At 38.3% G+C, this 230,686-nt stretch carries 205 protein-coding genes (1 of these 205 cut by a window edge); 80 read left to right on the plus strand and 125 right to left on the minus strand.

What is annotated here, in order from left to right:
• The first annotated feature begins 339 nt into the window (after positions 1–339).
• The 3 genes from AC04QZ_RS19720 to AC04QZ_RS19730 all read left to right on the plus strand — a co-directional run bounded on the left by AC04QZ_RS19720 (position 340) and on the right by AC04QZ_RS19730 (position 4,767).
• On the plus strand, positions 340–1,677 hold the full coding sequence (locus AC04QZ_RS19720; protein ID WP_478359156.1) for an APC family permease: 1,338 nt from the start codon (positions 340–342) through the stop codon (positions 1,675–1,677).
• A gap of 242 nt (positions 1,678–1,919) precedes the next feature.
• Positions 1,920–3,254: an MFS transporter gene (locus AC04QZ_RS19725; protein WP_478359157.1), complete on the plus strand. Its 1,335-nt coding sequence runs from the start codon at positions 1,920–1,922 to the stop codon at positions 3,252–3,254.
• 214 nt (positions 3,255–3,468) lie between these two features.
• Positions 3,469–4,767, plus strand: coding sequence for a DEAD/DEAH box helicase (locus AC04QZ_RS19730; RefSeq protein WP_086547621.1), 1,299 nt, complete (start codon positions 3,469–3,471; stop codon positions 4,765–4,767).
• A gap of 184 nt (positions 4,768–4,951) precedes the next feature.
• Here the strand turns inward: AC04QZ_RS19730 and leuS are convergent, their stop codons facing one another.
• Positions 4,952–7,738, minus strand: coding sequence for a leucine--tRNA ligase (gene leuS / locus AC04QZ_RS19735; protein WP_478359158.1), 2,787 nt, complete (start codon positions 7,736–7,738; stop codon positions 4,952–4,954).
• A gap of 371 nt (positions 7,739–8,109) precedes the next feature.
• Positions 8,110–8,538 carry a lipocalin family protein gene (locus AC04QZ_RS19740; protein ID WP_478359159.1) on the minus strand — a complete coding sequence of 143 codons (429 nt, stop codon included), beginning with the start codon at positions 8,536–8,538 and terminating at the stop codon, positions 8,110–8,112.
• Positions 8,539–8,738: 200 nt separating this feature from the next.
• On the opposite strand from AC04QZ_RS19740, the gene AC04QZ_RS19745 reads away from it, so the two are divergent.
• The 11 genes from AC04QZ_RS19745 (at position 8,739) to AC04QZ_RS19795 (ending at position 18,693) form a co-directional block, all read left to right on the plus strand.
• On the plus strand, positions 8,739–9,617 hold the full coding sequence (locus AC04QZ_RS19745; RefSeq protein WP_029275800.1) for a cell division protein FtsX: 879 nt from the start codon (positions 8,739–8,741) through the stop codon (positions 9,615–9,617).
• A complete protein-coding gene (locus AC04QZ_RS19750; RefSeq protein ID WP_029275801.1) occupies positions 9,617–9,844 on the plus strand; it encodes a DUF3098 domain-containing protein in 228 nt (75 codons plus the stop codon). Before AC04QZ_RS19745 ends, AC04QZ_RS19750 begins: the two co-directional genes overlap by 1 nt.
• A gap of 39 nt (positions 9,845–9,883) precedes the next feature.
• Positions 9,884–10,087 carry a type II toxin-antitoxin system VapB family antitoxin gene (vapB, locus tag AC04QZ_RS19755; protein ID WP_086547624.1) on the plus strand — a complete coding sequence of 68 codons (204 nt, stop codon included), beginning with the start codon at positions 9,884–9,886 and terminating at the stop codon, positions 10,085–10,087.
• 184 nt (positions 10,088–10,271) lie between these two features.
• Positions 10,272–10,472, plus strand: coding sequence for a PIN domain-containing protein (locus AC04QZ_RS19760; protein WP_478359160.1), 201 nt, complete (start codon positions 10,272–10,274; stop codon positions 10,470–10,472).
• Between the two features lie 17 nt (positions 10,473–10,489).
• Positions 10,490–11,284, plus strand: a complete 795-nt coding sequence (locus AC04QZ_RS19765; protein ID WP_478359161.1) for an undecaprenyl-diphosphate phosphatase — start codon at positions 10,490–10,492, stop codon at positions 11,282–11,284.
• Between the two features lie 233 nt (positions 11,285–11,517).
• Positions 11,518–12,249: a tRNA pseudouridine(55) synthase TruB gene (gene truB, locus AC04QZ_RS19770; RefSeq protein ID WP_478359162.1), complete on the plus strand. Its 732-nt coding sequence runs from the start codon at positions 11,518–11,520 to the stop codon at positions 12,247–12,249.
• Positions 12,246–13,106 carry a YitT family protein gene (locus AC04QZ_RS19775; RefSeq protein ID WP_086547627.1) on the plus strand — a complete coding sequence of 287 codons (861 nt, stop codon included), beginning with the start codon at positions 12,246–12,248 and terminating at the stop codon, positions 13,104–13,106. Before truB ends, AC04QZ_RS19775 begins: the two co-directional genes overlap by 4 nt.
• 11 nt (positions 13,107–13,117) lie before the next feature.
• Positions 13,118–14,104, plus strand: coding sequence for a bifunctional riboflavin kinase/FAD synthetase (locus tag AC04QZ_RS19780; RefSeq protein WP_478359163.1), 987 nt, complete (start codon positions 13,118–13,120; stop codon positions 14,102–14,104).
• A 667-nt stretch (positions 14,105–14,771) separates the two neighbouring features.
• Entirely contained in the window at positions 14,772–16,985 is a 2,214-nt protein-coding gene (locus tag AC04QZ_RS19785; protein WP_478359164.1) for a monovalent cation:proton antiporter family protein, read from the plus strand.
• 117 nt (positions 16,986–17,102) lie between these two features.
• Positions 17,103–18,137 carry a DUF2157 domain-containing protein gene (locus AC04QZ_RS19790; RefSeq protein WP_478359165.1) on the plus strand — a complete coding sequence of 345 codons (1,035 nt, stop codon included), beginning with the start codon at positions 17,103–17,105 and terminating at the stop codon, positions 18,135–18,137.
• A 133-nt stretch (positions 18,138–18,270) separates the two neighbouring features.
• Positions 18,271–18,693 (plus strand): secondary thiamine-phosphate synthase enzyme YjbQ, encoded by a 423-nt coding sequence (locus AC04QZ_RS19795; protein ID WP_086547631.1) that lies wholly within the window; start codon positions 18,271–18,273, stop codon positions 18,691–18,693.
• Here the strand turns inward: AC04QZ_RS19795 and AC04QZ_RS19800 are convergent, their stop codons facing one another.
• The 5 genes from AC04QZ_RS19800 to AC04QZ_RS19820 form a co-directional block, all read right to left on the minus strand.
• The gene (locus AC04QZ_RS19800; RefSeq protein WP_478359166.1) at positions 18,694–19,662 is read right to left on the minus strand and encodes a YihY/virulence factor BrkB family protein; all 969 of its coding nucleotides are present in this window, start codon (positions 19,660–19,662) and stop codon (positions 18,694–18,696) included.
• A gap of 159 nt (positions 19,663–19,821) precedes the next feature.
• Positions 19,822–21,141, minus strand: a complete 1,320-nt coding sequence (locus AC04QZ_RS19805) for an alpha/beta hydrolase (RefSeq protein WP_478359167.1) — start codon at positions 21,139–21,141, stop codon at positions 19,822–19,824.
• 159 nt (positions 21,142–21,300) lie between these two features.
• Positions 21,301–21,678 carry a DoxX family protein gene (locus AC04QZ_RS19810; RefSeq protein WP_478359168.1) on the minus strand — a complete coding sequence of 126 codons (378 nt, stop codon included), beginning with the start codon at positions 21,676–21,678 and terminating at the stop codon, positions 21,301–21,303.
• A 2-nt stretch (positions 21,679–21,680) separates the two neighbouring features.
• Positions 21,681–22,094 carry a VOC family protein gene (locus AC04QZ_RS19815; RefSeq protein ID WP_478359169.1) on the minus strand — a complete coding sequence of 138 codons (414 nt, stop codon included), beginning with the start codon at positions 22,092–22,094 and terminating at the stop codon, positions 21,681–21,683.
• Between the two features lie 6 nt (positions 22,095–22,100).
• Positions 22,101–22,511, minus strand: coding sequence for a transcriptional regulator (locus tag AC04QZ_RS19820; protein WP_478359170.1), 411 nt, complete (start codon positions 22,509–22,511; stop codon positions 22,101–22,103).
• A 143-nt stretch (positions 22,512–22,654) separates the two neighbouring features.
• Here AC04QZ_RS19820 and AC04QZ_RS19825 point away from each other — a divergent pair, with 143 nt between their 5' ends.
• Entirely contained in the window at positions 22,655–23,641 is a 987-nt protein-coding gene (locus AC04QZ_RS19825; protein WP_086547637.1) for a GlxA family transcriptional regulator, read from the plus strand.
• A gap of 428 nt (positions 23,642–24,069) precedes the next feature.
• On the opposite strand, the gene AC04QZ_RS19830 is transcribed toward AC04QZ_RS19825, so the two are convergent.
• The 19 genes from AC04QZ_RS19830 to surE form a co-directional block, all read right to left on the minus strand.
• Positions 24,070–24,459 (minus strand): LiaF transmembrane domain-containing protein, encoded by a 390-nt coding sequence (locus tag AC04QZ_RS19830; protein WP_478359171.1) that lies wholly within the window; start codon positions 24,457–24,459, stop codon positions 24,070–24,072.
• A 691-nt stretch (positions 24,460–25,150) separates the two neighbouring features.
• Entirely contained in the window at positions 25,151–25,840 is a 690-nt protein-coding gene (gene rpiA, locus AC04QZ_RS19835) for a ribose-5-phosphate isomerase RpiA (RefSeq protein WP_478359172.1), read from the minus strand.
• Positions 25,841–26,600: 760 nt separating this feature from the next.
• Positions 26,601–28,559, minus strand: a complete 1,959-nt coding sequence (locus tag AC04QZ_RS19840; protein WP_478359173.1) for a hypothetical protein — start codon at positions 28,557–28,559, stop codon at positions 26,601–26,603.
• Between the two features lie 11 nt (positions 28,560–28,570).
• Entirely contained in the window at positions 28,571–29,974 is a 1,404-nt protein-coding gene (locus AC04QZ_RS19845) for a 3-keto-disaccharide hydrolase (RefSeq protein ID WP_478359174.1), read from the minus strand.
• A gap of 89 nt (positions 29,975–30,063) precedes the next feature.
• A complete protein-coding gene (locus tag AC04QZ_RS19850; protein WP_478359175.1) occupies positions 30,064–32,352 on the minus strand; it encodes a GH92 family glycosyl hydrolase in 2,289 nt (762 codons plus the stop codon).
• Between the two features lie 36 nt (positions 32,353–32,388).
• A complete protein-coding gene (locus AC04QZ_RS19855) occupies positions 32,389–33,057 on the minus strand; it encodes a basic secretory protein-like protein (RefSeq protein ID WP_086549405.1) in 669 nt (222 codons plus the stop codon).
• Positions 33,058–33,304: 247 nt separating this feature from the next.
• Positions 33,305–34,285 carry a basic secretory protein-like protein gene (locus tag AC04QZ_RS19860; RefSeq protein ID WP_478359176.1) on the minus strand — a complete coding sequence of 327 codons (981 nt, stop codon included), beginning with the start codon at positions 34,283–34,285 and terminating at the stop codon, positions 33,305–33,307.
• Between the two features lie 80 nt (positions 34,286–34,365).
• Positions 34,366–35,337 (minus strand): hypothetical protein, encoded by a 972-nt coding sequence (locus AC04QZ_RS19865; protein ID WP_478359177.1) that lies wholly within the window; start codon positions 35,335–35,337, stop codon positions 34,366–34,368.
• 59 nt (positions 35,338–35,396) lie between these two features.
• Complete coding sequence (locus tag AC04QZ_RS19870) at positions 35,397–37,211, minus strand: RagB/SusD family nutrient uptake outer membrane protein (RefSeq protein WP_478359178.1); 1,815 nt, start codon at positions 37,209–37,211, stop codon at positions 35,397–35,399.
• Between the two features lie 5 nt (positions 37,212–37,216).
• Positions 37,217–40,414 carry a SusC/RagA family TonB-linked outer membrane protein gene (locus AC04QZ_RS19875; protein WP_478359179.1) on the minus strand — a complete coding sequence of 1,066 codons (3,198 nt, stop codon included), beginning with the start codon at positions 40,412–40,414 and terminating at the stop codon, positions 37,217–37,219.
• Between the two features lie 495 nt (positions 40,415–40,909).
• The gene (locus tag AC04QZ_RS19880) at positions 40,910–41,785 is read right to left on the minus strand and encodes an ROK family protein (RefSeq protein ID WP_478359180.1); all 876 of its coding nucleotides are present in this window, start codon (positions 41,783–41,785) and stop codon (positions 40,910–40,912) included.
• A 69-nt stretch (positions 41,786–41,854) separates the two neighbouring features.
• Complete coding sequence (locus AC04QZ_RS19885) at positions 41,855–44,122, minus strand: GH92 family glycosyl hydrolase (RefSeq protein ID WP_478359181.1); 2,268 nt, start codon at positions 44,120–44,122, stop codon at positions 41,855–41,857.
• Positions 44,123–44,231: 109 nt separating this feature from the next.
• Positions 44,232–46,676: a glutaminase family protein gene (locus AC04QZ_RS19890; protein ID WP_478359182.1), complete on the minus strand. Its 2,445-nt coding sequence runs from the start codon at positions 46,674–46,676 to the stop codon at positions 44,232–44,234.
• A 254-nt stretch (positions 46,677–46,930) separates the two neighbouring features.
• On the minus strand, positions 46,931–48,571 hold the full coding sequence (locus tag AC04QZ_RS19895; protein WP_478359183.1) for a RagB/SusD family nutrient uptake outer membrane protein: 1,641 nt from the start codon (positions 48,569–48,571) through the stop codon (positions 46,931–46,933).
• A gap of 10 nt (positions 48,572–48,581) precedes the next feature.
• On the minus strand, positions 48,582–51,632 hold the full coding sequence (locus AC04QZ_RS19900; RefSeq protein WP_478359184.1) for a SusC/RagA family TonB-linked outer membrane protein: 3,051 nt from the start codon (positions 51,630–51,632) through the stop codon (positions 48,582–48,584).
• A 338-nt stretch (positions 51,633–51,970) separates the two neighbouring features.
• A complete protein-coding gene (locus tag AC04QZ_RS19905; protein ID WP_086547652.1) occupies positions 51,971–52,975 on the minus strand; it encodes a LacI family DNA-binding transcriptional regulator in 1,005 nt (334 codons plus the stop codon).
• Between the two features lie 244 nt (positions 52,976–53,219).
• Complete coding sequence (gene lpxB, locus AC04QZ_RS19910) at positions 53,220–54,335, minus strand: lipid-A-disaccharide synthase (protein WP_478359185.1); 1,116 nt, start codon at positions 54,333–54,335, stop codon at positions 53,220–53,222.
• A gap of 94 nt (positions 54,336–54,429) precedes the next feature.
• Complete coding sequence (locus AC04QZ_RS19915) at positions 54,430–54,702, minus strand: stationary phase survival protein SurE (protein ID WP_478359186.1); 273 nt, start codon at positions 54,700–54,702, stop codon at positions 54,430–54,432.
• An 11-nt stretch (positions 54,703–54,713) separates the two neighbouring features.
• Positions 54,714–55,553 (minus strand): 5'/3'-nucleotidase SurE, encoded by an 840-nt coding sequence (gene surE, locus AC04QZ_RS19920; RefSeq protein WP_478359187.1) that lies wholly within the window; start codon positions 55,551–55,553, stop codon positions 54,714–54,716.
• A 222-nt stretch (positions 55,554–55,775) separates the two neighbouring features.
• Between surE and AC04QZ_RS19925 the strand changes: the two genes are divergently transcribed.
• Positions 55,776–58,709, plus strand: a complete 2,934-nt coding sequence (locus AC04QZ_RS19925; RefSeq protein ID WP_478359188.1) for a M16 family metallopeptidase — start codon at positions 55,776–55,778, stop codon at positions 58,707–58,709.
• A 260-nt stretch (positions 58,710–58,969) separates the two neighbouring features.
• Here AC04QZ_RS19925 and AC04QZ_RS19930 read toward each other — a convergent pair whose 3' ends face one another.
• On the minus strand, positions 58,970–60,022 hold the full coding sequence (locus tag AC04QZ_RS19930) for a glycoside hydrolase family 130 protein (protein WP_478359189.1): 1,053 nt from the start codon (positions 60,020–60,022) through the stop codon (positions 58,970–58,972).
• Between the two features lie 64 nt (positions 60,023–60,086).
• A complete protein-coding gene (locus AC04QZ_RS19935; protein WP_029276197.1) occupies positions 60,087–60,272 on the minus strand; it encodes a CsbD family protein in 186 nt (61 codons plus the stop codon).
• Between the two features lie 201 nt (positions 60,273–60,473).
• Between AC04QZ_RS19935 and AC04QZ_RS19940 the strand changes: the two genes are divergently transcribed.
• Positions 60,474–63,482 (plus strand): SusC/RagA family TonB-linked outer membrane protein, encoded by a 3,009-nt coding sequence (locus AC04QZ_RS19940; RefSeq protein WP_478359190.1) that lies wholly within the window; start codon positions 60,474–60,476, stop codon positions 63,480–63,482.
• A 12-nt stretch (positions 63,483–63,494) separates the two neighbouring features.
• Positions 63,495–64,862 carry a RagB/SusD family nutrient uptake outer membrane protein gene (locus tag AC04QZ_RS19945; protein ID WP_478359191.1) on the plus strand — a complete coding sequence of 456 codons (1,368 nt, stop codon included), beginning with the start codon at positions 63,495–63,497 and terminating at the stop codon, positions 64,860–64,862.
• A gap of 62 nt (positions 64,863–64,924) precedes the next feature.
• Here the strand turns inward: AC04QZ_RS19945 and acs are convergent, their stop codons facing one another.
• The gene (acs, locus tag AC04QZ_RS19950; protein WP_086547659.1) at positions 64,925–66,820 is read right to left on the minus strand and encodes an acetate--CoA ligase; all 1,896 of its coding nucleotides are present in this window, start codon (positions 66,818–66,820) and stop codon (positions 64,925–64,927) included.
• Between the two features lie 302 nt (positions 66,821–67,122).
• Here acs and rpmB point away from each other — a divergent pair, with 302 nt between their 5' ends.
• The 6 genes from rpmB (at position 67,123) to rimO (ending at position 70,769) form a co-directional block, all read left to right on the plus strand.
• On the plus strand, positions 67,123–67,356 hold the full coding sequence (gene rpmB, locus AC04QZ_RS19955; RefSeq protein ID WP_025145121.1) for a 50S ribosomal protein L28: 234 nt from the start codon (positions 67,123–67,125) through the stop codon (positions 67,354–67,356).
• A 44-nt stretch (positions 67,357–67,400) separates the two neighbouring features.
• The gene (rpmG, locus tag AC04QZ_RS19960; protein ID WP_010599807.1) at positions 67,401–67,583 is read left to right on the plus strand and encodes a 50S ribosomal protein L33; all 183 of its coding nucleotides are present in this window, start codon (positions 67,401–67,403) and stop codon (positions 67,581–67,583) included.
• An 87-nt stretch (positions 67,584–67,670) separates the two neighbouring features.
• The gene (locus tag AC04QZ_RS19965; RefSeq protein WP_010599808.1) at positions 67,671–67,826 is read left to right on the plus strand and encodes a DUF4295 domain-containing protein; all 156 of its coding nucleotides are present in this window, start codon (positions 67,671–67,673) and stop codon (positions 67,824–67,826) included.
• Positions 67,827–67,911: 85 nt separating this feature from the next.
• Positions 67,912–68,874, plus strand: coding sequence for a signal recognition particle-docking protein FtsY (ftsY, locus tag AC04QZ_RS19970; protein ID WP_086547660.1), 963 nt, complete (start codon positions 67,912–67,914; stop codon positions 68,872–68,874).
• A gap of 86 nt (positions 68,875–68,960) precedes the next feature.
• Positions 68,961–69,335, plus strand: coding sequence for a GxxExxY protein (locus tag AC04QZ_RS19975; protein ID WP_478359192.1), 375 nt, complete (start codon positions 68,961–68,963; stop codon positions 69,333–69,335).
• A 102-nt stretch (positions 69,336–69,437) separates the two neighbouring features.
• On the plus strand, positions 69,438–70,769 hold the full coding sequence (gene rimO / locus AC04QZ_RS19980) for a 30S ribosomal protein S12 methylthiotransferase RimO (protein WP_478359193.1): 1,332 nt from the start codon (positions 69,438–69,440) through the stop codon (positions 70,767–70,769).
• Positions 70,770–70,832: 63 nt separating this feature from the next.
• Here the strand turns inward: rimO and AC04QZ_RS19985 are convergent, their stop codons facing one another.
• The 4 genes from AC04QZ_RS19985 to AC04QZ_RS20000 form a co-directional block, all read right to left on the minus strand.
• The gene (locus AC04QZ_RS19985; protein ID WP_086547662.1) at positions 70,833–71,177 is read right to left on the minus strand and encodes a hypothetical protein; all 345 of its coding nucleotides are present in this window, start codon (positions 71,175–71,177) and stop codon (positions 70,833–70,835) included.
• 598 nt (positions 71,178–71,775) lie between these two features.
• A complete protein-coding gene (locus AC04QZ_RS19990) occupies positions 71,776–72,777 on the minus strand; it encodes an NAD(P)H-dependent glycerol-3-phosphate dehydrogenase (protein WP_478359194.1) in 1,002 nt (333 codons plus the stop codon).
• 230 nt (positions 72,778–73,007) lie between these two features.
• On the minus strand, positions 73,008–74,348 hold the full coding sequence (locus AC04QZ_RS19995; RefSeq protein ID WP_478359195.1) for an efflux RND transporter periplasmic adaptor subunit: 1,341 nt from the start codon (positions 74,346–74,348) through the stop codon (positions 73,008–73,010).
• Between the two features lie 91 nt (positions 74,349–74,439).
• Positions 74,440–75,852: a TolC family protein gene (locus AC04QZ_RS20000; protein WP_478359196.1), complete on the minus strand. Its 1,413-nt coding sequence runs from the start codon at positions 75,850–75,852 to the stop codon at positions 74,440–74,442.
• Between the two features lie 20 nt (positions 75,853–75,872).
• Between AC04QZ_RS20000 and AC04QZ_RS20005 the strand changes: the two genes are divergently transcribed.
• From AC04QZ_RS20005 to AC04QZ_RS20025, 5 genes are all read left to right on the plus strand, one after another.
• Positions 75,873–76,550 (plus strand): polysaccharide deacetylase family protein, encoded by a 678-nt coding sequence (locus tag AC04QZ_RS20005; protein WP_478359197.1) that lies wholly within the window; start codon positions 75,873–75,875, stop codon positions 76,548–76,550.
• 166 nt (positions 76,551–76,716) lie between these two features.
• Complete coding sequence (locus tag AC04QZ_RS20010) at positions 76,717–77,343, plus strand: hypothetical protein (RefSeq protein WP_478359198.1); 627 nt, start codon at positions 76,717–76,719, stop codon at positions 77,341–77,343.
• Between the two features lie 349 nt (positions 77,344–77,692).
• On the plus strand, positions 77,693–80,458 hold the full coding sequence (locus tag AC04QZ_RS20015) for a bifunctional aconitate hydratase 2/2-methylisocitrate dehydratase (protein WP_478359199.1): 2,766 nt from the start codon (positions 77,693–77,695) through the stop codon (positions 80,456–80,458).
• A gap of 194 nt (positions 80,459–80,652) precedes the next feature.
• The gene (locus AC04QZ_RS20020) at positions 80,653–82,932 is read left to right on the plus strand and encodes an aconitate hydratase (RefSeq protein ID WP_478359200.1); all 2,280 of its coding nucleotides are present in this window, start codon (positions 80,653–80,655) and stop codon (positions 82,930–82,932) included.
• 142 nt (positions 82,933–83,074) lie between these two features.
• Positions 83,075–83,602: a DUF3575 domain-containing protein gene (locus AC04QZ_RS20025; protein WP_086547668.1), complete on the plus strand. Its 528-nt coding sequence runs from the start codon at positions 83,075–83,077 to the stop codon at positions 83,600–83,602.
• Positions 83,603–84,485: 883 nt separating this feature from the next.
• Here AC04QZ_RS20025 and AC04QZ_RS20030 read toward each other — a convergent pair.
• Both AC04QZ_RS20030 and AC04QZ_RS20035 read right to left on the minus strand, forming a co-directional pair.
• A complete protein-coding gene (locus AC04QZ_RS20030; RefSeq protein ID WP_478359201.1) occupies positions 84,486–84,923 on the minus strand; it encodes a putative signal transducing protein in 438 nt (145 codons plus the stop codon).
• Between the two features lie 54 nt (positions 84,924–84,977).
• Positions 84,978–86,315, minus strand: coding sequence for a GH1 family beta-glucosidase (locus tag AC04QZ_RS20035; RefSeq protein WP_478359202.1), 1,338 nt, complete (start codon positions 86,313–86,315; stop codon positions 84,978–84,980).
• Positions 86,316–86,415: 100 nt separating this feature from the next.
• Between AC04QZ_RS20035 and AC04QZ_RS20040 the strand changes: the two genes are divergently transcribed.
• A complete protein-coding gene (locus tag AC04QZ_RS20040) occupies positions 86,416–88,956 on the plus strand; it encodes a PKD domain-containing protein (RefSeq protein ID WP_478359203.1) in 2,541 nt (846 codons plus the stop codon).
• 25 nt (positions 88,957–88,981) lie between these two features.
• Here the strand turns inward: AC04QZ_RS20040 and AC04QZ_RS20045 are convergent, their stop codons facing one another.
• The 4 genes from AC04QZ_RS20045 to AC04QZ_RS20060 all read right to left on the minus strand — a co-directional run bounded on the left by AC04QZ_RS20045 (position 88,982) and on the right by AC04QZ_RS20060 (position 95,707).
• Positions 88,982–90,376, minus strand: a complete 1,395-nt coding sequence (locus tag AC04QZ_RS20045; protein ID WP_478359204.1) for a c-type cytochrome domain-containing protein — start codon at positions 90,374–90,376, stop codon at positions 88,982–88,984.
• A gap of 1 nt (position 90,377) precedes the next feature.
• Positions 90,378–91,310: a sugar phosphate isomerase/epimerase family protein gene (locus AC04QZ_RS20050; protein WP_478359205.1), complete on the minus strand. Its 933-nt coding sequence runs from the start codon at positions 91,308–91,310 to the stop codon at positions 90,378–90,380.
• 135 nt (positions 91,311–91,445) lie between these two features.
• The gene (locus AC04QZ_RS20055) at positions 91,446–92,957 is read right to left on the minus strand and encodes a DUF1501 domain-containing protein (protein WP_478359206.1); all 1,512 of its coding nucleotides are present in this window, start codon (positions 92,955–92,957) and stop codon (positions 91,446–91,448) included.
• Between the two features lie 11 nt (positions 92,958–92,968).
• Positions 92,969–95,707, minus strand: a complete 2,739-nt coding sequence (locus tag AC04QZ_RS20060) for a DUF1553 domain-containing protein (RefSeq protein WP_478359207.1) — start codon at positions 95,705–95,707, stop codon at positions 92,969–92,971.
• 215 nt (positions 95,708–95,922) lie between these two features.
• Between AC04QZ_RS20060 and AC04QZ_RS20065 the strand changes: the two genes are divergently transcribed.
• Positions 95,923–96,807: an AraC family transcriptional regulator gene (locus tag AC04QZ_RS20065; protein WP_478359209.1), complete on the plus strand. Its 885-nt coding sequence runs from the start codon at positions 95,923–95,925 to the stop codon at positions 96,805–96,807.
• 93 nt (positions 96,808–96,900) lie between these two features.
• Here the strand turns inward: AC04QZ_RS20065 and AC04QZ_RS20070 are convergent, their stop codons facing one another.
• Positions 96,901–98,715, minus strand: a complete 1,815-nt coding sequence (locus AC04QZ_RS20070) for a MutS-related protein (protein WP_478359210.1) — start codon at positions 98,713–98,715, stop codon at positions 96,901–96,903.
• 113 nt (positions 98,716–98,828) lie between these two features.
• On the opposite strand from AC04QZ_RS20070, the gene rlmH reads away from it, so the two are divergent.
• Together rlmH and AC04QZ_RS20080 are read left to right on the plus strand one after the other, a co-directional pair.
• Entirely contained in the window at positions 98,829–99,302 is a 474-nt protein-coding gene (rlmH, locus tag AC04QZ_RS20075; protein WP_086547679.1) for a 23S rRNA (pseudouridine(1915)-N(3))-methyltransferase RlmH, read from the plus strand.
• 85 nt (positions 99,303–99,387) lie between these two features.
• Positions 99,388–99,516 carry a hypothetical protein gene (locus AC04QZ_RS20080; RefSeq protein WP_255352031.1) on the plus strand — a complete coding sequence of 43 codons (129 nt, stop codon included), beginning with the start codon at positions 99,388–99,390 and terminating at the stop codon, positions 99,514–99,516.
• Positions 99,517–99,576: 60 nt separating this feature from the next.
• On the opposite strand, the gene AC04QZ_RS20085 is transcribed toward AC04QZ_RS20080, so the two are convergent.
• On the minus strand, positions 99,577–100,119 hold the full coding sequence (locus AC04QZ_RS20085; protein ID WP_478359211.1) for a DUF5606 family protein: 543 nt from the start codon (positions 100,117–100,119) through the stop codon (positions 99,577–99,579).
• A gap of 147 nt (positions 100,120–100,266) precedes the next feature.
• Positions 100,267–100,728, minus strand: a complete 462-nt coding sequence (locus AC04QZ_RS20090; RefSeq protein ID WP_086547682.1) for a peptidylprolyl isomerase — start codon at positions 100,726–100,728, stop codon at positions 100,267–100,269.
• Positions 100,729–101,140: 412 nt separating this feature from the next.
• Between AC04QZ_RS20090 and AC04QZ_RS20095 the strand changes: the two genes are divergently transcribed.
• Both AC04QZ_RS20095 and AC04QZ_RS20100 read left to right on the plus strand, forming a co-directional pair.
• Positions 101,141–102,322, plus strand: a complete 1,182-nt coding sequence (locus AC04QZ_RS20095) for an asparagine synthetase B (protein WP_086547683.1) — start codon at positions 101,141–101,143, stop codon at positions 102,320–102,322.
• A gap of 284 nt (positions 102,323–102,606) precedes the next feature.
• Positions 102,607–103,338, plus strand: a complete 732-nt coding sequence (locus AC04QZ_RS20100; protein WP_086547684.1) for a porin family protein — start codon at positions 102,607–102,609, stop codon at positions 103,336–103,338.
• A gap of 64 nt (positions 103,339–103,402) precedes the next feature.
• Here the strand turns inward: AC04QZ_RS20100 and AC04QZ_RS20105 are convergent, their stop codons facing one another.
• Genes AC04QZ_RS20105 through lpxK form a run of 3 tightly spaced genes read right to left on the minus strand, consistent with a single transcriptional unit; the run spans position 103,403 to position 107,259 of the window.
• Positions 103,403–105,409 carry a putative porin gene (locus tag AC04QZ_RS20105; RefSeq protein WP_478359212.1) on the minus strand — a complete coding sequence of 669 codons (2,007 nt, stop codon included), beginning with the start codon at positions 105,407–105,409 and terminating at the stop codon, positions 103,403–103,405.
• A 1-nt stretch (position 105,410) separates the two neighbouring features.
• Positions 105,411–106,226, minus strand: a complete 816-nt coding sequence (locus AC04QZ_RS20110; RefSeq protein WP_478359213.1) for a purine-nucleoside phosphorylase — start codon at positions 106,224–106,226, stop codon at positions 105,411–105,413.
• Positions 106,198–107,259, minus strand: a complete 1,062-nt coding sequence (gene lpxK, locus AC04QZ_RS20115) for a tetraacyldisaccharide 4'-kinase (RefSeq protein ID WP_478359214.1) — start codon at positions 107,257–107,259, stop codon at positions 106,198–106,200. The genes AC04QZ_RS20110 and lpxK overlap by 29 nt, the downstream gene beginning before the upstream one ends.
• Before the next feature lie 229 nt (positions 107,260–107,488).
• On the opposite strand from lpxK, the gene AC04QZ_RS20120 reads away from it, so the two are divergent.
• The 8 genes from AC04QZ_RS20120 (at position 107,489) to AC04QZ_RS20155 (ending at position 114,462) form a co-directional block, all read left to right on the plus strand.
• The gene (locus tag AC04QZ_RS20120; protein WP_086547688.1) at positions 107,489–108,628 is read left to right on the plus strand and encodes a sterol desaturase family protein; all 1,140 of its coding nucleotides are present in this window, start codon (positions 107,489–107,491) and stop codon (positions 108,626–108,628) included.
• 476 nt (positions 108,629–109,104) lie between these two features.
• On the plus strand, positions 109,105–110,235 hold the full coding sequence (locus AC04QZ_RS20125; RefSeq protein ID WP_478359215.1) for an NAD(P)/FAD-dependent oxidoreductase: 1,131 nt from the start codon (positions 109,105–109,107) through the stop codon (positions 110,233–110,235).
• Positions 110,236–110,949: a methyltransferase domain-containing protein gene (locus AC04QZ_RS20130; RefSeq protein WP_478359216.1), complete on the plus strand. Its 714-nt coding sequence runs from the start codon at positions 110,236–110,238 to the stop codon at positions 110,947–110,949.
• Entirely contained in the window at positions 110,946–111,998 is a 1,053-nt protein-coding gene (locus AC04QZ_RS20135) for a type III polyketide synthase (RefSeq protein ID WP_478359217.1), read from the plus strand. The genes AC04QZ_RS20130 and AC04QZ_RS20135 overlap by 4 nt, the downstream gene beginning before the upstream one ends.
• A gap of 46 nt (positions 111,999–112,044) precedes the next feature.
• The gene (locus AC04QZ_RS20140; RefSeq protein WP_478359218.1) at positions 112,045–112,485 is read left to right on the plus strand and encodes a 3-hydroxyacyl-ACP dehydratase FabZ family protein; all 441 of its coding nucleotides are present in this window, start codon (positions 112,045–112,047) and stop codon (positions 112,483–112,485) included.
• The gene (locus AC04QZ_RS20145) at positions 112,478–113,755 is read left to right on the plus strand and encodes a beta-ketoacyl-[acyl-carrier-protein] synthase family protein (protein ID WP_478359219.1); all 1,278 of its coding nucleotides are present in this window, start codon (positions 112,478–112,480) and stop codon (positions 113,753–113,755) included. The genes AC04QZ_RS20140 and AC04QZ_RS20145 overlap by 8 nt, the downstream gene beginning before the upstream one ends.
• Positions 113,748–114,008: an acyl carrier protein gene (locus tag AC04QZ_RS20150; protein WP_086549411.1), complete on the plus strand. Its 261-nt coding sequence runs from the start codon at positions 113,748–113,750 to the stop codon at positions 114,006–114,008. The genes AC04QZ_RS20145 and AC04QZ_RS20150 overlap by 8 nt, the downstream gene beginning before the upstream one ends.
• Positions 113,998–114,462 carry a 4'-phosphopantetheinyl transferase family protein gene (locus tag AC04QZ_RS20155; RefSeq protein WP_478359220.1) on the plus strand — a complete coding sequence of 155 codons (465 nt, stop codon included), beginning with the start codon at positions 113,998–114,000 and terminating at the stop codon, positions 114,460–114,462. Before AC04QZ_RS20150 ends, AC04QZ_RS20155 begins: the two co-directional genes overlap by 11 nt.
• 588 nt (positions 114,463–115,050) lie before the next feature.
• Here AC04QZ_RS20155 and AC04QZ_RS20160 read toward each other — a convergent pair.
• The 5 genes from AC04QZ_RS20160 to AC04QZ_RS20180 form a co-directional block, all read right to left on the minus strand.
• Positions 115,051–117,180, minus strand: a complete 2,130-nt coding sequence (locus tag AC04QZ_RS20160; protein ID WP_478359221.1) for a peptidase domain-containing ABC transporter — start codon at positions 117,178–117,180, stop codon at positions 115,051–115,053.
• Positions 117,170–117,694, minus strand: a complete 525-nt coding sequence (locus AC04QZ_RS20165; RefSeq protein ID WP_478359222.1) for a peroxiredoxin family protein — start codon at positions 117,692–117,694, stop codon at positions 117,170–117,172. The genes AC04QZ_RS20160 and AC04QZ_RS20165 overlap by 11 nt, the downstream gene beginning before the upstream one ends.
• 31 nt (positions 117,695–117,725) lie before the next feature.
• A complete protein-coding gene (locus tag AC04QZ_RS20170; protein ID WP_478359223.1) occupies positions 117,726–118,376 on the minus strand; it encodes a hypothetical protein in 651 nt (216 codons plus the stop codon).
• A gap of 387 nt (positions 118,377–118,763) precedes the next feature.
• Positions 118,764–118,913 carry a hypothetical protein gene (locus AC04QZ_RS20175; RefSeq protein ID WP_478359224.1) on the minus strand — a complete coding sequence of 50 codons (150 nt, stop codon included), beginning with the start codon at positions 118,911–118,913 and terminating at the stop codon, positions 118,764–118,766.
• Between the two features lie 34 nt (positions 118,914–118,947).
• The gene (locus AC04QZ_RS20180) at positions 118,948–119,109 is read right to left on the minus strand and encodes a hypothetical protein (protein ID WP_478359225.1); all 162 of its coding nucleotides are present in this window, start codon (positions 119,107–119,109) and stop codon (positions 118,948–118,950) included.
• 627 nt (positions 119,110–119,736) lie between these two features.
• Here AC04QZ_RS20180 and AC04QZ_RS20185 point away from each other — a divergent pair.
• From AC04QZ_RS20185 to AC04QZ_RS20215, 7 genes are all read left to right on the plus strand, one after another.
• Positions 119,737–119,916, plus strand: coding sequence for a class I lanthipeptide (locus AC04QZ_RS20185; RefSeq protein WP_478359226.1), 180 nt, complete (start codon positions 119,737–119,739; stop codon positions 119,914–119,916).
• 84 nt (positions 119,917–120,000) lie between these two features.
• Positions 120,001–121,440 (plus strand): S41 family peptidase, encoded by a 1,440-nt coding sequence (locus AC04QZ_RS20190; protein WP_478359227.1) that lies wholly within the window; start codon positions 120,001–120,003, stop codon positions 121,438–121,440.
• Positions 121,427–122,557, plus strand: a complete 1,131-nt coding sequence (locus tag AC04QZ_RS20195) for a sensor histidine kinase (protein ID WP_478359228.1) — start codon at positions 121,427–121,429, stop codon at positions 122,555–122,557. Before AC04QZ_RS20190 ends, AC04QZ_RS20195 begins: the two co-directional genes overlap by 14 nt.
• Positions 122,554–123,279, plus strand: coding sequence for a LytR/AlgR family response regulator transcription factor (locus AC04QZ_RS20200; RefSeq protein ID WP_478359229.1), 726 nt, complete (start codon positions 122,554–122,556; stop codon positions 123,277–123,279). Before AC04QZ_RS20195 ends, AC04QZ_RS20200 begins: the two co-directional genes overlap by 4 nt.
• A gap of 195 nt (positions 123,280–123,474) precedes the next feature.
• The gene (gene pruA / locus AC04QZ_RS20205) at positions 123,475–125,109 is read left to right on the plus strand and encodes an L-glutamate gamma-semialdehyde dehydrogenase (RefSeq protein ID WP_478359230.1); all 1,635 of its coding nucleotides are present in this window, start codon (positions 123,475–123,477) and stop codon (positions 125,107–125,109) included.
• A 128-nt stretch (positions 125,110–125,237) separates the two neighbouring features.
• Positions 125,238–126,746: a sulfatase family protein gene (locus tag AC04QZ_RS20210; RefSeq protein WP_478359231.1), complete on the plus strand. Its 1,509-nt coding sequence runs from the start codon at positions 125,238–125,240 to the stop codon at positions 126,744–126,746.
• 95 nt (positions 126,747–126,841) lie between these two features.
• Complete coding sequence (locus AC04QZ_RS20215) at positions 126,842–127,102, plus strand: hypothetical protein (protein WP_086547706.1); 261 nt, start codon at positions 126,842–126,844, stop codon at positions 127,100–127,102.
• Positions 127,103–127,167: 65 nt separating this feature from the next.
• Here AC04QZ_RS20215 and can read toward each other — a convergent pair whose 3' ends face one another.
• From can to AC04QZ_RS20230, 3 genes are all read right to left on the minus strand, one after another.
• Positions 127,168–127,824, minus strand: a complete 657-nt coding sequence (gene can, locus AC04QZ_RS20220) for a carbonate dehydratase (protein WP_086547707.1) — start codon at positions 127,822–127,824, stop codon at positions 127,168–127,170.
• 2 nt (positions 127,825–127,826) lie between these two features.
• Complete coding sequence (locus AC04QZ_RS20225) at positions 127,827–129,434, minus strand: SulP family inorganic anion transporter (RefSeq protein ID WP_086547708.1); 1,608 nt, start codon at positions 129,432–129,434, stop codon at positions 127,827–127,829.
• A 159-nt stretch (positions 129,435–129,593) separates the two neighbouring features.
• The gene (locus tag AC04QZ_RS20230) at positions 129,594–129,896 is read right to left on the minus strand and encodes a hypothetical protein (protein WP_478359232.1); all 303 of its coding nucleotides are present in this window, start codon (positions 129,894–129,896) and stop codon (positions 129,594–129,596) included.
• Positions 129,897–130,432: 536 nt separating this feature from the next.
• On the opposite strand from AC04QZ_RS20230, the gene AC04QZ_RS20235 reads away from it, so the two are divergent.
• From AC04QZ_RS20235 to AC04QZ_RS20265, 7 genes are all read left to right on the plus strand, one after another.
• Positions 130,433–131,974 (plus strand): acyl-CoA carboxylase subunit beta, encoded by a 1,542-nt coding sequence (locus AC04QZ_RS20235; RefSeq protein WP_478359233.1) that lies wholly within the window; start codon positions 130,433–130,435, stop codon positions 131,972–131,974.
• A 103-nt stretch (positions 131,975–132,077) separates the two neighbouring features.
• Positions 132,078–133,235 carry an MFS transporter gene (locus AC04QZ_RS20240; RefSeq protein WP_478359234.1) on the plus strand — a complete coding sequence of 386 codons (1,158 nt, stop codon included), beginning with the start codon at positions 132,078–132,080 and terminating at the stop codon, positions 133,233–133,235.
• Between the two features lie 16 nt (positions 133,236–133,251).
• On the plus strand, positions 133,252–133,845 hold the full coding sequence (locus AC04QZ_RS20245) for a hypothetical protein (RefSeq protein WP_478359235.1): 594 nt from the start codon (positions 133,252–133,254) through the stop codon (positions 133,843–133,845).
• Between the two features lie 2 nt (positions 133,846–133,847).
• Positions 133,848–134,255, plus strand: a complete 408-nt coding sequence (locus AC04QZ_RS20250) for a GNAT family N-acetyltransferase (protein WP_478359236.1) — start codon at positions 133,848–133,850, stop codon at positions 134,253–134,255.
• A 99-nt stretch (positions 134,256–134,354) separates the two neighbouring features.
• A complete protein-coding gene (locus AC04QZ_RS20255; protein WP_086547713.1) occupies positions 134,355–135,470 on the plus strand; it encodes a M42 family metallopeptidase in 1,116 nt (371 codons plus the stop codon).
• Positions 135,470–135,754 (plus strand): hypothetical protein, encoded by a 285-nt coding sequence (locus AC04QZ_RS20260; protein ID WP_478359237.1) that lies wholly within the window; start codon positions 135,470–135,472, stop codon positions 135,752–135,754. The genes AC04QZ_RS20255 and AC04QZ_RS20260 overlap by 1 nt, the downstream gene beginning before the upstream one ends.
• Before the next feature lie 236 nt (positions 135,755–135,990).
• The gene (locus AC04QZ_RS20265; protein WP_478359238.1) at positions 135,991–136,395 is read left to right on the plus strand and encodes a PAS domain-containing protein; all 405 of its coding nucleotides are present in this window, start codon (positions 135,991–135,993) and stop codon (positions 136,393–136,395) included.
• 2 nt (positions 136,396–136,397) lie between these two features.
• Here AC04QZ_RS20265 and xth read toward each other — a convergent pair whose 3' ends face one another.
• From xth to AC04QZ_RS20295, 6 genes are all read right to left on the minus strand, one after another.
• Positions 136,398–137,174, minus strand: a complete 777-nt coding sequence (gene xth / locus AC04QZ_RS20270) for an exodeoxyribonuclease III (protein WP_478359239.1) — start codon at positions 137,172–137,174, stop codon at positions 136,398–136,400.
• Between the two features lie 380 nt (positions 137,175–137,554).
• The gene (locus AC04QZ_RS20275) at positions 137,555–138,073 is read right to left on the minus strand and encodes an RNA polymerase sigma factor (RefSeq protein ID WP_478359241.1); all 519 of its coding nucleotides are present in this window, start codon (positions 138,071–138,073) and stop codon (positions 137,555–137,557) included.
• Positions 138,074–138,198: 125 nt separating this feature from the next.
• A complete protein-coding gene (locus tag AC04QZ_RS20280; protein WP_086547718.1) occupies positions 138,199–138,849 on the minus strand; it encodes a response regulator transcription factor in 651 nt (216 codons plus the stop codon).
• Positions 138,850–138,889: 40 nt separating this feature from the next.
• Positions 138,890–139,966, minus strand: a complete 1,077-nt coding sequence (locus AC04QZ_RS20285) for a PAS domain-containing sensor histidine kinase (protein WP_478359242.1) — start codon at positions 139,964–139,966, stop codon at positions 138,890–138,892.
• 367 nt (positions 139,967–140,333) lie between these two features.
• On the minus strand, positions 140,334–141,449 hold the full coding sequence (locus AC04QZ_RS20290; RefSeq protein ID WP_478359243.1) for a Gfo/Idh/MocA family protein: 1,116 nt from the start codon (positions 141,447–141,449) through the stop codon (positions 140,334–140,336).
• 180 nt (positions 141,450–141,629) lie between these two features.
• On the minus strand, positions 141,630–142,052 hold the full coding sequence (locus AC04QZ_RS20295) for a helix-turn-helix domain-containing protein (RefSeq protein WP_086547721.1): 423 nt from the start codon (positions 142,050–142,052) through the stop codon (positions 141,630–141,632).
• A 274-nt stretch (positions 142,053–142,326) separates the two neighbouring features.
• Here AC04QZ_RS20295 and AC04QZ_RS20300 point away from each other — a divergent pair, with 274 nt between their 5' ends.
• From AC04QZ_RS20300 to AC04QZ_RS20340, 9 genes are all read left to right on the plus strand, one after another.
• Positions 142,327–142,743 carry a DUF1801 domain-containing protein gene (locus AC04QZ_RS20300; protein ID WP_478359244.1) on the plus strand — a complete coding sequence of 139 codons (417 nt, stop codon included), beginning with the start codon at positions 142,327–142,329 and terminating at the stop codon, positions 142,741–142,743.
• Between the two features lie 251 nt (positions 142,744–142,994).
• Positions 142,995–145,412, plus strand: coding sequence for an alpha/beta hydrolase family protein (locus AC04QZ_RS20305; RefSeq protein WP_478359245.1), 2,418 nt, complete (start codon positions 142,995–142,997; stop codon positions 145,410–145,412).
• 253 nt (positions 145,413–145,665) lie between these two features.
• The gene (locus AC04QZ_RS20310; RefSeq protein WP_478359246.1) at positions 145,666–146,559 is read left to right on the plus strand and encodes a DnaJ C-terminal domain-containing protein; all 894 of its coding nucleotides are present in this window, start codon (positions 145,666–145,668) and stop codon (positions 146,557–146,559) included.
• Between the two features lie 5 nt (positions 146,560–146,564).
• Positions 146,565–146,870 carry a chaperone modulator CbpM gene (locus AC04QZ_RS20315; protein ID WP_478359247.1) on the plus strand — a complete coding sequence of 102 codons (306 nt, stop codon included), beginning with the start codon at positions 146,565–146,567 and terminating at the stop codon, positions 146,868–146,870.
• A 94-nt stretch (positions 146,871–146,964) separates the two neighbouring features.
• Complete coding sequence (locus AC04QZ_RS20320; protein ID WP_478359248.1) at positions 146,965–148,539, plus strand: helicase HerA-like domain-containing protein; 1,575 nt, start codon at positions 146,965–146,967, stop codon at positions 148,537–148,539.
• An 11-nt stretch (positions 148,540–148,550) separates the two neighbouring features.
• Complete coding sequence (locus AC04QZ_RS20325) at positions 148,551–149,216, plus strand: hypothetical protein (protein WP_478359249.1); 666 nt, start codon at positions 148,551–148,553, stop codon at positions 149,214–149,216.
• 98 nt (positions 149,217–149,314) lie between these two features.
• Positions 149,315–149,977, plus strand: coding sequence for a hypothetical protein (locus AC04QZ_RS20330; RefSeq protein ID WP_478359250.1), 663 nt, complete (start codon positions 149,315–149,317; stop codon positions 149,975–149,977).
• Positions 149,978–150,101: 124 nt separating this feature from the next.
• Positions 150,102–151,001, plus strand: coding sequence for a nucleotidyltransferase family protein (locus AC04QZ_RS20335; RefSeq protein WP_478359251.1), 900 nt, complete (start codon positions 150,102–150,104; stop codon positions 150,999–151,001).
• Positions 150,992–152,068, plus strand: coding sequence for a phosphotransferase enzyme family protein (locus AC04QZ_RS20340; protein WP_478359252.1), 1,077 nt, complete (start codon positions 150,992–150,994; stop codon positions 152,066–152,068). The genes AC04QZ_RS20335 and AC04QZ_RS20340 overlap by 10 nt, the downstream gene beginning before the upstream one ends.
• A gap of 900 nt (positions 152,069–152,968) precedes the next feature.
• Here the strand turns inward: AC04QZ_RS20340 and dnaK are convergent.
• On the minus strand, positions 152,969–154,876 hold the full coding sequence (dnaK, locus tag AC04QZ_RS20345) for a molecular chaperone DnaK (RefSeq protein ID WP_086549413.1): 1,908 nt from the start codon (positions 154,874–154,876) through the stop codon (positions 152,969–152,971).
• 458 nt (positions 154,877–155,334) lie between these two features.
• Here dnaK and AC04QZ_RS20350 point away from each other — a divergent pair, with 458 nt between their 5' ends.
• Both AC04QZ_RS20350 and AC04QZ_RS20355 read left to right on the plus strand, forming a co-directional pair.
• A complete protein-coding gene (locus AC04QZ_RS20350) occupies positions 155,335–155,694 on the plus strand; it encodes a DUF1304 domain-containing protein (RefSeq protein WP_478359253.1) in 360 nt (119 codons plus the stop codon).
• A gap of 44 nt (positions 155,695–155,738) precedes the next feature.
• Positions 155,739–156,344, plus strand: coding sequence for a leucine-rich repeat domain-containing protein (locus tag AC04QZ_RS20355; RefSeq protein WP_478359254.1), 606 nt, complete (start codon positions 155,739–155,741; stop codon positions 156,342–156,344).
• Between the two features lie 338 nt (positions 156,345–156,682).
• Here AC04QZ_RS20355 and AC04QZ_RS20360 read toward each other — a convergent pair whose 3' ends face one another.
• On the minus strand, positions 156,683–157,891 hold the full coding sequence (locus AC04QZ_RS20360; protein WP_478359255.1) for a class I SAM-dependent methyltransferase: 1,209 nt from the start codon (positions 157,889–157,891) through the stop codon (positions 156,683–156,685).
• A gap of 289 nt (positions 157,892–158,180) precedes the next feature.
• On the opposite strand from AC04QZ_RS20360, the gene AC04QZ_RS20365 reads away from it, so the two are divergent.
• Complete coding sequence (locus AC04QZ_RS20365; RefSeq protein WP_478359256.1) at positions 158,181–159,917, plus strand: GMC family oxidoreductase; 1,737 nt, start codon at positions 158,181–158,183, stop codon at positions 159,915–159,917.
• A gap of 11 nt (positions 159,918–159,928) precedes the next feature.
• Positions 159,929–160,561 (plus strand): gluconate 2-dehydrogenase subunit 3 family protein, encoded by a 633-nt coding sequence (locus tag AC04QZ_RS20370; protein ID WP_478359257.1) that lies wholly within the window; start codon positions 159,929–159,931, stop codon positions 160,559–160,561.
• A gap of 174 nt (positions 160,562–160,735) precedes the next feature.
• Here AC04QZ_RS20370 and AC04QZ_RS20375 read toward each other — a convergent pair whose 3' ends face one another.
• From AC04QZ_RS20375 to AC04QZ_RS20540, 34 genes are all read right to left on the minus strand, one after another.
• The gene (locus AC04QZ_RS20375) at positions 160,736–163,705 is read right to left on the minus strand and encodes a glycoside hydrolase domain-containing protein (RefSeq protein WP_478359258.1); all 2,970 of its coding nucleotides are present in this window, start codon (positions 163,703–163,705) and stop codon (positions 160,736–160,738) included.
• Positions 163,706–163,953: 248 nt separating this feature from the next.
• Positions 163,954–164,478 carry a 50S ribosomal protein L17 gene (gene rplQ / locus AC04QZ_RS20380; protein ID WP_086547738.1) on the minus strand — a complete coding sequence of 175 codons (525 nt, stop codon included), beginning with the start codon at positions 164,476–164,478 and terminating at the stop codon, positions 163,954–163,956.
• Between the two features lie 105 nt (positions 164,479–164,583).
• On the minus strand, positions 164,584–165,576 hold the full coding sequence (locus AC04QZ_RS20385) for a DNA-directed RNA polymerase subunit alpha (RefSeq protein ID WP_025145205.1): 993 nt from the start codon (positions 165,574–165,576) through the stop codon (positions 164,584–164,586).
• A gap of 85 nt (positions 165,577–165,661) precedes the next feature.
• Positions 165,662–166,270 carry a 30S ribosomal protein S4 gene (gene rpsD, locus AC04QZ_RS20390; RefSeq protein ID WP_029282720.1) on the minus strand — a complete coding sequence of 203 codons (609 nt, stop codon included), beginning with the start codon at positions 166,268–166,270 and terminating at the stop codon, positions 165,662–165,664.
• Positions 166,271–166,331: 61 nt separating this feature from the next.
• Entirely contained in the window at positions 166,332–166,721 is a 390-nt protein-coding gene (rpsK, locus tag AC04QZ_RS20395; protein WP_010599885.1) for a 30S ribosomal protein S11, read from the minus strand.
• A gap of 152 nt (positions 166,722–166,873) precedes the next feature.
• A complete protein-coding gene (gene rpsM, locus AC04QZ_RS20400; RefSeq protein ID WP_010599886.1) occupies positions 166,874–167,251 on the minus strand; it encodes a 30S ribosomal protein S13 in 378 nt (125 codons plus the stop codon).
• A 69-nt stretch (positions 167,252–167,320) separates the two neighbouring features.
• Positions 167,321–167,437, minus strand: a complete 117-nt coding sequence (gene rpmJ / locus AC04QZ_RS20405; protein WP_010599887.1) for a 50S ribosomal protein L36 — start codon at positions 167,435–167,437, stop codon at positions 167,321–167,323.
• Position 167,438: 1 nt separating this feature from the next.
• Positions 167,439–167,657, minus strand: coding sequence for a translation initiation factor IF-1 (gene infA, locus AC04QZ_RS20410; RefSeq protein ID WP_010599888.1), 219 nt, complete (start codon positions 167,655–167,657; stop codon positions 167,439–167,441).
• A gap of 71 nt (positions 167,658–167,728) precedes the next feature.
• Positions 167,729–168,514 (minus strand): type I methionyl aminopeptidase, encoded by a 786-nt coding sequence (map, locus tag AC04QZ_RS20415; protein WP_478359259.1) that lies wholly within the window; start codon positions 168,512–168,514, stop codon positions 167,729–167,731.
• A gap of 8 nt (positions 168,515–168,522) precedes the next feature.
• A complete protein-coding gene (gene secY, locus AC04QZ_RS20420) occupies positions 168,523–169,863 on the minus strand; it encodes a preprotein translocase subunit SecY (protein ID WP_029278656.1) in 1,341 nt (446 codons plus the stop codon).
• A gap of 7 nt (positions 169,864–169,870) precedes the next feature.
• Positions 169,871–170,317 (minus strand): 50S ribosomal protein L15, encoded by a 447-nt coding sequence (gene rplO, locus AC04QZ_RS20425; RefSeq protein ID WP_025145210.1) that lies wholly within the window; start codon positions 170,315–170,317, stop codon positions 169,871–169,873.
• A gap of 104 nt (positions 170,318–170,421) precedes the next feature.
• Positions 170,422–170,601, minus strand: coding sequence for a 50S ribosomal protein L30 (gene rpmD, locus AC04QZ_RS20430; protein WP_010599892.1), 180 nt, complete (start codon positions 170,599–170,601; stop codon positions 170,422–170,424).
• Positions 170,602–170,605: 4 nt separating this feature from the next.
• Entirely contained in the window at positions 170,606–171,124 is a 519-nt protein-coding gene (gene rpsE / locus AC04QZ_RS20435; RefSeq protein WP_010599893.1) for a 30S ribosomal protein S5, read from the minus strand.
• Positions 171,125–171,141: 17 nt separating this feature from the next.
• Positions 171,142–171,495 (minus strand): 50S ribosomal protein L18, encoded by a 354-nt coding sequence (gene rplR, locus AC04QZ_RS20440; RefSeq protein WP_029278655.1) that lies wholly within the window; start codon positions 171,493–171,495, stop codon positions 171,142–171,144.
• 5 nt (positions 171,496–171,500) lie between these two features.
• A complete protein-coding gene (rplF, locus tag AC04QZ_RS20445) occupies positions 171,501–172,058 on the minus strand; it encodes a 50S ribosomal protein L6 (protein ID WP_057932149.1) in 558 nt (185 codons plus the stop codon).
• An 18-nt stretch (positions 172,059–172,076) separates the two neighbouring features.
• Positions 172,077–172,475: a 30S ribosomal protein S8 gene (gene rpsH, locus AC04QZ_RS20450; RefSeq protein ID WP_010599896.1), complete on the minus strand. Its 399-nt coding sequence runs from the start codon at positions 172,473–172,475 to the stop codon at positions 172,077–172,079.
• 159 nt (positions 172,476–172,634) lie between these two features.
• Positions 172,635–172,904, minus strand: a complete 270-nt coding sequence (gene rpsN, locus AC04QZ_RS20455; protein WP_025145214.1) for a 30S ribosomal protein S14 — start codon at positions 172,902–172,904, stop codon at positions 172,635–172,637.
• Positions 172,904–173,470 (minus strand): 50S ribosomal protein L5, encoded by a 567-nt coding sequence (gene rplE, locus AC04QZ_RS20460; protein WP_086547740.1) that lies wholly within the window; start codon positions 173,468–173,470, stop codon positions 172,904–172,906. The genes rpsN and rplE overlap by 1 nt, the downstream gene beginning before the upstream one ends.
• Positions 173,467–173,808, minus strand: a complete 342-nt coding sequence (rplX, locus tag AC04QZ_RS20465) for a 50S ribosomal protein L24 (protein WP_029278653.1) — start codon at positions 173,806–173,808, stop codon at positions 173,467–173,469. Before rplX ends, rplE begins: the two co-directional genes overlap by 4 nt.
• 1 nt (position 173,809) lies before the next feature.
• Entirely contained in the window at positions 173,810–174,178 is a 369-nt protein-coding gene (rplN, locus tag AC04QZ_RS20470) for a 50S ribosomal protein L14 (protein WP_010599900.1), read from the minus strand.
• A gap of 1 nt (position 174,179) precedes the next feature.
• Entirely contained in the window at positions 174,180–174,434 is a 255-nt protein-coding gene (gene rpsQ, locus AC04QZ_RS20475) for a 30S ribosomal protein S17 (protein ID WP_010599901.1), read from the minus strand.
• Positions 174,435–174,447: 13 nt separating this feature from the next.
• Entirely contained in the window at positions 174,448–174,660 is a 213-nt protein-coding gene (gene rpmC / locus AC04QZ_RS20480; RefSeq protein ID WP_025145217.1) for a 50S ribosomal protein L29, read from the minus strand.
• A 73-nt stretch (positions 174,661–174,733) separates the two neighbouring features.
• Positions 174,734–175,156 carry a 50S ribosomal protein L16 gene (gene rplP / locus AC04QZ_RS20485; RefSeq protein WP_010599903.1) on the minus strand — a complete coding sequence of 141 codons (423 nt, stop codon included), beginning with the start codon at positions 175,154–175,156 and terminating at the stop codon, positions 174,734–174,736.
• Between the two features lie 40 nt (positions 175,157–175,196).
• Positions 175,197–176,042: a 30S ribosomal protein S3 gene (gene rpsC / locus AC04QZ_RS20490; RefSeq protein ID WP_086547741.1), complete on the minus strand. Its 846-nt coding sequence runs from the start codon at positions 176,040–176,042 to the stop codon at positions 175,197–175,199.
• A gap of 9 nt (positions 176,043–176,051) precedes the next feature.
• Positions 176,052–176,414: a 50S ribosomal protein L22 gene (gene rplV, locus AC04QZ_RS20495; protein WP_029278650.1), complete on the minus strand. Its 363-nt coding sequence runs from the start codon at positions 176,412–176,414 to the stop codon at positions 176,052–176,054.
• A 7-nt stretch (positions 176,415–176,421) separates the two neighbouring features.
• A complete protein-coding gene (gene rpsS / locus AC04QZ_RS20500; protein WP_010599906.1) occupies positions 176,422–176,688 on the minus strand; it encodes a 30S ribosomal protein S19 in 267 nt (88 codons plus the stop codon).
• Positions 176,688–177,512, minus strand: a complete 825-nt coding sequence (rplB, locus tag AC04QZ_RS20505; protein ID WP_086547742.1) for a 50S ribosomal protein L2 — start codon at positions 177,510–177,512, stop codon at positions 176,688–176,690. Before rplB ends, rpsS begins: the two co-directional genes overlap by 1 nt.
• Positions 177,513–177,532: 20 nt before the next feature.
• A complete protein-coding gene (gene rplW, locus AC04QZ_RS20510) occupies positions 177,533–177,823 on the minus strand; it encodes a 50S ribosomal protein L23 (protein ID WP_086547743.1) in 291 nt (96 codons plus the stop codon).
• A 1-nt stretch (position 177,824) separates the two neighbouring features.
• Positions 177,825–178,454: a 50S ribosomal protein L4 gene (rplD, locus tag AC04QZ_RS20515; protein WP_055910081.1), complete on the minus strand. Its 630-nt coding sequence runs from the start codon at positions 178,452–178,454 to the stop codon at positions 177,825–177,827.
• A 4-nt stretch (positions 178,455–178,458) separates the two neighbouring features.
• Entirely contained in the window at positions 178,459–179,076 is a 618-nt protein-coding gene (rplC, locus tag AC04QZ_RS20520) for a 50S ribosomal protein L3 (protein ID WP_056849254.1), read from the minus strand.
• 172 nt (positions 179,077–179,248) lie between these two features.
• Positions 179,249–179,644 (minus strand): DUF1634 domain-containing protein, encoded by a 396-nt coding sequence (locus tag AC04QZ_RS20525; RefSeq protein ID WP_086547744.1) that lies wholly within the window; start codon positions 179,642–179,644, stop codon positions 179,249–179,251.
• Positions 179,644–180,477 (minus strand): sulfite exporter TauE/SafE family protein, encoded by an 834-nt coding sequence (locus tag AC04QZ_RS20530; RefSeq protein ID WP_478359260.1) that lies wholly within the window; start codon positions 180,475–180,477, stop codon positions 179,644–179,646. Before AC04QZ_RS20530 ends, AC04QZ_RS20525 begins: the two co-directional genes overlap by 1 nt.
• Before the next feature lie 196 nt (positions 180,478–180,673).
• A complete protein-coding gene (locus AC04QZ_RS20535) occupies positions 180,674–181,258 on the minus strand; it encodes a hypothetical protein (RefSeq protein ID WP_478359261.1) in 585 nt (194 codons plus the stop codon).
• A 9-nt stretch (positions 181,259–181,267) separates the two neighbouring features.
• Positions 181,268–182,524 carry a prephenate dehydrogenase gene (locus AC04QZ_RS20540; protein ID WP_086547748.1) on the minus strand — a complete coding sequence of 419 codons (1,257 nt, stop codon included), beginning with the start codon at positions 182,522–182,524 and terminating at the stop codon, positions 181,268–181,270.
• Between the two features lie 171 nt (positions 182,525–182,695).
• Between AC04QZ_RS20540 and AC04QZ_RS20545 the strand changes: the two genes are divergently transcribed.
• Entirely contained in the window at positions 182,696–183,307 is a 612-nt protein-coding gene (locus AC04QZ_RS20545; protein WP_478359262.1) for a hypothetical protein, read from the plus strand.
• A gap of 1,090 nt (positions 183,308–184,397) precedes the next feature.
• On the opposite strand, the gene AC04QZ_RS20550 is transcribed toward AC04QZ_RS20545, so the two are convergent.
• The 4 genes from AC04QZ_RS20550 to AC04QZ_RS20565 form a co-directional block, all read right to left on the minus strand.
• A complete protein-coding gene (locus AC04QZ_RS20550; RefSeq protein ID WP_478359263.1) occupies positions 184,398–185,276 on the minus strand; it encodes a PorP/SprF family type IX secretion system membrane protein in 879 nt (292 codons plus the stop codon).
• 13 nt (positions 185,277–185,289) lie between these two features.
• Complete coding sequence (locus AC04QZ_RS20555) at positions 185,290–185,793, minus strand: gliding motility-associated C-terminal domain-containing protein (RefSeq protein WP_478359264.1); 504 nt, start codon at positions 185,791–185,793, stop codon at positions 185,290–185,292.
• 5 nt (positions 185,794–185,798) lie between these two features.
• Entirely contained in the window at positions 185,799–188,138 is a 2,340-nt protein-coding gene (locus tag AC04QZ_RS20560) for a beta strand repeat-containing protein (protein ID WP_478359265.1), read from the minus strand.
• 273 nt (positions 188,139–188,411) lie between these two features.
• Positions 188,412–189,755 carry a deoxyguanosinetriphosphate triphosphohydrolase gene (locus tag AC04QZ_RS20565; RefSeq protein WP_478359266.1) on the minus strand — a complete coding sequence of 448 codons (1,344 nt, stop codon included), beginning with the start codon at positions 189,753–189,755 and terminating at the stop codon, positions 188,412–188,414.
• A 142-nt stretch (positions 189,756–189,897) separates the two neighbouring features.
• On the opposite strand from AC04QZ_RS20565, the gene AC04QZ_RS20570 reads away from it, so the two are divergent.
• On the plus strand, positions 189,898–190,260 hold the full coding sequence (locus tag AC04QZ_RS20570) for a hypothetical protein (protein WP_478359267.1): 363 nt from the start codon (positions 189,898–189,900) through the stop codon (positions 190,258–190,260).
• 10 nt (positions 190,261–190,270) lie between these two features.
• On the plus strand, positions 190,271–190,465 hold the full coding sequence (locus tag AC04QZ_RS20575) for a YtxH domain-containing protein (protein WP_478359268.1): 195 nt from the start codon (positions 190,271–190,273) through the stop codon (positions 190,463–190,465).
• Positions 190,466–190,736: 271 nt separating this feature from the next.
• On the opposite strand, the gene AC04QZ_RS20580 is transcribed toward AC04QZ_RS20575, so the two are convergent.
• The 6 genes from AC04QZ_RS20580 to rpsL form a co-directional block, all read right to left on the minus strand.
• Positions 190,737–191,012 (minus strand): hypothetical protein, encoded by a 276-nt coding sequence (locus tag AC04QZ_RS20580; RefSeq protein ID WP_478359269.1) that lies wholly within the window; start codon positions 191,010–191,012, stop codon positions 190,737–190,739.
• Between the two features lie 158 nt (positions 191,013–191,170).
• Positions 191,171–191,464 (minus strand): hypothetical protein, encoded by a 294-nt coding sequence (locus AC04QZ_RS20585; protein ID WP_478359270.1) that lies wholly within the window; start codon positions 191,462–191,464, stop codon positions 191,171–191,173.
• 51 nt (positions 191,465–191,515) lie between these two features.
• Positions 191,516–191,821, minus strand: a complete 306-nt coding sequence (rpsJ, locus tag AC04QZ_RS20590; RefSeq protein WP_008244591.1) for a 30S ribosomal protein S10 — start codon at positions 191,819–191,821, stop codon at positions 191,516–191,518.
• 132 nt (positions 191,822–191,953) lie between these two features.
• On the minus strand, positions 191,954–194,068 hold the full coding sequence (fusA, locus tag AC04QZ_RS20595; RefSeq protein ID WP_086547756.1) for an elongation factor G: 2,115 nt from the start codon (positions 194,066–194,068) through the stop codon (positions 191,954–191,956).
• 127 nt (positions 194,069–194,195) lie between these two features.
• Positions 194,196–194,663, minus strand: coding sequence for a 30S ribosomal protein S7 (gene rpsG / locus AC04QZ_RS20600; RefSeq protein WP_029278632.1), 468 nt, complete (start codon positions 194,661–194,663; stop codon positions 194,196–194,198).
• Between the two features lie 17 nt (positions 194,664–194,680).
• The gene (rpsL, locus tag AC04QZ_RS20605; protein ID WP_029278631.1) at positions 194,681–195,094 is read right to left on the minus strand and encodes a 30S ribosomal protein S12; all 414 of its coding nucleotides are present in this window, start codon (positions 195,092–195,094) and stop codon (positions 194,681–194,683) included.
• A gap of 520 nt (positions 195,095–195,614) precedes the next feature.
• Between rpsL and AC04QZ_RS20610 the strand changes: the two genes are divergently transcribed.
• Together AC04QZ_RS20610 and AC04QZ_RS20615 are read left to right on the plus strand one after the other, a co-directional pair.
• The gene (locus tag AC04QZ_RS20610; RefSeq protein ID WP_478359272.1) at positions 195,615–196,520 is read left to right on the plus strand and encodes a prohibitin family protein; all 906 of its coding nucleotides are present in this window, start codon (positions 195,615–195,617) and stop codon (positions 196,518–196,520) included.
• Positions 196,521–196,705: 185 nt separating this feature from the next.
• Entirely contained in the window at positions 196,706–197,278 is a 573-nt protein-coding gene (locus tag AC04QZ_RS20615) for a rhodanese-like domain-containing protein (RefSeq protein ID WP_478359273.1), read from the plus strand.
• On the opposite strand, the gene AC04QZ_RS20620 is transcribed toward AC04QZ_RS20615, so the two are convergent.
• The 18 genes from AC04QZ_RS20620 to AC04QZ_RS20705 all read right to left on the minus strand — a co-directional run bounded on the left by AC04QZ_RS20620 (position 197,262) and on the right by AC04QZ_RS20705 (position 216,999).
• Positions 197,262–197,720, minus strand: coding sequence for a hypothetical protein (locus AC04QZ_RS20620; RefSeq protein WP_086547760.1), 459 nt, complete (start codon positions 197,718–197,720; stop codon positions 197,262–197,264). The two genes, AC04QZ_RS20615 and AC04QZ_RS20620, sit on opposite strands and share 17 nt — an antisense overlap.
• Positions 197,721–197,724: 4 nt before the next feature.
• Positions 197,725–199,125: an aryl-sulfate sulfotransferase gene (locus AC04QZ_RS20625; protein WP_478359274.1), complete on the minus strand. Its 1,401-nt coding sequence runs from the start codon at positions 199,123–199,125 to the stop codon at positions 197,725–197,727.
• Positions 199,126–199,219: 94 nt separating this feature from the next.
• Positions 199,220–200,743 carry a RagB/SusD family nutrient uptake outer membrane protein gene (locus AC04QZ_RS20630; RefSeq protein WP_478359275.1) on the minus strand — a complete coding sequence of 508 codons (1,524 nt, stop codon included), beginning with the start codon at positions 200,741–200,743 and terminating at the stop codon, positions 199,220–199,222.
• A 35-nt stretch (positions 200,744–200,778) separates the two neighbouring features.
• Positions 200,779–203,844 (minus strand): SusC/RagA family TonB-linked outer membrane protein, encoded by a 3,066-nt coding sequence (locus AC04QZ_RS20635; protein WP_478359276.1) that lies wholly within the window; start codon positions 203,842–203,844, stop codon positions 200,779–200,781.
• A gap of 202 nt (positions 203,845–204,046) precedes the next feature.
• Positions 204,047–204,622, minus strand: coding sequence for an adenylyl-sulfate kinase (gene cysC, locus AC04QZ_RS20640; protein WP_478359277.1), 576 nt, complete (start codon positions 204,620–204,622; stop codon positions 204,047–204,049).
• An 18-nt stretch (positions 204,623–204,640) separates the two neighbouring features.
• Positions 204,641–205,402 carry a 3'(2'),5'-bisphosphate nucleotidase CysQ gene (cysQ, locus tag AC04QZ_RS20645; protein ID WP_478359278.1) on the minus strand — a complete coding sequence of 254 codons (762 nt, stop codon included), beginning with the start codon at positions 205,400–205,402 and terminating at the stop codon, positions 204,641–204,643.
• A gap of 6 nt (positions 205,403–205,408) precedes the next feature.
• A complete protein-coding gene (locus AC04QZ_RS20650; protein ID WP_478359279.1) occupies positions 205,409–206,437 on the minus strand; it encodes a sulfotransferase family protein in 1,029 nt (342 codons plus the stop codon).
• Positions 206,421–207,665: a chromate efflux transporter gene (gene chrA / locus AC04QZ_RS20655; protein ID WP_478359280.1), complete on the minus strand. Its 1,245-nt coding sequence runs from the start codon at positions 207,663–207,665 to the stop codon at positions 206,421–206,423. Before chrA ends, AC04QZ_RS20650 begins: the two co-directional genes overlap by 17 nt.
• A gap of 413 nt (positions 207,666–208,078) precedes the next feature.
• Positions 208,079–210,895, minus strand: coding sequence for a TonB-dependent receptor (locus tag AC04QZ_RS20660; protein WP_478359281.1), 2,817 nt, complete (start codon positions 210,893–210,895; stop codon positions 208,079–208,081).
• A 202-nt stretch (positions 210,896–211,097) separates the two neighbouring features.
• A complete protein-coding gene (locus AC04QZ_RS20665; RefSeq protein WP_478359282.1) occupies positions 211,098–211,268 on the minus strand; it encodes a hypothetical protein in 171 nt (56 codons plus the stop codon).
• An 83-nt stretch (positions 211,269–211,351) separates the two neighbouring features.
• Positions 211,352–211,735, minus strand: coding sequence for an MmpS family transport accessory protein (locus tag AC04QZ_RS20670; RefSeq protein ID WP_478359283.1), 384 nt, complete (start codon positions 211,733–211,735; stop codon positions 211,352–211,354).
• Positions 211,736–211,879: 144 nt separating this feature from the next.
• Entirely contained in the window at positions 211,880–212,065 is a 186-nt protein-coding gene (locus tag AC04QZ_RS20675) for a VF530 family protein (protein ID WP_478359566.1), read from the minus strand.
• A gap of 29 nt (positions 212,066–212,094) precedes the next feature.
• A complete protein-coding gene (locus tag AC04QZ_RS20680; protein ID WP_055910152.1) occupies positions 212,095–212,316 on the minus strand; it encodes a VF530 family protein in 222 nt (73 codons plus the stop codon).
• Positions 212,317–212,336: 20 nt separating this feature from the next.
• Entirely contained in the window at positions 212,337–212,948 is a 612-nt protein-coding gene (locus tag AC04QZ_RS20685; RefSeq protein ID WP_478359284.1) for a class I SAM-dependent methyltransferase, read from the minus strand.
• 15 nt (positions 212,949–212,963) lie between these two features.
• Positions 212,964–213,371, minus strand: a complete 408-nt coding sequence (locus AC04QZ_RS20690) for a RidA family protein (RefSeq protein ID WP_478359285.1) — start codon at positions 213,369–213,371, stop codon at positions 212,964–212,966.
• Positions 213,372–213,494: 123 nt separating this feature from the next.
• A complete protein-coding gene (locus AC04QZ_RS20695) occupies positions 213,495–215,480 on the minus strand; it encodes a M1 family metallopeptidase (protein WP_478359286.1) in 1,986 nt (661 codons plus the stop codon).
• 362 nt (positions 215,481–215,842) lie between these two features.
• The gene (locus tag AC04QZ_RS20700; protein ID WP_478359287.1) at positions 215,843–216,583 is read right to left on the minus strand and encodes a carboxypeptidase-like regulatory domain-containing protein; all 741 of its coding nucleotides are present in this window, start codon (positions 216,581–216,583) and stop codon (positions 215,843–215,845) included.
• Positions 216,584–216,651: 68 nt separating this feature from the next.
• The gene (locus AC04QZ_RS20705) at positions 216,652–216,999 is read right to left on the minus strand and encodes a Spx/MgsR family RNA polymerase-binding regulatory protein (RefSeq protein ID WP_086547773.1); all 348 of its coding nucleotides are present in this window, start codon (positions 216,997–216,999) and stop codon (positions 216,652–216,654) included.
• Positions 217,000–217,456: 457 nt separating this feature from the next.
• Here AC04QZ_RS20705 and AC04QZ_RS20710 point away from each other — a divergent pair, with 457 nt between their 5' ends.
• The gene (locus AC04QZ_RS20710; RefSeq protein WP_478359288.1) at positions 217,457–218,995 is read left to right on the plus strand and encodes a sensor histidine kinase; all 1,539 of its coding nucleotides are present in this window, start codon (positions 217,457–217,459) and stop codon (positions 218,993–218,995) included.
• Between the two features lie 171 nt (positions 218,996–219,166).
• The gene (locus tag AC04QZ_RS20715; RefSeq protein WP_478359289.1) at positions 219,167–219,925 is read left to right on the plus strand and encodes a LytR/AlgR family response regulator transcription factor; all 759 of its coding nucleotides are present in this window, start codon (positions 219,167–219,169) and stop codon (positions 219,923–219,925) included.
• Positions 219,926–220,172: 247 nt separating this feature from the next.
• On the opposite strand, the gene AC04QZ_RS20720 is transcribed toward AC04QZ_RS20715, so the two are convergent.
• A complete protein-coding gene (locus tag AC04QZ_RS20720; protein ID WP_478359290.1) occupies positions 220,173–226,553 on the minus strand; it encodes an alpha-2-macroglobulin family protein in 6,381 nt (2,126 codons plus the stop codon).
• 163 nt (positions 226,554–226,716) lie between these two features.
• Here AC04QZ_RS20720 and ribH point away from each other — a divergent pair, with 163 nt between their 5' ends.
• Positions 226,717–227,208 (plus strand): 6,7-dimethyl-8-ribityllumazine synthase, encoded by a 492-nt coding sequence (ribH, locus tag AC04QZ_RS20725; protein ID WP_478359291.1) that lies wholly within the window; start codon positions 226,717–226,719, stop codon positions 227,206–227,208.
• A gap of 325 nt (positions 227,209–227,533) precedes the next feature.
• Positions 227,534–227,866 carry a bacillithiol system redox-active protein YtxJ gene (ytxJ, locus tag AC04QZ_RS20730; RefSeq protein ID WP_478359292.1) on the plus strand — a complete coding sequence of 111 codons (333 nt, stop codon included), beginning with the start codon at positions 227,534–227,536 and terminating at the stop codon, positions 227,864–227,866.
• 649 nt (positions 227,867–228,515) lie between these two features.
• Here ytxJ and AC04QZ_RS20735 read toward each other — a convergent pair.
• The gene (locus AC04QZ_RS20735; protein WP_086547777.1) at positions 228,516–230,033 is read right to left on the minus strand and encodes a malate:quinone oxidoreductase; all 1,518 of its coding nucleotides are present in this window, start codon (positions 230,031–230,033) and stop codon (positions 228,516–228,518) included.
• 386 nt (positions 230,034–230,419) lie between these two features.
• Between AC04QZ_RS20735 and AC04QZ_RS20740 the strand changes: the two genes are divergently transcribed.
• Positions 230,420–230,686, plus strand: the 5' portion of a protein-coding gene (locus tag AC04QZ_RS20740) for a hypothetical protein (protein ID WP_478359293.1). The gene runs 1,035 nt beyond the window's last position; only the first 267 of its 1,302 coding nucleotides appear in the window; the start codon lies at positions 230,420–230,422; the stop codon falls past the right edge of the window.

Raw genomic sequence — 230,686 nt, forward strand, 5'->3', positions numbered from 1 at the left:
AATGGATGATGGTGATTCATGAATTCATTGGTTCATTTGATTACCTGATTAATTCCTGTTGAGAACTGCTGATTGTCAATTGCCAACTGCTTAAAAATATGGAGGAGGTATAATGTAAGATGGATGATGGTGATTCATGGATTCGTTGGTTCATTTGATTACCTGATTAATTCCTGCTGAGAACTGCTAATTGTTATTCATTTTCATCTTCCATGCTCCATCATCCCTTTTCCATCTCACATCATCCATCTTACCTCTCCCATCTTCCATCCCTCAAACATTCTCTCATTCAATCATTCAATTTTCCCTATCTTCATCCCATATTCAAAATCCTGTTTAATGCAACAAAAGAAGCAACTTTCACTATTCGATTTATCCATGATTGTGGTGAGTCTGGTTATTGGAATGGGTGTATTCCGTACGCCTGTAAACGTAGCGGCGAAAGCACAAATTCCGGAGTTATTTTACCTGGCCTGGTTTATTGGGGGCTTTGTGGCTTTTTGTGGTGCTTTAACCTATGCCGAAATTGGTTCGCGTTTTCCTGTAACTGGTGGATATTATAAAATATTTTCGGCGGCTTATCACCCTTCCATCGCTTTCGCTATTAATTGTATCGTTATTATTTCGAGTGCTGCATCCGTAGCGGCAATTTCAATTATTGGGGCAGAATACCTGAGTAAAATTATCTTACCTGTTGATAAACAAACTGAAACCTATCGTGTTGCTATAGCCATCACCACAATTTTGGCTTTCTATTTTATTAACCTGCTCGGCCTAAAAGCGAGTTCCAAGACACAAAACGTATTAACGGTAATTAAAATCGGAATGATTTTAACCTTAATCTGTGCTATATTTTTCGGCGGACAAACACAAACCGTTACGCCTGTTTTTAAAACAGTAAGTGGGGCAATGCCAACCTGGTCTGATTACGGGAAAGCATTAGGCTTGTGTTTAATTGCTGTTTCTTTCTCTTACGCGGGTTATGCACAAACCATCAACTTTGGGGGCGAGGTTAAGGAAGCAAAAAAAGTAATTCCCCGCTCGATTATTATTGGTTTAACTATAATAGTGATCCTTTATCTGGCCATCAATTATGTGTATATAAAGGTTATCGGTTTCGAAGAATTAAAAACAGCAGAAAGTATAGCGGCGATACTGGCCTCGAAAATATTTGGCCCTGCTGGCTTTAATGCCCTTTCTGTCATTATCTTTTTCTCGGTAATGGGTTATGTAAACGTAAACCTGTTAAGTAACCCGAGGGCGATGTTTGCTATGGGCGAAGAAGGTGCGCTTCCCAAAATATTCAGCAGGATGAATAAAAAAACCGAGGTAATAACCATCAGCCTTAGCGTTTTTACTTTAATCGCGGTGGTGATTATATTTTATGCCAAAACTTTCGACAAGATTTTAAATTATACCATTTTCTTGGAAAGCATCAGTATGGCCAGTTCTGCCGCAACGATTTTCATCCTTAGAAAAAGAACGGCACATCTTGATAAAAAAACCATCTACACTGTTCCTTTATATCCTATATTGCCTATTATTTTTATTGCTGCTTATACTTTCGTGGCCTTTAGCATTTATGCCGATGATCCGAATGCAGCGCTAAACGGATTATATATTTTTGCAGGCTTTCTGGCGATTTATTTTGTAAGCAGGTGGTTTAATAAAAAATAGTACCGGCGGATCGTCATTCCCAACTTGATTGGGAATCCTAATGCGATAAGCTTTAAGATTCCCGCCTGCGCGGGAATGACGCCAGCGCTTTGGAACTTGCCAAAGGCAGAACTAAGTAAAATAAACCTGATTGGAATGAACATCCCGATTTTTCATCGGGATAAAATGGAAAGCAGGACTGATCTAACCGATTGACACTGAAACCTGCTTTATAAAAAGCATAAAAAAATTTTAAATAATTAATGAACAAAACACTCTCCTTAAAACAAGAAATTGCTTACGCTGCCGGTATGATTGGTTGGAGCACGATGACAAACATTATCATCGTCATGCTTCCTTATTTCTATCTTCCGCCAAGTAATGCAGGTTTACCGCCCTTGGTTCCACAACTTGTTTTATTGGGTGCATTTAATATCCTTTCCATTATTGCCGCCTCTGGCAGATTGGTTGATGCCATTTACGATCCCTTCATTGCTTCTAAAAGCGATGCCAGCACCAACAAAAATGGCCGCAGAATGCCTTTTATGAAATGGGCTATTATTCCCGCCATGCTTTTCTGCGGACTTGTTTTTTATCCCATCCAAAAAACAGAGAGCCTGCACAATGCCTGGTGGCTTACCATTACGCTTTGCTTATTTTTTGTATCGGTTACCACTTATATCATTCCATATAACGCTTTATTGGCCGAAGTAACCAATACGCCAAGGCAAAAGGTTAAACTGTCCAGCTATCAGCAGGTTGGTTTTGTAATTGGCATTATTTTATCGGCCTGTACCAACAACTTTGCCGACCTGGTTGAAGATAATTTCCATGTGGCCAACCGCAGCGAAGCTATTCAGATTGCCATATGGGGTTTATGTATTTTATCGGGCCTGGTGATGTTATTGCCGGTTTTTTTCATCAACGAAAAAGAGTTTTCAGTGGCTAAACCTACCCATGTACCTTTATGGCCAGCCATTAGGAGTACTTTTAAAAACAGTAATTTTAAATATTACCTCATATCTGATTTTGCTTTTTATACTGCCTTAAGCATCATCTCGAGTGGTTTATTGTTTTTCTGCACGGTTTTACTAGGGCTGCCAGAATCAGAGGGTGGAAAATTTATGGGTGCCATGGTTTTGGCTTCCCTGCTGTTTTATCCCCTGGTTAATTTTGGCTCGGCTAAAATTGGCAAAAAACCTTTTGTGCTGCTTGCCTTCGCCGTACTTTGTTTGATCTTTGTGACCATCTTCTTTTTGGGTAAACTACCTTTTGGGCCACATACGCAGATTTACATTCTAGTATTGTCCGCTTCGTTTCCTTTGGCGGCCCTTGGCATTTTACCCACGGCTATTTTGGCCGATATTGCCCAAAGAGATACTTTAGAAACAGGTGAAAACCACGAGGGCATGTTTTTCGCCGTGAAATACCTTTTTGTAAAACTCGGACAAACCTTGGGTATCGCTATTTTCGCCATGCTTACCATTTATGGCAAAGACCCAGGTAACGATTTTGGATTACGCCTGAATGGAATTGTAGGCTTCGGACTTTGTTTAATTGCGCTGTTGTTTTTCAGTAGGTTTAAGGAGGAGAAGTAGTTTGGAGCTTGGCATTGAACCTAGAACATTCATCCAACATCTTCCATCTTACCTCACCCATCTTACATTTCGCCTATCTCACATATTTTACCTATCTTTGCCGCCGAAGCAGGAATAAGGGCTTGCCATTCTGAATGGCATATTCTCTCCGCAAGTTAGTCCTTCAACAAATGATTGTTCTAGCTTCTTCGATAAATATTACACAGAAACATACATGTTATTCAAAGAATTAAACCTCATTGAGCCGATTCTAAAGGCCCTTGAGACCGAAGGTTATACACAACCTACACCGATACAGGAGCAATCCATCCCAACAATATTAAAAGGCAAAGATTTATTAGGCTGTGCACAAACCGGAACCGGAAAAACAGCAGCCTTTGCCATCCCGATGTTGCAGTTACTGCACGAAAAACACATTAATACCAAAGCTACAAAAAACATAAAGGCATTAATTTTAACGCCAACACGTGAGCTTGCCATTCAGATTGAAGAAAGCTTTAAAGCTTATGGCCGTCATTTAAATTTACGCCATTTGGTAATTTTCGGTGGGGTAAATCAACATTCCCAGGTAGAAGCTTTAAGAAAAGGTGTTGATATTTTAGTCGCCACTCCAGGCCGTTTATTAGACTTAATGAACCAGGGTTTTATTAGCTTAAATACCATCGAACTTTTCGTATTGGATGAAGCCGACCGTATGCTGGATATGGGCTTTATTCACGATGTGAAAAGAGTAGTAGCTAAATTACCGGCTAAACGTCAGACTTTATTTTTCTCGGCAACCATGCCTGATGAAATCCAGAAGCTGGCAAATACCATTTTATCTAGTCCGACAAAGGTTGAGGTTACCCCTATTTCGTCGACGGCAGAAACGATTGTTCAGTCGGTTTATTTTGTGGATAAGCCCGATAAGAAAAAATTATTGATCCATCTGTTAGAAGATAAAAATATTCAAACGGCACTGGTTTTTACCCGTACCAAACATGGTGCAGACCGTATTGTTAAGGATTTAGCGCATGCCGGAATTAAAGCGGCCGCTATCCACGGTAACAAATCTCAAAATGCCAGACAAAGGGCATTAACTGATTTTAAAGACAGAAAAATCCGTGTTTTGGTTGCTACCGATATTGCAGCACGTGGTATTGATATTGATCAGCTATCGCACGTTTTCAATTTCGAATTACCGAACATTCCTGAATCATATGTACATAGAATTGGCCGTACCGGCCGTGCTGGTGCAAACGGTATTGCAATTTCTTTCTGTGATGCAGAAGAAAACGAATACTTACTTGATATTCAGAAACTGATTAAAATTACCTTGCCTATTGTTGACGATCATCCTTACCCGTTAAGCTGGGAAAGTATGCTGGCCAAAAATCAGGTTAAACGCAAACCACAAGCACAGTCAAAAGGCGGAGGTGGCAAAAAAGGTGGTGATGGCAATATGAGCGGCAAACCACGTAACGCCAGTAACAACAGAAGATTTGGTGGAAACAGGAAAAGAGGCGAAAGATAATCGCGGTCGTCATTCTGAACTTGTTTCAGAATCTTACTTACAAAATAGATGCTGAAATAAATTCAGCATGACGTATCTTATAAGTGATAACAAAAAACCCGATTTGCAAAACGCAAATCGGGTTTTTCTGTTTTAAGGGAAGAGAAAGGAAAACCCTAAACCTTAGGCCTTATACCTTTCACCTTTAAACTACGACATTAATAATCTTTCCTTTAACAAAAATGATCTTTTTGGGTGCTTTTCCGTCTAAAAATTTCTGGAAATGCTCATCAGCCAATAAAATGCTTTCCACTTCTAGTTGAGCCAGGGTTAAACTCAAGTTCAGGTTCATTTTCATTTTACCGTTGATTGAAACCGGATAGGCAAACTCATCTTCTACTAGGTACTCCGGCTTAAATGTTGGGAAAGCAGTATAGGATAAAGTTCCTGCTTCATTACCTAATAATACCCAAAGTTCTTCGCAGATGTGTGGTGCATAAGGCGAAAGGATAATCACCATATCTTCCAAAATCTGACGGTTTTTGCATTTCAGATCAGTTAACTCATTTACTGCAATCATGAAACTCGATACAGAAGTATTGAACGAGAAACGCTCGATATCATCCTGTACTTTTTTGATGATTTTATGCAACGATTTCAATTCAGCTTTTGTAGGCACAGCATCGTTTACATGGAAAGTCCAGTCTTCGTTGTGGAACAAACGCCAGAATTTACGCAGGAACTTAAATACACCTTCAATACCGTTCGTATTCCACGGTTTACTCTGCTCTAAAGGACCCAAAAACATTTCGTACATCCGTAGCGTATCAGCACCGTAACGCTCAATCAAATCATCCGGATTAACTACATTGAATTTTGATTTCGACATTTTCTCTACTTCAACACCACAAATGTATTTCCCGCCTTCAAGAATAAATTCTGCGTTAGCATACTCTTCTCTCCAGGTTTTAAACTTAGCGATGTCTAAAGTATCATTTTCAACAATGTTCACATCAACGTGTAATGCTGAAGTTTTGTATTCTTTTCTTAATCCAGCTGAAACATAGGTATTAGTTGGTTTTCCGTTCTCATCGTTGATACGGTAAACGAAATTACTCCTCCCCTGGATCATGCCCTGGTTAATCAGTTTTTTGAAAGGTTCTTCTTCTTTGGTATAACCCAAATCTTTCAAAAATTTATTCCAGAAACGGCTGTACAATAAGTGACCTGTAGCATGCTCAGAACCACCGATGTATAAATCAACATCTTTCCAGTATTCAACAGCTTCTTTTGAAGCAAAATCGTTCTTGTTATTGGCATCCATATAACGATACCAGTACCAGCTGCTTCCTGCCCAACCCGGCATGGTGCTTAATTCGTAGTGACCACCATCTTTAGGCACCCAATCTTCAGCCCTGGCCAAAGGCGGTTCGCCTGTTTCGGTTGGCAAATATTTATCAATTTCAGGAAGTAACAAAGGCAATTCTTCTTCATTAACCAGATAAGGTAATCCATCTTTAAAATAAACCGGAATCGGCTCACCCCAATAACGCTGGCGACCAAAAATCGCATCACGCTGACGAAAGTTTACTTTTGCTTTTCCTACTTTTTCTTCTTCCAACCAGTTATTCAAAAACGAAACGGCTTCTTTATATTCCATTCCGTTAATAAAACCCGAATTAATATATTTTCCTTCTTTTGTTGGGTCTGCCTGAATATCTATATCCTTTTGTCCGTCTAAAATCTGGATAATTGGCAAATTAAAGTGTGTAGCAAATAACCAATCGCGTTGATCGCCGCTCGGAACACCCATTACGGCACCGGTTCCATAACCTGCCAACACATAATCAGCAATCCACAACTGCACACGTTCGCCGCTAACGGGATTAATCACATAGGTTCCCGTAAAAGCACCAGATACTGTTTTGGTATCGGCCATACGGTCTAATTCCGATTTCTTTTTAGTTAAAGCAATGTAATTTGCAATATCCTGTTTTTGTTCAGGAGTAGTCAATTCAGCAACCCACTCATGCTCCGGCGCCAAAACCAGATAAGAAACACCAAAAATAGTATCAACACGAGTGGTAAAAACTTCAATCTGTTTATCGTTTCCTTCTACCTGAAATTTAACTGATGCCCCAACACTTTTACCGATCCAGTTGCGCTGCATTTCTTTGATCGGTTCTGGCCAGTCGATGGTATCTAAACCTTGTAAAAGCCGGTCAGAATAAGCCGTGATTCTCATGCTCCACTGCATCATTTTCTTTTGCTCCACAGGAAAACCGCCGCGCTCAGAGAAACCGTCTTTCACTTCATCATTAGCTAAAACCGTTCCTAATGCCGGGCACCAGTTTACGGTACTCTCACGAAGATAAGTTAAACGGTATTTTAACAATTCAATCTGTTTCTCTTCATCGGTAAAGGTTGCCCAATCGCTCGGCATAAATTCTTTAGTATCTTCATCACAAACAGCTTTAACATCAGCCGTACCAGAAGCGTTGAATTTTTCGATCAAAGTGGTAATATCTTCTGCCCTGTCGTTTTCGATGTTGTACCATGAGTTAAACAACTGCATAAAAATCCACTGCGTCCATTTGTAATAGGAGGGCTCGCTGGTGCGCACTTCTCTACTCCAGTCGAAAGAAAAACCAATTTGGTCTAACTGCCTGCGATAGGTTGCAATATTAGCATCGGTGGTTATAGCAGGGTGCTGTCCGGTTTGTATGGCATATTGCTCTGCAGGTAATCCGAACGAATCGTATCCCATGGGGTGCAATACGTTGAAACCCTTAAGGCGTTTATATCTCGAAAAAATATCTGAGGCAATGTAACCCAGTGGGTGACCAACGTGCAGGCCTGCTCCTGATGGATAAGGAAACATATCTAACACATAATATTTTGGTTTTTCAGAATTGCTTTCGGCTTTAAACGTTTGATGATCTGCCCAAAATTTCTGCCACTTTTGTTCTATTTCTTTGAATTGGTAATCCATTGCCAGTTTTAAATTTTTAAAGGTGCGAAAATACGGAAATTAAGGGGCTTAAAAAAGCAGATTCGGGATAATATTTTGCCAACAGAAATGCAGAATCAGAAGAAGTTAAGGGTAAAACCTCAGCTTCTTTTGTGTAGTTAGATATCATCTGATGCTTTATGCCAAATAAACGTTTTGCTAAATATTTATCATAATAAACAATTTTAGCTCTATTACCCGACGAGATCGTCACCCTGAATTCATTTCAGGGTCTATCTTGTGGGAAAGATGCTGAAATGAATTCAGCATGACGAACCTAAGATTCAAGATAAAAAAATGCGCCATTGATGTTAAAAACCAATGGCGCAGCAAATAATCGGGGGATTAAGATCTTATCTTGATAAAGAATATACTTTAGTAACGTTTGTCTTATCGATTTTAGCAGTAAACTCTAATTTATTTGCCGTAATACTGTTTACTTTACAATAATTCAAGCCGTCATTAATATCCATACTGAACTGATCAGAGTAAATGATCACATAAGTTCCAATTGTTCTGTTGCCAGATAAACTCAACTCTACCTGATCATCATTATTTGATTTGTAGTCAACATAATCACTTGTTGTACCATAGGTAACAGTTCCATTAATCTTTTTCGGATCTTTCAATGTTTCTTCAGCAGTATAGCCAGAAGTTACAATTTTATTTAACGTCCATTTCCCTAACATCTGGGCTTTTAAAGAAGTATCATCTTTCTTGCAGGAAACAATTGTAGAGGCGATAAATAAGAATAGGCTTAGAATAGTAATTTGTCTTTTCATAGTTAAATTTAGTTTTAAGATATCCATAATTAACGCCGTTTCAACAAATTTCGTACCGCATTTCGAAAAAAATCAAATTTTGTTTAAGAACTTAATCCTCAAACTAAAAGCTAATCGTGTACGTTAGTATTCATTTAGCAATCATTAATTGGTGTTTATCAGGTATAATTTATATTTTCGCAGAAACAAAAATGAAATACATGGAAGAATTCGAAGTAAGTGATGCATCTAAGAAAACCAAAACCGTTTATATCTCTACTATAATCAGTATTGCCTTGGTTTTACTAATGCTGGGGCTACTTGGTTTGGTACTTGTACATGCCAAAAACCTCTCTAACTACGTTAAAGAAAACATCGTTTTAAACATTATTGTTGATGAAGGTGCCAAAGAAGCCGATGTTTTAGCCTTCCAGAAAGAGTTAAATGCAAATCCTGCAGTAAAACAAACTCAATATGTAAACAAAGAGCTTGCTGCAAGAAATTTAACGCAGGATTTAGGGGAAGATTTTGTTAACTTTTTAGGATACAATCCACTAACTTCTACCTTCGATGTGTATTTAAAAGCAGAATATGCGAACAATAAAAGCATCGATGCCTTAAAAGCGAGTATTTCTAAAAACCCTGTAGTGAAAGAGGTGGTTTACCAAAGTTCTTTAATTGACATGGTAAATAAAAATATCAGCACCATTGGTTTAATTATTTTAGCCTTTGCTGCGCTACTACTGATCATTTCTATTGCCTTGATTAACAACACCATACGATTAGCAATTTACTCGCAACGCTTTTTAATTAAAAGTATGCAGCTGGTTGGTGCAACGAAAAACTTTATTCGACGTCCTTTCTTATTGTATGCTGCTTTGCATGGCTTAATTGCTGCATTTATTGCTATCATTATTTTATTGGCAACTTTAATATATGCACGTAAAGAAGTGCCGGAAATTATTATTTTAAATAACTACCAGGAATTCGGCTTCGTATTTATAGGCCTTTTAATAGTGGGTATTTTTATAACAGGTATTAGTACATGGTTTGCAGTAAGCAGGTATTTACGTTTAAAATCTTATCATCTTTATAGATAATGGCAGAAAAAAAAACAGGTCCGGTTGTAAAGGACGTTAAAAGCGAATTGGTTTTTACCAAAAAAAACTACCAGTTATTATTGATCAGCATTGCAATTGTTGCGGTTGGCTTTATCCTGATGATGGGTACCACTGGTGATATTTATGACTTCAGAAGAACTTTACTGGCACCAATAGTAGTGTTAGCAGGTTTTGCTTTTGGCATCTATGCGATTTTAAAGAAATAATTTTTGGTATTAGCTAAGGTGTTTTTTTAACTTTATAATATGACCACAACAAATTTGCATATCGAAATAAATTCGCTTCCCCTAAACCTTAGGCAGGAAGTCGCAGATTTTGTTGAATTCTTAAAAGCAAAGCACAAAAATAAGCCGAAGTTAAAAGCGCGCGAATTCGGATACGCAAAAGGTAAAATCAAATTGGCTGACGATTTTGATGAGCCTTTAGAAATGTTTTCTGATTATATCTAATGGCCTACTTATTAGATACGCATACCTTTTTGTGGTTCGTGGCTGGAGATGATCAACTTCCGGTTTCAGTAAAGGAAAAGCTATCTAATATAAACGAGTCTTGTTTCTTAAGCATTGCCTCACTTTGGGAAATTGCAATCAAAAAACAAATTGGAAAACTCAATTAAAAATTGGCTTTGATGAATTGTTTCGGTTTGCAGAAAGAAATCAGATCGAGATCATCTCTATTAATGAAACGCATCTTACTACATTATTAAGCCTTGAATTTCTTAATAATGATCCTTTTGACCGCATTATTGTATCACAGGCAATTTCAGAAGATTTAATCCTGATCTCGAGAAACAAAAAATTAAAAAACTACAAAGTAAAATTACAATGGGACTAGCCCATTAATCAAAACATATGAACTCTTTTGAAGCCATTGTCCTTGCTATTGTTGAAGGATTAACTGAATTTTTGCCTGTATCGAGCACCGGACACATGATTATTGCCTCATCGTTAATGGGCATTGCATCAGAACCATTTGTAAAACTTTTTACCATTGCCATCCAATTGGGTGCAATACTTTCAGTACTAGTACTCTATTTCAAGAGATTCTTCAAATCAATAAACTTCTACATTAAATTATTAGTGGCATTTATTCCTGCGGCAATATTTGGCTTGCTATTAAGTAAAAAAATAGATGAATTATTGGAAAGTCCGATGGCTGTTGGCATTTCGCTCTTAGTTGGTGGCATTATCTTATTATTTGTTGATAAATGGTTTAACAAACCCACTATCAATGAAGAGGAGGAAGTAACCTATTTAACGGCATTGAAAATCGGTTTCTTTCAGTGTATTGCCATGATACCAGGCGTATCGCGCTCAGGCGCAACTATTGTTGGTGGTATGAGTCAGAAATTAAGCAGAAAAGTTGCCGCAGAATTTTCATTCTTCCTCGCAGTACCTACTATGTTTGCTGCAACAGCAAAAAAACTATACGATTTTTACAAAGAAGGGCACAGCATTACCCATGAGCAGACTAACCTTTTAATTATCGGTAATGTGGTTGCTTTTATAGTGGCACTTTTGGCGATAAAAAGCTTTATCGGGTACTTAAACAAAAATGGGTTTAAAGTTTTTGGATGGTATAGAATTGCTGCCGGCTTAATTATTATTATCTTGTTACTGAGTGGCCACAACTTACAAATTATATAATCTGCAGGCATATTAACCACAAAGCCGAACAGATTAAGTTGTATCATAAAACAATTCTCCTAGGGTTATGTCATGTTGAGCCTGTCGAAACACTTTGAGAGGTATTTAAATAAGTCCTTTGACAAGCTCAGGATGACAAATCCGTAATGATGACAGAATCTTATGCTTTTATCTGTGGTTAAAAAAACTTAAGTAAACGACATTGAATCTGTATCTTTGCGCAAAAAAGATTTGTGAGTAACGAAAATTCAAAATTTAAAGACTTCAATTTTGCTGAAGGCGAATTGCTCTTAATTAACAAACCATACAAATGGACTTCATTTGATGTGGTGGGCAAAATCCGTAATTCTTTAAAGCCATTAAAGCTAAAGGTTGGTCACGCCGGCACTTTAGACCCCCTTGCAACAGGACTTTTAATTATCTGTACCGGCAAATTAACCAAGCAGATAGACACTTTTCAAGCGGAAGAGAAAGAATATACTGGAACCATGATTCTGGGCGCTACTACCCCATCATTCGATATGGAAACAGAAGTAGATCAAACGTTCGACATCAGTAATATTAGTGAAGACGAAATTTATGCCGCCTGTAAACCTTTTATTGGCGATATAGAACAATATCCACCTGCACACTCTGCAGTAAAAGTAAATGGCGAGCGTTTATACGTAAAAGCAAGATTGGGTGAGGAAGTTGAACTGCGTAAACGTTTTGTGAGTGTTCCGGAATTTGAAATTACACGGATCGAACTACCTGAAATTGATTTTAGAATCGTTTGCAGCAAAGGCACTTATATCCGCTCTTTGATATCTGATTTTGGCAAAACTTTAAACAGTGGCGCCTACCTTTCTAAACTTACCCGTACCCGAAGCGGAAACTTTTTGCTTAAAGATGCGTTTGAGGTATTAGAACTTGTTAATTATATTCGTAGCAAGAAAGAAGAAGCTAAAACTGAAGCAGAGGCATGAACCGCATCAAAAACAGGAACATCAGATTTATAAAAGAAATTCTTTTAATTATTGCAGGTGTAACCTCGGCATGTTTTGGCCTAAAAAGCTTTTTAATGCCCAGTCATTTTATTGATGGTGGTGTTACCGGTATTTCCCTTTTGTTAAGCACCTTAACAGGCTGGAATTTATCATACCTTATTGCCATTATTAACATTCCATTCGTTATTTTAGGTTACAGGCAAATTGGTAAAGGTTTCGCGCTTAAAACGGCCATCGCTATTGGGGCCCTCTCCCTGGCTTTAATTTTCCTGCCTTTTCAGCCCATTACGCACGACAAATTGCTTATTGCATTTTTTGGTGGTTTATTTTTGGGTGGAGGAATTGGATTGGCCATGCGTGGCGGCTGTGTAATCGATGGAACAGAGGTTTTAGCCCTTTATATTAGTAAAAACAGCATTTTAACTGTTGGAAATATTATCCTCATTTTAAATATCATTATTTTCTTTTTCGCTGCCTATTTCTTAAACATCGAAACAGCTTTATATGCTATTTTAACCTATCTATCAGCATCAAGCACTATCGATTTCATTGTAAACGGCATAGAACAATACACCGGTGTTACCATTATTTCAGAACACCAGGAAGCCATAAAGGGATTCATCATTAACGAAATGAAACGCGGCGTGACCATTTATAAAGGTGAAGGTGGTTACGGAGAACAAAAAGATATCGATATTATTTTCACCGTTGTTACCAAACTAGAAATGAGCAAATTGCAAACCGCTATCCGACAGATCGATTCGGATGCCTTTGTCATACAACAACAAATTGCCGATTTAAAAGGCGGGGTAGTAAAACGCCATGCCTTACATTAATTTCCATCCCATTGAAGATATATCATAACCTTTCGGATTTTAAAAAATTAGATAATGCCATTGTAACCATTGGCACTTTTGATGGTGTACATTTCGGCCACCAAAAAATTATTAAACAACTGGTAGAAAAAGCAAAATCCGATAAAGGAGAAAGCGTAATATTAACCTTTTTCCCACACCCGAGAATGATTATCGATCCTGAAAACCAGGATTTAAAAATGATTAATACCATTAACGAAAAAGCCAAAATTTTAAAAGGTTTAGGTGTAGATCATTTGATTATTACCCCGTTTACCAGAGATTTCTCTAATCAGCTGCCTGAAGATTATATAAAAAATACGCTGGTGAACAATATCGGCACCAAACACATTATTATTGGTTATGACCATCGTTTTGGGAAAGACCGTTCGGGCAACCTAAACGATTTGAAAGCCGCTGGTTTACATTATGGATTTAGTGTGGAGGAAATTATGGAACAGGATATTCACGACGTTGCGGTAAGCTCGACCAAAATCCGTCAGGCACTTTTAGCAGGAGACGTTAGTTTGGCGAACGATTACCTCGGCTATCCTTTTTCTATTTTCGGAAGGGTAATTAAAGGTGATAAAATTGGCAGAACCATTGGTTTCCCAACAGCCAACATTTTTGTAGAAGAAACGTACAAACTGATTCCGGGCGATGGCATTTACGCGGTAACTGTAGAAATGGAGTCCGAAGTCCGAAGTCCGGAGTCCGAAGATATAGCCCCTAAACCCTCAAACTTAAACCTTAAACCTTATAAAGGTATGGCCTATATCGGGCAGCGTCCAACCATAAACGGAATGACCAGAAATATTGAAGTTAATATTTTCGATTTTAACCAGGAAATTTATGGGCAGGATATCAAGATGAATTTCTTAAAATTCCTGCGTCATGATGTGAAATTTACCGGATTAGAAGCTTTAACCGTTCAACTACAAAAAGACAAGGATGCGACGCTAGATTATTTTAACGGGTAATATGTTAACTCCCATTACAGAAAGTAAATAAACGAGGTCGTCACCCTGAATTTATTTCAGGGTCTAATAGATGCTGAAATAAATTCAGCATGACGAGACTATTGAATAATAGTACAATTTAGAAATTAAGGTTAAAACAGCAAGATCAGATCAATTTAAATCCAATTTTCCTTTCAAAAAAGCCTCATTTTCGTTATATTAGCGGCAATGAGGCTTTTTTACATCATCTTCTTTCTGTGTATCTCCATAAATTTTGCGGCCTTCGCATCGCAGGATAAAAGAAATGATGTCCCGTTTAAAAACACCAAAATAAGTTTCATTACAGGCAAAAAAATCATCAAACTCCATTCCGATTTCAATCAGGATAACGAAAGCCTGCAAAAAGACTTCATCAACAGTTCTATTGTAAAAATATCTTCGGTTGTTTGTATTCTCCTGTCTTTTTTGCTGCTCCTTTTTTTCAAGAACAAAACAATCAATGCCAAAGTTGTCATCAAAAGATTAAAGTATAATTATTGGTGTTTGTTTAAGATGCTCTATCCAAAACATGTTTTTTGGTAAGTAATTTCATTTTTCAATCCCTTCAATGTGGGTTTTTCAATAAAATGTCAGGTACTAAATGATATCTGGGAATAAATTATTTAAACATCATTACCATTTTTTATAGATGCATTTACCCGATTTAATCGCCGATTTAGGATTAATCCTTGCCGCTGCAGGAATAACCACACTCATATTTAAAAAAATTAAACAGCCCCTGGTTTTGGGTTACATATTGGCTGGGCTGCTGGTTGGCTCACATCTAGATTTTTTTCCATCAGTTACCGATACCAAGAGCATTAACATTTGGGGCGAAATTGGTGTGATTTTCCTTCTATTTAGCCTTGGCTTAGAATTCAGTTTCAAAAAACTGGTTAAAGTTGGTGGTTCGGCTTCCATCACCGCCATCGTAAAAGTTTTGTTTATTATTCTAGCCGGTTATCTTGTTGGTAAAGGTATGGGCTGGAAAGATATGGACAGTCTGTTTTTAGGTGGAATCTTATCCATATCATCAACCATGATTACCATTAAAGCCTTCGAAGAACTGGGCTTAAAGCATAAAAAGTTTGCCGGTCTGGTTTTTGGGGTTTTAATTGTTGAAGACCTGGTTGCCATCTTGTTACTGGTATTGTTTTCTACTTTAGCGGTAAGTCAGCAATCGGCGGGCACAGAAATGCTGTATTCCATCTTAAAACTAGCGTTCTTCCTGGTACTTTGGTTCCTGGGTGGAATATTTTTGATTCCTTCATTTCTTAAAGCAACCAAGAAATTAATGAATGATGAAACCATGCTGGTGGTATCGTTAGGTTTATGTTTGGTAATGGTGTTATTGGCCGATAAGGTGGGCTTCTCTCCTGCTTTAGGTGCATTTATTATGGGATCTATTTTAGCCGAAACCACGCAGGCCGAAAGAATAGAGCATTTAACCAAATCGGTTAAGGATTTATTTGCTGCTGTTTTCTTTGTTTCAGTTGGTATGCTGATTGATCCGGCCATGCTGGTTAAATACGCAGTGCCTATTATCGTGGCTACGCTAGTGATTATTTTAGGGAAAATTATATTTACCATTCTAGGCGCATTATTATCCGGCCAGCCGCTAAAAACCTCGGTACAATCGGGCATGAGTTTGGCGCAAATTGGTGAGTTTTCATTCATCATTGCCTCATTAGGCTTAACCCTTAAAGTAACCAGCGATTTCCTTTACCCTATCGCAGTAGCAGCGGCAGCGATTACTACATTTACCACGCCATATCTGATTAAACTATCTGAACCTTTTTACCAGTATCTGAACCGTGTTTTACCTAAAAAATGGCTTGATGGTATAGAAAGATACAGCTCCAGTACCGAAGGAATTACCACTTTGAGCGATTGGAAGGTTTTGTTAAGGTCTTATATTTTTAATACCATTATCCATTCGGTAATTATCATCGCGATCATCTTTTTGGCCTACAGGTACGTCCAGCCATTTATTGTGAGCAGTATTGCCAATAGTTTAACTTCTATTATCATCAGTGTAGTGGTTTCTTTTATTTTAATGTCGCCGTTTTTATGGGCATTATCTCTACGAAGAATCCAGCGGACTGCCTATTCCCACCTTTGGCTGAATAAAAAATATACGCGCGGCCCGTTAATTGCAATTGAATTTTTCAGAATTGCCTTAGGAATTTTCTTTGTAGGTTTTTTAATGTATGAGTTTTTTGATACCTGGGTTGCCGCTGTGATCGCATTGGGCCTAATCATCATCGGTATGTTCATCTTCTCACGGAAACTGCAGTCATTTTATGATAAACTGGAAAGGCGTTTCATGTTGAATTTAAATGCACGTGAAAGCCAGAAACCGAATATTTTACCCTGGGATACCCACTTGACAGAACTCACTGTTTCGCCTGAATCGGAAGTGGTTGGAAAAACGCTTACCGAATTAATGATCAGGGAAAAATATGGGGTAAACATTGCTTTAATAGAGCGTGGAAGAAATAACATTCCAACACCGGGCCGGGATGAACGGCTTTATCCAAACGATAAACTGTTATTGATTGGTGCTGATGATCAATTGGCTGCGGTTAAAGCATTGTTAGAAGTTGATGCACCGGAAACAGCCGAAGAAAATAATTTCCCAAATAAAGAAATGACCCTGCAAAAGGTTGTTGTTCATGCCGAATCGGCTGTTTATGGGCTTAGTATCAGAAACGCAGGTATCCGCGAAAAGGCTCAGGCTTTAATTGTTGGTATAGAAAGGGGTACCGACCGGATATTGAATCCTTCATCAGACTTTATATTCGATAACGGCGATGTCATTTGGATTGTTGGGAACAATAAGAAGATTAAAGAGGTGATATAGATAGTCCGGAGTCTTTAGTCCGTAGTCTTTAGTCGGTAGTCTTTAGTCAATTTAGACTTCTGACTAGGGACTTTTGACTAAGGACTAAAAAACCTATCTTCGTGTATAACCCAACCTATGAAAGTTGACAGAGAAAAGAGTGAATTTCTTGATGATATGATTGAGCAATGGCAAAGTGACGGCTTAATTAATGACGAAACAGGTGATAAACTCCGCAAAAGTTATGAGGCTAAAAATTTTGACTGGCTCCGTTTAGCCCAATATGCATTTTGGGTAGCTTTGGCCTGTGGCTTTATTGCACTCGGATCATTACTGATTGATAATTCGATTTTAGACTATCTCAAACGCGTTTACAATACACCAAACATTGTAATTGCCCTGGTTTCTGGTGGATTGGCAGCATGGCTTTATATTCTGGGTTTCAGACGAAAGAAGAAACTGGCACATTTAAAGTTTAGCAATGAAGCCATTGTGTTTTCTGCAATTTTACTCACCGCTAATGCCGTTGCTTATTTTGGAAAGGCAATGGATAACGGTTCAGGCAATTTCTCCATTCTAATTCTCATATCAGTTTTTATTTACGGTGCGCTAGGTTATATCTTCAATTCGCGTTTAATCTGGATTTTTGCCTTGATATCCTTAGGGGCCTGGTTTGGCACGGAAACGGGGTATTTAAGCCGGTGGAATTATTATTTCCTTGGCATGAATTATCCTTTGCGTTTTGTGGCTTTCGGCGCCGCATTAACCGCAGCATCTTTTCTTATGAAAGCTTTTCCGAAAACACAAAACTTTTTTCAGGTTACTTATATCGCTGGGATGGTTTATTTGTTTGTGTCGCTTTGGGCTTTATCAGTATTCGGCAACTTTGCCAGTTTAGAAGAATGGTACAAAGTGAGGCAGCTAAGCTTGTTTTATTGGGCTTTAATTTCAGGGGCGATTTGTGTGGCGAGTACTTTATGTGGTTTAAAATACCGTGATGATATCGCCCGCGAATTCGGGATTACTTTTCTCTTTATCAACCTGTACACCCGTTATTTTGAGTATTTCTGGGACAGCTGGCATAAAGCCTTGTTTTTTTCTGTATTAGCTGCGTCTTTTTGGTTAATTGGCAGAAAAGCAGAAAAGATATGGAATGTAGAGTTTTTGAAGTAAAATCCAGAAATGAATTAAATTACACTAGTCATCATCTCGACCGTAGTGTAGAGATCTATAATTGATATTTCAATCTTAAAGTATATCAATTTCCAAGGCAATGTTTCAGAAATTGATAAGGAATTAAAATCAAATGAAAATATATCAGCAGGCTTTAGCACTTAGAGAACGGAGAAGAGGTTTTCATATCATTACCGATGAAGTTGAAGATGCCCTGCCTCAAATAAATGAGATTAATATTGGTATCTGCCAGGTTTTCATACAACATACTTCAGCTTCGCTTACCATCAATGAAAATGCCGATCCAACAGTAAGGGCAGATTTTGAAATGTTCTTTAATAAAACCGTAAAGGAAAACGATCCCGATTACGAGCACGACTATGAAGGATCGGACGATATGCCTGCCCATTTAAAATCGGCACTTTTAGGCAGTTCTGTAACTATTCCGATTAGAAATGGCAGACTGGCGCTTGGAACCTGGCAGGGCATTTATCTTTGCGAACACCGCAACCGTGGCGGGCAAAGAAGATTAGTTATTACAGCCTGGGGAGAATAATTAAGCCTTCTTAACCTCTTTTTTAATTTCGGGATGGTTATCCTGAATTGACTTACCCTCTGTTTCTATCTCAATTTCTTTTGTGGTAACCGCATAATGAGAAGGATAAATTTCAGATCCAAAAGCAACGGCATAGGCCTTGGTAAATTCGGCACCAAAATATAAAATGATGGAAGAGTAATACGTCCATAAAAGCACCACGACTAATGAGCCTGTTGCGCCGTATGTTCCACCAACATTGCTTTGTCCTATGTATATTGAAATGGCAAATTTGCCGATCATAAATAATACAGCGGTAACTATCGCACCGGCAATTACATCACGCCATTTTATAATTGCATCGGGTAATACCTTAAATATCACACCGAATATTAATGAAATAACGGCTAAGGTTACAACTTGATTAAGGATATAAAACACGATAACAGATATTTCGGCAAACCTGGCCTGCAAACGGTTACTAAAGGCATCGAGTACAGAGGTAACGGCCAATGATACCAGCAGTACAAAACCTAAACTGATAATTACAGAAAATGACAGGAAGCGGTTTTGCAACAGTTTCACCCATCCTCTTTTCGGTTTAGGTTTTAGCCCCCAAATGGTATTAATAGAATCCTGGATATCGCCAAAAACAGTAGTAGCCCCAATTAACAGCGTTATGATCCCCACAATTAAAGCTATGGTACTTTTTCCATCCAAATAGGCATTTTTGATGAGTTGCTGTAGTGAGATGGCTGATTCTCTGCCTAAAAATCCTTCAAGCTGGGCATAGACCTGACCTTCGGCTATTTCCCGTCCTAAAAATATGCCACATAAAGAAATAATAACCACAAGCAGTGGGGCCATAGAAAAAACGGTATAATAGGCCAATGAGCCACTAAGCTTGGTTACCTTATGATTGTTAAATCCTGTAAATGATGCTTTTAAAATGCCCCAGATTCCCTTTAAAGTGACTTTATTCTTTGCCATAAATAAATGATTTAAGATGAGATGCTTTAAACTTAAACCGCTTATTTTTTGAATTGTTTGTTAATTAATGAACGATTACCCGGTGTAAAGAAATTAAAGACACAAAAAAAGCCCCGATTTCTGGTCGGAGCTTTATGCTTTAAATGATGTGATTTTATCTTATTTGGTTTTAATCCATGTTGCAATATCGTTAACCAAAGTTTCGGATACGCTTACAGCAGCCTGATATTGGGCCATTGTTCCTTTTTCGGTTTGAGAACTTAACAGGTGGTTTAAATCCGGGTAAAATTTCATAACCACATTTTTCTTTTTACTCAAAGCAGTATTCCATAAATCGAAGTCAACCTTACTTACCTGAAAATCATTACCGCCCTGCAATACATATATTTTAGGTTTGGAAAGGCTTTTTGCTACAGCAACCTGGTTATAGCTATTTAAATCTGTCCAATATTTTGCAGGCAGTCCTAAAATTAAAGAATCAGGTTTTATCGTTGTTCCCAACTGTGAAATTCTACTTTTATCAATTTCTACATAAGCATCTGCAAGTTGTTTTTTAAAGGCAGCCGTTGTATCGTTAGCCTGATCGAACATATACTTATTTTGATCTACAATAATATCTGTTAGTTTTCTTGCAGGTGCTGCCGCCAAAATAATCCCTGCTAAATCTGGCGTCAGTGTTGCCATTTTTGGTGCTAACATCCCGCCTAAACTGTGGCCGAATACATAAACGGCTTTAGGATTAGCACCAACAACTGTTTTGGCAAGCGCAATAGCTGCAGTTGCATCATCCAATACCTCTTCTTTTACTGTAAAAGCCTTGTTAAATTCGTTCGGGTAAATTAAAGTTCGTTTTACATAACGAATAGATGCAATTCCTTTAGAAGCAAAACCGCCAGCTAAATCTTTAAAGGGTTTATTGGCACTAACTGTTTCATCCATATCGGCAGGACCAGAGCCATGCACAAAAACCACTACAGGAAAATTTTTAGCATTTTTTGGGGTGGTGATAATGGCTGCCAGCTGTTTTCCTGCCGGGCCAATGTATACCGAAGTTTCTTTGTATAAACTGGTATCCACATAAGTAGGTTTTAAATAAGCGGCCGCCTTTCGGGAAGGTGCGAGGAAAATTCCGACTATTTTCTGTTGTTTATTAAACCCTAAAATAAAGTTCTGATCGCCGTTGGCAAATTTACCTTCTACCGTTACGGCGAAAAATTCGCCCTGGGCTTTACTCTGAATAGCGTCTAATGATTCTGCCTTCCCATATTTTGTTCCAATATCTCCCCAAAGTTTTTTTAAACTCTCTTCTGTTAATTTAGTTTTTAAAGTATCGTCAAAGAAAGCATGCGCATCTTTAAATTTGTCCTCCTGTAATAACTTAAAAAAATCGTTTGCACCGTTGAACAGCTGGATCACATTTTGAGAAAATGCTGAGGTCGTAAATAATAAAGCGATTATGAATAAAAGGCTCTTTTTCATTCGTGTGTTTTTGTTTTAATGGTAATGAGCGATCATGATTTATCCTTGTGAGGATCTGAAAACCATGAAGGTTTCATGTATTGTGTTTGGTTGTTTACAATACCCAAAGTTAACAATATTTGGTTCTGAAAAGCCTTTAACTAAACTAGCCGTTTAGTTTTAACTAATTTTAACATTTGATGTCAGTTTCTTCCATAAAATGTAGGGGATAAACATAATGACCAGCGCAACCAGTGGAGGGATTAAAAGGGATATACCATCGCCAACAAATGCCCGGGAGGCAAAAGCACCAATAAAATTAATGGCAAAACCTGCATAAGCCCATTCTTTAATGGCTGTGAATTTATTTTGTAAGATGGATGCTGCTCCCAGCAGTTTTGCAATACCCACAATGATGAGCAGATACATCGGATAACCGAGGTGTTTAAGCACTTCTTTACCTGCTTCCTGTTGGGTAATTCCTCCAATGCCATCCATAATCATCATTAATGCAAAAATAATGGTGGCAATCCAATACCATGTTTTTAGCTTCTTCATATTTATCTGTTTTTATCGTAATTAATTAACCAGTTATTACCAAAGCGATCTGTTAAATCGCCAAAAAGCGCGCCCCAAAATGTTTCCTGCAGCGGATGCGAGGCCTTCCCTCCTGCTGAAAGTTTATGGTAAAAAGCATGCGCCTCTTCTTCCGAATTGCAATTCAGCATCATCGAAATCGAATTTCCTTTAATTAATCCACGTTCTTCTACCATATCTGTTGCCATAATTACCAAATCATCTTTGGCCAAAACAGCATGCATAATACTCCGCCTCATATTATTGGGCATTTTATCAACAATAGCCGATTCTCCAATGGTTTCGAGGGTCAGTTCTCCCCCCAAACAATTCTGATAAAAAGTCATTGCTTCCCGGCAGTTGCCATTAAAAGTGAGATATGAATTTATACTTGCCAATTGATTTTATTTTTTGATGCCCACCATTAAGCGCACATCGGTTTCATTAATATACATTTCGAGGCAATAACCTTGTGGATCGATGTTGGGTTGATCGAGCAGTTTTTCGAAGGTTTTTCCTATCTGGCTAACATCTTTCATAAAATCGACAATCAGCTCACTGATAAAGGGTCCTTTTTTTATCGTAAAGGTTTCGATGCCAAATTTCTCGGCTTCGCCAGCAGTTATTTCTTCAACGGCTGCTTTATAAATAATCTCTCGTTTTTCGTTAGGCCTGCTTATCCCAAAGTACCTGCGTTGCTTATCGGGCGGAAACAAGCCATGCAGTTTTTGATGCGCTGCTAAAACCCCACTGGGGAAAGATTCGGCCGTAATGCACATCACCTTAATATCTTCATTTAAAATATATTCTTCCATAACATTACCGGCATTGCCACTTTAAAAATTTAACGGTGAGCGATTAACAACACAAACATACGGGCAGAAATTAAGAAGCTAAATATGTAGAAACGACAATTGCGGGGGTTGTTTACGACAAATAGCCTCGTTATATTTGAATTATGAAACATGTATCTATCTTAATTCCAGAGACTGCCGTGATTGAAGCCATTGCAGATCCCCGCTATCTATTTACCGCTGTTAACGAATTTTTACAGGCATCAGGAAAGCTTCCGCTTTTTAAAGTTGAGCTTATAGGCATGACGAAAGAGGTTAGGTTAAATAACAGCCTTTTCTCTGTACACGCCGATAAACTGCTGCATGAGGTTGATCATACCGACCTTATTTTTGTCCCAGCCATTAGCGGCAATATAGGTTATGCGATGGAAGCAAATCAGGATTTATTACCATGGATTATAAAACATCATGCCAGGGGTGCAGAAGTAGCTTCGCTCTGTATGGGTGCATTTTTACTGGCTGCAACGGGATTATTAGATGGACGGAAATGTTCTACGCATTGGTTGTTTGCCAATCAGTTTAGAGAAATGTTCCCTGAAGTAGAGCTGGTTGATGGCAGCATTATTACCGATGCCCAGGGTTTATACTCCAGTGGTGGTGCAAACTCTTACTGGAACTTACTTTTATACCTGGTGGAGAAACACACCGATAGAGATACCGCCATTTTAGCGGCAAAATATTTCGCCATTGATATCGATCGCGAGAGTCAGCTGGCTTTTATGATGTTTCAGGGACAAAAAGGACATGAAGATGCGAAGATTAAAAAAGCGCAGGAATTTATTGACGGCAATTATCAAGACCGGATTACAGTAGATCAACTGGCCGATATGCTGGCATTGGGAAGAAGAAGTTTCGAGCGGAGATTTAAAAGTGCAACCAAAAATACCGTGATCGAGTATATTCAAAGGGTTAAAATTGAAGCGGCCAAACGAAGTTTCGAATCGAGCAGAAAAAATATAACTGAAGTGATGTTTGATGTAGGTTATACCGATACAAAATCGTTTAGGGATGTTTTCAAAAAAATTACCGGTTTAACACCTATTGAGTACCGGAACAAATACCACAAAGCCATACCTGTTTTACAGGTTTAACGGCACTTGCAGAAAAAAAATAAAAAAAATTAAGCTGCACACAATATATTCTATTTACAGCGTTTATGTATGTGAGAGCGTTAATTTAGATGACGGGGATACTGCCTTAGGGTGGAATCCCCGTTTCTTTTTTAGCAGTGGTCAAAGTGTATGAAGCAGAGCCCATATCGATCAAGCTCCAGGCTTCGTGCCCTCTGCCAATATTAATCCTTTGGGGTTGTCACCCTTTCCTGATTGTAACATCGGAATCAGGGTCAATCATATCTGAAAGATGCTGAAATAAATTCAGCATGACGATCACAAGGAAGTAAAGGAACTAAATAATTGAACTCAAATGATTAAACACTTCCGCTTCAATTATTTCAAATAAAAAAAGGGGCATTGTTAAAAAATGTCCCTTTTTAAGATATATGATGGAGTTAAGAATTTTAGCTTTCTTTATCAGTAAAATCAACTGGTTTCTTTTCAAAATACTGATCGAAGTTTTGGACTTTTTTAGGTTTTAGAATTACGTACAGTCCTAATCCGATTAATACTAAAGCAGTGCTGATTCGTGAAAGGTCGAAATCAAAGATGGTTATCGCTTTAAGGGTAAATAAACCACCTATTATCGTTAAGGCTAACCAGCTACTACCCTGGAAGTTTTTACGGTAACCCATCCACAAACCAATACCTAACATGATGGTATGCCATTTCAATATCCAATGTGGAACATCTATTCCAGAGTTTCTTAACAAGAACACTGAACCGATTGCGATGATTAAAACACCTAAACCAAATTGTTTATCTGCGTGATTTTTTTTGATTAAATTTTCCATGACCGTTTGTTTTTATGATTCAAATGTATCACGAATACCAACGCTGGAGAATGGCTTTTCCCTTAGTTGGGATGTTTTATCGGTAAGTGAAATAAAACTGTCGGTAAAAAATTTATAGGAATATAAGAGCATATGAAATTGTCGGTGAAATTGTTGATTAGTCAACAGTCCGGAGTCGGGAGTCCGAAGTCCGAAGTCGATTGATCAATTAACCATAACAATGAACATTAAAGATTGCTTCACACAACGCAAATCCCAGCCCTTCAGTTGGTAATGACGTATAGGGATATAGCTAAGACAAATAAACTAATGAACTAGGGAACCAATTATCATTCAAAAAGATTAATCAACAGTTGGGAGTCCGAAGTCGATTAATCAATTAATCATAACAATGAACCGTAAAGATTGCTTCATACGACGCAATCCCAGCCCTTCAGTTCGCAATGACGTATAGGGATATGAGCTAATAACAAATAAACCAATGACTCATGAACCTGTGAACCAATTATCATTCAAGATTAATCAACAGGCCGAAGTCGGGAGTCCGAAGTCGATTAATCAATTACCCATAACAATGAACCTTAAAGATTGCTTCACACAACGCAAATCCCAGCCCTTCAGTTCGCAATGAATATAGGGATATGAGCTAATAACAAATAAACCAATGACTTATGAACCAGTGAACCAATTATCATTCAAAAATGATAATATCTGTCCCTTCGCTCATGATTACTTTTGAAGTGATGTTAATGAACAAGCCGTGGGCTAATATCCCATTAATCTGATTGAGATCAGCAGCTAGTTTTGCAGGATCATCAATAAGACCGAAATCAGCATCAATAATCAGGTTTCCATTGTCGGTGATAAATGTTTTGCCTTCTACTGACCTTAATATCCCCTTTCCTCCGAGCGCATTAATCTGATCGGACACATATTGATAAGCCAAAGAAATAACTTCGACAGGAACCGTAAAAGCACCCAATTTTTTAACTTTCTTAGAAGCGTCGGTAATGATGATGGCATTTTTACTAAGAGAAGCTATAATTTTTTCCCTGAATAATGCCCCACCTCCGCCTTTAATCAGATCGAGCGACTCCGTGAATTCATCGGCTCCATCAATGCTGATGTCAATTTTGCTTAAACGCCCAAGATCAAGAATTTCGATACCTAAAGATTTTGCGAGTTCTTCTGTCCGGATGGAACTGGCAGCTGCCTTTATCTTCAGTCCGTCTTTTACACGTTTGCCCAATTCCTTAATGGCAAAGGTTGTGGTAGATCCGGTCCCCAGGCCTACTATATCACCGTCTTTAACAAATTTTACTGCAGCCAGGGCAGCCGCTAGTTTCTCTGCATCTTGTTGGGTTTTATTTGTAGTAGCCATAAAGTAAAAATAGGTTTTAATGATAAACATCCCAAAAACGAAAAAAAATTTACAGCTGATGCAATAAATCGTTTTTACAGCGTTTATGTATATGAGAGCGTTAATTTAGATGATGGGGATTCTGCAATAGTGGAATCCCCATTTCTTTTTCCCATACATTATGTCATCCTGAGCGTAGGTGAAGGATCTTTTCATTTAATAGACCCTGAAATAAATTCAGGGTGACGGGCTAACTAGAAGATTTCTCCATTTTGCTACGCTTCAGTCGAAATGACGAAGACCCGCAACAGCTGAACTACCCTACACAAATCAAAGCGAAAAAAATTCAATCACAATACAATAAATCGTTTTTATAGCGTTTATGTATATGAGAGCGTTAATTTAGATGATGGGGATTCTGCAATAGTGGAATCCCCATTTCTTTTTCCCATACATTATGTCATCCTGAGCGTAGGTGAAGGATCTTTTCATTTAATAGACCCTGAAATAAATTCAGGGTGACGGGCTAAATTGAAGATTTCTCCATTTCGCTACGCTTCAGTCGAAATGACGAAGACCCGCAACAGCTGAACTACCCTACACAAATCAAAGCGAAAAAATTTACGGCCAATACAATAAATCGTTTTTACAGCGTTTATGTATATGAGAGCGTTAATTTAGATGATGGGGATTCTGCAATAGTGGAATCCCCATTCTTTTTTTTGTAAAACAAAAAACGGCTGGTATTTCTACCAACCGTTCCATAACAATTAAACTATCTTTATTTATTCAAGGAATTTATCCAGCCTGCAATTTTTAAAGCTTCTGCTTTCGTAACCTGCGGCATTGGAGGCATTTCTGTTGAGTAACCCGGCCAGTTTTGTGGCTGTGGGTTGTGGATCAACTGAAATATTTTCTCCGCTGAATATTTACGCTTCGCAATTTCTACGAATGGCGGGCCAATTTGTCTTTTAGTTTGATTATGGCAAGCCAGACAGGTATTTTTAGTCAACAAACCTTCAACTTCTTTAAAGGTAGGTGCCTTAGCTGTAGCAGCAGGCTTAGCCGGAGTAGTTGTCCCTTTTGCTTCAGGCGTTTTGCCAGTTGCTTTAGGGGCAGCAGTTTTCTTAGCAGGAACATTTACCGGTACCGCTGAGTTTTTGGTACTCACTTCGCTGGCAGAAAGTTTATTTCCGTCAGGAATTTGGTTCAGGGTGTAATAAGCTACCGGATGCACTAAAGAATAAAAACCATCCTGCGATCTTAAACCATCTAATGTTAAGGTATGGATGTAATATTGACGAAGGTTTTGTACAATAATTCTGGCTTTTAAACCATCTGCCGAAACTTTAACCCCGGAGATTTTTAATTTCTCCGTATTTACAGGAGGTGAACCATACACCGGGTGATATTTGTAAATGAAGCTCTCGGCATCATACGAAGCTAAATCTTCAGCCGATTTACGATCAACAGGCATGGTAAACTCCACTTCAAAACCATCAGGCATTGCCCTAACCGCTTTCATTTCGAAAGGGGTTTTATTGTTATACACCAATCTTTCTAAACCTTCGTTGGCATCACCTGCCGATCCCCAACCACGGTTGGTTTCTCCAACAAATAATGAACCATCAGTACCCCATTCTAACCTCAATACGCCAGAACGGAAACCTTTACGGAAAAGGAAGGCTGCACCTTGTTCTTCACCTTTAACCGTCTCCATAAAAATCCTCGAAATGATACTCATTCCCTGATCGCCAACTAAAATCTGACCAGCAAACGGCCCGAATGTGTTTGCAGGAATTTTAACAGGTTCAGCAGAAGAGATACCCAAAATACCATAAGGCAACCAAACCGATGGCAAACGTAATTCAGGGAATACTTTCTTCATGTCGAATAAAGTTTTAAACGTTTCGTTTACCCTATTCTCTGGTTTGATGTATCTTCCTTGTTCGTTTTTGGTTCTACGCTCATCTATTTGTGAGTAAAAGAAATCTGACTGCAGTTTAACCGGAGAGTTTGGCATGTTGGTCCATCTTAAACTGGCAGGATGACCCATAAAATCGCCTTTGTTTACTTTCCATAAACCACCTGAACCTACCCAGTCGCCCTGGTTTTCGGTATAATAGAACTGGCCATCAATACTGCCAATCCCTGCCGGCGAACGAAAACCCGCAGCATATGGACTCATTTTACCATCTTCGGTAATGTTCATCGCCCAACCACGCATCGGTACACGGCTTTCGGCACGCCACCATTCCTCATCACCAAAGGCCACATTTGCGGTAACCATAAAAGTACCATCGGGCATTAACTTCGGACCAAAACTATATTCGTGGTAATGTCCGCTTAACGGCCATGCATAAATGGTTTCGTATACATCGGCTTTGCCATCCTGATCTTTATCAACCAGTTTGGTCAACTCCCCACGTTGCGCTACGTAGATCGCACCATTTTTATAAGCAATGCCTAAAATTTCGTGCAGGCCATAGGCAAATCTGCGCCAGTACGGCTTGGCACTGGTTGGATTTTCAACAATATATACTTCTCCCCTACGGGTAGAAATGCCCAAATCGCCATTTGGCAAGGTAATTAAACCACCAACTTCTAAAATAGGGCCTTCGGGTACGCGTACTTTATTTATTTTGAAAAAATCTTCTTCTTTCGGTGTTTCTTGTGCAAAAACTGTAGTAAAGCTAAAACTTAATGCCAGTATTGCTAATTTTTTAAATGTATTTCTCATTGTCATTCCAATTAAAACAAAATGGTATAATTTAACTTAGTTCCAATAGCTACGATAACTTCTTTCTTGCCATCAACTTCTCTGATTACTGGTTTAGCAGATCCTTCAGCAAGCTGGATATAGTAAGATTTATCATCAATCAGGTATAAACCTTTGGCCACTTCTTCAATATTCGATGCGGTTGCCAATAGGAAATATAAATCTTTTGATGGCTTATCAACAGCAATTTCTCTGGTTAAACCCTGTCCATTTTCCATCACCTTAACGGCATCGGTAACATTTGTTCCATTAATGATGTACTTAAACTCCGGACGGTCTTGTTTATCCATTACATAACCTTTGGTTTTGAAACCTGTACCGGCAGTATCGGCAATCCACTTAGCCTGATCGTCGGCTAATTTTGCAATGGCCAAAACAGGTTTTTTAGTGAAACGGGTAACACTGCCCAAAGCACGCGAAGTTCCGTTTCCGCGGCCATCCCACATCGGGGTTGCATCGATAAAATCGCCGTGCCATCCCTGTAATAGGGTACCATTATCCAAATCGTAACTATAAGCAACTTTTTCTGGTCCACCTACCGAAATAGCATGTACCGAACGTACCCTTGGTGCCACATCAACAAAACTTCTGATCATGTTGTTGCTTGCTGCTTCAATATAAATTGGATCAGCGCCACCGTTTTGATTTGGTTTTGGAATTTCTGATAGTTCGTTAATTTGGATATTTCTGAACGCTACCGAACCATGATCGCCTTGTAAACGTAAAGGCCCTTTTGCTTTTTCAGCGCCAGCAGCTCCTCTGGTTGCACCAAATAATTCAACATTTTCATGGATCAGCACACCGTTTAGTTCTGCACTGATGATTTTAGCATTTTGTGTTTTCTTTCCTGATGCATCAAATTTTGGTGCCTGGAAGATAATTTTAATGTGCTGCCATAAACCCGGCGCTTTACTTGCATTCTGACGGGGAGCAACACCACCAAATCCTTTTTCGGCTTCTGGCTTGCTATCGTCCCAACGTTGGTAAATACCACCATTGTTTGATGAACTTGGATTTTTAAGGCCCCAGGCATCGTCAATCTGGATTTCATAATTACCTTGAAGATAAATACCTGAATTTGTTCCTTTTGCTGTTAAATAATCTAATTCTACTGCTACATCGCCATATTCGTTTACGGTGTATAAATCGGAGCCCGCTTTTTTTGCGGTAGATTGATTAATCAATATCCCTTCGCCTTTGGTTGTTTTTAAAACATTTTCGGCATTCAGGTCGGCCACCACATTTTGGGCCAATGACCATGAATTTGAAGGGTTTTTAAAGGCTGAAAGATCTTTGAGATCAATACGCTGGCCAAATGCCAACAGGGTTCCGCAAAGCCAGAAGATGGCTGTAAAACCCGTCTTTGAGATGTTCATATACTTGGTTTGTTAGTTTTAGCCTAAAGCTAGATATTTCATTTAAAATCCATCGGATAAATTACTTTACCCGATGGATAATTATTTTTCTATTTTTCTGTTGATAATGAATAAGGGAAATCAGCTGGATTTGAACCTCTGGTTTTGTTCGGTGTTGCTGTCATGTTGAAATTTAACACCGCACCTTTTTGCAAACCACTGTGGCTGATCCAATTTTTAGAATAGGCTTTACCATTCATCTGTAATGATTGGACATAACGATTGTTATCGCTATTGGCGGCCGCATTAATCACAACAGTCTTACCATTTTCTAAAGTAATTGTTACCTTTTTGAACAGAGGCGCACCTAAAACATACTGATCAACCGCTGGTGTTACCGGGTAGAAACCCATTGCCGAGAAAACATACCAGGCAGAAGTTTGTCCGTTATCTTCATCACCGCAATATCCATCAGGAGTAGCTTTGTACATTCTGTTCATGGTTTCTCTCACCCAATATTGCGTTTTATAAGGCGCGCCACCGTAGTTGTACAGGTAAATCATGTGTTGGATCGGTTGATTACCATGTGCGTACTGGCCCATGTTTGCAATCTGCATTTCGCGGATTTCGTGAATTACACCACCGTAAGCGCTCTCATCAAATACCGGAGGCATAGCGAAAACTGAATCCAGTTTGGTTACAAATTTACTATGGCCACCCATTAATCTGGCTAAACCGTCAACATCCTGAAAAACCGACCAGGTATAGTGCCAGCTGTTACCTTCGGTAAATGCACCACCCCATTTAAACGGACTGAAAGGGCTTTGGAAAGTTCCATCCTGATTTTTGCCACGCATTAAACCCGAAGCCGGATCGAAAAGATTCTTATAGTTCATGGCTCTTTTCTTATAGATATCGATCTCTGATGCTGGTTTACCTAAAGCTCTTCCCAACTGATAAATGGTAAAATCATCATAAGAATACTCTAGAGTTTTAGCTGCATTTTCGTTCTTTTTCACATCGAAAGGTACATAACCCAATTCATTGTAATATTTAACACCATCGCGGCCAACAGCTTCCATCGGACCTTCGTTGTTTGCACCATGTTTTACAGCCTGCCATAAGGTTTCAATGTCGTAACCCCGCATACCTTTAATATAAGCATCAGAAACTACCGAAGCAGAGTTGTTACCCACCATAATGTTTGCATAACCCGGGCTGCTCCACTCTGGCAACCAGCCACCTTCTTTATAATCGTTAATTAAGCCTTGTTGCATTTCCTTGTTAATTGAAGGATAAACCAGGTTTAAGAAAGGATATAATGCCCTGAATGTATCCCAGAAACCAGTACCAGCGAACATGTAACCTGGTAAAACCTGTCCGTTGTAAGGACTCCAGTGTACGATCTGGTTTTGTGCATCAATTTCATATAATTTATTCGGGAAGAACAACGTGCGGTACATTGCAGAATAGAATGTACGGGTTTGATCAATCGTGCCCCCTTCAACTGCAATTTTACTTAATGTTTTGTTCCAGGTTGCTCTACCTTTTGCTTTTGTAGCATCGAAACCATCGTTAGCCAGTTCTCTTTTTAGGTTTAAATCAGCCTGCTCAAAACTGATAAACGAAGAGGCCACTTTTGCAATTACCTGCTCGCCTTTTTGTGTAGCGAAACCAATAACAGCGCCAGCATGATCTACCGTTAATTCTAAATCTTTATCGTTAAGTTTTTTATCATCCCAGGTTTTGGCCAACTTGAAATCTTTGTTGAAATAAATGACAAAGTAATTTTTGAAATTTTTAGGCAGCGGACCACGGGCATATTTAGTGGTATAACCTATAATTTTTCTTTCGGCCGGAATAATTTTAATGTACGAGCCTTTATTCTGCGCATCTACGACCACATAAGCACTATCCGTTTTAGGGAAAGTAAACCTAAACTGGGCAGCACGTTCTGTTGGCGTAATTTCGGTTGTTACATCAGCGTCTGCTAAGTACACACTGTAATAATATGGCTTAGAAACCTCTGCTTTATGGCTGAACCAGCTGGCACGCTCATCATCTGTGAATTTTAATTTACCCGTAACTGGCATAAGCGCAAAAGCGCCGTAATCGTTCATCCAGGGCGAAGGCTGATGTGTTTGTTTAAAGCCACGGATTTTGTCGGCATCGTAAACATAAGCCCATCCATCGCCATTTTTACCAGTTTGTGGCGTCCACATATTCATTCCCCAGGGCAAACCAATTGCCGGGTAGGTGTTTCCGTTAGATAGTGATGGTTTGGATGCTGTTCCCATTAACGGGTTTATCCAATCTACCGGATCTGTAATTTTGCCTATTGTTTGCGCGAAGCTGGTTGACGCCGCAACACTCAATAAAGCGATAAATAATCTTTTCATTTGTTGTGTTTGTGTTTTTATATGCTTGTATTTATTTTAAACTCCCGAATTTTTAACATAATCTGCCCAAAGTGCATCTAAATCTTTACCCGTTAATTTTGTCCAGATATCTTTGGTATAGGTATGGTCTCTTAAAGAAGCATCAACGGTTTTAATAATACCTGGTTTTACACTTTTCTCCATCCAGGCAAAAAAACCTGCAGTGATGCGATAACTGTTTTTATAGCTATGATCAGGCTTTAAAGCTGGTAACGACCATTTGGCACCAGCATTATCTACTCCGAATTTATAGCGGGCATAATCGGCAATTCCTTCTGTTAACCAGCCCGGGCCAACGCTCCGGCCATAGTCTTGCACAATGTGCATTACTTCGTGGGTGACGACATCAATATCTTCAGGATGTTTCACCATCCAGATCGAACTGAAGGTTACTTTACCATCAGCAGTTGCCGCCACCCCTTTGTAAGCCGTATCTACAAAAAATTTCACTTCTTTTATGGTGGCTGGATTATACTCTTTTGCTAGTTTTGGGTAAACTTCGAAAAATGTTTTGATTAACCGCTTTTTCAACTGAGGATCTAATTCCTTAAAATTGCTCTCGAACGATAAGGTATAACCACTCTTCTTTGTTATGTCTTGTGCTTTTAAAGCTGAAAAAGCCGTAACCAGCATTACGAAAATCGAAAAAGTAAATATTTTTTTCATCTGTTTATATTGGTATTGGTGAATGGATTTTACTTTGGTTAGCATGTTTAGTTCTGCAAAATAAATATAATATGTAAAACGATTTAGTAAATGTTCAAAAATTTTACTTTAGTGATTATTATTTTTACAAAACAGCGTGTCATCATTTCGGGCGAAGTGCATCAGGGTTGAAAAATTTTGCTGGATGGATCGCTCCATTTCACTGCGTTTTAGTCGAGATGACAATCGTTCTATGTAAATAAATTTCTTATTTCTTGCTGCTATAAGTAAGGCTTACCTTTTGCGGTTCTTTACTGTAATCTTCCCAAAGCTGGTCGACAGTTTTTCCGGTCAGGGCTGCCCAGGATTGTTCATTGTATTGATGCGCTCTTAACTGCTGATCTAAAGTAGCAATTAAGCCTGGTTTAACATTTTGCTCTAACCAGGCAAAAAACCTGGCGGTAATGCGGTAACTGTTTTTATAGCTCTGCTTTGCATTATACTCTGGCAAACTCCATTTAGAACCTACATTATCAACACCATATTTATAGCGTACATAATCGGCAATGCCTTCGGTTAGCCAAACCGGGCCTGCGCTATAGCCATAACCCTGCACAATATGCATGGTTTCGTGTGTTACCACATCAATATCGGTTGGATGTGCTTTCATGTAACCGGCACTGAACAAAATTCTGTTTCCACTTGCTTCTGCCACTGCTTTATAGGCGGTATCCACTACAAATAACACATCGTGTGTAGATTTATCGTTAAATGTTTTAACTAAGGTTGGATAAATTTCGAAATAAGTAGCGATCAACTTCTTTCTTAATGCCGGATCTAAGTCCGGATCTTTGCTGATAAATGTTAATTCATAACCTTTGTGTTTTTCTTTACTGTAAGAAACCCAGTTTTTTGAGAGTGCAGAAAACAGTTCCTTTTGGATTTTCTTTTGTGATTTATTTTTAACCCACTGGCTGTTTACTTTAATTTCTCCAGCTTTGGCTTTTATTGTTGGCGTTTCTGCTGTTACCAGATCTAACACGACGCTTCTTTTGGTACGGTATCCATCTGCCTGGGCAAATTTTGGATAGACCTGAAAAAAAGCCGCCTTAAGTTTGGCATCTACTATCGCATTGGTAGCGCTGTCTTTATCGTTAATGGTAATTTTGTATTCTCTTTCTCTATTCTGAGCAAAAGTATTTGCACCTATAAAAGATATAAACGCGAGAAATAATAACTTCTTAATCATGATTTTTTGTGTGGGTTTTGAAAAGCAGAAATGATCTTGCTGTTGGCAAAATCATTTCTGTGGGTTTATTATATTGTAATTTAATAGGTAATAGCTGGAAAATCGATTTTAGCTTTGGCCAGCATTGGCGCCCAGTCTGCTCCTTTTTCGTCTTTCGATCCAAAAGCTGTTAATGCAAGTGGTGCCAAATCTGCTTTCGCTGCCCCGCTCCAAAAGTGAATAAATTCACCGAAATTCATTTTTCTGATATATTGTTGATAGCTTTTACCTTGTACAGTGATTTGTTGTTTAGGAAATTGTTGAGATAACAAGGTAAAGAAACCATTTAAAACCTTTGCTTTACCATAGTTTTCATAAATTGGAAGAAACCAATTCTTGAACCACTGTGTGCCTGCCTTAGGATAACTGTCGGTAACAGTCATCATTTTATTGTACCAACGTTGTGCATCAGCGGTTCTATTTAAGCCTAAATACACATCGTATTGATAAATCTCCATCCACTTACTATCATGCCAGATATCGAAAGCCGGCGATTCTTTTACCCCTTTTGATGCGCCTTCTACAATGTGGCCAATTTCATGCGTAGATAAATCAATGTCATTATCAATGCCAGTGGTCCAGGCATCAAGGCTACTGGCGCCGCAATCGGTTACGTTTCTATAATCGTGACCTGCATCCAGATAAGTACCCGGGTGCCCCCCGCTATATTTACCTGCATGATAAATTACAAATAAGCGGCTATCATCTCCGAATTTACCATAAGTTTTTTTGGTATAGTTCCAGGCTTCGGCCATATATGTTTTTGGCCAGGCAACAGTTGGTTTAACATCGCCGTCGTAATAAACCACTACGCTGGTATCGTAATAAACACGGTTTAACAATTGAACATGTTCAAACCAATGCTCCTTCCATGTTTTAGGTGGTGCATCTGGCGGATCTACGCTTTCTACGAACGGAGGTGCTGGCTTTACGGTTTCTACTGGTGCTTTTTTACTGTTGCAGGCTAATACAGCAAACAGCAAAATTGCCGATAACGATAAAATGTTTTTCATAGCGGTAGTATTAATGGGTTAAAAAAGCACCAGGTGAAACACCCGGTGCTATATGGATTTTACCAGCCTGTATTCTGAACGACTAATGGTACTTTTTGAACCTCACCGTTTGGTATAGGCCATAAATAATGTTTCTTATCAAATACACGAGATTCAGTTGTTACCACATTGTAAAAGCCATCGGCAGCATTCTTTTGAATATTTAAACCTAAAATTACTTTATCTGTAGTTTCGGCAATTTTCCACCTTCTTGTATCAAAATAACGATGAGATTCAAAAGCAAGCTCAACCCTTCTCTCTCTTCTGATCGCATCACGCATATCAGCGGGGATAGGCAATGCATTAGCTCCAGCTCCGTATTGAGGAACACCTGCACGCTCACGGATTTTATTTAAATAGATTAAAATATCTGGATTACCTGGATCAGATTCATTTAATGCTTCTATATAATCTAAATAGATCTCTGCAAGGCGGATAAAAATATTTGTTCTACCACCAGTACTCCAACCACTTAAAGAAAGATTTTTTCTTTGTGTATAGCCTGTTCCTGAGTAATCGGTATTACTGATGCTTCCTTTACCTGCATTTCCGTTAAATTCAAAACTGGTTATCAAGCTAGAATTTGGGTTAATCCATTTTCTATTGGTATAGGTTATCCCCACATAAAAACGTGGCTCTCTCCCCACATACATGTTGCTAACCTGTCTTGCAGCATTGTCGTCAGGCGCCTGAAAGCTGGTAAATCCACCTGTTTCACTATAACCCGAAAGCGGATCATCAGTTGATCTTCCATTAGCCATGAAATATGCTCTTACCAGTTGCTGAGAAACTGACAGGAACGATCCTCCTTTATCACCACCAGTTCCATTGTTATGGTTAGGTGCCATGTTATATTGTAAATTGGTGATATCGGCGTTACCTTTAGCAAAGATCACCTCCGAATTCCAATCGGTTAACATTACATCTCTACAAGAAAGGAATGCAGTAAGAAAATGAGTAGTACCTGTTTTAACATACAGCGTGAAACTAGGAAAGGTTGTAATGAAAGATTTAGCCGCATCAGCTGCTCTTTTCCATTTTGCAGCACTAGCCGTTTGACTAATTAATTGTTTGCCATCTTTATTCTTAAGATTTGCATAGTCTGTATTTCCGTTAAATAAGGGGCTGGCTGCTGTTAATAAAACCTGTACTTTATAGGCTTGTGCAACTGCTTTGTTAACATGACCATAATCATCATTCGATACCGGAATAGCAGGCAAATTTGCAGTCACAGCATCAAGCTCACTTACAATATAATCTACACACTCATCAAATGAATTACGAGGCTTGCTTATCGTTTCAATCGGTGCATCTGCAGCTATCGGCTCATTACCCAACAAAATTACCGGACCGTATTGACGCAACAAATAATAATAATAAATGGCTCTGATTGCTCTAGCTTCGTTGTAATACCTGGAAATAAAATCAACCCCATTTAAATTACAGTCTGTACATTTACTAACGTTCGCCATAAAATTACTCGATGCCTGTATACCTCTGTAATATAACTGCCACATCGTATTTACCTGTCCTGTTGTTGCATCCCAGTTACCACTATTAAGGTTATTTGAAAAACTGCTTGGCAAGGTGTAATCTGCTTCATCCGAAGCACCTGTCCAAGGGCCTGCTGTATAACCATTTGCAGGAAAACGTTGCTGCATTTCATCTGGTAAGGTAGAGTAAACGTTTGCAAGTAACTGATCTACGGTAGCTTTGGTGGCAAACGATTCGTCAAATGTTAACCTGTCGTTAGGTACCTGATCCAGGAATTTTTTGCAACCTGCATTACTTAAAACCAGCAAGGTTGCTATTGTGAATATATATATCTTCTTCATGATGATTAAAAATTAGCTGTAAAACCTAAGGTATAAGTGGTCGTTAGCGGATATTTGGTTCCATTACTAGAGGCTAATTCCGGATCCCACAGTTTAAACTTGCTGATCGTAAACACATTATAACCAGTTGCATAAATTCTTAAACGATTGATACCAATTTTTTTGATTCCATTTTTTAGTGTGTAACCCAAATCAAGATTTTTCAATCTTAAATAACTGATATCACGTTTCCACCAGGTACTCGTTTGAAAATTGTTGTTATTTACGCCATAGGATAATCTTGGATAAAAGGCATCCTGACGCGGATTATCAACCGTCCAGCGGTCTGTAGCAATAGCATGTAAATTGCCTAAGCCACCTGAAGCCGTAAATGGCTGAATGGCATCACCACTTAAAATGATATCAGCATTATCCTGACCCTGGAAAAAAGCGCCTAAATCGAAACCTTTATACCTCAAAGAGAATCCAAATCCATACATTGTTGATGGAACGTCGCCTCTGCCAATAATAGTTCGGTCAAATGCGTCGATAATACCATCACCATTTAAATCTTTGTATTTAATATCGCCAGGGAGCAAAGTTCCAAATTGTTTAGGACTTGCATTAATTTCGGCTTGACTTGTAAATAAACCTTCAGCAATATATCCTGTACGTGCCAAAATATTACTTCCCCTTAGTTCCTGCCAAGGATATTTGGTTGGGGCCTGATCATTTTCTACAATCTGATCTTTGTTAAAGGTATAATTCCCTCTAAAGGTAATGTCAAAATCATCACTGAATTTTGCATTGTATTCAATTGTTCCATCAATACCTTTGTTTCTGGTTTCACCTAGATTTCCTGAAGGGTTTGATACTAAACCAATATAGTTTGGCACCAAGCCTCTACCTAAGAAAATACCTGTTCTGTGTTCTTTAAATAAATCGACAATAACAGATAAGTTGTTATTTAAGGTTTTTACCTCAAAGCCCAAATCCTGTTTACGACTTTCAGCCCAGGTAATATCAACACCGTATGCAGTTACATTTAAACCTCCTGGTGAAATGTTTCTTGTTTGTCCGAAAGTATAGCCATTAGCAGAACCTACCTTAGTTAGGTAATAAAAACGATCGCCTTCATTGGTAACATATCCATTTGAGCTACCTCCACTTCCAACAATACCATCAGAATAACGGAATTTAACCATCTGGAAAGTATTTTTTAGGCCTTCAAAAAATTTCTCGTTCGATAAGATCCATCCCACACCAAAAGCCGGGAAAAAACCATAGCGTTTATTTGGTGCAAAATTTTCTGATCCATTATAACCCACGTTTGCTTCTGCAAAATAACGGTCGTTATAGGCGTAAGTTACACGAGATGCAATACCCTGACTTCTGTAAGGAATAGCCAATGTAAAATTATCGGCAAAAGCATTTAAATTATCGTTTTGATTATAAAGGACTAAACCAGACACCGCATGTTTGCCAAATGTACGGCTATAATTAAATGCTAGTTCTGCGTACATTTTCTTGTCACCACCATTGGATCTGGTGTAACCCAAAAAGTTTTGACCATTAAATGTTAATCCGTATTTGTACGATCCATCAGCGTTGTATGGATCGTTTGGATTGATATAATAGGTACTTTCACGCTTATTACGATTAATATTATTCGTATTATTTACATCAAAAGAGAACATACCTGTTACCGATAATCCAGGTGTAATCGCTTTTAGATCCTGCGTTAAACGCAAATTCGAGAACAACTGATTCGTGAAAGTAGTTCTGTAACCTCTTCTGGTAATATCGGCGTAGGGATTGCGCTGATCAGATTGAGCGCTAATGCCTGGGATGGAACCATTTGGATAAGAAACAGGAAAAGAAGTAGGGTTTAACTGGAAAGCCTGATTGAAAACGCCTTGAGCATTATCAACACCAGGATAATTCCCAGAGCTTAAAATCCCCTTAATACCCAAATCCATTTTAGTAGTACCGGTAATGTCCCAGTTTAAATTTGCGCTTACATTATATCTTGCAAAACTTTGGGTTGCATCATAGGTTTGGTTTTTATCTGTTTTAAATAAGCCATTTTCATCATAGTAGCCTAATGATACGTAGTAACGCGCATTGTTAACACCTCCTGATAAATTGGCTGTTGCAGTACGATTTTGACCCCAGTTTTTAAAAATGGCATCCAACCAATCAACATTAGGATAAAGTACAGGGTTTTCTCCCGATGCCGTTCTATTGATCGTTGTTTGGCTATATTGAGGTGTAAATGTTCCGGCGCTGCCACCTCTTACAAACTCGGTAAGCTTAGCTTCGTTTGCTAAGTTCATATAATCAACACCATCAATCAATTTAGGGCTCTTTGTAAATTGACTAATTCCCTGGAAATAATCAACATTAATTCGTGGTGGCCCAACTTTACCTTGTTTGGTCGTCACTAAAATTACACCGTTTGCACCTCTAATACCATAAACGGCAGTAGCGGCCGCGTCTTTTAAAATCGTAAAAGATTCGATATCATATGAGCTTAACCCATCAATTGGTCTATTTGGAACGCCATCCACTACAATTAACGGACTTCTATCTCCACCAATATTGGAAATACCACGGATCCAGATATCAGCATTCGTAGATCCAGGCTCACCGTTTCTATTTACGGCTACAACTCCCGGAAGTCGGCCTGCTAACATAGAACTGATGTTGGCTACGGGCTGTCGTAAGTCAGATGCCTTAACTGATGACTGTGCGCCAACTAAACTTTCTTTCTTTTGCGTACCGAAAGCAACAATTGCTACCTCCTGTAAATCATTTCCTGTTGGTTTTAAGTTAACAATAATGCTTGTCTGTGTACCAACAGGTATTTCTAATAGTTCGTAACCAACATAAGAGAAAATTAATACGGAGTTCTGATCAGGAACGGTAATGCTAAAAGCACCATTTACATCAGCGGAAGCCGATATTGATGTGCCTTTAACTTTTACACCAGCACCTGGAAGTGCGGCACCTGTTTCATCTTTAACTATACCTCTGATTACAATGTCTTTCTGCACGCCAGAAGCGACACTACTATTTTCTGAATATTCGTTTGAATGGAGGGTAATTGCTGAAGCAGATGCATCATAGCAGTTGCCCACCATTAATAATGCTGTGGTCATTTTAAGCGCACAGCCTTTCAATAAAAGCTTTCGCTTAATTAAATTGGTAAATTTTTTGTTCATCGTTTGAGTTTTTGTTTGGTTTGTTATCCGCTGGGAACGGAATGGTATTTTTGAATAGGTGTAAATTTTTAGTTCATATTGATCTCTTTGGGTTTATGATTAGTGAATAGTTATTTTTTTTTATCAAACTAAAACGTTTTAGTAATTTGTTTCAAAAAAAAGCCTCAATCATTAGATTAAAACTTTTCCTGATATATTAAAAAATGGGATGTGGCTAAAGTTAGTTTATTAATTAGCTAAAACGTTTTATTAAACAATTATAAGAATATTATTGCAAACGAAAAATTTATTTCGATTTTTTTGAAGAAATAAACCAAAATAAAGCTAATTACACTAAAAACAAATGAGATACACACAAAAAAGGAGACATAAAATAGTGTCGCCTTGTGTTAAGGAGCAAAAAACTGCAGAATTAATTGATTAAATTACAGTTCTGCAGTTTTTTCTTAAATAATCCATTCCAAACAATGAGATTAGGGCTGTTAAAGCCTAATTTTAGGTCAAACTTAAATCACAACAGCTAGCCGCACCAATTAATGCAGCATGTTCTTTCAGTTCTGAGATTTTAATTTCTGTTTCAACCCCATTACCTTTAAGTGTTGCAATTAATTCAGGTGCAAAAGCACTAAACGATTGCGCAATATTACCGCCAACGATCACCGTATCAATTTTATGCTGCTTAATAACTGGGATTAAAAACTGCGCCAGGTTATAACCGAATTCCATAAAAACCATGGTTGCATGATGATCGGTATCTACAATTTCTACCAGCTCTTTAACGCCTGCAACTACTTTTCCGCTAAGTTGGTCAAAACGTTTTACGAACCAGCGCGTAGATAAGTAATCTTCTGCAATTCCGTCTAAAAATTCTGAGTTCCAGAGGTCAGCATCAAAGGCTTTATAATTGAGGCAAAGCGATGAACCCAGCCCGGTACCAAGCGTGAGCCCCAATACACTGGCATTTCCTTTGGCAGCGCCGGCAAAAACCTCACCTTGTAAAAAACCTGCAGCATCGTTTATAAAGTGAATATTTTCTGCCGGGATATCCAATCTTTCAGACAATTCTTCTTTTACATTGATCTGGTAAAGTGATTTAAACTTTTCTTGATCTTTAATTAATGAAATACCTTCGCTATAATTAAAAGGACCTGGCATAGCAATCCCAACGTTCCGGGCACCATTTTTAATATTTTTAAAAGCCTTATTGATGATATCGCACCATGCCGATAAAATCACTTCCTTACTCTCCTGCGAATTCACAGGGCTACGTTTGATAGAATCTTTCACCAAAGTTCTTGTTTCTAAATCCACCAATGCGGCCGTAATATGCGAGCCGCCAATATCTACACCTAATGCAACAGGCTTTTCCATTCTATATATATTTCTGTTATCTATTCTTTATTAATCTGAATTAATTCGCCAAAAGTAGCAATTCAATCTTTATTTACTGATTGAAAATGGCTTATCTTCTTCTAATAACCCTCTATTTAACGAAGGTTTAACATTCATCTCTAATTTTAACACCCCACCTTTTAATAAATCGCTATGGTTTATAAAATTTTTGGTATAATTTTTACCATTTAAGCTTGCCGATTTGATATAAACATTGGCAACATTATTGGCAGGCGCCTCAATGACGAATTTTTTGCCATTTTCTAAATTAATGGTCGTTTTTTTAAACATGGGGCTTCCTAAAACGTACTCCCCTGTTCCTGGTGTTACGCTATAAAACCCTAATGCACTTAACACATACCACGAAGAGGTTTGTCCCTGGTCTTCATCTCCCGGATAACCATTTTCTGTCGCATCGTACAGTTTATGCATCACCTCACGGGCATAAAACTGTGCTTTCCAGGGTTGGTTGGCATAATTATATAAATAAACCATATGTTGTATGGGTTGATTTCCATGTGCATATTGCCCCATGTTGGCCATCACCATTTCGGTCATTTCGTGAATCATGCCACCATACGAACCTACATTTACTTTATTGGGTTCGCTGAAAACAGAATCGAGCTTGGCGATGAAATTGTTGTTCCCTCCCATCAAATTAATTAAACCCCTGGTATCTTGAAAAACCGACCATTGCCAGTGCCATGCATTTCCTTCGGTAAAGGGGCCACCCCACTCGGTTGGGTCGAAATTTGGCGACCATTTTCCTGCGGCATTCCTCCCTCTCATAAAACGTGTAGAAGCATCGTAAACATTTTTATAATTGAACATCGGTTTCTCAAAAACCTCCATATAATGTTTATCGCCGATCATTTTAGCCAAATAGTAAGCGCAAAAATCATCATAAGCATATTCTAATGTTTTAGCAGTAGCTTCCCTGTATTTTGGATAGGGAACATAACCCAATTGATTGTACTCGGTTACGCCATCCCTACCATTTGCCGGCCCCCAGGGTCCTTTGTTCATCGCTTCATGATAATAAGCGTCCAGTGCCTTTTTCGGATCGAATGTTCTGATTCCTTTTGCCCAGGCATCAGTTAGCAACGAAATGGCATGGTTACCAATCATGCTTCCTGCTTCGCTCGGGAAAGACCAGGACGGCAACCAGCCACATTGCTCATAAGCATCGAGCATGGCTTGCATATAACGACCGTGCATTTCTGGCTGCACCAGTGTGTTTAGTGGAAATTGCGCCCGGAAAGTATCCCAGAAACCTGTATCGGTAAACATATATCCATCATGAACTTTACCATCATATGGACTAAAATAATAAGGTTTTCCGGCTTCATTTATTTCATAAAACTTTCTGGAGAACAGGCTTGCCCTAAAAAAGCAAGAATAAAAAGTTTCCATATCGGCTTTCGATCCGCCTTCTACTTCTATCTTACCAAGCGATTTATTCCATACCGCAGCGGCATTGGCTTTAGTATCTTCTAAAGTCTGATCATTGCCGAGTTCTCTTTTTAAATTCAGTTCGGCCTGTTGTAAACTGATATAAGATGAAGCGGTTTTCACCTGCACTTTTGCACCAGATTCGAACTGTACAAATGCACCTTTACCCAATCCTTCAGCTGAAATGGAATCTTTTGTAATGGTATTACCTTTGTTTTCCCAGGTGCCGTAAGATTTAATGGGTTGATCGAACCGGATTACAAAATAACTTTTCCAACCTCTTTTAAAACCTTCACCGTTATTTACCCAGCCAGTGATTTTATTTTCTTTAGGATAGATCTGTACACCACTTAACCTGTTGTATCCGTCTAAAATTAAAAAGCTCCTTTTGCCTTTTGGATAACTGAACCTGAGGTGCGCGCCACGTTCTGATGGTGAAATCTCGGTGGTGATATCATTTTCGAATGTTACTTTATAATAGTTTGGTTTAGCAATCTCATCCTGATGGCTAAATTTAGCCTCGCGTTTATCTTCATTTACAATCAGTTCGTCAACCATCGGCATTAAAGAAAATACCGCATAATCTCTCGTCCACGAACTGCATTGGTGCGCTTGCTGAAAGCCCCTGATTTTGTCTTTAAAGTATTGATATTTCCAGCCATCACCATTTCTACCCGTTTGGGGTGTCCAGGTGTGCATGCCAAATGGCAGCGCAGTTGTTGGGTAAGTATTCCCTCGGGTGAGTTCGTGCTTAGAATTTGTACCCTGAAGGGTGTTAACGTAGTGAACCCAATCTTTCTGCTGCGCCCGTAAGTTTTGGGTAACCAGGCAGCATAAAACGGATGCGATTAATTTAAGTTTCATTTGTTTGTGTTTATTCTTTCCAGCTGATATAACCAAAACCAGACTGTATATTTTAAAAAAACGGCATTTGTTGGCGCAGTTACAGGCCTGCAAATGCTGATTTATATGATTATTTAATATTCCATTTATCGGCTAACATTTTGATGAAATAACCGCCAACAACACTTCTCGCCTGAAAGCCAGTCATTTTCCCATTGGTGGTTTCATGCCAGTCGCTCAGTGGCACTTTACTTTCTGTTTCAGTCGCAAAACGATAAATCGGAGTTATAAATTTTTGAAAATCTGCATCATTATCGGCCAAAGTAGCAGTCCACATAATCCAGTCAGACTTGGTATAAGTTCTGCGGCTATCCAATGGTAATCCGAAATCTTTTTGTTTGGTTAAATAAAAGTTAATCTCCTTTTTATAAAGCGCTTTCGGGAACAGATCGAGTTTTAAAAGTTTATCCCAAACCAAATTATATTTCTGGCTCCAGGTATTCTTGTTGTTAAAAGTTAAGGCATAATGATCGCCATCATCAGCAAGTTTCATCCAGTTTTGGGCCATTTGTAAAGCAGCGGTTCGGTATTTTGTAGCCACATCGGCCTTGCCTAACGATTGCGCCATTTGCGCATATGCACCTAAAGCTACGATGGCTTTGACCGATAAATTCGAATTTCTGGCTAAATGTCCGGCAAAATCGTCGGTACACAATTGATTGGCCGGATCGAAACCTTCTCTTAGCAGGTAGTTTGCCCATACCGACATTACTTCCCAATGTTTCGCGGCATATTTTGCATTTCCTTCTGCCCTGGCAATGGCCGCGGTTAAGATGATCATATTGCCAGCCTCTTCTACAGGCATGTCTTCGCCATAGGTTTGGCCGTTTGCTAAAGGATAAGTACCTAAATCGTGTGCAGCGAAAGGTTTCTTCCATTTTCCACTTTCTGAATAGTAGAAAATACCATTTAACATGCCTTTTAACAATTCGGGATTGTAAACTAAAAATTGTGGTGCTGAAGGATAAGTTACATCCACTGTATTGATTGAGCCATTGCTAAAATTTTCTTTCGATAAGAACAGGATATCACCATTTGGGGCATATACGATTTTGTGCGCCGCGATAGCTTGTCTATAAGCCAGTTTACACATATCAGCATATTCTTTTCCTCCTGCTTTTTCTGCGTCGGCATATAGTTTAGCATCAAAAGTGGCACAGCTGGTTTTTAACGAAGGATATTGGGCATTGGCCTCTGCCAGTTGATCTTCAAACTGCTGGCTACCCGAAAGCCTCCAAACGGGTTGCAGCTTTTCGCCAAAATATTCAACCGATTTTAGGTCATCGTAACCCACCATCATATATTTATCTACCGGGCTTGAAGAAACCGAACCAAAAGGAATGATACTGCTTAGGTTTAGGTTTTTCGAATTTAAAACCTGTGTTGATGTTGGATATTTGGAACCGATAAAACCTTTTAAGCTTTCGTTCTGCGTAGCTATAAATTGAGTCGCATTAAACCTGGCAGGAACGGCCACGTATAAATAACCCCAATCGATACGCAGATCATCTCCCCTTTTCTTTAACACCGGCTGCTCTACCGTTCCTGTTTTTAAGATAGAGAGGTTGTTTTTCGTACTCTTCCAGGCCGATACACTTTGGTTTGGTGTATTTACGGCCAGGTTTGATGATGCTCCAAAGAAAAGATCTACACTGTGCGTTCTGGTATCAGTAGATTTTACGGTATAATTGATATAACTGATTGGCCTTGCGGTTAATTTAATATCGTTGAGTAATAGCGGAGAGGTAAAACTTACCTGAAGTTCTACACTGCCACAGCTAAAAGTATATTTGGTTGTAGTAGCTTCGATGGACACATTGGTTTGGGTTGCGGGCGGAATTTTAACATGATCTATATCTTCTTCTACAATCCCGGCATCTAAATGCCTCCCGCCAGCGGTATTTTTGCAATGGATGGCCAATACATTTTTCCCTGTTTTTAAGATACCATCTTCAATGGGTAAGTATATATAATCAGAAACCCATCCATTTTTTTTGTAAATGACTTTACCATTTAAATAAACAATTACATTGTCATCGTGATTGAGTTTAAGGTATTTTTTTGTGGCCGATACATGGGTGATATCGAAGGTTCTTCTGAAATACAGGTCATCGCTATTCCATTTAGTTTTGGCAGAATGATCATCTCCAAAAGGGGCATCGGCTTTTTTCCAAGCGTTATCGTTGTAACTATTATTTTCCCAACCTGCTTCAGGTTTATCGAAACTGTAACTGGCCTGATATTTTAAAACATCAGCAGCTGGAAGTATTTCTGTAAAGGTTTTGCTTTCTTCGCCTAAAAACCGGTAAAACTTCCCATCTACTTTAATAACACCCAGTAACGATTGCTCTTTGCCTGTCCAATGTTTAGTTACCGATTGGTTAAGCCCATCGCCAAAAGACCAAATACTGAAATAAGCATCATGTGTAATTAATGGATAAGCGGGTGCTTTATCTTGAGCTTTTACAATTAAATTAAAAAAAAGACAAAGTGCTGCTAAGGAAAGTTTTCTCATAAATTAATATTTGGTTTCATTGTAGTTGATAAAACGTTTTACCAATTTATCTGCCAAATACCTTATGCCAGGGCTGAATAAGCTGCGAAAGATAATGCTGGTTTAAATTGGATTTTTGTTTGTAAAAGGCTGAACAAAGTAAAACGTTTTACTAGTATCAATATTAGTAAAAAAATATACATTTTTCATCTCTCCAAATCGTAACATATAGGTTACAAAAAAGGTGCTCAAAATTGAGCACCTTTTTACTTTTATTAATAACCTGGATTTTGTTTTAGGTTGGTATTAAGTGTTAATTGTCTTAAAGGAATTGGATAAAGCGCCTTGGTTCCAGTTGATGGAGTATGATCCCACCAGCTAGCTGTTGCAAATTTACCAAAACGGATTAAATCGTCTCTTCTCATACCTTCGAAGATAAACTCTCTTCCTCTTTCAGCCAAAAGTTCATCTAAAGTTAAACTTGTTGTCGTGTAGGCACGGGTAGCAAAATCTGCATCACTAAAGGCACGTTTTTTACAATCGTTGATTAATTGAACAGCCTCTGCTGTAGCTACGCCTCCATTTTTACGCATAATTGCTTCTGCTTTAGCAAAATAAATCATGGTTAAACGATAAATATTCCAGTCGCCATTGTTGTAGTTCACATCAACAGGCGGAACTCCACCCGGGCCAGGGAACTGGTTACCTAACTTATATTTGTTAAAACGCACACCAGAATTTTCTTCGCCTTCGCTCATGTTGGTTACCGTAGAACCCGTTTTGTTTTTCCTGATATTATCAACAAATACCAATTGCGATCCATTATATTCTTCAGATGCCAGTACCGGTTGGGTTGGGGCAACAAACTGGAACATAGGACCTTCTAAAAGCCATCCTCTTTTTCTCAAGTCAGCGTCTTCATAAGTGGTAAAAACACCTGGAATTAATACAATTCCGTCGTTACCGTTTCTGCCACCACCATAAATCTGCTGTTGTTTGAAGTGATAGAATTCTCCCGGCCAGGATGGTTGGAAATTGGCTATTGAATAATTATAGGCAATAGAGAAAATAACCTCTTTAGACAAATCGTTTGTGGTTTTAAACTGATCGGTAATGTTAGGATCAAGCGCCATAACACCGTTCTGTGCTCCTGCTTCGCCCGAGATTAGTTTATTTGCTGCTGCAATACAATCATCCCAACGTGGAGTCCCCGTCCATACCTCTGCATTTAAATAAAGTTCTACCAACATGGCATAACCCGCAGCCTGGCTTATCCTACCCACCATTGCACGCGAAAGCTTCGGTGCTTTATCGATATTGGTTTTAATCTCCGACTCGATAAAGTTGAATACTTCTTTTCTCGGCATGGTTTCAGGTCTTTCAGGAGTTCCAACCTTAGTTACTACAGGGATATTTCCAAATAAATCCATTAATTTAAGATAATGGAAAGCCCTTAGCAGTTTTAATTCAGCAATATAAGCGTCTTTTTCAACCTGGGTAATGCCCATCTGCCCGATATCTCTTTTTTCGATATTCTCAATCGGGTCATTACATAATCCCATACCCCAGTTCATTAATACCCATGCCTGGTTAATTCCACCCTCATCAACGGTCCAGGTGTGGTAATGTAATCTTTTCCATTTACCTCCATCTTCACCATGGCGACCTTTAGTCGGCCAGGCCAGCTGATCACCAGATAATTCGGCAAGGCGCCACCAACCATCCTGACCAGATGGGGTAACCCACGCATTAGCATGCGTATATGGTCTTAATACAGCCGATAATACCTCTGTTTTATTGTTATAAAAATTATCAGTTAATAACTGATCGTATGCGTTTTCATCAAGCTTGGTACAAGCACTTGTAATACTTAATACACCGGCAAGTACGCCATATATGATTGATTTATTTTTCATTTTTAAGTTCTTAGAATCCAACATTTAATCCGACAACAAATGATCTGGTACTTGGGTATGGACCTCTGGTATCAATACCTAAACTCTTACCATCAATTTCGTTTCCGATACCATTATCCTGTACAAAATCAGGGTCGTTTCCGGTGTAACCCGTAATGGTTCCAAGATTTTGACCGGTTGCATAAAGGCGCAGCTTGCGGATGTACTTATTCTTAAATTTAAAATTGTAGCCTAAAGTAACCTCATCAAGTTTTACAAAGCTTCCGCTTTCTAAATAGTAATCAGAATACATATAGGTATCATTGATGTCTTTATATTTATCAAAAGTGCTTCTCAATAAATTACCAGACCAGGTTTTGTTGGCGTAAGTTAATGCCGTTGTGTTTAATACATCGAAACCAAATTTACCCCTTAAAAATATACGAAGGTCGAAATTCTTATAGGTAAAACTGTTTGTCCACGAAGCGTAGTATTTAGGAATGGCGTTACCGATAACGGCTAAATCTGTTGCATTTAAATCGTTACGTGAGGTATTGATCTGGCCGTTTAAAACCTTTTCGCCGTTTCTGTTATAGAATAACCATTTACCCTCTGGTGTGAAACCAGCAAACCTTTTACCAAAGAATTCGCCGATTTTACCACCTTCAAATATAGTAAAGGCATCACCTAAATCTCCTGCACCGCCAATTCCACCCCGGGTGATAAATTTAACTTTAAATACATCATTCGAGTAGCTATCCAGCTTGTTGCTTAAGGTACTGGCCGTAGCATCCATGTTCCAGCTAAAGTTATCGTTTTTAATTACCATGTAACTTAAGCCCAACTCTATACCTTTAGACGAGATCTGACCAACATTGGTTTGCAGATTATCGCGAACGTATGGCGGCTGAGGTGTTGTATAGCTATCCAAAAGATCTTTTGTTGTTCTTTTAAATACATCAATCGAACCTGTTAAACGGCTGTTAAGCAAGGTAAAATCTAAACCGATGTTTGCCTCTTGTTTACGTTCCCATCTTAAATTTGGATTTGGGTTTCTATCTGGTCCGTAAGTTTCGTAATAGTTACCATCAGGATACAGGTATTTACCACCACCGCCAAGCGTAACGCGTGATACGTTATTTACAGTAGGTGCATTACCGGTAACCCCGTAACCAGCCCTCAATTTCAGGTAGTTAACAAAAGGAACATTTTTCATGAAACCCTCTTCAGTAATATTCCATCCGGCAGAAACCGCAGGGAAGTTACCCCATTTGTTATTCGCACCGAACCTTGATGAACCTTCTCTTCTTAAGATAAACTGAACCAGGTATTTGTTATCGAAAGCATAGTTTACCCTTCCGAAGAATGCAATTAAAGTATTATCGTTTTTACCGCTGGCCATTGTAGCTTTACCAACGCCCAATGCTGCTCCCTGTGATATATTATCCTCATGGAAAAGATCGTTAATGAACCCACGGTTAGACAGGTTTGAGTTCTCTTCCATATAATAACGGTAGCTATAACCTGCCAATGCCGTAATATTATGTTTTTGAGCAAATGTATTATTATAATTTAAGGTAGGTTCAAGGGCGTATGCCTGTGAAAGAAAATCTCCTTTGTAAGCATAACCACCGCCAGGGAAATCGGTATTTTCGACAGAGTTTTCACTTGCTTTTAGACGGTACTGACCATCCAGGTATGAATTTCGCACTACCGAACCAAAAATTGAAGCCTTTAACCCTTTAATAATATCTAAATCAGCCTTTACATCACCTGATGTTGTTTGCTGCTTTCTGTAATAGGTTTCCTGAAATAAACGCGCATACTCGTTGGTACTTGTTAAATCAAAACGGTATGAACCATCGGAGTTAAAATTAGAAAGTGTAGGATTTTTTGCCGATTCACTTTCCCAGCCGCCGCCACCCAATAAATTGGCTCTGTTAAAATTGGTAACTAAGTTCATTTGAATGTTCAAGCGGTCATCCAATCCTTTTTGGTTTACATTTAACCTTAAGGTATATTCCTCTCTACCATTTTCTTTAGAAATACCTTCTAAATCGCGATAGTTTAAACTCGCTCTGTAGTTTGTTTTATCAGTTCCACCACTGAAAGAAAGGTTGTGATTCTGCGAAAGATTATCGTGATTGATTAAATCGTTATAAAAGTCGGTTGAATTACCAAAGTTCTGTTGTTTAATCTGTCCTGATGCAATTTTATCACGATACTCATCAGCAGTTAAATAATCCGGACGGTTTTGCAGATATTCCTTTCTCAAATAGCTAGAATATTCGAACACGCCTGGTCCTGCTTTACCTTTTTTGGTCGTAATTAAAATTACACCCGCATTGGCACTGGTACCATATATTGCCGCTCCCGAACCATCTTTCAACACATCGATCGAAGCAATATCGTCCTGTTGCAATAAATCAGGGTTACCACCAGGTATTCCATCAATTACAAATAAAGGACTACGGCTACCGGTTACGGTTACAGATCCCCTCAGCTGCACAGAAACACCACTATTAGGGTTACTACCGCCTGGTCTGGTTAAGTTTAAACCAGCAATTTTACCCTGGATCAGATCCAGCGGATTTCTGGAGCCACTTTGCCTGAAGTCTTCAACACCGGCATGGCCTACAGCTGAAGTGGTTTCTTTGATACCCTGTGTACCATAACCAACAGCAACAACCGTTACTTCCTTTAAATTCGTATTTTTTGAAACTGCAAATTTAACATTAACAACTGCAGATTGGCCAACAGTTATATCTTGTGTATCGTAACCAATGTAGGTAAAACGGAGCACCTGCCCTTCGCTGGCCTCGATAGCAAATTTTCCGTTAGCATCGGTAACGGTGGTTTTACCGGTGCTTTGATTTTTAATACCTGCACCCGGAACTGGCAGGCCACTATCGTCGACCACTGTTCCGGTAACATTTTTTTGCGCCTGAACCCGCCCATTGAGCATGTTCATATTCAAGAACCTCCGTGTGCCTTCCCACTCCGAATTCATTGAAAACGCCGGGCTATTTAGCAACACAATTGCAGCAGACAGCCCCGTAATTTTAAGTAAATTAATTTTCATTAACGGTTTTGTTAAATTATAAATGATTAGTTATTTGATTTCCTGGTAATATTTTATCTGTGATGGAAATGACCAGACTGGATTACTTGCCTGACATTTTCGAGTGCTTTATTGATTTAAAATTTTGATTGGCAATAGCAGAAACGAACTTCAAGCATCAAGTCTATCTCTGCAGTCTTATGGAGCTGTTAAATTTCAGAAGGGGATGCTGTAATTCTCATAAAAACGACTTGGTTATGCTAAAACGTTTTAGCAAATCAATTATAGGTATTTTAAATTATAATAAAACGTTTTAGTAAGTAAAAAAAATATTACAATTGAACGAAGGTCAATTTTTTTTAGTCTCTAATGACTAAGCGAGCGGGGATAATGACCTCTTCTGCAGGCAGTTTACCTTTTGAAGAAAGCCGGCTTAAAATGAGTTTGATGATGGTTTCGGCTATTTCCTCCAGGGGTTGCTGGATAGCCGAAATACGTGGGGTATGCAGTTCGAATGCTTCATGATCATCATATGCAATCACTCCGAAATCATCCCCTACTTTTTTATTGATTTGTTTAAGCGCCTTTAAGCCGCTAATGGCCAGATAATTGGTCGCAAAAAGCACGGCATCTATTTGTTTTTGCTGAAGTAACTCTTGAATCTGCGCAATGGTTTCGCTTTCTTCCTGATTAAAATGGATCTTTAAAACCAGCTTGTCGTCATATTTGATTCCATTATCTTCCAAGGCTTTTTTATAACCATCGTATCGCTCTATAATTTGTTGCACATTGATATCAGTGGTAACCAGGGCGATGTTCTTTTTACCCTGATCGATAAAACTCTGGATGGATTGATATGAGGCATTAAAATGATCTGCTCCAACATAACTGGTATTAATATCCTGCAAATTCCTGTCGAAGAGTATTACCGGATTTCCATCGTCCAGCAGCATTTGTATATCTTCTTCTATTCCCTTGATTGGAGAGATGATATAGGCATCAACTTTTCGCGATTTGAACATGTTGATCAGCTCTTTCGCCTTGTCGATGCTATTCTCTGTACTGGAATAAATAATTTTATAGCCTTTTTTATAGGCTTTATCTTCGATTAACCTGGCAATCCTGGAAAAGAATGAATTGGAAATATCTTCGATAATTAAACCGATGATATTGGAGTTACCGGTTCTTAAACTTCTGGCAATCTGATTAGGCTTATAACCGCTTTCTTCGATAATTTTCTCCACCTTCTCTATTACTGCTTCGCTTATCGATTTCTCTTTTGCTTTACCGTTAATAATGAACGAAACTGTGGTAATGGATACATTTGCTTTTACGGCTATATCTTTGATAGAAAGCGATTTCATTTGGTTGGATTCTTTTAAGTTAATCGATTCAAAGCTAAATAAAAATTGCAGCTTTTAAATTTTTGTCCGTTATAAAGACGCAATTTAACATTTTTTATGTTAATCGTTTTAGAAACGCCTGTTAAAGGATGTCACAATGTAAACAGGAAAGCTTAAAACAACAAAAGACGCCGGTAAGGCGCCTTTTTGTATCAAAATTAATATCCTGCATGTAACAGTAAGTTCTTCATTAAACCACTTTACCCTAACGAATTATTGAGTGTAAATACGTCGTAATTAACCTGGCCGTTTTTGCCGAAGCACCTGGTTTCCCCATCAGTAAAAGCAGCTCGTCGTAATGTTTTAACATCTCGTTCCGGCCAGCCCCTTCCAGGATCATTTTAAGTTCTCCGTTTACTTTTTGGGTGTTACAATCTTCCTGGATAAGTTCGGTTACAATTTTCTTGTTTACAATCAGGTTAACGAGCGAAATGAATTTAATTTTTACTAACATTCTGGCAATGGCAATTGAAATGGTCCCGCCCTTATAAACCACCACCTGCGGAACTTTAAACAAAGCGGTTTCTAAGGTAGCTGTTCCGGAAGCTACAATTGCAGCATGGGCATGGTGCAATAAATTATAGGTATTGTTAAAAAGCAGGTGAACTTTTTTGTCTCCTGTAAACTGATGATAGTAACTTTCGGTAAAGGTTGGTGCAGCAGCAATGGCAAATACAAAATCGGGATAACTTTCCGTAATGCTTAACATCACCGGCAATAAACGCTCTATTTCCTGTTTGCGACTGCCGGGTAATAAGGCAATAATTTTTCCATCTCCCAACTGATGGTTTTCACGAAAATCCGGATCAGGTGTAAACTGCGCGATTTCGTCTAATAACGGATTGCCAACATAATCCACCTTCATGCCCCACTCTTGGTAGAAATCTACTTCAAAAGGCAATATACAGAACATATGATCGACCACCTTTTTAATCTTCAGTACCCGTTTCTGGTTCCAGGCCCAAACTTTAGGCGAAATATAATAACATACTTTTATACCGTTTGCTTTTGCAAACTCCGCAATTTTTAAATTAAAACCCGGAAAATCAATCAGGATCAGCACATCAGGCTTCCATTTTAAAATATCATCCTTACAGGCCTTAAGATTTCTGAAAATGGTTCGTAAATTTAAGATCACCTCGGTAAAACCCATAAAAGCCATATCGGCATAGTGTTTAACCAGCATTCCACCTTCGGCTTCCATTTTATCGCCCCCGAAATACCTGAACACAGCTTCGCCATCCTCCGCTTTTAAGGCTTTCATTAAGTTGGCGCCATGTAAATCGCCTGAGGCTTCTCCGGCTACGAGGTAGTATTTCATGTTGTGGATGATGTATGAGGTAAAATGGAAGATGGACAATGGCAGATGCAGGTAAAATCCCCGTCATCCTTATTACATGTTCCATTTTCCATCTTTAAAAAACTTTATAGGCAAAAAATACAAAAGCGCACAAAAACGTTGCAGCCAATATACCTCTGCCGATATTTTCTTTATTGTATTTAAAAAAGTATTGCATGGTATAAGCATTTATAGCAATACCACCAATGTATAACAGATCTGCTTTAGCAAGCGAAGCCACATGGTGAATGATATACCAGGCCATAGAACAAAATATTGTCGGCACAAGTAAACCAATGCCCAAACCCATCCATACCGAATTATTTAATCTTTTTAACTGATCAATCATAAGGGTATTGCTTAACCTAAATTAATGCCATCAGGCGCTGAAACTTTAGCACCAGCAGGCTTCGAATCCTTGTTCCCTATAAAATCCCAGCTGTTTAAGGTTTGTATAGCGTGATGCGCGGTTAGATCAAACTGAACCGGAACGATAGAAACATAATGGTGTTCCAAAGCCCAAACATCGGTATCTTCTCCTTTATCGAAATTTTCGAAAACACCCGTTAACCAATAGTAAGGACGTTTGTAAGGATCCGTTCTTTCATCAAATTCTTCCATCCACTTGGCATTAGCCTGACGGCAAACCTTAACACCTTTCAGCTGATCGCCCTTCGGGAAATTCACATTTAAAAGGGTTCCCTCTGGTAAACCATTGGCTAAAACCTGCTCACAGATGTTTTTAATATATTTTTTGGTATGACTAAAATCGGCATCGGCTGCAAAATCGTCTAAAGAGAAACCAATAGATGGAATTTTTTCTATGGCGCCTTCTACTGCGGCCGACATGGTACCTGAATAGAGTACATTAATCGAGTTATTTAGTCCGTGGTTAATACCCGACACGCACAAATCAGGTTTTTTACCTTTAAAAATTTTATTTACAGCAATTTTAACGCAATCAACCGGGGTTCCGCTGCATTTATACATTTCTACACCTGCATAAAGATCAACCTTATCAAAACGGATTGGTTTACCTATGGTAATGGCATGTCCCATTCCGCTTTGCGGGCTATCTGGTGCAACCACCACCACATTGCCCAGTTCCTGCATTACCTCCATTAAATTTTTGATGCCCGTAGCTGTAATGCCATCATCATTTACAACTAAAATATTTGGTTTTGTGCCCTGCTTTGTCATGCCGGTAAAAATACAGATTATAAATTCAAGGCACAATAAAGCATGGTTTATATGCAAAAATCATTTATTCCTAGATTTTTAGTTTTGAAATCAAAATTATTTCATTCCCTGCGAGAAAGCATATATATTTGAATAAATAACTTATTAAAAATGAAGGCTGTATTTGAGATCACACTTAAACCAACAGGTACGCATTCATAATCATAAACCAAAACCAATTCAATGAAATTCAAACTATTTACTTTGGCTTGTTTTCTAATTACGGGTTCTTTAGCGAAGGCGCAAACAACCTACCAATGGAAAACAGGAACATCTGGTGGCTTTGCCTACAAGTATGTAACCAACGATCCGACCAAAACACGTTTTTATACTTTAAAAAACGGTTTGACAGTAATTTTATCTCAAAATAACAAAGAGCCTAATATTACCTACAAAATGGCGGTAAGAGCGGGCAGTAATACCGATCCGCGTACCAATACCGGTTTGGCACATTACTTAGAGCACCTTTTGTTTAAAGGAACGGATAAATTCGGAACACTGAATTATGCCAAAGAAAAACCACTTTTAGATAAGATTGAAGCCCTTTACGAAACCTACAACAAAACTACCGATCCGGCTAAACGTAAAGAGATTTATAAGGAAATTGATAAAACTTCGGGCGAAGCTTCTAATTATTCTATCGCAAATGAGTACGATAAAATGATGAAATCGATCGGAAGTAATTCTACCAACGCCCACACTTCGGTAGAAGAAACGGTTTATGAAGAAGACCTGCCATCAAATGCCATTGATAAATTTTTGGCTGTACAGGCAGAACGTTTCCGTGCCCCTGTTTTCCGCATCTTCCATACGGAGTTAGAAGCAGTTTACGAAGAGAAAAACATTGGTATGGACAATGATGGCCGTAAAATGTATGAGAAAATGTTGTATGCTTTGTTTCCAACGCATAACTACGGACAGCAAACCACCATTGGTACGATCGAGCATTTAAAAAATCCGTCGTTAATCGAAATCAGAAAATATTACAACAAATATTATGTGCCTAATAATATGGCCTTAATTATGAGTGGCGATATTAATTATGATGATTTAATTAAAAAAATCGACAAAGATTTTGCCTACATGGTTCCAAAACCATTTTCTCTATACAATCCGGCACCAGAAAAACCATTAACACAGGTTCAAACGGTTGACATTTACGGTCCAAGTGCTGAAAACTTATATGTTGCTTACAGGGGTTTCGCCCAAAATACGCACCAAAGTTTATTACTGGATTTAATCGGCAGCATTTTAGCCAACGGCAAAGCAGGTTTAATGGATATCAACATCAATAAACAACAAAAAATGTTGAGGGCCAGTGCTGGTTATAACTCGATGAAAGATTACGGAATTTTCATTTTATCAGGCTCACCTAAAGCCGGACAAAGTTTAGAAGATGCCCAAAAATTATTATTGGAGCAGGTAGAATTGCTTAAAAAGGGTGAATTCGACGAAAGCCTGATTAAAGCCACGGTTTCTAACATTAAACTGGCCGAACTTCAAAGCTTCGACAATAATGATGTTCGTGCAGATTTCGCCATGAACGCCTTTATCCAAAATCGCGGTACCGAATGGGATAAAACCCTGGCCTCAACCGATGCAATGGCCAAAGTAACCAAAAAGGAAATTGTAGACTTTGCCAACAAGTTTTTCATCAATAATTATGTTTCTATCTTAAAACATAAAGGCGAAGACAAGAGCATTATTAAAGTAGAAAAACCAGCCATTACTGCGGTAAAAACCAATGTTAATGAGGTTTCTCCATTCACCAAAAATATTATTGCTGCTCCGGTAAAACCTATAGCACCTAAATTTTTAGATTATACCAAAGACCTTAATTTTGGTAAAGCAGGTATTGCTGATGTAATTGCCGTTCAAAACACCGAAAACGGAATTTTCCGTATGAGTTACCGTTTTGATATGGGTTCTTACAACTATAAGTTATTGCCTTATGCTGCTCAATATTTAGCGTTCTTAAGTACCGATAAATATTCGGCTGAGGATATTAGTAAAGCATTTTACAACATTGCCTGTAGCTATAGCATAAATGTTGGCACCGATGTAACTACCGTTTCAATTAGCGGTTTACAAGAAAATTTTGATAAAGCAGTAGCCCTGGTAGAAGATGTACTGGCTCACTGCAAACCAAACGAAAAAGCCTTGGAAGATTTAAAAGGTCGTTTGTTAAAATCGAGAGATAACGCAAAACTGAATAAATCGTCAATTCTTGGCGGCTTAATGAGTTATGCACAATATGGCGCAGATAATCCTTTCAATTATGGATTAACTAACGATGAGATCAAAAATATGAAATCTGCAGATTTGATCTACATCTTACATAACCTGACCAATTACAAACACACCATTACTTACTATGGTCCTAAAACTTTAGCAGCCTTCTCTGCTGATATTGTAAAAGCACATCCATTGGCAAAAGAATTTAATGATGCTGCACCAATTAAGAAGTTTGTGTACACCAAAACCGATTCGAACAAAGTTTACTTTGCCGATTACGATATGGTACAGGCCGAAATCCGTTGGGTACGAAATGCCGGCCTTTACGATCCAGCCAATGCTGCAAAAATTGCCTTATTTAACAACTATTTTGGAGGCGGCATGGGTTCTGTGGTATTCCAAACCATTCGCGAATCTAAAGCACTGGCTTATTCTACTTTCGCGGTATATTCTTCTCCTAACACTAAAGAGAAAGAGAATACCATTATCGCTTATGTAGGTACGCAAGCCGACAAAATGAACGAAGCAGTTGCAGGTATGAATGAGTTATTAACCACTTTACCTGAGTCGGATAAGTCATTTGCACTATCTAAAACAAATTCATTAAACGGTATGGAAACCAGCCGTATTACCAAAGATGGAATTATCTATACCTATTTGGCAGATAAAAAATTAGGTTTTGATCACGACTCGAGAGTTGATGAATATGCGAACTTAAAACCATTAACTTTTAATGATGTAAAATCATTCCACCAGACCAATCTTTCGGGTAAACCTTACAGTTACTGTATCGTGGCTTCCGAAAAGAAAATCAACATGGCTGATTTAGCAAAATTCGGTCCGGTAACTAAATTAAGTCTGGAGCAGATTTTTGGATATTAAAAAGGTAGAGGGTATGAAGGCGGAGGGTTTAAGGTAAAACCTGATGCTTCAATATCAAAATGACCAGCGATTCCCGGAAACGGGGATCGCTTTTTTGTTTAGTTCGATAGTTCATTAGTCATTGGTTTACTAGTTCATTGGTTGCATGACTCAAAAAAATCCCTGTTAACCCATGCCTCCGTGGCTAAAAAGTTCATTAGTCATTGGTTCACTAGTTCATTGGTTGTGTGATCCAGAAAAACAAGTTGTGTATTCGTGCCTTAGCGGTAAAAAACCAGTGCATCCAAAATACCTTTCACCGAAAATTTAGCTCCGCAAACAAATTCATCGGCTGCACCATAATAAATGGTTAACTCATCTCCATTAACAATGTGCCCGTTTGTAAATACCACTTCACCAAAGAATCCATGTAATTCATAATTGGCTGTTGGCACCATAATCGGTTCTTCGGTTCTGGCCAGTACTTCAGATGGATCGTCGAGCGCCATTAAAAATGCACCTAAACAATACTGATGTTTTTCGTTAGCACCGTGATATATTTCCAGCCACCCTGCTGCGGTTTTTATAGGTGCGGCACCTGCGCCCACGCGGGCACTATCCCATAGGTTAGCTCTGGTTTTGATAATACATTTGTGTTTGCCCCAATGCACGCCATCGGGAGATTCGGCGAGCCAGATATAATTACCACCCAAAGCTACACTACTGGGGCGGTGTAAAGCATAAAATTTACCGTTAATGCGTTCTTCAAATATGGCGCAGTCTTTATTATGTGGTGGGATAATCATGCCGTGATTTTGGAAAGTTTTCCAATCTTTAGTGCTACGCATCCCCACACCTACTCCATGCTCCGAAACAGCGGTAAAAGTTAAATAATAAGTATCGCCAATTAAGGATACACGGCAATCCTCAATTCCAAACGTTTCATCCTCCCCCTCTCCCTGCAGTAAAGGGTAATCCGCTGGCTGATAAAAATGAATACCATCATCGCTACAAACCAATCTTAAATGAGAAAGCGTGGTTAAGTAATCAGCACCTTTGTAATTAATTACCCTTGGGTCGCTGGCATTGAGTTCCGGATCATTTTCTTCAATAGCTATAATTTCTATACCACCTGCTTTCAATACCGGAAAAGAGATTATACCCTCCTTTTGTTTTGGTCTTTCGGCAACACGGATCAGCAGCCATATTTTCCCTTCGAATGTAAAAACGCCAGGATTGAGCAGGCATACAATCTCCAGACCTTCCCTGCTGGGTACGAGATCTTTTGGAGATAATATTGGATTTTGAGGAAACCGCTGGGCTATATCGGCCATAAAAATGTTTTTAAAGCAAACAGGCGACCAAAATTTGACCGCCTGTTCCACTATTGAATTGATATTATAAGGAGTTTATCCATTTCACAAGCTCATCTCTTCCTTTTCCTGTTTTTTGTTGCAGTTTCCCCAACAATTCATCGTCCTGACCTTCTTCGTGTTTTAAATCATCGTCAGTTAAATCAGCATAAGCTTGTTTAACCTTTCCTTTTATTTCATTCCACTTTCCTTTTAATTCTAACTTATCCATGCTCGTATTTTTTTTGATTTAAACAATGTAATTTCTATATCTATTAACAGTTTTCGCCACTATTTGTTTTGATTTAAGCACATTAAACCAAACAATGGGCTCATTTTGTCCTGACACACATGGTTTTTTACATATTTTTAATTACATTAAGAGTATCATTTCTATGAATGAATAAACATTATTAACTAAACTAACAATTTGATGAAAAAACTACTCTTATGTATGATTTTATCTCTCAGTGTAATTTCATTTGCTTTCGCACAAGGCAAGGTAATTAGCGGGAAAGTAACGTCGGCCTCAGGACCCATTCCTGGCGTTAGCGTATTTGTAAAAGGCTCGCCATCAACCGGTACACAGAGCGATGCCACCGGAGCTTTTAAATTAACGGTTTCGGAAGATGCCAAAACAATCGTTTTTAGCTTTATCGGTTTTAAGACCAAAGAGGTACCCATTAGCGGACAAAACATCAATGTAAATCTGGAAGAGGAAAACAATACCTTATCTGATGTGGTTGTGGTGGGTTATGGTACCCAAAACAGAAGAGATGTAACGGGATCAATAGCGAAAGTTACTGCAGCCGACCTAAAAGATAAACCTTTAACAACCATCGAAAGTGCTTTACAAGGTAAAGCACCTGGCGTATTTATCAACTCTAGTAGTGGTAAACTCGGTCAGGCACTTCAAATTCGGGTGAGAGGTATTTCTTCCATTTCGGCAAGTAATCAACCCTTATTCGTTATTGATGGCGTTCCTATTGTAAGTGAAGCATTGGGAACTTATACTGAGGCCGATAACCCGCTTGCGGCCATTAGTCCTGATGATATAGAATCGATGGAGGTTTTAAAAGATGCAGCATCTGCAGCAATTTATGGTGCCAGAGGATCAAACGGGGTTGTGCTGATTACCACTAAAAAAGGCAAGCAAGGAAGAACCAATATCGATTTTGGATATTATGCTGGCTTCAGCGATCCAACCAAAAAGGGGGAATTTTTAAATGCTGATCAATACCGTCAATTATTAGATGCGTCTTTTAAATATAATAACTATGATGATGGGGACTATGCCAATGCAGCAGAAATGTGGAAGGATTATACGGGTACAGATGATTGGACCGGTAACAGCAATACCAATTGGGTAAATGAAGCTTTTAGAAAAGGACATACCCAACAATACAACTTGAATATTAATGGTGGTGATGCAAAAACCAGATTTATGCTATCTGGAAACTATAACAATAATGATGGAATTATAGTTAGCAACCGTTATGTACGTACTGGTGGCCGGTTAAGTTTAGACCATACAGTTTCGAAAATTTTAGATGTTGGAGGATCAGTTAACATCTCTAAAGTAGATAACTACCGTATTCCTACTGATAATGCCTTCTCTAATCCATTACAATTAAATGCTTTGCCACCTATTCAGCCCGTGCGCGATGCATCAGGTCAACTGAATGGATCTACCGTTTATTATAACAGTTTAATCGATTATGAAAATGGTAAAAATCTGTCAACCACCTACAGAACTTTTGCCAATGCTTATGCAAGTTTAAAAATCACACCAGATTTGGTTTTTAGAAGTGAGTACGGCTTTGATTTCAATAATTTAGAAGAAGAACAGTTTTTAGGCTCAAAAACACAAGACGGTGGTAGCACAGGAGGTTCTTCTACAGATTATATGGCCAAATCAATCAATTTCAACACGAATAATACCCTTAATTATACCAAAACCTTTAACGAAAAACATAACCTGAACGTGTTGGCTGGTTTCGCCTATCAAGATACTAAATTCAGGTTCTCATCTGTAACGGGAACCACATTACCATCTGACAATTTTACCAAAATTGCCAGCGCAGCGATCATTTCTGCTGGTACCTCTTCAGAAACAAGGCACACTTTTGTTTCCTATCTGGCCAGGGTAAATTACAAATACGAAGAGAAATACTTATTAAGCGCTTCGATAAGAACAGATGGATCATCGAGGTTTGGTGTCAATAACAGGTATGGGACCTTCCCGGCTGTTTCTGCAGGCTGGATTATTAACCAGGAACAGTTTCTAAAATCAAGTAGCTGGTTAAGTTTACTAAAACTTAGAGGAAGTTATGGCTTAACGGGTAATGCAGAAATTGGCGATTTTGCCTCTAGAAATTTATATCGGGGTGTTAATTATGCTGGCGTTGGCGGTACACGTCCGAGCCAGTTAGGAGACCCAAATTTAAGCTGGGAAAACACAACCAATTATAACATAGGTTTAGATTTTGGCTTATTCTCAGACCGGATTTCAGGCACAGTTGAATATTATAAAAAGAAAACAACAGATTTATTGCTAAATGCACCAATTGCCGCCACAAATGGTTTTTCATCCATTACGAGGAACATTGGCGATATGCAAAACAAGGGATTTGAATTCTCCTTAAATACCAGAAATTTTGTCGGGGAGTTTAAATGGTCTACCTCTTTTAATATCTCACTTAACAGAAATAAGGTTTTACGTTTGGTTGATGACCAACCTATTTATCCTGGAGGAAGATTTTTGGGTAGAATTGCTGTTGGAGAGCCATTGGGCTACTTTTATGGGAAAGCGTATGCAGGTGTAGATGTAGCTAATGGCGATGCACTTTATTATGTTGATGCATCAAGAACAGCAACGACTAATGATTATGCCGCTGCACAAAACCAAAAGCTAGGCGACCCTAACCCTAAGTTCTTTGGTGGTTTAGGAAACCATTTTTCATACAAAAACTTTGATCTGGATGTTCAGGCTCAATTTGTTTCTGGTAATGAGATTTATAACATGGCAGGTGTTTTTCAATCAGCAAATGGCGATTATTTTGATAACCAAACTATTGATCAGCTAAATTACTGGACACCTACAAATACGATCACCAATATTCCGCAACCAAGATTTGGTGATTCAAATGGAACTGGTCCCTCATCAAGGTGGATTCAGGATGGATCTTATTTGAGGATAAAAAGTGTAACCTTTGGCTATAACATCCCCAAATCCTTTATAAATAAATATAAATTACAAAATGTAAGGATATATGCATCTGCACTTAACCTATTTACCATAACCGGCTATAAAGGTTATGATCCGGAGGTGAATACCCCAAGTGGCGGCTCTCTCCAGTCTGATAACATTCAACTCGGTCACGATTTTTATACCCCACCACAAGCAAGAACCATTACTTTCGGTTTAAACATTGGCTTATAAAAACATTAGAATATGAAAAATTATAAAAATATATTAGCTGCAATTCTTCTTGTTTTAAGCGTATCTAGCTGTAAAAAACAATTAGAAATAGATCCTAAACAGAATATAGATGCCGGAGTGGCATTAAATACAACAGCAGATGTTCAAAATGCATTAACAGGAGCCTATACCTTTTTGGCTACTGGCGACTTATACGGAACAAATCTTGTCTTTTTGCCAGACCTTTATGCAAATAATAATTACCTAACCTGGCGGGGCAGTTTTTCTACTTACGGCGACATTTCAGACAAAACAATTGTATCGAATAATGCCGATGTAACCCGCACGTGGACAACAGCTTATAGCGCAATTAACACCGCCAACATTGTGCTTTCGTCACTAAATGTAGTAAGTGATGCAGATACCAAAAGTGTAATAGAAGGCAAAGCGCTATTTATTAGAGGCATTATGCATTTCGAACTGGTAAGATTGTATGCTTTACCTTACGATGCATCTGGAGCCAATACAAACTTAGGCGTTCCAATTATCACAAAAGCGGTTAAGACCATAAATGATGTAACTAATTCAGTCGCAAGGAATAGCGTTGTAGAAGTGTACACGGCAGTAGAAAACGATTTGAAATCTGCCATCACTAAATTAGCGACGGTTAATGATCAATATGCTGCTAAAGCATTTCTGGCAAGGGTGTATTTACAGGAGGGTAAATACAATTTAGCAAGGGATATGGCTAACGATATCATCACTAATAGTCCGTATACATTAATTACAAATTCACTTGAAGCACCGTTTAGAACAAAGAATTCCAGCGAGGGAATTTTCGAAATTCGGCAGAATGAACAAAGTAATGCAGGAACATCAAACGATGGATTAGCCACTTTTTATGCCAGTTATCAAAACAGTACAGGTGGAGATGTCGGAAGAGCTGATGCACTTGTTAATACCACTTTTTATAATTCGTTCGAAACAGGTGACAAAAGACAAACAGAAATGATTTATGAGGGTACTGGTGCCAGAACTGGTTTTTTCACCAAAAAATGGTACAGCTTTTATGATAATATTCCTGTTTGTAGAATTACTGAACAATATTTAATACGCGCTGAGTGCAATTTTAGATTGGGAACAAGCATTGGTGCTACGCCGGCCAGCGACATCAATACTTTAAGAACAAGGGCTGGATTAGGAAATGTTGTTCCAACACTGGCCATTATCTTAAATGAACGCGAAAAGGAATTAGATTATGAAGGTTTTAGACTTCATGACTATAAACGTACCAAACGTTCTATCGGAACCTTTGCTTATGACGATCCTAAATTGGTTTTCCCAATTCCAGATCGTGAAATAAATGTGAATAAAGCCTTGGTTCAAAACCCAGGTTACTAGGAATAGCAGATAACAAAAATGGCCCCGAAAAACCGGGGCCATTTGTTTATTTAAAATTATTGTTAAAGCTTTTTCGCAGCAGCTATAATTTCTTCAACCACTCCCGGATCAAGCAGTGTAGAGGTATCGCCTAAATTACTGGTATCCCCTTCAGCAATCTTGCGTAGAATTCTACGCATAATTTTGCCTGAACGTGTTTTTGGTAAACCAGAAACAAACAATATTTTATCAGGTTTTGCTATCGCACCAATTACACGGGTAACCGTTTGTAAAATATCTTTTTTAGATAATTCGGCTTCTCCGTGCATTTCCGGATAAATTACAAAAGCATAGATACCCTGACCTTTTACATCGTGCGGATAACCCACCACTGCACTTTCTACCACACCAGCGTGCATATTAATCGCATTTTCTACCTCGGCGGTACCAATTCTATGTCCAGAAACATTTAATACATCATCAACACGACCGGTAATCCGATAATAACCATCCTCATCGCGCAAACAACCATCACCGGTAAAATATAAATTATCGTAGGTAGAGAAATAAGTTTGTTTGCAACGCTCATGATCGCCATAAGTGGTACGCAACATACCTGGCCAAGGGAATTTGATACAAAGATTTCCCATTACGCCGTTTCCTTCAATTTCATTACCATTTTCATCAACCAAAATTGGCTGGATACCCGGCAATGGCAGGGTAGCAAAACTAGGTTTGGTTGGGGTTACCGTAGCAATAGGTGAAATCATGATCCCCCCAGTTTCGGTTTGCCACCAGGTATCGACAATAGGCGCTTTACCGTGGCCGATTTTTTCGTCGAACCAATGCCAGGCCTCTTCGTTAATTGGTTCTCCTACAGAACCTAAAACACGGATTGAACTTAAATCTTTACCGTTAAGCGGATCATCACCATAACTCATTAAAGAGCGAATAGCGGTAGGCGCTGTATATAAGGTATTTACTTTATGTTTTTCTACAATATCCCAAAAGCGAGAAGGCGTTGGGTAGGTTGGGATTCCTTCGAACAATACAGATGTTGCCCCTTGCGAAAGCGGCCCATAAACAATATACGAGTGGCCTGTAATCCAGCCAATATCGGCTGTACAAAAATAAACTTCTCCAGGCTGGTAATTAAACACATTCGAAAAGGTATAACCTGCATAAACCATATAACCGCCGCAGGTATGCACCACACCTTTAGGTTTACCGGTAGAGCCAGAAGTATAGAGAATGAACAGCATATCCTCTGCATCCATTTCTTCGGCTTCACAAATATCGTTTACGTGTTTAACCTCGTCTTCCCACCACACATCTCTGCCTTTCAGCATCGAAACAGGGGTACGGATATGGGTTAATACGATACATTTTTCTACCGTTGGGCAACCAATTAATGCATCATCAATTACATCTTTTAAAGGAATCTGTTTATTACCGCGGTAAGATCCGTCGGCAGTAATCACCACTTTACATTTCGAATCGTTAATCCGGTCAGCAATAGATTTTGCCGAAAATCCGCCAAAAATAACCGAGTGTACCGCACCAATTCTGGCGCAGGCCAATACAGCGATAGCCAGTTCGGGCACCATTGGCATATAAATACAAATACGATCGCCTTTTTTAGCACCGTTACGTTTTAAAACATTGGCAAAACGACAAACGCGTTCGTGCAACATTTTATAAGTATAAGTCACACTTTCTTCTTCAGGATTATTAGGTTCCCAAACAATAGCAGGTTTATCTCCATTGGTAGCTAAGTGGCGGTCTAAACAATTTTCGGTGATGTTAAGTTTTGCCCCTTCGAACCACTTGATATTTGGTTCGTTAAAATTCCACGATAATACCTTAAACCAGGGTTTACGCCATTGAAAGTTTTGCGCTACTTCACCCCAAAACTGCTCTGGGTTTTCTACGCTTTTCTTATAATCTTCTTCGTACTGCTTAAAAGATGTAATTTGCATTGCTCGTTCTTATATTTTGGATTAGTGGGGGCTAATTTAAATAAATAATCATAAGGAGAAATAGCTTAATCGTATCAAAATGAATATCAAACGTTTGATCAGAAATATTTATTTTTAATATAGCTTAATATAAGAAGAAATTCATATTCGGCATTAATAAACATTACATAACCTTTACCGCGGGTAAATAATAATTATAAAAAATAATTAGCTAGGCTATTGCCGTTTACAATTATTATTCAGATATTTGCACACTCTTAAAAAAATTAAGCGGACGATATTAACAACTATATTTACAAGTCATGTCAAGAGTTTGTGATTTAACAGGAAAAAAAGCAATGGTAGGTAACAACGTTTCTCACTCAAACGTTAAAACCAAACGCAAATTTTACCCAAACCTACAACTTCAGAAATTTTATATTCCTGAAGAAAACCGTTGGATTACGTTGAAAGTTTCTACTTCAGCGATTAAAACCATCAATAAAGTGGGCATTAGCGAAGCAATTAACCGTTTCGTAAAAAAAGGATTTTTGTAAAAAACATTAACTGTTGAGATTAACAGTTTTCAATTTATATTAAAATGGCAAAAAAAGGTAACAGAGTTCAGGTTATTTTAGAATGTACTGAACATAAAGAAAGTGGCATGCCAGGTATGTCTAGATATATTTCTACCAAAAACCGTAAAAACACTACTGAAAGATTAGAATTAAAAAAATTCAATCCAGTATTGAGAAAAGTAACCGTACATAAAGAGATTAAATAAGATTGATGGTGTAAAGGTAGAAGGTTTAGGGTATACATTCCCCCCATTCTATCCATCTATCATTCAATCATTAAATTTTATAAGAACATGGCAAAGAAAGTAGTTGCAACCCTTAAAACAGGTACAGGTAAAGAATATTCGAAAGTAATTACAATGGTAAAATCACCAAAAACCGGTGCTTACTCATTCAAAGAACTTATCGTACATAACGACCACGTAAAAGATGCTATTGCATCTAAATAAGGTTAATATTTTTTAATATTAAAAGATATTAAAGGCCGTTCCGTTTTAACCGGAAGGGCTTTTTTTGTTATATAAAAATTTAGATATGGGTTTATTCGATTTTTTCAAAAAGAAAGAAACTGCACCTGAAGCTCAGGAAGCACTGGATAAAGGTTTAGAGAAAACCAAAGACGGTTTCTTTAATAAAATTACCAAAGCTGTAGCAGGAAAATCTTCTGTTGATGATGAAGTGCTCGATAATCTTGAAGAAGTTTTGGTTACTTCTGATGTTGGCGTAAGTACGACATTAAAAATTATCAAACGTATCGAAGAACGTGTTGCCAAAGATAAATACCTAAACACTTCTGAGCTTAACTTTATTCTCCGCGACGAGATCCAGTTGCTTTTATCTGAAAACAATAGTAACGATTTCCGTCAGTTCGAATATGGCGACCATAAACCATATGTAATTATGGTGGTTGGCGTAAATGGTGTTGGTAAAACAACTACTATTGGCAAACTGGCACATAAACTTAAAGAATCGGGACTTAAAGTAGTATTAGGCGCTGCCGATACTTTTAGAGCTGCAGCTGTTGATCAGATTAAGCTTTGGGGCGAACGCGTTGGCGTGAGGGTCGTGGCACAAGCAATGGGTTCTGATCCTGCTTCAGTTGCTTTTGATACCTTACAGTCTGCTGTTGCTAATGGTGAAGATGTAGTGATTATCGATACGGCCGGCCGTCTACACAACAAAATCGGCTTAATGAACGAGCTGGGTAAAATTAAACAGGTGATGCAAAAGGTTGTACCAGGCGCACCGCACGAAATTTTATTGGTATTGGATGCCTCAACGGGACAAAACGCCTTTGAACAGTGCAAACAGTTTACCGAAGCGACAGATGTGAATGCACTGGCCATTACCAAATTAGATGGTACAGCTAAAGGTGGTGTCGTAATCGGCATATCAGATCAGTTTAGAATTCCTGTTAAATATATTGGTGTAGGAGAAAAAATTGGCGACTTACAGCTTTTTGATAAAAAAGAGTTTGTGAATAGTTTGTTTAAGTAGCACTTCGTGACTGATTCCATTGAAGATTCACTTCGTGGTTGATTACACAGATAATTGGATTACATGGATTTTTATTAATTTCAGTTATGGAAGAACATGAAAATCATGAACTTACAGGAATTATAATTGGTTGTTGCTACAATGTCCATACGCAGTTGGGGCCAGGCTTTTTAGAGAAAATTTATGTGAACGCTTTAAAAATAAAACTCCAACAAGCAGGTTTAAACTACATTGCAGAAAAAGAATTTAATGTTGTATTTGAGAACGTTATTGTTGGAAAGTTCAGATGTGATCTCTTTGTTGAAGATAAGGTAATTGTAGAATTAAAATCAGTAACAGGGCATCAGCCTAAGTTGTTTCAAAGTCAACTTATATCTTACTTAAAAGCCAGCAAAATTAAAACAGGATTATTGATTAACTTTGGCAACACAAGTTGCGAAGTAAAACGGTTATCTGTTTAACAAAATATATTGGTGTAATCACCCTTAATCAATTTAATCGATTATAAGATTAATTCCTAAATAAAATGATATCATCAGTAATCGGTGAAATCACACAATAATATGAATACCAAAATAGTAAGAAGTAAAAGCGCAATTAAGCAACCTAAAATTAATGTTATTACATTAGGTTGTTCAAAGAACATATACGATTCGGAAGTATTGATGGGGCAATTGCGTGGCAACAATTTAAATGTTGTGCACGAATCAGACAAGATGGGTAAAGATGATATCGTTGTAATTAATACCTGCGGTTTTATCGATAATGCCAAACAAGAATCAATTGACACTATTCTTCAGTTCAGCGAGCTGAAAGAAGCCGGTAAAATTGGCAAAGTAGTGGTTACAGGTTGTTTATCTGAACGCTACAAACCAGAACTGGAATCAGAAATCACAAACGTTGATGCCTTTTTCGGCACCAACGATCTGCAAAATATATTACATGAGTTAGGCGCCAATTACAAACATGAGCTCATCGGCGAGCGTTTGCTAACCACCCCTTCTCATTTTGCCTATTTCAAAATTGCCGAAGGCTGTAACCGTCCTTGCTCTTTCTGTGCCATTCCCTTAATGCGTGGTAAACACTTGAGTAAACCAATGGAAGAATTGGTTAACGAAGCTAAAATATTGGCCAAAAACGGCACAAAAGAATTAATTTTAATTGCTCAGGATCTTACTTATTACGGCTTAGACCTTTATGGTGTACGTAAGTTAGATGAGTTGATGCGTCGTTTATCGGATGTTCCCGGAATCGAATGGATCCGTTTGCAATACGCCTACCCTTCTGGTTTCCCGATGGAAATATTGGATGCCATGAACGAACGCGACAATATCTGCAAATACCTGGACATGCCCTTACAGCACATTACAGATAATATGCTAAAATCGATGCGCCGTGGTACGACTAAACAAAAAACCATCGATTTAGTCAATCAGATTAGGGATAAGGTACCAAACATTGCCATGCGTACTACTTTAATTTGTGGCTTCCCTGGCGAAACCGAACGCGATTTTGAAGAAATGAAAGAATGGGTTGCCGAAACCAAATTCGACCGCCTAGGCTGCTTTACCTACTCTCACGAAGAAAAAACACACGCACATACTTTAGTGGATGATATCCCTGACGAAGTAAAACAACAACGTGTAGATGATATTATGGAAATTCAGCAAGGTATTTCCTTCGATATTAACCAGGAAAAAGTAGGCAAAACCTTTAAAGTACTGGTAGATAAAAAAGAAGGTGATTTCTTTGTTGGAAGAACCGAATTTGATTCGCCCGAGGTTGATAACGAAGTTTTAATTGATGCCGCAACCGGTTACGCAGCTAACGGAAGTTTTGTAAATGTAAAAATCGACCGGGCTGAAGATTTCGATTTGTACGGAACCATAATTTAGAAAAATATATAAAATTCTGCATAAAAAAATCCGATGAGTTATTCATCGGATTTTTTTATGTTGTTATTTTTTAGGTTCAGGTCTGTTTTTAATCTGACTAGCTTTTAACCAAATTTTAGCACCTTTCGAGTTCACATAATATTTTTCATTTTTTGCATTGATATAAACATCAGATCCATCTGGTGCCATTTTGCCTTTCCAGGTTTTATCAGCAACTTTCGAACTGCCTTTTACCGCTACTTCTGCAGTTTTATTACCTACAGATTTAGCACCTTTGCTAATTGCTTTTCCGGTATGATCTAATGCTTTACCTACTTCAGTTTTTTTCTTTTCTTGAGCATTTACGTTTAAAGCTACACCTCCAAACAAGGCCAGCGTTAATAAACCCATTACTAATTTCTTTTTCATGACAGCTATATTTTTATTTAAATGATAACAGGTAATCTGCTGGTTTTGTTTTATAGCTACATCATATTAAAGAAATCTTATTCTTAAAAAGCGAGAGCAGGATTGAGATAAGAAAATATTTTTTTGAAGCGCAAGGCCAAAGTTAACTATTAAAGTCTGTTCCCGTGCTTCGCTGTATCCTTTCGCTGCGCTTCAGGGATGCCGCTGCGCCCGGGGCTAGTTACCAGGGTACTGCAAAAAAACAAGGACAGAAATTTCCTTTCGAAGAATATTTGTGCTTTTAATACACATGCCTTTGTTCAATAAACCTTATTGTAGCGCTTATCCTTTTTGTTGCACAACCAAAAAAACCTCCACTAACCAGCACAAAAAGATAAAAGCGGAAAGAAGGACTGTCCCGAACCGAAAAGCAATTGAACCTGCTTTTCAATAAAAAATAAAGATTGCTTTATAAGACACGGCAAATGTGAATATACCTACTGCTTTTAGTGTGAATTTCCCGCTGATCACACAAATTAATGCAAATTAAAATTATAAATCAGCGCTTTTCCGCAAAATTTGCGGGAGATTATATGCCCTTTTAATGCTGAACATCACATTAGTTTAATTTCTCGGCCAGTAATTTCATTTCGATATGCGGCGAATGGTTTTCGTAGATAATGCTATGTACCGCCTTACAAATTGGCATATCTACATGGTATGCCTGGTTTTTGATGTGCATGCATTTCACTGCATAATAACCCTCAGCAATCATATTCATTTCCAGCTGAGCAGATTTTACGGTATAGCCCTTCCCTATCATATTACCAAAGGTACGGTTACGGCTAAATTGCGAATAAGCGGTTACCAGTAAATCGCCCAGATAGGCAGATTCCTTAATATCGCGGTCGATGGGATGAACCGCATCTACAAAACGTTTAATTTCACGGATCGCATTACTGATCAATACCGCCTGAAAGTTATCGCCATAACCTATGCCGTGACAAATCCCACTGGCAACAGCATATATATTTTTTAAAACTGCCGCATATTCTGTCCCGAAGATATCATCCGATACATTTGTTTTAATATAACGGGTATTTAAAAATGAAGCAAATGTAGCGGCTTTTTCTACATCGGTACAGGCGATGGTTAAGTATGATAGTTTTTCCAACGCCACCTCTTCGGCATGGCACGGACCACTCACCACCAGAATATCATGATAAGGAATACCATAATTTTTATGCAGAAATTCCCCAATAATCAGGTTATCTTCAGGAACAATTCCTTTAATGGCAGAAACAATCTTCTTCCCCTTTAAATCTTCTGCGGTAATGGTAGATAAAGTTTCTTTGAGAAATGCTGCCGGAACATTTAAAATTACAAATTCAGCTGAATTGATAATGGCATTGATATCAGAGGATATATTGTTCTCTTGCGTAAGTTTAATTTCAACAGAACTAATATAATTTGGATTGTGCTTAAATTTTTTAATATGCGCTATAGCAGCTTCATTACGCATCCACCAAAAAATTTCCTTTTCGGCTAAATTATCTGCAAGCATTTTTACAATGGCAGTCGCCCAGCTCCCGCCCCCTATCATTGCTATTTTAGGTACCATATTTTAAAGAGGTATAAGGCTTAAGGTAAAAGGCATAAGGTTATTATGGCCTACGTACTAAAGCTTAAGGTAAAAGGTGTAATATTTAGACTCGAGAAACATATCTCATACCTAAAATCTTACGTCTCAAGCCCGCAAGTTACTATTTCTTATAGATATTTACACTAAAAAGTGTGAGGCGGATAGGCAATACCCTACACCTCACACCTTTAACCTTATACCTCAAAAGGCTACTTCTTAGCGTCTTTGTTAAACAACTGGTCTTTAGATGTTTTTTCTACAACCATTCCGTCCTTTAATTTGTTTTGGATCGCTGAGTAAGGACCTGTTACAATTTCTTCGCCAGTTTTAACACCAGATTTTACGATGATGAACTGATCGTTTTGGATACCTGTGGTTACCTCTGTTTTTTTAACTTTTTTGGTTTTAGCATCGTAAGCATAAATATACTGCTTCACCTTTTTATCGGTTAATTTAGATTTTTGCTTATCAGTGTTTGCCTGGTTACCCTGGTTTTGGCTGGCATCGGCAGATTTTGCATTATCAGTAAATACCGCCTGGATTGGAATGGCCAAACCAGTTAACGATTCGCTTTCGATATCAACAGTCGCCGACATTCCCGGACGGAAGATCGATTGTTGTTTGCCAGCTAATTCTTCGGTAATTCTAATTTTTACAGAGAAATTGGTTACCTGATCTACTGAGGTAGATACGGCGGTACCCACTGCTGTTGATGAACTTGCAATTTCAGTTACCTCGCCTCTAAATTTTTTATCAGAAAAAGCATCAACCTCTATCGAAGCTTTATCGCCAACTTTAACACGGGTAATATCATTTTCGTTAACATCAACGTTAACTTCCATTGATGATAGGTTAGAAATACGCATAATTTCTGTACCTGCCATTTGCGAAGTTCCTAAAATACGATCGCCCAATTCGATTGATAACTTTGAAACTACCCCATCAACCGGTGCATAAATAGTCGTTTTAGCCAGGTTTGCCCCTGCTTCTTTAACGTTTGCGCCGGTTTGTTCTAAAGTAAATTTAGCACCTATTACGCTTTCTTTCGCACTGGCTAAATTTGCTTTTGCTGTTAAATATGCGGCTTTAGCTGCATCGAATTCGGATGCCGAGATCACTTTTTTATTAAACAGTTCAACATTACGTTTATAAGTAGCATCTGCGTTTACAAAGTTAGCCTGGTTTTGTACCAGTTGTTGTTGAGCGGAAGCCACACTTGCTTTTTGAGCATTGAAACTAGCTACCGTTCTTTCATATCCTGATTGTAAAACATCCGGACGCACTTTACAAAGCAATTGACCGGCTTTAACAATATCGCCCTCTTTTACTTTTAACTCTACTACCTCTCCCGATACCTCAGAGCTTAATTTAACTTCTGTTTCCGGCTGTATTTTACCACTTGCGGTTACGGTTTCAACCACAGTTTTATCTGACGCTTTTTCTGTAGTTACTTTTTCGGTCTTATCACCACCAATAACTCCGGCTAGTTTTAGTATCACTAGAAGGGCTACGATAGCAACTACGGTAATAATAATATGCTTCAGTTTCATAATTTATTGTATTTCGTTTGTTTGTATTAAAGTTATCATGTTGTCAGGTTGAAACGTTTAATTTGCACCCTGTTCTTTCTGTGTTTTAACCTTAGAAAGTAATTTGTTTACCTAAATAATAATCAATTACCTTAGCCCTAAAAATAAGGTCATATTTAGCTTGTATAAAATCTATTTCAGCCTTGTTTCTGTTGGTTTGGGCTGTGCTATAATCTAATGAGTTTACCAGGCCTACATTATAGCGCTGTTCAACTACGTAAAAAGCATCTTTTTGTGCATTAAAAGCATTTTGTGTAGAAGCATAGCGGCTTTCAGCTGCTTTTAAATCTGTTGTAGCCTGAAAAATAACTTTATTCAGGTTATTTTTAGCCAATTGTTCCTGAACTAAATTATTCTGGTAAGTAATTTTGGCTTTTCGTACACTCGAGCGGGCAGAAAATCCATTAAAAATAGGAATTTGAAGACTCAAACCGATACTTTGACCTAATCTTTGATCTATCTGATCTGCAAATGAAGCCTGAGGGGTTAATCCATTATAGTTAAACTGATAAGAATAAGAAGTATTTAATCCCGCACCCAGGCTTAGTGAAGGCGAATATGCGCCTTTGGCCACAGCGATAGCCTGCTTGGCAGCCAGCGATCTTAAACTGGCCAGCTTAATGTCAGGAAAAATATTCAATGCATTGTTATAAATTTCTTCGGCGCTTACCGTTGTTGATGTAGTTTTAATGTTGTCAATTAATGGTGCCTGTACTACAAATTTTTGGCTGGGTTGCATTTCCATTAACTGTCCTAATGTTAAATAGGAAATGGAAAGTGCGTTTTGTGCATTCGTTAAGTTAAGTTCTGCAGTAGCTGCCTGAGATTTAGCCTGAGAAACATCAGCCAATGTTTTATTACCCGCATCAAGCAAGGCATTCTCCCGGGTTAAGGTTTTTCTGGCAATCTCCAATTGTTCTTTAGAAGCACGTTCCAGATCGGCATTATATAATACCTGTAGGTAGGCATTAACAACATTTAAAATTAAATCGTTTTTAACCTTTTCAATATTACTTTTATCGGCATCTAAAAGAATTTTATTCTGCCTGATCTGGTTTATTTTGGTAAAACCCTGAAATAAATCAACGTTTGTACTCAAATTACCACTGGTATATAGCGATGTTTGATTGGTAACCTGAAAAGTTGTTTGATCCAAACCACGCCCAAATGTTAAATTAGGACTTACACTTGCATTTAAATTAGGATAAAGCGCATATTTTGATTGTGTTAGGTTTTCCTCAGATATAGCAGCGCTGAATTGGGCTTGTTTAATGGTTAAGTTATTTTTTAAGGTATTTTCAACAGCTTGTTGAATGGTAATTACTTGTTGGGCATTGACAATATTGACAAAACCGAGCGCAGCAACAAAAGTAAAACCGGTAACTAACTTCTTCTTGGTAAACATCTTCATAATTTGTTTCAAATCTATATAAACAACTTTAATAATTTCAATCTGTACAGGCATTTAGTAACTTTGTAGCTAAAATGTACCTGATCAAATCACCGCTTCTGCTAAAATGGTATTATCCATCACTATTATGGAATAAATCCCGCACCGAAAAAGTTATTTATTTGACCTTTGACGATGGACCTATACCCAATGTTACAGATTTTGTATTAAAAACTTTAAAAGTCTTTAATGCTAAAGCTACATTTTTTTGCATCGGCGATAATATTGTAAAACACCCCGAAGTTTTTGAACGTGTAAAAAACGACGGACATGCCATTGGCAACCATACTTTCAATCATTTAAAAGGCTGGAAAACCGATAATGAAACCTACCTTCAAAATACGCTAAAATGCCAGGAACTCACGCAAACTAATCTTTTCCGCCCACCTTACGGCAGAATTAGGAAAAGCCAGATTAAAAGTCTGAAGTCCGTAGTCCGTAGCCCGAAGACCGTATTTCAAAATCAAAAATCTGACTTAGGACTAAAGACCATCGACTCAGGACTGAACATCGTAATGTGGGATGTACTCAGCGGCGATTTCGACACTAAGCTTTCGCCCGAAAAATGTTATCAAAATGTGATTAAACATACCGAAAATGGTTCTATAATTGTATTTCACGATAGTTTAAAAGCATTCGATCGTTTATCTTACGCACTTCCCAAAGTATTGGCTTATTTTACTGAAAGAGGTTTTACGTTTTCAACATTGTAGTCCTTAGCCAATCCTATGCCAAGGCTCTTATCAACAAATAAAAACCTGACAATCAAAATATTAAGATAAATAAAAATAAACAACTGTTCAAAACCGCACAAATTTGTCCGATAACGAACGGTTATGGAAAAGCCTGTTATTATCCATCATCAGTTAAAAGCGTAACATGTTCCATAAACTGTCAGCAAGATATTATCTTTTTATTCTTACTTTACTATTGTTATCATGCAATGGAAACGTTGAACAAGGTTTTGAAAAAATCCCGCCCGGACTGAATATAACCGAAGATCTTATTAGGGCGATACGACCGGATAAAGATTATCAATATTGGGCGTGTATTCGGCAGGGATATTTCCATAATCCAAATACCAATACGGAAATCATCACCGGAAAGGGCGACATTTCTTACCTGATGAACAATAAATTTGACGACCCTAAATTAGGCTTCTTATACAAAATGTGGCAAGGCTATTTTTATATTGCTTATGCAGATCATAATCACTTAAAATTGGTTACCGAAGAAGCACAATTGATCAAATTTATAGGCAAGATTGATAGCATAGAAGAAGCTTTGCTCATTGCAGATATCCATAATTTATCGGTCGATTATACAAGAGCTATTGGCAGTTCGTATAAAAAAGTTAAAAATGGTTATGAATTCTATCTGGTAAAATTTCATAAGTGTACCGTGAGAACAGAACCTTTTAAGGTTAGCATTGATACTTTAGGTAATTACAAAGCTAAAAGCCTGGTTTTTTTCTATGATGTTGATGACAATACCTGTTATGATTAAAAGTACAATATGCTTAAATTGAAAATAAGCTTTTCCGCTGGCAAGACCTTGAAATAATTAGCGCCTACACACATTTATCAGTATAAATCCAGCCGATATTTTTTTCATCATCTATACGTTTTTATGACCTTCAATTCACATCTTTTTTCGTAGTTTAGAACAATTCCAAATTACGCAATCGCCTGCCTAAATTGCATTTAAGGGTTGTTTTTTGCTATTTTTGTTTTAACCAAAAAATTGAGCCTTATGGGTTCAATAAACGCAAATTAATATACAAAACAGTATTCTTTTTTGTAAAAAGCGGGTGTTTGTAGCACAATCTTATAGCAAAAAGAATAAAATATCTAAGATGAGTATTTATAACGATTATATCCAGGAGATTGAAGACAGAAAAGCTCAAGGTCTTCACCCTAAACCTATTGATGGAGCAGAATTATTGAGTGAAATTATTACTCAAATCAAAAATGTAAACAACATAAACAGAGAAGAAGCTGTTAACTTTTTCATATACAACACCCTGCCAGGCACCACTGCCGCAGCTGCTGTTAAAGCACAGTTCTTAAAAGAAATTATTCTGGCTGAAGTTATTGTTGCAGAAATCACACCTGATTTTGCTTTCGAATTGTTATCCCACATGAAGGGCGGTCCTTCTATCAAAGTTTTGTTAGACATCGCTTTGGCAGATAATGGCGATAAGGCTAAAAAAGCGGCAGATGTTCTCAAAACACAAGTTTACTTGTACGATGCAGATACAGATCGTTTGAAAGATGCTTATAACAACGGTAATGAAATTGCGAAAGAAATATTAGAGAGTTATGCTAAGGCCGAATTCTTCACCAAACTTCCTGAAGTAGCAGAAGAAATCAAAGTGGTAACTTTTATCGCTGGTATTGGCGATATTTCTACAGATTTATTGTCGCCAGGTAACCAGGCACACTCCCGTTCTGACCGTGAATTACATGGTAAATGTATGATTACGCCAGAGGCTCAGGAAGAAATTAAAGCATTGCAGGCTCAACACCCTGATAAAAGCGTAATGTTGGTAGCTGAAAAAGGCACCATGGGTGTAGGTTCTTCTCGTATGTCGGGCGTTAACAACGTGGCACTTTGGACGGGCAAACGATCTAGTCCATATGTTCCGTTTGTAAATATCGCTCCGATTGTAGGAGGTACCAATGGCATTTCGCCAATTTTCTTAACAACAGTTGATGTAACTGGTGGTATAGGTATCGATCTTCAAAACTGGGTAAAGAAAACGGATGAGAACGGGAATGTTATCCGTAACGAAAAAGACGAACCCATTTTAGAGCAAAGATTTTCTGTAGAAACGGGAACAGTGCTCACCATCAATACAAAAACTAAAAAATTATACAATGGCGAACAAGAGCTGATCGATATTTCAAAAGCCTTAACGCCGCAAAAAATGGAATTTATGAAAGCGGGTGGTTCTTACGCCATCGTTTTTGGTAAAAAAATCCAAACTTTTGCAGCAAAAACTTTAGGTATCGAAGCTTCTTCAGTATTCGCTCCAGCTAAAGAGGTATCTTTTGAAGGCCAGGGTTTAACGGCGGTAGAAAAAATCTTCAACAGAAATGCAGTAGGTTTAACACAAGGCAAAGTTTTACACGCCGGCTCTGACGTTCGTGTTGAAGTGAACATTGTTGGCTCTCAAGATACAACAGGTTTAATGACCGCTCAGGAATTAGAGGCAATGGCTGCTACAGTTATTTCTCCAATTGTTGATGGAGCCTATCAATCTGGTTGCCATACCGCATCTGTGTGGGATAAAAAAGCACAGGCAAATATCCCTAAACTGATGAAGTTTATGAATGACTTCGGCGTGATTACTGCCCGCGACCCTAAAGGCGAATATCATTCCATGACCGATGTTATTCACAAAGTATTGAACGACATTACGATTGATGAGTGGGCGATTATCATCGGTGGCGACTCGCATACGCGTATGTCTAAAGGGGTAGCTTTCGGTGCAGATTCGGGTACGGTGGCCTTAGCACTGGCAACTGGTGAGGCTTCTATGCCAATTCCTGAGTCAGTAAAAGTAACCTTCAAAGGACTGATGAAAGAACACATGGATTTCCGTGATGTGGTACATGCGACACAATTGCAAATGTTACAGCAGTTTGATGGTGAAAACGTATTCCAGGGTCGTATTATCGAAGTGCATATTGGAACTTTATTAGCTGATCAGGCTTTTACCTTTACCGACTGGACAGCAGAGATGAAAGCAAAAGCATCTATCTGTATTTCTCAGGACGATACTTTAATCCAATCGTTAGAAATTGCTAAAAATCGTATTCAAATCATGATAGATAAAGGTATGGATAACCATAACCAGGTTCTACAAGGTTTAATCAATAAAGCAAACAAACGTATTGAGGAAATTAAAACCGGTATTAAACCAGCTTTAATGCCAGATGACAATGCCAAATATTATGCTGAAGTTGTAATCGATTTGGATCTAATTGAAGAACCAATGATTGCCGACCCGGATGTGAATAACGCAGATGTTTCTAAACGTTATACGCATGACACCATCAGAGACTTAACTTTTTATGGTGGCGATAAAAAAGTAGATCTTGGCTTCGTAGGTTCTTGCATGGTGCATAAAGATGACTTGAAAATCGTTTCTCAGATGTTGAAAAACGTAGAAACTCAAACCGGCAAAGTAGAGTTTAAAGCGCCACTGGTAGTTGCAGCCCCTACTTACAATATCATCGATGAATTGAAAGCAGAAGGCGACTGGGAATATTTACAGAAATACTCTGGATTTGAATTTAGCGATGCCTTACCAAAAAGCGCAGCACGTACAGAATATGAGAATATCATGTACTTAGAACGTCCGGGTTGTAACCTTTGCATGGGTAACCAGGAGAAAGCGGCTAAAGGCGACACGGTAATGGCTACATCTACACGTTTATTCCAGGGCCGTGTGGTAGAAGATAAAGACGGTAAAAAAGGTGAGTCTTTATTAGCATCTACGCCGGTAGTGGTTCTTTCTGCTATTTTAGGACGTATCCCAAGTATTGAAGAATATAAAGTAGCGGTAGAAGGTATTAACTTAACTAAGTTTACCCCTATTTCTACAAAACAATAAGAAACAAATAAACATATTTTATTGTTAATAAAGCATGAAGGCTATCCGATAATAAGATAGCCTTTTTATTTACACTAACAATTGGATAGAATGGTTTTAAATAACATAATTTGACAAATCTTAAAAATAAGTCTATTAAAAATTGTTTAATTTAGTTAGTGTTGTTATTGACAATAATTTTAAAAAAATAAAGTATGGCTTTTGATATAGACATGATTAAAAAGGTTTATGCAAACTTTGGCAGCCGCGTTGAGGCTGCGCGTAAAGTAGTTGGCAGACCTTTAACATTATCTGAAAAAATATTGTATGCGCACCTTTGGGATGGAGATCCTAAAACGGCATTTAAACGTGGCTCTGACTACGTAGATTTTGCACCAGATCGTGTTGCGATGCAGGATGCAACTGCGCAAATGGCATTATTGCAATTTATGCAGGCTGGCCGCCCACAGGTGGCTGTGCCTTCTACGGTTCACTGCGATCACTTGATTACAGCTAAAGAAGGTGCTGCTATAGATTTACCTCATGCCAAAACCGAAAGTGCCGAAGTTTTTGATTTCTTATCTTCTGTTTCGAATAAATACGGTATCGGTTTCTGGAAACCAGGAGCAGGTATTATTCACCAGGTTGTTTTAGAAAATTATGCTTTCCCGGGTGGAATGATGATCGGAACTGACTCGCACACTGTAAATGCAGGTGGTTTGGGTATGGTTGCCATTGGTGTGGGTGGTGCTGATGCCTGTGATGTAATGGCCGGTTTACCCTGGGAGCTTAAATTCCCTAAATTAATCGGTGTAAAATTAACAGGAAAATTAAACGGCTGGACCGCTGCCAAAGATGTAATTCTTAAAGTTGCGGGTATCCTTACCGTAAAAGGTGGTACCGGTGCAATTGTAGAATATTTTGGCGATGGCGCAACTTCAATGAGCTGTACCGGTAAAGGCACCATTTGTAACATGGGTGCCGAAATTGGTGCCACTACTTCTACTTTCGGATATGATGAAAGCATGGAACGTTATTTACGTGCTACCGGCAGAAATGAAGTTGCTGATGAAGCCAACAAAATTGCCGCATATTTAACAGGTGATGCGGAAGTTTATGCTGACCCTGAAAACTATTTTGATCAGGTGATTGAGATCGATTTAGATACTTTAGAGCCTTATTTAAACGGTCCTTTTACGCCAGATTTAGCTACTCCGGTTTCACAAATGAAAGTGGAGGCAGAGAAAAATGGCTGGCCTCTAAAGGTAGAATGGGGTTTAATTGGTTCTTGTACCAATTCTTCTTACGAGGATTTATCAAGAGCGGCTTCTATCGCTAACCAGGCCATTGCAAAAGGATTGGTAACTAAAGCTGACTTTGGCATTAACCCGGGTTCTGAGCAAGTACGTTATACTGCAGATCGCGATGGTTTCTTAAAAACTTTCGAAGATTTAAATGCAACCATTTTCACAAATGCCTGCGGACCATGTATTGGAATGTGGGACCGTACAGGTGCAGAAAAAGCAGAAAAAAATACCATTGTACACTCGTTTAACAGAAACTTTGCTAAACGTGCGGACGGTAACCCTAATACTTTCGCTTTCGTGGCTTCACCAGAAATGGTTGCCGCAATTGCCATTTCAGGTAATTTAGGCTTTAATCCATTAACTGATACATTAACCAACGACAAAGGCGAACAGGTTAAATTAGATCCACCTACTGGTTTTGAGTTGCCAACAAAAGGTTTCGCGGTAGAAGATGCAGGTTATCAGGCACCGGCAGCAGATGGTTCGTCCGTTCAGGTTTTGGTTTCTCCAACTTCACACCGTTTACAATTATTAGATCCATTTACCCCTTGGGAAGGTACTGACCTAAAAGGTTTGAAACTTTTAATCAAAGCTAAAGGTAAATGTACAACAGATCATATCTCGATGGCTGGTCCATGGTTAAAATTCCGTGGTCACTTAGATAACATTTCTAACAACATGCTTATTGGTGCAGTAAATTACTTCAACGATAAAACCGATAACGTTAAAAATGAATTAACTGGCGAGTATGGTCCGGTTCCAGCAACCCAACGCGATTACAAAGCGGCAGGTTTGGGATCTATCGTTGTTGGTGACGAAAACTATGGCGAAGGTTCATCTCGTGAGCATGCTGCTATGGAGCCCCGTCATTTAGGTGTTCGTGCTGTATTGGTAAAATCTTTTGCCCGTATCCACGAAACCAACCTGAAGAAACAAGGCATGTTAGGGTTAACTTTTGCTGATAAAGATGATTACGATAAAATTTTAGAAGATGATACCATCGATATCTTAGGCTTAACAGAATTTACACCAGACCAGCCATTAACCTTAGTGTTACACCATGCAGATGGTACGCAAGAGTCGTTCCCGGTTAACCACAGTTATAATGCACAACAAATTGATTGGTTTAAAGCGGGTGGTGCACTCAATATTATTCGGGCTGAGGCTGCTGCGAAAGCTGCGCTTTAATCGTCTTGTAAGTACATAGTCTTTAGTCCTAAGTCTAAAGCCAAAATATCAATCCCGTTGTGTTAAATCAGAACGGGATTTTTTTATTTGGAAACTACCATATTAGTTCTATTTTTGCCAGTAAAATAAACTAATCAAATTAATGAAAAAGCTCTTTCTTTGTGCCATTACGGCCATGACTTTCTTTTGTGCAAAAGCACAGGATGCCCAAAACACAATCAAAATCAACCCTTTAAGTGCGTTACTAAAAACAGGTTCTGTATTTTATGAACGTAAATTGAACGATGGCGTTTCTTTACAACTGGGTGTAGCCTATACCGGTTTAAAACTGGATGATGTTAAATTTACCGGTGTTGCCATTACACCAGAAGTTCGCTTCTACTTGAAACAAAAAGCAATTAGCGGCTTGTATGCAGCTCCTTTCCTGAGATACCAGGATTATACGGTTACCGATGGTACTGATAAAGGAAATTATAATTCATTTGGTGGCGGTGCATTAATCGGACGCCAATGGGTATATGGCAGTGGTTTTGTATTGGATATTTTCTTTGGTCCAAGTTATAATAATGGAAATTATAAAGCTACACAAGGCAACAATGAACCTGATATTAAAGGCGGTATTGAAGGTTTCGGACTTCGTACTGGTATTGCTTTAGGTTTCGGCTTTTAATTAGATATTCTTTTAAAAAAAATCCCGTACTGTTAAGTCAGGACGGGATTTTTTATTTTAGAAGGGACAAAGTCTGGATAGAGATGTTAATTCCCTTGCAGTACATGAACTCTATAGCCCCGGACGTAGCGGCATCCCTGAAGTGTAGCGCAAGGATACAGCGGAGCACGGGAACAGACTTTAATAGCTGCTACTGGCCTTGCGCTTGAAACGAAAATCTTTGTTTTTTGTTGAAAATCGGCTTCATTCCCTGTCGGTTCCAGTAGTCCTTCTTTCCGCTTTTATCTTTTTGTGTTGGTGAGTGAATTGTTTTTGGTTGTGCAACAAAAAGGATAAGCGCTTCAATAAGGTTTATTAAACAAAGGCCTGTGCATTAAAAGCACAAGTACACTATTGAAGAAAATTTTGCCTAATTTTTGCAGTCATCGGGTAACTAGCCCCGGGCACAGCGGCATCCCTGAAGCACAGCGAAAGGATACAGCGGAGCACGGGAGCAAGCCTTAATAGCTGCTACTGGCCTTGCGCTTCAAAAGAAAATCTTTATTTTTGTTGAAAATCGGCTTCATTGCCTGTCGGTTTGGGTAGTCCTTCTTTCCGCTTTTATCTTTTTGTGCTGCTAAGTGAATTGTTTTTGGTTGTGCAACAAAAAGAATAAGCGCTACAATAAGGTTTATTGAACAAAGCCTGTGCATTAAAAGCACAAGTACAATATTGAAGAAAATTTTGCCTAATTTTTGCAGTCATCGGGTAACTAGCCCCGGGCACAGCGGCATCCCTGAAGCGCAGCGAAAGGATATAGCGGAGCACGGGAACAGACTTTAATAGCTGCTACCGGCCTTGCGCTTCAAATGATGTTGTAAATAATTGCATTATGCTTTTGGAACTATTCAAACTCATAACCACAATCATAACAGTGGTGGCACTTATTGGCCTTAATCGGCGTCGTTAAAGTTAAAAAAGCAAGTACAGTTGCCCAAATGCTATATTTTTTATCTGTAGCCATTCCATACCCCACATTGGTCGAACCACATTTCTCACAAAGCGTTTTATTATCTCCTGATTCATCCTCTTCAATAATGTCCTCCGATGAATCAAAGCCTAAACTATGGTCTTCGGCCAATAAAGCATTAATGGCCGCCACATCTCTTTCAAAAACAATAAGTTTTACACCACCAATAGCCTGATTGTAAAGTGGATTTAACGTGGCCACATTTTCATCGGCCAGGAAGCAGGCAAATCCACTGTCTTCCAATTTAGCCTTAATAATATTGGCCTCCATCGGATTATAATAGGTGCTGTAAACTACTGTTCTATCGTTCATAAATCAAACTTAAGAATTTGTTTAATAATGAAGAAGAAAACAGCGAAATATCAACTAACTTTTTAGGAAGTTCTGCCACCAATATCCGGAATCTTTAATGCTGCGTTCCTGAGTTTTAAAATCATTATAAATTAACCCAAACCTTGCCGTAAAGCCCTCTGCCCATTCAAAATTATCCATTAATGTCCAGGCCATGTAACCTGTTACATGTATGCCTTCCTTTTTAAGTTTTAACAGTGCTTTTAAATAAAGTTTAAAATATTCAATGCGTTCAGGATCTTCTACCTTGCCATTGATTAATTTATCGTGATAAGCGGCGCCATTCTCGGTGATCAGGATATTTTTGATATTTGGATAGGCAGCAAACTGTTTAACGATATTATAAAAACTATCTGCATTTACCTCCCACCCCATTGCAGTGTGGGGCTTTTTTCTACTTTTGGCTTTTACCTCCCAGGCCTGAACAACCGGAATAAAGGCATTATATCTAACCACCAGCGGAAAATAATTTTGAAGACCAATAAAGTCAAAATCGAATTTCATGCGTTCATGAAGTCGCCAGGTACCGTATTCGATCTGAAATTTCTCTAACACATCCCAATTGGCAGTTGGAAAACCCATGCCCTGGGTAGGCTCTACAAAAAGCCGGTTCATTAAGCAATCAACCCTCCTGGCAGCAAGCACATCACTATCACTTTGGGTACTGGGAATTATTTCTGAGCAAGAAAAAGTAGTTCCGATATTGGCTTTGCTAATTTCAGCACGTAAAATTTTACCGCCATCGGCCTGGGCAAGTGCCGTATGTAATACTGCTGAAAAGAAATTGCTTAAGCCTGTTTTTCCCGGCGCATGAACCCCAAGCATGTATCCCAAAGAGGTATAACCGAAAGGCTCATTCAATACAATCCAGTTTTTTACCTTATCGCCATATTCTAAAGCGCAAATACTCACAAAAGCATTAAAAGCCGCGTTAATGCTAAAGCTGGTCCAGCCGCCCTCATCTTCTAAAGCCTGAGGCAAATCCCAGTGATAAAGGGTTACGTAGGGTGTGATCCCCTGGGTTAAACACTCATCAATAAGATTGTGATAAAAACGGATACCTTCCTGGTTAATCTCTCCCCTGCCTGCAGGCAAAATCCGCGACCAGGCAATGGAAAATCTAAAAACTTTAAAGCCCAGCAGTTTAACTAAAGCGAGGTCTTCGGCATATCGGTGATAAAAATCGCAGGCGGGATCTAATTTATGGTTCTTCTTTATTTTTCCATTTTTCGCCGTAAATGTATCCCAAATGGATGGGCCTTTACCATACTGGGTAGCAGTACCTTCTATCTGGGCTGCAGCGGTAGCCACACCCCATAAAAAATTTTGACCAAAATCACTTGCGTTAATCATTCGTTATCAATTAATTGCCATAAGTTGCGAGTTTAATATTAACAAATCATTAACAATCGAAATGATTCGAAATGAAAACATTTTTTAATATTTTTACCTAATGCGCTACTTCTCATTAATTTCTTTTCTATTGGTAATACTAAACCTCGCTGCCTTTGGAAAATTTACACCACCCATTAATGATGAACTGATAAATGCCATAAATATTACCAATACCAGTGCATATTGCAGCGGTGATGCCGAATTTAACAATTTAGAAGCTAGCCCAAGCAATTATAATAAAGCTTTAAACTGGCAGACTGTTGGAAAGGATGTTTGGTTTAAGTTTACCGCATCTAAATTTGATGTAAATATTTCTGTGAGCGGAAAAATTAACGCCAATAGCGCAAACACTTTAATTGATCCATTGGTTTCCTTATATTCATTTGATGCCGCAACTGGTTTTATAAGCGAGCTACCTGGCACGCAAGCCACATCAAACAATGTTATTTCTTTATACAAAGGGGCTTTAACAGTAGGCCAGGTTTACTATGTTAGGATAAGCGCAGCAAATGATGCTACCGGTACTTTTAAACTTTGTATCGATAATTATTTCCCGCCCGTAAAACCAGGACAAGATTGCGGGACATTTTCCGTATTATGCACAAAAGAAACCTTTACCCAGTTAAATGTAACAGGCTCAGGAGCAAACAACCACGAATCGGCGGGAACCTGCCTGGGTACCGAATCGAACTCTGCCTGGTATATGTTTAAAGCCTCTGCACCCGGCGACTTTACTTTTGTGATTACACCTACAGTAACTACAAACGACATTGACTGGATTTTTTACGATTTAGGTGTAAACGGCGACTGTAGTAAAATAGATGCAGCAAATGCTATCCGATGTGCCTCGGGAAGTGGTGTTACCTGTAATCCCTCCTATTACAAAACCGGCTTAAGTATGACGGAAACTGATTTGACAGAAGCGCCAAATTGTCCCGCTGGTCAAAATGGTTTTGTGAAATATGTAGAGCTGCAACAAGACCATGTTTATGCCTTACTAATCGATAATTTTTCTGGCGGGAATAATGGCTTTACATTAGAATTTGGAGGTACTGCCGATTTTGCTGGCCCTACAGCGGAGATTGATGTTCAGAAACTAAATCCCTGTACCGATAGCCAGGCGTATATTTTCGAAAGCAAAGCATCAAATTTCGCCTCATTAAAATGGTCGTTTGGCGAAGGCGCAAGTTTGGCATCAGCTACCACCGCCGGGCCATTTACCGTAACATACAGCACCCCTGGAGAGAAAGTTGTGGTTTTAGAAGCCAAAGGCACTAACGGATGTAATGTAGTGACCACGCAAACTTTTATTGTTGCAAATACGCCCGAAAAACCTCCAATAACAGCTTCGAATGTTAATTTATGCCAGGGAGATGTATTAAAATTATCAACTCCTTTTATAAATTTAGCCACTTACCACTGGTCGGGGCCAAATTTTAGTTCAACACAACAAAATCCTGAAATCCCGGTAAGCGGACCAGAAATAGTTGGAACATACAAACTTTATATTCAGGTTGGAGATTGTGTGAGTGAAGTAAATTCGATCGATATTTTATCAGTCGATTTGAAGCCTGAAGCCATGTTTTCGATTGAAGTTAATAACAGATGCGAAACAAACCAATCTTATTCGTTGATTAATACTTCTAAAAATTATACAAAGCTTACCTGGGATTTTGGCACCGGCGTAAAAAGTCAGGTTGACACCGGTAACGATAGCAAAGTATTAACCTTTACTGATCCGGGGCCTAAAACCATCACCTTAACGGTTGAAACCGATAATGGCTGCATTTCTATTTTTAAAAAAGATATTCTGGTGGAATTGAAGCCCGAAAAACCAGAAATCAGTATCAATCAGGCTTTGTTTTGTTTAAAAGATGTGATAAAATTATCTGTGCCGGCACAAGAAGGTATTTCTTATGCCTGGAGCGGACCAAACCATTATACCGCAATCACAAATGCCATTGAAATTCCGGTAACAGATCTTAATCTGGCAGGTACGTATCAGGTTGTATTAACATCGGGCACCTGTAATTCCGAAGCTGCAACCATTGTTATTCCGGCCATTGCCAGGATTCCGGTTGCTCAGTTTTATACTGAACCCACATTTAACACTAAGTTTTCTGCTCCGGTACCCATAACATTTACCAATACCTCGCTTTATGGTGATTTTTATGAATGGAATTTTGGCGATGGTTTTATCACTGCAGAACAAAACCCTACCCATATTTATCAAACCGATGGATTATTCAGGATCACTTTAACTGCATTCTCTAAAAACGGCTGTGCAAATGCTATTACCCAGGGCGACCTGATCATCAAAAAAAATGCATCTACATTTGTTCCAAATGCATTTTCGCCAAATGGCGATGGAATTAATGATGAACTGGTTATTGGCGTAACCAACCTCAAGAAATATAGCATTCAGATTTACAACCGCCTGGGCAGTCAGGTTTTCTTTACCAATAATATATTCGAAAACTGGAACGGTACTTTTAAAGGCAACCAGCTCCCTGTTGGCGTATATTATTATATTATATTGGGTACCAACATATCGAATAATTCGGTTAAGTACTCTGGCTCAATAACCCTCCTCAGGTAATTTAACAATGTATTCAGGTTAGCAGTTAAGGTGCTTTAAATACGGTAGTATCCTGGGCAATTTTAGGCACCGTGTAATTTCCGGTATCTAAACTTACTTTAGGCAATAGTTTTTTTATACTGGCTAAATCGGCTTTACTGATACCGGTTTGATATACATACAGAAATTTTAAATTTTTAAGTTTCTGTAACTGATTAATCCCCTTTACCGTAATTTTTGTCCCCACCAAACTCAACGATTGTAACTGATCTAAGTCTTTAAGCGATGCTAAACCCGCATCTGTTACCTCCGTGTTGTTTAAGTTTAACCTGGTTAAGTTTTTGCAATCCTTTATTGCCGTTAAGGTTTGATCATTTACCTTATTGTTTTCCAGCTTAAGCCAAAGGAGTTGTTTTTCGATCGATTTTATCAAGTCTAAAACATCCTTCCCCATCGATTGCGCATTAATAAAATTGGCTGAAAGATAGTTGGTATTCTGGGCAACGGGAAATACCGTAATCCCTGCATCAGTAAATTTTTTCAATACTTTATTGTCTACAGCTGAAACCTCCTGAGCTGGAATATCACTGACTTTGATTTGCTCAGCACCACTTTCGCCTTTTTGCAGGCTGGCTAAAATTGTTTTTATATTTTCTGGCTGAGGGAGATCTTTAAATTTCTTTTTAAAATCAGCACCATTATCAATCCACCATTTTAACAAGGCAATCTCGTTGGTGGTAAGTTGGGGTTTTTCTTTAGGCGCCATATGGTCTTCATCATTCAATGGCAATAAAATCCGTTTCATCAGCTCACTATCGTCGGCTTTACCCTTTACAATGGTATGCCCATCTTCTCCACCCTTTAAAATATATTCCTCCTGGTCTAACCTCAGCTTACCTTTCTGCTTTTCGCTGCCATGGCAGCTATAACATCTATTTTTAAAGAGTGGCTGAATGGCATTTTGGTAAACAAAGGCTTCCTGAACATTGGGAATTGGCGGAATAGCTGCCCCCCCTTTAGTACTGCCCGATTTTAACGGTGCAGTTAAATAATCAGAACCATGGGTTAAAGAACCACCCAAATGCCCCGTAATCGAAATGAGGACGACAAGAACTGCAGCAATTGTGCCCAATATGGCATTCGATTTAACTTTCCGATAGATGATCCACAAGATAAAAGACAAAACAGCAACACTAATGCCCATCCATTGGTGATTGCTCACCAGTTTACCATCATAATCGCCACCATTGGCCAATAAATAACCTGTAATGCAAGATACTACAGCACTTAATGCACCCAGAAGCAGCATAATAGGAATGGCCGGTTTTAGGTTAATAAATTTTGTAGTAAATGATAAGAGCATACAAATACAGCCAAGTAACAAAATCCCGATAGGAAGGTGGACAAAAACCGGGTGAAAGCGCCCAAAAAATTCTAGCATCTTATTGATATCTCTTTCTTAATAAATTCATCATGTAAACATTTATTGCCCATTGATCGGCAACAGGTTGGCGTGTATAAGGCAAGGTAGGCATATAATCAGCCGGGCCAAATTCAGTAAGAATGGTCATGCGTTCGCCGTTTTTCTTTTTCCGTGCGATAATTTTGTCCCACCAGGCGAGGTGTGCTTCTACCACTTTTGCCCATTCTGGTGCCCTTGGATCGTTTACCTGTGGCCCTTCCGGGTGCCCAACACGCGAGTGGATATGTTCTGCCTTTTCTAAAATGAAATCGATGGTTTGTTTCTGATCAGACAATAAACTTTCGTGCACATTACACCAATGCGAAATATCTAAAGTAAATCTCAGTTCCGGATTTTTCTCCGCAAAGTTTTTGGCAACATGTGCTGCAAACATCATACGGCTACGATGCGTTTCGTGATAAATTGGTATACCCGACGATTTGCTTTTCGCTGTTGCGTAATCGATAATCTTTTTGTTTTCTTCGTAAGTGAAATAATCTTTTCCCGAATGGCAATTGATGTAAACTGGTTTTTGATAAGTATTGGCACAAATGGCATCTACATTTTGTTTAAAAGTGGCTAAATGCTCCGTTATATTCGCCTGATATCCGGCGCATAAAAATCCTACTTCTAATTTATATTTCTTTAACGCATCAAAAAGTTCTTTTATCGCTTTTTCTTCACCGGGCCACCATACTTCAATACCTTCATAGCCTTCTTTTTTTGCTGCTGCGCAAAATTCATCTCTTGTACCGCCAAAACCCCAATCGGTTTGCATAAATAATAATTCGTAGCCGGCTTTTGCTTTTATATTTTTAAGTTCATTAGCACTCATGTTTTGGATAGGGGCTAAAATTGAAGCTGCCGTTACAACAGCTGTATTTTGTAAGAATTTTCTTCTGGTTTGGCTCATTCGTTTACTTGTTATTAGTTCATTGGTTCACTTGTCATTAGTTCATTTGTAGATTGGTCATTAGTTTATTGGTAACTCATTGGGTTAATCGACTGTGGACTCCGGACTTCTGACTCCTGACTTCCGACTCCCGGCTTAAGCCACAATCTCTGATATTACCTTACCTGCCACATCGGTTAACCTAAACGGCCGGCCCTGGAAAGGATAGGTAAATTGTTCATGATCGAATCCCAACTGGTTTAAAATGGTCGCCTGAATATCGAAGGCATCGACTTTTCCACTTACCGCACTGTAACCAATTTCATCTGTTTCTCCATGTGTAAAGCCTTTTTTCACACCTCCGCCGGCCATCCATATGGTAAATGCTTCTGTATGGTGATCTCTACCTTTAAATGGGTTTTGTATACCATTTCGGTTTTCCATCATTGGGGTACGGCCAAATTCTCCTCCCCAAACGACCAGGGTTTCTTCTAATAAACCACGTTGTTTTAAATCGAGCAATAAAGCGGTAATTGGCCTGTCAATGGTTCTGCATTTATTCTTCAGTCCGATATTAAGTGAGTTGTTTGGGCTATCTCCATGTGCATCCCAGCCCCAGTCGAATAACTGGATATAACGTACGCCTTTTTCTACCAGTTTACGGGCAAGCAGTACATTATTGGCAAAACAGGCTTTACCGGGTTGCGTGCCGTACATTTCGTGGATGTAAGCAGGTTCATCGTTGATATTCATCACCTCTGGTGCCGAAATCTGCATGCGGTAAGCCATTTCATATTGTGCGATCCGCGATAAAATTTCGGGATCGTTATACTCCTGATATTGTTGTTCGTTGGCTTTATTAATGGCTTCGATAGAGGCTTTTCTCAAATCGCGGTTCATCCCATCCGGATCTTTAATAAACAGTACCGGATCTCCTTCACTCCGGCATTGTACACCCTGATAAACGGATGGTAAAAAACCACTTCCCCAAACACTTTTTCCTGCATCGGGGAAACTACCTCCACTGGTCAATACTACATATCCAGGTAAATTCTGGTTTTCTGATCCTAAACCATAAGTTACCCAGCTTCCCATACTCGGCCTGCCTAATCGCGGTGAACCGGTATGCACCAGCAACTGCGCCGGAGCATGATTAAACTGATCCGTTTTTACCGCTTTCAAAAAGCTTACTTCATCTACCATGGTAGAAAAGTGTGGTAAATTATCGCTAACCAAAGCACCCGATTGGCCATATTTGGCAAAAGTAGCCTGTGGACCTAACATTTTAGGTACTCCGGTTATAAAAGCAAATTTTTTCCCGGCGAGTAATGACGGAGGACAATCCTGGCCATCCATTTTCATCAACTCGGGTTTAAAATCAAATAATTCTAATTGAGATGGAGCGCCTGCCATGTGCAAATAAATTACACTTCGTGCCTTGCCTACAAGTGGTGGTGATTTTGGTAATAATGGATGCGCAGGATCGTAAGCGATCTTGGTTTGCGGACTTGAAAAAAGATTACCACAGCTACCCAGTAACGAACCCATTGCCAAAGCACCCAAACCCATTGCACTTTCTTTTAAAAAATGACGTCGCGAGTGCAGGCGTGCATTTGCTTCATGCGCTTCTTTAATTAACCTATGTGCGTTTAATTCGTCTCTTGTCATAACCGGTCAAATCAATTTTTAGTAACCACTTCATCCAGATTAAGCATGGCATTGGCCACGAGTACCATTGCCGCATCTTCTGGCTTATATTTCTTTTGCTTATCGCCCATAAATGCCGATACACTTGCCGAATTTTTTCTAAACTCGCCAAAGGCTTTGGCATACAGGTCTTCAAATACTTTTAATCTGTTTTGAGGGATCGTTTTGTATAAGATCAATTCATAACCCTTTGCAATTTTCGATTTGCTGGTGCTTCCACCCACTTTTTCCATGCGCACGGCCAGTTTCCTGGCTAAATCAATATACACACTGTCATTTAAGGTTACCAGGGCTTGTAAAGGTGTATTGGTGCGAATACGGCGCGGACTACAAACCACCCGCGATGCACCATCGAAAGCAATAGCAGATGGATATGGTGCTGTTCTCTTCCAATAGGTATAAATTCCCCTGCGGTATTGTTCTTCTCCGCCACTTAACACCCATTTGGCACCACTATAAGGCGAGAACCAGATGCCTTCAGGCTGCCAGGGCATTACCGGTGGTCCGTACATTTTATTACTTAATACTCCACAAACCGCAAGACTTTGATCTCTTATTTGCTCGGCACTTAACCTGATGCGGGAGCCCCTGGCGTAAAACTTATTAAACAGATCTTTTTCTTTCAGTTCTTCTGTTACCTTACTGTCTTGCCTGTAAGTGGCCATCATTACCAGTTCCTTCAACATTTTTTTAACACTCCAGTTATATTTGTACATAAACTGATAAGCCATAAAATCTAAAAGTTCCTGGTGGGTTGGCGCCATTCCCTGGGTACCCATATCTTCTAAAGTTTCTACCAAACCTGCTCCATACAACTGCTCCCACAATCTGTTTACCATGGTCCTGGATACGAGCGGATTTCTTTTATCGGTAAGCCACATGGCTAAACCCATCCTGTTATCTGGTGCATTTTTAGGCATGGCAAATGACAGAGAATTAGGTACACCAACTTTAACTTCTTTGCCTTTCGAAGTCCACGCACCACGTTCAAACACATAATTTTTACGTTGCATGCTCAGTGGATTTTCAACCATGATTGGTGTAGTGGGCACATTTGCATTCATTAAACCAGTAAACCTTTTTTTGTTGACCAAATAATCAGGTTTACCTTTTCCAGGAAACTGTCTGGTAAAATAAAACCAATCGAAGTACAACATAAATTCGTCAGGATTTTTTACCGAAGGATTGGTATATTTTAAATACACATCTTGTACCCCACTTTGTTTTGCAAAATCAACTTCTACATTTTCATAGCCCTTGGTTTGGCCCACTTTCCACGATTTTACAACAGGACCATTTGGTGAACCTAAATGCAGGCTCATAGTACCATCTGGCTTGCTACAATTGTAGCGTAAAATTAACTGATCAACATTATTAAGGTCGACTGATTTTAATCTTGCCGAAGAGCTATTTTTGAAAAACAACGCAATGTTATTATTACCGATTACCGAATTAACCAACTGATCGGCTGTAGTAGAATTTATTGCTGGCTGACCGGTTTTTAAGAATAAATCAACTTCGGCAGCTCTTTCTTTACCCGCAACCGTTTTAACCCAGCTGGTTAAATGATTGAGCTCGTTTTTAAGGCTATCATTAAAATCTTTAAGCAAAGGGTACTCTGCTGAAACGTCTTCATCTCTTGTATTGTTAAAATACGACATGAATTTATAATATTCATCATGTTTAAAGGGATCGTATGGGTGGCTATGGCATTGTACGCAAGAAAAAGTGGTACTCATTAAACCTTCCCAGGTGGCATTTACACGGTCTAATACCGCTGCTGTTCTAAACTCTTCATTATTGGTTCCCCCCTCATCATTGGTTGGGGTATTTCGGCTAAATGCAGTAGCAATATATTGGGCATCAGTTGGGTTTGGGAATAAATCACCAGCGATCTGATCAGTAATAAAACGATCGTAGGGCATATCGCGGTTAAAGGCTTTAATCACCCAGTCGCGATAGCTCCAGATATTTCGGTTAGGATCGCTCTCATAACCTTTGGTATCGGCATAACGCGCTATATCCAGCCACATCGATGCCCATCGCTCGCCAAATTTAGGCGAAGCCAGTAAACTATCAACCAGCACCTTGTAGGCTGCCTGCTCATCTTTGCTATTCAAATAAAATTTGGCCAGTTTGTCTGAAGGATAAGTACCGATCAAATCTAAACTTACTCTCCTCAATAAGGTGGCCTTATCAGCAGTTTTAGATGGCTCCAGTTTATTTTCTTCTAGTTTCGCAAAAATAAATTTATCCAGATCGTTGCGTATCCAACTGTTATCTACATCTGGTAATTCAGTAGGTTTTACACTAACATAAGCCCAATGGTTACCCCATTTTGCACCTTGCTTTATCCAGCCACTCAGGATATCGATCTCCTCATTATTTAGCGCCGGGTGCTTATATGGCATCCTTTCTTCAGGATCGTTAGATTTTAACCGTTTAATAAATTCGCTATCCTCCGGATGGCCTGGAATAATTGCCGGTTTGCCGCTTTTGGTTTTAGCCAAAGCCTCTTCCCGAAACAATACACTAAAACCGCCCTGCTGCTTAACGCCGCCATGGCAAGAAATACATTTTTTATTTAAAATGGGCTTAACCTGCGAATTAAAATCGATCTCTTTCTCAGAAGAAAAGAGTGAAAAAGCAATTAAACCTATAGCGACTAAGGTAAAGCCGGATGCAAATAATATTTTCCTTTTTAATAACATTTGGTCAGTATTCAATTCAGTGGTAATTCCGGCAGTTCTTAGTGTTAAAGACCCAGCAGAACCCTGAAAATGAAATTATTTATTTTGTGCTTAATATTTTTAGGCGTGATCTAATCAAATGTCCTTATAAAAGCTATAAACAAAAATGTATTAAGTTGCGAAAAAGATGGACTATATTACTTTTAAAATATGTAATTTAGTGAAAAACACAAGTGATGAACGAAAAGGCTAATGCAAAAAAAGATGGGTTCGAATATGAAAGGACTATTATCATTCCACGAAACGTAATTAGCAAGCAATGCATTGGAAATGAAATCATAAGCAATTTATACCTCACCAATATTGGCCTTTACCCTAAAGCCCTAAACCATTATCGAAAAAGGGCAAACGGATCAGAACAGCATATTTTAATTTACTGTTCCGACGGAAAAGGTAGTGTAACATTAGAAAATACTACTTATCATATTGAGGCCGGCAACTACATTATTATCCCCAAAAAAACAGCTCATGTTTATCAGGCTGATTTAATTTTACCATGGACAATTTACTGGTTCCATTTTTCGGGTACCGGTGCTGATGCCTTAGTAGCACAATTACAAAATTATAAGGGATATGCCGGATTTAGTGAAGAACGAAACACCATTTTTAATACGATATATAGCCGCCTTGAGCGGGGTTTTAGCCGAGAGAATATTGTTTATGCCAATTTGTGCTTCCACCAGTACATTGCCGAGGTGGTTTATACCGATAAACATCTTGTTAATGATAAAATTATGGAACCCGATAAGGTTGAAGAGCTTATAGATTTTATGCGAAATAACATCGAAAAAATACTTACATTAAAAGAAATGGCGCTGGCTGTTTACCTATCGCCATCATATTTATCGGCTATATTTAAAAAGAAAACAGGTACTTCTCCTATCGATTACTTTAACCAGCTTAAAATTCAGAAAACCACACAGTATTTACTTTTTACCAACCTCCGAATTAACGAAATTGCACTAAAAATAGGCATCAGCGATCCTTACTATTTTAGCCGCCTGTTTTCAAGCATCATGGGTATTTCACCAAAACAGTATAGGGATAATAGGTTTAACTAGTAAAAGCAAATCCTGTACCTTTTAGATAGAAATAACTAACCCCCTGTTTCTCTTCCGTCCTGATGTTATAATTTGTTTGTGACTAAAACTATATTAATCCAATGTCAAACCAATTTCCTTTAATAAAATTGCCGCATTAAAGGTTTTACAAGGCCCTTGCTTCAATAGATAATCAAACTTCATTTCGCCTTCAGTAATCTGGATATCGAAGTGAAAATTACGGACGGTTTCTGGGTAATCCACAATCAGATCGGCTAACTGTAAATCGTGGGTAGCAAAAAGTGCAGGTGTTTTTTCGGCAATCAACTTCTGTACAAAAACCTTCGAGCCTAAATATTTATCACGACTGTTTGTACCGCGCAGCATTTCGTCAATCAATACAAAAGTATCTTTGTCTTTCACCACATGATCCAAGATCATTTTCAGGCGGTTTAGCTCTGCTTTAAAAGTAGAGGTACTTTCGTTCAGCGAATCTTTAATCCGCATATAGGTATTGATCGAAAAAACAGATAATTGCATTTCTTTGGCACAAACCGGCGCACCGGCATAAGCCAATACCATATTAATGCCTAAAGTCCGTAGAAAAGTACTTTTACCCGCCATGTTAGAGCCTGTTACAATATCTACTGTTGGTTTTGCTTCCAAATGAAAATCGTTATTCACCCTTATTTGCGCTGGAATAAGCGGATGGCCAATATGCGTGGTGGCTAATGCAAACTGATCGCTAAGTACAGGAAAAACCCAATCAGATTGATTATAGGCCGTTGTAGCCAGCGAAATCAGCTCTTCAAAATCGCCTAAGTGGTCAAGGGCCGAAACCACATCCCTTGATGAAGATTTATACCAAATATCTAAACTGATGCAGCATTTTAAATCCCAAAGCAAAAGCGCATTTAATACACCACCAACCAGGAGATTCAGCCTGGCATCAAAATTCTGGATAATTTTAGACAATGCTTTAATTTCTTTGCTAACCGGGATTTTTGAGTCTAGTAAATTTAAGGTATAAACGCTTTTCCAGCTTTGATTCTCTGTCCATAAAATAGCCCTGGCATAACCATTTAACAAACCCGAACTTCCACCGAAACAATAAAATACTTTATTAATCTTTGCGCCTAACCATACGTTCCATCCCGTGTGTATGACAAACAGAAGTGCCAGCACTTTCCAAAAAACACCGCTGACAAAAACAGCGGCCAATATCAATGTGATAGAAATATAAGGCACGAGTTTAACATAAAACCTCATCAACCTGCTCTTTACAAATTCCAATTGTGCACCCAACTGGTGTTTAAGCTGTATTTTAATCTGCTCTATTTTATTGGGATCGTAGCCATGCAGATTAGCCCTGAAACTATAGGTTTCTGCTATCTTTTCCCTTATTTCATTTACAGCTTCCTGGCGGAGTAATATCCGGTCTCTGGTCGATTTTTCTGCGAAATTTTTAGCCAGTACGTTATTCCCGTTTTTGGTACTACAACGGTTAATCAGGGCAAACAATGATGCGCTACCAAAAATATCAAGATCAGCAGTATAAGGATGCAGTTCAGATTCGAAAGCCTGACCATGGTCGTATCCGTTAGCGACACCATTTAAAACATTCCATTCATTCTGATAAACCCATAAGAGTTGCTTTTTATAATCAATTTCGCGGTCGAGCTGGCTTTGTCTGCGGACAATAAAAACGAAGGCAATTACAGGCAGCAGCAAACAAATCTGAATTAATGTCCGCAGGCTGTCGTCTGCCGAGCGCAGCAGCAAAACGAAAAATAAAATTTCAGCGAGGAATAAACCTATACGCATTAAAGAAAGCTGATCGATCCTTTTCTTGGTTTGATCTATATCTGCTGTAACCTGTTTAATTTTCTGATCGTAGTCGGCTATTATTTCTGCTTGTTGTTTTAACATGATATCGCTTCGGTGTATCTATTTTCGAAGGTATAAGATCGATAGATTGTATTTTTTGTTACAATTTTCTCTAAGTTTGAATCTCGAAATTCTAAAGATAGGCAAAATATTAAATGAAGATTACATTGATCGCCATTGGCAAAACAGAAGATAAATACCTGATTGAAGGAATTGATAAATACATCAACCGCTTAAAACATTATATTAACTTTAGTTTTGTGGCTTTGCCAGATGTAAAAAATGTTAAAAACCTAAGTGAAGCGCAGCAAAAGGCCAAGGAGGCCGAACTGTTGCACAAACAAATTAATAATGGCGATGTTGTTATTTTGCTGGATGAAAAAGGGAAAAAATATTCATCAGTAGAATTTTCGAATTACTTAAATAAACAGATGATTGGTAGTGTGCAGCATTTAATTTTTATTATTGGCGGCCCGTATGGATTTGATGAAAGCATTTACAAAAGAGCAAACGGTTTAATTTCCTTATCTGACATGACCTTTTCGCACCAAATGATCAGGTTGTTTTTTGTAGAGCAGCTTTACCGTGGATTTAGCATTTTAAAAGGCGAACCATATCACCACGCTTAGAGACGGAAAATGGTTGAGGTAAGATGGACAATTTGAATGAGGTATGGAAAAGGCGAATAAAAATCATCATTAAATAAAAGAAATTATGCTATTAGATAAATATAAAAGGGAATACAGATATAAAAGCAATCAGAATGGCAATAATAAATACCTATGGATCAGCATTATTGCTTCTTTGGTTATTGTAGCTTTGCTTTACTATTTCTTCGATTAAACCCACAAAAAAAACACCAGACAAATTGCCTGGTGTCCCTATCATTTCGGTAAATAAAGCTTAAACGCCTTTTTTACTGGTCATACTTGCTTTTTTAGCTGGAGCTGAAGTTTTAGTAGTTGCTTTAGCACTAGCTGATGCTTTAGATCCTGTAGCTTTTTGTTTTTTATCTGAAGCTGCTTTTTCTTCTGATAACTTAACCTCTGCTGGTGTACCCGGAGTTTCAGGAGTTTCTTCCGTAAACAAAGGCAGATCTTTTAATAAATTATACCAGGTGATAATTTTCTTCATATCAGAAGCATAAACTTTCTCCTGATCGTGACCTGGAGCTACTTCAAGGAAATAAGCACGTAAGTCGCCTTTCAAATCTGGAGTAGATCCTTTTGCAGAAATTTTAGCAAAAATATCGGCCAATTTAATTTCTTCATCTTCACCATACACGGTAATATCTTCTAAAGAAGCTAATTTTGTGTTGGTGATGTTCGCTACAATTTTAGTTTTTTGAGCATCTAAGCCTTCTAAAATGTAACCTACTTTATTTTGTCCAACCAGTTTAAACAAACCTGGTCTGCCAGATACGGCAACAATTCCTCTTAAATTCATATTATGTGTGTTTAGCGGTTAGTGTTTGGCGTTTAGCGTTATAACACGCTCGCCCCCAAACGCATCGCGTTTTTTAATGTTGTAAAACCTCAATATTCAGCAATTGGTATCAGCGCTCTAAACGCTTATCGCCAAACGCATGGCGCACTAATCTTCTAAAACTTCAATGTTTAAAATTTTATCACCCTGACGGATATCGTCTACAAGGTCTACATTCTCCACAACTTTACCAAAACAAGTATGGTTACGGTCTAAATGAGCAGTATTTGTTCTGCTATGACAGATAAAAAACTGTGAACCACCAGTATTGCGGCCAGCATGAGCCATAGATAAAACACCACGGTCATGATACTGATTTTCGCCATCTAATTCGCAATCAATTTTATAACCTGGGCCACCAGTACCTGCCAAATGTGCTTTAGCCGGATCTTTTGAATTCGGACATCCGCCCTGAACCATAAAGTTAGGAATTACACGGTGAAAAGTTACACCATCATAAAAGCCTTCTTTAGCTAATTTTTTAAAGTTTGCAACGGCTTTCGGCGCATCATTTTCGTAGAACTCTACGGTCATATCGCCTTTTTCAGTTTTTATTATTGCTTTACTCATATCAATATCGGTACTTATTTTAAAATTTGTTCAGCTAAAAAAATTTCATATTTTTTTTAGTAAAGGGCAAAAATAACAAAATTGTATAAATAGAACATCTTTAAATTATAAATCTACCTAATATCCACAGTAATTATAGGTAAATGAACAGTAATTCGTACTTGGCGGCCTGTAGCCCCGCCATTTGCTGTAGCCCTCGTAAAAAACTCGGGGCTGCCGCTGCTGTCGGGTTTAGGTACAATTTGGTGCAAGCCGTAAAATCGAAAAAAATTAAGCACTTTATATTTTAGTTAACACGCTAAATAAGTTATTTTAGTGTTTTAAGCATACCAATTTGATAAAGAAATATTATATCCTGCTCATTTGCCTGCTTTGCTCTTTGGGCTTAAGGGCCTCATCATTGTTAATTTACATGGATGAAGACCAAAAAAACCACCTCAAAGCATACGGAATTGCCTATTGGACAATCAGCAAACAGCTGGAGGTAGATTGGCTTTTAAATTACCGCGGCGGTAGCTTTTTAATCAAGTACAATAAAACCGTAGAAGATGAACTTAAAATCCGCGGCGTATCTTATGAAGTAATGGCCGATGGAAAAGTAACCAATCTTTTAAACGAAATCAGCGATCCATCGGTAAACATGGAGATGGTTAAACTCGAGAAAACGCCAAAAATTGCGGTATACTCGCCAAAGAGCAAATTGCCCTGGGATGATGCCGTTACACTCGTTTTAACCTATGCCGAAATTCCATATGATGTGATTTATGATGATGATATTTTACAGGATAAATTAAGCAAATACGATTGGTTACACCTGCACCATGAAGATTTTACCGGTCAATACGGACGTTTCTGGGCCAATTTCAGGTATGCAACCTGGTACCAGGAAGATGTTAAAAACCAGGAAACCTTGGCAAAACGCATGGGTTATAAAAAGGTTTCGGAAATGAAATTAGCCGTTGCCAAACACATTAAAGAATACTGTGCTGGTGGAGGTTTCTTATTTGCCATGTGCTCTGGTACGGATAGTTTCGACATTGCGCTTGCTGCCGATGGCGTTGATATTTGTGCGCAAATGTTTGATGGCGATGGCGCAGATCCAAACGCACAAAGTAAACTGGATTTCAATAAAACACTCGCCTTCCAGAATTTCAAGTTAGACAACAACCCGATGAACTATGAATTTTCGGATATCGATGCTACTCAAACCCGTACACTGAACCAAACCAATGATTATTTTACTTTATTCGATTTTTCGGCCAAATGGGATCTTGTTCCAACCATGCTTACCCAGGATCATGATAAGGTGATTAAAGGTTTTATGGGGCAAACCACAGCCTTCAGAAAGAGTTTAGTGAAAACAAGTGTAACTGTTTTGGGCGAAAATAAAGGCGCTGCAGAAGTAAGGTATTTACATGGAGAAATTGGCAAAGGTCAGTTTACATTTTATGGCGGGCACGATCCGGAAGATTATCAGCACGCCGTAGGAGATCCGCCAACAGATTTAAATCTGCATCCAAATTCTCCAGGCTATCGCTTAATCTTAAATAATGTGCTTTTTCCAGCGGCAAAAAAGAAACCTCAAAAAACATAATTTGCCAAAATTTAGCTTTTGGCATTACCGCTTTCCGGTTAAAAAAATTGTTAATTTTTCGCTATATTCCTGTTATGTATACAGTAAATTGTGCCTGATGCGATTTCTGATTCCTATCATCGCTTCACTTAAATGCTCCAAAAAGCATACTGAAAACCAATACATTAGCTACTCAATTGTAACACACTTGATACTTTGGCACAGCTTTTGGAATTGAGACTTGTAATTAACAACAGGTTAAAGCCTGAAATTTTTAAACAAGATTCTTCTAAAAGAAAAATATTATGAAAAAGTTACTATTAAGTGCATCAGTTATTTTATTAGCCACGGGTGCTTTCGCTCAATCTACTACAGGTACTACTTCAAGGTTCGGTATCAAAGCTGGAGTTAACTTAGCTAAAATCCATTCTAGTGGCGATAATGAAGCGTTGTACAACGACAATGCGAAAAATAATTTAGGTTATAATGTTACCGCATTTGGAGACTTCGGAATAGCCAACAACTTTTTTATCCAGCCAGGAATTTCATTACAGAACAAAGGTGTTAAGTTTGAGGGCACCAATTCAGCAACAGTTGGCGCAGTAACAACTACTACAACAACTTCGTTGAAAACAAATGTAATGGCTATTGAGGTACCAATTAACGCGGTATTTAATATCCCTACTGGTGAAAGTGGTGCAGTACAGATTAGTGCTGGTCCGTATGTTGGATTTAACATTTCTGGTAAAAACAAAGGAAATACCACAACTACAACAGTAAATAACAACACCAACTCAAGCGTTACTTCTACCAACAGCAATGACAAAGATTTAAGCTTTGGTAGTGCAACCGATAAAGATGCAAGTGGTACAGATTTCGGTGCAAACTTTGGTTTAGCTTACCGTACATCTTCAGGTTTCTTAGTAGGTGCTAATTATGGTTTAGGTTTAAGCGATTTAACTCCAAAAGATTCGAGAGCTAATTCAAATAAATATACTAACCGTGTATTAGGATTTACAGTAGGTTATTCATTCTAAGAAAAGCCTTAAAAACAAAAGCCTCCCGATTTTTAAACCGGGAGGCTTTTTTATGCTTGATTATTTAGTCGTAAAAGTTCCAGCTAACCCCAAATTTTAATAGTGCATCTTGCATGGGGTATCTATTTACGGTATAATAACCTGGCTGGAATAAGCCTTGATTTACAAAATCGTATTTAACAAAAATATTAGCCCTTTTTAAGTTTGCTTTAAAAAAGACATCAATTACTGGTTTTGAGGCCAGGTTTGTTGGATTACTTTCATCGATATAAAACTGCGCGGTTGCAGGTGAATATAAATAGTTTGCATACTCAGCGTTATACCGTACATCAAATCCCACATTAGCTTTTAATACTTTGAAAAAAGTATTGTCAAAATAAATACTGTTATAAGTATAAAGTTCAGGCGTTCTTAATACTGAATTTTTATCTGTTTTTTGATAAGAAACGTAATTTTCCATAACAAACTTACCAAACCTCGATTTCTTTGATACATCCAGCCTGATTAAGCTAATATCAGCACTAGCCTGTTTTGGCAAAATGGCATTTGTTCCATTGCTATGGTCGGCGGCAAAATAAACGTAATTACTGGTTAAGAAATATTTGGCCCCTGCAGTAAAACCATACTTATCATTGATATAGTTAAATGATAAATTGGCAATTTTAGTGTTTTTAAAATCACTGTTTGTCCACTGGTAATGATTACCATGATAGTAATTAAAAATAGCCGCTGGTGTTTGGTTTTGTGCGTAGGCACCCAATTCGATTCTACCTATGTTTTTACCTAAAAGAATTTTACTTTTTGCCTCGTATAAATAATCACCTGCGTTCTCACCTTGCAAAATTTGCTGTACGTCTAAATTAAAATCGATATTGTTAGAGAACCGATAACCTGCTGCCCCTAAAATGGTAATGTTTTGATAAGCAAACCTGCTGCGTTCGTAATTGGTTGCATCTTGCTTTATGCCCAGATATTCGTGCTTGTAATAATCGTGTCTTACTCCAGCATCAACCTTTAGTTCATTTTTAATAACCGAACTGTTTTTAGGCCTTAAAAAGAAACTATAAATAAACTCATTTTTAATATGTTTTACATGGGTTGAGTCATTCGTAAATAGGGTACTCGCAATTCCAGGAGGCAGTACGTTATTAACATCCGCTCCATTTTTGTAAAAGTCGAAACTGTCGTTATTATACTCAAACGTGTACGAAACCTTGTTCGTTGGTAAAACAGCATTGTTCACATTTGCAGAGGTATCTATCCGGCCTACATAATAGGTTTGCTTTAAGAAAACCGTATTTTTCCGGTACATATTTCTTGAGTCTGATAAATTTACAGGTTCTGCTTCTCTCGCAATTTTAGAATAATCTTTATCAAATAAACCTGTAGCTACTGTTGAACCATTCTCATAGGCACGCATGGTATTAAAAATTGCCGATGCCCACATATTATAACGTTTGCTTGGCGACTGGTACCATGAAAATACGGCAACATTCAAATTATCGCCACGCTGCCGGGCGTAAAAGCCTTTAGAATCGCCACGGTTAAAATTAACACCAACGTTCCAGTTTTTTTTAATATTTTGAGTATGGATGGCCCTAAAAAGTTGTTCTTTTTGTCCGGCACTAACAAAATATAGGCTGGTAAAGGGAGTTCTGGCCTGGTAGTAAATAATATCTTCAGGCGTTAAAGCATAATAATCAAGCGAGTGAAATCCGGCATCAAAGCCAATCCTTTTACTAGGCTCGTACAACAATGGCCTTGCGGCCAAACCCATGTTACCATTGCTTATGGTGGGGTGCAGGGGTTGTAAAAGCGGACTATAATTCTGAATATTGGTGGTGGAGGTATCTAAAGGCAGCAGTACAATACTATCTTTAGTTAACGATAACTTGGTAAACCTGATATATTTTGCGGTAAAAACAACAGAATCCTTTCCCGAATCTAATTTCTTTCGAACAGAATCGAGTTCTTTATTGGTACCAACACTTGTTTTTAAATCTTGTGCAAAGGCTTTATTAATGCCCAACAGCAGGAAGAGAAAAAAACAGATTTTAACAACTTTATGCATCTTATAGTTCAGAAATTAAGCGGGTTAAAATCTCAGTCATTTTAGGCTCGGCTTTGGCTGCTGCTGCTAAAATTTCATCTAAATTAAAAGGCTGCAGATCTTCCGGAAAACCTTCATCCGTTAATACGGAGATGGCGAAAACAGGTAAACCAGCATGGTTAGCCACAATCACCTCAGGTACGGTACTCATGCCAACGGCATCAGCGCCAATTAAACGCAAATATTTATACTCGGCTTTGGTTTCTAAATTAGGACCAGAAACGGCAACATATACCCCTTTATGACAGTTAATATCAACATCTTTAGCTATTTCAAGTGCTTTGGCAATGATATCGCGCTTATAAGGCTGACTCATATCCGGAAAACGCGGACCTAATTCGCTTTCAATTAAACCCCTCAATGGGTTATCTGGCTGCAAATTAATATGATCAGCGATAATCATTAAATCACCTTTTTTAAACTCCGGATTTAGCGAGCCCGCAGCGTTAGATACAATTAAGTTTTCGATACCCAAACCTTTCATTACCCTAACCGGGAATGTGATCTGTTGCATGCTGTAACCTTCGTAATAATGTAAGCGCCCTTGCATGGCAATAATTTTCTTCCCGTTTAATGTTCCAAAAATCAGTTTTCCGCTATGAAATTCTAAAGTAGAAATTGGAAAATTTGGAATATTAGAATACATCAATTGATGCTCAACTTCGATTTCTTTTACCAAGCCACCCAAGCCAGTACCTAAAATAATACCTATTTCTGGCTTAAAGTTCTCTGTTTTACGTTTTATATATTCAACGGTTTCTTCTATTGCTCTTAACATAGTTTAAAATGAGTTCGTCAAAGGTAATCTTATCTTCTTCAAATAATTCAACCTCAATGGGTAAATAATATACAGGTAAATCTACCAGTAAATCTTCAAATCCGGTAGCTCTTAAACGCTTGCTATCCTTTTCTGTTGTGATAATGATTTTATCTTTTTTAGTACTGGCCATAAAAACCGATTTAAGCTTCTTAATATCATCATTTTTAAAAGCATAATGATCAGGAAATTCTTCATGTTTAATGGTTTCAGCATATTTTTCAAGCTCTTCTATTAATGGTGCCGGATTTGCAATTCCGCTGAGCAGGAAAATTTCGAAATCTTTAATCGATTCGAGCGTGCGGCTTTCATTATGGTATAAATGGATAAGATCGCCATACTTTAAATAGGAATGTAATACAGGTTGGTTTGCATTTGGCTGCAGCTCATTTACCGAGGCCTGCTGCGCTACATGTAACAATGGAACCGGCGATTTTGTGACCAGCAATACATCGGCCCTTTTGCGTGAGGAGAAAACATCCCTTAAATTTCCGGCAGGTAACAAAAACTGTAAAGTACCCAACTTTCTAAACTCGAAAAGCAAAATATTAAAACCCGCCCTTACCGCGCGGTGCTGAAAAGCATCGTCAAGGATAATCAGATCATGGTTGTCTTTCAATTGCTTAATCCCATTCACACGGTCTTCGCAAACAGCAACGGTAACAGCGGCAAATTTTTGATGATACTGTAAAGGCTCATCCCCTATCGTTTCGGCAGTTGCAGTGCTATCGGCAACCATAAAACCTTTTGTTTTCCGTCCGTAGCCCCTGCTTAATATGGCTATTTTATAATCGGCCAGCAACCTCACTAAATATTCTGTGGTTGGTGTTTTACCCGATCCGCCAACGGCTAAATTGCCTACACAAATTACCGGTAAATCGAACTTTACAGATCGCATCAATCCCCAATCATAAAGTTTTTTACGGAGGATAATAGCCATTCCATAAATGAGTGAAAAAGGAAGCAGCAAAAGGCGTAGATAGTTAAGTAGCATATCGTGGTTTCAAAAATACTGATTATTTAAAAAAGAATGGCATGGCTTAGGTCAATGCCCGATAAAGCAACCGTTGAGCGAATGAAATGGTTTGCAGGAAGAAGATTTAGTCCAAAGTCGGTAGTCTGGAGTCCAAAGTCAATTAACCCCTATTTGAAGTTTCGAATCACTTATTCGACTATATTTTATCTTTTTTTGTTATCATTGTTATCTACCAAAACATATTTTAATGTCTCCGAACAAAAGATTAGTAGTGGGCCAGGGCCAGATTAGTGGGTATATTTCTATTTTTTTAGCTGTACTGGCGCTTTTAGGTATCCTGTGTTTTCATTATCCAGAAAAGCTTACCACACCCGAATTCCGCGAAATTTACACGAAAAACAGCATGGAAGCACTAATGCTTGGCGGTGTTATTGCAGCATTCTTTTTTTCTTTATTGAGTTTAATCCTCAGTAAAAAACTCAAATGGGCCTGGCCAGGCTTTGTACTTGGTGCTTTGGCCGTAATACTGGGCGCTTTGAGTGTTGAAGGGAGAGATGTAGCCAAATCGAGCTGGCATTTTGGCTTAGACTGGATGATTTTAGATCTGCTTTTAATGGTCGCTATTTTTGTTCCTTTAGAATTATTCTTCCCCAAAAACAATGAGCAAACTAAATTCCACGAAGAGTGGCGCACCGATTTAACCTATTTCGTAATCAGTCACCTTTTTATTCAGTTTTTCGGTATTGTAACCCAAAAACCTGCTGTATTATTTTTTGGCTGGATCGGTTTAGATAAATTGCACACCTGGGTACAGGGACTCCCCTTTATAGTAGCTTTGTTTCTGGCTTTTTTTAGTACCGATTTGTTTCAATATTGGGCACATCGTTTTTTTCATACCCGGGTAGCCCTTTGGCGTTTCCATTCCATACACCACTCTACACAAAATATGGATTGGCTGGCAGGAAGCCGCACACATTTTATCGATATCTTTTTCACCCGCGCAATGACTTTCATTCCGCTTTATGTTTTAGGCTTTTCATCAACCGTGTTCAATGTGTACATTATATTTATTGCCATCCATGCAGTACTCATCCATGCCAACACCAGGATTAATTTTGGTCCTTTAAAATACATTTTTACGACACCCCAATATCACCACTGGCATCATTGCGAAGATCCTAAATACTACGGACATAACTTCGCTTCCATATTTCCTTTTATTGATATGATGTTTGGTACTTATTATTTACCAGGCAAAGAATGGCCCGCCGGAACGGGCGTACATGAAGCTTCGTATCCGAAAGGTTTTGTTAAACAATCCATTTATCCCTTTACCAAAAGTCCTTTTGATACCGATTTGAATATGGAAGAAAGAAGCGACAGATAGATGTCAACGCCCGCTTCTAATAATGAAATGGTACAGCTATTTAGGTAACCTTTTGACAGCAGCTAGCCTATTGATATAGCCTGAAGATTGTTTAGCAAAGCAGTGTTGGTAAACATTGTTAATGTTCGTCGGGCTTTACGCTATATTCCCGATGAAGAATCGGAGATGCCGCTGCAATCCCGTTTATTCAAAACAAGCACTGCTACTATTAAAGTTTTTGAAGCTACCGGAAAAGACAATCAATCGTTACAAACGATAAAATCGTAAAGCCATTTCTGCACTCGTTTCGACTACTTGAGAGGCATTTAAACAAGTCCTTCGACAGCTCAGGATGACAATTTAGAATTATGACACAGCCTCCATTGTACACCCAACCCGGTGCCCTCAGTGTTTTTTTCGATGATCTCTGTGGTTAAAAATACGGAGATGGAACAAACAAATGGTTAAAACGTTATATTAGTATTCCATCTCATCTTATGCGGTCCGAAACAGAAATTTTAATTATTGGTGGTGGATTGGCAGGTTTAACGGCCGCACTTCACCTGAATAAGTTGGGTTTAAATGTTACGCTGATCGAAAAAGATACCTATCCCCACCATAAAGTGTGCGGCGAATACATTTCGAATGAGGTGCTCCCCTATTTGGATTGGCTCGGCCTGGATATCGAAAATTTACACCCTGTACTCATCAGCGATCTGCTTTTCACCTCTCTTTCGGGCAAAAGTATACAAACTAAATTGCCGCTGGGCGGTTTTGGTTTAAGCAGGTATACCATCGATCATTACCTGTATACCGAACTGATCAGGAGAAAGGTAAATGTAATTCATGATCGCGTGGTAGAAATAAACTTTGCTAATCATCAATTCACAGTAGCAACGGCAAATAACTCTTTTGTTGCCGCTTATGTTATTGGTGCTTATGGAAAAAGATCGGCTATTGATCTTAAGCTAAACCGGAGTTTCATTAATAAACGATCGCCTTATCTGGCAGTTAAAGCACATTATAAGGCCGATTTCCCGAACAACCTGGTTAGCCTGCATAATTTTGAAGGTGGTTATTGTGGGGTTTCAAAGGTTGAAAATGACCGGTTAAACATCTGTTATCTGGCGAACTATGAGCGTTTCAAAAAACACAAAAACCTGCAGGCCTTCGAGGAAAATGTGCTTTATAAAAACAGGTATTTGAAGGCTGTTTTCGAAAATGCCAGCAGTTTATTTGATGTTCCTTTAACCATCAGTCAGATTTCTTTTGAGGGCAAAGAACCTGTATATAACCATATGTTAATGATTGGCGATACTGCCGGATTAATTCATCCACTTTGTGGAAACGGCATGGCCATGGCCATTCACAGTGCCAAAATTGTTTCAGAACTTTTGCATCAAAGAATCGGCGGACAAATCAGTTCACGTGTGGTACTGGAAGAAAATTATACCCTACACTGGAACAGGGAATTTAAAAGCCGGTTAAAAACGGGAAGAATATTATCTGCTTTGCTCAGGAACCATAATTTCGAAAGTCTGGCGATGAATGCATTGACTAAAATGCCTTTTCTGCTCCATAAAATAATTAAACAGACGCATGGTAAACCCATCAAGATTTCATCATAAATGCCAGTAGATACCACATATAGAAGCACAGCACCCGAGATTATGGATGATTTCGCCATGGAAGGTGAGGTATTACGCGATGCACTCGACAAAATAGCCAGTATTAATCAGCTCCTTGGCGGTAATAAAGTTACACTTGATGGGGTTAAAACCTTAATCAACGGCAAACCATTACATCAAGTTATACGTATTACTGATATCGGCTGTGGAAATGGAGATATGTTACGCACCTTGGCCGATTATGCTAAAAAACAAGGTTTACATTTTATTTTAAAAGGGATAGATGCCAATAAATTCACCATCAGTCATGCGCAAAGTTTATCTGAAAACTACCCGAATATCACCTATGCCTGTAGCGATATATTTGATGATTTAAGTAAAACAGAACCTTGCGACATTATGCTGTGTACCTTAACCTTACATCATTTTAAAGATGAAGAAATTATTGATCTGCTAGAGAATTTTAAAAGATCGGCAGCCATAGGTATTGTGATCAACGATCTGCAACGAAGTGCAGTAGCCTATTACCTGTTTAAAGCTTTGTGTTATGTTTTCCGTTTAAATGATATGTCGCGGGAGGATGGTTTAATATCCATTCTACGCGGGTTTAAAAGCGCAGATTTGCTCAAATACAGCAAACAATTAAACTTAAAATCGAGTTCAATAAAATGGAAATGGGCTTTCCGCTACCAATGGATAATTAAAACGATATGAGTGTAACCATAAAAGCAGTAAGTAAAGCCTTGCCCGAATTTTCGCGGTCAACCGCCGAGATTTTACCATTTCTGGATATTTGGTTAAAAGACCAGGACGATCGCTTGATCAGGAAGGTAAAAAAGATTTTTGAAAGCGCCGCGGTAGATAAAAGATACTCGATTATGTCGCCCGAAGAAGTTTTTAGTGATTTAAGCTTTGAGGAACGAAACAACATTTATGTAAGGGAAGGGATAAAACTGGGTGCCAAATGTTTGGAAACTGCACTCCAGAAAGCCAATTGGCAGGCACAGGATTTAGACTACATCATTACGGTAAGCTGCACCGGCATTATGATCCCTTCCTTAGATGCTTATCTGATTAATCTGCTCAAACTGCGTCAGGATATTGTTCGCTTACCCGTAACCGAAATGGGTTGTGCTGCAGGGGTATCGGGCATGATTTACGCTAAGAATTTTCTGAAAGCCAATCCGGGCAAACGCGCAGCGGTTGTTGCAGTAGAATCGCCAACGGCAACTTTTCAATTAAACGATTTTTCGATGGCCAACATTGTAAGTGCCGCCATCTTTGGCGATGGTGCCGCTTGTGTACTGTTAAGTTCGAATGAAGAAGATAGCGGGCCAGAAATTTTAGCCGAAGAAATGTACCATTTTTACGATGCAGAAGAGATGATGGGATTTAAACTCACCAATACCGGATTGCAAATGGTACTGGATGTGGCCGTTCCGGAAACCATTGCCAGTCATTTCCCGGATATTATTCACCCTTTTCTGGCCAAATACGGCTTTGGGATTAATGATATCGACCATTTGATCTTCCATCCGGGCGGAAAAAAGATTATCCAGATTGTTGAAGAGCTATTTAGTCAGTTAAACAAAAATATAGATGAAACGAAAGAAGTTTTAAGGCTTTACGGAAACATGAGCAGCGCAACAGTTCTCTATGTTTTAGAACGGATAATAGATAAAAAGCCGATGCCTGGAGAAAAAGGACTGATGTTAAGCTTCGGCCCGGGCTTTTCAGCACAGCGCATACTTTTACAATGGTAACCATTCATTCAATCATGCTATTATTCAAGAACTCCATCCTTCAGCCATGACTACACAAGAAATAATAGATCGATTGCCCTATGGTAAATCTTTTCTTTTCGTTGACGAATTGTTGCACATTGATGAAAATGGAGCGAAGGGCACTTATACTTATGCTAAGGATTTACCCTTTTACGAAAGTCATTTTAAAAACCATCCCCTAACCCCTGCAGTCATACTTACCGAAACCATGGCACAAATCGGATTGGTTTGTTTAGGTATTTACCTGTTAAAAGATATTGATCAAAATGTATCGATCGCCATGACGTCAAATGCTATTGATTTTTTAAAACCAGTTTATCCCGGTGAACAGGTTACCGTAACGAGTGAGAAAGCATATTTCAGGTTTAATAAACTGAGTTGTAAGGTAAAAATGGAGAATGCAGCAGGCGAAATGGTTTGCAAAGGAAATATTTCCGGAATGTTAATTTCGAAAGAAAATGGGTAACAGAGTTGTAATTACAGGTTTAGGCATATGCGCACCCAATGCCACAACCATTAGTGAGTTTTCGGAGGCCATAAAAAAAGGACTTTCCGGAATCCGCCATCAACCCGATTTGGAAGCCTTAAACTTCTCTTGCCAGATTGCAGGCAAACCAGCACTTAGCGAAGCCCGGATCAGCCAATATTTTACACCACTTGAATTACGAAACCTAAATAGCACAGGAATTATTTATGGTGTTATTGCTGGCCTGGATGCCTGGAAGGATGCGGGTTTAACAATCGAAAATAATGAAGAACCCGACTGGGATAGCGGCACCATTTTCGGCGCGGGCACTTCTGGTATCGATAAATTTAGATGGGCCATTAATAAAATAGATGCACTTGAAATCAAAAAACTGGGAAGTTCGGTCGTGATACAAACCATGGCCAGCGGTGTAAGTGCTTTTATCAGCGGAAAATTAGGCTTGGGGAATCAGGTAAGCACCAATTCATCGGCCTGCGCAACAGGAGCCGAAAGTATTTTACTGGCTTACGAAAGAATTAAAACAGGTCAGGCCACAAGAATGTTAGCGGGGAGCACCAGCGACAGTGGCCCTTACATTTGGGGTGGTTTTGATGCCATGAAAGTTTGCACCTTTAAACATAACCATGAACCCGAAAAAGGCAGCCGCCCAATGAGTGCAAGTGCTAGTGGTTTTGTACCTGGCAGTGGCGCCGGCGCCCTGGTATTAGAATCGCTCGAAAGTGCAATGGCAAGGAAAGCCAAAATTTATGGCGAGGTGCTTGGCGGTCACATCAACTCAGGTGGTCAGCGGGGTTTAGGCACCATGACTGCCCCAAACCCTACCGCTGTACAGCGATGTATCCAGGCAGCATTAAAAAATGCGGGTATTGAAGCCCGTGAAATAGATGTGATTAATGGTCACCTTACCGCAACAACGAAAGATGCACTCGAAATAGAAAACTGGAAAGAAGCATTACAATTATCATCTGAGGAGTTCCCGTACATCAATTCATTAAAAGGTATGATTGGCCATTGCATTGCAGCATCAGGGAGCATAGAATGTGTAGCTTCGATACTTGAACTTTCGGAGGGATTTATTTTCCCGAATATTAACTGCGAAGATTTAAGCCCCGAAATTAGCACTTTAATAAATGCGAAATGCATTCCACAAACTTTAATTCAACAACCAATTAATATCTTAGCTAAAGCCAGTTTTGGTTTTGGCGATATTAATGCCTGCATTATTTTTAAAAAATACCCTCATGAATAAAGAAGAGATCATCGCAGCCTTAAAAACAATTGTCGAACCTTACAGTGAAGAGGTAACAGCCCTGGCACATATTGACGAAAACACTGATTTTATAACCGATTTAAAAATAAATTCGGCCAACCTGGTTGATATTGTTTTAGATATTGAAGAGAAGTTCAACATCGAAATAGACAACGATTCGATGGCGAAAATGCTCAACGTAAAAGCTACAACCGAAATTATAGCTCAAAAGCTGGAAGCACATGCTGGGTAACGATATCGTTGACCTGGATCTGGCAAAAATCCAAAGTAACTGGAGGCGTAAAAACTACCTGAATAAGATTTTCACAACCGACGAACAGCTACTCATTTCATCAGCAAAAAATCCGGATGAAATGGTATGGTTGTTATGGAGTATGAAAGAATCGGCCTATAAAATCCATAACCGTAAAACAGGTATCCGAAATTTTGCGCCTAAAAGTTTAAAGTGTTCAATTTATACCAGCACCAGGCAGGTAGAAGGTCTGGTAAACATTGATGAGCATACATATTTCACTAAAAGTGATTTATATCTGAGCTACCTTCATACGGTCGCCTCGGCAGTTTACAATGAATTAGCGGAAATCAAAATAAATATTTACCAATCTCCGGAAAACCTTTTTGATTATAAAAGCACTAAACCAGGCTGCGTAAGCCACCATGGACGGTATTTGGCTTTGGTATATTAATTTCAGAGTTGCAACTTATTAGCAAGGGGGCAAGAAAAGTTGTCAACTCTTATGAAAAAAGGGTTATCATTAAGCTAGTTAAATCCTCATCATCAAATTGCCGTTTCCATAATGACATTGTGACCATTTGCAATCATCATTTCGGCATGGTTCACGGGTATTTAAACCATTTTGAATTGCTCTGCATATTGTTGTCAGCTTGCAACATACAGGCCGGTTTGCAATGCAAGTTACCCGGCATTGCTTAAATCGACCAGTCTTAAGAGGAGGAGCGCCTCATTTAATAAATATTTTAATTCATGCGAGCGATTGTTCAAACGGTATTTTGTGTTTCAGGTATAGTAGGGTCTATTTCCAAAAGGAGTTGACCGTTTTTCTTTTTATTATCAGTTAAATTAATCTATGTAATTTTTCCCAGCCACAGGCGCCAGCAGTTCTGTTCTTCCGATATTACACTGCAAAAAACCATTTCCTTTAATGCTTACTTTTATATAAATAAGTGGTAAGGCGGGAAAAATCAAAAATCTAATTTTAGAGTTTATTAAGAAAAAAAGATACACCAAAAGGCCGATTATAGGGATGAAGACTTTATATCGGCTCATTAACAAGTTCCTTTGAAATTACTATATCTTCAATTGTATACTTAAAATCAGCTATCAATGATGTGCTTTCTTTATGTGTGATAAGCAAAATGCCCATATGCTTTTTAAGGGATAAAAGTAGATTTAAAATAAACTGTTCCCTTTTAGGATCGAGAGAGGCAGTTGCTTCGTCTAAAAGCAGTAATTGTGGCTTTTTAAAAAGCGCTCTCATTAGGCCAACAATTTGTTTTTGTCCCCCGGAAAGATTTACCCCCTCTTCTCCAACTCGGGTAGCTAGACCTTGAGGGAATTGATCAAAAAAAGTTACCATACCATATAGCTTACAGAGGTTGTAAACTTCTATTAAATCATCTTCTGCCTGACTCAAACAAATGTTTTCTACAAGGCTACAATTAAACAATTTAATCTCTTGAGGCACAACACCAATTAAATCACGCCATTTTTTAGTGGGAACATTTTTTAGTTCAAATTTGCCATTTACCAAAACGAAACCTTTTTCTTGGAGATAAAATTTTTGAAGTATCTGAAAGAGTGTACTTTTTCCGCAGCCACTTTCTCCCAACAAGACGGTTATTTTGCCCTTTTGCACATTGAGATTAACTGATTTCAGTAACTGTTTTCTGCCAGCAAACCTAAAACTCAAATCTTTTATTTCTAAACTTTCAAATTGATAATCCCATTCCCCCTCCTCAATCAAATACTCTCCTTCACTTTCAGGAGCTGTTTCAGCAAATTCATACATCCTGTTAAAAGCCACAATTGCTTCCTGAATCTGCAGATTAGTCAGCATCAACCGTGTACAAGATGGGATAATGCTTATCGCGATAGATAGAATAGCCATCATCTCTCCTACTTTTAATTGCTTATGTAAAGTAAAATAAGAAACCTGTGCAATAATTAATACGATAATAATCGCGGCAAATACCTCTACCAGTAGATTAAACTGGTTACTTGTTTTCCCCAATGCAAAATTTTTAGATTGAAAATTTGAAAAATAGCTGGCTGATCGGTTAATAAAATCTTTTTCTTTATTAGCCACTTTAACCACACTAATCCCTTGAATAACATCAATATAATTACTTTCATTAAAAGCATAAGCTGCCATTGCTTCGGTGTTCTGCGTTAAAATTTTTTTCTTGTACTTAAAAGCAATTAAGCCCATCAACGGAATCGCAGTTAATGTGGTTAAAGCAATTGCATAATGATAATGGAAGAGATAAGCAGAAGAAATGATAACAACTAAGAAATCAATCACAAAACTTCCGCTTAAAAATGCTACGCTCCGCTGAATACGTTGCGTATCGTTCAATCTAGAAATTAAATCACCGGTTTTACGGGTATCAAAAAACAGCTTTGGCAAATATAAAAGTTTTGCCATAAAACTGCTTGTTATACGCTGATTAAAATCTTTAGTTTGTTTAAGTAAAAAGAGCTGCCTTAAAAAACCAATAAAAGATTTTGCAATTAACAACGTTAGTAAAATAATTAAACCAATAATCATTTTATTAAACAGGTTTTTAGGAATAATTTCATCGACCAGTTTTTGCGTAAACATAGCTGTAGAAAGGCCTAAACCTGCAATGGCAATTCCTAAAAATGCCGAAGTCATTAAAATATTATAATCTTCTTTTAAAATCTCCAAAAACCATTTTCGTTTCTGCCCATTTTTAGTTTTCGATGATAAAAAGCCATTAAGAGGTTTTAAGGTTAATAGTATTTTAGATACCCAAAGTTTAGCTAATGTTTCTTCATTCCAGCGTTCTATACCGCTTGCAGGATCTCCAATAATAAAAACCTTTTTATCAGCATCATAGCCATAACAAAGCACAAAGTGTTCAAGTTCGTTTTCTAGTTTAACGTGGAGTAAGCACAGTTCATTTAATGCCCTTAAGTGCTCCAACTCAGCCTCAAACGCTTCTGCAACTATTCCCGATTTTTCGGCACCTTCGCACAGGCCTAATAAGGTGGTACCATTACCATCAGTACCGCTTAGTCTTCTTAAATGTTCTAAATTGCTGCTCCCGTTAAAATACTGTATTGCCGAAAGTAAACAGGCCACTCCACAATCGCTGCTGTCTTTTTGCAGAACAAGCGTTTTTTTTGCTTTAGTTATCATCTTTTAAATATTGAAGTACTGCTGATATTTTTACCTCTCCAGTATACTCTTTCATTAATTTGTGTTGTTTATTATAGATATAAACAGAAGGGGTAACCGATTGTCCGAACCATTTGTAAAAACTATAATCTTTATCGTAAAGCCAGGTAATAAACCCATACTCTTTTAATTGATATTCATTTACAAATTGTGTTGTTTCTTTAGGCGTATTCGTAGAAACCATTATAACCTGAATATTTTTAAAAGCTTCGATATGCTTTCTTATTTCTGTTGCTTCATACTGGCAATGATCGCATTCGGCATTGTAATAGAAAATGCAAACTGGTATATCCATCTTTAATTGCCTGGCATTAAATTGCTTGAGATCCTGATTGTAAAACTGAAATGCTGGCAACGTTTGTTTTCTAATAGCAACAGCCTTTTTCTTTTTATATTTCTGTACAGTTTTAAAGGTCAATAGCCCAGTTAGGCAAAGGGCTAAAATGCCCAATACTACAATTATTTTCTTTTTCATAAATTGTTTGATTAAGCGATAAAGCTTAATGTTAAACCACAGGGCTTAGCGAAATGGTGATAAACATTACGCAAACTACCCACAAAACTAATGCAGGAATATAGCCAGAAAACACTACTCGAATACCTTGATTAATATCGGCATTTAATGCTTGTTTAATGCCGCTTGCTAACATTATCCAGTATACAATTTCAAATACGTTAAAAGTTTGAAACGGATAAATTAACAATGCGGATAAATTTTCTGGCTTGAATAGGTTTAATGCCGAAAGGGGGTAAAATTGTTGCACCTCTGTAAGTGTATAATCTGTTTTGGCCAATAAGAACCAGCATAATTTTATAATCTGTGGCAGTAAAAAAACAAATTCGGCTGTTAAAGCTATTTTAAACGTTCTGCCAAATTTCAGTTTTGAGTTATTTAGCAATAAACCTATTTGTAAACAAAGTGCCACTAGAAAATTTTTAATTAATAACCAAGCTGGTATAAATAAAAATCCTATCCAATTATACTTTGCCTGAAAATCAAACAGCTCATCTATTCGAGTATTTTCCAGCTGATTTTGAAAACTATTATAATAAATATCTCGGGTAAATAAGTAATGGCTAAAACAATAAGTTATTAAAATACTAGTAGTTGCCATTACAAACAACAAACTCCAACATGATAGTTTTTCTTTGAGCATAATTTTAAAATATAAGAAGGTTAATGTGACATCTGCAAGGTTGGTATACGATCATGTAGACTACATAACAATACATCAAAAGCATATGTAAAAGTTCCAGAGTTCCTTTTAGAGGCTCTCTGGAACTGATAAATGTTTATATTTTATACAAAAAAAATCCTAGAGAAAACATTGTGAAACTACATAGTGCACAAAAATTAATATCTTTAACCCTTGTGTTAGCACTATTTTTATCTACAATTAATACGACCATGCAAACTACTATTGCAATACTGAGAAATATATTAGAAAAATACCCAAAGTAGTATGCCATTGTGAGTAACGGCAAGAATAAGATGTTCAGTATTATAGTTTTATTTAAAGATATTTTTTTCATAACATTTACAATTAAAGAGAGGCTACCCAACAAGAAGCTCCCAAAACTAATCCAATGCCAGACATAGGTAAACTTATGGCATAGTAAGCCGCTGTACCCCAACATTCTTTAGCGCCAGAGGCATTTATTTTTTCTAAATCTGATAAACTTAACTTTTTCATAACTTTAATTTTATAACTGTTTAAACTTCTAATTTTATAAATCGTACAAAGCGCAACCAATAGCAAATAATGCTGCGGTTCCACCTAACGGAGGGAAAAGAAAGGCACCTAATCCAAGACCAGCGGCGGTAAGGTTACAATGTTTTACGCTACCACCTTGGGTACCTTCCATTTTTTTTAATTCTAATTTTTTCATTTCGTTTAATTTAAATTTTTGGTTCTTACTCATTAAGGCTTTTCAGATTCCGCCTATGTTGGCCTAACATGAAACAAGTATTGGATATTAAATTTCAACCAAAAAAAAAGATACACTAAAAGGCTTTTTATAAGGACAAAATGGGATTATACCATCATTACACTACCAAAAATTACAACATTGAATAAAACTGGCGCTAATCCAAATCTTTATCTACACAGAAAATAAGACAAATATGTATTTTAAAATAGTTCATCTTTTAAGTATAAATATCGACTATAATTGTAATTGAAAACGATGAAAAATTATCCTCTATTTATTATGCTTATGTCCATTCTATAATTTATAAGTGCAGAACTGAAACTCTAGCGATGATTTCAATGCTTAACAGAAAGAATTTTAAAAATTATGTTGGTTCTTTACGTCTCATCCATAAAATGGCAGACCATATTACCGATTGGATTGATTTTGTAAGGAAGTATAAAGCTAAATAACGATTCACTATTTAAACCATACAATCCATTGGTTTGGTACAGACAAAAGACCATTTGGTGTATTTTTTTTTACCAGGTTCATCCTAAATTATAATTTACCGCCATACATCTATAAACATTTAAAATATATCTTATGAAACCTAAAAAATTAGAAAAACGTATCCAATTTATCTTTAAGAAAACAGCCATTACTATTTTAGACAAAGATCAGATGAAGAAAATTATTGGAGGTAGGAATAATTATGTTAATCCGAGCGATCATTCGGGCACACCTGATTGTGGAGCGCAAACCCTAAATAATACATTTAGTTAAAAATTTAATATTAACTACATATCATAATCAATAAGTTTATTAGTTTAGATATCCTAAACTAATAACTTTGAGCTATTCTATTAGATGAAATACATATATCTTGTCACATTTTTCTTTATTATCAATTTTTCATTAAAAGCACAAAGTTGTAGCTGTGGTGAGAATTTCCGTCAACTAACTGAAAAAATAAAAAAAAACTATGTAGGATATTCGGATAAGGTAAACGTCTCCAATAGTGACCGATTCCAAAAATTCACTGATAGCTTACAAAAAATAGCTGCAGTTTCTGACGCTTATAGATGCATGAGCTTATCAAGAGAGTGGCTTGCCTTTTTCAAAGATAAACACATCGATTTTGGATTAAATTTCGACAAACTGTCAACTGATTCAATAAAATTATTTTTTCAGGATGTTGAAAAAACCCAGTGGTCAGAAGTTTCTTTAAATGCTTATTTACAAAAAAATATTGACAAAGTAGACAGTTTAGAAGGTATATGGAATCATGAAAATAACACTTATAAAATTGGTATTGTAAGAGATCAAATAAAAAAAGATCAAGAATTTATTGGCTTCATCATAAAATCAGATGGGTTAAGATGGTTGCCTCAACAGGTAAAATTTAGGATTGCTAAAATTGGTAATAGCTATAAAACTGTTTATTTTGGTGCTGGCGACCACTCTATCGTTTTTCCAACCTTAACTAAAACTGGGGAAACGATAGATTTTGGTTTTTTCGGGAAGTGGCATAAAGGCGATTATAAACCAGCAGGAATAAAACCAGCTGCTTATCAAAGAAATTCGACGACAAAATTTGTTAAAATTGATGAAGAAACAGCACTGCTTACACTTCCCTCTTTTAATACTAAATACAAACGCGAAATAGATAGTTTAATAGATAGAAATAAGGTTATAATTAATAATACCAAGCACCTAATTATTGATGTTCGAGACAACTCTGGAGGAACAACTGGTAGTTTTGAAAATCTCTTACCTTACCTTTATACTAACCCAATAAAAATAGATGGAGGAATCGTGCTGGCAACAGAAGATAACATCCGTAACAGTTATGAGAAAGAATATCCATTTGCAACAGAAAAAGATCGTCAGGAATTAAAAGAAAATGCTAAAAAATTAAGAGCACACCTGGGAGAATTGTACCAACTCTATAAGCCTCGTACAATAAAGTACTCAAATACCCTAAAAAATCCAGAACGCATTTCAATTCTAATCAATGGTGGTACTGCAAGTAGTGGTGAGTTATTTATTTTAAGGGCAGAACAGAGCAAAAAAGTAACCTTATTTGGTAAAAATACAGCTGGCATAGTAGACTATGGGGAAACTGTAAAGTTAACTTTACCATGCACTTTTCTAACAGTAGTATATCCGGCTAGTAAATCATTACATAGCATTAAGCGACCTTTAGATAACATTGGGATTAAGCCTGAAATAGAAATACCAGAAAATGTAACTGACTGGGTAAAATTTGTAACTAACTATAAGGAATTAGCTAATGGCAAGGAATAAATATAAAATCATAATATATCATATTCTTTTCTGGACATCTTACATGTTTTTGGCTAATTTAATCGAATATGGCCTTGATCCTAAACATTACGTGTTTAGCATTGGCGATGTTTTTTTCACACAAGAACCTAATATTGTAACGGTTTATTTATGCATTTTACTCTGCCAAAAGTATGCTAATCCACCAAAAATTCTATTTTTAATTTTAGGAGGTATTTCTATTTTTTGGTTATCATATCTCAATTGGTATATCACTGCATATCATATTAGGCCACTTATTAATGCAAATGGCCCAGCCCCAAGGTCATTTGATTTCATCCATTTTGGAATTACAGTATTATGGATATTTGTAACATACGCCTTAATAGGTTTTGGCTATTACTATGCAAACGAAAATGTTAAGCGTGAACGAAAACTACGCCTTATCGAAAAAGAAAAACATGAGGCAGAATATGCTTTTCTCCGTGCACAGATTAATCCTCACTTTTTAAACAACACCCTTAATTTCTTTTTTGCAAAATCCTTACCCTTATCAGAAGAACTGGCCAATGGCATCATGACGCTTAGTGAAATCATGCGCTACTCTTTAGAAATAGATAAAGACGACCGGATGACCTTAATAGACGAGGAAATTGATCACATTAAAAACGTAATTAAAATTAATCAGCTTCGTTTCAACAACAAGTTGCAGATCGATTTTAAAGTGAATGGAAATACCGATCATGTAAGACTGATTCCGTTAATTCTAATTACCATTGTAGAGAATATTTTAAAACATGGTAACTGTACAGAAAATATGCATCCAGTTAAAATATTGCTAAGTATTAATGAAATCGACCATAATATCCATCTCAGCACCTGGAACAAAAAGAAAAACGGGCCTAAAGAACTCTCGAGTGGAATAGGTATGGAAAACATAAAAAAACGCCTTACCAATCATTACAACAAAGGCTTTGCCTTAAATATTAACGAAACCGAATTTGATTATAGTCTTGAATTAACTTTACCATACAATAAGATTACCGATCATCAGGAAAAACCAAGTTCATTTGATAATTTGGGCTTTTTAGAACATTTCAAGTTACCGCCGATTAAACCTCAACCATATACCTCATGATTAACTGCATTATTGTTGATGACGAAGACCATGCCATTGAAGTAATACAACATTACCTGAAATCTGTTGCAGCAATACAGATTACTGCAACATTTACCAATCCGATTGATGCATTGAGCTTTTTAAGCAGCAACCCGGTAGAACTCATTTTTTTGGATATCCATATGCCGGAGATCTCGGGAATTGATTTCATCCAAACAATGAACAACAAAGATGTGCAGGTGATCCTGACTACCGCCTATAAGGAGTTTGCTACCGCTGGTTTTGACCTCGATGTGGTTGATTATTTAGTTAAACCTATCCCGCTGCCTCGTTTTTTACAAGCCATAAATAAAGCACAAAAGATAATCAACAGCAAAAAAGCCAATATAGCGGTTAACCAGCAGGATGATGATTATTTTATGGTTAAAACGGAAGCTAAAGGTAAAATGCTTAAAATTAATATTGCCGAAATCGATTTTGTTGAAGGCATGAAAAACTATATCGCTTTTCACCATAACGGGATTAGAACGCTTGCACTCTTAACCATGAAGGATGTAGAGGAAAGATTGCCCAAAGCGCAATTTATCCGGGTGCAGAAATCGTTCATCGTAGCACTGAACAAAATCACTTCAATAGATGGAAACAGGATCATTTTAAAAGGTATTTCAGCAGAAATATTGATAGGCGAAACTTACCGTAAAGATTTTCTTGATATGATGAAGCAAAAACTGCTGCTGTAAATGAGTATGCTGTTTAAGCCAGCAAACCCGTTAACTCATATTTAGGTTAGGCGAATTTTAACCGAAATCCCCCTTTAATTAACCCGGCTAATCATTCAGTTGCACAGTCAAACGTTTGCCCTATTTTCTTTACAGAATAATAGAATTGGCTATTCCAAAAAGCGTTATCTTTGCCCAAATCATAAAAAATAAAATATGCTTAAAGGATTTTTTAACGTACCTACCCCGGTTAACGAGCCCATTAATAGCTATGCGCCAGGCACAAAAGAACGGTCGCTTTTAAAAGAGGCTATTGCTGATGCGCGTTCTAAACAATTGGATATTCCGATGTTTATTGGCGGACAAGAGGTACATACTAAAAATAAAAAGAAAGTAGTCGCTCCACACGATCATCAACATGTATTGGCTACCTTTAGTTATGGCGATAAAAGCCATGTAAAACAAGCCATAGATGCTGCTTTGGCCGCCAAGGCTGATTGGGAAGCTTTAGCCTGGGAACATAGAGCTGCCATTTTTATGAAAGCTGCTGGTTTGATTGCCACAAAATACCGCTACCAAATTAATGCAGCAACCATGCTTGGGCAAAGTAAAAATGCCTATCAGGCTGAAATTGATGCCGCTTGCGAGCTGGTTGATTTCTTGCGTTTTAATGTAAGTTATATGCAGGATATTTATGGCCAACAACCACCGGTATCGCCTAATGGCATGTGGAACAGAACAGAACAACGTCCTTTAGAGGGTTTTATATTTGCTTTAACACCTTTCAACTTTACCGCAATTGCTGGTAATTTACCTGCTTGTGTAGCCATGATGGGTAATGTGGTGGTGTGGAAACCTGCAGATACCCAGGTTTATGCGGCTAATGTAATTATGCAGATCTTCCGCGAAGCGGGTTTACCAGACGGTGTAATTAACCTTATTTTTGCTGATGGCCCTGAAGTTGGCGATGTGGTTTTTAATCATGCTGATTTTGCCGGTATTCACTTTACAGGCTCAACGAAAGTTTTTCAGGAAATTTGGAAAACCATCGGAACAAACATCCATAAATACAAATCATATCCACGCATAGTTGGCGAAACTGGTGGTAAAGATTTTATCCTGGTTCACCCTAGTGCAGACGTGGCTGCTTCAGCTACTGCAATTGTTAGGGGCGCGTTCGAATATCAGGGACAAAAATGTTCTGCAGCTAGCCGTACCTATATTCCGAAAAGCCTGTGGCCTGAGGTTAAAAAATTAATGATCAGAGATTTAGCTTCATTTAAAATGGGCGGAACCGAAGATTTCAGCAACTTTATTAATGCGGTAATTGACGAGCGTTCTTTCGATAAATTGGCTAAATATATCGATCAGGCTAAAAAAGATAAGGGTGTAGAAGTAATTGCAGGTGGCAACTACGATAAGAGCAAAGGTTATTTTATCGAACCTACTATCCTGGTAGTAGACGATCCGAAATATACCACCATGTGTGAGGAGCTTTTTGGTCCGGTGTTATCTGTATACGTATACGAAGATCAAGAGTTTGACCAGGTTTTAGAAATAATCGACACCACTTCACCTTATGCATTAACAGGGGCTATTTTATCACAAGACAGATATGCGATTGAAAAAGCCAGTTACGCCTTACGCAACTCAGCCGGTAATTTTTACATTAACGATAAATGTACAGGTGCTGTAGTTGGGCAACAACCATTTGGCGGGGCAAGAGGGTCAGGCACGAATGATAAAGCCGGAGCAATGATCAATTTATTGCGTTGGGTTTCTCCACGTACCATTAAAGAAACTTTTAATCCTCCAACTGATTACCGTTATCCGTTCTTAGCAGAAGATTAATATTTACATACAAGGCCAGGCATTATTGTTTGGCCTTTTTTATATGCATAATCCTCGTGTGTAACGGGGATTGAAGAGAACAGCGATTGTATCGCTTAAATTGATCAAACACTATCCTTTTTCTAACCATGAACCACAAATTTTTATTATCCCTGCTTGTCGTAATGGCCAGCTTTAACTTTTACGCTACCGCACAGAAGAAACCTAACGTAATTATCATCTACGCCGACGATTTGGGTTATGGCGACCTCAGCTGTTATGGCGCAACAAAAATCAACACCCCAAATATAGATGCACTGGCAAAGCAAGGACTACGGTTTACCAATGGTCATGCTACCGCTTCTACCTGTACACCTTCACGCTATTCCTTAATGACGGGAAGATATGCATGGCGTAAAAAAGGAACAGGTGTTTTGCCGGGCGATGCCGCATTGATTATCCCGACAGACAATACCGCTCTTCCCTCAATTTTTCAGCAAGCCGGCTATAAAACAGGACTTGTTGGCAAATGGCACCTGGGTTTGGGCAACGCAGTAGAAAAGGATTGGAATAAAGAAGTAAAACCCGGACCAAAAGAAGTAGGTTTCGATTATTCGTTTATTTTCCCGGCTACAGCCGACAGGGTGCCAACTGTTTTTATGGAAAATCAATTGGTAGTGGGTTTAGATCCAAAAGATCCGATTGCAGTTGATTATAAAAATCCAATCGGTACAGATCCGACAGGGAAAGACCATCCTGAACTGTTAAAAATGCCTGCTGAAGCCAATCACGGGCACAACCAGACCATTGTAAACGGCATTGGCCGCATTGGTTATATGCAGGGGGGCAAGCTTGCCCGCTGGACGGATGAGGAACTTCCGTTTACCTTTTTAACCAAAGCGAAAAATTTTATCGAAGATCATAAACAAGAGCCATTTTTCCTGTACTATGCCCTAACCGAACCGCATGTACCACGTCTGGCTGCAACCATGTTTAAAGGTAAAAGCGAGCTGGGCAATCGCGGCGATGTAATTTTACAACTCGATTGGGCAGTTGGAGAAATCACCAAACAACTTAAATACCTTGGTCTTGATAAAAATACGATGATCATTTTCAGCAGCGATAACGGTCCTGTAATTATGGATGGTTACGAAGACCAGGGTTTCGAAAAATTAAACGGCCATACACCTGCAGGTAGTTTACGTGGAGGAAAATACAGCATTTTAGAAGGTGGTACACGCGAACCTTTTATTATTTCGTGGCCAGCGAAAATTAAACCTGGTGTTTCCGGAGCCTTGGTTTCACAAATTGATTTCTTGGCCTCATTTGCCGGTTTTTTCAACTTAGAAAGCAAAAATGCAATTGATAGTAAAAATGTATGGGACGCCTTTACCGGGAAAGACCAAAAAGGTCGTGACTTCTTTATTGAACAGAGTAATCAACTGGCAATTGTTAAGGATAACTGGAAATACATCAGGCCATCAAAAGGAGAAGCTTTTTATAAGCTTACCCATACCGATAGCGGAAACCTGCCTACGGTGCAACTGTACAACCTGACAGATGATTTGGGCGAAAAAAACAATCTTGCCCTAAAATATCCTGAAAAGGTAAAAGAACTGGAAGCCTTATTAAGTACAGAAGAAGCTAAAACCAAATAAAGCAGATGGATTGGTTTGATCTCAATCTACCAGTTTAAAGATGTAAAACCAATCTTCTTTTCTGCTGTTTTATATAAGCAGCTTAAAAGAAGATCATGGAAAACACAAAAGATAATAACAAAAACCTGGGTAATAAAAAAGCAGATAACACTGCTGATAAAAGCAATATGCCCGATCAATTGGTGCCCCGCCACCGGAGTAACGATAAAGAAAAGAAAAACACAGTAGAAACAGATGCAGGCAACCTTGGCCGAAATTTTGGCAGAGGCGATTTTGGATCTGAAGAAGCCAGAACGGATGCCGAAAAAGGCAATCAGGGCGAAGCGGGAAACATGCCCAATACCACAAAAAAATAAAAGCCCCCGATTAAAATCGTGGGGCTTTTCCTAACAACTAAAAAATAACACCTGTTGTGGTGTTTTTATCCTACTTTAAATGCAGGGGCAACATCATCAAGTCCAGTACAAGTTACTTTAAGGTCTTTAATGATTCCTGTTTTTAAACTATAAACCCAGGCATGCACAGCTAGCTCCTGACCATTGGCCCAGGCGCTTTGTACAATTGAGGTATTGGTTACATTTGCAGCACCCTCAATGGCGTTTAATTCAACTAAACGATCAAAACGCTGATCAGGATCATTGATTGCCGCCATTTCACTTTCGTGAGTACGGTATACATCGCGGATGTTTCTCAACCAGTTATCAATAATTCCAACCTGTTTATTGCCTAATGCAGCTTTCACGCCGCCACAGCCATAATGGCCACAAACAATAACGTGTTTAACTTTTAATACATTAATCGAATAATCCAGTACTGATAGTAAATTCATATCGGTATGCACCACCACATTCGCAATATTTCTATGTACAAAAATATCGCCTGGTTTTGTATTGGTTATCTGGTTTGCAGGTACACGGCTATCAGAACAGCCAATCCACAATACCGGTGGACTTTGACCTTCAGAAAGTTTATCAAAAAAGGTAGGATCGCTGTCGATTGTATCTTTAACCCAATCCTTATTCCCTTGTAACAGACTATCGTATGTTATATCTTTCGTATCTATTGTTTTTGCGCACATATTTATGACTTGTTTATATCTTCTTCTACTTTTATATTTAATTTTGGTACTGTATAATGTTTTTGGATGTTCTCCAGCATTACAATAATACCTTTTGTATAGGCATTATGTTTGTAATTATAAATGGTTTCCAATACATCAGGATCTATATACCTTGCATTAGATCCATCAATAATTACGTTTGTTTCTTTAGGAATATTCGTTAAAACTACTTGTATCGCTGCTTTATTTAAGAAAGAAACTTCCTCTGCCAGTTTAATCCTGATGTGTTTTTTGTCGCCTTCGTTGGTAATTCTGTAAAAGAAGGGGTTGCGCATATTGGTACGCAATAAATAGAAAATCGAAACCAACATACCAACGGCTACACCTTTTAACAGATCGGTAAATAAAACCGCTAATACCGTAACTACAAAAGGAATAAACTGATCCCAGCCTTTGTGGTACATGTGTTTGAATAAACTAATCCGCGTTAATTTATATCCGGTTACCAAAAGAATTGCGGCTAAACACGATAATGGAATCATGTTAATTAATCCCGGGATAAATAACAACGATAATAGTAACCAACCACCATGAAAAATAGCCGACATTTTGGTTCTGGCACCAGCATTTACATTGGCCGAACTCCGCACAATTACCGATGTCATCGGTAAACCACCCACCATACCGCTGGCAATATTACCTAAACCCTGAGCCATTAGCTCTCGGTTTGTTGGCGATACACGTTTAATCGGATCTATTTTATCAATGGCCTCAATACTTAGTAAAGTTTCTAAACTCGCTACAACAGCAATGGTTAAAGCTATTATATATACATTCTTATTGGCCAGCTGCGAAAAATCAGGCATCGTAAATAGACCCAAAAATTCGCCGAAACCATTTACTACCGGGATTTTCACCATCTGGTCGGGACGTAAAGGGTGATCGGTACCCGCAAACAGGATAGTTCCGAGCACACCCAAAGTTACCACCAATAATGGTGCAGGTACAACCGCTAATTTTGGAAACTTAGGCCAAACGATCAGAATAGCTATCGATAATAAACTGATAACCACCGCAGCCAAACTAAAATGGCTTATTGCTGCTGTAATCGCAGAAAAAGTATTTTCGTGATCTTGTTGAAAGAACCCTTCATCGCCACTAAAATCGGTATCAACACCTAAAGCATGTGGCAACTGTTTTAAAATCAAAATCAGTCCGATTGCTGCAAGCATCCCCTCAATTACACTCGATGGGAAGTAATTACCAATAGTTCCGGCTTTAACCAGACCTAAAATCAACTGGAATACCCCCGCTAATACCACGGCCAGTAAAAAGGTCTGGTAACTACCCAATGAGGTGATGGCACCTAATACAATAACGGTTAAACCCGCTGCAGGGCCACTCACGCTTAATTGTGAGCCACTAAAAGAGGCAACCACTACCCCTCCAATAATACCTGTGATTAAACCAGCAAATAATGGCGCACCTGAGGCTAGTGCAATACCTAAACATAATGGCAATGCCACTAAAAACACTACAATACTTGCAGGTAAATCTTTCTTTAAATTCTTTTTAAGAATATATTTCTTCACGTCCGAGCCTGAAAAGGCCGGGTTAAACTTTTGCATAACGATATAATTATCTGGTAAATTTTAACGAATAAATCGCGGGGGAAATCTTAAACCGTATTCAGAATGGCATAACCATACGGTGTAAAAAATTTTAAACACAGCAGATATGCTCAATTCAATTGAGCAGGCACAATAATTACCCCAAATAATAAAATACTAGATAAAGTTAGGCGGCGGTGTTGGAACAGTAGGATGATATGGATCTACATATCTTTTAAAATGTTCTATAAAACTGCTCTTCAAAAAGAAATGGCTTGAAGAGAACTCGTAAGAAAAGATCGGGTGATTAAGCTCGATGAGTTTGAAATCGGTAAACTTTGCGGTGTCTTTGGCGGTATCTTTTCCGCCTTCATGCTCTAACTCGATTTGCATGATTACGGCGTTCATGATTTCCTTGTCAATACTTGTACAAAATACCGGCGCACCAGATATACCCATCTTCGCCATGAAGATGAACATGAATGAGGCAACGATTAAATACTTGTATTTCCTTAAAAACATCTAAAATTCTAATGTTGTTTTAATACTTATCGTTACAAAAATAAACGGATTATTGGTTTTTCAATGCTTTAAGCTGTAAAAAAAATGTAATATAACAGATAGGCGATTGCATTCCGCATAAAAAACTCAACGTTTAAAGGTTTTGGAAAGACTTGATTCCGGTTATAAAAAGCCGGGGTTTCCTGCAACAGCCTCAGTTAAATAAACCTGATTGCCGGGAAGAGCTTCCGATCCTTTACCGATAAATCGGCACTAAATTAGCATCGGAACTCTTACCAAAAGCAGGACTATAATGGCCAAAAGCACAGAACCAACCGTTTCCTAATCATCTTAAATACTTTTATTTTAGGAAAATTGCCTTCAGTATTTCACTGCTGCTATGGTCACACCATTTACTTTACTTAATATCCTGTTTAGTTCTGAGAGAAATAACATTCCCTTGACCTTGCATTACCGTTAGTAATTTTTAAATTTAAAATCTCATAGCTTCAGCAATGGATAAAAAAATAGCATTACTTAAAGATAAAATCCACCAGGCAAACCTTGGTGGCGGACAGGCCCGGATCGACAGTCAGCATAAAAAAGGTAAACTCACTGCCCGCGAGCGCATTCATTTTTTAATGGATGAAGGGAGCTTTGAAGAAATTGGCATGATGGTTACCCACCGCAGTACCGATTTTAGTATGGAGCGCGAAAAATATCTGGGCGATGGTGTGGTAACGGGCTATGGAACGATTAATGGCAGGTTAACTTATGTGTTTTCTCAGGATTTCACTGTGTTTGGCGGCTCGCTGTCTGAAACCCATGCAGAGAAAATTTGCAAGCTGATGGATATGGCCATGAAAAATGGTGCGCCGTTAATCGGTTTAAATGATAGTGGTGGTGCCCGCATTCAGGAAGGCGTGGTTTCATTGGGTGGTTATGCCGATATCTTTTATAAAAATGTACAGGCTTCAGGCGTAATTCCGCAGCTATCGGCTATAATGGGGCCCTGTGCAGGTGGAGCCGTTTATTCGCCAGCCATTACCGATTTTATTTTAATGGTAGAAAACACTTCTTATATGTTCGTTACTGGCCCAAACGTAGTTAAAACGGTAACACACGAAGAAGTAACTTCAGAAGAATTAGGGGGTGCCAGTACACATGCTACAAAGTCGGGCGTTACCCATTTTGCCTGTGCCAATGAAATTGAAGCAATTACCCACTTAAAAAAACTTCTGAGCTATATGCCACAAAATTGCGAGGTAATAGCCGATCATTTACCTTATGAAACCGCTGATGAAAGCCGACCGGAACTCAATACTTTTATGCCTGAAAATGCTTCACAGCCTTATGATATACGTGAAGTAATTTCTGCTGTGGCTGATACAGATAGTTTTTTAGAAGTACACGCGGCTTATGCTGAAAATATTGTGGTAGGTTTTGCACGCCTGGCGGGAAGGAGTATTGGTATTGTAGCTAACCAACCGGCCTATTTAGCCGGCGTTTTAGATAGTAATTCTTCTACCAAAGCTGCCCGTTTTGTCCGTTTTTGCGATTGTTTTAATATTCCATTACTCGTATTTGAAGATGTTCCGGGTTTTTTACCTGGTACAGATCAGGAATGGAATGGCATTATCACCAATGGTGCAAAATTATTGTACGCTTTTAGCGAAGCCACCGTACCACGCATTACCGTAATTACCAGAAAAGCTTATGGTGGCGCTTATGACGTGATGAACAGCAAACATATTGGCGCAGATATGAATTACGCCTGGCCAAGTGCAGAAATTGCTGTAATGGGCGCTAAAGGTGCAGCCGAAATCATTTTTAAAAGAGAAATTACTTCAGCAGAAAACCCTGAAGAAAAATGGCTGGAAAAAGAAAAATTATATTCAGATATCTTCGCAAATCCATATCGTGCGGCCGAGCGTGGTTTTGTTGATGAAGTGATTGAACCGGCCCAAACCCGTACAAAGTTGATAAAAGCCTTTAAGATGTTGGAAAATAAGGTGGTGAATAATCCAAGAAAAAAACATGGAAATATACCTTTGTAAAGATGAAAGATGGATGAAGTAAGATGGATAATGGACTAATTTCCCATCACCCGTTTTACATTATACATATTACATTCTCTATTTACATTTTACATTTCGTTACATGTTAAAACGCGCCGATATCCTCCTCATGGCTTTTTGCACAGGCCTGATTGTTGCAAATATTTATTACTGCCAACCTTTGGTAATCTTAATTGCGAAAGATTTTAATCTTACCGAAACCGATGCGGGAAGGATAACCTACCTCACGCAGATTGGTTATGCTTTAGGTCTTTTCCTTTTAGTGCCATTGGGTGATATGTTTGAGCGTAAAAAACAGATCCTCGTAATTACCGGCCTCGCTATTCTGGCATTATTAGTCGCTGCGCTATCGCATACTTTTTTTATACTAGAAGTTGCCTCTGTTTTAATAGGGGGCTGCTCTATCGTACCTCAACTCATTTTGCCCTTAGCGGCTAATTTAAGTAGCGATGAAAACCGTGGGGCCAATATTGGCATGATTATGAGTGGTTTGCTGGTTGGAATTCTAGCCTCCCGGGCCGTAAGCGGAAGTATTGGCTTTTGGTTGGGCTGGAGGGCCGTTTATTATATTGCCGCCGGAATTTGTGGCTTGCTTATTCTGTTAATGGCCAAACGTTTTCCACAAAGCTATCCCGCTTTTAAAGGAACGTACAAAGAGCTTATGCGCTCGATGTTTAGTTATATCAAAACCCAGCCGGCTTTAAGGGAGACATCGATTATCAATTTCCTGGCTTTCGCCATTATCAGCGCATTCTGGACAACCATGGTATTGTTTCTGGCTAACCCGCCCTTTAATTTCCAGACTTTACAGATTGGCTTATTTGGAATTGCCGGAGCTGCAGGCGCATTGGCTGCTCCATTGGTTGGTAAATTAAGCGATGGCAACAATCCACGTAAAAACTTAATGATTGGTTTTATATTACAAATTGTGAGTATCGCCTTGTTTTATTTTACGGGCAGCCATTTGTACCTGTTTGTAATCGGCATTGTGCTTATCGACATCGGTCAGCAAGCCATACACGTAACCAACCAGACCCGGATTTATACCCTAATACCAGAGGCCAGAAACAGACTGAACACCATTTTTATGTCGGTTAGTTTTATTGGTGCCAGCTGCGGCTCTGCCTTGGGTTTATGGCTTTGGGACCAAGGCGGATGGGCATTGTTCTGTTACGGAATGACGGGCATAATCGTCCTGAATATTTTAATTTATCAGTTTTACGGAAGAAAAAACAAATAACCAATCAATAAATTTCATGAAATCTAAAAACGCAATCAAAACATTTTCAGCCTTACTTATTTGTCTGGTCATTTTCAGTAAAGCAAAGGCTCAGGACAGTACAAAAGTTGAACAGCCCACAGAAGTAAAATCGTTAAATAAAATTAGGTTGACCTTATTAGGACTCAGTTACGAAAGAGAGCAAAAAGTGGGTAAAACAACTTCAGTTTATTTTGGTGCGGGAGCCGAAGGAGCTTTTATTTATAAAACCGAGATTACTATTGATAACAATTATAATTTTAGCGCGAACACAGAAACAGATTTCAAAGTTTATCCTGCGCTTAATGCCGGATTTAGGCATTATTATAATTTTAACAGCAGGATTAAAAAGGGTAAAAAAACCATAAATAACAGTGCAGGTTATGTAGGACTTGATGTATTAGCCATCATCCCGACGCAAAGCGGCAATGTATATGGTTACCAGATTAATATTATGCCACAATGGGGATTTCAAACCAGTGTTGGCCGAAAGGTTAACTTCGAGTTGGCTCTAGGTCCTCTTGCAGCAATTAACAAAATCGATATCTATTACGGAGTCGGCGGAAAAATTGGCTTTAGCTTTTTATTATAATTATGGTTCAAATTGAGCAAATATTCCCTTCTTTAACCTGGCGGATCAGGCACGAGGCCATGTATCCTGAATTACCTTTTGATAGTGTAAAGCTTCCGGATGATTTTGACGGCATCCATTTTGGATTATACCTCGATCATAAATTAACGGGAGTAGTTTCTCTATTTCATGACGGGGATGTTTATCAGTTCCGTAAACTTGCCATTCTGCCCAACACCCAAAAAGCAGGTTATGGCTCACAACTCATGGCCTACATACTCGATTTTTGTAAAATTCAAAAAGCGACAAAACTATGGTGCAATGCACGTGTAAATGCTAAGGAATTTTATTTTAAATTTGGCTTCCACGAAACCGATAAAACCTTTTTTAAAGATGGTTACGATTTTGTGGTAATGGAAAAAGAATTATAAATTACTCATCGTCATGCTGTCACCAAGCTTCGGGATCAGCATCTTATTAGTAAGATCCTGAATCAAGTTCAGGATGACGAATAATTATAGAATAATCATATGGCTAAGAAAAAAGACGACGAAAAGAAAAAACATGTTGCTGTAGTTACTAAAAAATCACTACAGTTTCTTGAAGAATACATCAATAACCCTGCCCCTACCGGTTACGAATGGGAAGGGCAAAAACTTTGGTTAAACTATTTAAAACCATATATCGACGAACATTTCATCGATAACTATGGTACCGCTGTGGGTGTTATTAACCCTAAAGCTGCTTTTAAAGTGGTTATTGAAGCGCATGCCGATGAAATTTCGTGGTATGTAAATTACATCACTGCAGATGGTTTAATCTATGTGATCCGCAATGGTGGTTCAGATCACCAGATTGCACCTTCAAAACGTGTGAATATCCATACCGAAAAAGGCCTGGTTAAAGCGGTATTCGGCTGGCCTGCCATTCACACCCGCCATGGCGAAAAAGAACAGGCACCAGAATTAAAAAATATCTTTTTAGACTGTGGCTGCACCACAAAAGAAGAAGTAGAAAAATTAGGTATCCACGTAGGCTGTGTAATTACTTACGAAGATGAGTTTATGGTTTTAAACGACCGCTATTATGTTGGCCGTGCTTTAGATAACCGTGTTGGTGGCTTTATGATTGCCGAAGTTGCACGTTTATTAAAAGAGAACAAGAAAAAACTTCCTTTCGGCTTATACATCGTAAATTCAGTACAGGAAGAAATCGGTTTACGCGGTGCTGAGATGATTGCCCAGCGCATTAAACCAGACGTGGCCATAATTACCGACGTAACACACGATACGACTACGCCAATGATTAACAAGAATATTCAGGGCGATTTATCAGCCGGTAAAGGTCCTGTAGTTTCATATGCGCCAGCTGTTCAAACCAATTTAAATAAATTATTAATTAAAACGGCCGAGAAAAACCATATTCCATTCCAACGTCAGGCCTCTTCGCGTTCTACCGGAACCGATACTGATGCATTTGCCTATTCGAATGGTGGGGTACCATCAGCATTAATTTCGCTGCCGCTACGCTATATGCACACTACAGTAGAAATGGTACACAAAGAGGATGTTGACAATGTAATTAGCCTGATTTATGAAAGCTTGTTGAACATAAGCAACGGACAGGATTTCAGGGAGTTTAAATAATGGAAAAGGTAAACCACCAAAAAATCATCATCAGCACCTTGCTAAAGGTTTTGCTGATGGTCGTTATTATTTTTATTCTTAACTCCTGGCCAAGCATTAAACAGAGTTTTAACGGTCATGCACCACCATTTAATTATTGGCTTGATCATAGTTTTAAAATAAGTAATATCATCCTCATCTTAGGATTTGGTGGTTATTTCTACTACAAAGATTTAACAGATCAAAAAGAGGCCCTTGAAAAGGCAAAAAAAGTAAACGAGAAGTGGGATAATATAGAGGTTTGAGGATTTATCTCCAGATCGACAAACGAAATAGATTAATTCATAACTAAATTCTAAAAGTCAAGTTTTTTTAAACTTGACTTTTTTTTACGCTGCTCCAGCAGTCACTGTAGTACAGGTTACCTCTTACTTAACATTTGCTTAACTCCCTGAGCACTACGTTTATTTTTATTAATACTCAAAATATCTTTACATTGTTTGTGTAATTTACCCAAATAGTTTATCCTTTATTTATGAGTATGAATAAAAAAAATATTGATCTATCCATTATCTGCGATGATCATTGGGATGTGGTATTCGACCACCTTGGCCTTGGTTTTTGGGAGCTGAGCATAGCAACAGGCATACTCCGTTCCACCCGGTCGTTTAAAAAAAACTTAGGCTGCCCGCCAGATAAGGTTTTAAGTTATGACAAAGTTTTAAGTTTAATCTTACCTGAAGATCTTGATCACGTTCAGGATGAGATTGAACTTACGGTTTCGAAAGAAAAAAACAGTTACCACTCGGTATATAGAATTTGCCGGCCTGACGGAGAAATTAGATGGATTAAAGCTGATGGAATACTATCCCAGCAGGATGGCGAAAGCTTAAAATTAATAGGAACAATTTTAGATGTAACCGATTTGAAAAATAAACCTCTGTAATTTTACGCCTCATTTAGTTCAATCCACACCGGACTGTGATCGCTTGTTTTTTCCCAGCCCCTCACTTGTTTATCTACTCCCGCAGCTTTTAAGCGATCACTAACCTGAGGACTTAGTAAAAAATGGTCAATTCTTAATCCCGCATCTCTACCATATGCATTCCTGAAATAATCCCAAAAGGTGTATATCGTTTCAGTAGGGTATAATTTTCTGATTGCATCTGTCCAGCCTTGCGCCATTAAATTTTGAAAAGCCAGACGGGTTTCAGGCCGAAATAAAGCATCTTCAACCCAACGTTCCGGTTTATATGCATCCAGCTCTGTAGGTATCACATTATAGTCGCCGCATAAAATTACCGGCAACTTATATTCCAATAGTTTTGCTGCATGCGCTGTAAAACGTTCAAACCATCGTAACTTATATTCGAATTTAGGTCCTGGCGCCGGGTTTCCGTTCGGAAGGTAAAGACAACCAATGATCACGTTATTTACCATTGCTTCAATGTACCGACTATGCAAATCTTCAGGGTCACCATCCAGGTTTCGTTTCAGCTCCTTTATTTCCAGATTTCGGGCCAATATAGCAACGCCATTCCAGCTCTTTTGACCATGCCAAATCGCATTATAACCAGCATCTTTAATAGCCTGCTCCGGAAATTTTTCCTGCGGGGCTTTTAATTCCTGTAAACACACTACATCGGGTTGGGTTTCTTCCAGCCAACGTAACAGAACAGGTAAACGTCCGTTTATTCCATTTACATTATAAGTTGCTATTTTCATCTGTATAAATATGCTTTATGGTGATGAAACCCTGCCTGCAATGGCAGTTATCATGAATAATCCGAAGTAGGATGTTTGAAAATCATGATGGTTTCATTTTATAAATCTCCGCAATAAAACTCAAAAATGAAACTAAGTATTTCACATCGTAAAGCTAATTTGGCTTAGCATGAATATAAGGCATCATATTTAACTATTTACCCTATTTTTTTAAAACTAATAATAAACTAAAATGTTTAATTTTGGAGATTCATTCATGTTTGAGCGCATGTTTGAGTTTAGATATAGGGATGAGCTATTTAGCTTATCCCTTTTTTTATCTTCAAACATTACCGGTTTCTATTAGCCATTAGCTTTGCAGCCAGGTCGAAGAAATCATATTATGCAGCCAAACCAGATTTATAATTTTTAAGCATCTTTTTTAGAAGACCTCTTGCTACATGTATTTTGGTTTTTACAGTACCCAGGGGGATATCGAGCTCAGCAGCAATTTCATGGTATTTATAACCTTCGAAATAACGACAAAAACAAAAACGGCAATCCTCAGGCAAGGCATTTAACGATTTCTGGATATCCTCCATCATAAACTTTGCAGCACCCCCGTTAGACGAAGCGCTTGGAGCCAGTTGAACGGAAGTTAAATCGTCTTCCTGCTGGATCATTTCGTTTTTGCGTTTTACTTTATAATAATGATTAAGAAAGGTATTTTTTAGGATCGTAAAAAGCCAGGCCCGCACATTACTTCCCATTTCAAACTTAGCCGAAAACCTAAAGGCCTTCATAAAGGTGTCTTGAACTAAATCAGCCGCATCGTCTTCATCATGCGTATATGCTAGTGCACGATCGAAAAGTGGTTGTCTGTATTGGTATATGTCACAATTGAAATTTAATGAATCCATGATCGTTTTAAGGCTGATTGTAGATATTCAACAAACAGGACCATCCAATGTTATTTGTAGAAATACCCGATTTTTTACGGTTTATTTAAAACGCCCAAAAAAGCACCCTAAAACGATCAAAAATACTAGGCTACATAACCATTTCGCATGGCAAAACGAACTAAAGAAGCCGAGTTTTTGGTGCCTGTTTTACTGATTAAAGCTTCTCTCTGGCTCTCTACGGTTCGCCTGCTTAAGTACAATTTATCGGCTATTTCCTGATTCGTTAAGCCATCAGCAATAAGTTTTAACACATTAATTTCGCGTTCAGAAAAGTTAATTTCGGTATTCATTTTTTGCGAAAGCATATTTAACTGGGTATTAAAACGCTCTAAAATGGAGATACATAAATTAGAAGAAAGGTACCTTTTTCCCTTCATTACATGCTGCAGGCAAAACAGTAATTCATCTTCTTCAATATCCTTTGACAGGTAGGCAAAAGCTCCTGAAATAAAGGCATTTGACGCATACTTTTCATCGTCTAAAATAGACAAAACAACTACTTTTGTGGTATATCCTCGCTCCTTTATGGTGCTGGCTAAAGCTATTCCATCAAGCCTTGGCATTACAATATCTGATAAAATGATATCAGCATTTATTCCTTTTTCCAGGAGTTCCAAAACCGCTAAACCGTCTGATACTTCTGCAACAACCTTGATGCCTTCGTGTTTTTCTATAAGTGCTTTAAGTGAGGTCCGGATAATATGGTGATCATCCGCAAGAATAATGTTAATCATAATTCAAATATAACTTACGCCATTTTAAAATTAAAAACGGCTACTTAGGTAGCTCGATATAGAAGGTGGTTCCAACACCGGTTTTGCTCTCAAACCAGATTTTCCCCTGATGTAAGTCAACAATTGCCTTAATAATGCCCATACCAAATCCACCCGATTCTTCACCTTTAAGTCCTGGCCTTAAGGTTTCGGGCAAGTGGTCAAAAAGTCCGGCCTGCAGCTCTTCCGGAATTCCAATTCCATCATCAGCTACAGTAATTAAAACGGTACTTTCAAATTCCTCGGCATGTAACGAAATATTTCCATAATCGGCAGTAAATTTTATTGAGTTGGAGATGAGGTTATTGATCACCTGCAAAAATTTCATGCTATCAAGGCGCAGATAAATCTGTTCAGCAGAACTGGTAAGCTTAATGTTCTTCGTTTTACCCAGTTTCGATCGTTTATAAAAACGGACTACATCTCTAAGTTCCCAAACCAAATCAGTTCTTTCCTTACCAATTTCTATGACAGATGACTTTAAAAACTCCCGGTTAATCATGCTCCGTACCAAAAGCAGGTTACGTTCACACATATCCTGAATAAAAGATAATGCATCTATCATCTGTTCATCGCCTGTCTGTTCAATTCCGGCTAACATGGATGAAGCCGTTAATTTCATCATGCCCAGTGGTTCTTTTAAATCATGCGCCAATACTTCTAAGGTGATGTTTTTTCGGGCATTTATTTGTTCGATATGGATTTTATTATGGCGCATTACAGTGGTATCTTCTACTGTACCGACTAAACGCTTTATCTCTCCATCTGCAATTGCAAACACAATTACCCGTAAATATTTTTCTCTGTCGCGAAACAGCAAACGGAATTCATATTTTTTCTCCTTGCCATCTTCAAGGCATTCCTGGTAGCAGGATATTACATGCGCTATATCTTCGGGGTGTATGCGGTTAAGCAGTACAGTTGGATTGGCTATAATTTCATCAATGCTGAGTTCCCAAATTTTACTTATCGATTTATTGAGGTATGAAAAATTTTGTGCCGTATCATCGAAAATAAAATATCCGTCAGCAGAACGATCCCCCAGATTACAAAAAAGTTCGTTATTTAATTCGGTCATGATTTAGTGCTTGATAACTTGTACACAAGGATAATTAAGAAGCTCCTGAGCAGTCAAATCACAAACACCATACACCGTAAAATGTTTTATATAAAAAAATTACGTAAACCTACTTTACATATAGTGGTATTTGGTCCTGTTATGTAAATATCATATACGATTCTGTAGAGATATTAACATTTTCCACACGATGTGCAAAATTATTATGCGAATAAAAACCAACTATTGCCTAAATTGTTAAGCATAAAGGAAAGACAAAAAAGTCCTGTGAGCGGGAGATCCGCGGAGGGCAGGCACACCATAAAGAAGATACCATTCTTCTTCGCAATAGCCATCGCACAGGTGGCTATTTTTGTTAGGGATCGGGCTATTTTAAAACCACCTTTTTACCGGTTTGAGCCGACTTCTTCGCAGCCGCTAAAATTTTCACCACAATTAAATTATTCTGTAGCGACGATAAATCATTTGCCGAATTAATTTCTCCATTTAAAACGGCCGATAGATAACTTAAATGATTTGAATAAATTGGTTTTAAAGGCTTCGCCTGGTAAATTTTATAATCACCCATCCCTTTATTCTTTAGTCTCAATGTTTTATCGTTAATGGCCTGGATGTATCCCGTTGCGCCAAACACTTCCATATCTTTTATGCTAAAGGGCCAGTTCCACGAGGCTTCGATAATTCCTGTAGCCGATGGGTATTCCAATAAAATTGTTGCATCGTCATCAACATTTGGATAAACATCTTTTTTAATCTGGTGGGTAATTGCAGTAACCGAAATTGGCGCTTTTCCATCCATTAGCCACGTCATTAAATTAGCACCGTAACAGCCAAAATCTACCAATGCGCCTGCCCCGTTCTGATTGGGATCGGTTAACCAGCTTAAAAATGCTGCACTCACGCCAATTTCTTTCGGCCCCTGATGGCCATCGTGCACAATTATTTTGCGTAAGGCACCAATGGTATTGGTTTCTTTTACATCCTGATAAAGTTCCTGGTTGCTCGGATACCAGGTAGTTTCGTAATTGGTAAGCACATGCACTTTATATGTTGTAGCCAATGCAGCCATTCTTTCTGCCTGCTTAACGGTTATGGCCAGCGGTTTTTCTACCATTACCGATATACCAAGGGGAGCTGCTGCTTCTACTACTGCCAAATGTTCGCTTATGGCATTGTAAGCCAAAACCACATCAGGTTTCTTTTTCTTTAATAAATCGGTAAGATTATGATAAAACAGGCTATCAGGAATTTTATAACGGCTTTTGAATCGGTTAACCAACTCAGGATTACTTTCGGCAATACCAATAATGTTAACTTCAGCCTTCTGGTAGCTGTTCATGATGAGATAAACGTGATCGTGACTTAGCCCTGCTATGGCCACATTTAATTTTTGCTGTGCTTTAACAGCGAAAGAAATAAATAAAAAGCAAATAAGAAAGGCATTGGCCCTAAAAAAACACCTGATCAGGTAAGTAGTTATCATATGCTTATTTTCTAAAATTTGATAATTACCAAATTAGAAAATTTAAAAAGCGCTTGATGCTAATACCTAAAAATATTACAATGTTGAAGATAGGAAAATGGGATGACGAAATTTAAGGCCTAAATTAAAAGAAAAATCTAACGGGATGATTTAGCGTATTTCTATTGTGTAAAAAATTGTTTATTGATATAAAAATGTTTCTGATCTTTTATTTCTAAGCGAAAATTCCTTATTAATCGGATCAAGCTCTTGTGGCTCCTCTGTAATTAACAGGTCGTTGTATTTTTCAAGCAGATGAATGTATTTGTTCATCCAGAAATATACAGAATTATTATCCGAACCGATTTGTTTACCAGGGTCTGCAGTTTGATTGGTGGATTCGGGGTTGTACTTGGGGAAAGCTTCTGGAAATGCTGAAGAAAGATCCTGACCTAATAATTTGCCAACCTGCCAAATTACTTCATGCCCAATTCTGTCTTGACCAAACCAGTTGTAAATTGTTCTGCGGCTCACATTAAGCTTTCTGGACAGCTCGCTGATGCCCATGCGATCTCTGCGCACTAAGCGCTCAAGAATTTCACCTTGTTTTAATTGTGTTGTCATTGAGATAATTAATTTTTAAAAAATGAAAAAATAATTAAATCAGTTATCGGGGACGATTGACAATTCAAATGTAAGAATAAGTGTAAAAGGTTGTATAAAAGGTGTTAATTTTTTGACATATATCAAACTACTATAGCAAATAATTGTAAAACCCCTCAAAAAACGCCGTTTTTTAAACCATTTTTTTTCAAGAAATGACGTATTACTTCAAATACAATCACCTCAAAAATTGAAATTATTTGGTTAAAGCCTTATATTCATCTTAAAAAAAGATATGGCACAGAATAAAACCACCGAAAACGATTTAAGCGTTCCAGATTTTTTAAATACCGTTCCCGACGAAAATAAGAGAGCTGATTGTTTCAAACTATCGGATATTATCAGCCAGGTTACTGGTTTTAAAGCTAAAATGTGGGGCAATGCCATTGTTGGTTTTGGCAGTTATCATTATAAATATGAAAGTGGCCGCGAAGGTGATGCGCCATTGGCCGGCTTTTCGCCAAGGAAAGAAGCTATCGTTTTATATCTGTCTTCTCAATTTAAAGACCGGGAAGAATTGCTTTCCAAATTCGGTAAACATAAAACATCCAAAGCCTGTATTTACCTAAAAAAAATGAGCGATATCGATATTGCCGTTTTAAAAGAAATGATTACCAATTCTGTAGCGCATACAAAAAGTTTCTATCCTTAAATATGGAAGATGTAAAATGTATGATGGAAAGTAACCGTGCTTTCTGTTGTCACAGGAGAACACAGATTTAACCACTTAATGGTTAAAATTAGGATTATCACTTAGAAATTAATAGGGGTCATTTATGTTTGAGCGATTGGATCAGCATGACAAAAGCACTATCCGCTTATAGATGTAAATAAGAAGTTACGCGATAATAAGTTAAATTTTACAATATTTGATTATTCCTTATATCGAACAAAAAACCGGAAATGATTAAAAAACTACACCTCTATTTATTGATAGCGGGCGCTTCTATTTCGCTTAATTCAGCCGCACAAGATGCCGTAAGCTACCAAACCCCACCAAAAGAAATTGCCGATTTATTACTTGCCAAACCAACACCCGGCGTAAGTATAGATGGCAAGGCAGAATGGATCTTATTTAGTGAGCGCAATTCTTATCCTTCGGTAGAAGAGCTGGCCATGCCCGAATACAGAATTGCAGGCTTGAGGTTGAACCCCAATAATTACTCGCCAAGCAGGCAAACCTACATCAACAATTTTAGTTTAAAAAACATCAAATCCAACCAAACGTTTCAGGTTACAGGATTACCAACGCCTTTATATGCCGGCAACATCAGCTGGAATCCATCAGAAAATAAAATTGCCTTTACCCATACTACTCAAAAAGGGGTAGATCTTTACATTATTGATCTGGCTACAAAAAAAGCAGTAAAAACCAATAAGGCTTTTTTAAACGTAGTTTTAGGTAGTGGCCTTACCTGGTTAAATGATAACACCATTATCTACCGCACGGTAACTAAACCCGCCAGTGCTGCCCCTGCAAAACCATTAATGCCAAAAGGGCCAACTATTCAGCAAAATTTAGGCAAAGCTGCGCCCAGCGCCACTTTTCAGGATTTAATTAAATCACCTTTTGATGAACAATTGTTTGAGTTTTTCGCAACCTCGCAACTGGTGAAAAATACAGCAGGCGTAGAAACGCCCATTGGCAAACCGGCTATTTATGGCTCAACAAGTTTATCGCCCGATAAAAACTACATGATGATCGAAACCATACGTAAACCTTTTTCTTACCTGGTTACGGCATATGGTTTCCCATCCACAGTAAGTATTACCGATTTAACCGGAAAAACCATTAAAGTGATAGCGGAGCTGCCTTCATCAGAAGGTACCCCATCTGGCTATGATAATACACAAAATGTACCTCACGGTTTCGATTGGAGAGATGATGAAGCTGCAACATTGGTTTGGAGCAAGCCATTGGATAGTGGTTTAATTAAAAAAGATGTTCCCTTTCATGACGCAGTTTATGCGTTAAGTGCACCTTTTACCGGAACAGAAAAAGAATTATTTAAAACACAAACCCGTTACCGCGGCGTACAATGGGGCGATGCCAACCTTGCCCTGATTATGGAAGGTTTACGCAGCAAACAAACTAGTAAAGTGAGCCGCTATAACCCCACAACCGGTGCAGTAGAAGAATTATACAGCCGCAACCAGACAGATGCCTATGGCAATCCAGGTTCTCCGGTTACTACTAAAAATAAATATGGCCGGCAGGTCATTAAAACGGTTGACAATGGCACTAAACTGTTAATGAATAATACGGTAGGTTCATCAGAAAAAGGAGATTTACCCTTCTTAGCTAAATTCGATTTAACCACAAAAAAGAATGAAATTATCTGGCGCAGTGCCGAAGGAACCTTCGAATATGTGAGCGATGTAATTAATCCTGATAAACTGATTTTGCTGACCCGCAAAGAGAGTCAGAAATTGGTGCCTAACTACTTTATTAAAAACCTGATGCTTCGCATCGCCGATCAGCCAATTACCAATTTCACTAATCCATACCCATCTTTAGAGGGCATTACCAAACAGAAAATCTCTTACAAACGTGCCGATGGTGTGGATTTAACAGGCGACCTGTATTTACCTAAAGGTTATAATAAAGATAAGGATGGGCCATTACCTTCATTAATTTGGGCTTATCCACGCGAGTTTAACTCCGCAGCAGATGCCGCACAGATCCGTGGATCAAAAGATAAATTTACAACCATTAGCTGGGCCTCTCCTATTTTCTGGGTAACCCGTGGTTATGCTGTGCTGGATAATGCTGAAATGCCAATTGTTGCCAAAGATGGCAAAAAACCTAACGATACCTTTGTAGATCAACTACAGTTAAATGCTGAGGCTGCCATTAATAAACTCGCTGACTTAGGTGTTGGCGATAAAAAACGTATGGCTGTTGGAGGACATAGTTATGGTGCATTCATGACCGCAAACTTATTGGCCCATACCAACCTTTTTGCTGCAGGTATTGCCCGTAGCGGAGCTTATAACCGTACCCTTACGCCATTTGGTTTTCAGAATGAAGAACGTACCTACTGGCAGGTACCACAGTTGTATTACGAAATGAGTCCGTTTAGTTATGCCGATAAAATTAAAACCCCGATATTGTTAATCCATGGCGATTCTGACGATAACCCAGGTACCTTCCCTATTAATAGCGAACGTTTGTTCAATGCCATTAAAGGTGCTGGTGGCACTACCCGTTTTGTATTTTTACCTTACGAAGCACACAGCTACCGTGGCAAAGAAAATCTGTTGCATATGCTTTGGGAGCAAGACCAATGGTTAGAAAAATACGTTAAAAACAAAAAATAATCTCTCTCTCTACCTTTATCGATTAAAGTGCCTCCATTTGGGGCACTTTTTTTATTTAAAGATGTTTCCTTTTCGTGTGTCAGATATTCTATCTGAAACTGTAAACCAATTGTTAGTTGAATGACTTAGTATCTACCGCTTTTGAAAAGCAAACCTACTTTACACTGACCAATCCTCATTGAAATCTACCATTATAAAGCCTACATTTATGCAATAAAATTGAACATTACCTTTACTTATTTGTTAAGCCATTATGGACTACATAGACTATTATAAAATCCTCGATTTAAAGAAAGATGCAACAACTGAGGATATTAAAAAAGCTTATAGAAAATTAGCCCGAAAACATCACCCCGATCTTAATCCAAACAATGAAGAAGCCAATAAAAAATTTCAGCAAATTAATGAGGCTAACGAGGTTTTGAGTGATCCTGAGAAGCGGAAAAAATATGACAAGTATGGTAAAGATTGGCAGCATGCCGATCAGTTAGATGCCCAGCAACAGCAGCAAAGACAATACCAGTCGCAAGGTGGAGGTTATGGAGGCAATAGCTATTCAGGAGGTTTTGGCGGCGATGATTTTTCTGATTTCTTTTCCTCCATGTTTGGTGGTGGTGGCAGAAGCAGCAGAAATTCTCCTTTTAAAGGTCAGGATTACAATGCCGATCTTCAGCTAAACCTGCTCGATGCCTATACTACACATAAACAAACTTTAACTGTAAATGGGAAACAAGTACGTATTACCATCCCGGCAGGTGTAGAGAACGGACAGAAAATTAAACTGCCAGGTTACGGTGCACCAGGTGTGAACAATGGCCCTCCGGGAGATTTATACATCAAATTTAATATTACAGATAACCCTAAGTTTAAACGAAAGGGAAACGATATCTATATCCAGGAAGAAATAGATGTATATACTGCCGTTTTAGGAGGCGAAAAAATTGTAGAAACCTTAAATGGCAAGGTTAAACTTAAGGTGCCGGAAGGTACACAACCCGATGCCACTTTACGTTTAAAAGGAAAAGGGTTTCCGCTTTATAAAAAGGAAAATCAGTTTGGCGATTTATATATCAAGTGGCAGGTAAAATTACCGACCAGCCTCAATGCAGAACAAAAAGAACTATTCGAAAAACTTTCCAAATTCTAACCATTATGGAAACCAATCTAATACCTGTAGAAGAAATATGTGCCTACCACCATGTGGAGATTAACTTTATCCAGTCGCTGGAAGATTTTGGCCTCATCCACACTACGGTTAAAAAACGATCGATCTTTTTACCTGTTGATGAATTGACCAAACTGGAGCGGTATCTTCGTTTAGCACAAGATTTGGAGATTAATTTAGAAGGCATCCATGCGGTTTCCCATCTGCTTAATCAGGTACAGCAAATGCAGGAAGAAATAACGGCATTACAGAACGAACTTAATTATTATAAGCAATTTAACCAACATCACTAAACAACCGTTTGTGCAGTTTTTTGCATCAAAACTGGAAACAAAAAAACAACCTTTTTAAGATTTGTTTCTTAAATTGGCAATCTAATCTTAAAATATGAGCGATATTTCTTCAAAATTCATCGAAAAAATAAAATCATCCTATGCCCCTACAGGCTCATACATTTATTTAGGCGCCGGAATTTTAGACGGTCAGGTTTACAGCGAAGCTGAAGTTAATTTGTCGCTAAAAATGATGAACAGACACGGCTTAATTGCCGGAGCGACCGGAACAGGTAAAACACGGACCCTGCAATTATTGGCAGAACAACTGTCAGATGCCAGCGTTCCTGTTTTCATGCTGGATGTGAAAGGCGATTTATCAGGCTTAAATCAACCTGGTTCGGTGAATCCAAAAATAGAAGAAAGAGCACAACAACTCAACAAACCTTTTTCACCATCCGGCTTTCCCATCGAGATTTATTCGCTTTCGGGCAAAATGGGGGCTCAGATGCGGGCAACGGTATTAGAATTTGGCCCAACGCTTTTATCCAAAATATTAGATTTAAACGATACGCAGGCGGGTGTTATGGCGGTAATTTTCAAATATGCCGATGATAACAAAATGCCGATTATTGATTTAAATGATTTAAAGAAACTGGTTTCTTATTTATCAGAAGGTGCCGGTGCCGCCGAAATAAAAAGTAGTTACGGCACCATTTCAACCGCCACTTCTGGTACCATATTAAGAAAAATTGTCGCCATAGAGCAACAAGGATTAGCAGGCATGTTCGGCGAAAAATCTTTTGATATTGAAGATCTTTTCGAGCGTGTTGATGGCAAAGGAACCATAAGTTTGTTAAATATTGCCGACGTTCAAAATCAGCCCGTATTATACTCTACATTTTTGTTAAGCTTATTGGCTGAGTTATTTAACACCATGCCTGAAGTTGGCGATTTAGATAAGCCAAAACTGATCTTCTTTTTTGATGAAGCGCATTTATTGTTCAAAAATTCATCGAAAGCATTTTTAGAGCAGATTGAAACCATCATCAGGTTAATCCGTTCAAAAGGAATTGGTGTTTTCTTCTGTACGCAAGCTCCTACAGATGTTCCGGAAAGTGTTTTAGGACAATTGGGTAACCGTGTACAACATGCATTAAGGGCATTTACACCTAATGATGTAGATGCTTTGAAAAAAACAGTTAATACGTACCCAAAATCAGATTTCTACGAGATCGATAAAATATTAACCTCACTGGGAACAGGTCAGGCATTGGTTACCGTATTAAATGAAAAAGGTATTCCAACGGAAGTATCTGCTACCATGCTTACCCCACCAAGGGCCGTAATGGGACCACTTACAGCTGCAGATTTCGATCAGCTTGTTCATGCCAGCTCGAAGTATACTAAATACAAAGACCCTATCGATCCTGAAAGTGCTTATGATATTCTAACGAAACGCATTAATGAGCAAACCGCAGCAGCCGAACAGGAAAAACAGGAAGCCGAAGATCAAAAACAGGCCGAACAAGAAAGCAAACCTAAACCAGGCGAAAAGAGTCTTGTTGAACAGGTAATGGGGGCAACAATAACCCGTCAAATTGGTAAAGAAATTGTTAGGGGCATTTTTGGTATGCTTACAGGAAAGAAAACACGTTCAAAAACCGGTGGCGGACTTTTTGGATTTTAAATAAATTAGGTATGAAAATATTATTATTTACAGTAGCCATGTTTGCATCATCAGTGGCAGGTGCACAGGTAGTAAGTAGCCCTTATATTGTTGATGAAAAAGGCGCTCCGATTAAAGCAAAAAAAATAGAAAATGTAACTGGCTCACCATATCTGTATGAAAACTGGGCTAGTGGAAAAGTAAAAACGGTATCGGGAAGAACTTTTAAAGATCTTGAATTAAAATATGATGTTATTGATGATAAGGTCATATTTAAAAATTCTGATGGCAGCTCCATGTACTTTTCAGAACCTATTGCAGAGTTCGAATTAAAGTTGGCAGATGGAAAAACAGAAACTTTTATCAGCGGTCTTCCGGCTGGAGAAAAAATCACAAATAAATCAATTCTACAATGTGTTGCCCAGGGAAAAATCGGGCTCTATAAAAAACACAGCATGAATATGATTGCAAGTAAAGGTTATGGGGCACAAAATGTTAGCGAAACCTATAATGCATCTTCATCATATTATACATTGATTGGTGATAAATGGACAAAGATATCACCGTCTAAGAAAAGTGTGATTGCTTTATTGCCAAGTAAGGAAGCGGAGATTTCAAGTTATATTAAAAACGAAAAAATCGACTTTAAGCAAGATGGCGATTTAAATAAATTATTCAGCTATATCAATACGTTATAACAGATAAACCTAATGGTAATAAATAGCAATAACATCGAAATGTATACAGGAAAGAAAACATGTTCGAAAACCGTTGGTGGATTTTAAATAAATTAACTATGAAATATCTATTGTTAGTGCTCTCGCTTATTTCGTTAAATTCCTACAGTCAATATGCACTTACGCCATTTGCAGAAGTTCAGGGCACCCAATTAAGAGAAATAAAATACGAAGATGTAACAGGATCTCCTTACTTATTTGATTACTGGGTTAATGGAAAAGTAACTACCAAATCCGGTAAACATTATGAAAACATGCCTTTAAAGTATAATGTAATGGATGATAAGCTGATTTTCAAACATGAAAACGGCAATCTGATGTATTTTGCAGAACCAGTTACAACATTCGAACTTTTAAACCCGGATTTGAACATTTCGAATAAGTACATTAATGGATTACCGGTGGTAGATCATTTCAATAATGATTCTTATTTTGAAGTTATCTTTTCAGGACAGACTTCATTATTTAAAAAAACGAATAAAAAGATTATTGAAAGTAAACAGTATGGCTCTGCTGTTGTCAATAAATCTTTTAATACAACAAATAGCTATTTTACACTCAGCGATGGTAATTTTGTAAAAATCACACCAACGAAAAAGGCCATTTTGGCTTTATTCCCAACCAAAGAACAAGAATTAAATAATTATTTAAAAAAAGAAAAGATTGATTTCAAACAAGACAAGGATTTAAAAAAGTTATTTGAATACCTAACTAAAATATAAAATAAAACACCTGGTTATTTATAATTAAAATTTAAATAGCTATTACTATTTTCGCATTATGAATACAATATGATTAAAGTAACAATTTTAATCATATAAAATTCTCAAAATAAAATAACAATAGATGAAACCCACCCTATTAATATTGGCTGCAGGTATGGCAAGCCGTTATGGAAGTATGAAACAAATTGATGGTTTTGGTCCGAATAACGAAACCATTATCGATTATTCAATATATGATGCAATTAATGCCGGCTTTGGCAAAGTTGTATTTATTATTAAAGAAGAGTTTGTAAAAGAGTTCAAAGCTATTTTCGAACCTAAACTTGAGGGAAGAATTGAAACTGCGTATGTTTTTCAAAATTTCGACTTAAAACAGTTTGGTATTGAAGAAGAAATATACAGAGAAAAACCATGGGGTACCGCACATGCAATCCTTTCGGGCAGAAACGAAATTAAAGAACCATTCTGTGTCATTAACGCTGATGATTACTACGGTTTTGATGCCTTTAAAAAAATGGTTGATTTCTTGACCACAGAGGTAACAGACAGTAACTATGCTATTATCGGTTACGAAGTTGGCAAAACCTTATCAGAATTTGGTGCGGTTTCGCGTGGCGTTTGCAAAGTTGATGCATCAGGTAATCTGGAAGAGATTGTAGAACGTACAAAAGTTTATCCTAAAGATGGTAGTATTTTTTACGAAGAAGATGGTCAAGAGTTTCCTTTAGCTTACGAAACTCCGGTTTCGATGAATTTCTGGGGATTTACGCCAGCGGTTTTTAAAATCACCGAAGATTTGTTCAGAACATTTGCTGAGGCAAATAAAGATAAACCAAAAGCAGAATTCTTTATCCCGTTAATAGGTGAAAACCTGGTAAAAAGTAATACCGCCTCTTTTAAAGTTGTACCAACCTCAAACAAATGGTTTGGTGTAACCTATAAAGAAGATAAACCGTATGTTCAGGATTGTATTGACCAATTGGTTAAAAACGGAACATATCCAGAAAAACTATGGAACTAAATTTAGATACCGAAGTTTTAAAAGCCTACGGATACACTAAAGAAAATACAAAAATTACACAAATAGGTACGGGATTAATTAACCGTACTTATTTGCTTTCGCCCCTGGCAGAAGAAAAAAAATATATTCTTCAAAACATCAACACCTCAGTTTTCAAATCGCCGCAAGCTATTGCAAATAATCTTCGCGCCATTGCCGACTACCTTAACTTTGCTTATCCTGAGTATCTTTTTATAAAACCAGTTTCTACCGCTAATGGCGAAGAAATGGCACATATCCATCATGAATATTGGCGGATGCTTCCTTTTGTAACCGGTACCGTTTCACTAGATGTACTGGCTGCCCCAAAACAGGCATATGAAGCAGCTAAACAATTTGGAAAACTCAGCAGGCTGTTAGATAACTTTGATGCGAAAACCCTTCAGCCTACTATTCCGGGTTTCCATGATTTAGGCTTAAGGTACGAACAGTTTGCACTGGCGCTAAACCAGGCAGCAGAAGCATTAAAAGAAGAGGCAAAATCAGAAATTGAAGACGCTTTAACGCATCGGTATATTCTGGATTATTATACTTCTTATTCGCACAGAAAAGATTTCCCAGACCGGGTAATGCACCACGATACCAAGATCAGTAATGTGCTGTTAGATGATGAAACCAATGAAGGGATTTGTGTAATCGATCTGGATACGATTATGCCTGGAAAGTTTATTTCCGATCTGGGCGATATGATGCGCACTTACCTATGTGCCTTCTCAGAGAATGAAACCGATCTGGATAAGGTAAAGATACGTTTACCCTACTTTGAAGCGATGATAAGAGGTTATTTATCGGAAATGAAAAGCATTTTAACTGAAACCGAAAAAGAGCTTATCCTATTTTCGGGCAAATATATTATTTATATGCAGGCTTTACGCTTTTTAACCGATTTTTTAAGTGGCAATAATTATTATCCTACAAGCTATCCTACACAAAATTTAGACCGGGCAAAAAATCAGCTTAAACTATTACACGAATTATCGGTAAACGAAAAAGAATTACAGGATATTATTGAAGAAAATTTGGTTTAGTTCTCTTGGCACCTCGATATGCAGAACATCAAATGAGCAGCATGAAAATAAATAATTTTAAAGTTTGGCTTTTTATTTCCGCATCTCTTCTTTTTCTCACTTTCACCATTATAACATTTATTGCATACGGAGCTGTTGAAGAGGGTACGGATGGGAATAACCCTACAACACGCGCAATAGCCAGGCTATATTATATTTTCCGTTTTCCTACACACACTTTGTTTTTTAGTATTATGAATAGTCCTCTATTCTTTTTGGGACTGGTATATAACTGTCTATTTTATGGTGTTCTAACAGAAAGGATCGTCTTTCTATTTAATCAAAAAAATCAAATTGATGCACTTTAACAATATAAGACAATTGAAAGCTAATGTAAGTTAGGCCAGTTGCTAATTAAAAATCTGGATAAAAAGCACTAGACCCTCCTCCATAAACCCGACAGCAGCGAAAATACTTTTTTAAAACAGTTGCGCTAATACGAGGCAAAGTAACCAATAGAAAAGATGCTTCGTTCCTCAGCATGACAGTTGTGGTTTAAAAAGATTGAAGCGAATGGCGGGGCTGCCGTCACCAATGTGCACCAAACCCTTCATTTCCAAATCCTTTCTTTAACCATATTAGGTATTTAAGAAACATATAAGCTAAGCCCACCGCTATTAAAGCACACATGCCTTACTAAACCCGACAGCAGCAATTCCGATCCTTCATCGGATTAGCGAAGGGCGGGACTGCTGCTTGCGAAGAGCGCTAAACCGTTCGTTTTCAATAAAAACAAAAGATATATTTAAAACCTGCGAGGTTTGGATAGCGCACAAAAAAAGCGCTCCTGAATTTAATCAGGAACGCTTTTTATATTTAAATCTTCGGACTTTACCGACCTCGGACTTTCCGACTACAAGACTATTTCTTATCGTCTTCTTTTACTTCTTCAAAATCAACGTCAGTAACGTTATCGCCACCTTGAGGCTGACCATCAGCTTGTGGTTGTTCGCCACCTTGAGGCTGACCGCCATCTTTGTACATTTCCTCTGATGCTGCGTTCCATGCATTTTGCAATTCAGCTTGTGCTGCATCGATATCTGCAAAGTTACGAGAACCGTGTGCTGCTTTCAATTTCTCTAAACCAGCTTCGATTGGCGCTTTTTTATCAGCAGATAATTTATCACCAAACTCTTTTAATTGTTTCTCAGTTGAGAAAATTAAAGCATCAGCACCGTTGATTTTATCAGCTTCTTCTTTCTGCTTAGCATCATCTGCTGCATTAGCTTCAGCTTCTTCTTTCATTTTTTTGATCTCAGCATCAGTTAAACCTGAAGATGCTTCGATACGGATTTTTTGCTCTTTACCAGTAGCTTTATCTTTAGCACTTACGTGTAAGATACCGTTGGCATCAATATCAAACGATACTTCTACCTGAGGCACACCACGAGGTGCTGGTGGAATACCATCTAAAATGAAACGGCCAATTGTACGGTTCTGACCAGCCATTGGGCGCTCACCTTGTAAAATATGGATTTCTACTGAAGGCTGGTTATCAGCTGCAGTGGAGAAAGTCTCCGATTTTTTAGTTGGGATTGTAGTGTTAGACTCGATTAATTTAGTCATTACACCACCCATAGTTTCGATACCTAATGATAAAGGTGTAACGTCTAATAACAATACATCTTTCACATCACCAGTTAACACACCACCTTGAATAGCAGCACCGATAGCTACAACCTCATCAGGGTTAACACCTTTACTTGGCTCTTTACCGAAGAAAGCTTTAACGGCTTCCTGGATAGCAGGGATACGGGTTGAACCACCTACCAGGATAATTTCGTCGATATCGCTTGTGCTTAAACCAGCATTTTTCAAAGCAGATTTACAAGGATCGATCGTGCGTTTAATCAAACTATCAGCCAATTGCTCAAATTTAGCACGAGATAATGTACGTACTAAGTGTTTAGGGCCGCTGGCATCAGCAGTAATGTATGGTAAGTTAATTTCAGTTGAAGTTGTGCTCGATAACTCAATTTTAGCTTTCTCAGCAGCTTCTTTTAAACGTTGTAAAGCCATTGGGTCTTTAGCTAAATCCATGCTGTTTTCAGCTTTGAATTCGCTTGTTAACCAATCAATAATAATGTGGTCAAAGTCATCACCACCTAAGTGTGTATCACCATCAGTAGATTTTACTTCAAAAACACCGTCACCTAATTCTAAAACAGAAACGTCATGTGTACCACCACCACAGTCAAACACCACAATTTTCATGTCTTTGTGTGCTTTATCTAAACCATAAGCTAAAGCAGCTGCAGTTGGCTCGTTAATGATACGTTTTACAGTTAAACCTGCAATTTCGCCAGCTTCTTTAGTTGCCTGACGTTGTGCATCGTTAAAATAAGCTGGTACCGTAATTACAGCTTCAGTTACTTCCTGACCCAGGAAATCTTCAGCAGTTTTTTTCATTTTCTGCAAAATCATTGCAGAAATTTCCTGTGGAGTATATTTTCTGTCGTCAATTTCAACACGTGGCGTGTTGTTATCACCTTTAATCACTTTATAAGGTACACGTCCAGCTTCTTTCGCACTTTCGTCGTAGCTGTTACCCATAAAGCGTTTAATCGAATATATCGTTTTTGTTGGGTTGGTTATAGCCTGACGTTTAGCAGGCTCGCCAACCTTACGCTCACCGTTTTCTGCAAAAGCAACAATAGACGGTGTAGTACGTTTACCCTCACTGTTTGCGATAACTACAGGCTCGTTGCCCTCCATTACGCTTACGCAAGAGTTTGTTGTTCCTAAGTCTATTCCAATAATTTTTCCCATTGTATTTTTAATTTCTCTTTTTAAAGTATTATAATTTCTACTGCTATTAAACAATGCTTGTGCCAATTGGTTTTTGGCAGATAATATGCGCAAAAGACTGATAAAATGTAAAAAAAGAGGCTATAGTTTACTGACAGCATGACAGAATTGATGGAAGATGCGGTATGGAAGATGGATAAGGAAGGTAGAAAGGGTTAAGCTTAAAGACTAAAGCAAAGTGTAAATTGTCTGTTTTTTTGAAAATGTGCGTAAGTAATCCTTCGGGGGCAGCAGCCCCGCTATCCGCTTTACTTCGTTGCACTCGTGTTCGCTATTATCGGGTTTATTCAACAGCGGCAGCGCAAACAAAACAACTGGCAAGCTAAAACACAATTACAAAATAATCCTCAAAGTTTCATATCTTTAATATACAGAACCTAATCTTTGCAATCATTTAAATCTGTGTAATCCCTTATAAAATGCAATTAGCAGCTCAAATCGCAGTCGGCTTCGTCGCCTTGATTCACCTTTACATTCTTTGGTTAGAAATGTTCGCATGGACCACCAAAGCACCGAAAGTATTCAAAACTATACCTAAAGATTTATTTGTACCAACAAAAACATTGGCCGCAAACCAGGGATTATACAATGGTTTTTTAGCTGCAGGTTTAATCTGGTCGTTATGTATAAGCGATCATCACTGGAGGTTTTATGTGGCCATATTCTTTTTAACCTGTGTAATTATTGCCGGCATTTATGGTGCCGCAACCGCCAGTAAAAAAATTCTTTATGTACAATCAATACCGGCTTTAATCGCATTAATTTTATTGCATCTGTAAGTTTTATATAGATTTAGATGAACAAACTATTTCGGCTAAACACAATGCAGATTATAAAAGAATTAGAAGTTTGTTACGATATTTATCTACAGGAATTAGATCGGGGCAACCCAAAGATGAACGGATTCAATACTTATGAATTAAATAAAAATGGCGAAATAGTTAATTTATGTATTAAACAAGATAATTTATCTGAATTCGATCTTTTAACCAAAATCCCGTCTTTAAAAAGCTTATATCTAATCGAAAATAAAAATTTAGATATTACAGGGTTATCAAAAATCAGACAGATCAAAAAACTGAGTTTATCTTCTAATGAAGTGTCTAACTATATTCCGATTTCACAATTTAGTCATTTAACACATTTGGATTTAGCGTTGTGTGAACTTGAGGATATTAGTTTCTTAGAAAAATTAAAAGGCTTAATCGAACTTGATCTAAGCCATAATAGGATAACGGACATATACCCCCTGAAGAAGTTAATAAACATCAAAACACTAAATTTAGAATGCAATAACATTGTTGATATTTATCCTTTAAAATATCTATCCAAATTGGAAAATCTTGACATTTCTTATAATCGAATTAGAGAAATCCCCATTATTCTGAATCTTAAAAATTTCAAGTTCGAACACCTAAGCCTTCATTAATTGGTACCAAACCTACAAAACAGTACTGATTTCCCAATTATTTTATATTTATGCCCAAACCTTATTCGGACAAAGTGCCGGCTGCCCTGTTTTATCAGATGTTACCATGCGAAAAATTGATGCGCTGCTCAAAACCAAAAAAAACCGGTACTGCTTTGGATTTATGAATAAATGTTAAATTAATAAAAGCGGTCGTCGCCCTGAAATTGATTCAGGACCTGGTTAACAAGGAGGATCGATACAAACGGTCGGTGTCTTATCCAACGAAAATGCCCCATCTGTTTTATAATGCATAATAGATGCTGAAATAAATTCAGCATGACGACAATATTAGAAATTTACAACTCCAACAATCTTTCTAAGTGATGGTAACCAATTCCAAAATATCCCTTACTTGCCTTAATTTTTTGTAAAATTTCCGCTTTCCGTTCTGCGCCAAGCCCTTTACCCTTTGCACCCTGCTCCTTGCCTTTCACGCCAATAACCAGCACATTCTTAGGCGTATGCGCATCTGAAATAAATTCGAACACTTTGGTTTTATACCCGAAATACTCTAAAATCAGTGCCCGGATTCCATCGGTAACCATTTCTGCCTGGCGTTCTAAAAAGATGCCATATTTAGTTAAAAATGAAACATCGTTCTTTACTTTATTTTGCTCAATTTCCCTGCGGATCTGCTTATGGCAGCATGGCGCAACCACAATCAGTTCGGCATTGGCTTTAATTCCCTTAAAAATGGCGTCGTCGGTAGCGGTATCACAGGCATGCAAGGCGATTAATAAATTAACATCTTCAGCCTTATAATCCTCAATCGTTCCCTGAAGAAAATTCAACTTATCAAAAGCAGATTTAACTGCAACCTGATTACACAAATCAACCATATCCTGGCGATACTCTACGCCTACCACTTCAGTTTCCAATTTTAAAACCGAATGCAGATAATCGTATAATGCAAAAGTTAAATAACCTTTGCCCGAACCCATATCCGCAACCTTTTTTATCGTTCCTGCAGGTAATTCTTTAATTAAGGAACTTAAGATTTCGATATAATGATTAATCTGCCTGAACTTATCCTGTGCATTTTTAAAAACTTTACCTTCTGCATCCGTAATTTTCAGTTCAGTCAGATACGATTTCGAATCAGGTTTAATCAACCTTGTTTTTTCTTTATCATGACTGGCAGAGGGGGCTGCTGCACTTGATGCTTTGCTTTCTCTAAAAACAACCTTACCATTGTTCAGCTCCTCCAAAATCAGGTCTTGTTCGGTGGTAAACAAAGTGCCTATTTTAAAACCTTTTTCCAGATAACCGGCAATTAAATCTATTGCTTCATCAATAGCATAGTTTTTCACCACATCACGGGTTTTATAGCGATAGGTAAAGGCCAGTTTATCATCACGTTTAATTACAACTCTACGGATAAGAACCTGCTTTAATGCTTCCTCTTCGCCTTTATAATTCCCTAAAGAAACTTTCACAAAAGTTGCTGCATCCAGGCTTTCTTTTAAAGCCGAAGTAAATTGTTCTATATATTCTGACACTGGCATTGATCGATTTTAACCACAAAGATAATCAAGTTTATCTGGAGCAGCATACATCCATGATAATGTAACAATAGAGCGACTATACAGCAAATGATGGAAGATGTAAAAGGGAAAATGAAATGAATTTCTGCTAGAAAACCTTTATCAGAGCTTTAAATAAATGAATGACGTAATACGATTTAGAAATACGCATGGGCTATATTATCTATATTGATTCCAAAGTAGCTGAACACTTTTTTTTCAAAAAATTAAGTTTTAGATTAGAGTATATAAAAACATCTAACCACAATTCATGAGTGACTTTCAGATAAAAAAATCGCCTACCGTTTATGATGCCATTATTGTTGGCTCAGGTGCAGGTGGCGGAATGGCCGCATACGTTCTGGCACATGCAGGTCAAAAGGTTCTATTGCTAGAGGCTGGTCAAAATTTCGATCCACGATTAGATTCACATCAATTAAAATGGCCCTGGGAATCTCCCCGTCGTGGCGCCAGTACAACACGTCCATTTGGAGATTTTGATGCTTCTTATGGAGGATGGGAATTAGAAGGCGAACCTTATACCCAGAAAAATAAAAGCGAATTCGAATGGTTCCGTTCGCGTATGCTCGGTGGCCGTACCAATCACTGGGGAAGAATTTCTTTGCGGATGGGTCCTGAAGATTTTAAACCTAAAGATGGCTTAACTGATGCCTGGCCTATTACCTACGCTGATGTAAAACCCTTCTACGATAAAGTCGACCGCATGATTGGTATTTACGGAACTGCAGAAGGTTTGGAAAATGAGCCAGACGGCATTTTTATGAAACCGCCAAAACCACGATTAAACGAACTTTTCATAAAAAAAGGTGCAGAAAAGGCAGGGGTAAAAGTAATTACCGGCCGCGGATCGGTACTTACCGAAGCCTTACCCAATAATAACGACCGTGCACCTTGTTTCTATTGCGGCCAATGCGGTAGAAGCTGTAAAGTTTATGGCGATTTTTCATCGTCATCATGTTTGGTAAACCCTGCTGTAAAAACAGGAAACCTCACTGTAATTACCGATGCCATGGTGCGCGAAGTCATTACCGATAAAGATGGTTCTGCAAAAGGAGTTTCATACGTAAACCGAAAAGACCTGCAAGAATACCAGGTAAATGGCAAACTGGTTATTTTAGGAGCCAGTGCCTGCGAATCAGCGCGTATTTTATTGAATTCAAAATCAACCACTCACCCGAATGGTTTGGCCAATAGCAGCGGTGTAGTGGGAAAATACCTGCATGACTCTACCGGAGCAAGTGTTTCGGGTTTTCTTCCACAATTAATGGATAGAAAACGTTATAATGAAGATGGTTTGGGCAGTGTGCATATCTATTCGCCATGGTGGTTAGATAACCGTAAACTAAACTTTCCACGTGGTTACCATATCGAATATTGGGGTGGTATGGGCATGCCTGCATATGGCTTTGGCGGCGGCGTAGCGCAGATGAACGGAATGGTACCTGGCAGGGATGGCAAAATGAAAGAAGCCGGAGGTTATGGAAAATCGTTGAAGGATGATTACCGTCGTTTCTATGGAACTGGTGTTGGAATGGCTGGCCGTGGTACGGCAATCGCCAGAGAAGATAACTATTGTGAAATTGACCCCAGTACGGTAGATAAATATGGTATCCCGGTTTTAAGATTTAACTATAAATGGGCCAAAGATGAAATTCTGCAAGCTAAACATATGCAGGAAACCTTCCTTTCCATCATGAAAGAAATGGGTGCGGTGGTTACTTCTGAAATTCAGGGTGCAGATACCAATTACGGTTTACTCAACCCCGGAAAAATTATCCACGAAGTTGGAACCATTCGCATGGGCGACGATCCTAAAAAATCAGCGTTAAACAAATACTGCCAGGCACACGACTGTAAAAACCTGTTTGTAGTAGATGCTGGTCCATTTGTTCAACAAGGTGATAAAAATGCCACCTGGACAATTTTGGCACTTTCTATGCGCACCGCCGAATATATTTTAGCTCAAAAGAAAAAACAAAACATTTAAAGAATTACCATATGAACAGACGTGATTCGCTAAAAGCATTAGGTTTAACAGCCATAAGTACAACTGTGCTGCTTGATGCCTGTAAACAGCCCGAAACCAAAACCGAAGTTGCCGCACCAGAAGAAAGCGCAAAAGAAGCCGGAAGAGAGCAATGGGAATTAGACCGGGATAAGAAATTAAAGGCCGAGACATTTTTTACTAAACATGAAATGGCCACCATTACCGTTCTGGCTGATATTATTATTCCTAAAGATGATGTATCAGGCAGCGCATCTGATGCTAAAGTGCCAGAGTTTATCGAATTTATTGTAAAAGATATCCCTGAACATCAAGTACCCATGCGTGGTGGCCTAAAATGGCTGGATGTATATAGCTTTAATAAATTCCAAAAATCATTTGTGGAAGCATCAGCAGACCAACAGATTTCGATTGTGGATGAAATTGCTTATCCTAAAAAAGCCAGACCCGAAATGCAGGCAGGTGTAACTTTTTTCAATAGAATGAGAGATTTAACTGCATCAGGTTTTTACACTACAGAAATTGGCGTAAAAGATATTGGTTATGTCGGTAATGCACCAAACCAATGGGCCGGTGTTCCTGAAGATGTGCTGAAACAGTACGGAATGGAGCATGTAAAGGTATAGCTTCTCAAAAAAAATCGTCATCTCGACTGGAGCATAGCGAAATGGAGAGATCTATAATAGATTTCTCGACTGCGCTGCACTCCGCTCGAAATGACGATATAATATTATTTGCATTATCGGTACGTCGTTTCTGTTACAAAGTTCCCGAAACAAGTTCAGGGTGACGACGATATTTTATTCCACTATCAATATCAAACCTTTTCCTTTTTCAATAGGAATAGATTTTCCATCGGGATAACTTCCAGCTGTTTGGAATTTATCAATTGCAGGAGCGGCTATTTTTACTTTACCGGCTTCTAAACCTAACTTGGCCCAATCGATAGTTAAATTAACCTTTACATCACCCTCTGCCCAGCTGGCTAATGCAATCATGGTTTTACCTTTTTGTTTGTAAACAGTTGCCAATACTTTAGCGTTATCGGTTTTAACCGGGGAATTTTCACTCCAGTAACCGATCATCTCTGATCCTTTTATGCCGAAGTTATCCCAGGCTTTCCATAAAGGTTTTGGATCACTTTTGTCAGACCAGCCTAAACGACTTGTCATACCGTAAATCATACCGCGCCAAGGGTTTCCATCATCTTGCAGCATCTCTCCCATTAATCCAAAAGGAATTCCACTTACTTCTGTTAAAAAGAAATCAGGATTGTTTTTTTGGTAATCGAAATACTCACCAAACCATAAACGGTTCAGGTAAGGAAAATGTTCCAAATATAGGATGGCACTATTGTTAAAGCCGTCGCTTTTGTTGTATTGATTGGCCGAGTGTAAGTCGATAATACCTGGATGGTTATCCTGTGTCAGTACACGTTTAATACGTTTCATCGTTACCCGATCGAAGGCCACATCATCTAAATATACGCCATCAATCCCGACATTGTTGACCAACCAGTTCATACCTTCTACGTAATAGTTGTGCCAACGGTTCATACCGCTGTTAATTACGGCAGCATCTTTAATTTCAGGCACGAACCAGGCGGCAATATAATTAGAATCTAAATGTTCCTGTAACCAGCTAAAGCCACCGCCCTTACCCGGAGAGTACACCTCAGTACCTAAACTTCTTAAAGCTGGCCACTCATATGCATGGTTAGATAACTCGCGAACCGTATTGTAAATTTTAACTTTTAAACCTTTCGAATGCGCATTACCGATATAATCTTTCATCTTTTTCCATTCAATAAACGGATAGTTGATCCAGGGATTGATCGGTGTGGCATGGTGGATGTTCACTACGGTTGCACCTTTAGCTTTAATCGTATCTAAATCGCCATATTTATGATAGAAGCGGTTATCCCATTGAAAATCGGTGTTTAACAAGTGGAAAGGCGTGATTAATAAATTGAAATTATAATAAAGCACATCACCCTTTTTCATATTTCTTGCACCGGTAAAGTTATCAGCAAGCATCGAACTGCCTTTAACATTGATCTGGATTCCCCCTTTATCTCCATTACCCCACGATTTAGGCAATAATAAAGGCTTCTGAAGATAGAAATTAGTATTAAGCGGGCGAACATAGTTCTCATCTCTTAAGTTATAATAGAGTCCGGCATTTACATTCCCGATCCAAACGGCATCCTGGTTTTTATTGGCCACATCCCATTTCCATTTTACGGTATCTGGTCTAACGCCACCCTTTTCACCTAAGCCCATCAAATATTTTGTCGAATTCTTATCAAACGGGATATGAAAATCGACATTGCTAAACTCCACATCTTTTAAAGCGGTAACCTTAACTACGTAATGTACATAACCATCAAACTCCAAAGCACCTTCCAAATCCATTTTCAGGTTTTCAGAAGTGTTCGTGGCCGTCCACTTTACCGTTCCAGCTTCCTTACTGGTGATTCGGAAATTACTTGGAACAAATTTCTCCTGCGTTTTTGGCGTATTAAAGAAATGAAAGTGAATAGGCTCTGCCAGGATATTATTTGGTTTTTCGCTATAAGCCGTCATTTCGGCGTTAAAGAAGGTTTGAATCTGCTTAGGGAAACCATCTGTATTAATTTCGAACTTTCTTCCTAATAGCGAGATGACATTACCATCAACCGTTAGTGGCGTATAAGGAGCAACAACTGTATTCGATTGTGCTAAAGTAGAATTTAACCAGGTTAAGCGGGTCTGTTTATCTGGAGTGCCTACACCGGCATCGGCTAAAACTTCATTACTTACCGTAATTTTGGCATCAATTACTTTAGATTTCCCATTGGCTTTCACCGTAAACTTTCCGGCATAAATACCAGCAGCGGTATTTTTAGGGATGTTTACCGTAATCCACATCGGCTGAATTTTGCCAGAAGCTACATTTACAGTTTCAACCAAAGGTTTGTTATCGTAACTGGTTCCATTGGTATTCAAACAATTGATGTATTTTGAAGAAATTACTTTTCCTGTTGCAGTTTTTAAATCGCCGAAGCTAACCACTACATTTTTCAGCGCTTTCAAAGCAAATACACCCAGTTGAAAAGCGTAGTTTTCGCCTTTAGCAGCTGAGCCTGTAAAAGTACTTGTAGCGCCTTTTTGTACCCAACGATAAGGTAAGTCATTTTGCATCTTAATCGGATACATCCTGTCCTCCGGAAAAACAATAAAAGCTTCTGCTGCATATTTAGCTTTAATGGCTGCTGTTTCTTTACCTGTTGCAATGACCTCCATCGGATAGAAAGCGTTAAAAGCATCGATAGATTGAATCTCTAGAACAGATGTATTTATTTTTACTTGTTTAGCCTGGTTTAACCAGCTTTGATCTACCTGTTTAGGTTTTAAATAAACGCCTTTAGGATAATTATCCCTGCCTTCATTTTTATATGCCAGGTAATAGATATAATATTTTCCAGCTCCTGGTGCTTCAAAATAAACATCAGCACTTTCTCTGGTCAGTTTATCTGTACCTGCAACTGAAACAGTTTTACCATTTGCATCTTTTATGATGATTCCTTTTAGTTCCGGATGTTCATCCCTTCTTCGCCAATCGATTTTTGCATGGGCAATTTTGCCTGTACCGGCAAATTGTACAACAACCCTATGGTTACCTAACGAATCGGGATTCCAGGCATTGTTACCATTGGTGTATTTTAATATTTGAGCATTAAGAGATAACTGTCCGAAAAGACAGAGTAAGAGAAAAAGCCTAAATTTCATTTCAAATTTGTTTTTGGCTAATTTATAGATACCTGACTGAAATAAAGCTATGTAATGAAAAAATGAGACAAACGTTTGCTCATTTCGTTCATGAGTTCATTAGTCAATGGTTTATTAGCAGGTAGCCGGTTGCCTGATGGAATTTATGCCATGAGATCATGCGGTGTTTGATGTTACAATATAACGGTACAAAAACAAAAAAGTCCTGCTCTTTCGAACAGGACTTTCTATGCTTAAGGTGAATAAAATTATTCTCCTTTTGGTTCTTCAGTAGCAGGTGCTTCTTCAGCAGGAGCAACTTCTTCGGCAACTTCAGCTTTCGCTTCAGCAGCTTTAGGTGCAGCAGTAGCTTTACTTCTACCACGACGAGTTGTTTTCTTCTCTTCTTTAACCTCTGCATCTTTACCGTAAACTGTATTGTAGTCTACCAATTCAATTAAAGCCATTTCAGCGTTATCACCTAAACGGTTGTTTAATTTAATGATACGAGTGTAACCACCTGGACGGTTTGCAACTTTCTCAGCAACTTCGCGGAATAAAATAGTTACTACTTCTTTATCTTGTAAGTAAGCAAATACTGTACGACGTGAGTGAGTAGTATCATTTTTTGATTTAGTGATAATTGGCTCAACATAAGTACGTAAAGCTTTAGCTTTAGCTAAAGTTGTTGTAATTCTTTTGTGCAAAATAAGTGATGAAGCCATGTTAGCTAACATCGCCTTTCTGTGGCTTGCGGTTCTACCTAAGTGGTTTACTTTTTTACCGTGTCTCATTGTTTTTTAATTGAGTGTATACCGTCTCGTTGCAATGAAGCTGAGGGAATTATACACTGTGAAAAATTATTTATTTTTCTAAGTCCCCTTTAGGGGATTTAGGGGTTACTCTTCGTCTAATTTAAATTTAGACAGGTTCATACCAAATGATAAACCTTTTGATTTTACTAATTCCTGGATCTCTGTTAAAGATTTTTTACCGAAGTTTCTGAATTTTAACATATCAGCCACATCGTAAGAAACTAAATCAGCTAAAGTACGGATATCAGCAGCTTTTAAGCAGTTTAATGCCCTAACTGAAAGATCCATATCTACTAATTCAGTTTTAAGGATTTTACGCATATGTAAAATTTCCTCATCAACTTCTTTAGTTTCTTCTTTAGCTTGAGATTCTAATACCAAATTCTCATCAGAGAATAACATAAAGTGTTGGATAAGGATCTTAGCCGCTTCTTTTAATGCTTCTTCAGGATGAATTGAACCGTCAGTAGAGATATCTAAAACCAATTTTTCATAATCCGTTTTTTGCTCAACACGAAAGTTTTCGATCGTGTATTTTACATTTTTCATTGGAGTATAAATCGAATCGATTGCGATTACACCTACAACAGCATCAGCAACTTTATTTTCTTCAGCAGGTACATAACCACGTCCTTTATTGATGGTTAATTCCACTTCCAAAGTAACAGATTTATCCATGTTGCAAATTACATGCTCAGGGTTTAAAACTGTAAAGTTGTTAGAGAATTTAGTGATATCACCAGCTTTAAACTGATCTTGACCATTAACGATGATGAAAACTTTTTCAGAATCACCTGAATCACCTGTTTTCTTAAAACGAACTTGTTTTAAGTTTAAGATGATATCAGTTAAATCTTCTACAACACCTTTCATGGTAGAAAATTCGTGAGAAACGCCTGAAAAACGAATAGTAGTAATAGCATAACCTTCTAATGAAGAAAGTAAGATTCTTCTTAAGGCATTACCAATTGTTACACCGAAACCGGGCTCTAAAGGACGAAATTCAAATGTGCCATCGAAATCAGTTGATTTCTGCATGATCACTTTGTCTGGTTTCTGAAATGCTAAAATTGCCATTTATAATTTTTTAAATTCGTTATTGAATATATAGTAACATGAAAAAAGTTAATTACCCTTTTGAGGTAATTAACCAGATCATTTATTACTTTGAGTACAACTCGATGATTAAGTTTTCCTTAATGTTTTCAGGAATCTCATCACGTTGAGGGTAGGTTAAGAATTTACCAGTTAATTCACTAGCGTTCCATTCTAACCAGGCAAACTTATTAATTGTTCTACCTGCAACTGAGTTACTAATTGATTCTAAAGATTTAGATTTTTCACGAACAGCAACCACATCACCAGCTTTTAACTGATATGAAGGGATATTTACAACTTCACCATTCACGGTTACGTGTTTATGGCTAACTAACTGGCGTGCACCAGAACGGGTTGTTGAAATACCTAAACGGTAAACTGTGTTATCTAAACGTGCTTCTAATAACTGAAGTAAGTTATCACCGGTAATACCAGCACGAGAAGATGCTTTTTTAAACAAGTTACTGAATTGTTTTTCTAATACACCATAAGTATATTTTACTTTTTGTTTCTCCATTAACTGGATCGCATATTCAGATTGTTTTCCTCTTCTTTTTGATGAGCCATGTTGCCCAGGAGGATAATTTTTTCTGTCTAACACCTTATCAGGACCGAAGATTGGTTCTCTGAATTTACGGGCGATTTTTGATTTTGGGCCTGTATATCTTGCCATTTTTTTTCTGTTTTAAAGTATCATCCAACCTGAAGCTGGAGATTCTTAGCTTTAAAATTAATTAAACTCTTCTCTTTTTAGGAGGACGACATCCGTTGTGAGGAAGTGGAGTAATATCTTTAATAGATGTTACTTCGATACCTGCTACTTGTAAAGTTCTGATTGCAGACTCACGACCTGAACCCGGACCTTTTACAAATACTTCAACTTTACGTAAACCTAAATCAAACGCAACTTTACCACAATCTGAAGCTGCTTGACCAGCTGCATAAGGTGTGTTCTTTTTAGAACCTTTAAAGCCCATTTTACCAGCAGATGACCATGAAATAGTCTGTCCGTTGTTGTTTGTTAAGGTAACGATAATGTTGTTGAAGGTAGCATTGATATGCGCCTGACCAACAGGCTCAATTACAACGATACGTTTTTTTGTTACTTTTTTACTCTTAGCCATTTTATCTTTTAGATTTTAGATACGAGACTTGAGATATGAGACTTTCTCTACCCCGATACTCAGTATCCTACTATTTATCTTTTATTCCAGATCTGAGTAGATTCTAAAGATATGGTTCGCACATCTAAAATCTCACACCTCATACCTATCTATTACTTAGTAGCTTTTTTCTTGTTAGCAACTGTTTTTCTCTTACCCTTACGAGTACGTGAGTTGTTTTTAGTACGCTGACCACGAGAAGGTAAACCTTTTCTGTGACGTAAACCACGGTAACAACCAATATCCATTAAACGTTTGATGTTTAACTGAACCTCTGAGCGTAAAGCACCTTCCACTTTAATCTCATCGTTAATCATTGTACGGATTGCTGATAACTCATCATCAGACCAGTCTTGTACTTTTTTGTTTAAATCGATACCTGCCGTAGTTAAAATACGTTGAGCAGTTGTTCTACCAATTCCGTAGATATAGGTTAAACCGATCTCACCTCTTTTGTTTCTTGGTAAATCAATACCTGAAATCCTTGCCATATTTATTTATGTTTTAAGTAATTCCGAACGGCGGGCCACCGTTGTGCGGTTAATTACAATATTTTTTAATTACCCTTGACGTTGTTTGTATTTAGGATTTTTCTTGTTGATTACGTAAAGTTTACCTTTACGGCGAATAATCTTACAATCAGCGCTACGTTTTTTAATTGATGATCTAACTTTCATTTTATTTGTATCTATAAGTAATGCGTCCTTTTGTTAAATCATAAGGAGACATTTCCAATTTAACTTTATCCCCAGGAAGAATCTTGATGTAGTGCATCCTCATCTTTCCTGAAATGTGCGCAATAATCTCATGCCCGTTCTCGAGTTCAACTCTGAACATCGCATTGGATAATGCTTCTCTTATTACTCCGTCTTGTTCAATTGAGGCTTGTTTAGCCATATTTTATTGATTGTTACTTAATTAGCTGCTTCTAAACAGGGTTGCAAAATTAAATAAAAAATTTTAATTATTTATTTTTTTTGTTGTAAAACTTCTTCTATTATAGAAAACGTTGATAAAACATCTGCTTTGCCCTTTTTTACAGCTACTGTGTGTTCAAAATGTGCCGATGGTTTATTGTCTTTACTGGTTACCGTCCATCCATCGTTATGGAATTTAACACCGGCTACGCCTGCATTGATCATGGGTTCTATCGCAATGACCATCCCTTCTTCAAGTTTTGGTCCTGCACCACGTTTCCCATAATTCGGAACTTCTGGTTTCTCGTGAAGTTTTACACCAACACCATGTCCTACAAGCTCTCTTACTACCCCAAATCCATTAGCTTCTGCATGTTGTTGAACTGCGAAACCGATATCACCGATACGCATACCCACAACCGCTTTTTCTATACCCAGTTCCAGACAACGTTTGGTAACCTCAACCAATTTCTGTTTTTCAGCATCAATTTCCCCGATGGAGAAAGTATAGGCCGAATCGCCAAAATAATTGTTTTTAATTACGCCACAATCAACTGAAATCAAGTCGCCTTCCTTGATGATGTATTCGCTTGGAAAACCGTGAACAACCTGCTCATTTGGCGAAATACATAAAGAATTTGGGAAACCATTATAGTTTAAAAATGCCGGAATCGCTCCGTGGTCACTTATAAACTCATAGGCTAGTTTATCTAACTGGATAGTAGTCATGCCTGCTTTTATCACCTTAGCCACTTCGGCCAAAGTTTTAGAAACAAGCATGGAACTTTCTCTTATTAACTCGATCTCCTCAAGAGATTTGTAATAAATTTTAGACATCCGTTACACTACAACGCTGCGTTGCTACTTGCAGCAGGAACACCTGTTCTGCCAGTAACTCTACCCGTTTTCATCAAACCATCATAATGGCGCATCAATAAATAACTTTCGATCTGCTGTAAAGTATCCAATACAACACCAACCAAAATCAATAAAGAAGTACCACCGAAGAAGTGCGCAAACTCTTGTTTAATACCGAACTTAACCGCTAACGAAGGTAAAATAGCAATGATCGCTAAAAATACTGCACCTGGGAAAGTGATTTTAGAAATTACATCATCAATAAAAGTTGATGTTGCAAAACCCGGTTTAACACCTGGAATAAAACCACCATTTTTCTTCATATCATCACTCATTTGAGTTGGATTAACTGTAATTGCAGTATAGAAGAAAGTAAATGCGATAATTAAAAATGCGAACGTTAAGCTATAAGCCAACGAAGTTGTATTACTGAACTGGATTAACCAAGAACCTTGTAATGAAGGAACAAACTGCATTAAAGCACCTGGAATGAACATTAACGCCTGAGCAAAAATGATCGGCATCACACCAGCAGCATTTACCTTTAACGGAATGTACTGACGAACACCACCAAACTGGCGGTTACCAACAATTTTCTTTGCGTATTGTACAGGTACTTTACGTACACCTTGAACAATTAAAATGGTAAACATTACCACAGCAAATAATGCAACGATCTCTAAAACCAATGCCACGGGACCTCCACCTTCACTAGATGAACCTACGCGTGCACTGAACTCTTGAGAAATTGCAACTGGTAAACGGGCAATAATACCAACCATAATGATTAGTGATGTACCGTTACCAATACCTTTATCAGTAATTTTTTCGCCTAACCACATTACAAATAATGTACCTGCTGTTAATACAAACGTAGATAACACTAAGAATAAAGTATTTGGCAATAAAATAGCTTCTGCAGGAACTTGCGTTTTAACGTAACCAACAGATTGAACGATTGTGATCGCTACCGTAAGGTAACGGGTAATCTGGTTCATTTTCTTTCTACCACTTTCGCCTTCTTTCTGCATTTTTTGGAAAGAAGGAACAGCAATACCCAATAGTTGCACCACAATCGATGCAGAGATATAAGGCATTACCCCCAATGCTAAAATAGACACACGAGAGAAAGAACCTCCGGCAAACATATCTAGTAAGCCTAAGATTCCTGATTTTTCGTTATTGCCTAAAGCAGTTGGATCTACACCTGGTAAAACCACGTGAGATACGAAACGGTATACCAAAAGAATTAAGAGCGTAAACAATATACGCTCTTTTAATTCCTGAATTTTCCAGATATTACTTAAAGTAGTAAATAGCTTCTTCATTTAATAATTACAATTTTACAATAGAACCACCTGCAGCTTCAATAGCTTTTTGTGCGGTTGCAGAGAACGCATGTGCTGTAATTTCTAGCTTTGCTTTAACTTCACCACGACCTAAAATTTTAACTAAGTCGTTTTTAGAAGCTAAACCATGTGCTTGTAAAGCAGCGAAATCGATAGTTGTTAAGCTGTGTTTTTCAGCTAATGCTTGTAAAACATCTAAGTTTACACCAACATATTCTGTACGGTTGATTGGTTTGAAACCAACTTTAGGCACACGACGTTGTAAAGGCATTTGACCACCTTCGAAACCGATTTTGGTTTTGTGACCTGAACGAGAACCCGCACCTTTGTGACCACGAGTTGAAGTACCGCCACGACCAGAACCTGTACCACGACCAATTCTTTTGCTGTTTTTTGTAGAACCTACTGCAGGTTTTAAATTACTTAAATTCATTTTTTTGAATTTGTGTTGCCCTTCGCTTTCACTAAACAGGTACAACGATTAAACATATATAAAGGTAGTACAGGTTTTAGCCCATACTACCTTTAAAACTTTTACTAGATTGCTTCGATTGCTACCAGGTGGTTCACTTTGCGAACCATACCGATAATCTGCGGTGTAGCTTCAACCTCAACACTTTGGTTCATTTTAGATAAACCCAAAGCCTGAACGGTTCTTTTTTGGCGCTCGCTTCTGTCGATAACGCTTTTTACTTGTGTTATTTTGATCTTAGCCATGATATTATCCGTTAAATACTTTGTTTAAATCTATACCACGGGTTTGGGCTACTGTATAAGCATCACGCATTTTAGTTAATGCATCAACAGTTGCTTTTACCACGTTGTGTGGGTTAGATGATCCTTTAGATTTTGCTAATACGTTATGCACGCCAGCACTCTCTAATACAGCACGCATCGCACCACCAGCAATTACTCCGGTACCTACTGCAGCTGGTTTAATTAAAACGAAACCACCTGAGAATTTACCGATTTGCTCGTGAGGAACAGTACCATTTAAAATTGGAACTTTTACCAAGTTCTTTTTAGCATCATCCACACCTTTAGCGATTGCTTCAGTTACCTCTTTCGCTTTACCTAAACCGAAACCAACAACACCGTTTTCATCACCTACAACAACAATTGCTGAGAAGCTGAAAGTACGGCCACCTTTGGTTACTTTGGCAACACGTTGTATACTAACCAAACGATCCTTTAATTCGATATCGGTGGTTTTTACTCTTTTTATATTAATAGTTGACATCTTACTTTTTCTTCAGATTAAAATACTAAACCAGCTTCGCGGGCACCCTCTGCCAACGATTTTACACGACCGTGGTATAAATAGCCATTTCTATCGAAAACAACTTCTTTAACACCTGCAGCGATTGCTTTTTCGGCAACTAATTTGCCTACTGCAACCGACTGATCGCTTTTGTTTCCAGTACCAGTAAAATCTTTCGATAATGATGATGCTGATGCTATTGTTTTACCGGTTACATCGTTAATTACCTGCGCATAAATCCCTTTATTGCTTCTATATACAGATAACCTTGGACGTTCTTCCGAACCGGTAAGTCTTTTTCTGATCCCTTTTTTAATACGATCTCTTCTTGATAATTTTTTACCTGCCATGATTACTATTTTTTAGATGCTGATTTACCTGCTTTTCTTCTTAACACTTCACCTACAAACTTGATACCTTTACCTTTATATGGCTCTGGTGCACGTAACGAACGGATTTTTGCTGCTACCTGACCGATCAATTGTTTGTCAATACTTTCTAAAATGATTTTAGGCGTTTGACCTTTTTCTGAAGATGTAGTTACTTTAATCTCTTCTGGTAACTGGAATACATAGTGGTGAGAATAACCTAAAACCAGATCTAGTGTGTTACCTTGGTTTGTAGCACGGTAACCAACACCTACTAATTCTTGAGTTAATTTATAACCTTCTGTAACACCAACAACCATGTTGTTAAGCAATGAGCGATATAAACCGTGTAATGCTTTGTGTTTCTTTTGTTCTGAAGGACGTTGAACTGTTAAAATTCCGTCTTCCTGACTTACAGTGATATCTGAATCTACTGCTTGTGTTAATTCACCTTTAGGACCTTTTACAGTTACTACGTTATCTTTTGATACGGTAATTGTAACACCTGCAGGGATTGTAATTGGGGCTTTTCCTATTCTTGACATTGTGCTGTTCTCCTAATATTAATAAACGTGACACAATACCTCACCACCAATGTTTAATTTGGCTGCTTCTTTATCGGTCATTACACCTTTAGAAGTAGATAAGATTGCGATACCTAAACCGTTTAATACTCTTGGCATATTTTCAACACCAGCATAGTTTCTCAAACCTGGTTTACTTACTCGCACTAATGTACGAATAGCAGGAACTTTAGTAATTGGATTGTATTTCAAAGCAATTTTAATGGTGCCTTGAACTGTAGTATCTTCAAACTTGTAGTTCGCGATGTAACCTTTGTCAAAAAGAACTTTAGTAATTTCTTTTTTAAGGTTTGATGCAGGAATTTCTACAACACGGTGGTTGGCCTTAATGGCATTCCTTACTCTTGTTAAATAATCTGCTATTGGATCTGTATTCATTTTTTATTATTTGTGGTAGTGGTTTCCTGTCACCACCCGGCGATGGGACCTGCTACCGGTTAAAATTCTTTTTTAGTATAAAGACATAAATAAGTTTCAAGTATCGAGACACAATTTGTGTCTTGATACTTGAAACTACAGTACTTTGATACTTTTATATTACCAAGATGCTTTTTTAACACCTGGTATTTTACCGTCTAGTGCCATCTGGCGGAACGTTACCCTTGAAATACCAAAGGTACGCATATATCCACGAGGGCGACCAGTTAATTTACAACGGTTGTGTAAACGTACCGGAGATGAGTTTTTAGGTAATTTATCTAAACCCTCGAAATCTCCTGCAGCTTTTAATACTGCACGTTTTTCAGCGTATCTAGCTACCAATTTTTGGCGCTTAACTTCGCGTGCTTTTACACCTTCTTTTGCCATTATTCTGCTGTTTTTTGATTTTTAAATGGTAATCCGAATTGTTTCAATAACTCAAGCGCTTCAACGTCAGATTTTGCCGAAGTTACGAAAGTTATATCCATACCTAAAATTTTATTGATTTTATCGATATTAATCTCAGGGAAGATGATTTGCTCAGTAACACCTAATGTATAGTTACCTTTTCCATCAAATCCTTTATCATTGATACCTTTGAAATCGCGGATACGAGGCAAAGCTACAGAGATCAAACGATCTAAGAACTCGTACATGTTGTTATCGCGTAAAGTAACACGTACACCTACCGGCATACCTTTACGTAATTTAAAGTTAGAGATATCTTTCTTTGAATTAGCCGGAACCGCTTGCTGACCAGTAATGGTAGTCAACTCAACGATCGTGGTATCCATAATCTTTTTATCTGTAACAGAAAAACGACCAACACCCTGATTGATACAGATTTTTTCCAATTTAGGAACCTGCATTACAGTTTTGTACTGAAATTTTTCTTTTAGTGCATTTACAACTTCTTCTTTGTATTTGCTTTTTAATCTAGGTGTAGCCATTATTTAATCTCCTCTCCTGAAATTTTAGCAACTCTAACTAATTTACCATCTGCGTTAAGTTTACGACCTACGCGGGTAGCTTTACCAGATTTTGGATCAACCAACATCAAGTTAGAAATGTGAAGAGCAGCTTCTTTTTTAATAATACCACCGTTTGGATTAGCAGCATTTGGTTTAGTATGTTTAGATACTAAGTTAATGCCTTCCACAATGGCTCTGTTTTTATCTATAAGTACTGAAAGTACTTTTCCTTGTTGACCTTTTGAATCGCCAGCAATGACTTTAACTAAATCTCCTGTGCGGATTTTAAGTTTTGATGGTGTATTTACTTTGTTTCCCATTTTATAATACCTCCGGTGCTAATGATACAATTTTCATGAATTGTTTTTCACGTAGTTCTCTCGCAACCGGGCCAAAGATACGTGTACCTCTTGGCTCATCCTGTGCGTTCAATAATACAGCTGCATTATCGTCAAAACGGATATAAGAACCATCTTTACGACGGATTTCTTTTTTAGTTCTTACAACAACTGCTTTAGAAACTGTACCTTTTTTAATGTTACCTGAAGGTAACGCGCTTTTTACGGTAACAACTACTTTATCACCAATTGAAGCATAACGTTTGCCGGTTCCACCTAGCACACGAATTACTAATACTTCTTTTGCGCCGCTGTTATCAGCAACGTTTAATCTCGATTCCTGTTGTACCATCTTATTTAGCTCTTTCTAAAATTTGTACCAATCTCCAGTTCTTGTTTTTACTCAAAGGACGAGTTTCCATAATTAATACAGTATCACCGATACCGCATTCGTTTTTCTCGTCGTGAGCCATAAATTTGGTAGTTTTCTTTACGAACTTACCATAAATCGGGTGTTTTACTTTACGTTCCACGCTCACTACAACAGATTTATCCATCTTGTTGCTTACCACTAACCCGGTTCTTGTTTTTCTTAATTGTCTTTCCATGTCGACTCTCAAATTATTTAGTTTCAGTAGCTGACTCAGTGTTTTTCACTTTAGTCAACTCAGTGTTTAAACGGGCTATGTCTTTCCTTACTTTTGCAATGCGTGAAGGATTTTCGATAGCTGAAATAGTGTGAGCGAACTTCAATTTTGATAAGTTCTCTTTTTCTTCCGCAATCTTAGCTACTAATTCTTCTTTTGAAAGCCCTGTGATTTCTGAATTTTTCATTTTTCTTTTTCTTTTACGTTGAGTGTAGCGGTTATAATAAACAAGTATTTACAACATTCACCTCAACACTTTACTATGCTTCTACGTAATCTCTACGTACTACGAATTTGGTTTGGATCGGTAATTTCTGAGCTGCTAAACGCAATGCTTCTTTAGCAACTTCTAAAGGCACACCTTCAGCTTCGAAAATTACACGTCCTGGTCTTACAACTGCTACCCAATATTCAGGAGCACCTTTACCTTTACCCATACGTACCTCAGCAGGTTTCTTAGTTACTGGTTTGTCCGGGAATATCCTGATCCATACTTGACCTTCACGTTTCATGAAACGTGTTACGGCAATACGGGCAGCCTCTATCTGGCGACTTGTGATCCAAGTAGCTTCTAAAGATTTGATACCGAAAGATCCGAATGCTAATTCAGCTCCACGAGAAGCTAAACCCTTCATTCTGCCTTTTTGCATCTTCCTGAACTTCGTTCTTTTTGGCTGTAACATTTTATTTTGTTCTAATCGTTAAACGATGTTAATAAATCAATTATTTACGAGGACCTCTGTTAGCGCCTGCGCCACCACCTCTGTTTGCACCACCCTGGCCTGGACCACGACCACCGCCTTGGTTTCCACCACGTCTGTCGTTACCACCGCCACGGTTATCTCTTCCACCACCACGGTTATCTCTTCCACCGAAAGCTGGTTTATCTGACTGGCCTTTTGGACCGTTGTTTGCTGCACCAATGTTTGGAGACAAATCACGTTTTCCATAAACCTCACCTTTACAGATCCACACTTTAACACCTATTTTACCATAAGTAGTTAAGGCTTCAGCTAAAGCGTAGTCGATATCAGCACGGAAGGTATGCAAAGGCACTCTTCCTTCTTTGTACTGCTCAGTACGTGCCATCTCAGCACCACCTAAACGACCAGAAGTCATGATTTTGATACCTTCAGCACCCATACGCATGGTTGATGCGATAGAAGATTTCATTGCTCTACGGAATGAGATCCTTGCTTCTAATTGTTTTGCAACACCTTCTGCAACTAATTGTGCATCAAGTTCTGGGCGTTTAATTTCGAAGATGTTAATTTGAATTTCCTTTTTAGTTAACTTCTTTAACTCTTCTTTAATTTTATCAACCTCAGCACCTGCTTTACCGATTACGATACCTGGACGAGCTGTGTGGATAGTTACCGTGATACGTTTTAACGTACGCTCGATTACTACTTTTGCAACACCGCCTTTAGCGATACGGGCAGAAAGGTATTTTCTTATTTTCTCATCTTCAACTAATTTATCGGAGTAGTTGTTGCCACCGAACCAGTTAGAATCCCATCCTTTGATGATACCTAACCTGTTACCTATTGGATTTGCTTTTTGTCCCATTTCCTAAAATTAGTTTTGAGTTGTTTCTGTACTTTTACTATCTACAATCAGCGTTACGTGGTTAGAACGTTTACGAATTCTATATCCACGGCCTTGAGGAGCTGGACGTAAGCGTTTTAACTGACGGCCACCATCAACCATAACTGTTTTTACAAAAAGTTGGTTTTCTTCAGGGCGAGCACCTTCATTTTTAGATTCCCAGTTTTTGATAGCAGATAATAATAATTTCTCAACTCTTATTGCTGCTTCTTTATTGGTAAACTTTAAAATGCTTAATGCTTTTTCTACACGTTCACCTCTGATAAGATCTACAACCAAACGCATCTTACGCGGTGAGGTTGGACAATTGTTTAATTTTGCTATTGCTTCCATTGTCTAATTATTTTTTCTTTTCAGCGTGTCCTCTGAATGTTCTGGTTGGAGCAAATTCTCCCAACTTGTGACCAACCATGTTTTCTGTTACGTACACAGGAATAAATTTATTTCCGTTGTGTACAGCAAATGTATGATTCACGAAATCTGGTGATATCATTGATCTGCGAGACCAAGTTTTGATTACAGACTTTTTGCCTGAATCATTCATAGAGTTTACTTTTTTCTCTACGTTATGGTCAATATAAGGTCCTTTTTTTATCGAACGAGCCATTATTTCTTCCTTCTCTCTATGATGTAACGATTAGAATATTTTTTAAGTTCTCTGGTTTTGTAGCCTTTAGCTAAAATACCATTTCTTGAACGTGGGTGACCACCTGATGATCTACCTTCACCACCACCCATTGGGTGATCTACTGGGTTCATCGCTACCGGTCTAGTTCTCGGACGACGGCCCAACCAACGTTTACGACCAGCTTTACCTAATACTTCGTTTGCGTGATCTGAGTTAGATACTGCACCGATAGTAGCCAGACAAGTAGTCAGGATTAAACGGGTTTCGCCTGAAGGCATTTTCAAAGTAGCATATTTACCATCGCGGGCAGCTAATTGTGCGTAAGCACCTGCACTACGAGCCAATTGTGCTCCTTTTCCAGGGTGAATCTCCACGTTGTGGATGATAGAACCTAATGGAATGTTCGATAATTTTAAAGTGTTACCTACTTCTGGTGCTGCTTTGTCGCCCGATAATAATACCGAACCAACTTGCAATCCTTCAGGAGCGATGATATAACGCTTCTCGCCATCTGCATAATGTAATAATGCGATGCGGGCAGTACGGTTTGGATCGTATTCAACAGTAGCTACTGTTGCAGGAATATCGAATTTATCGCGTTTGAAGTCGATTAAACGATATGATTTTTTGTGACCACCGCCCATGTAGCGCATAGTCATTTTTCCTGTGTTGTTACGTCCACCAGACTTTTTTGATGATACAACCAATGATTTTTCGGGCTTGGTTGCTGTAATCTCCGTAAAACTAGCACCAACTCTGAAGCGGGTACCTGGAGTAACTGGTTTAAATTTTCTTAAGCCCATAGTTATAATGAATTATTAAATTAAAGGGTTGCGTAATAATCTATTGTTTCGCCGTCTTTTAACGTTACGATTGCTTTTTTGTATTTCGGGCTACGGCCAGATACAAAACCTGCTTTAGTGTAACGAGATTTAGCTTTTCCATCAACAACCATAGTGTTCACTGCAACGATGGTTACACCGTACAATTTCTCAATGGCTTGTTTAATCTGGATTTTGTTAGCCTTGTGGTTAACGCTAAACGTGAAACGGTTAGATTTCTCAGTTAAAGCTGAAGCTTTTTCGGTTAATATTGGTTTTTTTAAAATGTCCATATTATTTGGCAAATGCCTCCTCCAAAGTTTTAACAGAATCAGCAGTTAACACAAGTACACCAGCGTTTAATACATCATAAGTATTCAAATCTGCTGCAGCAATCACTTTAGTTTTCTGAACGTTTCTGCTTGATAAATAGATATTATTATTTTGTGCAGGTAAAACCAATAAAGTTTTTTGAGTACCTACGTTTAACGCAGCCAATAAACTTGTATAGTTTTTAGTTTTAATTGTATCGAAGTTGAAATCTTCTAAAACTACCACGTTGTTATCTTTCGCTTTATAAGCTAAAGCCGATTTACGTGCTAATGATTTTAATTTCTTGTTCAATTTAAAACTGTAATCACGTGGCTGAGGACCGAAAACACGACCACCACCGTTAAATAACGGAGATTTAATGCTACCAGCACGGGCACCACCTGTACCTTTTTGTTTGTATAGTTTGCGAGTTGAACCAGCAATCTCATTACGTTGTTTAGATTTGTGAGTACCTTGACGTTGGTTAGCCAAATACTGTTTTACATCTAAATAAATCGCGTGGTCGTTAGGCTCGATACCAAATACCGATTCAGGAAGTTGCACCTTGGCACCTGTTTCTTTACCTGAAATGTTTAATACTTTAACTTCCATCTGATTACTTGTCTAAGATTACGTAAGAACCTTTAGCTCCTGGAATGGAACCACTAACTACTAATAAGTTTTGCTCAGCATAAACTTTCAAAACCTGTAAGTTCTGAACTTTTACCCTGTCTCCACCTGTTCTTCCTGCCATGCGCATTCCTTTGAATACACGTGAAGGGAATGATGATGCTCCCAATGAACCTGGGGCACGTAAACGGTTATGCTGACCGTGAGTCTGCATACCAACACCGGCAAATCCGTGGCGTTTTACAACACCTTGAAAACCTTTACCTTTTGAGGTACCTACAACATCAACAAAATCGCCTTCTGCGAATGCGTCAACGGTTACTACATCACCTAAATTAAGTGAAGTTGTAAACGAATCGAATTCTACCAGCTTGCGTTTCGGAGTTGTGTTTGCTTTCGCGAAATGGCCTTTTAACGGTTGAGTTGTGTTTTTCTCTTTTTTCTCATCGTAACCCAATTGGATTGATGAATACCCGTCTTTTTCTTCGGTCTTTACTTGTGTAACTACACAAGGCCCAGCCTCGATTACCGTACAAGGAATGTTTCTTCCTTCGGCATCAAAGATACTGGTCATTCCTACTTTTTTTCCAATAATTCCTGACATTTTATCTTTTCTTTTTAACACCCATCGAAGCAGTAGGGCTTCGTTCAAGGTGGTTGTACATCCCCCGAAAGGGACGGCAAAGATAGACAAGAATTATTAATTTTCAAATAGTTAGCCAAATATTTTTTCAAATAAATTGCTGATATGATGGGATTTAACTAAAAAAGAGATGTTAATGTGCCAAACCACCATTTAAACTGATGGTTATGATGGTTAAAATGATAAATCCAATCAGTACATATAGGTAATCGCGTTCAATTAAAAAGCTAAAAATAGCGAAAACAATGCGGGCAACTGGCGTAAAAATGAGCATCAGGATCCCAAACTGCACAATGGCATCACCCTGAAAAGTAGATAGCCCCTTAAATATGGCCACTATAGAAGAAAACTTGCTGAGCTCGGGTTTAAAAACTTTATAGTCGGTAATGGCTCCATTATGATGGATCAGGAAAATGGCACCACCTATTAATACGATGCTCATCGAAATAATTACCCCCGCACGCAAAAGCGTACCCAAAATTACCTGGATATCTTTATCGTTTAGGTTTTCTTTTCCTGCTTTACTCATTATAATCCGCTTATTCCTTTATATATCATCTGCAGTGCCAAAAAAGCAACCACCACCGCAAATACAATTTTAAGTTTACCGGTTTTAGCCTTTAACAAAACTTTCGAGCCAACCGTTGCGCCGGTTAAAACGCCAATACACACCGGCATGGCAATACCCGGATCAATCTGTCCGCGGTGCAAATAAACCACTGCACTGGCCGCCGCCGTAACACCCATCATAAAATTACTGGTCGTGGTTGATACCTTAAAGGGCAAACGCATAATATTATCCATAGCGATTACTTTTAGTGCTCCACTTCCAATACCAAGCAAACCCGATAATGTTCCGGCAAAAAGCATCATTAAAAACCCGCCTGGTACATGTTTTACGGCATAGGCATGATCTACACCTTTATCTGGATAAGAACCGTTAAGCTTAAAAAAATTGGCCCATTTATCGGTATTATCTAAAGTAGTATGATCTACTTTTTTCTTTAAGGTCATGATGGCCGAAAAAATCAGGATACAACCAAATAGAATGGCGATATAGTTGGCATTAAGGTAAACGGCCACAATTGCCCCGCAAACGGCCCCTATTGTCGTAGCGATCTCTAAAAACATACCGATACGGATATTGGTAATCCCTTCTTTAACGTAAGCCGCTGCCGAACCCGAAGAAGTAGCAATAACAGAAACAATGGATGCACCTATGGCATAATGGATGTCAACCCCTAAAGCCAGCGTGAGTAAGGGAATAATAATTACCCCACCACCCAAGCCTGTTAGCGAGCCCAATAAGCCGGCTAAAAAAGCACCTAATAAAACGATAATGGTAAACAGCAATACCGACATGCGCGCAAATATAATGCACTGTTTTTGGCTAAACGAAGGATTAAGGGAATAAAATAAAGTCTATATGTTATATGGATGATGTAAGATGGGTGATGGAAAATGGAAATTTATAGCATAGTAATTTTGAAGGAGTGAATTCTGAATGAGTGAATATAGCATCTGTCCATTCAATCATTTATCATTCATACTTCAATAATTATTTACGAAGCTTGCTTTCCTTGTTCAAATCCACATCCCGGAAACTTTCCAGCAATTCGAAAGCAATTTGCCTAATCGTTTCGGGTATTGGGTTAATGGTAGATTGGTTACCCCCGGCATCTTTTATCGTCCAGCCCGAAGTGTTTAACACAATACTACCGGTAGCTGCTGATTTAATTAACTTGCCTCTTGTATAAGCAATGCCGTCCGAATCAATAATTACCTTCTTATTATTCCACCAGTTTTCCTGGGATACTCTTTTTAATTCGGAACGATCTAATTTAGCAGCGTAAGCCCACCCTTTCCCTGTTTGATGGGTCAGTTTCAATAAACCGATAAAATTGGTCAGGCTTTTAGGGTTATAGATTTCAGCACTACAATACATTTTATAGTGATTGAGTTTAAGTTGCCCCAGCAATGCTTTTGCATGATCGGAATTATGAAAAATTAAAGCGATTTTCTCCGCAATGGATGAAATAACAGCATCGGTTCCCCCATCATACTCACTACAAAACACTTCTATATCTTTTAATTGTTGTTGCAACAGCGAAACCAGTTCAGGTTTGTTGAGATTGGTTTTCATTCCCGATGGTTACTTGCCTAGTCGTTTAATCATCTCTGCGCTTAAATCCCTTCCATCATTTAAGCGGTTGGCAAAAAATGACTTGGCAGCTTCGAAATGCTCTTTGTAACCTTTTAAATCGCCATAACCAATAATCGATGCCCATTCGTGCACCGCGGTGTGGAATTCCAAATCGTCGCCACGGATAGATTTATCATACAAAGCTGTATTGATCGATTCTTCTAACATCGCTTCGTTTTTGAAAAGGTATTCGGCAATACCCAGCCTTAGTTTAAAAGGTGGTGTTTGGCAGATCAGGTTATCGTAAGGGTTTACGCCCATTTTATACCAGGCATATACCATGCTTAACAAACTTAAATGCGAATTGGGTTTCTGTTTATGGCTCGCATCCGATAAGCTGAATTCTTTCATAATGTTATCGTCCAGCAGTAAAAGTGCCCGGCTCTCGTGAAAAACGAAATCGCGTGCGGCGTAAATCTTTTCCCTAAACTCAGTTTCATTTTCACAGATCATCAGCTTAAACAATTCAGATTCTGCCTGCGCATAATATTTTACCTGTTTCTGCGCATAAGGATTTAAAATGGCCAAACCAGCGTAAATGTGCGATTTATAACTAAAAATCCTCAGCGTAGTTAAAATTTTCACATTATCGATTCCTCCTGCATAAGCCGGATTATCCCAGGGGAAAAAACCTGCATTTTTCCAGGCGGAGCCCATACTTTCGAAACCCATGTGCGTTACCGCCTGCGTATCGGCCACAATGCGGTCGTGCTCCCTATAATCGTCCATTTCAATAATGTTCGATTTTAAAGATTTATAGATTTCCAGCGCTTTGGCATACACCGCATCGGTAGCACGGTGACGCACCACTACCAGCGTTTGCCCTTCCGGACTAAATGCAGGACCATGTAAAGAATGACAGGTTACAATCTGGGTATCTTCAGGAAGGTGTTTTTCGAAAGCTGCAATTTCGGGATGTTTAACCGAGGTTTGTCCGGCAACTATGGCGCCATATTTAGTAGAGCGGGCAAAAGTAGCCACTACCTCATCAATTTTTTCGGCCTCCACACAATAGATAATAAAGTCTGATTTACGCGCTACCTCATGTCCATCGATTAAAACTTCAATTCCTTTAGGTTCCAGCTCATTTTTTAAATCTGTAAAACGCAAGGGCATATCTGCCCCACATACCTTATAACCAGCGTTTATAAACGATAGCGCATACAATTTGCCCATATCGCCTAAACCAATAATTCCTATTTGCATGAAACAAATGTAACCTATCGCAAATAAATTTATAATAAAACTTAGATAAAATTGTTATTTAGAATGTTAAACCAGAACAATTTTATCGATTTGCCAAAACCTTAAACAAATTTTATTAACCGGAAAATAGATAAAAATGTAGTTTTACATTCTAACACCTATATTTAAACTATGCAGAAAATTAAACACACCCTATTGTTTTTAGGCGCTATGCTATTTTTAAACGTTGCGTTTGGGCAAACTTTACCTGACACCACGAAAAATACCGATCCATCATTAAATGGCCAGTATCAGTTCATGTTAAAGAAATCTAAAAGCTTCAACGGCGCAAGGCTGATCAATCCGTCACGCTTATCATCGCTATGGAAAAGTGTTAGTGATACGCTCAGAAAAGAACGCAAGCAGCTGCAAGAGGCCCGTCAGGAAATTAAAGCACAGGCCGATAACATTTCGAGCTTAAAAGGCGAAGTAAATGGAAAAGAAAGTTCGCTGGCCAATGCCAATGCGGCTGTTAACGAAATTAAATTTTTAGGTATATCTTTTAATAAAGGTACTTACAATACCATTGTTTGGGCCATTATTATTGTACTCGGGGTAGGTTTGGCCTTTGTTATTTTCCAATCCGGTAAATTAAGGCACGAAGCGAAATACAGAACGGAGCTTTATCAGGAAGTGGCCGATGAGTTTCAGGCGCACAAGGTAAAAGCAAAAGATAAAGAAATGAAACTTGCACGTGAGCTGCAGGATGAACGTAATAAATGGGACGACGGAAGGGGAAGGTAGTCGAAGACCTTTTAATTAATTGAAAAAACTTATTTTTTTTAGAAAAGCAGGGCTAGTTGTACTTCGGTTCCGCTAGCCCCGCCATTCGCTTTACCTCACTACGTTCAGTGTCCGCTACTGTCGGGTTTATTTGAATATGGGCTTGTGCTTGATAGAAGATACCACATGGCTAAAACACGAAACGTTCCTACGGAACGAAAAAAAAATAAACATTTTTTTTCCTACTACCTACGAGTCGTCCCTACGGGACGAATAATTCTTATACGAAACAAAAGGCTGGATGGTAGCTAAACACTAAAAGTATCTGTTTTCTTCTCAGCTTGATGACAGTACACGGTGAGACCGAAGGCAAGGGCAAATTATCATCACAAATCGTCCCATCATGACGAATAATCTCTATACCTAATAACAAGCCTGGATGGTTGCTAAACACTAACCATACCTGTTTTCTTAGCTTGATGACAGTGCACGGTGAGACCGAAAGCAGGAGCAAATTATCACCACAAATCGTCCCATCATGACGAATAATCTCTATACCTAATAAAAAGGCTGGATGGTAGCTAAACACTAAACACACCTGTTTTCTTCTTAGCTTAATGACAGTACACGATGAGACCGAAGGCAAGGGCAAATTATCATCACAAGTAGTACCGACGGGACGAATAATCTTTATCCACAACAAAAGGCTGGATGATAGCTAAACACTAAACATACCTGTTTTCTTCTCAGCTTGATGACAAGTACACGATGAGACCGAAGGCAAGGGCAAATTATCATCACAAATCATCCCGTCGGGACACCTGCCTGGTAGCCAATTGATATCATGGGCATTTTTCGTTCCGTAGGAACGTTTGGTGATAGACCCATTAATAGACCTACACCATTTGGCCACCTAAACCCGATCAAAGCGGTTCCGATCCTTCATCGGAATTAGCGGACAGCAGGACTGCTCTTCGCCAAAGCTAATGAAACTGCTTTCCAAAAAAATAACGGTTTAAAAAACAATTAAATTATTGGATAAATCTGTGTGTACACTTAACAATAGATTTCTCCATTCCGTTACACTTCAGTCGAAATGACGATAACACGTTTAATTCTTAATGCTATATTTCAAGCCTACTTCAAATTCGCCGTTGCTATAACTCTGCATTTTTGAGGTATTGGTGGTGTACTGAAACAAAACCGAAAACTGATTTTTATAATTTGCGCCAAAACCTGCAGTAAAGCTGTTGGTACTATGATATATGCCGTTCAGCATGAGTTTGTTTTCTAAAAACTGGAGGTTTACACCTGCATCGAAAATACCATCGTAATTTTGAACCCCTCTGTACACCAATTTCGGTTCGATACTGTTGATGACCTTATCGGTATTAAATTTATAACCTGCGGCAATAAAATAAATCGATCGGTCTACCACGTTGCGCAGTACATCTCTTTTAAAAAACCGTTTAAGATTAGGTAAAGCTCCCTGCAGCGTCAATTTATCGGTGCGGTAAGCTACCCCAAAATCGCCATCCAGATATAACCTGCGATCATTAAAACTATTGAGTACATCATCGTCTAAATCGCCTTTGGCTTTACCAAGATCAACCCATTCGTTCATGATACCAGCCGATAAGCCAAAATCCAGGAAGCTGGCCTCGCCGTTTAAAGGTAAATGGTAAGCATAGGTTACGGTTGCCCTCGTCCGGTTAATGGCTCCGGCACCTTCATTGTAAAAAAGCACCCCCAAACCTACTTTATTACCGGCCAAACCATAATCGCCAGTTAAATATTGAATTTTTGGCGCACCATCTACCCCTGTCCACTGTGTTTTAAATGCGGCATTTAAATTTAATCCGGTTTCTAAACCCGCCATTGCCGGATTGGCCAGAAACTGGTTCTGATAGTAGATGCTCCCCATAGGATTAAGCTGCGCAAGTGCCGGCATCGCAAACAAAAACAACAACCCCGCTATATAACATTTCATTTCTCTCACGCTGTTATTTTTTATATAAGATTGATATAAAACCTTTAATAGAGCCATTAGCCCCCAAATCGAGCATATAATAATAGGTATCCTCCGTAAGTGGCTTCCCATTAAAGTAGCCATCCCAGTTGTTCTGGTAGCTTTGGGTAGCATAAATCAGCCTTCCTCCCCTATCAAAAATGGATAATTTGTTGTTCGGATATTTTTCTAAGCCCTTAATTACAAAAAAATCGTTTTTCCCGTCTCCGTTTGGGCTAAGAATATTATTTACAATGGCTACTTCGGCAGTAGTTTGTATGATGAGAAAGGGCTGTAAAAAACCCTGGGTTAAGGTTGTGTTGGTGACCTGAAAAGTTTGTACCAGGGCCATTTCACCAATACTGAAATCGTATAATTGATTATTAATCTTACCGCTGCCACTGGCCGAATTAAGCACATAGGGCAAACTTTGCGCATTTACCTTTCTCCCGAAAAACATCAACAGCAGGAGAACAAACAAATAGGGTATTTTTCTCATCGTGTTTAGTTTAAAGAAATCCAGGCTGCCCCATCACTTTGAATGGTGAAGGTTTTTGCTCCGGTAATGGTGGTGATATTAGAATCATCATTCAACAAAACAGGGCTATTTAAAGTAACATCACCAGATGATAAAGCCTTCACAATGACATAAATCCTTCCTTTACAGCTCGAGGCGGTTGGAAGATTAATATTTACCGCCGTACCTGCATTTTTTATCCGGACCGTATAATGACTCGCATCGAGTGTTAATGCGCCTGTGGCCGTATAGGTTAAAATACTTGCTGCAACAGAACCATTAACGTTTAAAGTACTGGCATTGGCCGGGGCATAAGTTGTAGAAGTGGCAGCCGCAGTTCCGTTAAGGGTTAATGTGCCACCATTCGCTGCAAAATCGCCGGTTATTAAAGGGTATGAAGTACTGGAGTTAGCAACAACCAGGGTATTACTTAGGTTTGTACTGTTAGCTGCAGCATTGCTTCCAATAAAAACATTCCCGGCACCATTATTTTTCGAACCAGCAGCATAACCCACTGCGGTATTATTGTCGCCATTACTGGCTTCAAGCGCCAGACTTCCTATAGCGGTGTTTGAAATACCTGTTCCATTAGCCATTAGCGTATGAGTACCCACAGCGGTATTGTTTGATCCTACCGTATTAATGGCCAGGGCCTGCGAACCAAAACCACTGTTGTTGATCGCACTAAAACTGCGCTGTAAAACCTGGTAACCGAAAGCACTGTTTTCGTAACCTGAAATGTTTACAGATAATGCTTCGCGCCCGAATGCACTATTGTAAAAGCCCGATACATTGGCGGTAAGTGTTTTATAACCGTAAGAAATATTGTTTTCGGATGAATTTCCTAAACGGCCAGATTTTAAACCGTTAACTAAAAAGTTAATGGCTACATCATCTGTATTGCCTAAAAAATTATTGACTTGATCGGTATTACCCGTATTCCCTTTTAATGCCCATGCATTGGCATTTGCAAATAATGTCCTGCTGATTAATTCGGGTTTTCCGGTTGTTGCGTTGGTGATGTAAACTTTGTTGGCATCGCTCAGGCCATCGGTAGTTAGTTTAGCAAGGGTAACCGAAGCATCGGCCAGTTTTGGGCTGGTTACCGATCCATCGGCCAGTTGAAGCGTATTGACGGCCAAATCGTCGATATTAATATTTTTAACCTCCTTATTCCCGATTTTTATAGAGGTTACAGCAGCATCAGCCAGTTTTGGCGTGCTTACCGATCCATCTGCAAGCTGCAGTGTGTTAACAGCTGCGTCGTTTATATTGGTATTTTTAACTTCTTTGTTTCCAATTTTTACCGAGGTTACGGCAGCATCTGCTAATTTTGGCGTTGTTACTGATCCATCCGCCAGTTTAAGGGTATTAACCGCTCCAGCATTGATATCAATGACCACATCTTTCAATAAAGCCGTGGCACCATTAGCGCTTATGCTTAAATCGGTTGAGCTTAATGCTTTAGCACCTGATAATTGACTCACATCCAATGTTACGGGTTTCCAGGCTGTCCCATCAAATAGCAACACCTGATTATTAACTGGTGAAGCGGCATTTAATGTTTTTCCCTGAAGATTAGCTAAAGTAGGGTTTGGGTAATTGCCTGTTAAATCGCCTCCGGCTATGCCTGTAGATGGACCAACCGGGCCGATGTCGCCTTTATCTCCCTTATCGCCTTTTATTCCGGGTATCCCCTGCAAACCTTGCAATCCCGTAGCTCCGGTCGCCCCTGTATCTCCTTTTGCTCCTTGCGGGCCTGTTGCACCTACCGCTCCCTGTGCACCCACTGCTCCAGTTAAACCAATTGGCCCCTGAACACCAGCAGCGCCAGCAACACCGGCAGGTCCCTGTGGACCGGCAATACCCTGTGCACCAGCAGGACCGGCTACACCCGGATCTCCTTTGGGTCCGACAGGTCCGTTGGCAGCATAAAGTGCATACGGGACACTTAACAATTGCGCGGTTCCGGCCAGGCTAAAATTTGTACCGTTATCCGGATCGATTTCAACCTTAACAAACTTTAATCCGCTTGCCCAGGTTACCCCGGCTATTGTACCATTAACCGAACTTGCACCCGTAGCGCCAATTGCTAAGGTATATAAACCTAAAGCATTGGTCGTTACATTTCTTACTTCCGAATATTGAACGGTCCCTGTTGAAGAGGCATCCAAAATACTAATCCGTAAGGCTATATTTTTATTGGCCAATGGAGTACCGTTGGCATTTCTTGCCGCTCCCTGATAGTTAAATTGTTGTGGTGCCTGCGCTTTAACAGCCAAGGTCAAGCCTATGCTTAACAAAGCAATTAGTAAAAGTTTTTTCATGAATCGGGATGAGATCTAAAGTATCAGGCTTAAAATAAGGAGCCCAACGATCAAATCTAACAATTAGTACAAGTTACTGCATTCGCTTTACACGAAAGGCGAATTACAAATACTAAAACGATTTTAAACAACTACAAATCAACAACTTAAATAAAATTTAATTTTATAATTTTACACAAACGCCGAATTTAAGGCTTGCTTAAGCCTCGAAATCAGAAGAAAAACAGCGCCTGACCGCGATTAATCGTAGTTAAAAGCAAAACCAGAATTTTTTTAGGTTTCTGAAGGAAAGGATATTCCTTTAATATTGCGGTATAAATCAACTGCGTATAAATCTGTCATACCCGAAACAAAATCCAGTACACTCTGTATGATCGAATAAATATCGGTCAAATCAGTATGGTATTGTTTGGGTATAAGTTTAACCAGTTTTTTGTAATAGTGTGTATTGTTATGAATAAGTGCAGGGACAAACTCTTCCAATAAACCTGCCATAATTTTATAACCGGCAACCTCTTTTTGTATCACTGATGAGAAATTGTAGATCCGCTCGACTGAAATTTTTTCAACAGCTTTCCAGGCCGAGATATAGGGTTCGGGCAGTAAATCGGTTAAACTATGGTTCAGCTCTCCCTTTAATAATTTTTCTTGCTCTCTAAAAAATATGGCTGCGCATTGGTTCGTTAAAGTGTTAATCGCTTTGGCCCGCAACAAACCAATTTTAGCATCATCGTCTTCATAGTCGTGCTTTAGGCGGTCTTCTATGGTGGTAGAATTGGCAAAAGGCAACAGATAACTTTTTACTTCTTCGTAGGAAAGGATCTTTAAGCGGTGTGCATCTTCCAAATCAATGATGCTGTAACAGATATCATCGGCAGCTTCGACCAGATAAACCAAAGGATGACGTTTATAAATGAGGTATTCGCCTTCTTCTTTCTCCAGCTGAAGTTCGGCTGCGATCTTTTTAAAAGTTTCTTCTTCAGACTGAAAGAAACCGTATTTTTTGCGATGTAACAGCCCTTTTTGTTTACCAGCAATGGAGGCGCAGGGATATTTAGCAATCGAAGCTAAAGTAGAATAGGTTAAGGCATAAGCATCATTCCCTTTTCCTTTTAGCGGATGGGTAAGAATACGGATGGCATTGGCATTACCTTCAAAATTAATTAAATCATGCCACTGCGATTTGTTCATTTCTTTCTGATAAACCTTTCCGTCACCATCGGTAAAATATCTTGAAATGGCGGCTTCACCTGAATGCCCAAAGGCTGGGTTTCCCAAATCGTGCGCCAGTGCAGCGGCAGCTACAATATTACCTACTTCATTAATTAATGGAACATCTTTAATCAGTTGGGGCTGGTGTTCTTCCACGCTTTTTAAAAATATATTGGCCATGGAGCGGGCTACACTGGCCACCTCTAAACTATGCGTTAAACGGTTATGTACAAAAACACTTCCCGGTAATGGAAAAACCTGGGTTTTATTCTGCAACCTTCTGAAAGGAGACGAAAAAATCAACCGGTCGTAATCGCGCTGAAAATCTGAACGTGCCCGATCTGTGCTGGCACCGTATTGCTCTTGTCCGTATCTCTTATTCGAAAGTAAATATTTCCACTCCATTATCGCCTTGGCATTTAAAATTTGGCGCAAGTTAAACAAAACGCGAAAATGGTTAAGCATAAAAACATAGGTAAATTTTACCATTAAAATTGTGCTTCAAACTATTTCTAAGCTCATCTGTTTAATGTAAATAGACAATACTATGAAAACGAACATATATAACAAGGAAGAGCATATTGAAGGTTATGTAGGATCAGGCGATGAGCAATCAGAAAAGTCTGATGTACAAAAGGCTTATGAAGCCGCTAACGATACCGATGTCGTAACCAGTTATGGTAAAGAACCTAGCGAATTGATTAAAGGAAATCCTTTAGCAAAAGATGGCCTGGATAATTCAGGTACGCAAGGTAAAGATTCCCTTAGTGACGATGCTTACAACAGTTCAGATAAGAACCCAAGCATCCAGAGTGCCGCTAGCCATACCGGAAGTTCATCTGATGATTTCAAAACGAATACCGGCATTAACGAAGCTGATGAAAATCATGCCTTAAATACAGGAATATAAACAGATAATTATGGGACTATTAAAATATGCCATTTTAGGCGCAGCAGCCGTATATGGCTTTAAATATGCTACAAAAAAGCGGGCAAGTGACGGAAAATCGTTAATAGATGACTTTAAGGAAAAAGCCCCAGGGTACGTGGATAAGGTTAAAAATTATTCTGAACAAATAAGGCAGGACTATCGCCAGACAAGTGATTTATACTGACAATTAATCGGGTACAGAAAGACATCCGTAATTGACATATATCAATATGTTAATGCCGTACGGCTTGTAAATTGACAATAAGTTCTTGAAATTTGCAGGGCTGTAGGATTCGCGACAAAGATTAATAAAATCAGAGACTAAACTATTTAAGGGCATTTGCTACTTGATTAACGCATTTCAGTTGTGGAATCCTAATTAATTTCCATCTACCGGAAAATGCATAGATCTTATAAAGGGATTATTCTACATGAATAGTCTCTTTATAAATAGATCATAAATCTTTCCCACTCAAACCTTTTTCATTATTCTTGTTTCTATTCCCAATGTCTTCACCCTGGCTTAAATTCGAATTATTTAAATTTTCATTTACGGCATGTTTAGGATCGTTTTCTGTTTTCAATAAGTGCGACTCCTCTGGTTGATCTTTGCGTTTAAAATCGGCGCGTTTATGTCCATAAGTAGCCTCTCCATTATCCCATTCAATATCTTCCTCATTCCGGTTAATTTCCGAATTAGGGTCTATATTTTTATTCTCATTCATTTCCATAGCCATCATTTTTTGTAGATACTATAACAACAATTTGTACGATAAAAAAGTTTACTCCAAGTATTAATAACCTGAGTTCGATTGGATAATGTCCTTTTATTTATCCCTGTATGAACATTTTGGGATGAACGGGTCGTCACCCTACAATCGATTCGCAGCTACTTTACACCTTTACTCTGGTCTAGCTGCGTTCGACTATCTAAATCGTCTTTAGACGATCCATTTTCATCACGGTGTATTGGTGGATTTTCCATTCTACTTTCTTCCAGTTCAGAAAAATCACCATCTTTTTGATTGCCCACTTCGCCATGTGAAGAGGGTTTTTCTTTCCTTTCTTCTTTAGGATCAGCAAAATCCTGACCTTCAACCGGTAATCCTTCGTGCTTTTTATCTTCCTTAGTCATATCAGTACAACCAGCCAGGCCTGCTTTTGTTTTGGAATTTAGGTGCATAAAAAAAGGCCCCGATTTGCATCGAGACCTTTTCTGTTCTTTTAAAATCAATTAAACTTTGATTTCAACTTCAACACCACTAGGTAATTCAAGTTTCATTAAAGCATCAACTGTTTTAGAGTTAGAGCTATAAATATCCAATAAACGTTTGTAAGCGCACAATTGGAACTGCTCTCTAGCTTTTTTGTTTACGTGTGGAGAACGTAAAACAGTAAAGATTTTTTTCTCTGTAGGAAGTGGAATTGGTCCACTTACAACTGCACCCGTAGGTTTAACAGTTTTCACGATTTTCTCAGCAGATTTATCTACTAAGTTGTAATCGTAAGATTTTAATTTAATTCTGATTCTTTGGCTCATCTTATTTTTAATTATGGTTTCCTGTTAGAGCTATTAACAACAGAAACCGGATTTATTTTGAGTTTTATGTTAGGCGTTTTGCGTGCGGCGACAAATCATCGCTAAACGCAAAACGCTATTCGCATTACATTACTAGTCTTCAGATTTTACTCTTCCTTTAGATTTAGCAACTACTTCATCCTGTACGTTTTTAGGTGCAGCTTCATAGTGGTCAAATTCCATTGTAGAAGTTGCACGGCCTGAAGTGATTGTACGTAACTGCGTTACATAACCAAACATTTCAGAAAGTGGCACAGTAGCTTTAATTACCTGAGATCCATTACGGGTATCCATACCTAATAATTGACCACGACGACGGTTCATGTCACCGATTACATCACCCATGTTTTCTTCAGGGGTTAAGATTTCGATTTTCATGATTGGCTCCATCAAAGTAGGTTTACATTTCGGTAAAGCCTCACGATATGCCATACGGGCAGCAAGCTCGAATGATAAAGCATCTGAATCGACTGCGTGGAATGAACCATCAATCAAACGTACTTTCATATCAGGAAGCGGATAACCAGCTAATACACCGTTAGCCATTGCAGCAGCAAATCCTTTTTCTACTGAAGGGATAAACTCACGTGGAATTGAACCACCTGTAATTTCGTTTACGAACTGTAAACCACCTTTTTCGAAATCAGCATCAATTGGTGAAATAACCACCTGGATATCGGCAAATTTACCACGACCACCAGATTGTTTTTTATAAGTTTCACGGTGTTGAGTACTACCAAAAATTGCTTCTTTGTAAGCTACTTGTGGCGCACCCTGGTTAACCTCAACTTTAAATTCGCGTTTTAAACGGTCAATTAAAATATCTAAGTGTAGCTCACCCATACCAGAGATAACAGTTTGGCCAGTTTCCTGATCAGTTTGTACTCTGAATGTAGGATCTTCTTCCGCTAATTTAGCTAAGCCCATACCTAATTTATCAACGTCAGCTTGAGTTTTAGGCTCAATAGCTAAACCGATAACCGGCTCAGGGAAGTTCATAGACTCAAGAACGATTGGGTTTTTCTCTTCACAAAGGGTATCACCAGTTTTGATATCTTTAAATCCTACTACCGCAGCAATATCACCAGCAGCCACATTAGGCACAGGGTTTTGCTTGTTAGCGTGCATTTGGAAGATACGGGAAATACGCTCTTTACTTTCTGAACGGGTGTTATACACGTAAGAACCGGCTTCTAAGTTACCCGAGTAAACACGGATAAAACATAAACGGCCTACGAATGGGTCAGTTGCAATTTTAAATGCTAAAGCTGCAAATGGCTCATTGATACTTGGTTTTAATAAAACTTCAGCACCTGTATCTGGATTAGTACCGGTTACACCTTCTGAATCAAGAGGTGAAGGCAATAATTCCATCACATAATCCAACATGGTTTGAACACCTTTGTTTTTGAAAGATGAACCACAAACCATAGGAACGATTTTAGCATCTAAAACAGCTGCACGTAAAGCATCTAAAATTTCGCGCTCAGTGATTGAGTTTGGATCTTCAAAGAATTTCTCCATTAAAGACTCATCATAATCAGCAACTGATTCTAGTAATTTCTCTCTCCACTCCGCAACCTCATCTAACATATCTTCAGGGATTGGCACTTCAGTAAAGGTCATACCTTTATCATGCTCATTCCAAACGATACCACGGTTGTTGATCAAATCAACCACACCTTTAAAGTTATCTTCAGAACCGATAGGTAATTGTAATGGAACTGCATTACTACCTAACATATCTTTAACTTGTTTAACAACTTTTAAGAAGTCAGCTCCAGAACGGTCCATTTTGTTAACGAAACCGATACGGGCAACATTATAGTTGTTAGCCAAACGCCAGTTGGTTTCTGATTGAGGCTCAACACCATCAACTGCAGAAAACAAGAACACTAAACCATCTAATACACGTAACGAACGGTTTACCTCTACGGTAAAATCCACGTGTCCTGGTGTATCGATAATGTTCATGTGGTAAGCCTGACCTCTGTATTTCCACTCAACCGTAGTTGCAGCAGAAGTGATCGTGATACCACGCTCTTGCTCTTGTGCCATCCAGTCCATTGTTGCAGCACCTTCGTGCACTTCACCAATTTTATGACTTACACCAGCATAATAAAGAATACGCTCAGTTGTTGTAGTTTTACCCGCATCAATGTGAGCCGCGATTCCAATATTTCTTGTAAATTTTAAATCTCTTGCCATTATGTTTTTAGTATTGATTTCACCGATTTAAAAGATTTCACCGATCATTTTACATAATCGGTGAAATCAATTTTATCTGTGTAATCCTATAATATCTGTGTAATCTTACTAATCTGTTAATCCTAAATTAGAATCTGAAGTGAGAGAACGCTTTGTTAGCCTCAGCCATTTTGTGCGTATCTTCTTTCTTCTTAACAGCAGCACCTTCACCTTTAGCAGCAGCTACGATTTCACCAGCTAATTTCTCTTTCATGGTTTTTTCGCCACGTTTACGAGCATATAAAATTAACCATTTCATACCTAAAGCTGTTTTACGCTCTGGTCTAACCTCAGTTGGAACCTGGAAGTTAGCACCACCAACACGACGAGATTTAACCTCTACAGCTGGCATAATGTTAGTTAAAGCACGTTTAAAGATCTCTAAACCGTTTTCACCTGCTTTTTTCTCAGCAATTTCAACAGCATCGTAAAAAATTGAATAAGCGATAGATTTTTTTCCATCGTACATCATATTGTTTACAAAACGAGTTACCTGAACATCATTAAATTTTGGATCAGGAAGAATAATTCTCTTTTTTGGTTTTGACTTTCTCATTTCTTATTTCCTCCCGATTATTTCTTTTTACCTTTTGTTGGTGCCGCAACTACCTGTCCTGGTTTAGGACGTTTAGTACCATATTTAGAACGACGTTGGTTACGACCAGCTACACCTGATGTATCTAATGCACCACGGATGATGTGGTAACGTACACCTGGTAAATCTTTAACACGACCACCACGGATCAATACGATTGAGTGCTCCTGTAAGTTGTGACCTTCTCCAGGAATGTAAGCATTCACCTCTTTACCGTTCGTTAAACGAACACGGGCTACTTTACGCATTGCTGAGTTTGGTTTTTTAGGGGTAGTGGTGTACACACGTGTACATACACCTCTTCGCTGTGGACAGCTGTCCAACGCTGGAGACTTACTCTTGAACTCCAGTGCTACTCTACCTTTTCTAACTAATTGTTGAATGGTTGGCATTGTGCTTTTTTATGTTTTTTATTTAAAAAATTTACCGCTCCCCCGGCATCCTCGCAGATAGCCCATAAAACGGACTGCAAAAGTAGAACAATTCTTTTTAAAAATCAAGGGGTTAGCGTAAAAAGTTTTGAGTTTGCAATTATCAGTTTTCAGTTGAAGATTAAGGCGTTGCAGTTCCGTTTTCAGTTTTGAGTTTTCAGTCAACGGTTCTCGCTCTAAATCCCCTGGCGCGATCGTCATGCTGAACTTGTTTCAACATCTGATTGAGCTGTTCAAATAATTTTTGGAAAGCAGTTTCAGTCATCCTTAGGCTGGCTTCGGCCCTGCTAATGTTACAAACTCGCGAAGAACTCGCTTTCCACGTATATCAGGTTTAGTTAGCAAGGTAAACCGGGCCTGTTAACGGACTGATTTTCCGAAGCCAATTTCTATAGGCTTAAAAAATGCTCAGAATCACACCTGCCTTAAATTCATAAAAGATTGTAGTAAATACTTTATCTTTAATAAAAATCTAAATTATATGTTCTTAAGTATCGTTGGAATTATTATCATTTTTATCGGCTTTGCCGTATCGAGCCAAAATAACCTTATTGGTCGTTATAGCAGTATCACTAAAATTATTGGTGTAGTGTTCGTGATCATTGGCTTATCATTTTCTATGTTTAAAGTTATCGATGCTGGCGAGGTTGGGGTTAAAACCGTTTTCGGAAAGGTAGATAATGAAGTTTTATATAGCGGATTAAACATAATTAATCCTATAGCGGTAATTACCCCATTTGATGTTAAAACACAAAACTACACCATGTCTGGCGTGCATGATGAGGGCAATAAACAAACTGATGATGCTTTACGTGTTTTATCGGCAGACGGCCTGGAGGTGATTATTGATCTCTCCGTACTCTTCAGGGTAAAGGGAAGTGCTGCTCCAAATATATTAAGGGAAATAGGCACCGATTATCTGGAAAAGATTGTACGTCCGGTTTCCCGTACCGCCATACGCGATAATGCCGTTGCTTATGATGCCGTTGCGTTGTACTCGAGTAAACGGGATGAATTTCAATCTAAAATATTTAACACCATAGAGAAGAGTTTTGCGAAAAGAGGTTTAGAGCTAGAACAACTTCTGGTGCGCAACATTACCTTGCCAGCATCGGTAAAAGCCAGTATCGAATCGAAAATAAATGCCGAACAGGATGCACAAAAGATGACGTTTGTGCTTCAAAAGGAACGCCAGGAAGCAGAACGGAAAAGAGTAGAAGCACAAGGTATTGCCGATTATCAGCGCATCCTTTCTACCGGATTAAGCGATCGCCAGCTCCAGTACGAATCGATTCTGGCTCAAAAAGAAATTGCAAAATCGGCCAATACCAAAGTGATTATTATGGGTAATGGCAAAACCGCACCGATTATTTTAGGTGGAAATTAATTCATGAAAATTCAAAAAAAATCGACTATAGACTAAAAGTCCATAGGTTTAATGATGAATGAAATTAGTTGTTAAAAAAAGCCACAGATTCGCAGATTGTAGTTAATCTGTGTCAAAAAAATAAAAATTTGCAGAAAGGAAGTCTTGCACTAAAAGTGCATAATTTCAACTAATGGATAAGACCAATGAAAACAAAAATCATCACCATCATATTTTGTAGCATCGCATACCTGTGTAATGCACAAACATCTTCAGCTACTAAAAGAAAGGCCAATGTAGATTTTGATGCTTACGAGAAACTCATCCCCGAGGTTAAAGCCCATCGTAAAAGCAAACTCATTGATTTAGCAACGTTTTTAAAAATGGCGCAAGAGAAAGGCACTGTTATTTTAGATACCCGTTCTGACAGCCTATTTAAACGAAAACATGTTAAGGGGGCTATTCATTTAAATTTTGCTGATTTCACGCAACAAAATCTCTTAAAAATTATCCCAAATGCTGATACCAAAATATTAATCTATTGCAATAATAATTTTATTGATGACCAGGCAAATTTCGCCAGCAAAGTAGTGGTACCGGTTTTAATAAAGAAAAAAATAGCCCCTATTTCGTTGGCCTTAAATATCCCTACTTACATTAACCTATATGGCTATGGATATAGAAATGTATATGAACTTTCTGAATTAGTAAGCACACAGGACAAACGAATAACCTTTGAAGGAACCATCGTTAAAGCTGTTATCAATTACAATCCTTAAAGTTATCCTTAAGTACTTTTAACCGCGCTACTGCAGCCTCTAGTTCTTTAGGTGCTTTACCGTACTCGTAGGTGATTTTGTATTGTTTACCATCGGCATTGATGGCAATCCATTCTGCTCCTCCGTCTGCGCAATCAGGGCAGCCAATTACTTCTGGCAAAGCCGAAATCTTCTCCAGATTTAATTCGTTTTTGATGGCATTTACATCAGCCTCAGAAATTGTTTTGCTGCAAGTTTTGGTATCAGCTGTCTGCCCGTTTTTCGATTTAGAGAAAGTAAGTTTCAAATCGCTGATAAGTAAATTATTGGAACAATAGCCCACACACATCCCAAACGACGATCCATAACCAATGCTGTTTAGGTTTTTAATTTCGCCTTTTTTACATGCCGAAAAAGACAGGGTTATTAAAATTGCAAAAATGAGTGGTAAAGTTTTATTCATATGGTTAAGGTTTTAAATAAGGACTTAATTGCTCCGAAGTTACAAATATCCCCCTATATGCAGGCACAGATGCTTCCATTGTCCATAACAATACACCTTTTCTATCCGTGAGCACAACAATGTGTCTTTTTGAGCTGCAGCACAATATATTGTTCTTATTAATCATGTAAGCGCTCCCCATACGATCGTTATAGATTTGTGGGGGCAGCTGAATATGCATATCTAAACTTGCACTTTGTGTCTGCTCGTTTAACTTAAAAGCATAAGCTCCTGATCGGTGTTTTTCTATTCCGTTATCAAAAAACATTAAATTACCTTCAGCATTAATATGCACTGCATGGGCCTGGGAGAAATCTGTATGAGCTGGCATTTTAATGTTACCACCTTTGCCAAATTTCCAGATTACTTTGCCTGTTTTGGCATCAACTTTCCAAATTTGCCCATTATTGTAAAAGGAAATGATGTAGTTCCCGTCTTTATCATAGTTTAAGCTATTGGCATGCATCCAGTCTTTTTTGGTTTTGAGTAAAGCCTTGTCACTAAAAGGATCAAGGCTATCAAACACACTCCATTTCCAGATCTGTTTACCTTTTTTATCCATCACCAAAATACCATCACCATTTATTGTATCCTGTTTGCTACCGCCTATATGGCTTAAATCGGTAATTTTCTGATCAACAAAAAGTGTAACCAAGTCTCCTTTTTGATTTTTTAAAATTTCGTGGTGGATGGTCTGCTTAAAATCGCCCTGGCCTTTTTTTAAGTTTAAAACCGTATCCCCATCTAAGTTAATTTCCAATATCTGGCTACCGTAGCTTGTTGGCTCATCATTGCCGCCCAGAATAGAAAGTAAGGTTTTATCTTTTGTAAAATTAATTACTTTGAAACCTACATTGTCAATCATATGGTACCACCGCAGCCTACCTTTATAATCGACCAGATAGGCCATCCCCGGCGAATATCGCTTGTTAACCAGGATTAATCCGTTCTTAAGTTCTTTGGGAATTAGTTTATCATCGGCACTTTTTGCTTTAAACTGGTCTTTAAGCCATTCAGGCAAATCGTTAGAAACAAAAGTGTAAATCTTACTTGTTTTTTTTGCGCCGTTTTTTACGGTAATAATCTGATAAGCATAACTTGTTTTGGGAATAATATTGCATAGCACAAATTTGTGACTACTTTTATCTTTAGATAGCGCAGTACTTTCCTTTTGTACATTTGCAATTTTATCTGGCCAATATTCTACATAGGCATCTACGGCAGCATTGGCCGTTACATCAATCTGTATTTTTAATACATTGTTATTATGTAGTCCTACCTTTATTTCTTTGATGCCATCGCCCGTGTAACATCCATAAAAAGCAAATATTAACAGTAAAGCAACAAGTTTTAAAAAGTATCTCATAAATTGAAAATATTAAAATGCAGGAGCGTTTGTAAATAAAAAAGAATATGCAGTAAAAACTACATATTCTTTTTCATTAATAATAATTTCTGTCTTAATTTCTTCGGCCAGCATTATTCAAATTAGGGTTAATGCTAACCTGACTCGTAGGATAAGGGAAAAATTGATCTCTTGGCATTTGTATAGACGGGCTTTTACCTATTCTAGCCAGATAGGCATTAACGACTTGCTCGTATTTGCCCATTCTTACTAAATCAGCCCTGCGTTTACCTTCATAAAATAGTTCCCAGCCTCTTTCCTGTAAAATTGCATCTCTAAATGTGCTTTGATTCAAGTTAGCTAAAACCAATTCAGTTGCATGAGAACGGCGTTTAACTTTATTCACCAACTCTATACTTTCAGTTGAAGGGCCTCCATTAATTTCATTTAATGCCTCTGCTCTGCTCAACAAAATATCTGCATAACGAAGAATATTAACACTGTGACCATCGTAATATGTGTTGGCTCCGTTCGGATCAGCATATTTTGATGTAGCAACATTAGGCATATATAACACTCCAGCCGGAGCGATAGCGCCTAAAGTAGGGGCTTGTTTGTGAATCAATTTATCGGTACCGGTATATTGTTCAAAAAACATTTTCTTCCTATCGTCGGCATTATTGAAACTATTATAGAAGTCCCATGTAACGGCATAATATTGCCACCTTTCGGTAAGCACTGGGTGCTCTAATGGTCCAAAGTGATTTAATAGTTCTGTTCCGTTTACATTTGCATCGCTTAATACAGAAAAAATATTTTCTACGCACCAGGTATTGGTTTCCGCGAATAATCCAGCGTAGGTAGGATATAAATCATACACTTTTAAATCAATTACTTGCTGGCAATAATCTGCTGCTTTTTGCCATTGATGATCGCGTAAATATAATTTTGCCAACATTCCAAGAGCCGCTCCCTTGGTTGCCCTTCCCACATCATTACCTGGATAAATAGGATTATTCACATAGTTTAACGGTAAATTGGCAGCTGCGTACTCAAACTCGCCGATTAAATATTTGTTCATGTCGGCTAAAGATGTTAACTGTGGTTTAGCGCTGTAATCTTTAGCAGCCATTTCTTTTTCAGTTATTAATACAGAAGGCCCCCAAATATCTGTTATATCCATGTAAGCAATAGCCCTTAAAAACCTAATTTCCGCTAAAAATTTACTTTTTTCGGCGTCCGTAATGCTTTTCATTGGTGTAATACTTGAAATTGCCACATTTGCATTCGCAATTAACTTATAAATCTGCCTCCAATCTTCTAAAATTAACCCATTTGATGAGTTCCATTGGATGTTTGAAAGTTGACCTGGATCACCCCCATAATCGCAATGACCAAGATCTGTGGTTAAATCTGTTAAGGCAAAATGACGAACCGTCCAATAATCAAAATTATCGCCAACTGAAGGTCCTTTTAATCTCGCATAAACCGCATTTACACCAGCAATGGCATCCGATTTTGTGACGAAAGCATTATTTTCAGTTAGAATACTGTACACTTTAGGCTCTAAGCTCTTTTTACAAGAAAATTGTATAACGAGTGCAATTGTCAGTAAAAGAATAATATTATATTTTTTCATGATGTTAAATTTAAGGTGTTCCTGTACAAAATACATTAATTAAAAGAGGCTTTAATTCCAAATGTTACTGTTTTAAAGGCAGGGAAGGCATTAAAATCCAATCCACCACCAGTGTTCGAGCCAGAATGTGTATTTACTTCAGGATCTGTTCCAGTATATTTTGTAATGGTAAACAAGTTTTGAGCCTGCACATATACATTTAATCCGCTGATTAACTTGGTTTTTGAAAATAAAGATGCCGGTATTGAATATCCCAGCGAGACAGATTTCAATCGTACATATGCGGCATTTTCTACAAACCGAGAGTTTACATAACCACCATATTGACTTAGAAAGTAACCTTCTCTGGGAATATCGGTATTCTCATTTTTACCTGCTACAAATCTATTTAACGCATCAGCACCGGTTGTTGATTCTAACACCAAACGATTCATATTGTATAAGTAATACCCAAATGCGCCTTGAAAAAATACATTAAGGTTAAAACCTTTAAAGCTGAAATCATTTGCCAAACCTGTACTAAAACGAGGAGTGGTATTTCCTAGATATTGTTGGTCATCAGGAGTAATTGCACCATCGCCATTAATATCAGCATATTTCGGGTCTCCAGGTTTTGCTGCTGGTTGTGGTGCATAAACTTCGCCCGATTTAATTACACCAGCATATACATATCCACGTAACTCACCCAGTTCTCTGCCAGGCAATACCCTAGTAAACTCTCTTCCGGAAACCGTACCACTAGGATTGGCTGTATTTACCGGGATATTACTGATTTTATCACCTAATGAGAGTACTTTTTGTCTGTTGTAAGAAATATTGAATGTAGAGTTCCAGTTAAATGCCGGGCTGGCAATGTTTGTTGTATTTACAGCTAACTCAATACCTTGATTTCGTAACGAACCGGCATTTGCCAATTGAATCGTTTGGCCATAATAGTTTCCAACAGGTACATTCAAAAGCAGGTCGGTTGTTTTTTTATTATAATAATCAATCGAAACATTCAATCGGCCATTAAAAAAGCCCATATCTACACCAGCATTCAGTTGTGCAGTACTTTCCCATTTCAAATCAGGGTTGGCTAAATTTTTAGCTTCAATTCCTGAGACTAAGCCGCCATCGGCATCTATTGCGGTATTATAACTACCAAATTGAGCTAAGTAGGCATAATCTACAATTCTGTCATTACCAGTTACACCATAACTAACCCTTGCCTTCAAATTAGAAAAAGTATTAAGATTTTTAATGAAATCCTCATCAGTAAACTTATAGGCTAAAGACCCCGAAGGAAAATAACCCCGGCGGTTATTCTCTCCAAATTTAGAGGAGGCATCGCCCCTGAAAGTAAATGCAGCTAACAACTTATCTTTAAAAGCATAGTTTAACCTTGCGAAGTAAGAGTTAAAACTGGTTTGAGTTTTATTACTACCATATCCATTTGGCAATGCACCAGCCGTTAGGTTATAATACAGAAATTGATCCGTCGAAAAACCTTTTGAACCCACGTTTACCGACTGTGCAACATCTTTTTGGGCAGAAACCCCGCCTAATAACGTAAAATCATGATCATTAAATTTATATTTATAGGTTAAATAGTTCTCGATTAACCATCTAAAAGTTGATGAGCTCGTAATACTAGCTAAACCCTTATTGGCAACGCCAGCAGGTATGGTTTGTGGAGTATAAGTTCCTAAATCAGTCTGCGAAAACTCACCTCCTGCACCTAAATGATAAGTTAGATTTTTTATTACCTCATAATCAAGTCCAACATTAGCGTTAGCCAATTTATTGTCTCTATTATTAGTTGGCTCCAATAAGTTCGCTATTGCATTACTCTTACCGAGATAATTGTAATATGAACCATCTGCATTATAAACCGGTAAATTAGGTAATGAAGTTATAATACCAAAAAGAGGTGGTGTAATCCCGTCGCCATACGATTGTTGCTTTGATTTGGAACTGGCACCATAAAAATTGGCATTCAACCTTACCCTTTCGTTTAGTTTTTTATCAGCCCCGATTCTCGCCGTGTATCGGGTAAATCCAGTGCTTTTTAATACACCAACCTGATCAATATAATTACCAGATACATAGAGCTTTGAATTTGCATCTCCACTGCTAATACTTACATTCATATTATCAACTATTGAATTTTGGGTAGCCTCGCTTAACCAATTGGTGTTTGCAGGTATAAAGCTGGCAGGGAAAAGTGGCGATTTGCCATTTTCAGCATAAGTTGCATTCTGTATATCTGTATATTGCTGACCTGTTAGAAGCTCCGGTTTGTAGGTCAAAAATTGACGACCAGTTGAGTAATCGGCGTCAATACTTACTTTACCCATCTTTCCTTTTTTGGTCGTGATTAATACCACACCGTTCCCCCCTCTGGCACCATAAATGGCTGCCGAAGAGGCATCTTTTAAGATTTGAATATCTTCAATGTCATTTGGATTAATGGTACTTCCGTTTTCAGAAATAAAACCATCGACTACATATAGTGGGCTATTGCTTGATTGAATGGAATTCCCACCTCTGATGGTAATTTGAATCCCGGCACCTGGAGCAAAACTGGTTTGCTGCACCTGTACACCCGCAGCCTTACCCTGTATGGCCTGGCCAATGTTACTTGTACTTCCGCCAAGGTTCATCTCGCTTGCCTTAACGGTACTTATGGAGGCAGAAATGTCGCCTCTTCGTTGCGTGCCGTAACCCACAACCACAACTTCATTCAGTTTATTTAGGTCTTCTTCTAAGTTTACATTTACCACGTTTGAAGCACCTACGGTAACCCGCTGCGTTTTATAACCTACAAGTGTAAAGTTTAAAACCTTTAAATTACCTTTCAAGGTGATGGTAAACTTACCGTTTGCATCAACCGATGTTCCGTTTTTCACATCAGTTTCTGTTACTGATGTTCCAACAGCCGGCAGTCCTTTTTCATCTTTCACCGTCCCGGTTACAACCGTCTGCGCACTGGCTGCAATAGGGATTAAAATAAATAAAGAACAATAAAAAAATTTAAAAAGAGCATTAAAAAATGAGCGGTTTAGTATAGGAACAGTTGTCCTACAATCCCCATTTGTTGGTTTGTAAATTGTAATCATAGCGGTTTTGGTTATAGCTGATTGTTGCTAAAAGGATAAAATGACTTTTAATTCTTAGTAGTATAATATTAGGAATTAAAAGGTGCATTTATATATAAAAACACTGCGCAATCGATTGACTAAACCTCTTAAATGCAATAAACTGGATAAATTAGAATTAAACCGATATAAATTAAACCAATACTGCTTAATAATTAGGTAATTAAGCCTGGGTGTTGATTTTAGAAATGATCTCCAGAAATAGCTTATCCCTACTCTGAACAGGGCTTTCTGTATTGGTTTTGATAATAAGATGGGCGTTTAAGGCAGGCTCGAACCTGGCACTCACGCCTGTAAAATTTGAGATCAGGTTTCGGTCTGCGTCTTTGTATAAACCTTTTACATCTCTTTCTTTGCATACAGCCAGCGGGCAATCTAAAAAGACTTCAAAATACTGTTCTCCAATAATTTGAGCGGCTAATGCCCGATGTTCTTCAAGAGGGGTGATAAATGAACATATGGTAATCAGATTACTCATCATCATCAGTCTGGCTATTTCTGCAGCCCTCCTGATATTTTCTGCCCGATCGGCTTCGCTAAAGCCCAAATCTTTATTGATACCTTCCCGAAGTATATCTCCGTCTAATGTTATCGCGAAAAACCCTTCTTCTTCAAGCTTTTCCTTTAATAAAGTCGAAATGGTGGTTTTTCCGGAACCCGACAATCCAAATAGCCAAACCACTATTCCCTTTTGATCTGGAATTACAAAACCATTTTTAGCTGTAGTTTGAAGCGGCATAGTTTATTGTTATGATCATTAATCTACCTTACACAAAAAGCCTTCGTTTAGCAACAATTCTTTATTGTATAACATTTCGCGACCAGATAATGTACGGATATTACAGCCGCTAAATAAAATAATGGCATGACCGGCAGCAGTGTCCCACTCCATGGTTGGTCCGGTGCGTAAATAAATCTGCGCCTTACCTTCTGCTAACAAACAGAATTTAAGCGAACTCCCTACCGAAATAAAATTTACTATCGGATATTTGCTAAGAATGGCTTTTTCTTCACCATCCGCATGCGATCTGCTTACTGCTGCTGTCCATTCATCGTTCTTCTTAATGGCTTTAATTTGAATAGGATCTTCTCCAGGGATTTGTTTCCAGCTTCCGGAATGCTCATCACCAAAATATAACAGGTTTTGTACCGGAATGTAAATGACGCCCAGCACCGGCATCCCATTACGGATTAAAGCAATATTTACCGTAAACTCACCATTTCGCTTGATAAACTCTTTGGTTCCATCCAGCGGATCTACGCACCAATATAGCGCCCAGTTTTTCCGCTCTTCGTAAGGAATATTTTTCCCTTCTTCAGATATAATTGGAATGGCCGGATATAACCGTTTCAAATCGCGACAAATAATATCGTTTGCTATTTTATCTGCCTTAGTTAAAGGAGAAGAATCGCTTTTGGTTGATACCTCAAAATCATCCCCATCATAAACGGTTAAAATCGCCTTCCCCGCCTCAACAGCTGTTCGCAGTATGGCATTTATATCAATGGTATCTATCATTTCATTCTATACTTTTGTGGCTAAATGCCTGGCCTTTATTTCTTTTAATATCTCCAGCTGAGGGCCCCGGTTGTCGAGATCAGATTGACGGGCACTTAACAGGATATTTTTCTTGAGCAAATCGTTTTCAAGGTTATATTCTTCTATATCCTGGGCAGAAATCAATTTATCCTTATTCTCCGGGCGATCTAAAGCATAACCCAAATCGGTTAAGGTCTGGTGGTTAATACATTCGAATATATCAATTTCTGCTGCGCTCAATTCTTTACGGAATTTACCGGTATTGTCTTTAATGATTGGCTTGGCCAGATTTTCCCACATTTCGCCAGCATTAGCCGTAGCCAGCGATTCTTTTGAGTTATGAAAATCGAGCATGGTTTCAGCATAATCAATTGCAAGAAACCTGCATAAACTTTGAATAAGCTTTGCCGGATCTGCAATTAATTCCTCATAATTTAAAGAGAAAAAACGATCGCTACCGATTCTTTTCGACAGTTCGATGCAGGCACTTTGATCTTTATACCACTGTTTTGCTAAATGATAAATATGCTTTTCGCCAACAATTGCTTTTTTAAAAGAGAGCGCAACATCTCTCCCGTCACGGTACAAATAAATATATTTCAGATTGGGCGAATGCGCTTCCAAATCAGCAGCGTAATGCACATTAGCCATACTCTTGCAGCACCAGTATTTAGCTTTTTTTGCTATTGCTGCAGTTTCGTATACCAATCGGTTAATTTCGAAAAGGCTGTAGCTTTTTGAGTTTTCATAAATCCAGGCCTCATCCAGCTCAACGCCATCCCATGGCACAGGGTTAGCCCTTACATAATTTACTACATCGCTAATTAAGGTTTTATATTTTGCTTCTGTTAAAAAACCATACAAACCCAACAATGGCACAAAAGTGACCAAAATATGAGGTGGGTGCGGAGAGGCAATCTGATTAGATTGATCTAATATTACCCTTAGCAGATTGGAACCAGATCTTTGCGTTCCGATAATCTGAATACCATCTGGTTTAAAAAAACTTTCCATTATAAAAAATTGATACTGTTCCCAAAAAAATAGCGCCGAGGATTAAATATACCGGGCTGAGTTTATATTTATAGCTTAATATTAAAGAAACAACACAAATGGCCCCTACCAAAAGTGTTCTTGGCTGCAATAATAATATTTTTAAGGCTGATGATATAATTAACCCGACAACGACCACCTTAATTCCTGATATCATGCTTTTGATAAGGGGATGATCTTTTGTTTTATTGAAGATTTTAGAAACAACAATCATTAAAATAGCAGATGGTATAAACATACTGCAGGTAGCAACCAATGCGCCTAGAAAACCAGCTAACTTAAAACCAATAAAGGTTGAGCTCACCAGAATTGGCCCGGGTGTAACCTGACTAAAAGCAATCGCATCTACCAATTCTTTCGCACTCAACCATTGCATATCTTTGACCAGTAGCGACTGCATAATGGGGATAACGAGGTATCCACCACCAAATAAGGAAATACTAATGCCCGAAAAAACGGTTCCGATCTTAAAAAAGATGTTCTGATAAGATTTAAATGCTCCCGTAATAAATAAAATCTGATTGATGAATAAAATGGCAACCGCAATAAACGAAAATGAATTTAACCTAAGTTTAAACTTCTGCTTAAAACTAGTTACCACTTCAGCATAATTATTTTTTTTCTGGTCAAACATCAGTCCGGCAATAGCTCCTATCGCAATAAGAATGATTGTTATCAGGTAGTTCCCTTTAATCAGATCGAGTGTGATGGCGATCAAAAAAACAAAGATTTTGCCATAATGAAGCGAAATTTCTTTTTTAAACAACTGTAATCCTGTCGATAAAATGATCATACTTACAATTGCGCCTACATATTGCATCATTAAGCTCCAGGATATATTGAGCCCGTTTGAAAAATAAACATAAGCCAGGCAAAGCATTAAAATACTTGCCGGCAGTAAAACGGCGAACATACTCACCGCAGCACCTAATTTACCCTTTAAAGTATAACCTATATTGGCAACAACATTTACCGCCATAGGGCCAGGCATAAAAGAAGCTACAGTTACACTGTTTAATACATCTTCACTATCAATGGTTTTATCTTGCTCAACCATAATGCGCTGAATCAGCGAAACCAAAGCCATATGTCCACCAAAGCTTACACAGCCAATTTTAAGGAAGGTGAAGAAAAGATATTTTATTGACACCTTTTCTTTGGCTATATCGCTTGGTACTGATAACTCCATTTGCTACGCTTAAAGATCAATTTGAATAATAAAAACAATATAACACTAATTTTCGCTGCTTATCAAGAAATATTGCCTGTTGTTTGCGGTTTAAAAAAGACCTGGTTTAAAAACCTAATTTATGCCATTTAACAGGCATAAATATGGCAAACACTACGCAAACGTTTGTTTAAATCCATCAATCATTTAATTTCATATGCGCTAGCCAAAGGAGATATAATCTATATATACGATTCGGATTATTACTTTGATCAATTAATTAAAAAATAGTCCATTAATTGGAAAGTGTTTACTTAGACAAAACCTTAACAACGTTTCTGTTAAAATTTTTGATAATCAGCAAAAGAAAAGCCCTTAACATTTACTTCTAAGAAACAAATGCCAAGGACTTGATTAAAATTTTAAACATTTTTTTAATTAACCGTACTACGGGGATTGCTTCTCTCGTTGTTCGCCCCTACCCTGGTTAATTTGTAATTTAAGGATAGGTAAAAATAACGGGTAATGTTATTGTACCGCACATCTTCAATCCGGCTGCTGTTTACAATCCTATCGATACTGGTATTTTGATTCAAAATATCAAATCCTTTTAAACTTAAAGTAACCCTGCGTTTCATTAAATATTTATTTATCCCGGCATTAAGCAAAAAATAATTGTTATTAAATCCATCCGCACGGCCAGCTGAGCCGATATGATCCAAATCAGCTTCCACCCTTAAATCTTTAATGAATTCGTAACTCAGATTTAAAGAATTGTTTAGCGTAAAATATTTATTATCAATCGCCGATTCGGCAGTATTATTTACTTTGGTATAGGCTACATAAGCATAAATCCCTGCGTTAAACTTTTCATCAACATCATAACTCCAATTGATGTTTGGCCCAATTTCGAACCTGTTGGTGATGTTTTTATTGCTGCTGATAAAATTTGTTCTATGCTCGGTAAAAAAGTTCATCCCATAATTCATCCTCAAACCTTTAAGTTTTGAGGGCATTCCAAAAAATGTTCCGGCACGCAGGTAATAGTTGCCGTTTACATTAATGGGCTTAACGGTCTGGATCCCGTTATTATAGGTAATATCATTTCCGGTATCATCAAAAGACAAGTTATATAAGAAATAACCATTCCAATACCGGTTATTATCCGGGCTAAACGTATTGAAATTTACCGATAACCGGTGGTTTTTTCTAGCCTCGAGATCTGGATTTCCGATTCGTTGATATAACGGATTGGTATTGTTCTGCACAGGCTGTAAATCGGTTACCGACGGCAGGTTAACGCTCGCCCTATAGTTTATAGCGATGGTTTGATTGGCCTTATTCTTAAAATTGACCGTTAACCGGGGTAATAAATTGTAGTATGATTTTTCAATATTGCCGATGTTAGCGCCCACATTATTAAATACTTGTGCATTTAATAAACTTTGCTGACCATTCAGTCCGAAGTTATAGGTCCAATCTTTTCCAGTGTAGATAAAGCCCAATCCAGCTGTTTGCAAACTGTTACGATTATCGAAAGTATTGGTTAACGATGGAACAACAGTCTCGTAACGGTCGGTAGTTGGGTTATAATCAAAAGTGATCTGCTGTGCGTCAACCAAGCTCCGTGTAAAACCATAAGCAATATTGGCGCTCCATTTTTGATTTAATGGGCGGGCATAATTTCCATTGATGGTGTATGTTGTCGAGGCATTTTCCTGATTGGCCTGTTGGTTGATTTTGGTAACAGTATTACCCCCGCTTGCATATTGGTTGAGCAATGATTGATTTAGCCAGTCAGAATTATAGGTATTTTGCGTACCATTTAAACGGAGCGAAACCGAACCTTTCTTATTTGGTAATCTTCTAAGTACAGTAAACTCTCCAAATAAAGAAGGCGTAAAATTATGCTGATTGTAATACTGATTCCCGTCATTGGCCTTTCCTGTGGCATCAAAATTAGCATTGAAAGTGCGGTTATTGATATTAGTGGTATTATTCAGGATCACATTTGGGCGCAGTACAATATCGGTTAACGAATCGGGATGATATTCTGCCTTGAAGTTAAAACGATGTGCCTGGTTATTGCTGTTTCGATCGGTATTATCCAAAGTGCGCAAAATATCACCTGAGCTTAAATCCTGGATATTGGATAGTTTATTACCTAAACCAGAAGAGAAATAGGTAAAATAACTTCCGCTAATGGCCAGTTTACTGTTTTTGCCCCAGGAGTTACTGTAGTTTACCCCTCCACTATGTGTAGTATAAAGTCCTATGGCACTATTGTCAAAAACACCGCTCCCACCTATCGTTGTTTTGCCGTTATTGCTATTGATGGAGAAGCTTCCTCCGGCAGGCGGGGCAAAAATATTCCCGATGTTTCCGCCACTGAAACTGCTCAGGTCATCATAGCCAAAACTGGCATCGTTGGTATTGTTGCTCATGCCCAAAACTGCAAATTGCAGGTTTTTATTAAAGTGGTTAGCACTTAAATAACTTCCGTATTTATCGGTTGTTCCGCCCGCGAGGTTGGCATTTCCGAACCAACCTTTTTTCTTGTCTTCTTTAATCGTTAGGTTTAAAACCTTCTCCCTCTGCCCGTCATCAATTCCGGTGGCTTTAGCTTCCTGTGTTTTACTATCAATTAACTGCACTTTTGCAATGGCATCAGCGGGCAGGTTTTTGGTTGCCGTTTTTGGATCAGTGCCAAAAAAGTCTTTACCATCAACCGTTAACCGGGTCACTTTCTGCCCCTGCACCAAAATACTTCCATCCTTATCAACCGTAACACCCGGTAGTTTTTTCAAAAGATCTTCTACTGCTGCATTAGGCCTGGTTTTATAAGCATCGGCATTAAATTCGACGGTATCTTTTTTAACCGTGGCAGTAGCATAACGGCCACTCACGGCAACATCTTTAAGTGCAATGGCATCTTCTTCTATTTTTAATGTCCCCAGGTTAATCGCCTTTCCGTTTACATTTATATTTTTAGTGATGGAATGATAACCCATTGCGGAAATCCTGATTTTATAATTGCCGATGGCCACAACATTAAAAGAAAATTCTCCGGCTTTATTGGTTACTACACCTACTTTTTTGGTCGAATCAGACTTACTTGATAAAACGATACCCACATATTCAATTGGCTGGTTTGTTTTACCATCGATAATTTTTCCATTAATACTACCGCTCTGTTGTGCGAAGACTTTCGTAGATAATATGAACAGCAACATCAATAAGTAGGTTTTCATAGCTGAAATTTTGATTTTTAGTTTGGTTTTATTCAACCTTTTCTTCAAAGGAGTCAGCTATAAGACACAAAAAGAACCAAAGTGTGACAGAAAAAGATATTTTTTTTTTAAATAGGCATAGTCGAAGGCCGACTTATGAAGGCTGAGGGCTTAGATCATTAACAAAAAAGTCTCTCAGTTTTACCGGAGAGACTTTCTATTTTTAAGCCTTAGCTACTTTTTTTGTGTGCTTTTTATGATGGTGTTTTTTATGGCCTTTTTTAGTCTGTGATTTTTCTGTACCTGCTTTTGCCGGAGTTGTGGTTTGAGCGCTTACGGTATTAATGGTAAAGGCTGCTACTAGTGCGATTACTAAAACTTTAATTGCTTTCATTTTCAAATTGATTAATGATGAATAAACCTGGTTATTTTGTTTATTAAATCTCGAAATTCAAGATGAAGATTTAATGAATAATCCTAAGGCAAATAGAAATCAAGAAAGTATACTATTTTTTTATTGGTCAGAATTTGTTCCCCAATTACCTTTCCATCAACCAAAACTTTAAATTCTCCTCTGGCTTTATCTCCTTTGGCAGTAACTTTTATATGTCCGTTATTTCCTGGTTTTAAGGTCAGCACCTTTTCCCATTTCCCGCTAATGTTTTTTAGTTTTTGCTTCTTTCCATTTTCATCAACATACGAAATCTTTGCCCTTGCATTTTCATTCAATAAAACCTGATAGCTTACTACGTAACTTTCCTTTTGGGGAACATCAATTTTTCCTTTTTTTAGATAATGCATGCTTAAAGAGCAGCTGCTTAAAACAGTAATCAGCAAAAAGCAAGTGAGAATATTTTTCATTTGATAGGGTTTAGACCTAGATGACGACTGCGCTTAGATAAAGGTTGCAAGGAGGCTGGAAATTATTGAATGAGTGAATCAGAGCATGGTTGAATCCTGGAATTGATTACTAGCATATTCCACTCATTCAAAACTCACTCATTCTTATTTATGAAAGGTATCCAGGTATAATTCCTCTACTTTTTTACGTGCCCAGGGCATTCTTCTTAAAAATTTCAAGCTCGATTTTATCGTCTGGTTATTATTAAAGCAATCGATCCTGATGAGTGATCCCAGTTTTTCCCAACCATAGTGCACCTGCAGATCGGTTACAATTTTCTCTAAGGTAATACCGTGTAAAGTTCAAAACTCACTCATTCTTATTTATGAAAGGTATCCAGGTATAATTCCTCTACTTTTTTACGTGCCCAGGGCATTCTTCTTAAAAATTTCAAGCTCGATTTTATCGTCTGGTTATTATTAAAGCAATCGATCCTGATGAGTGATCCCAGTTTTTCCCAACCATAGTGCACCTGCAGATCGGTTACAATTTTCTCTAAGGTAATACCGTGTAAAGGGTTATTTTTTTGCTGTTCGGCCATGCCGCAAAGTTAAGGCAAAATTATCGGGGTTTATATTGTGCCATCCAAACATTTGCGCCACCACAATCAGGATCGTTTATTTTATGGATAAGCACTTCAAAATGATTAGATTTAAGCAATGACCGATATTCATCAGTACCTAAAGAAGCATGAAATAAGTTTTCACCATTGTTCAGTCCCCAAACCTCTCCTCTACCGGTTCCTGAGGTAAACAACAAAACGCCATTTGGTTTAAGATGGCGACTAAAAATACCGAACATACCAGGCTGATCGGCTGCCGGGAGGTGAAAAAAACTATGCCAGGCAATGATCGCATCGAATTTTTCATCCAGGTCTAGTTTACGCATATCTTTCAGCATAAACGGCGTACCGGGAAAATTTAGTCTGGCCATTTCGAGCATCTGCTCACTGGCATCAACCCCCAGCACTTTTACATTTTGACTGATCAGATATTCGAGTATGGGTTTTCCACTACCGCAGCCCAAATCTAAAGCACTTGCATTTGGAGGCAGTTGCTTAAGTAAATCGTCCAGATAAGTTTTCTCCCCTAAAAAAGAATAGCGGTTTTCGGCGAACCACTTTCCGATTTTATTGTAAACTTTATATACGTTTTTGCGTTCTCCTTTTTCCATATTAGAGTCTTTTAATTAGCCGATAGCTGTGGCATCAATTTCAATCAGCATGCCGTTTAAAGCCAATCGCTGTACAGGAATGAGGGTATTCACCGGAAATTTTAGATCCGGCCATATTTTCGTAGATTCTTCTATTAAGATATGGTGTTTCTCCTCATTATAATCTACCACCAGGGTCGTGAGCTTGGCTATACTGGCCATGGTTAAACCTTTGCTTTTTAAAGCCAAAGCTATATTTTCGAATACAATACTTACCTGTGTCCGAAAATCGACACTGAGTACACCATCCATCCTGCTACCACCCTGGCCCGCAACAAATACCAGCAGGCTTTCGGCCGGAACCGAGGCTAAATGAGAATAACCATGCGGACGGGGATCGTATATACCTTCGGGATTAGTGATTTCTAAATTTGGTTTTTCCATCTGCTGTAAATTTAACAGGTGCTAAATTATTCGATAAGAAATAGTAAACCGTCGGTTGTTTGCAATAAAAAACCTCCTGATCTTTTAAAATCAGGAGGCTATAATTATGATGCTCAGGTTAAACTAGTTACCTGTTGCGGTCCAGGTATTATTATCTGTATTCGAATCTGGTAATACTTTATTTGGATCTAAAGTAACTGATTCGATCTCTTCGGTTGTTGGATAACGTACCAACCAGGTTGCGTTTTTCATCCAAACATCAACCGGAACTTTTACGATCTCTGTTTTACCGCTTTTGGTTTTAACCTGCAGGATGATTGGCATTGGCATTTTTTCCAGGTTTACTACTTTAATCGTGTAACCCACCAATTTATCATCTTGCTTAACGGCTTCAACACCCGCAATACCCTGGTCCATTTTCCAGTTGTTTAACCACCAGCTTCTCCAAAACCAGGCTAAATCTTCACCCGCACCATTCTCCATCGAACGGAAGAAATCGAAAGGTGTTGGATGTTTAAATGCCCAGTTTTTAATGTATTGACGGAAAGCATAATCAAAACGGTCTTCACCTAAAATCTGATTTCTCAAGATGTCTAAGCCCCATCCGGGTTTATAATATAAGTTCACACCGATATTACGCTCTGCCATACCATCGGGCATTAACATCATGTTTTCATAAACCGGGTTTCCAATATTTGTTTTACCAACTTTATTCATATCGGTTGGGGCAGCAGCATACTCGCCTTTATTAAAGCTATTTTTAGAAATACCATTGATAAAGGTGTTAAAGCCCTCATCCATCCAGCCATATTTACGTTCATTAGAACCTACAATCATAGGGAACCAGGTATGACCAAATTCGTGATCGATTACGCCCCATGCACTTCCTTTTTTAGCCTTCCAGCCACAAAATACAATGCCAGGATATTCCATACCACCAACATTGGTAGCCACGTTAACGGCCATTGGATATGGATATTCGAACCATTTTGTAGAATAATGCTCAATGGTTGATTTTACATATTCTACTCCACGGCCATAGGCATCTTCACCATTGCTTTCTACTGGTTGTGCAGAAACGGCTAATGCTTTTTTACCACTTGGCAAATTAATTTTTGCGGCATCTAACACAAAAGATTTAGATGAGGCCCAGGCCGCATCGCGTGCATTTAAGATTTTAAATTTCCAGGTTAGCTTATCTTTAGCCGGACGTGACTGAGGGTTGGTAACCTCTGCTTCGGTACGGATATGAACGGTCGCATCGCTTGTTTTAGCTGCATTCCATCTTTGTAATTGTTCTGGTGTAAAAACTTCGGCCGGGTTTAATAATTCACCTGACCCCATTACGATGTGGCTTGCCGGTGCAGTGATGGCAAAGTTAATATCGCCATATTCGCAATAAAACTCACCCCCGCCCCAGTAAGGCAAAGTATTCCATCCAATCACATCATCATACACACACATGCGTGGAAACCACTGTGCCACGGCAAAAATTTCACCATTTTTTGTAGTTAAATGTCCGGTTCTGTCTGATCCTTCTTTTGGTAAAACAAAAGAATAATCCATTTTAACTGTTACAATATCGCCATTAGCGGCCAGTGGCTGGTCTAAACGGATCTGCATACGCGTATCTTCTACCAGAGAAGTAAATTTTACAGCTGCAGCTTTTTGCGAAACACTGATGTTCTGGATTTTATAACCACCATCAAATTTTTCGCCCTGGGCACCATAACGGCTTTTCGACGGCGTAATGGCATAACCCCGTGAAGTTTCTTTAAAGGTATTCTGATCTAATTGCAACCATAAATACGGCAATTTATCGGGACTGTTATTTTTGTAAGTAATAGTAACGGTGCCAGTAACCGTATTTTTTGTTTCGTCGAGACTAGCTGTAATGTTGTAGTCAACGCGGTTTTGCCAATATTTTGGTCCTGGCGCACCAATGGCAGAACGGAATTCATTCCCGTTTTGTGTATAAAATAGTGGTCCAAAGGCTTCAGCAGGGTTATAATTGCTAGCTGGTGCCGGTGTTGTAGCTTGTTGAGCGGATGCAGAAAAGGCAAAAGCGCAACCAACCAAACAAAAAGTGATTAGTTTAGTCAATTTCATGATAATAATAAGGTTGTAATCAGGCGGTAAAGATAAAAAATAACCACATACAGATTTATATGTGGTTAGAATGTTACCAATAATGGTTATAATACAGTTAAAAAGGCTTTTTAAACTTTCATTCGATCAATACTTATTCCTATTTATCAGTATAATTTCCTTTCCTAACGCGAGCCGTCATGCTGACATTTAACAAAGTGGAAAGCTACGAAGTAAACCGAGCCTTAAGCGAGCTCACCGAAGGTAATTTATATTACAAGTAGAAATAGTATTTGTAATTATCTAGTAGCTACTATGTGGTCAGCATCTTTCCTGCAATAGACCTTGATCCAGAAGTTTCGGGACAGGGTGACGAGTCTTTGTTAATTCGCTTTCAATTTGGGTAAATCCTGCAGTTTTCTTTCTTGTGGCGTTAATTTTTTCCAGGCTACAAAGGCGCGTGAGATATAGTAAGCATAACGGTATGGCCTTTCTGCCTTTACTGTTTCTACCGAAGGGCGATATATAATCATGAAATTTTTAAGTTCTTCGCCTTCCAGCTTGGTCATCTCTGTAATGGCTTTTGCGGTAAAATTCTCATCAATTTCTTCGAGATACATTTCCTTTTCCTCTAAATCGGCCTCTTTCCGCTGTTGTCGTCTGTATTTACCATAGCCAAGGTTAAGGTTTAAGCCGCCAACCTTATCGGTCATGCGTTTACGGTTTAGGTTTCCGCCCGTACTCAATAGTGTATATTTTTCGGCCAGTGGATCCTTCGCATCTGTAACCTGACTATTCATTCTTACAGCTGTAATATCGACATCTTTTAAACTATTCGTTTTAACCGGAAGATAAATTGTTCTATTTAATAAATTGGTTAGATACAAAGTATCGGTATGATAACCAATGGCTGAAAATTCAATCAGGTCACCAATATTGGCGCCTATGGTGTACTTGCCTTCTTTGTTTGTACTGGTTGTTTTTTTACTGTTCAGATTTCTGATGGTAACACCAGGCAGAGAAAGCGTTTTTTTCGAATAATCGAAAACTGTACCTGTAGTTACCGTTTGTGCAAAAACGCCAATAGGCAAGGCAAGTAATAGAAAAATGATCAGTTTGTACATACTCAAAAGTAACTTAGTTCGACATTTAAAAGCTGCATTTAACAAACTTTAACATTAGAACAATCGAATCAGGCGAGTGTTTTTAAATAATTGTCATCATCAAACCCAATTAATATGGCTTTGCTGTTTTGCTCGATAATCGGGCGTTTTATGGCACTGGTATTTTCTTTTAAATAAGCAATTGCCGAATCCTGGTTATCAATTTTAGCCTGCTCTTCTTTAGTTAGTTTTTTCCAGGTTAAACCTTTTCGGTTTAATACGGTTTCCCAACCGAAGGTATTACACCATTCATTTAGCTTTTCTGTGGTAATGCCTTTTTTCTTAAAATCATGAAATTCAAAATCAACCTGATGTGCTTTTAACCAATCGAGCGATTTTTTAACTGTATTGCAATTTGGAATTCCGTAAACGGTCATATAAATTATTGAATTTTGAATGAGGGTTGAACGCAAGAAGCAAAGTTAATAAACTGTTTAGCTTTATACTTAATATTTTGAAGATCGTTGTTTTTATTGTGGAGCTGGATGTGGAGCGTATCAAAAAGGCGATTTCAACTGAGATGCTGTCATGTTGAGCCTGCCTAAACACCTTATAGCGTATTTAAATTAAATGGGGCCTTCGACAGGCTCAGGATGACAAATCTATATTTATGATACAACCTCTAATAGTAATGATTAACTCCAGTGACGGGAACAACTCTGTACATCGTTTAAGCGTTGTCAACTTTCTAGTGAGGGGGCTATGAAAGTTGACAACTCTAAAATCCCACAATCCTAAAAATCTTATTCGTTCGTCACATTTTTAAGCTCATCCATCACATTTTAATTACCGATGTAAATTCTCTTCGTAAAATTGTGGTATAAACAAAACAATATGGTAATTCTTTCAGGCAACCCATCCGCAATAAAAACCAAAAACATCAACCAGCTTGAGTTTTGGATCTCCACAACGCTATATATCCTGGCATTGATCAGTATTTGTTCCTCTACCGTTTACAGCAGGGGTAATTCTTATCGTTTTGAAGAAAGCCAAATCGTGTATAATGTAATATCAAATTTCTTTGTACCCGAAGTATTTAAGATCAGCATTTTATATGTCAGCTTTTTATTGTTCAATTTTTGCTTCATGCCTCAGCTGGCAAACAGAAAAAATATCGCACTCAATCTTATTCTTACCATTTTAGTTACATCGTTTTCTGTTGTAGCATGGATGGTTTTTAATACTTATTCTCAAGCTTACCGATTGTTAGAATATGATAACCTCGATAACGCTTATGGTATCTTTTTTGGAGAGGCTTTTACTTATATCTTTTTTCTCTACCTGCTTTTTAATGCCTACGCATATTTTAATGAGCGGGGTTTAGAATTACTCAAAAGAATTCCCTTTTTAAAACATTACAATAACAACATCATTCCAGAAATTTTTATTTCAACTAAAGTCTGGTTGATTTCGCTCATGGTATTTGCCGCAATACTTTCATTAAAGATCGATCACGAAATATTAATTATCTGGCTCATTGTACCGCCCGTAAATATTTTCTTTGCCTTTTGTGCTATTTATTACATCATTCCAAACCTCAGAAAGAATTTTAAAGGTTTTGGCCGGTATTTTTGGGGAAATGTAGGTTTAACCATTATCATTTCGCTGCTGCTGATGATGATACTTATTCCTTTTATGCGCAACGGCGAAGCTGTACCCATTGCCTTAATTTTAAATGCCATATGTTTAATGTGCATTACCACGCCGTCTGCCTGGTACATTTACAAGCATAAATTTGAAAAACTCAGCGAAATCCAGATGCTTAAAACGGAGTTGGGTAAATCGGATGCGAACCTCAATTTCTTAAAATCGCAAATCAATCCGCACTTCCTGTTCAATGCTTTAAATACATTATTTGGAACAGCTTTGCAGGAAAATGCAGAAAGAACAGGCGAGGGCATCCAAAAACTGGGCGATATGATGCGTTTTATGCTCCACGAAAATACACAGGATAAAATTTCCTTAACCCGCGAGGTAGAATACCTGAACAATTATATCGATTTACAAAAGCTCCGCACCTCCCGCTCTGCAGAAATCAGGATTGATACCCATATCGAAGAACAGCTGAATAACCTGCAGATTACGCCGATGTTGCTGATTCCATTTATCGAAAATGCATTTAAACACGGTATCAGCCTGCAACAACCTTCGTACATCAAGATTACCCTGCAAACCAAAGAAAAAACCTTATATTTTGATGTAAGCAATAGCATTTACATTAAGGCAGATAACGACCCTGAGAAATTGAAAAGTGGCATCGGACTTGAAAATGTTAAACAACGCTTATCATTGCTGTATTACGGAAAACACGAATTAATTATCCGCGAAAGTGCCAACGAGTTTTTTGTTCATTTAACTTTGCAGTTGGATTAAGGCGATAAGTTCCCCAAGAGAACAATTGATAAACGAATATTGGCCTAACCAGAAATTTGTTTGTAAAAATCCCTATTATTGATCTTGAGATGTCGTCATTTCGAGCGCAGTGCAACGAAGCCGAGAAATCTATATCAGCAGATCTCTCCATTTCGTTTCACTTCAGTCGAGATGACGATTGCATGTTACTTTGGAAATGCTTCCTTTGTTAGCATCACAAAAAGAAAAAAACATAAAGAAAAGAACAAACTCAAAATGATTGCCATTGCTATAGATGATGAACCGATTGCATTAGAGATTATAAAGTCGCATGCCTCAAAAGTTCCATTTGTAACCTTACAGCAAACTTTTACGGATGCTTTTGCGGCCATCAGTTACCTCCAGCATAACAAGGTTGACCTCATTTTTCTGGATATCAAAATGCCAGATATCAGCGGTATCGATTTTTTAAAAAGTTTGAGCAAACCGCCCATGGTTATTTTTACCACTGCCTATACGGAACATGCGGTACAAAGTTTTGAACTCGATGCTGTCGACTATCTGTTAAAACCCTTTTCTCTTTCGCGTTTCTTAAAAGCCTGCAATAAAGCACAAGAGCTGTTTAACCTGCGCAACCAGAAGCAGGAAATAAAACCGGAATACATCTTTATAAAAGATGGCTACGAACAAATTAAGGTGGAGTTAGGTGAAATTCTTTACGTGGAGGCCTCTGGCAATTATACCCAGATACAACTCAAAGACAAACTTTTAAGCTCGAGGATTACCATTAACGATTTGGCTGAACTGTTGCCAAAAGCAGATTTCATCCGCTGTCACCGGGCATTTATTGTAGCTAAAGATAAAATATCCAAATTCGACCGCAGCCAAATTTGGATTGGAGAAAAAATTATTCCTATAGGTGCAACTTATACCAATATTAAACTCACTTAATTTGATTTAAAAGGTTATATCATAAAGGCGATTCAGCTCAGATGATGTCATCTTGAGCCTGCCGAAACACCTTAAAGATTTGGGCAGGTTCTTCGACAAGCTCAGGGTGACAAATCTATTTTATGATATAACCACTTGCACTTTGTTCATTTAGACCCTGAAATAAATTACCTTCGGTGAGCTCGCTTAAAGCTCGGGCCACTGCGTAGCTTTCCACTGCGCTACAGGTCAGGGTGATGGCAATATACTAGGGTTTTACATTTACCCTTATTCCTGCGGAGTGGGTGGTAAACTCTGGTGCATACATACTTTGCAAGCTGGTAATTCCATTTGAAAAATTCCCCGCATGTGTAACCCGCAACGGATACTCGAATACATAGGTTCCTTTTGACATATAACTGATGAAGAAATTAGTAGAAGCATCTTTTGTACTTTCATAATAACCCAATCCATCCTGATATTTGTAGCGTGAGATGACATTTACAGGTTCAAAACCCGATGACCGCATATCTTTCAAATGAAGATATTCCATATTTCGATCGCAATAAATCTCTATGCGCACCTTTAATAAATCGCCAGGAGCTAAAATATTTGTTGCTGTTAATGGCGTTAAAACATCTCCTTTAGTGCTGGTTTTTTGAATAAACAACTGCTTTTTGATCTTAATACCCGTACTGGCGGTGGTTATTTTATCCAGTTGTTCAAAATACTGCCAGTAAAGTGCTCCCCATGCAATTGTTTGGTTGTTATTTTTAACCTGTACTTTACCCATCTCTGGTTTTACTTCAGTACCTGCAATGCTTACCTTTTGATAACCTGTTCCGGCTTCTTTTGTGGCATTTGGCTGTAGTAAATCGGTTAGTTTCTGATTTCCGATCATAATTTCAGGTTCATTACTTTCACTTAATAAGTCGGTACCTTTCATTAACAATGCATAACAGGCGGCGGCAGTAGCTTTGGTTGTTTGCCAATCGTTGGTTTGTTTGTTTTTCAGCAACCAGATTTTCATTTCTTCTACCGCTTTGGTATCATTAGCCACTTCGTCAAATGCCTCAATCAATAAGGCTTGTGTTTCAACCGGACTTTGGTACCACCACCAACCGGCTCTATTCGTAGCCCAGTACATACCCATTTCATCATTCTGCTGGGCAGTTTGATTTAACAATGTAATGATCTTCTTTGCTTCCCCATGATTACCATTTCTATTTAAAACCAGGGCAGCCTGAGCCAACTGATAGGTATCAAGGGTTTTCCAGGTGGCAGCTAATTTTTTAAGGTAAAAATCTTTGGCTTTGGTAAAATCGGCAGTTGTATTCTTTTGATTGGTATAACTTCTGGCGAAAAGGTAATGTAGCGGCAAGTATCCAAAACGTTTGCCTTCAACTTCATCCTTATAGTCTTTTACCAATCGCCCGTCAGAATAAATAATGGCTTTATTTAACATGACATTAAAATTTGGATAAGCCTTTTCGTCGATCAGTTTTAGTTTTTTTAGCTGCCCCATCCCCAAAACGATGTGCTGGGTAATGTATCGATCTTCCTGCATACCATTAAACCATGGAAAAGCCCCGTTATTAAATTGCATTTTCTCCAGCTTTTCGAAATTGTCCTTCAATTCGTAAGTCATTCTGTTTAAATCGAAAAGCACGGCCAAACGTTTTTTACGTTCGTTTTCGTTATCCGCTTGGCGTACCCATGGTGTTTCTTCTAACAAAATTGATTTGAGCGCTTGATTTTTTTCCAGGTTAGATAAAAGTGCTTCGCTGTTATTGGTATTTTGCCATTGCTCAAAAACAGTTTTAATTTTTGGTGATGAATTAATGATACCCGTTGCAAAACTATTGGCGTAAAACCGGCTAAACGTTTGTTCAGCACACTCATAAGGGTATTCCATTAAATAGGGTAATGCCTGTACAGCATACCAAATTGGATTTGAAGTAAACTCGAAAGTTAAACTTTGGTTCCGTAAGGTTTTTGATGTTCCTGATTTCTCCAGTTTCTCAAAATCGAAAGTTTTACTCGTGTTACCACGCACATTTATAGGCATACTTTCTGTAACCAGCATGGCATTTGCTAAAACCGGAATGGTGTTTTCCTCCCCATCGCTAAATTTGCCGCTTTGGGCTAAAACTTTATAAGTAATGGCACTAAGGCCTGATGGGATAATTATTGTCCATTTTAAAACGGTATTGCCTGCATCATCAACTTCGAAAGTTTTTTCGGTTTTTTCGTTTGCTCCAAAAATACGGATGGGTTTTGCCGTTAAGGCATCAGTAAGTTCTAAACTGGCATTGCCAATGAGTTTTTTGCCTGCCAGATTATTCAGTTTGGCACTTAATAGAATAGTATCTCCTTCCCTGAAAAAACGTGGGGCATTGATGGCAATGGCTAATTGTTTTTGCGTAACAAATTCATTGGTGATGTAGGCGGTTTTTAAATCTTTGGTGTGTGCAAAACCCATCATCTTATATCGGGTTAAACTTTGCGGTATGGTAAATTCAATTTTAATTTCGCCTTTGGCATTGGTTAACAATTGTGGATAGAAAAACGCCAGTTCATTAAAATTGGTACGGGCAGTGATGTCACTGGTTTTTATTTTTCCACCAACCAAAACTTCGCTTAAATTATTACCCTGGTTAGTCGTTCCTGCAACATTAATGTTGCTTATTCCTCTAATCATGACACTACCTCTTGCACCTGGTACACCAGTATTGTTTTGGATATTTAAACCTGCTACTTTACCCTCTAAAGGCGCACTAGCAAGTTGAGTAACAGATCCCGCCAACATTTTCTTTTGCTGTACGGCAGAACCTACAACCACCACTTCATTCAAAGCATTTCCATCTTCTTTCAGGGTTACATCAATCCGCTTTTTATCGCCTATTTTTATAGAATGGCCCTTAAAACCTAAATAAGCAAAACTCAATGTCTCTCCTGCTTTAGCCTCAATGGTATAAATCCCCAAAACATTGGTAGTGCTTACCTTTTTGCCAGATTTTACCTGTACACCCGGCAATATTTCACCATAACTGTCGAAGACCACACCATAGGTTAATTTGCCATTGGCCAACTCCGCTAATTTCTCAACAGCCTCAGGAGACAGACCTCTTTTTTTGGGTCTTTTCAAATTGTTTATATAATTGTGGTAACTATAGTTGTAGCCGCCATAATAATTGTAACCGAATAAATTAAGGTTCTCATAAGCCCGTGTAACCACTGCATAATTCCGGTTAGGTCTTAAAAACCATAAATAACTTTGATTTGTGATATCGTTGGTATTATAATTCCAGTTGTAATAATAGTAGTTAAAACCTGTTAGTAAATGCGTATTCCAATCCATTCTTTTCAGATCATCTAAACTTGCATCGTAAAGCGTAGCCACCATTTCGGCCATCTGCTTTTCGCCATTTTTATTACTGATCTGCAGTTTCCAGCTTTCCTTTTCACCAGGTTGCAGTTTATCTCTAAAAGTTAAAAACTTAATATTCAATTCTTTTTCAGGGTCAATAATTTTAACCTGCTGCATCGAATTGTAAACCATACCCTGATGTATCATGGTAAACTGTACCGCGAAACCATCTTCGTAATTTGTCTTTGGCTTAATTTTAACTATGTTTTGTTTAGGAGATAGATCGACCCAAACCTTTTCAGCAATGCTGTCCCGGTAATAAACTTCGTAATAAGCTTTACTGTTATTGGCCAAACCAGCCAGGCGAAAAACAGCACTTTCAGTTGGTTTAATTACATTTAATTCAGGCGAAATCCATTCGACATTCGATTGTATTACAGCAGGCTGGTCGTTATAAACCACTAAATACTTGTCGACTTTAATGGTATCCTTCTGCTCATTTACAGCCAGCAGGCTTATTTTATAGTAACCTGGTTTTAGGTTCTTTTGACTAAAGGTTAAGTTCCCACGACCATCAATAATCGATAGGTTTTGTTTCAGTTCTACCGATTTTACCGGCCACTTAGCCACTTCGAGTTCGTTGTTATAATCTTCATCAGGAAAATTTTTGATAAACTCATCTTTGCTCATGGTATAACCCTCCGCATAAAAAGGGCTTTTATTCATCAACCTGGACGGCGACTGCAATAAACTCCATTTTGCCTGGATGTTGGCTTTTATAGGTTCGTTGTTTAAATTGCTTACCCAAAACGCGATGCTATCTGTTTTATTGCTGGTATAAATAACCTGTTCGGTGCTGATATTAAGGTTAATATCTTTTTGTCCGACATTAATGTTGGTACTTTTTGTTCGGGTTTCGCCGTTCAAATCCGTTATCTCAATTTCAATATCGTAGCTATAATTTTGTTTGGTATCAGTCGCTTTTGCAAAAAAGGTGATATCAAACTTACCACCTGGTTTGGTACTTGTTTTACCAATGGCAATTTGCTTCCTATCGACACCATTCCAACCATAAATTGCGCGGCCTTGCGCAGAATTTGATTGATAATTGTAGATTTCCTTGCGGAAAACCTTATAATTTATTTTCGCATTGTTTATTGAATATCCCGAAAAAGCACTGGCCTTACCTTCTACTTTAATACTATCGTTTAACTTGTATTTTTGGTTAGGTTTATCAAAAACAACCTCAAAAGTCGGGCGTTTATACTCCTCAACCTGCACATAAATACTTCCATAATCAGTTTCGATTTCCATATTGCCGTTAAGCTTCCCCATTGGGATACTAAACGAGCCCTGGAAAGTCCCGTAATCGTTACTGGTAACTTTAGCTGTTGCTATTTCCTTTCCATTGACATCATTTAAAAAAACCTCCAGTTCCTTATTTACCTCAATTTTATTTTTGCCCTTTTCAAATTTCATGTAGAGGCCTTTGTAATAAATGGTTTGGCCCGGGCGATATATCGGCCTGTCGGTAAAAAGAATTACGCGCTCTTTATCCTCCTCATCCTGATAGCTATTGTAATTATTGATGTTGAGTTTCAATTCATCTTTTCCGTGGGTAACCACTATGGAAGACACGTTCCTGTCCGTTTCGTTTGTACTCGCATAACCTTTGTCGTTCGTCGTAATTAAATCACCCTCAATAAATTTCCGTGTATTGTAATCGTATCTCCGTTGTTGAATTTTAACATTTTTTAGAGGGGCTCCATCGCTAAGCTGATTCACAAAATATTCTTGTTTTTCAATATTTCGTCTGTTGAGTATGGACATTCCCGTAACCTTAAAGTTGACGTTGCTATAAACACTATCTTTTTGCTTCCGGTTAATGGTTTGGGCAATTAAGGTGTAAGCACCAAATGGCAAACCCTCTATTTTATCAATTAAAGTATGGCTTTGGTAGTCGCCTGTTTTTGGCGTAATTACAGTCCATTGTTTGATTATTTTATTTTTAGTGAAAAAAGTCAAAAAATCTGCCTTGTTTTTAAATTGCTCGTACTCAAATTGAAACTCAGGGGTTTTAAATAACCTAAACTGTATGGTATCTGCATTTTTATACGATAGGTGCAGCTGGATTGGTTTATCAGGCAAAACATATCCCTTGGTTTTAGTTGATAATTCACTGCTTTCTATCTGCTCAATTAAATTTCTGGCGTTTTGTGCACCGATACTTTTTGGGTAAGCCTTAACGGCTTTTTCAGCTAAGGCTATCGCTTTAATCAGGTGCTGTTTATTGGTGTCAATTGGTAAACCTGCATTTTTTCGCATATTGGCCTGTTCGTATAAAATGTCAGCATAAACTTCCGTTTGAATGCTTTGTTCGGCTAACGTGCTTAATGCATTGTAATACAATTCCTGGTTATCGCCTCCGAAATTTTGCTGTACAAACTTTAAACGTTTTAAATCAACATCGGCCAATGCCGATAAATTATTGTTGCCCTGATGAAATTTGATCAGGTTTCTAAACAACAACAGATTCTGAAGTTTAAACGAAGTGCTGTCTGAGGGCAATTCAGCGGTAAGAAAATGCTGTCTATCGCCTAACCAAGTTATATTGTCCGCATCAAACAGTTCATCATCATGTTGAGTGATGTTAATCTGTGAGTTGCTAAAAACTTCGATTGCACGGTGTGCCAATAGATCGTATAAAGTAGGCCTAAAAACCCGGTTGTTTTGATCACCTGCTAAAACAGCGTCCAAAACATCAACTTTAGTTTGTTGCAAAAGTTGAACTTCCTTTAACGATAAGAGATAGTATTTTACGGTTTCATCGCTCAGTTTTTTAATATTCCAGGTTTTAATATCATCACCAATATCGCCCTGCACCGATGTACGCTGGCTAATTTGCCACCTGTTTTGCTGCAAATAATTCCAATAGGTTTCGGCTAAAAGAGATTGTAAAATACTTTTTTCGGGCTGTTTGGCCGTGCTAATATCTTCACGCAGATTAATCAGGATTTTATCAAAGGCATTCTCTACCAAATAACCCTGAAACATCATCCTATAAATAATCGATTTAATCAGCAATGGGGTATTACGCTCCTGGCGTGCCTGCTGATTTATTTTTTCAATCAAAGCCAGTGCATCCTTGGGTTTGCCCTGATTGGCGATAGAATCAATCCGATAAAAATCTGCCTGGGTATATTGGTGCTGTGCTGCCGCCTCGAATGAAAACCAAAAGATAAAAAGCAATAATGCGGAAAAGCGTAAAGATGGGTTCATAAAATAACGTTGAGTTTTAATAGAGATGGGGCAAATACTAAAATTCCATAAAAGATTAATATTTTAAGTGATTATTTACGAATCTAATTATTAATACATTAAATGTTACAAGCCGCAAACATTAACGTTTTTAACATTCGCAGCATAACATTATCTTTGCCCCATGTCAACACAATTAAAAAATCTATCTGATTTCTCTCATACCACCGTTCCGAGTGGAGCAAACTATAAATTCGGGATTATTGTAGCCGAGTGGAATGCCGAAATTACCGGCGCTTTATACAATGGTGCATTAAAAACGCTTTTAACCCATGGTGTTAAGGAGGAAAATATAATTTCTTTGCCCGTGCCAGGAAGTTTCGAATTAACAGGTGGTGCAGAAATTTTATTGAGCAAAAGAAATGATATCGATGCCGTAATCTGTTTAGGTTGCGTAATTCAGGGCGACACCAAACATTTCGATTTTATTTGCGATGCAGTAGCTCAAGGGGTAACCAATGTTGGCATTAAATACAGTAAACCGGTTATTTTCGGGGTTTTAACCACCAATAACCTGGAGCAGGCACAAGATCGTGCTGGTGGCAAACATGGTAACAAAGGCGATGAAGCAGCCATTACGGCCATTAAAATGGCTGATTTTTCAGCTCAAATTTAAACTTGCGTTTTAATAATTATTTGTAACTTAGAAGTTTAAAAATTATCAGATCCGATGAAACCGTCATGACTAACATGATCGCTTCATCACCATTGAAATAACAAATATATACGGATGAAAAAAGTAGCCATCTTACTATTGGCGGTGTTTTGCACCATTACCATATTAGAATCTTGTTCTTCTAAACTTTGTCCTGCTTATGGATCTTACCCGGAAGGAAAACGCAGAAGGAATTAATCTACCTTATTTGTAATCTCATATTCAGGTCATTTGCAGAACTTTATTTAACTGCAATTGTTGTCCTGTAAACAATACTTATAATAGCATGACTTGGGTTAACTTAACTTCAATGGAACAGCTTGATGAAATCAAAAATGCAAGCGGTTTTAGTCTTATTTTTAAACACAGCACACGTTGCTCCGTTAGTTTAATGGCTAAAAAGAATTTCGAATTTGATTGGGACATTATTCCGGCAGATACAAAACTTTACTTTTTAGATTTAATTAGCTACCGTGATATTTCGAACCAGATTGCCGAAGTTTTTCAGGTAGCACATCAATCGCCACAGATTTTATTGATTAAAGATGGCGATTGTGTATTGGAAGCCTCACATAGTGATATTTCCGCTGATGAAGTTGCAGAGGTGATTGCTGCTTAATTAAATACAACAAGAGTATCATCATCCTGATCCGAAAGCTATCAGATTTATTTCAGGGTTTAAAGCGCTTAAAAACATTTTTAGGCGCTTTTTTTATTTCCAAGATATAAGACTGAAAATTATTTTATTTTTTTGAAAAGCAATGCCTGGTTTGCTATCGGCTACTGTAGTCCTGCTGTACACTATAGTCCCGGTTGAAAAAACCGGGAGCTGCCGTTCCCATCAGGTTTATTAAGGTAAAGCCTGTGAAGAGAAAAACACCAAACGTTCCTACGGAACGAAAAATTTCTTTTTCCCACCTTGTTACCCATGAAACGTTCCTACGGAACAGGATTATTATTAACTTTCGATCTCTTGGCTCAGCGCAAGGATGGCAGGTTTATGAAAACAATGCCTTCGAAAGCATCAAACATTCCGGTGGAACGAGAAAACTCGTTTCCACATCTTACCATCAGCCGTCCCTTCGGGACGAATGGTAGGTAGCAAATAACATTTTGTTATTTGTGTTCGTTCCGTAGGAACGTTTGGTGATGTAAATGATTAATACCCTATCCCATTATGGTCTGTGAGGACACAGATCATGGAAATGCCAAAACAAAAAAGGTCCCGATTTATATCGGGACCTTTTATATTCTTATTGTGGTTGCAATTAAGCGACTACAACATTTTCTATTTTTAACACTTTTGAGGTTCTGTTTCTGGTTTCTTTGCAAAGATCTGCATCCTGCGCAAGCGATTTTCCATAAGTAGGAATCATCTCCTTAATTTTGGCCTGCCATTCTTCAGTAGCCAAATCATCAGCAAAACAACGGTTTAATAAATCGAGCATAATAGAAACGGCTGTTGAAGCTCCGGGAGATGCACCCAGCAAAGCTGCAATAGAACCATCGGCGGCACTTACCACCTCTGTTCCAAATTCTAAAATACCACCTTGTTTTTCGTCTTTTTTAATTACCTGCACACGCTGACCTGCATATTCCAGTTCCCAATCTTTAAGCTCGGCAGTTGGTAAATATTCTTTCAATGCTTCCAATCTGTCTTCCGGCGACTGCCTAACCTGCTCAATCAGATACTTTGTTAAATCAAGGTTATGCAATCCTGCCGACAGCATCGGGCGGATATTATTAAATTTTATCGATTTTGGTAAATCTAAGAATGAACCATTTTTAAGGAATTTGGTAGAGAAACCAGCATAAGGGCCAAACAATAGCGCCTGCTTACCATTAATCATTCTGGTATCCAGGTGTGGAACCGACATTGGTGGGGCACCAACAGCCGCTTTTCCATACACCTTAGCATGGTGTTTTTTAATAATTTCTTCGTTGGTACATTTTAACCATTGTCCGCTTACAGGGAAACCGCCAAAACCTTTTCCTTCAGGAATGTCTGATTTTTCCAGTAGTGGCAAAGAACCACCACCTGCACCGATAAATACAAACTTAGCTACTCGTTTGCGTTTGTCTCCGCTTTCTAAATCCTTAACTTTTACAATCCAGTTGCCGTCTTTATTCTTTTTAAGGTCGCGGATTTCGTGGTTGAAATACAGATTAACGTTACTTTGTTCCTTTAAGTTGTTAAACATGTCGCGGGTTAACGTACCAAAGTTAACATCGGTACCTAAATCCATTTTAGTAGCCGCAACTTTTTCGCTTTTTTTACGGCCATCCATAATCAAAGGTGCCCAGTTTTTGACCAACTCGGTATCTTCGGTATATTGCATATCGCTAAACAAATCGCATTGGGTTAATGCGTCGTAGCGTTTTTTAAGATATTCTACATTCTTTTTTCCCCAAACAAAACTCATGTGAGGAATATTGCGAATAAAATTACAAGGATCTGAAACCAATCCCTTGTTCACTAAATATGACCAAAACTGCTTAGAAACCTCAAAATGTTCTGCAATCTGAACCGCTTTTTTTATTTCAACTGTACCATCCTTCTTTTCGGGTGTATAGTTTAATTCGCAAAAAGCAGAGTGTCCCGTTCCCGCATTATTCCAGGCATCAGAGCTTTCTGCCGCCGCAATATCTAAACGTTCGTAAATTTCTATGCTTAAATTGGGTTCTAATTGTTTTAACAAAACACCCAGGGTTGCACTCATGATGCCAGCCCCTATTAAAATTACATCAGCGTCAGTTTTACCAACTGTCTTTTTCTTTTTTGTCATCTTAGCTTAAAGGAGTTACAAATTTAGGATGATTTTAAACATCCCACGAATTTTAAGGCATTAATTCTGAAAAAATTGCCAAAAAATTAGAAACACTTTCTGTTTTTTGACAACTTCTAATCAAATTTTAATCCAAAAAACTGTCCGGCCAGGAACAAACCTCAAAGGACATGAACGCACCAACAAAAGCTCATTATTAATTTGCTAATCACACCACCCGTTTCTTTTAAATATTTGTCATTTTAGCTTTAATTAGCCAAAAAAAATTAAATTTCAATAAACAGCCTTGCCTTTTCACAGGTTAAATGCAGAAGATGTTTACAGTTCTTGTTTTTTTCTCTCCTAAAATGTTTTTTTATACCTCTATTTGTTTAAAAAATTACCTCATGAAGAATTTAGTTTTATTTTGCACTGTACTTTTTTTAGCTGCCTGCTCTGGCGATAAAACAGATCAGGTGCTGCTCGAGCTTGACAAGAAGAAATTGACAGAAAACATTAATTATGATAAAATCATCTTTTATAAGTTCGCTAAAATAGCTGTCCGTTCAACTGCAGTTCAGGATACGACTCAACCCGAATATCAAAAATTCAGTAAACAGGCACAAAGTGTTGTTCGTACCTTAAATAAGGTGAATGGAAATGGCGACGAAAAT

Source organism: Pedobacter folensis (assembly GCF_056490665.1).

Bases quoted from the DNA above. Each gene is read 5' to 3' on its own strand.
- AC04QZ_RS19720 (WP_478359156.1), top strand. From the start codon at position 340: ATGCAACAAAAGAAGCAACTTTCACTATTCGATTTATCCATGATTGTG.
- AC04QZ_RS19725 (WP_478359157.1), top strand. From the start codon at position 1,920: ATGAACAAAACACTCTCCTTAAAACAAGAAATTGCTTACGCTGCCGGT.
- AC04QZ_RS19730 (WP_086547621.1), top strand. From the start codon at position 3,469: ATGTTATTCAAAGAATTAAACCTCATTGAGCCGATTCTAAAGGCCCTT.
- leuS (WP_478359158.1), bottom strand. From the start codon at position 7,738: ATGGATTACCAATTCAAAGAAATAGAACAAAAGTGGCAGAAATTTTGG.
- AC04QZ_RS19740 (WP_478359159.1), bottom strand. From the start codon at position 8,538: ATGAAAAGACAAATTACTATTCTAAGCCTATTCTTATTTATCGCCTCT.
- AC04QZ_RS19745 (WP_029275800.1), top strand. From the start codon at position 8,739: ATGGAAGAATTCGAAGTAAGTGATGCATCTAAGAAAACCAAAACCGTT.
- AC04QZ_RS19750 (WP_029275801.1), top strand. From the start codon at position 9,617: ATGGCAGAAAAAAAAACAGGTCCGGTTGTAAAGGACGTTAAAAGCGAA.
- vapB (WP_086547624.1), top strand. From the start codon at position 9,884: ATGACCACAACAAATTTGCATATCGAAATAAATTCGCTTCCCCTAAAC.
- AC04QZ_RS19765 (WP_478359161.1), top strand. From the start codon at position 10,490: ATGAACTCTTTTGAAGCCATTGTCCTTGCTATTGTTGAAGGATTAACT.
- AC04QZ_RS19775 (WP_086547627.1), top strand. From the start codon at position 12,246: ATGAACCGCATCAAAAACAGGAACATCAGATTTATAAAAGAAATTCTT.
- AC04QZ_RS19785 (WP_478359164.1), top strand. From the start codon at position 14,772: ATGCATTTACCCGATTTAATCGCCGATTTAGGATTAATCCTTGCCGCT.
- AC04QZ_RS19790 (WP_478359165.1), top strand. From the start codon at position 17,103: ATGAAAGTTGACAGAGAAAAGAGTGAATTTCTTGATGATATGATTGAG.
- AC04QZ_RS19795 (WP_086547631.1), top strand. From the start codon at position 18,271: ATGAAAATATATCAGCAGGCTTTAGCACTTAGAGAACGGAGAAGAGGT.
- AC04QZ_RS19800 (WP_478359166.1), bottom strand. From the start codon at position 19,662: ATGGCAAAGAATAAAGTCACTTTAAAGGGAATCTGGGGCATTTTAAAA.
- AC04QZ_RS19805 (WP_478359167.1), bottom strand. From the start codon at position 21,141: ATGAAAAAGAGCCTTTTATTCATAATCGCTTTATTATTTACGACCTCA.
- AC04QZ_RS19810 (WP_478359168.1), bottom strand. From the start codon at position 21,678: ATGAAGAAGCTAAAAACATGGTATTGGATTGCCACCATTATTTTTGCA.
- AC04QZ_RS19820 (WP_478359170.1), bottom strand. From the start codon at position 22,511: ATGGAAGAATATATTTTAAATGAAGATATTAAGGTGATGTGCATTACG.
- AC04QZ_RS19825 (WP_086547637.1), top strand. From the start codon at position 22,655: ATGAAACATGTATCTATCTTAATTCCAGAGACTGCCGTGATTGAAGCC.
- AC04QZ_RS19830 (WP_478359171.1), bottom strand. From the start codon at position 24,459: ATGGAAAATTTAATCAAAAAAAATCACGCAGATAAACAATTTGGTTTA.
- rpiA (WP_478359172.1), bottom strand. From the start codon at position 25,840: ATGGCTACTACAAATAAAACCCAACAAGATGCAGAGAAACTAGCGGCT.
- AC04QZ_RS19840 (WP_478359173.1), bottom strand. From the start codon at position 28,559: ATGAGAAATACATTTAAAAAATTAGCAATACTGGCATTAAGTTTTAGC.
- AC04QZ_RS19845 (WP_478359174.1), bottom strand. From the start codon at position 29,974: ATGAACATCTCAAAGACGGGTTTTACAGCCATCTTCTGGCTTTGCGGA.
- AC04QZ_RS19850 (WP_478359175.1), bottom strand. From the start codon at position 32,352: ATGAAAAGATTATTTATCGCTTTATTGAGTGTTGCGGCGTCAACCAGC.
- AC04QZ_RS19855 (WP_086549405.1), bottom strand. From the start codon at position 33,057: ATGAAAAAAATATTTACTTTTTCGATTTTCGTAATGCTGGTTACGGCT.
- AC04QZ_RS19860 (WP_478359176.1), bottom strand. From the start codon at position 34,285: ATGATTAAGAAGTTATTATTTCTCGCGTTTATATCTTTTATAGGTGCA.
- AC04QZ_RS19865 (WP_478359177.1), bottom strand. From the start codon at position 35,337: ATGAAAAACATTTTATCGTTATCGGCAATTTTGCTGTTTGCTGTATTA.
- AC04QZ_RS19870 (WP_478359178.1), bottom strand. From the start codon at position 37,211: ATGAAGAAGATATATATATTCACAATAGCAACCTTGCTGGTTTTAAGT.
- AC04QZ_RS19875 (WP_478359179.1), bottom strand. From the start codon at position 40,414: ATGAACAAAAAATTTACCAATTTAATTAAGCGAAAGCTTTTATTGAAA.
- AC04QZ_RS19880 (WP_478359180.1), bottom strand. From the start codon at position 41,785: ATGGAAAAGCCTGTTGCATTAGGTGTAGATATTGGCGGCTCGCATATT.
- AC04QZ_RS19885 (WP_478359181.1), bottom strand. From the start codon at position 44,122: ATGAAACTTAAATTAATCGCATCCGTTTTATGCTGCCTGGTTACCCAA.
- AC04QZ_RS19890 (WP_478359182.1), bottom strand. From the start codon at position 46,676: ATGAGAAAACTTTCCTTAGCAGCACTTTGTCTTTTTTTTAATTTAATT.
- AC04QZ_RS19895 (WP_478359183.1), bottom strand. From the start codon at position 48,571: ATGAAAAATAAATCAATCATATATGGCGTACTTGCCGGTGTATTAAGT.
- AC04QZ_RS19900 (WP_478359184.1), bottom strand. From the start codon at position 51,632: ATGAAAATTAATTTACTTAAAATTACGGGGCTGTCTGCTGCAATTGTG.
- AC04QZ_RS19905 (WP_086547652.1), bottom strand. From the start codon at position 52,975: ATGAAATCGCTTTCTATCAAAGATATAGCCGTAAAAGCAAATGTATCC.
- lpxB (WP_478359185.1), bottom strand. From the start codon at position 54,335: ATGAAATACTACCTCGTAGCCGGAGAAGCCTCAGGCGATTTACATGGC.
- AC04QZ_RS19915 (WP_478359186.1), bottom strand. From the start codon at position 54,702: ATGATTGATCAGTTAAAAAGATTAAATAATTCGGTATGGATGGGTTTG.
- surE (WP_478359187.1), bottom strand. From the start codon at position 55,553: ATGACAAAGCAGGGCACAAAACCAAATATTTTAGTTGTAAATGATGAT.
- AC04QZ_RS19925 (WP_478359188.1), top strand. From the start codon at position 55,776: ATGAAATTCAAACTATTTACTTTGGCTTGTTTTCTAATTACGGGTTCT.
- AC04QZ_RS19930 (WP_478359189.1), bottom strand. From the start codon at position 60,022: ATGGCCGATATAGCCCAGCGGTTTCCTCAAAATCCAATATTATCTCCA.
- AC04QZ_RS19935 (WP_029276197.1), bottom strand. From the start codon at position 60,272: ATGGATAAGTTAGAATTAAAAGGAAAGTGGAATGAAATAAAAGGAAAG.
- AC04QZ_RS19940 (WP_478359190.1), top strand. From the start codon at position 60,474: ATGAAAAAACTACTCTTATGTATGATTTTATCTCTCAGTGTAATTTCA.
- AC04QZ_RS19945 (WP_478359191.1), top strand. From the start codon at position 63,495: ATGAAAAATTATAAAAATATATTAGCTGCAATTCTTCTTGTTTTAAGC.
- acs (WP_086547659.1), bottom strand. From the start codon at position 66,820: ATGCAAATTACATCTTTTAAGCAGTACGAAGAAGATTATAAGAAAAGC.
- rpmB (WP_025145121.1), top strand. From the start codon at position 67,123: ATGTCAAGAGTTTGTGATTTAACAGGAAAAAAAGCAATGGTAGGTAAC.
- rpmG (WP_010599807.1), top strand. From the start codon at position 67,401: ATGGCAAAAAAAGGTAACAGAGTTCAGGTTATTTTAGAATGTACTGAA.
- AC04QZ_RS19965 (WP_010599808.1), top strand. From the start codon at position 67,671: ATGGCAAAGAAAGTAGTTGCAACCCTTAAAACAGGTACAGGTAAAGAA.
- ftsY (WP_086547660.1), top strand. From the start codon at position 67,912: ATGGGTTTATTCGATTTTTTCAAAAAGAAAGAAACTGCACCTGAAGCT.
- AC04QZ_RS19975 (WP_478359192.1), top strand. From the start codon at position 68,961: ATGGAAGAACATGAAAATCATGAACTTACAGGAATTATAATTGGTTGT.
- rimO (WP_478359193.1), top strand. From the start codon at position 69,438: ATGAATACCAAAATAGTAAGAAGTAAAAGCGCAATTAAGCAACCTAAA.
- AC04QZ_RS19985 (WP_086547662.1), bottom strand. From the start codon at position 71,177: ATGAAAAAGAAATTAGTAATGGGTTTATTAACGCTGGCCTTGTTTGGA.
- AC04QZ_RS19990 (WP_478359194.1), bottom strand. From the start codon at position 72,777: ATGGTACCTAAAATAGCAATGATAGGGGGCGGGAGCTGGGCGACTGCC.
- AC04QZ_RS19995 (WP_478359195.1), bottom strand. From the start codon at position 74,348: ATGAAACTGAAGCATATTATTATTACCGTAGTTGCTATCGTAGCCCTT.
- AC04QZ_RS20000 (WP_478359196.1), bottom strand. From the start codon at position 75,852: ATGCCTGTACAGATTGAAATTATTAAAGTTGTTTATATAGATTTGAAA.
- AC04QZ_RS20005 (WP_478359197.1), top strand. From the start codon at position 75,873: ATGTACCTGATCAAATCACCGCTTCTGCTAAAATGGTATTATCCATCA.
- AC04QZ_RS20010 (WP_478359198.1), top strand. From the start codon at position 76,717: ATGTTCCATAAACTGTCAGCAAGATATTATCTTTTTATTCTTACTTTA.
- AC04QZ_RS20015 (WP_478359199.1), top strand. From the start codon at position 77,693: ATGAGTATTTATAACGATTATATCCAGGAGATTGAAGACAGAAAAGCT.
- AC04QZ_RS20020 (WP_478359200.1), top strand. From the start codon at position 80,653: ATGGCTTTTGATATAGACATGATTAAAAAGGTTTATGCAAACTTTGGC.
- AC04QZ_RS20025 (WP_086547668.1), top strand. From the start codon at position 83,075: ATGAAAAAGCTCTTTCTTTGTGCCATTACGGCCATGACTTTCTTTTGT.
- AC04QZ_RS20030 (WP_478359201.1), bottom strand. From the start codon at position 84,923: ATGAACGATAGAACAGTAGTTTACAGCACCTATTATAATCCGATGGAG.
- AC04QZ_RS20035 (WP_478359202.1), bottom strand. From the start codon at position 86,315: ATGATTAACGCAAGTGATTTTGGTCAAAATTTTTTATGGGGTGTGGCT.
- AC04QZ_RS20040 (WP_478359203.1), top strand. From the start codon at position 86,416: ATGCGCTACTTCTCATTAATTTCTTTTCTATTGGTAATACTAAACCTC.
- AC04QZ_RS20045 (WP_478359204.1), bottom strand. From the start codon at position 90,376: ATGCTAGAATTTTTTGGGCGCTTTCACCCGGTTTTTGTCCACCTTCCT.
- AC04QZ_RS20050 (WP_478359205.1), bottom strand. From the start codon at position 91,310: ATGAGCCAAACCAGAAGAAAATTCTTACAAAATACAGCTGTTGTAACG.
- AC04QZ_RS20055 (WP_478359206.1), bottom strand. From the start codon at position 92,957: ATGACAAGAGACGAATTAAACGCACATAGGTTAATTAAAGAAGCGCAT.
- AC04QZ_RS20060 (WP_478359207.1), bottom strand. From the start codon at position 95,707: ATGTTATTAAAAAGGAAAATATTATTTGCATCCGGCTTTACCTTAGTC.
- AC04QZ_RS20065 (WP_478359209.1), top strand. From the start codon at position 95,923: ATGAACGAAAAGGCTAATGCAAAAAAAGATGGGTTCGAATATGAAAGG.
- AC04QZ_RS20070 (WP_478359210.1), bottom strand. From the start codon at position 98,715: ATGTTAAAACAACAAGCAGAAATAATAGCCGACTACGATCAGAAAATT.
- rlmH (WP_086547679.1), top strand. From the start codon at position 98,829: ATGAAGATTACATTGATCGCCATTGGCAAAACAGAAGATAAATACCTG.
- AC04QZ_RS20080 (WP_255352031.1), top strand. From the start codon at position 99,388: ATGCTATTAGATAAATATAAAAGGGAATACAGATATAAAAGCAATCAG.
- AC04QZ_RS20085 (WP_478359211.1), bottom strand. From the start codon at position 100,119: ATGAATTTAAGAGGAATTGTTGCCGTATCTGGCAGACCAGGTTTGTTT.
- AC04QZ_RS20090 (WP_086547682.1), bottom strand. From the start codon at position 100,728: ATGAGTAAAGCAATAATAAAAACTGAAAAAGGCGATATGACCGTAGAG.
- AC04QZ_RS20095 (WP_086547683.1), top strand. From the start codon at position 101,141: ATGGATGAAGACCAAAAAAACCACCTCAAAGCATACGGAATTGCCTAT.
- AC04QZ_RS20100 (WP_086547684.1), top strand. From the start codon at position 102,607: ATGAAAAAGTTACTATTAAGTGCATCAGTTATTTTATTAGCCACGGGT.
- AC04QZ_RS20105 (WP_478359212.1), bottom strand. From the start codon at position 105,409: ATGCATAAAGTTGTTAAAATCTGTTTTTTTCTCTTCCTGCTGTTGGGC.
- AC04QZ_RS20110 (WP_478359213.1), bottom strand. From the start codon at position 106,226: ATGTTAAGAGCAATAGAAGAAACCGTTGAATATATAAAACGTAAAACA.
- lpxK (WP_478359214.1), bottom strand. From the start codon at position 107,259: ATGCTACTTAACTATCTACGCCTTTTGCTGCTTCCTTTTTCACTCATT.
- AC04QZ_RS20120 (WP_086547688.1), top strand. From the start codon at position 107,489: ATGTCTCCGAACAAAAGATTAGTAGTGGGCCAGGGCCAGATTAGTGGG.
- AC04QZ_RS20125 (WP_478359215.1), top strand. From the start codon at position 109,105: ATGCGGTCCGAAACAGAAATTTTAATTATTGGTGGTGGATTGGCAGGT.
- AC04QZ_RS20130 (WP_478359216.1), top strand. From the start codon at position 110,236: ATGCCAGTAGATACCACATATAGAAGCACAGCACCCGAGATTATGGAT.
- AC04QZ_RS20135 (WP_478359217.1), top strand. From the start codon at position 110,946: ATGAGTGTAACCATAAAAGCAGTAAGTAAAGCCTTGCCCGAATTTTCG.
- AC04QZ_RS20140 (WP_478359218.1), top strand. From the start codon at position 112,045: ATGACTACACAAGAAATAATAGATCGATTGCCCTATGGTAAATCTTTT.
- AC04QZ_RS20145 (WP_478359219.1), top strand. From the start codon at position 112,478: ATGGGTAACAGAGTTGTAATTACAGGTTTAGGCATATGCGCACCCAAT.
- AC04QZ_RS20150 (WP_086549411.1), top strand. From the start codon at position 113,748: ATGAATAAAGAAGAGATCATCGCAGCCTTAAAAACAATTGTCGAACCT.
- AC04QZ_RS20155 (WP_478359220.1), top strand. From the start codon at position 113,998: ATGCTGGGTAACGATATCGTTGACCTGGATCTGGCAAAAATCCAAAGT.
- AC04QZ_RS20160 (WP_478359221.1), bottom strand. From the start codon at position 117,180: ATGATAACTAAAGCAAAAAAAACGCTTGTTCTGCAAAAAGACAGCAGC.
- AC04QZ_RS20165 (WP_478359222.1), bottom strand. From the start codon at position 117,694: ATGAAAAAGAAAATAATTGTAGTATTGGGCATTTTAGCCCTTTGCCTA.
- AC04QZ_RS20170 (WP_478359223.1), bottom strand. From the start codon at position 118,376: ATGCTCAAAGAAAAACTATCATGTTGGAGTTTGTTGTTTGTAATGGCA.
- AC04QZ_RS20175 (WP_478359224.1), bottom strand. From the start codon at position 118,913: ATGAAAAAGTTAAGTTTATCAGATTTAGAAAAAATAAATGCCTCTGGC.
- AC04QZ_RS20180 (WP_478359225.1), bottom strand. From the start codon at position 119,109: ATGAAAAAATTAGAATTAAAAAAAATGGAAGGTACCCAAGGTGGTAGC.
- AC04QZ_RS20185 (WP_478359226.1), top strand. From the start codon at position 119,737: ATGAAACCTAAAAAATTAGAAAAACGTATCCAATTTATCTTTAAGAAA.
- AC04QZ_RS20190 (WP_478359227.1), top strand. From the start codon at position 120,001: ATGAAATACATATATCTTGTCACATTTTTCTTTATTATCAATTTTTCA.
- AC04QZ_RS20195 (WP_478359228.1), top strand. From the start codon at position 121,427: ATGGCAAGGAATAAATATAAAATCATAATATATCATATTCTTTTCTGG.
- AC04QZ_RS20200 (WP_478359229.1), top strand. From the start codon at position 122,554: ATGATTAACTGCATTATTGTTGATGACGAAGACCATGCCATTGAAGTA.
- pruA (WP_478359230.1), top strand. From the start codon at position 123,475: ATGCTTAAAGGATTTTTTAACGTACCTACCCCGGTTAACGAGCCCATT.
- AC04QZ_RS20210 (WP_478359231.1), top strand. From the start codon at position 125,238: ATGAACCACAAATTTTTATTATCCCTGCTTGTCGTAATGGCCAGCTTT.
- AC04QZ_RS20215 (WP_086547706.1), top strand. From the start codon at position 126,842: ATGGAAAACACAAAAGATAATAACAAAAACCTGGGTAATAAAAAAGCA.
- can (WP_086547707.1), bottom strand. From the start codon at position 127,824: ATGTGCGCAAAAACAATAGATACGAAAGATATAACATACGATAGTCTG.
- AC04QZ_RS20225 (WP_086547708.1), bottom strand. From the start codon at position 129,434: ATGCAAAAGTTTAACCCGGCCTTTTCAGGCTCGGACGTGAAGAAATAT.
- AC04QZ_RS20230 (WP_478359232.1), bottom strand. From the start codon at position 129,896: ATGTTCATCTTCATGGCGAAGATGGGTATATCTGGTGCGCCGGTATTT.
- AC04QZ_RS20235 (WP_478359233.1), top strand. From the start codon at position 130,433: ATGGATAAAAAAATAGCATTACTTAAAGATAAAATCCACCAGGCAAAC.
- AC04QZ_RS20240 (WP_478359234.1), top strand. From the start codon at position 132,078: ATGTTAAAACGCGCCGATATCCTCCTCATGGCTTTTTGCACAGGCCTG.
- AC04QZ_RS20245 (WP_478359235.1), top strand. From the start codon at position 133,252: ATGAAATCTAAAAACGCAATCAAAACATTTTCAGCCTTACTTATTTGT.
- AC04QZ_RS20250 (WP_478359236.1), top strand. From the start codon at position 133,848: ATGGTTCAAATTGAGCAAATATTCCCTTCTTTAACCTGGCGGATCAGG.
- AC04QZ_RS20255 (WP_086547713.1), top strand. From the start codon at position 134,355: ATGGCTAAGAAAAAAGACGACGAAAAGAAAAAACATGTTGCTGTAGTT.
- AC04QZ_RS20260 (WP_478359237.1), top strand. From the start codon at position 135,470: ATGGAAAAGGTAAACCACCAAAAAATCATCATCAGCACCTTGCTAAAG.
- AC04QZ_RS20265 (WP_478359238.1), top strand. From the start codon at position 135,991: ATGAATAAAAAAAATATTGATCTATCCATTATCTGCGATGATCATTGG.
- xth (WP_478359239.1), bottom strand. From the start codon at position 137,174: ATGAAAATAGCAACTTATAATGTAAATGGAATAAACGGACGTTTACCT.
- AC04QZ_RS20275 (WP_478359241.1), bottom strand. From the start codon at position 138,073: ATGGATTCATTAAATTTCAATTGTGACATATACCAATACAGACAACCA.
- AC04QZ_RS20280 (WP_086547718.1), bottom strand. From the start codon at position 138,849: ATGATTAACATTATTCTTGCGGATGATCACCATATTATCCGGACCTCA.
- AC04QZ_RS20285 (WP_478359242.1), bottom strand. From the start codon at position 139,966: ATGACCGAATTAAATAACGAACTTTTTTGTAATCTGGGGGATCGTTCT.
- AC04QZ_RS20290 (WP_478359243.1), bottom strand. From the start codon at position 141,449: ATGATAACTACTTACCTGATCAGGTGTTTTTTTAGGGCCAATGCCTTT.
- AC04QZ_RS20295 (WP_086547721.1), bottom strand. From the start codon at position 142,052: ATGACAACACAATTAAAACAAGGTGAAATTCTTGAGCGCTTAGTGCGC.
- AC04QZ_RS20300 (WP_478359244.1), top strand. From the start codon at position 142,327: ATGGCACAGAATAAAACCACCGAAAACGATTTAAGCGTTCCAGATTTT.
- AC04QZ_RS20305 (WP_478359245.1), top strand. From the start codon at position 142,995: ATGATTAAAAAACTACACCTCTATTTATTGATAGCGGGCGCTTCTATT.
- AC04QZ_RS20310 (WP_478359246.1), top strand. From the start codon at position 145,666: ATGGACTACATAGACTATTATAAAATCCTCGATTTAAAGAAAGATGCA.
- AC04QZ_RS20315 (WP_478359247.1), top strand. From the start codon at position 146,565: ATGGAAACCAATCTAATACCTGTAGAAGAAATATGTGCCTACCACCAT.
- AC04QZ_RS20320 (WP_478359248.1), top strand. From the start codon at position 146,965: ATGAGCGATATTTCTTCAAAATTCATCGAAAAAATAAAATCATCCTAT.
- AC04QZ_RS20325 (WP_478359249.1), top strand. From the start codon at position 148,551: ATGAAAATATTATTATTTACAGTAGCCATGTTTGCATCATCAGTGGCA.
- AC04QZ_RS20330 (WP_478359250.1), top strand. From the start codon at position 149,315: ATGAAATATCTATTGTTAGTGCTCTCGCTTATTTCGTTAAATTCCTAC.
- AC04QZ_RS20335 (WP_478359251.1), top strand. From the start codon at position 150,102: ATGAAACCCACCCTATTAATATTGGCTGCAGGTATGGCAAGCCGTTAT.
- AC04QZ_RS20340 (WP_478359252.1), top strand. From the start codon at position 150,992: ATGGAACTAAATTTAGATACCGAAGTTTTAAAAGCCTACGGATACACT.
- dnaK (WP_086549413.1), bottom strand. From the start codon at position 154,876: ATGGGAAAAATTATTGGAATAGACTTAGGAACAACAAACTCTTGCGTA.
- AC04QZ_RS20350 (WP_478359253.1), top strand. From the start codon at position 155,335: ATGCAATTAGCAGCTCAAATCGCAGTCGGCTTCGTCGCCTTGATTCAC.
- AC04QZ_RS20355 (WP_478359254.1), top strand. From the start codon at position 155,739: ATGCAGATTATAAAAGAATTAGAAGTTTGTTACGATATTTATCTACAG.
- AC04QZ_RS20360 (WP_478359255.1), bottom strand. From the start codon at position 157,891: ATGCCAGTGTCAGAATATATAGAACAATTTACTTCGGCTTTAAAAGAA.
- AC04QZ_RS20365 (WP_478359256.1), top strand. From the start codon at position 158,181: ATGAGTGACTTTCAGATAAAAAAATCGCCTACCGTTTATGATGCCATT.
- AC04QZ_RS20370 (WP_478359257.1), top strand. From the start codon at position 159,929: ATGAACAGACGTGATTCGCTAAAAGCATTAGGTTTAACAGCCATAAGT.
- AC04QZ_RS20375 (WP_478359258.1), bottom strand. From the start codon at position 163,705: ATGAAATTTAGGCTTTTTCTCTTACTCTGTCTTTTCGGACAGTTATCT.
- rplQ (WP_086547738.1), bottom strand. From the start codon at position 164,478: ATGAGACACGGTAAAAAAGTAAACCACTTAGGTAGAACCGCAAGCCAC.
- AC04QZ_RS20385 (WP_025145205.1), bottom strand. From the start codon at position 165,576: ATGGCAATTTTAGCATTTCAGAAACCAGACAAAGTGATCATGCAGAAA.
- rpsD (WP_029282720.1), bottom strand. From the start codon at position 166,270: ATGGCAAGATATACAGGCCCAAAATCAAAAATCGCCCGTAAATTCAGA.
- rpsK (WP_010599885.1), bottom strand. From the start codon at position 166,721: ATGGCTAAGAGTAAAAAAGTAACAAAAAAACGTATCGTTGTAATTGAG.
- rpsM (WP_010599886.1), bottom strand. From the start codon at position 167,251: ATGGCAAGGATTTCAGGTATTGATTTACCAAGAAACAAAAGAGGTGAG.
- rpmJ (WP_010599887.1), bottom strand. From the start codon at position 167,437: ATGAAAGTTAGATCATCAATTAAAAAACGTAGCGCTGATTGTAAGATT.
- infA (WP_010599888.1), bottom strand. From the start codon at position 167,657: ATGGCTAAACAAGCCTCAATTGAACAAGACGGAGTAATAAGAGAAGCA.
- map (WP_478359259.1), bottom strand. From the start codon at position 168,514: ATGTCTAAAATTTATTACAAATCTCTTGAGGAGATCGAGTTAATAAGA.
- secY (WP_029278656.1), bottom strand. From the start codon at position 169,863: ATGAAGAAGCTATTTACTACTTTAAGTAATATCTGGAAAATTCAGGAA.
- rplO (WP_025145210.1), bottom strand. From the start codon at position 170,317: ATGAATTTAAGTAATTTAAAACCTGCAGTAGGTTCTACAAAAAACAGC.
- rpmD (WP_010599892.1), bottom strand. From the start codon at position 170,601: ATGGCTAAGATCAAAATAACACAAGTAAAAAGCGTTATCGACAGAAGC.
- rpsE (WP_010599893.1), bottom strand. From the start codon at position 171,124: ATGTCAACTATTAATATAAAAAGAGTAAAAACCACCGATATCGAATTA.
- rplR (WP_029278655.1), bottom strand. From the start codon at position 171,495: ATGGCAGGTAAAAAATTATCAAGAAGAGATCGTATTAAAAAAGGGATC.
- rplF (WP_057932149.1), bottom strand. From the start codon at position 172,058: ATGTCAAGAATAGGAAAAGCCCCAATTACAATCCCTGCAGGTGTTACA.
- rpsH (WP_010599896.1), bottom strand. From the start codon at position 172,475: ATGAATACAGATCCAATAGCAGATTATTTAACAAGAGTAAGGAATGCC.
- rpsN (WP_025145214.1), bottom strand. From the start codon at position 172,904: ATGGCAAAAGAAGGTGTAAAAGCACGCGAAGTTAAGCGCCAAAAATTG.
- rplX (WP_029278653.1), bottom strand. From the start codon at position 173,808: ATGGGAAACAAAGTAAATACACCATCAAAACTTAAAATCCGCACAGGA.
- rplN (WP_010599900.1), bottom strand. From the start codon at position 174,178: ATGGTACAACAGGAATCGAGATTAAACGTTGCTGATAACAGCGGCGCA.
- rpsQ (WP_010599901.1), bottom strand. From the start codon at position 174,434: ATGGAAAGACAATTAAGAAAAACAAGAACCGGGTTAGTGGTAAGCAAC.
- rpmC (WP_025145217.1), bottom strand. From the start codon at position 174,660: ATGAAAAATTCAGAAATCACAGGGCTTTCAAAAGAAGAATTAGTAGCT.
- rplP (WP_010599903.1), bottom strand. From the start codon at position 175,156: ATGTTACAGCCAAAAAGAACGAAGTTCAGGAAGATGCAAAAAGGCAGA.
- rpsC (WP_086547741.1), bottom strand. From the start codon at position 176,042: ATGGGACAAAAAGCAAATCCAATAGGTAACAGGTTAGGTATCATCAAA.
- rplV (WP_029278650.1), bottom strand. From the start codon at position 176,414: ATGGAAGCAATAGCAAAATTAAACAATTGTCCAACCTCACCGCGTAAG.
- rpsS (WP_010599906.1), bottom strand. From the start codon at position 176,688: ATGGCTCGTTCGATAAAAAAAGGACCTTATATTGACCATAACGTAGAG.
- rplB (WP_086547742.1), bottom strand. From the start codon at position 177,512: ATGGGCTTAAGAAAATTTAAACCAGTTACTCCAGGTACCCGCTTCAGA.
- rplW (WP_086547743.1), bottom strand. From the start codon at position 177,823: ATGGACATTTTAAAAAAACCAATATTAACCGAAAAAGCTTCAGCTTTA.
- rplD (WP_055910081.1), bottom strand. From the start codon at position 178,454: ATGGAAGTTAAAGTATTAAACATTTCAGGTAAAGAAACAGGTGCCAAG.
- rplC (WP_056849254.1), bottom strand. From the start codon at position 179,076: ATGTCAGGAATTATTGGAAAAAAAGTAGGAATGACCAGTATCTTTGAT.
- AC04QZ_RS20525 (WP_086547744.1), bottom strand. From the start codon at position 179,644: ATGAGTAAAGCAGGAAAAGAAAACCTAAACGATAAAGATATCCAGGTA.
- AC04QZ_RS20530 (WP_478359260.1), bottom strand. From the start codon at position 180,477: ATGTCGGTATTGCTGTTTACCATTATCGTTTTATTAGGTGCTTTTTTA.
- AC04QZ_RS20535 (WP_478359261.1), bottom strand. From the start codon at position 181,258: ATGAAAACCAATCTCAACAAACCTGAACTGGTTTCGCTGTTGCAACAA.
- AC04QZ_RS20540 (WP_086547748.1), bottom strand. From the start codon at position 182,524: ATGCAAATAGGAATTATTGGTTTAGGCGATATGGGCAAATTGTATGCG.
- AC04QZ_RS20545 (WP_478359262.1), top strand. From the start codon at position 182,696: ATGCAGAAAATTAAACACACCCTATTGTTTTTAGGCGCTATGCTATTT.
- AC04QZ_RS20550 (WP_478359263.1), bottom strand. From the start codon at position 185,276: ATGAAATGTTATATAGCGGGGTTGTTGTTTTTGTTTGCGATGCCGGCA.
- AC04QZ_RS20555 (WP_478359264.1), bottom strand. From the start codon at position 185,793: ATGAGAAAAATACCCTATTTGTTTGTTCTCCTGCTGTTGATGTTTTTC.
- AC04QZ_RS20560 (WP_478359265.1), bottom strand. From the start codon at position 188,138: ATGAAAAAACTTTTACTAATTGCTTTGTTAAGCATAGGCTTGACCTTG.
- AC04QZ_RS20565 (WP_478359266.1), bottom strand. From the start codon at position 189,755: ATGGAGTGGAAATATTTACTTTCGAATAAGAGATACGGACAAGAGCAA.
- AC04QZ_RS20570 (WP_478359267.1), top strand. From the start codon at position 189,898: ATGAAAACGAACATATATAACAAGGAAGAGCATATTGAAGGTTATGTA.
- AC04QZ_RS20575 (WP_478359268.1), top strand. From the start codon at position 190,271: ATGGGACTATTAAAATATGCCATTTTAGGCGCAGCAGCCGTATATGGC.
- AC04QZ_RS20580 (WP_478359269.1), bottom strand. From the start codon at position 191,012: ATGGAAATGAATGAGAATAAAAATATAGACCCTAATTCGGAAATTAAC.
- AC04QZ_RS20585 (WP_478359270.1), bottom strand. From the start codon at position 191,464: ATGCACCTAAATTCCAAAACAAAAGCAGGCCTGGCTGGTTGTACTGAT.
- rpsJ (WP_008244591.1), bottom strand. From the start codon at position 191,821: ATGAGCCAAAGAATCAGAATTAAATTAAAATCTTACGATTACAACTTA.
- fusA (WP_086547756.1), bottom strand. From the start codon at position 194,068: ATGGCAAGAGATTTAAAATTTACAAGAAATATTGGAATCGCGGCTCAC.
- rpsG (WP_029278632.1), bottom strand. From the start codon at position 194,663: ATGAGAAAGTCAAAACCAAAAAAGAGAATTATTCTTCCTGATCCAAAA.
- rpsL (WP_029278631.1), bottom strand. From the start codon at position 195,094: ATGCCAACCATTCAACAATTAGTTAGAAAAGGTAGAGTAGCACTGGAG.
- AC04QZ_RS20610 (WP_478359272.1), top strand. From the start codon at position 195,615: ATGTTCTTAAGTATCGTTGGAATTATTATCATTTTTATCGGCTTTGCC.
- AC04QZ_RS20615 (WP_478359273.1), top strand. From the start codon at position 196,706: ATGAAAACAAAAATCATCACCATCATATTTTGTAGCATCGCATACCTG.
- AC04QZ_RS20620 (WP_086547760.1), bottom strand. From the start codon at position 197,720: ATGAATAAAACTTTACCACTCATTTTTGCAATTTTAATAACCCTGTCT.
- AC04QZ_RS20625 (WP_478359274.1), bottom strand. From the start codon at position 199,125: ATGAGATACTTTTTAAAACTTGTTGCTTTACTGTTAATATTTGCTTTT.
- AC04QZ_RS20630 (WP_478359275.1), bottom strand. From the start codon at position 200,743: ATGAAAAAATATAATATTATTCTTTTACTGACAATTGCACTCGTTATA.
- AC04QZ_RS20635 (WP_478359276.1), bottom strand. From the start codon at position 203,844: ATGATTACAATTTACAAACCAACAAATGGGGATTGTAGGACAACTGTT.
- cysC (WP_478359277.1), bottom strand. From the start codon at position 204,622: ATGCCGCTTCAAACTACAGCTAAAAATGGTTTTGTAATTCCAGATCAA.
- cysQ (WP_478359278.1), bottom strand. From the start codon at position 205,402: ATGATAGATACCATTGATATAAATGCCATACTGCGAACAGCTGTTGAG.
- AC04QZ_RS20650 (WP_478359279.1), bottom strand. From the start codon at position 206,437: ATGGAAAGTTTTTTTAAACCAGATGGTATTCAGATTATCGGAACGCAA.
- chrA (WP_478359280.1), bottom strand. From the start codon at position 207,665: ATGGAGTTATCAGTACCAAGCGATATAGCCAAAGAAAAGGTGTCAATA.
- AC04QZ_RS20660 (WP_478359281.1), bottom strand. From the start codon at position 210,895: ATGAAAACCTACTTATTGATGTTGCTGTTCATATTATCTACGAAAGTC.
- AC04QZ_RS20665 (WP_478359282.1), bottom strand. From the start codon at position 211,268: ATGAAAGCAATTAAAGTTTTAGTAATCGCACTAGTAGCAGCCTTTACC.
- AC04QZ_RS20670 (WP_478359283.1), bottom strand. From the start codon at position 211,735: ATGAAAAATATTCTCACTTGCTTTTTGCTGATTACTGTTTTAAGCAGC.
- AC04QZ_RS20680 (WP_055910152.1), bottom strand. From the start codon at position 212,316: ATGGCCGAACAGCAAAAAAATAACCCTTTACACGGTATTACCTTAGAG.
- AC04QZ_RS20685 (WP_478359284.1), bottom strand. From the start codon at position 212,948: ATGGAAAAAGGAGAACGCAAAAACGTATATAAAGTTTACAATAAAATC.
- AC04QZ_RS20690 (WP_478359285.1), bottom strand. From the start codon at position 213,371: ATGGAAAAACCAAATTTAGAAATCACTAATCCCGAAGGTATATACGAT.
- AC04QZ_RS20695 (WP_478359286.1), bottom strand. From the start codon at position 215,480: ATGAAATTGACTAAACTAATCACTTTTTGTTTGGTTGGTTGCGCTTTT.
- AC04QZ_RS20700 (WP_478359287.1), bottom strand. From the start codon at position 216,583: ATGTACAAACTGATCATTTTTCTATTACTTGCCTTGCCTATTGGCGTT.
- AC04QZ_RS20705 (WP_086547773.1), bottom strand. From the start codon at position 216,999: ATGACCGTTTACGGAATTCCAAATTGCAATACAGTTAAAAAATCGCTC.
- AC04QZ_RS20710 (WP_478359288.1), top strand. From the start codon at position 217,457: ATGGTAATTCTTTCAGGCAACCCATCCGCAATAAAAACCAAAAACATC.
- AC04QZ_RS20715 (WP_478359289.1), top strand. From the start codon at position 219,167: ATGACGATTGCATGTTACTTTGGAAATGCTTCCTTTGTTAGCATCACA.
- AC04QZ_RS20720 (WP_478359290.1), bottom strand. From the start codon at position 226,553: ATGAACCCATCTTTACGCTTTTCCGCATTATTGCTTTTTATCTTTTGG.
- ribH (WP_478359291.1), top strand. From the start codon at position 226,717: ATGTCAACACAATTAAAAAATCTATCTGATTTCTCTCATACCACCGTT.
- ytxJ (WP_478359292.1), top strand. From the start codon at position 227,534: ATGACTTGGGTTAACTTAACTTCAATGGAACAGCTTGATGAAATCAAA.
- AC04QZ_RS20735 (WP_086547777.1), bottom strand. From the start codon at position 230,033: ATGACAAAAAAGAAAAAGACAGTTGGTAAAACTGACGCTGATGTAATT.